At 62.5% G+C, this 230,686-nt stretch carries 195 protein-coding genes, 2 tRNA genes, 1 pseudogene and 1 riboswitch (1 of these 199 cut by a window edge); of the genes and pseudogenes, 80 read left to right on the plus strand and 118 right to left on the minus strand.

Annotated elements, in window-relative coordinates:
- Nucleotides 1-608 (plus strand): TRAP transporter large permease subunit (locus tag BUC40_RS12800; RefSeq protein WP_139272178.1); only part of this gene is annotated, 608 nt, incomplete at its 5' end.
- 282 nt (nucleotides 609-890) lie between these two features.
- Nucleotides 891-2,792, plus strand: a complete 1,902-nt coding sequence (locus BUC40_RS12805) for a beta-ketoacyl synthase (protein WP_073266275.1) — start codon at nucleotides 891-893, stop codon at nucleotides 2,790-2,792.
- Between the two features lie 105 nt (nucleotides 2,793-2,897).
- On the opposite strand, the gene cysQ is transcribed toward BUC40_RS12805, so the two are convergent.
- The gene (cysQ, locus tag BUC40_RS12810) at nucleotides 2,898-3,719 is read right to left on the minus strand and encodes a 3'(2'),5'-bisphosphate nucleotidase CysQ (protein WP_073266277.1); all 822 of its coding nucleotides are present in this window, start codon (nucleotides 3,717-3,719) and stop codon (nucleotides 2,898-2,900) included.
- Complete coding sequence (gene nudE / locus BUC40_RS12815; RefSeq protein WP_073266279.1) at nucleotides 3,716-4,282, minus strand: ADP compounds hydrolase NudE; 567 nt, start codon at nucleotides 4,280-4,282, stop codon at nucleotides 3,716-3,718. The genes cysQ and nudE overlap by 4 nt, the downstream gene beginning before the upstream one ends.
- A gap of 133 nt (nucleotides 4,283-4,415) precedes the next feature.
- On the opposite strand from nudE, the gene yrfG reads away from it, so the two are divergent.
- From yrfG to BUC40_RS12880, 12 genes are all read left to right on the plus strand, one after another.
- A complete protein-coding gene (yrfG, locus tag BUC40_RS12820; protein ID WP_073266281.1) occupies nucleotides 4,416-5,075 on the plus strand; it encodes a GMP/IMP nucleotidase in 660 nt (219 codons plus the stop codon).
- A gap of 452 nt (nucleotides 5,076-5,527) precedes the next feature.
- Nucleotides 5,528-7,324, plus strand: coding sequence for an allophanate hydrolase (gene atzF, locus BUC40_RS12825; RefSeq protein ID WP_244160647.1), 1,797 nt, complete (start codon nucleotides 5,528-5,530; stop codon nucleotides 7,322-7,324).
- A gap of 73 nt (nucleotides 7,325-7,397) precedes the next feature.
- Nucleotides 7,398-11,024, plus strand: coding sequence for an urea carboxylase (gene uca / locus BUC40_RS12830; RefSeq protein WP_073266285.1), 3,627 nt, complete (start codon nucleotides 7,398-7,400; stop codon nucleotides 11,022-11,024).
- A gap of 1 nt (nucleotide 11,025) precedes the next feature.
- A complete protein-coding gene (locus BUC40_RS12835) occupies nucleotides 11,026-11,748 on the plus strand; it encodes a GntR family transcriptional regulator (protein ID WP_073266287.1) in 723 nt (240 codons plus the stop codon).
- 66 nt (nucleotides 11,749-11,814) lie between these two features.
- Nucleotides 11,815-13,080: an urea ABC transporter substrate-binding protein gene (gene urtA, locus BUC40_RS12840; protein WP_073266289.1), complete on the plus strand. Its 1,266-nt coding sequence runs from the start codon at nucleotides 11,815-11,817 to the stop codon at nucleotides 13,078-13,080.
- An 85-nt stretch (nucleotides 13,081-13,165) separates the two neighbouring features.
- A complete protein-coding gene (urtB, locus tag BUC40_RS12845) occupies nucleotides 13,166-14,737 on the plus strand; it encodes an urea ABC transporter permease subunit UrtB (RefSeq protein WP_073266291.1) in 1,572 nt (523 codons plus the stop codon).
- Between the two features lie 211 nt (nucleotides 14,738-14,948).
- Nucleotides 14,949-16,037 (plus strand): urea ABC transporter permease subunit UrtC, encoded by a 1,089-nt coding sequence (gene urtC / locus BUC40_RS12855; protein WP_073266295.1) that lies wholly within the window; start codon nucleotides 14,949-14,951, stop codon nucleotides 16,035-16,037.
- Entirely contained in the window at nucleotides 16,034-16,885 is an 852-nt protein-coding gene (urtD, locus tag BUC40_RS12860; RefSeq protein WP_073266297.1) for an urea ABC transporter ATP-binding protein UrtD, read from the plus strand. Before urtC ends, urtD begins: the two co-directional genes overlap by 4 nt.
- Nucleotides 16,886-16,992: 107 nt before the next feature.
- Nucleotides 16,993-17,691 (plus strand): urea ABC transporter ATP-binding subunit UrtE, encoded by a 699-nt coding sequence (gene urtE, locus BUC40_RS12865; RefSeq protein WP_073266299.1) that lies wholly within the window; start codon nucleotides 16,993-16,995, stop codon nucleotides 17,689-17,691.
- Between the two features lie 207 nt (nucleotides 17,692-17,898).
- Nucleotides 17,899-18,660: an SDR family NAD(P)-dependent oxidoreductase gene (locus BUC40_RS12870; protein WP_073266301.1), complete on the plus strand. Its 762-nt coding sequence runs from the start codon at nucleotides 17,899-17,901 to the stop codon at nucleotides 18,658-18,660.
- 47 nt (nucleotides 18,661-18,707) lie between these two features.
- Entirely contained in the window at nucleotides 18,708-19,226 is a 519-nt protein-coding gene (locus BUC40_RS12875) for a GNAT family N-acetyltransferase (protein WP_073266303.1), read from the plus strand.
- The gene (locus BUC40_RS12880; protein ID WP_073266305.1) at nucleotides 19,223-19,750 is read left to right on the plus strand and encodes a GNAT family N-acetyltransferase; all 528 of its coding nucleotides are present in this window, start codon (nucleotides 19,223-19,225) and stop codon (nucleotides 19,748-19,750) included. The genes BUC40_RS12875 and BUC40_RS12880 overlap by 4 nt, the downstream gene beginning before the upstream one ends.
- Here BUC40_RS12880 and BUC40_RS12885 read toward each other — a convergent pair whose 3' ends face one another.
- From BUC40_RS12885 to BUC40_RS12895, 3 genes are all read right to left on the minus strand, one after another.
- A complete protein-coding gene (locus BUC40_RS12885) occupies nucleotides 19,751-20,017 on the minus strand; it encodes a DksA/TraR family C4-type zinc finger protein (protein ID WP_073266307.1) in 267 nt (88 codons plus the stop codon). It abuts the gene before it with no gap.
- Nucleotides 20,018-20,149: 132 nt separating this feature from the next.
- Entirely contained in the window at nucleotides 20,150-21,013 is an 864-nt protein-coding gene (locus tag BUC40_RS12890; protein WP_073266704.1) for an isocitrate lyase/PEP mutase family protein, read from the minus strand.
- A gap of 174 nt (nucleotides 21,014-21,187) precedes the next feature.
- On the minus strand, nucleotides 21,188-21,943 hold the full coding sequence (locus BUC40_RS12895; protein ID WP_073266308.1) for a substrate-binding periplasmic protein: 756 nt from the start codon (nucleotides 21,941-21,943) through the stop codon (nucleotides 21,188-21,190).
- 268 nt (nucleotides 21,944-22,211) lie between these two features.
- Between BUC40_RS12895 and BUC40_RS12900 the strand changes: the two genes are divergently transcribed.
- From BUC40_RS12900 to BUC40_RS12920, 5 genes are all read left to right on the plus strand, one after another.
- Nucleotides 22,212-22,940, plus strand: a complete 729-nt coding sequence (locus BUC40_RS12900) for a VC0807 family protein (RefSeq protein WP_073266310.1) — start codon at nucleotides 22,212-22,214, stop codon at nucleotides 22,938-22,940.
- A gap of 12 nt (nucleotides 22,941-22,952) precedes the next feature.
- A complete protein-coding gene (locus tag BUC40_RS12905) occupies nucleotides 22,953-23,393 on the plus strand; it encodes a YqaA family protein (protein ID WP_073266312.1) in 441 nt (146 codons plus the stop codon).
- A gap of 210 nt (nucleotides 23,394-23,603) precedes the next feature.
- Nucleotides 23,604-24,557, plus strand: a complete 954-nt coding sequence (locus tag BUC40_RS12910; protein WP_073266314.1) for a lysylphosphatidylglycerol synthase transmembrane domain-containing protein — start codon at nucleotides 23,604-23,606, stop codon at nucleotides 24,555-24,557.
- 67 nt (nucleotides 24,558-24,624) lie between these two features.
- Nucleotides 24,625-25,890 (plus strand): Hsp70 family protein, encoded by a 1,266-nt coding sequence (locus tag BUC40_RS12915; protein ID WP_073266316.1) that lies wholly within the window; start codon nucleotides 24,625-24,627, stop codon nucleotides 25,888-25,890.
- Nucleotides 25,891-25,968: 78 nt separating this feature from the next.
- A complete protein-coding gene (locus BUC40_RS12920; protein ID WP_073266318.1) occupies nucleotides 25,969-26,694 on the plus strand; it encodes a class I SAM-dependent methyltransferase in 726 nt (241 codons plus the stop codon).
- Between the two features lie 157 nt (nucleotides 26,695-26,851).
- On the opposite strand, the gene BUC40_RS12925 is transcribed toward BUC40_RS12920, so the two are convergent.
- Nucleotides 26,852-29,164 (minus strand): YgiQ family radical SAM protein, encoded by a 2,313-nt coding sequence (locus BUC40_RS12925; protein WP_073266706.1) that lies wholly within the window; start codon nucleotides 29,162-29,164, stop codon nucleotides 26,852-26,854.
- Between the two features lie 232 nt (nucleotides 29,165-29,396).
- On the opposite strand from BUC40_RS12925, the gene BUC40_RS12930 reads away from it, so the two are divergent.
- Nucleotides 29,397-31,205 carry a diguanylate cyclase domain-containing protein gene (locus BUC40_RS12930; RefSeq protein ID WP_073266708.1) on the plus strand — a complete coding sequence of 603 codons (1,809 nt, stop codon included), beginning with the start codon at nucleotides 29,397-29,399 and terminating at the stop codon, nucleotides 31,203-31,205.
- A gap of 4 nt (nucleotides 31,206-31,209) precedes the next feature.
- On the opposite strand, the gene dnaB is transcribed toward BUC40_RS12930, so the two are convergent.
- The 7 genes from dnaB to rnr all read right to left on the minus strand — a co-directional run bounded on the left by dnaB (nucleotide 31,210) and on the right by rnr (nucleotide 38,385).
- A complete protein-coding gene (gene dnaB, locus BUC40_RS12935) occupies nucleotides 31,210-32,604 on the minus strand; it encodes a replicative DNA helicase (RefSeq protein WP_073266320.1) in 1,395 nt (464 codons plus the stop codon).
- Nucleotides 32,605-32,861: 257 nt separating this feature from the next.
- A complete protein-coding gene (rplI, locus tag BUC40_RS12940; RefSeq protein WP_073266321.1) occupies nucleotides 32,862-33,308 on the minus strand; it encodes a 50S ribosomal protein L9 in 447 nt (148 codons plus the stop codon).
- Between the two features lie 21 nt (nucleotides 33,309-33,329).
- Nucleotides 33,330-34,223, minus strand: a complete 894-nt coding sequence (locus tag BUC40_RS12945; RefSeq protein ID WP_073266323.1) for a hypothetical protein — start codon at nucleotides 34,221-34,223, stop codon at nucleotides 33,330-33,332.
- 36 nt (nucleotides 34,224-34,259) lie between these two features.
- Nucleotides 34,260-34,490 (minus strand): 30S ribosomal protein S18, encoded by a 231-nt coding sequence (rpsR, locus tag BUC40_RS12950; RefSeq protein WP_003246847.1) that lies wholly within the window; start codon nucleotides 34,488-34,490, stop codon nucleotides 34,260-34,262.
- Between the two features lie 28 nt (nucleotides 34,491-34,518).
- Complete coding sequence (gene rpsF, locus BUC40_RS12955; protein ID WP_073266325.1) at nucleotides 34,519-34,941, minus strand: 30S ribosomal protein S6; 423 nt, start codon at nucleotides 34,939-34,941, stop codon at nucleotides 34,519-34,521.
- Nucleotides 34,942-35,143: 202 nt separating this feature from the next.
- The gene (gene rlmB / locus BUC40_RS12960; RefSeq protein ID WP_073266327.1) at nucleotides 35,144-35,893 is read right to left on the minus strand and encodes a 23S rRNA (guanosine(2251)-2'-O)-methyltransferase RlmB; all 750 of its coding nucleotides are present in this window, start codon (nucleotides 35,891-35,893) and stop codon (nucleotides 35,144-35,146) included.
- On the minus strand, nucleotides 35,890-38,385 hold the full coding sequence (gene rnr / locus BUC40_RS12965) for a ribonuclease R (protein ID WP_073266329.1): 2,496 nt from the start codon (nucleotides 38,383-38,385) through the stop codon (nucleotides 35,890-35,892). Before rnr ends, rlmB begins: the two co-directional genes overlap by 4 nt.
- A gap of 202 nt (nucleotides 38,386-38,587) precedes the next feature.
- Here rnr and BUC40_RS12970 point away from each other — a divergent pair.
- A tRNA-Leu gene (locus BUC40_RS12970) sits at nucleotides 38,588-38,674 on the plus strand.
- An 83-nt stretch (nucleotides 38,675-38,757) separates the two neighbouring features.
- A tRNA-Leu gene (locus BUC40_RS12975) sits at nucleotides 38,758-38,844 on the plus strand.
- Nucleotides 38,845-38,937: 93 nt separating this feature from the next.
- Here the strand turns inward: BUC40_RS12975 and BUC40_RS12980 are convergent.
- The 12 genes from BUC40_RS12980 to BUC40_RS13035 all read right to left on the minus strand — a co-directional run bounded on the left by BUC40_RS12980 (nucleotide 38,938) and on the right by BUC40_RS13035 (nucleotide 54,092).
- On the minus strand, nucleotides 38,938-40,872 hold the full coding sequence (locus BUC40_RS12980) for a methyl-accepting chemotaxis protein (protein WP_073266710.1): 1,935 nt from the start codon (nucleotides 40,870-40,872) through the stop codon (nucleotides 38,938-38,940).
- A 187-nt stretch (nucleotides 40,873-41,059) separates the two neighbouring features.
- Nucleotides 41,060-42,349, minus strand: a complete 1,290-nt coding sequence (locus tag BUC40_RS12985) for an adenylosuccinate synthase (RefSeq protein ID WP_073266331.1) — start codon at nucleotides 42,347-42,349, stop codon at nucleotides 41,060-41,062.
- A 79-nt stretch (nucleotides 42,350-42,428) separates the two neighbouring features.
- A complete protein-coding gene (locus tag BUC40_RS12990; RefSeq protein ID WP_073266333.1) occupies nucleotides 42,429-43,613 on the minus strand; it encodes an ATP phosphoribosyltransferase regulatory subunit in 1,185 nt (394 codons plus the stop codon).
- Nucleotides 43,614-43,957: 344 nt separating this feature from the next.
- Nucleotides 43,958-44,827: a protease modulator HflC gene (gene hflC, locus BUC40_RS12995; RefSeq protein ID WP_073266335.1), complete on the minus strand. Its 870-nt coding sequence runs from the start codon at nucleotides 44,825-44,827 to the stop codon at nucleotides 43,958-43,960.
- The gene (gene hflK / locus BUC40_RS13000; protein ID WP_073266337.1) at nucleotides 44,827-46,020 is read right to left on the minus strand and encodes an FtsH protease activity modulator HflK; all 1,194 of its coding nucleotides are present in this window, start codon (nucleotides 46,018-46,020) and stop codon (nucleotides 44,827-44,829) included. The genes hflC and hflK overlap by 1 nt, the downstream gene beginning before the upstream one ends.
- 97 nt (nucleotides 46,021-46,117) lie before the next feature.
- Entirely contained in the window at nucleotides 46,118-47,419 is a 1,302-nt protein-coding gene (hflX, locus tag BUC40_RS13005; RefSeq protein ID WP_073266339.1) for a ribosome rescue GTPase HflX, read from the minus strand.
- A gap of 14 nt (nucleotides 47,420-47,433) precedes the next feature.
- The gene (gene hfq, locus BUC40_RS13010) at nucleotides 47,434-47,694 is read right to left on the minus strand and encodes an RNA chaperone Hfq (protein WP_070880850.1); all 261 of its coding nucleotides are present in this window, start codon (nucleotides 47,692-47,694) and stop codon (nucleotides 47,434-47,436) included.
- A 110-nt stretch (nucleotides 47,695-47,804) separates the two neighbouring features.
- Nucleotides 47,805-48,758: a tRNA (adenosine(37)-N6)-dimethylallyltransferase MiaA gene (miaA, locus tag BUC40_RS13015; RefSeq protein ID WP_073266341.1), complete on the minus strand. Its 954-nt coding sequence runs from the start codon at nucleotides 48,756-48,758 to the stop codon at nucleotides 47,805-47,807.
- Nucleotides 48,759-48,827: 69 nt separating this feature from the next.
- The gene (gene mutL / locus BUC40_RS13020) at nucleotides 48,828-50,702 is read right to left on the minus strand and encodes a DNA mismatch repair endonuclease MutL (protein WP_073266343.1); all 1,875 of its coding nucleotides are present in this window, start codon (nucleotides 50,700-50,702) and stop codon (nucleotides 48,828-48,830) included.
- Entirely contained in the window at nucleotides 50,699-52,129 is a 1,431-nt protein-coding gene (locus tag BUC40_RS13025) for an N-acetylmuramoyl-L-alanine amidase (protein ID WP_208605775.1), read from the minus strand. Before BUC40_RS13025 ends, mutL begins: the two co-directional genes overlap by 4 nt.
- An 8-nt stretch (nucleotides 52,130-52,137) precedes the next feature.
- Nucleotides 52,138-52,605, minus strand: coding sequence for a tRNA (adenosine(37)-N6)-threonylcarbamoyltransferase complex ATPase subunit type 1 TsaE (tsaE, locus tag BUC40_RS13030; RefSeq protein ID WP_073266347.1), 468 nt, complete (start codon nucleotides 52,603-52,605; stop codon nucleotides 52,138-52,140).
- Complete coding sequence (locus BUC40_RS13035) at nucleotides 52,593-54,092, minus strand: bifunctional ADP-dependent NAD(P)H-hydrate dehydratase/NAD(P)H-hydrate epimerase (RefSeq protein ID WP_073266349.1); 1,500 nt, start codon at nucleotides 54,090-54,092, stop codon at nucleotides 52,593-52,595. The genes tsaE and BUC40_RS13035 overlap by 13 nt, the downstream gene beginning before the upstream one ends.
- Nucleotides 54,093-54,150: 58 nt before the next feature.
- Between BUC40_RS13035 and queG the strand changes: the two genes are divergently transcribed.
- Complete coding sequence (gene queG / locus BUC40_RS13040; protein WP_073266351.1) at nucleotides 54,151-55,221, plus strand: tRNA epoxyqueuosine(34) reductase QueG; 1,071 nt, start codon at nucleotides 54,151-54,153, stop codon at nucleotides 55,219-55,221.
- A 101-nt stretch (nucleotides 55,222-55,322) separates the two neighbouring features.
- Here the strand turns inward: queG and orn are convergent, their stop codons facing one another.
- Both orn and BUC40_RS13050 read right to left on the minus strand, forming a co-directional pair.
- Complete coding sequence (orn, locus tag BUC40_RS13045) at nucleotides 55,323-55,865, minus strand: oligoribonuclease (protein WP_073266353.1); 543 nt, start codon at nucleotides 55,863-55,865, stop codon at nucleotides 55,323-55,325.
- 28 nt (nucleotides 55,866-55,893) lie between these two features.
- Nucleotides 55,894-56,685, minus strand: a complete 792-nt coding sequence (locus BUC40_RS13050) for a class I SAM-dependent methyltransferase (protein ID WP_073266355.1) — start codon at nucleotides 56,683-56,685, stop codon at nucleotides 55,894-55,896.
- A 118-nt stretch (nucleotides 56,686-56,803) separates the two neighbouring features.
- On the opposite strand from BUC40_RS13050, the gene rsgA reads away from it, so the two are divergent.
- Nucleotides 56,804-57,835: a small ribosomal subunit biogenesis GTPase RsgA gene (rsgA, locus tag BUC40_RS13055; protein WP_073266357.1), complete on the plus strand. Its 1,032-nt coding sequence runs from the start codon at nucleotides 56,804-56,806 to the stop codon at nucleotides 57,833-57,835.
- Nucleotides 57,836-57,866: 31 nt separating this feature from the next.
- On the opposite strand, the gene motB is transcribed toward rsgA, so the two are convergent.
- Together motB and motA are read right to left on the minus strand one after the other, a co-directional pair.
- Nucleotides 57,867-58,901 carry a flagellar motor protein MotB gene (motB, locus tag BUC40_RS13060; protein WP_073266359.1) on the minus strand — a complete coding sequence of 345 codons (1,035 nt, stop codon included), beginning with the start codon at nucleotides 58,899-58,901 and terminating at the stop codon, nucleotides 57,867-57,869.
- Nucleotides 58,902-58,906: 5 nt separating this feature from the next.
- Nucleotides 58,907-59,758, minus strand: a complete 852-nt coding sequence (motA, locus tag BUC40_RS13065) for a flagellar motor stator protein MotA (RefSeq protein ID WP_073266361.1) — start codon at nucleotides 59,756-59,758, stop codon at nucleotides 58,907-58,909.
- A gap of 123 nt (nucleotides 59,759-59,881) precedes the next feature.
- Here motA and BUC40_RS13070 point away from each other — a divergent pair, with 123 nt between their 5' ends.
- From BUC40_RS13070 to BUC40_RS13090, 5 genes are all read left to right on the plus strand, one after another.
- Nucleotides 59,882-61,390: an HDOD domain-containing protein gene (locus tag BUC40_RS13070; RefSeq protein ID WP_073266363.1), complete on the plus strand. Its 1,509-nt coding sequence runs from the start codon at nucleotides 59,882-59,884 to the stop codon at nucleotides 61,388-61,390.
- A gap of 66 nt (nucleotides 61,391-61,456) precedes the next feature.
- A complete protein-coding gene (locus BUC40_RS13075; RefSeq protein WP_073266366.1) occupies nucleotides 61,457-62,272 on the plus strand; it encodes a rhodanese-like domain-containing protein in 816 nt (271 codons plus the stop codon).
- A gap of 62 nt (nucleotides 62,273-62,334) precedes the next feature.
- A complete protein-coding gene (gene asd, locus BUC40_RS13080; protein WP_073266368.1) occupies nucleotides 62,335-63,186 on the plus strand; it encodes an archaetidylserine decarboxylase in 852 nt (283 codons plus the stop codon).
- A 128-nt stretch (nucleotides 63,187-63,314) separates the two neighbouring features.
- A complete protein-coding gene (locus BUC40_RS13085) occupies nucleotides 63,315-65,114 on the plus strand; it encodes a molecular chaperone (protein ID WP_073266370.1) in 1,800 nt (599 codons plus the stop codon).
- A 63-nt stretch (nucleotides 65,115-65,177) separates the two neighbouring features.
- Nucleotides 65,178-67,241 carry a GGDEF/EAL domain-containing response regulator gene (locus tag BUC40_RS13090; RefSeq protein ID WP_073266372.1) on the plus strand — a complete coding sequence of 688 codons (2,064 nt, stop codon included), beginning with the start codon at nucleotides 65,178-65,180 and terminating at the stop codon, nucleotides 67,239-67,241.
- 41 nt (nucleotides 67,242-67,282) lie between these two features.
- Here BUC40_RS13090 and serB read toward each other — a convergent pair whose 3' ends face one another.
- Nucleotides 67,283-68,485 (minus strand): phosphoserine phosphatase SerB, encoded by a 1,203-nt coding sequence (gene serB / locus BUC40_RS13095; protein WP_073266374.1) that lies wholly within the window; start codon nucleotides 68,483-68,485, stop codon nucleotides 67,283-67,285.
- Between the two features lie 179 nt (nucleotides 68,486-68,664).
- Between serB and BUC40_RS13100 the strand changes: the two genes are divergently transcribed.
- Nucleotides 68,665-70,191 (plus strand): AhpA/YtjB family protein, encoded by a 1,527-nt coding sequence (locus BUC40_RS13100; protein ID WP_073266376.1) that lies wholly within the window; start codon nucleotides 68,665-68,667, stop codon nucleotides 70,189-70,191.
- A 319-nt stretch (nucleotides 70,192-70,510) separates the two neighbouring features.
- Here the strand turns inward: BUC40_RS13100 and BUC40_RS13105 are convergent, their stop codons facing one another.
- From BUC40_RS13105 to BUC40_RS13150, 10 genes are all read right to left on the minus strand, one after another.
- Nucleotides 70,511-70,726: a TOBE domain-containing protein gene (locus BUC40_RS13105; RefSeq protein WP_013793202.1), complete on the minus strand. Its 216-nt coding sequence runs from the start codon at nucleotides 70,724-70,726 to the stop codon at nucleotides 70,511-70,513.
- A gap of 51 nt (nucleotides 70,727-70,777) precedes the next feature.
- Entirely contained in the window at nucleotides 70,778-71,590 is an 813-nt protein-coding gene (ssuB, locus tag BUC40_RS13110; protein ID WP_073266378.1) for an aliphatic sulfonates ABC transporter ATP-binding protein, read from the minus strand.
- Nucleotides 71,587-72,378 carry an aliphatic sulfonate ABC transporter permease SsuC gene (ssuC, locus tag BUC40_RS13115; protein ID WP_073266380.1) on the minus strand — a complete coding sequence of 264 codons (792 nt, stop codon included), beginning with the start codon at nucleotides 72,376-72,378 and terminating at the stop codon, nucleotides 71,587-71,589. The genes ssuB and ssuC overlap by 4 nt, the downstream gene beginning before the upstream one ends.
- A 51-nt stretch (nucleotides 72,379-72,429) precedes the next feature.
- Nucleotides 72,430-73,578 carry an FMNH2-dependent alkanesulfonate monooxygenase gene (ssuD, locus tag BUC40_RS13120; RefSeq protein ID WP_073266382.1) on the minus strand — a complete coding sequence of 383 codons (1,149 nt, stop codon included), beginning with the start codon at nucleotides 73,576-73,578 and terminating at the stop codon, nucleotides 72,430-72,432.
- 54 nt (nucleotides 73,579-73,632) lie between these two features.
- A complete protein-coding gene (locus BUC40_RS13125) occupies nucleotides 73,633-74,613 on the minus strand; it encodes a sulfonate ABC transporter substrate-binding protein (protein ID WP_073266384.1) in 981 nt (326 codons plus the stop codon).
- A 102-nt stretch (nucleotides 74,614-74,715) separates the two neighbouring features.
- Nucleotides 74,716-75,303 (minus strand): NADPH-dependent FMN reductase, encoded by a 588-nt coding sequence (gene ssuE / locus BUC40_RS13130; RefSeq protein WP_073266386.1) that lies wholly within the window; start codon nucleotides 75,301-75,303, stop codon nucleotides 74,716-74,718.
- 9 nt (nucleotides 75,304-75,312) lie between these two features.
- Entirely contained in the window at nucleotides 75,313-75,951 is a 639-nt protein-coding gene (locus BUC40_RS13135) for a peroxiredoxin (RefSeq protein ID WP_073266388.1), read from the minus strand.
- 137 nt (nucleotides 75,952-76,088) lie between these two features.
- Nucleotides 76,089-76,640 carry a sugar O-acetyltransferase gene (locus BUC40_RS13140; protein WP_073266390.1) on the minus strand — a complete coding sequence of 184 codons (552 nt, stop codon included), beginning with the start codon at nucleotides 76,638-76,640 and terminating at the stop codon, nucleotides 76,089-76,091.
- A gap of 59 nt (nucleotides 76,641-76,699) precedes the next feature.
- Nucleotides 76,700-77,368 carry a DMP19 family protein gene (locus tag BUC40_RS13145; RefSeq protein WP_073266392.1) on the minus strand — a complete coding sequence of 223 codons (669 nt, stop codon included), beginning with the start codon at nucleotides 77,366-77,368 and terminating at the stop codon, nucleotides 76,700-76,702.
- An 80-nt stretch (nucleotides 77,369-77,448) separates the two neighbouring features.
- Nucleotides 77,449-79,806: a DNA polymerase II gene (locus BUC40_RS13150; protein ID WP_073266394.1), complete on the minus strand. Its 2,358-nt coding sequence runs from the start codon at nucleotides 79,804-79,806 to the stop codon at nucleotides 77,449-77,451.
- A 117-nt stretch (nucleotides 79,807-79,923) separates the two neighbouring features.
- On the opposite strand from BUC40_RS13150, the gene BUC40_RS13155 reads away from it, so the two are divergent.
- On the plus strand, nucleotides 79,924-80,556 hold the full coding sequence (locus tag BUC40_RS13155; protein ID WP_073266396.1) for a class I SAM-dependent methyltransferase: 633 nt from the start codon (nucleotides 79,924-79,926) through the stop codon (nucleotides 80,554-80,556).
- A 132-nt stretch (nucleotides 80,557-80,688) separates the two neighbouring features.
- On the opposite strand, the gene BUC40_RS13160 is transcribed toward BUC40_RS13155, so the two are convergent.
- The gene (locus tag BUC40_RS13160; protein WP_083593521.1) at nucleotides 80,689-82,560 is read right to left on the minus strand and encodes a potassium transporter Kup; all 1,872 of its coding nucleotides are present in this window, start codon (nucleotides 82,558-82,560) and stop codon (nucleotides 80,689-80,691) included.
- A gap of 166 nt (nucleotides 82,561-82,726) precedes the next feature.
- Between BUC40_RS13160 and BUC40_RS13165 the strand changes: the two genes are divergently transcribed.
- The 5 genes from BUC40_RS13165 (at nucleotide 82,727) to betA (ending at nucleotide 89,225) form a co-directional block, all read left to right on the plus strand.
- On the plus strand, nucleotides 82,727-84,259 hold the full coding sequence (locus BUC40_RS13165) for a sensor histidine kinase (protein WP_073266398.1): 1,533 nt from the start codon (nucleotides 82,727-82,729) through the stop codon (nucleotides 84,257-84,259).
- On the plus strand, nucleotides 84,252-84,944 hold the full coding sequence (locus BUC40_RS13170; protein WP_073266400.1) for a response regulator: 693 nt from the start codon (nucleotides 84,252-84,254) through the stop codon (nucleotides 84,942-84,944). The genes BUC40_RS13165 and BUC40_RS13170 overlap by 8 nt, the downstream gene beginning before the upstream one ends.
- Before the next feature lie 61 nt (nucleotides 84,945-85,005).
- Nucleotides 85,006-85,596 carry a transcriptional regulator BetI gene (gene betI / locus BUC40_RS13175; protein WP_073266402.1) on the plus strand — a complete coding sequence of 197 codons (591 nt, stop codon included), beginning with the start codon at nucleotides 85,006-85,008 and terminating at the stop codon, nucleotides 85,594-85,596.
- Between the two features lie 327 nt (nucleotides 85,597-85,923).
- Nucleotides 85,924-87,396: a betaine-aldehyde dehydrogenase gene (gene betB / locus BUC40_RS13180; RefSeq protein ID WP_073266404.1), complete on the plus strand. Its 1,473-nt coding sequence runs from the start codon at nucleotides 85,924-85,926 to the stop codon at nucleotides 87,394-87,396.
- A 119-nt stretch (nucleotides 87,397-87,515) separates the two neighbouring features.
- Nucleotides 87,516-89,225, plus strand: a complete 1,710-nt coding sequence (betA, locus tag BUC40_RS13185) for a choline dehydrogenase (protein WP_073266406.1) — start codon at nucleotides 87,516-87,518, stop codon at nucleotides 89,223-89,225.
- Here the strand turns inward: betA and torT are convergent.
- Nucleotides 89,222-90,241, minus strand: coding sequence for a TMAO reductase system periplasmic protein TorT (gene torT, locus BUC40_RS13190; RefSeq protein ID WP_073266407.1), 1,020 nt, complete (start codon nucleotides 90,239-90,241; stop codon nucleotides 89,222-89,224). The two genes, betA and torT, sit on opposite strands and share 4 nt — an antisense overlap.
- Nucleotides 90,242-90,343: 102 nt before the next feature.
- Between torT and mdtD the strand changes: the two genes are divergently transcribed.
- The 3 genes from mdtD to BUC40_RS13205 all read left to right on the plus strand — a co-directional run bounded on the left by mdtD (nucleotide 90,344) and on the right by BUC40_RS13205 (nucleotide 94,498).
- Entirely contained in the window at nucleotides 90,344-91,768 is a 1,425-nt protein-coding gene (gene mdtD, locus BUC40_RS13195; RefSeq protein WP_073266409.1) for a multidrug transporter subunit MdtD, read from the plus strand.
- 115 nt (nucleotides 91,769-91,883) lie between these two features.
- Nucleotides 91,884-93,221, plus strand: coding sequence for an ATP-dependent RNA helicase DbpA (gene dbpA / locus BUC40_RS13200; RefSeq protein WP_425272938.1), 1,338 nt, complete (start codon nucleotides 91,884-91,886; stop codon nucleotides 93,219-93,221).
- Between the two features lie 41 nt (nucleotides 93,222-93,262).
- Nucleotides 93,263-94,498: a diguanylate cyclase domain-containing protein gene (locus tag BUC40_RS13205; protein ID WP_073266714.1), complete on the plus strand. Its 1,236-nt coding sequence runs from the start codon at nucleotides 93,263-93,265 to the stop codon at nucleotides 94,496-94,498.
- A gap of 23 nt (nucleotides 94,499-94,521) precedes the next feature.
- Here the strand turns inward: BUC40_RS13205 and BUC40_RS13210 are convergent, their stop codons facing one another.
- On the minus strand, nucleotides 94,522-95,253 hold the full coding sequence (locus tag BUC40_RS13210; RefSeq protein WP_083593524.1) for a substrate-binding periplasmic protein: 732 nt from the start codon (nucleotides 95,251-95,253) through the stop codon (nucleotides 94,522-94,524).
- A 282-nt stretch (nucleotides 95,254-95,535) separates the two neighbouring features.
- Between BUC40_RS13210 and BUC40_RS13215 the strand changes: the two genes are divergently transcribed.
- Nucleotides 95,536-96,720 (plus strand): BaiN/RdsA family NAD(P)/FAD-dependent oxidoreductase, encoded by a 1,185-nt coding sequence (locus BUC40_RS13215; RefSeq protein ID WP_073266413.1) that lies wholly within the window; start codon nucleotides 95,536-95,538, stop codon nucleotides 96,718-96,720.
- Between the two features lie 55 nt (nucleotides 96,721-96,775).
- Here the strand turns inward: BUC40_RS13215 and sstT are convergent, their stop codons facing one another.
- Together sstT and BUC40_RS13225 are read right to left on the minus strand one after the other, a co-directional pair.
- A complete protein-coding gene (sstT, locus tag BUC40_RS13220; protein WP_073266415.1) occupies nucleotides 96,776-98,008 on the minus strand; it encodes a serine/threonine transporter SstT in 1,233 nt (410 codons plus the stop codon).
- Nucleotides 98,009-98,397: 389 nt separating this feature from the next.
- Nucleotides 98,398-99,786, minus strand: a complete 1,389-nt coding sequence (locus BUC40_RS13225) for an L-serine ammonia-lyase (RefSeq protein WP_073266417.1) — start codon at nucleotides 99,784-99,786, stop codon at nucleotides 98,398-98,400.
- A gap of 143 nt (nucleotides 99,787-99,929) precedes the next feature.
- Between BUC40_RS13225 and BUC40_RS13230 the strand changes: the two genes are divergently transcribed.
- Entirely contained in the window at nucleotides 99,930-100,871 is a 942-nt protein-coding gene (locus tag BUC40_RS13230; RefSeq protein WP_073266419.1) for a LysR family transcriptional regulator, read from the plus strand.
- Between the two features lie 10 nt (nucleotides 100,872-100,881).
- On the opposite strand, the gene BUC40_RS13235 is transcribed toward BUC40_RS13230, so the two are convergent.
- The 9 genes from BUC40_RS13235 to BUC40_RS13275 all read right to left on the minus strand — a co-directional run bounded on the left by BUC40_RS13235 (nucleotide 100,882) and on the right by BUC40_RS13275 (nucleotide 110,216).
- On the minus strand, nucleotides 100,882-101,586 hold the full coding sequence (locus tag BUC40_RS13235) for a PqiC family protein (protein ID WP_208605773.1): 705 nt from the start codon (nucleotides 101,584-101,586) through the stop codon (nucleotides 100,882-100,884).
- Between the two features lie 253 nt (nucleotides 101,587-101,839).
- Nucleotides 101,840-104,095: a DNA topoisomerase IV subunit A gene (gene parC, locus BUC40_RS13240; protein ID WP_073266423.1), complete on the minus strand. Its 2,256-nt coding sequence runs from the start codon at nucleotides 104,093-104,095 to the stop codon at nucleotides 101,840-101,842.
- Nucleotides 104,096-104,102: 7 nt separating this feature from the next.
- A complete protein-coding gene (locus BUC40_RS13245) occupies nucleotides 104,103-104,627 on the minus strand; it encodes a retropepsin-like aspartic protease family protein (protein ID WP_073266425.1) in 525 nt (174 codons plus the stop codon).
- Nucleotides 104,624-105,589 carry an esterase-like activity of phytase family protein gene (locus BUC40_RS13250; protein WP_244160651.1) on the minus strand — a complete coding sequence of 322 codons (966 nt, stop codon included), beginning with the start codon at nucleotides 105,587-105,589 and terminating at the stop codon, nucleotides 104,624-104,626. Before BUC40_RS13250 ends, BUC40_RS13245 begins: the two co-directional genes overlap by 4 nt.
- A 20-nt stretch (nucleotides 105,590-105,609) precedes the next feature.
- A complete protein-coding gene (gene parE / locus BUC40_RS13255) occupies nucleotides 105,610-107,508 on the minus strand; it encodes a DNA topoisomerase IV subunit B (RefSeq protein ID WP_073266429.1) in 1,899 nt (632 codons plus the stop codon).
- Nucleotides 107,509-107,553: 45 nt separating this feature from the next.
- Nucleotides 107,554-108,135 carry a YqiA/YcfP family alpha/beta fold hydrolase gene (locus BUC40_RS13260; protein WP_073266431.1) on the minus strand — a complete coding sequence of 194 codons (582 nt, stop codon included), beginning with the start codon at nucleotides 108,133-108,135 and terminating at the stop codon, nucleotides 107,554-107,556.
- Nucleotides 108,136-108,221: 86 nt separating this feature from the next.
- The gene (gene cpdA / locus BUC40_RS13265; RefSeq protein WP_073266433.1) at nucleotides 108,222-109,040 is read right to left on the minus strand and encodes a 3',5'-cyclic-AMP phosphodiesterase; all 819 of its coding nucleotides are present in this window, start codon (nucleotides 109,038-109,040) and stop codon (nucleotides 108,222-108,224) included.
- Between the two features lie 94 nt (nucleotides 109,041-109,134).
- Nucleotides 109,135-109,608: a DUF1249 domain-containing protein gene (locus BUC40_RS13270; protein WP_073266435.1), complete on the minus strand. Its 474-nt coding sequence runs from the start codon at nucleotides 109,606-109,608 to the stop codon at nucleotides 109,135-109,137.
- Nucleotides 109,599-110,216 (minus strand): NUDIX domain-containing protein, encoded by a 618-nt coding sequence (locus tag BUC40_RS13275; protein ID WP_073266437.1) that lies wholly within the window; start codon nucleotides 110,214-110,216, stop codon nucleotides 109,599-109,601. Before BUC40_RS13275 ends, BUC40_RS13270 begins: the two co-directional genes overlap by 10 nt.
- 172 nt (nucleotides 110,217-110,388) lie before the next feature.
- Here BUC40_RS13275 and BUC40_RS13280 point away from each other — a divergent pair, with 172 nt between their 5' ends.
- Nucleotides 110,389-111,144, plus strand: a complete 756-nt coding sequence (locus BUC40_RS13280) for a DUF3298 and DUF4163 domain-containing protein (RefSeq protein ID WP_167369158.1) — start codon at nucleotides 110,389-110,391, stop codon at nucleotides 111,142-111,144.
- A gap of 40 nt (nucleotides 111,145-111,184) precedes the next feature.
- Here BUC40_RS13280 and thiC read toward each other — a convergent pair whose 3' ends face one another.
- A complete protein-coding gene (gene thiC / locus BUC40_RS13285; RefSeq protein WP_073266439.1) occupies nucleotides 111,185-113,086 on the minus strand; it encodes a phosphomethylpyrimidine synthase ThiC in 1,902 nt (633 codons plus the stop codon).
- Between the two features lie 310 nt (nucleotides 113,087-113,396).
- Nucleotides 113,397-113,503: riboswitch (TPP riboswitch) on the minus strand.
- Nucleotides 113,504-113,642: 139 nt separating this feature from the next.
- Here thiC and BUC40_RS13290 point away from each other — a divergent pair.
- A complete protein-coding gene (locus BUC40_RS13290) occupies nucleotides 113,643-115,076 on the plus strand; it encodes a TolC family outer membrane protein (RefSeq protein WP_073266441.1) in 1,434 nt (477 codons plus the stop codon).
- Nucleotides 115,077-115,214: 138 nt separating this feature from the next.
- Here the strand turns inward: BUC40_RS13290 and waaA are convergent, their stop codons facing one another.
- A complete protein-coding gene (gene waaA, locus BUC40_RS13295; protein WP_073266443.1) occupies nucleotides 115,215-116,495 on the minus strand; it encodes a lipid IV(A) 3-deoxy-D-manno-octulosonic acid transferase in 1,281 nt (426 codons plus the stop codon).
- Nucleotides 116,496-116,546: 51 nt separating this feature from the next.
- On the minus strand, nucleotides 116,547-117,434 hold the full coding sequence (locus BUC40_RS13300; RefSeq protein ID WP_073266445.1) for a LysR family transcriptional regulator: 888 nt from the start codon (nucleotides 117,432-117,434) through the stop codon (nucleotides 116,547-116,549).
- Nucleotides 117,435-117,520: 86 nt separating this feature from the next.
- Between BUC40_RS13300 and BUC40_RS13305 the strand changes: the two genes are divergently transcribed.
- From BUC40_RS13305 to BUC40_RS13320, 4 genes are all read left to right on the plus strand, one after another.
- Nucleotides 117,521-117,853, plus strand: a complete 333-nt coding sequence (locus tag BUC40_RS13305) for a DMT family transporter (protein ID WP_073266447.1) — start codon at nucleotides 117,521-117,523, stop codon at nucleotides 117,851-117,853.
- Nucleotides 117,854-117,892: 39 nt separating this feature from the next.
- A complete protein-coding gene (locus BUC40_RS13310) occupies nucleotides 117,893-119,065 on the plus strand; it encodes an NAD(P)/FAD-dependent oxidoreductase (protein WP_073266449.1) in 1,173 nt (390 codons plus the stop codon).
- The gene (locus BUC40_RS13315; protein ID WP_083593546.1) at nucleotides 119,065-119,898 is read left to right on the plus strand and encodes an aldo/keto reductase; all 834 of its coding nucleotides are present in this window, start codon (nucleotides 119,065-119,067) and stop codon (nucleotides 119,896-119,898) included. Before BUC40_RS13310 ends, BUC40_RS13315 begins: the two co-directional genes overlap by 1 nt.
- Nucleotides 119,899-119,967: 69 nt before the next feature.
- Nucleotides 119,968-120,933: a metal ABC transporter ATPase gene (locus BUC40_RS13320; protein ID WP_073266453.1), complete on the plus strand. Its 966-nt coding sequence runs from the start codon at nucleotides 119,968-119,970 to the stop codon at nucleotides 120,931-120,933.
- Between the two features lie 56 nt (nucleotides 120,934-120,989).
- Here BUC40_RS13320 and hldE read toward each other — a convergent pair whose 3' ends face one another.
- The 3 genes from hldE to BUC40_RS13335 form a co-directional block, all read right to left on the minus strand.
- Nucleotides 120,990-122,411, minus strand: coding sequence for a bifunctional D-glycero-beta-D-manno-heptose-7-phosphate kinase/D-glycero-beta-D-manno-heptose 1-phosphate adenylyltransferase HldE (gene hldE, locus BUC40_RS13325; RefSeq protein ID WP_073266455.1), 1,422 nt, complete (start codon nucleotides 122,409-122,411; stop codon nucleotides 120,990-120,992).
- Between the two features lie 82 nt (nucleotides 122,412-122,493).
- Nucleotides 122,494-123,915, minus strand: coding sequence for a PIG-L deacetylase family protein (locus BUC40_RS13330; RefSeq protein WP_073266457.1), 1,422 nt, complete (start codon nucleotides 123,913-123,915; stop codon nucleotides 122,494-122,496).
- Between the two features lie 4 nt (nucleotides 123,916-123,919).
- Nucleotides 123,920-124,816: a GNAT family N-acetyltransferase gene (locus tag BUC40_RS13335; protein ID WP_073266459.1), complete on the minus strand. Its 897-nt coding sequence runs from the start codon at nucleotides 124,814-124,816 to the stop codon at nucleotides 123,920-123,922.
- Between the two features lie 165 nt (nucleotides 124,817-124,981).
- Between BUC40_RS13335 and BUC40_RS22720 the strand changes: the two genes are divergently transcribed.
- Both BUC40_RS22720 and BUC40_RS22725 read left to right on the plus strand, forming a co-directional pair.
- Nucleotides 124,982-126,106, plus strand: a complete 1,125-nt coding sequence (locus tag BUC40_RS22720; RefSeq protein ID WP_073266461.1) for an O-antigen ligase family protein — start codon at nucleotides 124,982-124,984, stop codon at nucleotides 126,104-126,106.
- Nucleotides 126,103-126,768: a BUD32 family EKC/KEOPS complex subunit gene (locus BUC40_RS22725; RefSeq protein WP_073266463.1), complete on the plus strand. Its 666-nt coding sequence runs from the start codon at nucleotides 126,103-126,105 to the stop codon at nucleotides 126,766-126,768. The genes BUC40_RS22720 and BUC40_RS22725 overlap by 4 nt, the downstream gene beginning before the upstream one ends.
- Before the next feature lie 25 nt (nucleotides 126,769-126,793).
- Here BUC40_RS22725 and BUC40_RS13350 read toward each other — a convergent pair whose 3' ends face one another.
- From BUC40_RS13350 to BUC40_RS13375, 6 genes are all read right to left on the minus strand, one after another.
- Nucleotides 126,794-127,672, minus strand: a complete 879-nt coding sequence (locus BUC40_RS13350) for a glycosyltransferase (protein WP_073266465.1) — start codon at nucleotides 127,670-127,672, stop codon at nucleotides 126,794-126,796.
- Nucleotides 127,669-128,817: a glycosyltransferase gene (locus tag BUC40_RS13355; protein ID WP_073266467.1), complete on the minus strand. Its 1,149-nt coding sequence runs from the start codon at nucleotides 128,815-128,817 to the stop codon at nucleotides 127,669-127,671. The genes BUC40_RS13350 and BUC40_RS13355 overlap by 4 nt, the downstream gene beginning before the upstream one ends.
- A complete protein-coding gene (locus BUC40_RS13360; RefSeq protein WP_073266469.1) occupies nucleotides 128,810-129,718 on the minus strand; it encodes a glycosyltransferase family 2 protein in 909 nt (302 codons plus the stop codon). Before BUC40_RS13360 ends, BUC40_RS13355 begins: the two co-directional genes overlap by 8 nt.
- Complete coding sequence (locus tag BUC40_RS13365) at nucleotides 129,718-130,770, minus strand: glycosyltransferase family 9 protein (RefSeq protein WP_073266471.1); 1,053 nt, start codon at nucleotides 130,768-130,770, stop codon at nucleotides 129,718-129,720. Before BUC40_RS13365 ends, BUC40_RS13360 begins: the two co-directional genes overlap by 1 nt.
- Nucleotides 130,771-130,878: 108 nt before the next feature.
- Complete coding sequence (gene msbA, locus BUC40_RS13370; RefSeq protein ID WP_073266473.1) at nucleotides 130,879-132,699, minus strand: lipid A export permease/ATP-binding protein MsbA; 1,821 nt, start codon at nucleotides 132,697-132,699, stop codon at nucleotides 130,879-130,881.
- A gap of 117 nt (nucleotides 132,700-132,816) precedes the next feature.
- The gene (locus BUC40_RS13375; RefSeq protein WP_073266475.1) at nucleotides 132,817-133,593 is read right to left on the minus strand and encodes a lipopolysaccharide kinase InaA family protein; all 777 of its coding nucleotides are present in this window, start codon (nucleotides 133,591-133,593) and stop codon (nucleotides 132,817-132,819) included.
- Between the two features lie 23 nt (nucleotides 133,594-133,616).
- Here BUC40_RS13375 and BUC40_RS13380 point away from each other — a divergent pair, with 23 nt between their 5' ends.
- On the plus strand, nucleotides 133,617-134,858 hold the full coding sequence (locus BUC40_RS13380) for a hypothetical protein (RefSeq protein ID WP_073266477.1): 1,242 nt from the start codon (nucleotides 133,617-133,619) through the stop codon (nucleotides 134,856-134,858).
- Here BUC40_RS13380 and BUC40_RS13385 read toward each other — a convergent pair.
- The 15 genes from BUC40_RS13385 to glnE form a co-directional block, all read right to left on the minus strand.
- Nucleotides 134,839-135,699: a glycosyltransferase gene (locus BUC40_RS13385; protein ID WP_073266479.1), complete on the minus strand. Its 861-nt coding sequence runs from the start codon at nucleotides 135,697-135,699 to the stop codon at nucleotides 134,839-134,841. The genes BUC40_RS13380 and BUC40_RS13385 overlap by 20 nt on opposite strands.
- Nucleotides 135,700-135,724: 25 nt before the next feature.
- Complete coding sequence (locus BUC40_RS13390) at nucleotides 135,725-136,516, minus strand: glycosyltransferase family protein (protein WP_073266481.1); 792 nt, start codon at nucleotides 136,514-136,516, stop codon at nucleotides 135,725-135,727.
- A 33-nt stretch (nucleotides 136,517-136,549) separates the two neighbouring features.
- Nucleotides 136,550-137,614: a CgeB family protein gene (locus BUC40_RS13395; RefSeq protein WP_208605774.1), complete on the minus strand. Its 1,065-nt coding sequence runs from the start codon at nucleotides 137,612-137,614 to the stop codon at nucleotides 136,550-136,552.
- 108 nt (nucleotides 137,615-137,722) lie between these two features.
- Nucleotides 137,723-138,637 carry a glycosyltransferase family 2 protein gene (locus BUC40_RS13400; protein ID WP_083593530.1) on the minus strand — a complete coding sequence of 305 codons (915 nt, stop codon included), beginning with the start codon at nucleotides 138,635-138,637 and terminating at the stop codon, nucleotides 137,723-137,725.
- Nucleotides 138,634-139,767 carry a glycosyltransferase gene (locus tag BUC40_RS13405; RefSeq protein WP_073266487.1) on the minus strand — a complete coding sequence of 378 codons (1,134 nt, stop codon included), beginning with the start codon at nucleotides 139,765-139,767 and terminating at the stop codon, nucleotides 138,634-138,636. Before BUC40_RS13405 ends, BUC40_RS13400 begins: the two co-directional genes overlap by 4 nt.
- 236 nt (nucleotides 139,768-140,003) lie before the next feature.
- Complete coding sequence (locus BUC40_RS13410; protein WP_073266489.1) at nucleotides 140,004-141,080, minus strand: polysaccharide pyruvyl transferase family protein; 1,077 nt, start codon at nucleotides 141,078-141,080, stop codon at nucleotides 140,004-140,006.
- A 2-nt stretch (nucleotides 141,081-141,082) separates the two neighbouring features.
- Nucleotides 141,083-142,858, minus strand: a complete 1,776-nt coding sequence (locus tag BUC40_RS13415) for a carbamoyltransferase family protein (RefSeq protein WP_073266491.1) — start codon at nucleotides 142,856-142,858, stop codon at nucleotides 141,083-141,085.
- A gap of 76 nt (nucleotides 142,859-142,934) precedes the next feature.
- Nucleotides 142,935-144,365, minus strand: coding sequence for a lipopolysaccharide kinase InaA family protein (locus BUC40_RS13420; protein WP_073266493.1), 1,431 nt, complete (start codon nucleotides 144,363-144,365; stop codon nucleotides 142,935-142,937).
- Nucleotides 144,362-145,111: a lipopolysaccharide kinase InaA family protein gene (locus BUC40_RS13425; protein WP_073266495.1), complete on the minus strand. Its 750-nt coding sequence runs from the start codon at nucleotides 145,109-145,111 to the stop codon at nucleotides 144,362-144,364. The genes BUC40_RS13420 and BUC40_RS13425 overlap by 4 nt, the downstream gene beginning before the upstream one ends.
- Nucleotides 145,108-145,845, minus strand: coding sequence for a lipopolysaccharide kinase InaA family protein (locus tag BUC40_RS13430; RefSeq protein ID WP_073266497.1), 738 nt, complete (start codon nucleotides 145,843-145,845; stop codon nucleotides 145,108-145,110). The genes BUC40_RS13425 and BUC40_RS13430 overlap by 4 nt, the downstream gene beginning before the upstream one ends.
- Nucleotides 145,842-146,672, minus strand: a complete 831-nt coding sequence (gene rfaP / locus BUC40_RS13435) for a lipopolysaccharide core heptose(I) kinase RfaP (RefSeq protein WP_073266498.1) — start codon at nucleotides 146,670-146,672, stop codon at nucleotides 145,842-145,844. Before rfaP ends, BUC40_RS13430 begins: the two co-directional genes overlap by 4 nt.
- Nucleotides 146,673-146,805: 133 nt before the next feature.
- A complete protein-coding gene (locus BUC40_RS13440; protein WP_073266500.1) occupies nucleotides 146,806-147,927 on the minus strand; it encodes a glycosyltransferase family 4 protein in 1,122 nt (373 codons plus the stop codon).
- Between the two features lie 20 nt (nucleotides 147,928-147,947).
- The gene (gene waaC, locus BUC40_RS13445) at nucleotides 147,948-148,949 is read right to left on the minus strand and encodes a lipopolysaccharide heptosyltransferase I (RefSeq protein WP_073266502.1); all 1,002 of its coding nucleotides are present in this window, start codon (nucleotides 148,947-148,949) and stop codon (nucleotides 147,948-147,950) included.
- On the minus strand, nucleotides 148,950-149,987 hold the full coding sequence (gene waaF / locus BUC40_RS13450) for a lipopolysaccharide heptosyltransferase II (protein ID WP_073266504.1): 1,038 nt from the start codon (nucleotides 149,985-149,987) through the stop codon (nucleotides 148,950-148,952).
- Between the two features lie 43 nt (nucleotides 149,988-150,030).
- Nucleotides 150,031-152,976, minus strand: a complete 2,946-nt coding sequence (gene glnE / locus BUC40_RS13455; protein WP_073266506.1) for a bifunctional [glutamate--ammonia ligase]-adenylyl-L-tyrosine phosphorylase/[glutamate--ammonia-ligase] adenylyltransferase — start codon at nucleotides 152,974-152,976, stop codon at nucleotides 150,031-150,033.
- A 270-nt stretch (nucleotides 152,977-153,246) separates the two neighbouring features.
- On the opposite strand from glnE, the gene aceE reads away from it, so the two are divergent.
- From aceE to BUC40_RS13485, 6 genes are all read left to right on the plus strand, one after another.
- Nucleotides 153,247-155,895 carry a pyruvate dehydrogenase (acetyl-transferring), homodimeric type gene (gene aceE, locus BUC40_RS13460; protein WP_073266508.1) on the plus strand — a complete coding sequence of 883 codons (2,649 nt, stop codon included), beginning with the start codon at nucleotides 153,247-153,249 and terminating at the stop codon, nucleotides 155,893-155,895.
- An 11-nt stretch (nucleotides 155,896-155,906) separates the two neighbouring features.
- Nucleotides 155,907-157,874 carry a dihydrolipoyllysine-residue acetyltransferase gene (gene aceF / locus BUC40_RS13465; RefSeq protein WP_073266515.1) on the plus strand — a complete coding sequence of 656 codons (1,968 nt, stop codon included), beginning with the start codon at nucleotides 155,907-155,909 and terminating at the stop codon, nucleotides 157,872-157,874.
- Between the two features lie 332 nt (nucleotides 157,875-158,206).
- Nucleotides 158,207-160,873, plus strand: coding sequence for a putative bifunctional diguanylate cyclase/phosphodiesterase (locus BUC40_RS13470; RefSeq protein WP_073266521.1), 2,667 nt, complete (start codon nucleotides 158,207-158,209; stop codon nucleotides 160,871-160,873).
- Nucleotides 160,874-160,931: 58 nt separating this feature from the next.
- Nucleotides 160,932-161,582 carry a peptide-methionine (S)-S-oxide reductase MsrA gene (msrA, locus tag BUC40_RS13475; protein WP_073266523.1) on the plus strand — a complete coding sequence of 217 codons (651 nt, stop codon included), beginning with the start codon at nucleotides 160,932-160,934 and terminating at the stop codon, nucleotides 161,580-161,582.
- Nucleotides 161,583-161,597: 15 nt separating this feature from the next.
- Nucleotides 161,598-161,795: a putative motility protein gene (locus BUC40_RS13480; RefSeq protein WP_073266525.1), complete on the plus strand. Its 198-nt coding sequence runs from the start codon at nucleotides 161,598-161,600 to the stop codon at nucleotides 161,793-161,795.
- Between the two features lie 69 nt (nucleotides 161,796-161,864).
- Nucleotides 161,865-163,115 (plus strand): HD-GYP domain-containing protein, encoded by a 1,251-nt coding sequence (locus BUC40_RS13485; protein WP_073266527.1) that lies wholly within the window; start codon nucleotides 161,865-161,867, stop codon nucleotides 163,113-163,115.
- Nucleotides 163,116-163,362: 247 nt separating this feature from the next.
- Here BUC40_RS13485 and BUC40_RS13490 read toward each other — a convergent pair whose 3' ends face one another.
- Nucleotides 163,363-164,208, minus strand: coding sequence for a 23S rRNA (adenine(2030)-N(6))-methyltransferase RlmJ (locus tag BUC40_RS13490; RefSeq protein ID WP_073266529.1), 846 nt, complete (start codon nucleotides 164,206-164,208; stop codon nucleotides 163,363-163,365).
- A gap of 161 nt (nucleotides 164,209-164,369) precedes the next feature.
- On the opposite strand from BUC40_RS13490, the gene BUC40_RS13495 reads away from it, so the two are divergent.
- The gene (locus BUC40_RS13495; protein ID WP_073266531.1) at nucleotides 164,370-166,172 is read left to right on the plus strand and encodes an acyl-CoA dehydrogenase; all 1,803 of its coding nucleotides are present in this window, start codon (nucleotides 164,370-164,372) and stop codon (nucleotides 166,170-166,172) included.
- Between the two features lie 66 nt (nucleotides 166,173-166,238).
- Here BUC40_RS13495 and ppk1 read toward each other — a convergent pair whose 3' ends face one another.
- Together ppk1 and hemB are read right to left on the minus strand one after the other, a co-directional pair.
- Nucleotides 166,239-168,446 (minus strand): polyphosphate kinase 1, encoded by a 2,208-nt coding sequence (gene ppk1 / locus BUC40_RS13500; RefSeq protein ID WP_073266533.1) that lies wholly within the window; start codon nucleotides 168,444-168,446, stop codon nucleotides 166,239-166,241.
- A 17-nt stretch (nucleotides 168,447-168,463) separates the two neighbouring features.
- Complete coding sequence (hemB, locus tag BUC40_RS13505) at nucleotides 168,464-169,477, minus strand: porphobilinogen synthase (RefSeq protein WP_073266535.1); 1,014 nt, start codon at nucleotides 169,475-169,477, stop codon at nucleotides 168,464-168,466.
- A gap of 248 nt (nucleotides 169,478-169,725) precedes the next feature.
- Here hemB and BUC40_RS13510 point away from each other — a divergent pair, with 248 nt between their 5' ends.
- Together BUC40_RS13510 and elbB are read left to right on the plus strand one after the other, a co-directional pair.
- Complete coding sequence (locus tag BUC40_RS13510; protein ID WP_073266537.1) at nucleotides 169,726-170,277, plus strand: DedA family protein; 552 nt, start codon at nucleotides 169,726-169,728, stop codon at nucleotides 170,275-170,277.
- Nucleotides 170,278-170,424: 147 nt separating this feature from the next.
- Nucleotides 170,425-171,084 (plus strand): isoprenoid biosynthesis glyoxalase ElbB, encoded by a 660-nt coding sequence (gene elbB, locus BUC40_RS13515; protein ID WP_073266539.1) that lies wholly within the window; start codon nucleotides 170,425-170,427, stop codon nucleotides 171,082-171,084.
- A 206-nt stretch (nucleotides 171,085-171,290) separates the two neighbouring features.
- Here the strand turns inward: elbB and BUC40_RS13520 are convergent, their stop codons facing one another.
- The 4 genes from BUC40_RS13520 to BUC40_RS13535 are packed head-to-tail and all read right to left on the minus strand — an operon-like array spanning nucleotide 171,291 to nucleotide 174,895.
- Nucleotides 171,291-171,743 carry a YaiI/YqxD family protein gene (locus BUC40_RS13520; RefSeq protein ID WP_073266540.1) on the minus strand — a complete coding sequence of 151 codons (453 nt, stop codon included), beginning with the start codon at nucleotides 171,741-171,743 and terminating at the stop codon, nucleotides 171,291-171,293.
- 2 nt (nucleotides 171,744-171,745) lie between these two features.
- On the minus strand, nucleotides 171,746-172,375 hold the full coding sequence (gene rhtB / locus BUC40_RS13525) for a homoserine/homoserine lactone efflux protein (protein ID WP_073266542.1): 630 nt from the start codon (nucleotides 172,373-172,375) through the stop codon (nucleotides 171,746-171,748).
- A gap of 25 nt (nucleotides 172,376-172,400) precedes the next feature.
- Nucleotides 172,401-172,976, minus strand: a complete 576-nt coding sequence (locus BUC40_RS13530; protein WP_073266544.1) for a mechanosensitive ion channel family protein — start codon at nucleotides 172,974-172,976, stop codon at nucleotides 172,401-172,403.
- An 8-nt stretch (nucleotides 172,977-172,984) separates the two neighbouring features.
- Nucleotides 172,985-174,895, minus strand: a complete 1,911-nt coding sequence (locus BUC40_RS13535) for an ATP-binding cassette domain-containing protein (protein ID WP_073266546.1) — start codon at nucleotides 174,893-174,895, stop codon at nucleotides 172,985-172,987.
- A 49-nt stretch (nucleotides 174,896-174,944) separates the two neighbouring features.
- Between BUC40_RS13535 and BUC40_RS13540 the strand changes: the two genes are divergently transcribed.
- Nucleotides 174,945-175,409 carry a TIGR02444 family protein gene (locus tag BUC40_RS13540; RefSeq protein ID WP_073266548.1) on the plus strand — a complete coding sequence of 155 codons (465 nt, stop codon included), beginning with the start codon at nucleotides 174,945-174,947 and terminating at the stop codon, nucleotides 175,407-175,409.
- Between the two features lie 156 nt (nucleotides 175,410-175,565).
- Complete coding sequence (locus BUC40_RS13545; RefSeq protein WP_073266549.1) at nucleotides 175,566-175,997, plus strand: nuclear transport factor 2 family protein; 432 nt, start codon at nucleotides 175,566-175,568, stop codon at nucleotides 175,995-175,997.
- 97 nt (nucleotides 175,998-176,094) lie between these two features.
- Here BUC40_RS13545 and BUC40_RS13550 read toward each other — a convergent pair whose 3' ends face one another.
- Entirely contained in the window at nucleotides 176,095-176,373 is a 279-nt protein-coding gene (locus BUC40_RS13550) for a polyhydroxyalkanoic acid system family protein (protein ID WP_073266551.1), read from the minus strand.
- 340 nt (nucleotides 176,374-176,713) lie between these two features.
- On the opposite strand from BUC40_RS13550, the gene ubiE reads away from it, so the two are divergent.
- The 10 genes from ubiE to BUC40_RS13600 all read left to right on the plus strand — a co-directional run bounded on the left by ubiE (nucleotide 176,714) and on the right by BUC40_RS13600 (nucleotide 183,811).
- Entirely contained in the window at nucleotides 176,714-177,484 is a 771-nt protein-coding gene (gene ubiE, locus BUC40_RS13555; protein ID WP_073266553.1) for a bifunctional demethylmenaquinone methyltransferase/2-methoxy-6-polyprenyl-1,4-benzoquinol methylase UbiE, read from the plus strand.
- Nucleotides 177,484-178,101 (plus strand): ubiquinone biosynthesis accessory factor UbiJ, encoded by a 618-nt coding sequence (locus BUC40_RS13560; RefSeq protein ID WP_073266555.1) that lies wholly within the window; start codon nucleotides 177,484-177,486, stop codon nucleotides 178,099-178,101. The genes ubiE and BUC40_RS13560 overlap by 1 nt, the downstream gene beginning before the upstream one ends.
- Complete coding sequence (gene ubiB / locus BUC40_RS13565; protein WP_073266557.1) at nucleotides 178,098-179,705, plus strand: ubiquinone biosynthesis regulatory protein kinase UbiB; 1,608 nt, start codon at nucleotides 178,098-178,100, stop codon at nucleotides 179,703-179,705. Before BUC40_RS13560 ends, ubiB begins: the two co-directional genes overlap by 4 nt.
- 52 nt (nucleotides 179,706-179,757) lie before the next feature.
- Nucleotides 179,758-180,159 (plus strand): phosphoribosyl-AMP cyclohydrolase, encoded by a 402-nt coding sequence (hisI, locus tag BUC40_RS13570; protein ID WP_073266559.1) that lies wholly within the window; start codon nucleotides 179,758-179,760, stop codon nucleotides 180,157-180,159.
- Nucleotides 180,152-180,493 (plus strand): phosphoribosyl-ATP diphosphatase, encoded by a 342-nt coding sequence (locus tag BUC40_RS13575; protein WP_073266560.1) that lies wholly within the window; start codon nucleotides 180,152-180,154, stop codon nucleotides 180,491-180,493. The genes hisI and BUC40_RS13575 overlap by 8 nt, the downstream gene beginning before the upstream one ends.
- A gap of 24 nt (nucleotides 180,494-180,517) precedes the next feature.
- A complete protein-coding gene (locus BUC40_RS13580; protein WP_073266562.1) occupies nucleotides 180,518-180,790 on the plus strand; it encodes a twin-arginine translocase TatA/TatE family subunit in 273 nt (90 codons plus the stop codon).
- Nucleotides 180,791-180,798: 8 nt separating this feature from the next.
- Complete coding sequence (gene tatB, locus BUC40_RS13585; RefSeq protein WP_073266564.1) at nucleotides 180,799-181,188, plus strand: Sec-independent protein translocase protein TatB; 390 nt, start codon at nucleotides 180,799-180,801, stop codon at nucleotides 181,186-181,188.
- A complete protein-coding gene (tatC, locus tag BUC40_RS13590) occupies nucleotides 181,185-181,985 on the plus strand; it encodes a twin-arginine translocase subunit TatC (RefSeq protein ID WP_073266566.1) in 801 nt (266 codons plus the stop codon). Before tatB ends, tatC begins: the two co-directional genes overlap by 4 nt.
- The gene (locus tag BUC40_RS13595; protein ID WP_073266568.1) at nucleotides 181,982-182,689 is read left to right on the plus strand and encodes a 16S rRNA (uracil(1498)-N(3))-methyltransferase; all 708 of its coding nucleotides are present in this window, start codon (nucleotides 181,982-181,984) and stop codon (nucleotides 182,687-182,689) included. The genes tatC and BUC40_RS13595 overlap by 4 nt, the downstream gene beginning before the upstream one ends.
- A gap of 228 nt (nucleotides 182,690-182,917) precedes the next feature.
- Nucleotides 182,918-183,811: an acyltransferase gene (locus BUC40_RS13600; protein WP_073266570.1), complete on the plus strand. Its 894-nt coding sequence runs from the start codon at nucleotides 182,918-182,920 to the stop codon at nucleotides 183,809-183,811.
- A 258-nt stretch (nucleotides 183,812-184,069) separates the two neighbouring features.
- Here the strand turns inward: BUC40_RS13600 and BUC40_RS13605 are convergent, their stop codons facing one another.
- The 10 genes from BUC40_RS13605 to BUC40_RS13650 form a co-directional block, all read right to left on the minus strand.
- Nucleotides 184,070-184,504, minus strand: coding sequence for a VOC family protein (locus tag BUC40_RS13605; RefSeq protein WP_073266572.1), 435 nt, complete (start codon nucleotides 184,502-184,504; stop codon nucleotides 184,070-184,072).
- 106 nt (nucleotides 184,505-184,610) lie between these two features.
- The gene (gene fdhA / locus BUC40_RS13610; RefSeq protein ID WP_073266574.1) at nucleotides 184,611-185,810 is read right to left on the minus strand and encodes a formaldehyde dehydrogenase, glutathione-independent; all 1,200 of its coding nucleotides are present in this window, start codon (nucleotides 185,808-185,810) and stop codon (nucleotides 184,611-184,613) included.
- Nucleotides 185,811-186,029: 219 nt separating this feature from the next.
- On the minus strand, nucleotides 186,030-186,887 hold the full coding sequence (gene purU, locus BUC40_RS13615) for a formyltetrahydrofolate deformylase (protein ID WP_073266576.1): 858 nt from the start codon (nucleotides 186,885-186,887) through the stop codon (nucleotides 186,030-186,032).
- A 251-nt stretch (nucleotides 186,888-187,138) separates the two neighbouring features.
- The gene (locus BUC40_RS13620; RefSeq protein WP_073266577.1) at nucleotides 187,139-187,768 is read right to left on the minus strand and encodes a sarcosine oxidase subunit gamma; all 630 of its coding nucleotides are present in this window, start codon (nucleotides 187,766-187,768) and stop codon (nucleotides 187,139-187,141) included.
- Complete coding sequence (locus tag BUC40_RS13625) at nucleotides 187,761-190,778, minus strand: sarcosine oxidase subunit alpha (RefSeq protein ID WP_073266579.1); 3,018 nt, start codon at nucleotides 190,776-190,778, stop codon at nucleotides 187,761-187,763. Before BUC40_RS13625 ends, BUC40_RS13620 begins: the two co-directional genes overlap by 8 nt.
- Nucleotides 190,775-191,101: a sarcosine oxidase subunit delta gene (locus BUC40_RS13630; RefSeq protein ID WP_073266580.1), complete on the minus strand. Its 327-nt coding sequence runs from the start codon at nucleotides 191,099-191,101 to the stop codon at nucleotides 190,775-190,777. Before BUC40_RS13630 ends, BUC40_RS13625 begins: the two co-directional genes overlap by 4 nt.
- A 55-nt stretch (nucleotides 191,102-191,156) precedes the next feature.
- Nucleotides 191,157-192,407: a sarcosine oxidase subunit beta family protein gene (locus tag BUC40_RS13635; protein ID WP_073266582.1), complete on the minus strand. Its 1,251-nt coding sequence runs from the start codon at nucleotides 192,405-192,407 to the stop codon at nucleotides 191,157-191,159.
- A 145-nt stretch (nucleotides 192,408-192,552) separates the two neighbouring features.
- Nucleotides 192,553-193,806, minus strand: a complete 1,254-nt coding sequence (gene glyA, locus BUC40_RS13640; RefSeq protein ID WP_073266584.1) for a serine hydroxymethyltransferase — start codon at nucleotides 193,804-193,806, stop codon at nucleotides 192,553-192,555.
- A gap of 161 nt (nucleotides 193,807-193,967) precedes the next feature.
- On the minus strand, nucleotides 193,968-194,699 hold the full coding sequence (locus tag BUC40_RS13645; protein WP_073266586.1) for a TraX family protein: 732 nt from the start codon (nucleotides 194,697-194,699) through the stop codon (nucleotides 193,968-193,970).
- A 119-nt stretch (nucleotides 194,700-194,818) separates the two neighbouring features.
- Nucleotides 194,819-195,118, minus strand: coding sequence for a hypothetical protein (locus tag BUC40_RS13650; RefSeq protein ID WP_013793305.1), 300 nt, complete (start codon nucleotides 195,116-195,118; stop codon nucleotides 194,819-194,821).
- A 232-nt stretch (nucleotides 195,119-195,350) separates the two neighbouring features.
- On the opposite strand from BUC40_RS13650, the gene BUC40_RS13655 reads away from it, so the two are divergent.
- From BUC40_RS13655 to BUC40_RS13670, 3 genes and pseudogenes are all read left to right on the plus strand, one after another.
- Nucleotides 195,351-196,391 carry a threonine aldolase family protein gene (locus BUC40_RS13655; RefSeq protein WP_073266588.1) on the plus strand — a complete coding sequence of 347 codons (1,041 nt, stop codon included), beginning with the start codon at nucleotides 195,351-195,353 and terminating at the stop codon, nucleotides 196,389-196,391.
- A 276-nt stretch (nucleotides 196,392-196,667) separates the two neighbouring features.
- Entirely contained in the window at nucleotides 196,668-197,825 is a 1,158-nt protein-coding gene (locus BUC40_RS13660) for a PAAR domain-containing protein (RefSeq protein ID WP_073266590.1), read from the plus strand.
- A 565-nt stretch (nucleotides 197,826-198,390) separates the two neighbouring features.
- A pseudogene (locus tag BUC40_RS13670) lies at nucleotides 198,391-198,689 on the plus strand (threonine aldolase); the annotation flags it as partial.
- Nucleotides 198,690-199,882: 1,193 nt separating this feature from the next.
- Here the strand turns inward: BUC40_RS13670 and gbcB are convergent.
- Nucleotides 199,883-200,983, minus strand: a complete 1,101-nt coding sequence (gene gbcB / locus BUC40_RS13675; RefSeq protein WP_073266592.1) for a glycine-betaine demethylase subunit GbcB — start codon at nucleotides 200,981-200,983, stop codon at nucleotides 199,883-199,885.
- A gap of 355 nt (nucleotides 200,984-201,338) precedes the next feature.
- Between gbcB and gbcA the strand changes: the two genes are divergently transcribed.
- Nucleotides 201,339-202,631 carry a glycine-betaine demethylase subunit GbcA gene (gbcA, locus tag BUC40_RS13680; protein WP_073266594.1) on the plus strand — a complete coding sequence of 431 codons (1,293 nt, stop codon included), beginning with the start codon at nucleotides 201,339-201,341 and terminating at the stop codon, nucleotides 202,629-202,631.
- Between the two features lie 327 nt (nucleotides 202,632-202,958).
- Nucleotides 202,959-206,969, plus strand: coding sequence for a hypothetical protein (locus BUC40_RS13685; protein WP_073266596.1), 4,011 nt, complete (start codon nucleotides 202,959-202,961; stop codon nucleotides 206,967-206,969).
- Between the two features lie 12 nt (nucleotides 206,970-206,981).
- On the opposite strand, the gene BUC40_RS13690 is transcribed toward BUC40_RS13685, so the two are convergent.
- From BUC40_RS13690 to choX, 4 genes are all read right to left on the minus strand, one after another.
- Nucleotides 206,982-207,452, minus strand: a complete 471-nt coding sequence (locus BUC40_RS13690) for a thioesterase family protein (RefSeq protein ID WP_073266598.1) — start codon at nucleotides 207,450-207,452, stop codon at nucleotides 206,982-206,984.
- Nucleotides 207,453-207,454: 2 nt separating this feature from the next.
- Nucleotides 207,455-208,420 (minus strand): L-carnitine dehydrogenase, encoded by a 966-nt coding sequence (locus tag BUC40_RS13695; RefSeq protein ID WP_073266600.1) that lies wholly within the window; start codon nucleotides 208,418-208,420, stop codon nucleotides 207,455-207,457.
- Nucleotides 208,421-208,440: 20 nt separating this feature from the next.
- Nucleotides 208,441-209,325, minus strand: a complete 885-nt coding sequence (cdhC, locus tag BUC40_RS13700; RefSeq protein WP_073266602.1) for a 3-dehydrocarnitine:acetyl-CoA trimethylamine transferase CdhC — start codon at nucleotides 209,323-209,325, stop codon at nucleotides 208,441-208,443.
- Between the two features lie 109 nt (nucleotides 209,326-209,434).
- Nucleotides 209,435-210,370: a choline ABC transporter substrate-binding protein gene (choX, locus tag BUC40_RS13705; protein WP_073266604.1), complete on the minus strand. Its 936-nt coding sequence runs from the start codon at nucleotides 210,368-210,370 to the stop codon at nucleotides 209,435-209,437.
- 189 nt (nucleotides 210,371-210,559) lie between these two features.
- On the opposite strand from choX, the gene BUC40_RS13710 reads away from it, so the two are divergent.
- Nucleotides 210,560-211,531 carry a GlxA family transcriptional regulator gene (locus BUC40_RS13710; RefSeq protein ID WP_073266606.1) on the plus strand — a complete coding sequence of 324 codons (972 nt, stop codon included), beginning with the start codon at nucleotides 210,560-210,562 and terminating at the stop codon, nucleotides 211,529-211,531.
- Between the two features lie 23 nt (nucleotides 211,532-211,554).
- Here the strand turns inward: BUC40_RS13710 and BUC40_RS13715 are convergent, their stop codons facing one another.
- Nucleotides 211,555-214,944 (minus strand): hypothetical protein, encoded by a 3,390-nt coding sequence (locus BUC40_RS13715; RefSeq protein ID WP_073266608.1) that lies wholly within the window; start codon nucleotides 214,942-214,944, stop codon nucleotides 211,555-211,557.
- Between the two features lie 698 nt (nucleotides 214,945-215,642).
- On the opposite strand from BUC40_RS13715, the gene BUC40_RS13720 reads away from it, so the two are divergent.
- Nucleotides 215,643-217,376: an ATP-binding protein gene (locus BUC40_RS13720; protein ID WP_073266610.1), complete on the plus strand. Its 1,734-nt coding sequence runs from the start codon at nucleotides 215,643-215,645 to the stop codon at nucleotides 217,374-217,376.
- A 245-nt stretch (nucleotides 217,377-217,621) separates the two neighbouring features.
- Complete coding sequence (locus tag BUC40_RS13725; RefSeq protein WP_073266612.1) at nucleotides 217,622-221,296, plus strand: hypothetical protein; 3,675 nt, start codon at nucleotides 217,622-217,624, stop codon at nucleotides 221,294-221,296.
- Between the two features lie 100 nt (nucleotides 221,297-221,396).
- Here the strand turns inward: BUC40_RS13725 and BUC40_RS13730 are convergent, their stop codons facing one another.
- The 13 genes from BUC40_RS13730 to BUC40_RS13790 all read right to left on the minus strand — a co-directional run bounded on the left by BUC40_RS13730 (nucleotide 221,397) and on the right by BUC40_RS13790 (nucleotide 230,252).
- The gene (locus tag BUC40_RS13730) at nucleotides 221,397-222,452 is read right to left on the minus strand and encodes an EscU/YscU/HrcU family type III secretion system export apparatus switch protein (RefSeq protein ID WP_073266614.1); all 1,056 of its coding nucleotides are present in this window, start codon (nucleotides 222,450-222,452) and stop codon (nucleotides 221,397-221,399) included.
- A complete protein-coding gene (gene sctT, locus BUC40_RS13735) occupies nucleotides 222,452-223,270 on the minus strand; it encodes a type III secretion system export apparatus subunit SctT (RefSeq protein ID WP_073266616.1) in 819 nt (272 codons plus the stop codon). Before sctT ends, BUC40_RS13730 begins: the two co-directional genes overlap by 1 nt.
- Before the next feature lie 3 nt (nucleotides 223,271-223,273).
- A complete protein-coding gene (locus tag BUC40_RS13740; RefSeq protein ID WP_042556779.1) occupies nucleotides 223,274-223,543 on the minus strand; it encodes an EscS/YscS/HrcS family type III secretion system export apparatus protein in 270 nt (89 codons plus the stop codon).
- 3 nt (nucleotides 223,544-223,546) lie between these two features.
- On the minus strand, nucleotides 223,547-224,206 hold the full coding sequence (gene sctR / locus BUC40_RS13745) for a type III secretion system export apparatus subunit SctR (RefSeq protein ID WP_073266618.1): 660 nt from the start codon (nucleotides 224,204-224,206) through the stop codon (nucleotides 223,547-223,549).
- Nucleotides 224,203-225,207 carry a type III secretion system cytoplasmic ring protein SctQ gene (gene sctQ / locus BUC40_RS13750; protein ID WP_073266620.1) on the minus strand — a complete coding sequence of 335 codons (1,005 nt, stop codon included), beginning with the start codon at nucleotides 225,205-225,207 and terminating at the stop codon, nucleotides 224,203-224,205. Before sctQ ends, sctR begins: the two co-directional genes overlap by 4 nt.
- Nucleotides 225,204-225,674, minus strand: a complete 471-nt coding sequence (locus BUC40_RS13755; protein WP_073266622.1) for a hypothetical protein — start codon at nucleotides 225,672-225,674, stop codon at nucleotides 225,204-225,206. The genes sctQ and BUC40_RS13755 overlap by 4 nt, the downstream gene beginning before the upstream one ends.
- Entirely contained in the window at nucleotides 225,671-226,993 is a 1,323-nt protein-coding gene (locus BUC40_RS13760; RefSeq protein ID WP_073266624.1) for a FliI/YscN family ATPase, read from the minus strand. Before BUC40_RS13760 ends, BUC40_RS13755 begins: the two co-directional genes overlap by 4 nt.
- Entirely contained in the window at nucleotides 226,974-227,573 is a 600-nt protein-coding gene (sctL, locus tag BUC40_RS13765; protein WP_073266626.1) for a type III secretion system stator protein SctL, read from the minus strand. Before sctL ends, BUC40_RS13760 begins: the two co-directional genes overlap by 20 nt.
- Nucleotides 227,570-228,196: a hypothetical protein gene (locus tag BUC40_RS13770; protein ID WP_083593537.1), complete on the minus strand. Its 627-nt coding sequence runs from the start codon at nucleotides 228,194-228,196 to the stop codon at nucleotides 227,570-227,572. The genes sctL and BUC40_RS13770 overlap by 4 nt, the downstream gene beginning before the upstream one ends.
- A complete protein-coding gene (gene sctJ / locus BUC40_RS13775) occupies nucleotides 228,193-228,972 on the minus strand; it encodes a type III secretion system inner membrane ring lipoprotein SctJ (protein ID WP_073266628.1) in 780 nt (259 codons plus the stop codon). Before sctJ ends, BUC40_RS13770 begins: the two co-directional genes overlap by 4 nt.
- Before the next feature lie 2 nt (nucleotides 228,973-228,974).
- A complete protein-coding gene (locus tag BUC40_RS13780; RefSeq protein ID WP_425272939.1) occupies nucleotides 228,975-229,295 on the minus strand; it encodes a hypothetical protein in 321 nt (106 codons plus the stop codon).
- 102 nt (nucleotides 229,296-229,397) lie between these two features.
- The gene (locus BUC40_RS13785; RefSeq protein WP_073266630.1) at nucleotides 229,398-229,598 is read right to left on the minus strand and encodes a hypothetical protein; all 201 of its coding nucleotides are present in this window, start codon (nucleotides 229,596-229,598) and stop codon (nucleotides 229,398-229,400) included.
- A 24-nt stretch (nucleotides 229,599-229,622) separates the two neighbouring features.
- Nucleotides 229,623-230,252 (minus strand): type III secretion protein, encoded by a 630-nt coding sequence (locus BUC40_RS13790; RefSeq protein WP_244160648.1) that lies wholly within the window; start codon nucleotides 230,250-230,252, stop codon nucleotides 229,623-229,625.
- Nucleotides 230,253-230,360: 108 nt separating this feature from the next.
- Here BUC40_RS13790 and BUC40_RS13795 point away from each other — a divergent pair, with 108 nt between their 5' ends.
- Nucleotides 230,361-230,686, plus strand: the 5' portion of a protein-coding gene (locus BUC40_RS13795) for a tetratricopeptide repeat protein (RefSeq protein ID WP_244160649.1). 478 nt of this gene lie beyond the right edge of the window; only the first 326 of its 804 coding nucleotides appear in the window; the start codon lies at nucleotides 230,361-230,363; the stop codon falls past the right edge of the window.

Here is a 230,686-nt window from a genome sequence, read left to right on the forward strand (position 1 = left end):
TCATCCTGGGCGGCATCTACTCGGGCATGTTCACGCCGACCGAAGCCGCTGCGGTGGCCGCGGTGTACGCGGCCTTCGTGGCGATCTTCGTCTACAAGGACATGACCATCCGCGAATGCCCGAAGGTGATCATCGAGGCCGGCAAGCTGAGCGTGGTGCTGATGTTCATCATCGCCAACGCCATGCTGTTCGCCCACGTGCTGACCACCGAGCAGATCCCGCAATCGATCACCGCCTGGGTCGTCGAGCAGGGCTTCAGCCCGATCGAGTTCCTGATCGTGGTGAACATCGTGCTGCTGATCGCCGGTACCTTCATGGAGCCGTCGGCAATCATCCTGATCCTGGCGCCGATCCTCTTCCCGATCGCCATGCAACTGGGCATCGACCCGATCCACCTGGGCATCATCATGGTGGTGAACATGGAAATCGGCCTGATCACGCCGCCGACGGGGCTCAACCTGTTCGTCACCTCGGCGGTCACCGGCATGCCGCTGACCCGTGTGGTACGCGCCGTGTCGCCATGGCTGCTGGTGATGCTGGGCTTCCTGCTGCTGGTCACCTACGTGCCGTTCATCTCGCTGGGGCTGCCGAACTTGCTGGGCATGTAACCCGAGATCTTGATGTGAAGAAACCCGGCACCAGTGCCGGGTTTTTTATTTGCGCCCCCCAGGGTCAATGGCAATTGCGATCCGGTTCGTGCCGCCGCTCGCGATAACGGGTAACCTTGTATCAAGTCGTGACTTGTGGGTCATGGATCGCGTCAGCATAGGCACCTGAATAGTCATCATGGCGCCTTTCTCTATCAGAAATGCTCGCCTCGCCTCGATCCGCTGACCCGGCACCCAACTGATAAAGATGGGGCCGATCTAATTAGTTGAAGGAGTGTCCGCGTGAAGTCTCGTTTGCCTGTGATCGTCGGTTTCGGTGGCTACAATGCCGCTGGCCGCAGCTCCTTCCACCACGGTTTTCGCCGTACGGTGATCGAATCGCTGGACGAACAGGCACGTCGCGAAACGCTGGTAGGCCTGGCGGTGATGACCAAACTGGTGCGCGTGGTGGAAGGCCGTTACCAGAGCCCGGAAGGCGAAGCCCTGTCCCCTGCCGACATCGAGCGCCGCTACGGCGCGCAGATTCTCGCCTCGACCCTGGTTCGGCGCATCGAGAAGCAGCACCTGGATCCCGATGCGACCCATTGGCACAAGAGCATCGCCGTAGGTGGCGAAGCGGGCAGCCTGACCTTCGTCAGCAACCGCAAGCAGTTGCCTGAACCGCTGCCGGCCAACTGGACGGTCGAGGAGCTCGGCGGCAACGAGGTGCGCGTCACCCTGCATGACAACTGTGAATTCAAGGTCGACAGCTATCGCGCGCTACCGGTGAAATCCGCCGGCCAGCTGCCGACCGGCTTCGAGCCTGGCGAGCTGTACAACTCGCGCTTTCACCCCCGCGGCCTGCAGATGGCCGTGGTCGGCGTGACCGACGCACTGCGCGCCACCGGCGTGCCATGGCAGACCATCGTCGATCACGTTGCCCCCGACGAGATCGCCGTGTTCGCTGGCAGCATCATGAGCCAGCTCGACGAGAACGGCTTTGGCGGTCTGATGCAGTCACGCCTCAAGGGCCACCGCGTCAGCTCCAAGCAGCTGGCACTGGGCCTGAATACCATGCCGGCCGACTTCATAAACGCCTACGTGCTGGGCAGCGTCGGCACCACCGGCAGCGTCACCGGCGCCTGCGCGACCTTCCTGTACAACCTGCAGAAGGGCATCGAGCAGATCAACGCCGGCAAGGCTCGTGTGGTGATCGTCGGCAACAGCGAAGCACCGATCAACGCCGAATGCATCGAGGGCTACGGCGCCATGGGCGCACTGGCCACCGAAGACGGCCTGCGCCTGATCGAAGGCAAGGACGACGTCGACTTCCGTCGCGCCAGCCGCCCGTTCGGCGAAAACTGCGGCTTCACCCTGTCCGAAGCCTGCCAGTTCGTGGTGCTGATGGACGACGAGCTGGCCCTGCAGCTGGGTGCCGATATCCATGGCGCTGCCACCGACGTGTTCATCAACGCCGACGGCTTCAAGAAATCCATTTCCGCCCCCGGCCCGGGCAACTACCTGACCGTCGCAAAAGCGGTAGCTGCCGCCACGCAACTGGTCGGTATCGACGCCGTGCGCCAGCGCAGCTTCGTGCATGCCCACGGCTCCAGCACGCCGGCCAACCGGGTCACCGAATCCGAGCTGCTGGACCGCGTCGCTGCCGCCTTCGCCATCGACAGCTGGCCGGTAGCGGCGGTGAAAGCCTTCGTCGGCCACTCCCTGGCCACCGCCAGCGGCGACCAGGTGATCTCCGCGCTGGGCACCTTCAAGTACGGCATCATCCCGGGCATCAAGACGATCGATGAAGTCGCGCCGGACGTGCACCAGCAGCACCTGAGCATCAGCAACGTCGACCGTCACGACCAGCGCATGGACGTGTGCTTCATCAACTCCAAGGGTTTTGGCGGCAACAACGCCAGCGCCGTGGTGCTCGCCCCCCATGTGGTCGAGCGTATGCTGCGCAAGCGCCATGGCGAGGCGGCGTTCAGCGCCTACCAGCAGCGCCGAGAACAGACCCGCGCCACCGCCCAGGCCTACGATGAGCAGGCGACCAAGGGTCAGCTGGATATCATCTACAACTTCGGTAACGATCTGATCGACGACAGCGAAATCGATATCGGCTGTGAGCAGATCAAGGTGCCGGGCTTCGCCCAGCCTCTCGTCTATAAACAGGATGATCGCTACAGCGACATGCTCGACTGATCCGGTAACGGGATGCGGGAGCGGCGGGGACGCCAAGTCCATGCCCGCGAACGCTCGTCAAGGCGAGCCCGGCACAAGCCGGGTCGCCTGGTTAACGACCTGTCACTAGCCCAGCACCTTTGCCTCTTCCACGATCAGCTCACGCCACGCGGCATCCGTCGGCAGCGCCAAGAAGAACGGGTTGAGCAGCGACTCGCGGGCGTCATAGCGCAGCGGCTCGCCCTGCAGCGTCAACACCGCGCCACCAGCGCCCTCCAGCACGCCTTGCGCCGCCGCGGTGTCCCACTGCGAGGTAGGCGCCAGGCGCGGGTAGAAGTCGGCGCTGCCTTCGGCCAGTTGGCAGAACTTCAGTGAGCTGCCGACGCTGACCCGCTCGATCTCGCCGAAACGGGCCACCAGCGCGGCTAGCAACTGTTCCTGAAGGGCGCTGCCATGGCGGCGGCTGGCGACCACAGTCAGGCCACTAGTCGGCGTCTCGCGCACACTGATCGCACGCGGCTGCTCACCCGGCTCAACGCGCCAAGCGCCGAGCGCGCGGCCGCCATGGTAGATCACGCCCCTAGCCGGAATACCAACCACGCCAAAGACCACTTCACCGTGCTCGATCAACGCCACGTTGACGGTGAACTCCTCGCTATCGGCGATGAACTCCTTGGTGCCGTCCAGGGGGTCGACCAACCACCAGCGCGACCAGCCGGCGCGCTCGCCCAGGGCGATATCGGCATCTTCCTCGGACAGCACCGGAATGCTTGGCTCCAGCGCCTGCAGCCCGTCGGCCAGGATGCAATGCGCGGCCAGATCGGCAGCGGTGACCGGCGAGGCATCGGCCTTCTCGACCACCTCCACGCCCTGGCACCAGAACGGCAGAATGGCCTCGCCTGCGCGCTGCACCAGCTCCAGCACGCCAGGCAGCAACGGATGACTCATCGGCTCAGCTCCCCGCGCTGTTCCAGCAGGTCACGTACCAGATACAAGGCTGCCAGGGCGCGGCCTTCGCTGAACTGCGGGTGCTGGATCAGCGCGGACAACTCGCGCAGACTGACCTTGTCGACCCGCAAAGGCTCGGGCTCATCGCCGGGCAGGGTTTGCGGGTACAGATCGCGGGCCAGCACCACTTGGATCTTCTGGCTCATGTAGCCCGGCGACAGGCTCAGTTCGGTAAGGTGCTCGAGGCGGCGAGCGCCGAAGCCAGCCTCCTCCTGCAGCTCGCGATTGGCCGCATCGAGCACGTCTTCGTCCGGCTCAATCAGCCCTTTGGGCAGCGACAGCTCGTACTCGCCGGTGCCGCCGCAGTATTCCTCGACCAACAGCACGTGCTCGTCATCGGCCATCGCCACGATCATCACCGCGCCATGGCCGGTGCCGCGCCCGACTAGCCGCTCATAGGTGCGCTCGGCGCCGTTGCTGAAGCGCAACTGAATCTCCTCGACACGGAACAGGCGGCTGCTGGCGACGATCTCGCGAGCGGTGATGGTGGGCTTCTGACGCATGGGTGAGTCCTGCTGCTGGGCTGACCGGAACGGTTATCATACCGCGCCTGCCCCGATTGTCTGCGCCCTCGGCGTAGCATTTGACGACCTGCGGGCACCTTGCAGCCATTTACCGTTTAGAGAGTTAGCCACCATGAACCTGCCCTGGTCCGATATCGACACCGTTTTGCTGGACATGGACGGCACCCTGCTGGACCTGCACTTCGACAACCACTTCTGGCTCGAACACCTGCCGCAGCGCTATGCCGAGCACCATGGCGTGAGCCGCGCCCTGGCCGATGCCGAACTGCAACCGCTGTTCACCGAGCATGCCGGCCAGCTGAACTGGTATTGCACGGACTTCTGGAGCCGTGAGCTGAAGCTGCCGATCAAGGAGCTCAAACGTGAAGTCGCTGACCTGATCGCTCTGCGCCCGGACGCCGACACCTTTCTCGCTGCCATCCGCCAGGCCGGCAAACAGGTGGTGATGATCACCAACGCCCACCGCGACTCGCTGTCGCTGAAAATGGAGCGCATCGAACTGGCGCCCTACTTCGACCGCATGATCAGCTCCCATGATTACGGTTATCCCAAGGAAGACCAGCAGTTCTGGTCGACCCTGCAGCAAGACCTAGCGTTCGAGCCGGCGCGCAGCCTGTTTATCGACGACAACCTCCCGATTCTGCGCAGCGCCGGGCGCTTCGGCGTGAAACACCTGCTAGCGGTGTACGAGCCGGATAGCCGCAAGGGCATGAAGGACACGGAGGAATTCGAGGCGGTGGGCGATTACCGAGATTTGCTGAACGGACTGTAGATAGAACAATGGTTACTGAAAGGCGGAAGCAGCCATTCGTAGGGTGGATGACGCTTCACCCATCCACCGACTTGCAATCGCAATGGTGGACAAAAAGAGCATTGTCCACCCTACATTCTTATTCAGGATTGCAGTTTTTGTAGGAGCGGGCGGGGACGCCTAGTCCATGCCCGCGAAAATTGAGAGACAACCTTTCTGTAGCGCTGGCATACCAGAGGTCGCTTCGCGGGCATGGCCCGCTCCCACAGATGTAGATGCCGACTTACAACTTACCTTACTCCCGCCCGAGCATCACACCGCACCAAAAGGCTTCGCTTGCGCCCCGCCGCGGTGCGAAAACAACCAAAACCCTCACAATTAAAATATAAGTTACATACAAATCAATAACTTAAAAAATGGCACCGCTCTTGCTCTAGTGATTTCAACTTGGATACAAGATGGAATCTCAGCGCATGTCCCACGCCTCCTTCGCCTTCACCCTCGCCGACTGGCAACAGGCTTACCGTGACGCCGCCCAACCCGCCGATTTGCTGCATGGCCTGCTCGCCGAGCTAAGCCTTGCCGACAACGCCTGGATCAGCCTCGCCACCGTAGCGCAGCTCGATGCCCAACTGAGCCACCTGCAGGCGCTACTCGACCAGGCCGAAGGCAAGCAAAGCGAGCTGCCACTCTACGGCGTGCCCTTCGCCATCAAGGACAATATCGACGCGGCCGGCTGGCCAACAACGGCGGCATGCCCCGAGTTCGCCTACCAGGCCGAAGCCGACGCCACGGTGGTTGCCCGTCTGCGCGCTGCCGGCGCTATCCTGATCGGCAAGACCAACCTCGATCAGTTCGCCACCGGCCTAGTTGGCACCCGCTCGCCCCATGGCGCGGTGGTCAACAGCTTCAACCCGAACTACGTCAGTGGCGGCTCCAGCTCCGGCTCGGCCAGCGTGGTCGCCCGCGGCTTGGTGCCGTTCTCCCTGGGCACCGATACCGCAGGCTCGGGCCGCGTACCTGCGGGCTTCAACAACATCGTCGGGCTCAAGCCGACCAAGGGCTGGCTGCCGAATACCGGCCTGGTGCCGGCGTGCCGCACCGTGGACTGCATCTCGATCTTCACCCTCACGGTGGGCGATGCCGAAACCGTGGCGGGCATCGCTGGTGGCTACGACGCTGCCGACGCCTACTCACGGCAAAACCCCAACAGCGCACCAGTCGGTATGCAGGCCGCACCGACCTTCGCCGTACCGGACAGCCTGGAATTCTTTGGCGATGCCCAGACCCAGGCGGTTTTCGAGCAGGCACTGGAGCAACTGAAAAACCTTGGCGTGACGCTCAAGACCATCGACTTCAGCCCCTTCCGCCAGTTGGCCGAGCAGCTCTATTACGGCCCATGGGTCGCCGAGCGTACGGTTGCCGTGGAAGGCGTCGACCCGGCGCATATCGACCCGGTAGTGCGCGGCATCGTCGAAAACGGCCACCAGTACAGCGCCTGCGACGCCTACAAGGCCGAGTACCTGCGCGCCAAACTGAGCCGCCAGATCAACGATGCACTGGTTGGCTTCGACGCTTTGGTGGTGCCAACCTCGCCGACCATCCGCAGCCTCGCCGAAATGCAGCAGGAGCCGGTGCTGTTCAACAGCCAGTTCGGCACCTACACCAATTTCACCAACCTCGCCGACCTCTCCGCCCTGGCCGTACCCGCCGGGCTGCGCAGCGACGGCCTGCCCGCCGGCATCACCCTGCTCGCCCCGGCCTGGCACGACCGCGCCCTGGCGGCCTTCGGCAAACGCTGGCAGGCCAGCCTGGAGCTGCCGCTGGGTGCCACTGGCCGCGCTCTGCCAACCCAGCCACCGGCCACCGCGGTACCGGCTGGCAGCGTGCGAGTCGCCGTGGTCGGCGCGCACCTGACCGGCATGCCGCTGAACTTCCAGCTGACCACCCGCGACGCGGTGCTGGTCGAGCAAACCCTGACCTCGCCGGATTATCGCCTCTACGCCCTGGCCGGCACCGTACCGCCGAAACCGGGCCTGGCGCGCAGCGCTGACGGCACCTCGATCATCGTCGAGCTGTGGGACATCCCACTGGCGCGCTTTGGTGAGTTCGTCGCCGAGATCCCCGCACCGCTGGGCATCGGCAACCTGACCCTGGCCGACGGGCGCAGCGTGAAGGGCTTTATCTGCGAGCCCTGGGCGCTCGGTGATGCCCGCGACATCACCAGCTTCGGCGGTTGGCGTGCCTTTATCGCCAGCACACGGACGTAAACCACGCCACGACAAGAACGCATGGCGGATCAGTCATCCGCCTCATGCCAGCCGACACGAAGAAGGGTTAGCCATGTTCCATACCGTACTGATCGCCAACCGTGGCGAGATCGCCGTCCGCGCCATCCGCACCTTGAAGCGCCTGGGCGTAAAGAGCGTGGCGGTGTATTCCGATGCCGACCGCAATGGCCAGCACGTACGTGATGCCGACGTGGCCGTAGCCCTCGGCGGCGACAAGGCCGCCGACAGCTACCTGCGCATCGACAAGATTCTCGCCGCTGCCAAAGAAACCGGCGCCCAGGCAATCTACCCCGGTTATGGTTTCCTCTCGGAAAGCGCTGAGTTCGCCGAGGCCTGCGAAAACGCAGGGATCGCCTTTGTCGGCCCGACGCCGACGCAGATTCGTGAGTTCGGCCTCAAGCACCGCGCCCGCGAGTTGGCTGCTGAAGCTCAGGTGCCGATGGCGCCCGGCACTGCGCTTTTGGAGAGCCTAGAAGAAGCGCTGGCTGCCGCCGAAACCATCGGTTACCCGATCATGCTCAAGACCACCGCCGGCGGTGGCGGCATCGGCCTGACCCGCTGCGCCGATGCCGTGGCTCTGGCCAGCGCCTACGACAGCGTCAAGCGCATGGGCGAGCAGTTCTTCAGTGACGCAGGCGTATTCATCGAGCGCTTCGTCGACCAGGCTCGACACGTCGAAGTGCAGATCTTCGGCGACGGCAACGGCCGCGTGGCCGCCCTTGGCGAGCGCGACTGCTCGCTGCAGCGGCGCAACCAGAAGGTGGTCGAGGAAACTCCAGCACCAAACCTGCCGCAAGCCACCCGCGAGCGTCTGCATGCCGCTGCCGTGCAGCTTGGCGAGTCGGTGAGCTACCGCAGTGCCGGCACCGTGGAGTTCATCTACGACGCCGCCCGCGACGATTTCTACTTTCTCGAAGTGAACACCCGCCTGCAGGTCGAGCACCCGGTCACCGAGATGGTCACCGGCCTCGATTTGATCGAATGCATGCTGCGCGTGGCCGCCGGTGACGAGCTGGACTGGGCCGCCCTTAGCCGCGCCCCGCAAGGCGCCGCCATCGAAGTGCGCATTTATGCCGAAGACCCGCTGAAGAACTTCCAGCCCAGCCCGGGCGTGCTCACTGACGTGCATTTCCCGGACGATGTGCGCGTCGATGGCTGGGTCAGTACCGGCAGCGAGGTGTCGGCGTTCTATGACCCGATGATCGCCAAGCTGATCGTCCATGCGCCAAGCCGCGATGAGGCCATCGCCAAGCTGCAGAAAGCCTTGGGCGAAACCCGCCTGCACGGCATCGCCAGCAACCTCGATTACCTGCGTCAGGTGGTGGCCGAGCCGCGCTTTCACAGCGCGCAGATCTGGACGCGCCTGCTTGATACCTTCAACTACAGGGCCCAGGTGGTCGAAGTGCTGGAGCCCGGCACCTACAGTAGCGTGCAGGACTTCCCCGGCCGCCTCGGCTACTGGGACATTGGCGTGCCGCCGTCCGGGCCGATGGACGATTACGCATTCTGCCTGGCCAACCGCATCGTCGGTAACCAAGAAAGTGCCGCCGGGCTGGAATTCACCCTGCAGGGCCCGAGCCTGCGCTTTCACAGCGATGCGCTGATCGCCCTCGCCGGTGCCGACTGCCCGGCCGAACTGGATGGCGAAGCGGTGCCCTACTGGACGCCGGTCGCCATCAAGGCCGGCCAGGTGCTCAAGCTTGGCCGCGCGCAAAGTGGCTGCCGCACCTACCTGGCGGTGCGTGGCGGCTTCGATGTGCCGGTGTACCTGGGCAGCCGCTCGACCTTCGCCCTCGGCCAGTTTGGCGGCCATGCCGGGCGTACCCTGCGCACCGCCGACATGCTGGCCATCTCCCAGGAGCTGCCCGCCTGCACCACGCCGGCGCCGGTCAGCGAGCCACAGGCGCTGGATGCCAGCCTGATTCCCGAATACGGCACCACCTGGAACATCGGCGTGCTCTATGGGCCCCATGGTGCGCCGGATTTCTTCACCCCTGAGGCCATCGAAGAATTCTTCGCTGCCGACTGGCAGGTGCACTACAACTCCAACCGCCTGGGCGTGCGCCTGTCCGGGCCAAAGCCGAGCTGGACCCGCGCCGACGGCGGCGAGGCTGGCCTGCATCCATCCAACGTGCATGATTGCGAATACGCCATCGGCGCCATCAACTTCACTGGCGACTTCCCGGTGATCCTCACCAAAGACGGCCCCAGCCTCGGCGGTTTCGTCTGCCCGGTAACCATCGCCAAAGCCGAGCTGTGGAAGGTCGGCCAGGTCAAGCCGGGGGACACCCTGCGCTTTCACCCGATCAGCTTCGAGCAGGCACAGGCGCTAGAGCAGGCGCAACTGGCCAGCCTGCAGAGCCTCAGCGCGGTCAGCGCCGCGCAACTGCCAGCACCGAGCCTGCAGCCGGGCGAAACGGTATCGGCCACCATCCTCGCCGAACTGCCGGCCGATGGCAGCCGCCCCCGCGCGGTCTACCGCCAGGCGGGCGATGCCTACATTCTGCTCGAATACGGCGACAACGTGCTCGACCTGGCCCTGCGCCTGCGCGTGCACCTGCTGATGGAGGCGCTCAAGGCCCAGCCGCTCGCTGGCCTGGAAGAACTGGCGCCCGGCGTGCGCTCCCTGCAGCTGCGCTACGACAGCCGCGTGCTGCACCAGCAGGCGCTGCTCGATCACCTGCTGGGCCTGGAAGCCAACCTGGGCGATGTGGCGAATCTCAAGGTGCCGACCCGTATCGTCCACCTGCCAATGGCCTTCGAGGACAGCGCCACCCTCGCTGCCGTCACCCGCTACAGCGAGACGGTGCGCAGCCAGGCACCGTGGCTGCCGAACAACGTCGACTTCATCCAGCGCGCCAATGGCCTGGCCACCCGCGAAGAAGTACGCGACATCCTGTTCGACGCCAGCTACCTGATTCTCGGCCTCGGCGACGTCTACCTCGACGCACCGTGCGCCGTGCCGCTCGACCCGCGCCACCGGCTGCTCAGCTCCAAGTACAACCCGGCGCGCACCTACACCGCCGAAGGCACCGTGGGCATCGGCGGCATGTACATGTGCATCTACGGCATGGACTCGCCCGGCGGTTACCAACTGGTCGGCCGCACCCTGCCGATCTGGAACAAGTTCGTGAAGAACGCCCAGTTCGAGGGCGGCCAACCGTGGCTGCTGCACTTCTTCGATCAGGTGCGTTTCTACCCGGTCAGCGAAGCCGAGCTGGACGACTTCCGCGAGGCATTCCGCGAAGGCCGCGCGCAGATAGAGATCGAGCAGAGCACCTTCGATTTCGCCGAGTACCAGGGCTTTCTTGCCGACAACGCGGCGAGCATCGAGGCCTTCCAGCGCCAGCAGAAGCAGGCCTTCGATGCCGAAGTGCTGCTGTGGCGCGACGACGATGCAGACAGCCACACCGCGCCAGCGTCGGGTCTGGACGATGACGAGGCCGTCGACGGCCACCTGGTCAGCGCCGACATGAGCGGCAGCGTGTGGAAGGTGCTGGTCGAGCCCGGCCAGTACGTCGAGGCCGGTGCCACCCTGCTGGTGGTCGAGGCGATGAAGATGGAACTGGCGGTCACCGCGCCGCTGGCAGGCACGGTCAAGGCTGTGCGCTGCCAACCGGGCAAGGCGGTCCACCCGGGCGACGCGCTGCTGGTGCTCGAACCGGGCGAGGCAGCCTGAGATGCAACTGGTCGCCCCGATCAGGCGCGGTAAGGAGCGCCCGGAGAACCTCGCCGAGCGCATCTACGGGCAGCTCAAGGACGACATCTTCGAGTTTCGCCTGCTGCCCGGTGACCGCTTCAGCGAAGGCGAAGTCGCCGAGCGCATGGCGGCTAGTCGTACGCCGGTGCGCCAGGCGCTTTATCGCCTGGAGCGCGAGGGTTATCTGGAGGTGTATTTCCGCAGCGGCTGGCAGGTCAAACCGTTCGACTTCGCGCACTTCGAGGAGCTTTACGACGTGCGCATCGTCCTCGAACAGGCGGCGGTCAAGCGCCTGTGTGACCGCGAAGCGGAGCAAACCCCTACCCTGCTGAGCGAGCTGAAACACATCTGGATGGTGGCGCCCGAACAGCGCCTGGAAGACGGCCGCGAAGTGTCACGGCTCGACGAACGCTTTCACTGCCAACTGGTGGAAGCCACCGGCAACCGCGAGATGGCCCGCCTGCACGGCGAGGTCAGCGAAAAGATCCGCATCATCCGCCGCCTGGATTTCACCCAGACGCCGCGGGTGGAAGCCACTTACGACGAACACGCACGGATTCTCGGCGCGATCCTGTCGCGCCGCTGCGAAGAGGCACAGCTGTTGCTCAAGGCCCACATAGAGGTCAGCAAGGCGGAAGTGCGCAAAATCACCCTGCACATGCTGCACAGCGCCCGCCAGCGGGCCGTGCAGGCGCAGGGCTGACGTGATGTCCCTTGATCCACTGCCAACAAAACAACCACTTAATTGTTAGTGAATGGAGATCGTTCTATGCAACGTCGCAGCCTGATCAAGGCCTTTACCCTTTCCGCCTCCATCGCCGCTATGGGCCTGACCTGGACCGCGCAGGCCGCCGAGACCATCAAGGTCGGCATCCTGCACTCGCTGTCCGGCACCATGGCCATTTCGGAAACCTCGCTCAAAGACATGGCGCTGATGACCATCGACGAGATCAACGCCAAGGGTGGCGTGCTCGGCAAGAAGCTCGAGCCGGTGGTAGTCGACCCGGCCTCCAACTGGCCGCTGTTCGCCGAACGTGGCCGCCAGCTGCTGACCCAGGACAAGGTCGCGGTGACCTTCGGCTGCTGGACCAGCGTGTCGCGTAAATCGGTGCTGCCGGTCTACGAGGAACTCAACGGCCTGCTGTTCTACCCGGTGCAGTACGAGGGCGAAGAGATGTCGCCGAACGTGTTCTACACCGGCGCCGCGCCGAACCAGCAGGCGATTCCGGCGGTGGAATACCTGCTCAGCGAAGACGGCGGCGCCGCCAAGCGCTTCTTCCTGCTCGGCACCGACTACGTCTACCCGCGCACCACCAACAAGATCCTGCGCGCCTTCCTGCACAGCAAGGGCGTGCAGGACAAGGACATCGAAGAGGTCTACACGCCGTTCGGCCATAGCGATTATCAAACCATCGTCGCCAACATCAAGAAATTCTCCGCCGGCGGCAAGACAGCAGTGGTGTCCACCGTCAATGGCGACTCCAACGTGCCGTTCTACAAGGAACTGGCCAACCAGGGCATCGAAGCCACCGACGTGCCGGTGGTGGCCTTCTCGGTAGGGGAAGAAGAGCTGCGCGGCATCGACACCAAGCCGCTGGTCGGCCACCTGGCGGCCTGGAACTACTTCCAGTCGGTGGAGAACCCGGTCAACGAGAAGTTCGTCGCCGACTGGAAGGCCTACGCCAAGGCCAAGAAGCTGCCGAACGCCGACACCGTGGTGACCAACGACCCGATGGAAGCCACCTACGTGGGCATCCACATGTGGGCCCAGGCGGTCGAGAAGGCCGGTACCACCGACGTCGACAAGGTACGCGCCGCCATGGCAGGCCAGGAGTTCGCGGCGCCGAGCGGCTTCACCCTGAAGATGGACGAGAAGAACCATCACCTGCACAAGCCGGTGATGATCGGCGAGGTCCAGGAAGACGGCCAGTTCTCGGTGGTCTGGGAAACCAAAGGGCCGATCCGCGCCCAACCGTGGAGCCCGTATATCGAAGGCAACGACAAGAAAGCCGACACCCCGGTGAAGTCGAACTGATCCGAGCCGCAGCGCAGGCGCCGGAGGACAAGTGTCCTCTGGCTCCAGCCGCTCCCGTCATAAACGGGATACCAAGGACACGCCAATGCCTTATGCCTTTGCCCGAATTCTCTTGAGCCTGCTGCTCCTGCTGCCGTTTGCCGGCCACGCTGGCGAAGCCGACGATTTAGTCGCCGCCAGCGCCACACAGCAGGCCAAATTGCTGGAAAGCTGGGCTGCCATGCCCGACCTGAAGCGCCAGCCGCTACTCGATGCCTTGCAGCAGGGCCACGTGGCCGCTGACGATGGCAAACGTGCCTTTATCGAAACCGACGCCGGCTACCGCGCTGCCGAAGGCGATGCCGAGCCGCAAGGCACCCCGCGCAAACTGCGCCTGAACAATCGACTGCGCGGGCTGATCGCCAACGCCCAGGCCAGCCATCAGTTGCTCGCCGAGGATGCAACCGTGCGCCTGGGCGCCGCCCAGCAATTGCAGAAGAGCGCCCAGCCGGCGCAACTGCCGCTGCTCGCTCAGGCGCAAGCCAGGGAAGACGACAGTGCCGTGCGCGACGCCCTGACCCTGGCCCTGGCCAACCTGCAACTGGTCGACGCCAACCCGGCGGTGCGCCTAGCTGCCGTGCGCCTGCTCGGCGAAACCGGCGAGCCACTGGCCCGCACCCGCCTGGAAAACCTGCTGGAGCCCGGCGTGGAAAGCGACGCAAGCGTGCGCACCGCCGCCGAAACCAGCCTCGCCCAGGTCAAGCGCAAGCTGCTGATCGGCGAACTGCTCGGCCAGGCATTCAGCGGCATGAGCCTGGGCTCGATCCTGCTGCTCGCCGCCCTCGGCCTGGCCATCACCTTCGGCTTGCTCGGGGTGATCAACATGGCCCACGGCGAGATGCTGATGCTCGGCGCCTACTCCACCTACATGGTGCAGATTCTCTTCCAGCGCTTTGCCCCCGAGGCCCTGGCGCTGTATCCGCTGGTCGCCCTGCCGGTGGCCTTCGGCGTGACCGCGGTGATCGGCATGACCCTGGAGCGCACGGTGATTCGTCATCTCTACGGCCGCCCGCTGGAAACCCTGCTGGCCACCTGGGGCATCAGCCTGATTCTGATCCAGCTGGTGCGCGTGCTGTTCGGCGCGCAGAACGTCGAGGTGGCCAACCCCTACTGGCTGGCCGGCGGCATCCAGGTGCTGCCCAACCTGGTGCTGCCGTACAACCGCATAGTGATCATCGGCTTCGCCCTGGCGGTGGTGGTACTCACCTGGCTGCTGCTCAACAAGACCCGCCTGGGCCTGAACGTCAGGGCCGTGACGCAGAACCGCAATATGGCCGCCTGCTGTGGCGTACCCACAGGCCGTGTGGACATGCTCGCCTTCGGCCTCGGCTCAGGGATAGCCGGCCTCGGCGGCGTGGCGCTGAGCCAGATCGGCAACGTCGGCCCCGACCTTGGCCAGAGCTACATCATCGATTCGTTCCTGGTGGTGGTGCTCGGCGGCGTCGGCCAACTGGCCGGCAGCGTCATGGCGGCCTTCGGCCTGGGCATCGCCAACAAGATCCTGGAACCGCAGATCGGTGCGGTACTCGGCAAGATCCTCATCCTCGCGCTGATCATCCTGTTCATTCAGAAACGTCCGCAAGGCCTGTTCGCATTGAAAGGGAGGGTGATCGATTGAACACCATGACCTTCTGCACCGTGGGAGCTGGCCATGCCAGCGACTGTTTCCCCAACATCGCTCGCGCCCATGGCGCGCTCCCACAGATCGGCAGCACGCACTTGAAGGCACAGGCCAACCCTGTGGGAGCGGGCCATGCCCGCGATTGCATCACCGCCGTCGTTGGGGCATATGCCGCGCACTTACAGATCGGCTTACAGGGGATTTACCAATGAACGCCGCCAACCAAACCCTATTGGCTCGCGCCAGCCATAAGCTCGGCCCGCAGGTGTCCATCGCCGTCGGCTTGCTGGTACTCGCCGTGCTGGTCGCCATGCCCGTGCTGCACCTGCTGCCCGCTGATCATGCGCTGCACGTGTCGGCTTACACGCTGACCCTGGTCGGCAAGATCCTCTGCTACTGCGTCGTCGCCCTGGCGCTCGATCTGGTTTGGGGCTACGCCGGCCTGCTGTCACTCGGCCATGGCCTGTTCTTCGCCCTCGGCGGCTATGCCATGGGCATGTACCTGATGCGCGAAGCTGCAGGTGACGGCCTGCCGGCATTTATGAGTTTCCTCGCCTGGAGCGAGCTGCCCTGGTACTGGTACGGCACCGACAACTTCCTCTGGGCCCTGTGCCTGGTGGTGCTGGCGCCCGGTTTGCTGGCGCTGGTGTTCGGCTTCTTCGCCTTCCGCTCGCGGATCAAGGGCGTGTACTTCTCGATCATGACCCAAGCGCTGACCTTCGCCGGCATGCTGCTGTTCTTTCGCAACGAAACCGGCTTCGGCGGCAACAACGGTTTCACCAACTTTCGCAGCATCCTTGGCTTCGAGATCACCGCCGCGAACACGCGCGCCACGCTGTTCTTTCTGACCGTCGTGTTGCTGGTAGGCAGCCTTTACCTGGGCTGGCGCCTGGCGCGCAGCAAATTCGGCCGGGTGCTGACCGCCCTGCGCGACGCCGAGAACAGGCTGATGTTCTGCGGCTACGATCCGCGCGGCTACAAGCTGTTTATCTGGGTGCTGAGCGCGGTGCTCTGTGGCCTGGCCGGTGCGCTGTACGTGCCTCAAGTGGGCATCATCAACCCCAGCGAAATGGCCCCGACGCAATCCATCGAAGCCGCCGTGTGGGTAGCCCTCGGCGGGCGCGGCACGCTGATCGGCCCGCTGCTCGGCGCCGGTCTGGTCAATGGCATGAAGAGCTGGTTCACCGTGGCCTTTCCCGAGTACTGGCTGTTCGCCCTCGGCGCGCTGTTCATCGTGGTCACCCTGTTCCTGCCCAAGGGCGTCATCGGCCTGCTCAAACGAGGGGACAAGTCATGAGAAGTGCACCGATTCCCGAAATGCTCATCGAACCTACTCCAGATGCATCAGGCAGCGCCCGTGACGCCATCGGCCTGGGCCAGAGTGCCGGTCGCGGCCTGAACACGCGCCACGGTACCATCCTCACCCTGGAAGACATCAACGTCGCCTTCGACGGCTTCAAGGCGCTGACCGACCTGACGCTGTATAGCGGCGTCGGCGAGCTGCGCTGCATCATCGGCCCCAACGGCGCCGGCAAAACCACGCTGATGGACGTGATCACTGGTAAAACCCGCCCAAACAGTGGCGTCGCCTATTTCGGCGAAACCTTCGACCTCACGCAAATGAGCGAAGTCGAAATCGCCCAGGCCGGCATCGGCCGCAAGTTCCAGAAGCCCACGGTATTCGAGGCACTAAGCGTGTTCGAGAACCTCGAGCTGGCGCAGAAGACCGACAAGTCGGTATGGGCCAGCCTGCGTGCACGGCTGAGCGGCGAGCAGCGCGACCGTATCGACGAGGTGCTCACCACCATCCGCCTCGACACCTCGCGTCAGCGCCCGGCCGGCCTGTTGTCCCACGGCCAGAAGCAGTTCCTGGAAATCGGCATGCTGCTGATGCAGGACCCGCAATTGCTCCTGCTCGACGAGCCAGTGGCCGGCATGACCGACGCGGAAACCGAATTTACCGCCGAGCTGTTCAAGTCACTGGCGCGCAAGCACTCGCTGATGGTGGTCGAGCACGACATGGGCTTCGTCGGCACCATCGCCGACCACGTCACCGTACTGCACCAGGGCCGCGTACTGGCCGAAGGCTCGCTCGACGCCGTGCAGGCCAACGAGAAGGTGATCGAGGTTTATCTGGGCCGATAAAGGATTCGTAGGGTGGATGACGCTTTTTTTCATCCACCAAGGCATCACACGGTGGATCGATAGAGCGTGAGCTACGCACCCCGACCACCTACGCAAAGGACATCGACATGCTGCAAGTCCAACAGCTACACCAGTACTACGGCGGCAGCCATATCCTGCGCGGCCTGTCGTTCGACGTGAAGGTCGGCGAAGTCACCTGCCTGCTCGGCCGCAACGGCGTGGGCAAGACCACCCTGCTCAAATGCCTGATGGGCCTGCTGCCAGCCAAAGAAGGCAGCGTGCAGTGGGAAGGCAAAGCGATCACCGGCTTCAAACCGCACCAACGCGTACATGCCGGCATCGCCTACGTGCCCCAGGGCCGCGAAATCTTCGGGCGCCTCACGGTTGAGGAAAATCTGCTGATGGGACTTTCTCGCTTCAGCGCCAAGGAGGCCAAGGAAGTGCCAGCCTTCATCTACGAGCTGTTCCCGGTGCTGCTGGAAATGAAACAGCGCCGCGGCGGCGACCTGTCCGGCGGCCAGCAGCAACAGCTGGCCATCGGCCGCGCCCTGGCCAGCCAGCCGCGTCTGCTGATCCTCGACGAACCCACCGAGGGCATCCAGCCCTCGGTAATCAAGGAAATCGGCGTGGTGATCAAGAAGCTCGCCGCCCGTGGCGACATGGCCATCCTACTAGTCGAGCAGTTCTACGACTTCGCCGCCGAACTGGCCGATCAATATCTGGTTATGTCCAGAGGCGAAATCGTGCAGCAGGGCCGTGGCGAAACCATGGAAGCGGATGGCGTGCGGGGGTTGGTAGCGATCTGAGCGGCAAAAGAACACAGCTGTATCTACGCGGTAATCGCTTACGCGGTTATTCTTGCCGTCCGCCACTGCTCAGCCCTCACCTGCGGGCCAACCTGCAGGCGTCCAGGTGGCGATGATCCGCGTCGACGAGCCCGCCCCGGCAGTCGACAGCAGCCGCTTCGCATAACGGCTCAGCGATTCTCACTGACGACAGACAAGAGGCAGAACATGACCCAGGTAGTTTTCATCACCGGCGCCACCTCCGGCTTTGGCCGCGCCACCGCTCGCCGTTTCGCCGAAGCAGGTTGGGGCCTGGTGCTCAGCGGCCGTCGCCAGGAGCGCCTCGAAGAACTCAAGGTCGAGCTGGAAGCCAAAGTGCCGGTGCATATCGCCACCCTCGACGTGCGTGACGCCACTGCCGTACAGGCTCTGGTCGATAGCCTGCCGGCGCCGTTTGACAAGATCCACGCGCTGATCAACAACGCCGGTCTGGCCCTGGCGCCAGAGGCCGCGCAGAAGGTGGCCCTGCAGGATTGGCACACCATGATCGACACCAACATCACCGGCCTGGTCAACGTCACCCACGCCGTGCTGCCCAAACTGCTGGAAACCGGCAAGGGCGCCAGCATCATCAACATCGGTTCGGTGGCCGGCGAATGGCCGTACCCGGGCGGTCACGTGTATGGCGCCAGCAAGGCGTTCGTCAAACAGTTCAGCTTCAACCTGCGCTGCGACCTGGTATCCACTGGCGTGCGCGTGACCGATATCGCCCCGGGCATGGCAGAAACCGAGTTCACCCTGGTACGCACCAAGGGCAACCAGGCCGCCTCCGACGCGCTGTACAGCACCACCACACCGTTGAGCGCGGAAGATATTGCCGAGCAGATTTTCTACGTCGCCACCCTGCCCGCCCATATCAACATCAACCGACTGGAAATCATGCCCAGCCGTCAGGCCTGGGGCCCATTCGCGGTCGACCGCGACAAGTGATCCGATCCGGGGCTGGCCTGCTGGCCCCATCCGACAAGAGGCTCACCATGCCCGCCGTTATCCGCGACGCAACCACCGAAGACTTGCCCGCCCTGCTCGCCATCTACAACGATGCCGTGCTCAACACCACGGCCATCTGGAACGAGCGCCCTGTGGACCTGGCCAACCGCCAGGCGTGGTTCGATGCGCGCACAGCCCAGGGCTATCCGATTCTGGTAGCGGTCAACGAGTCGCAGCAGGTGCTGGGTTACGCATCGTTCGGCGACTGGCGGCCGTTCGAGGGCTTCTGTAATACCGTCGAGCACTCCGTATACGTACGCAATGACACCCGTGGTCAGGGCCTCGGCCCGCTGCTGATGCAGGCGCTGATCGAGCGGTCGAAGGCGGTCGGCAAGCACGTGATGGTCGCCGCCATCGAAAGCGGCAACGCCGCCTCGGTGCGTCTGCACGAGCGCTTGGGCTTCACTGTCACCGGGCAGATGCCCCAGGTCGGCTGCAAGTTCGGCCGCTGGCTGGACCTGACCTTTATGCAACTGATCCTCACGCCACAGCGCAGTACGCCATGAGTCTGCAGATCCGCCAGCTCGACGAGGCCGATTTCGAGGTCTGCCGCCAAGGCTTGATCTCCTTGCTGATCGATGCCGTGGCCAACGGTGCATCCGTCGGCTTTTTGGCCGACATCGACCCGCAACAAGCAGACGGCTACCTCGACGACGTGAAACGCGCGCTCGCCAGCGGTACGTTGGCGATCTGGGTCGCGCAAGAGGATGGAAACGTGCTGGGCTCGGTGCAGCTCAGCCTGTGCCTTAAGCCCAATGGATTGAACCGTGGCGAAGTGCAAAAGCTGCTGGTGCTGAGCAGTGCCCGTCGCCGTGGCATTGCCCGCCTGCTGATGCAGCATCTGGAGGCTCACGCCGAGCAGTTACGGCGTGGTCTGCTCTATCTGGATACCGAGGCTGGCAGCGATGCCGAAAACCTCTACCGCACCCTAGGTTATACCTGCATCGGCGGCCTACCGGATTACGCCTGCGGGCCGGACGGCCAGTACCGCGCCAACGCCATCTACTACAAGACGTTGTTCGCCGTCTGACTAGCGTAGTTGGCTGTCCTTGCTGCCACGGCGATTGAAGCCGCCAGCCTTGGCCTGCTCACTGTCTTCCTGCGCCTGGCAATTCACGCACAGCCGCACGCCGGGAACGGCCTGGCGCCGCGCTTCGGGAATCGGCGCATCGCATTCTTCGCAATGGGTCAGGCTTTCGCCTTTGGGCATCTGACTACGCGCGCGTTGCACGGCGTCCTCGATGGTGCTGTCGATCTGTTCCTGCACGGCGCCGTCTTGCGCCCAACCGGTGGCCATATCGCTCTCCCGAAAAGAATACTGCTTACCGGAAGATAGGAGCGTGCACTTGGGATTGGCAAGGGGCAGCCGACGGCGGACGAATCGGCTCGCGTTGCGCGGCCGCTGTCCGGCGTGGCAGGTGAAGCGGGGTTATTCCTTGACGTTCATGAACTCGTCGGCCCAGGCCACGTAGTCCTCGGGCTGGGTGTACTTGTGCGCCAGCTCGGAGGCGCTCAGGTCACTGCCAACGGCGTTGCGCTGCTCGCGCAGGCAGTCGTAGGTTGCCTTGATGGCGGCGAAGTAGGCAGCATGGCCGTTGACCACGATGCGTACGCCCAGCTTGGCGAGGCGCTCGTTGTCGCGCAGTTTGGGGTTGCCGTAGGTCACCAGCATCAGCGGCACGCTGAGGTGCTCGGCAATCTTTTCCAGGTGCTCGAAATCCTCGACACCGACCATGCAAATGGCGTCGGCACCGGCCTTCTGATACGCCACGGTGCGCTTGATTACTTCATCGACACTGAGCACACCAGCGTTGGTGCGGGCGATGATCGCCAGGTCCGAGTCAACCCGGGCTTCCAGCGCCGCGCGTACTTTGCCGACGCCTTCAGCGATGCTGATCAGGTCAGTCGACTTGCGGTTGAATTGGGCAGGCAGCAGGGTGTCTTCGATGGTCAGCGCGGAAATTCCGGCGCGCTCCAGCTCGACCACTGTGCGCATCACGTTAAGGGCGTTGCCATAGCCGTGGTCAGCGTCGGCGATCACCGGCAGGCGGGAAACGCGATGGATGCGGGTTGCCTGCTCGACGAACTCGCTCAGGGTGATCAGCGCGAAATCGGGTGCCGCCAGTACCTGCAGCGAGGCGACCGAACCACCGAGGATGCCGACTTCGAAGCCAAGGTCGCCGGCGATGCGCGCGGACATCGGGTCGAAGACCGAGGCGGTGTGGTAGCAGGAGCCGGAAGCTAGCAGAGCACGGAAGGCGCGCCGCAATTCATGGTGGGAAGCACGTTGCATGTTGGTCATAGGCATTGTCCAAAACGTCGGATGAATCAGGTGCCGGGCGGCCTTGTCACCGCTACTCAAGCGAATTCTTGTGTCGTGCTGCGCCAACGCCTGCAACTGTGCAGGCTGCCCCGCGCGGACGAGGCCTCTGGCTGATTCCAGCTTCGCAGCAAATTTCCCGCCAACTCAGCGAAGGGCGGTGGGCGGCTCTACATCGGGCAACCATTGGCGGAAAATCGCCGAAAAGCTGCCATCGCGGCGCATTTCCGCCAGCTTTTCCTGCCAGGCGGCAACGATTGCCGGATCGGTATCCAGCGAAAACGCGATGTAATACGACGACTCCATGAACACCATCTGCGGTTGCACATCCCCCGGTTGTAGCCCTGCGGGGGCAAGCATGTCGCGCAGCAGAATGTCTTCCAACAGGATCAGGTTGCCGCGGCCATGAGCGAACAGCGTGACCATGGTCTGCGGCGTCGGCACGCCATACAGGTTAGCCAGCCCCTTGGCCTGCAGCGCCTCGTAGCTGTACCACTGCTTGGGCACCGCCAACGGGCCGCTGGCCGCGACATCATCGAGACTGTCGACCTGCAGGCCACGAGACTTCAGCGAATAGAACCGCACCTTGCCATGCAGAATCGGCCCGACCCACTGGAAGCGTTGCTCTCGTTCGGGCGTACGCACCATCGCGAACAGCGCCACGTTCGGCCCGCGCTGAGCCAGGGTGTAGGCGCGCGTCCAGGGCATCATCTCGATCTGCGTGTTGGCGCCGGTTCTGGCGATCAGCTCGCGCACCACATCGACACCAAAGCCACGCAACTGCCCGTCCTTCATGAACGCCGTGGGCGGGCCCGGCTCGGTGAGGATGCGCAGCTCGGCGTTCGCCCGCGTGCAGAGCAGCAACGCGAGACACAGCACACCATAGCAACGCAGCGGGCCCATCAGGCCATCCCCCTGAACGCGTGGACGCATCGGTTACCGGGCAGTGAATCGGCACCGGCGGGCTGTCGACGCACGCTTTGCATTAAAGCCGGCAATTTTACCCCACTGCCCAGCCAATTTCAGCAAGCAGCCGAGCAAAGGTGCTACAAACACGCCAGTTGTCTAAGTTGATGGCCGAAGGACTTTGTCGTCATTGCACCGACAATCGGGCTGGCGCCTGAGCCTCAGGCAGGCGATCATCGGCGCTCGCCCACCAACGCGCATCGACATGACCGACACCACGCAAGCACCCGCCACACCGCATAAACCTCGCCCGCTCATCGACCTGCTGATCAGCATCGTGATCCCGTCGCTGATCCTCATGAAACTCAGCGGCGAAGCTCGTCTGGGCCCGGATGGCGCACTGGTGCTTGCCCTCGCGTTCCCTCTGGGCTGGGGCGCGTTCGAACTGATCAAATACCGCAAATTCAACTTCGTCGCCCTGCTCGGCCTGGTCAGTGTGATCCTCACCGGCGGCATCGGCCTGCTGCACCTGGACAACAGGTGGCTGGCGATCAAGGAAGCGGCGATTCCCGGGCTGATCGGCATCGCCGTACTGGTGTCGACGCGTACTCGCTACCCGCTGATCCGCACGCTGCTGTTCAACAAGACGGTGCTCAACGTCGACAAGATCCACGACCGTCTGGAACAGGGCGGCCATACGCCGCGCTTCGAAGCCCGCCTGATGCGCGCCACATACCTTCTCAGCGGTACCTTCTTCTTCTCCTCGGCAATGAACTACGTGTTGGCCAAATGGATCGTCAACAGCCCGGCAGGCAGCGAAGCGTTCAACGACGAGCTGGGCCGCATGACATTGCTCAGCTACCCGATGATCGCCATTCCCTCGATGATCATGCTGATGGCCATCTTTTACTACCTGTGGCGCACCATCCACGACCTCACCGGCCTCAAGCTCGAAGAGATCATGGCCAACAGCGAAACGGACAAGAACGCCTGACGAGCCTAGGCCTTGGCCGATATTTACGCCTACCTCGGGCTGTTCACCGCCGCATTCGCAGCGGCGACGCTGCTGCCGCTGCAGTCCGAGGCGCTGCTCATTGGCCTGCTGCTCGGCAGCGTACAGCCTGCCTGGGCTCTGGTGCTGGCTGCCAGCCTGGGCAACGTGCTCGGCTCGCTGGTCAACTGGTGGCTGGGCCGTTATCTGGAGCGGTTTCGCGACAGGCGCTGGTTTCCTGTCAGTGATCGACGGCTGCAGCAGGCGCAGCACTGGTACGGCCACTACGGGCGCTGGTCACTGCTGCTGAGCTGGTTGCCGGTGATCGGTGATCCGCTGACCTTGGTAGCCGGCATCATGCGTGAGCCTCTGTGGCGCTTCATGCTGATCGTCACCTTCGCGAAAACCTTGCGCTATACCGTGCTGGCCGCAGCCACGCTGGGTTTGAGCCTGTAAAAAGACACACTCGGTAACGGCCTGCGAACCGGTGCCAGTTGAGCAACCGGCCCGCCTCCGGGATACTGCGCACCCTGTACACCCACATACCGCCGGGATATACCCTGGGAAAGGGTCTGAACAATGGGTGCGACAGCTCATCGAATGCAGAGCCGACTGTCCGTAAAGACGTGAAACAGGGGATCGCCGTTGCAAGGTACCAAGCCCACGATGAAACGCAGTGACCTGATCTGGACGCTGATCGGGTTGTGCGCCGTGGTTGCGTCCTGCTTCCTGCTCTACCGCGAAGTACGCAACATTTCCCTGGATGAAATCGCCGGCAGCCTCAAGGCGATCCCGCACCTCAACTGGATTCTCGCCGCCATCGCCACCCTTGGCGCTTACTCGGCCCTGGCCTGGTACGACCGCATCGCCGTCGCTCACCTGGGCAAGAAGATCTCCTGGCGCTTCATCACCCTGTGCTCATTCACTACCTACGCCCTGGCCCACAATATCGGCGCCTCGGTGTTCTCCGGCGCGGTGGTGCGTTACCGCGCTTACCGCACCAAGGGCCTGACGCCCCATGAAATCGGCATACTGATCGTCTTCTGCTCGTTCACCTTCGCACTCGGCACCTTGTTGGCCAGCGGCTGCGTACTGGTGTTGCAACCGGACCTGATTCACCGCGTGCTGAATGTCACCCCACTGGTCTCGGTAGCCGTTGGCGGCTTCTTGCTGCTGCTAGTGGCCCTCTACGTGCTGGGCTCCTGGCTACAGTTCAAGCCCTGGAAATTCGGCAAGCTGCATGTCGAATACCCACGCTTGCGCATCGTCGGCCGTCAGTTGCTGGCTGGCCCACTGGAGTTGGCGTGTGCGGCGGCGATCATCTACTTCGCCCTGCCCGAAGCCCACAACCCAGGCTACATGGTGGTGCTCGGCGTGTTCCTGGCGTCCTTCTCGTTGGCCTTGCTGTCCCACGCGCCTGGTGGCCTGGGCGTGCTGGAAGTGAGCTTTCTGGCTGCCCTGCCCGAGATACCAGCACCGGATGTGCTGGCAGCGCTGATCGTGTTCCGCGGCTTCTACCTGCTGCTGCCGTTCGCCCTGTCACTGATCGTCGTGCTGGGCTTCGAGTGGGGCCAATGGCGCGTGCGTCGCGGCGAAGTACAAAATCCTCCCCTACCCTGACGAAGCGCCAGCACAGCAGCTTCATTTGGCCTAGAATGCGCGGCCGTTTTTTCAGGAGCCGCGCGTCATGTCCCTTTCCACACCTGCCCGCGCCTGCGGTATCGACTTCGGCACCTCCAACTCCACGGTTGGCTGGCTGCGCCCGGGCGGCGACACGCTGATCCCACTGGAAGACGGCAAGATCACCCTGCCCTCCGTGGTGTTCTTCAACCTCGAAGAGCGCCGCCCGGTCTATGGTCGCCTGGCCCTGCACGAATACCTGGAAGGCTACGAAGGCCGCCTAATGCGCTCGCTGAAGAGCCTGCTGGGCTCAAAGCTGCTAAAGAGCGAAACGGCGGTGATGGGCAGTTCGCTGCCGTTCAAGGACCTGCTCGGCTTCTTTATCGGCGAGCTGAAAAAACGCGCCGAAGCAGTCGCCGAGCGCCCGTTCGAGGCCGTGGTATTGGGCCGCCCGGTGTTCTTCGTAGATGACGACCCGCTGGCTGACCAGGAAGCTGAGAACACCCTGATTGCCGTGGCGCAAAAGCTCGGTTTCAAGGAGGTGTCCTTCCAGTACGAGCCGATCGCCGCCGCGTTCGATTACGAATCCACCATTGAGCGCGAAGAGCTGGTGCTGATCGTCGATATCGGCGGGGGTACTTCGGACTTTTCCCTGGTGCGCCTAGCGCCCGAGCGCCGTCAGCAGGCCGAGCGACAGGACGACATCCTCGCCACCGGCGGCGTGCACATCGGCGGCACCGACTTCGACAAGCAGCTCAGCCTGCAAGGCGTGATGCCGCTGTTCGGCTACGGCAGCCGTATGAAAAGCGACGCGCCGATGCCGACCAGCATGCACCTCAACCTGGCGACCTGGCACACCATTAACATGGTCTATGCCGCCGCGTCGCAGCGAGCGCTGCAGAACATGCGCTACGACATCATCGACCCAACCGGCATTGACCGCCTGTTCAAGCTGATCGAACAGCGCGCCGGGCACTGGCTGGCGATGCAGGTGGAAGACAGCAAAATCGCCCTGACTGAACATCAAAAACACCCCATAGACCTGCACCGCATCGAGCCAGGCTTGGTCGCCGGGCTCACCCGCACCTTGTTCGAAGACAGCATTGCACCGCTGCTCGAACGCATCCGCGACAGCGTCACCTCGCTGCTCGCCGATGCTGGCGTGGGCCTGGAGCAAGTCGATACGGTGTTTTTCACCGGCGGCTCCAGCGGCGTGCCGGCGCTGCGCCAGAGCGTGGCGGCACTGCTGCCCAATGCTCGCCACGTGGAAGGCAACACCTTTGGCAGCATCGGCAGCGGCCTGGCCATCGAAGCCAAGAAACGTTACGGCTGACACACGCCGACAACGCACTGCTACCAGTGAGAGTGGAATGCTTTATATTTCCATCCTCACCGAGAAAGGACGGTCGCCATGCACACCCTCGAACGCATCTACCCACTGAAGATGGACGAGCGGCTGGCGGCCGACCAGGCAACCCTCGACCTGCACATGCAGCGTTATGCGTTCGCCAGCGGCTTGCTGAGCGGCGAGCGTGTGCTCGACATGGCCTGTGGCTGCGGCTACGGCAGTGCGCTGCTGGCCGAGCAGAACCCGGACAAGCAGATCACCGGGATCGACATTGACCCCGAAGCGATCGCCTATGCCCAGGCGAACTATCAGCGGGACAACCTGCGCTACCTGTGCGCGAACGCGGAAACCTTCGCCGACAGCCTGGGCTTCGACAGCATCGTCAGCCTGGAAACCATCGAGCACCTGCCAAACCCGCAGCGCCTGGTAGACAACTACGCCAGCCTGCTGGCAAAGGGCGGGCGCATCATCGCCTCGGTGCCGACCACGCCGACCCTGGACGGCAACCCTCATCACCTGCACGATTTCAGCCCGCGCAGCTTCTATGCGCTGTTCCGCCGCCACGGGCTAACGCCAAAGGAACGCTACGAGCAGATCCAGCGCTGGGAATTTTCCGGGCTGTTCAAGAAAGGCAAAAAGGAAGCGCGCGAGCATCGCTCCGAAGGGGTTGGTAATGCCGTGCTGGGGTATTACCGCAGGCACCCGCTGTACCTGCTCAAGCGCCTGTTCTCAATCCTGCGCTATGGGCCAAGCAACCGTTACCTGACCTGCCGATTCAGTGCTGACTAGTCAGGGCTGAACACGGCGGTAAGTGGCGATACCGAATACCGGCCGTTCGTAGGGTGGACGACGCTTTATCCGTCCACCGCCCTGCGGTTGCAATGGTGGACAAAAGAGCATTGTCCACCCTACGAAACGACCCGCTGCTTATACCTTGACCCGCCCTTTAACGCGGAACGGCGGGTTTCTTGACCGGTTTCTTACCCTTGCCTGCACCGGCACGTTCGCGCGCGGCCTGCTGATTACGCGCTTCGGCAGCCGCCTTGGCCTGTTCGCGCTTGTCCCATGGCTTGCTGCCGTCGCTGCCGCGCGGTGGCAGGCCGGTGTGCTGGGTGAGGATGCGACCGCCCGCTGACTTGCCGCCGCCATTGCCAGCGACCTTCTTGCTGCCGGCCGGCGTGGAGTTCTTGCGGCGAGCGCTCTGGTACTCGTCGGTCTTCGGCTGATAGGCCGGAATCAGCTGGTGCTTGCCCTCACCGATCAGGTCGGCACGCCCCATGCGCTGCAGCGCTTCACGCAGCATCGGCCAGCCCTTCGGGTCGTGATAGCGCAGGAACGCCTTGTGTAGGCGGCGCTGCTCCTCGCTCTTGACGATGGTCACGCCGTCGCTCTTGTAGGTGACCTTGCGCAGCGGGTTCTTGCCCGAGTGGTACATGGCCGTGGCGGTAGCCATCGGCGACGGGTAGAACGCCTGCACCTGGTCGGCGCGGAAGCCGTTGCCCTTGAGCCACAGGGCCAGGTTCATCATGTCTTCATCGGTGGTGCCCGGGTGAGCGGCGATGAAGTACGGAATCAGGTACTGCTCCTTGCCCGCTTCCTTGGAGTACTTCTCGAACATGCGCTTGAACTTGTCATAGCTGCCAATGCCCGGCTTCATCATCTGGTTGAGCGGACCTTCTTCGGTGTGTTCCGGGGCGATCTTCAGGTAACCACCGACGTGGTGGGTGACCAGCTCTTTGACGTACTCCGGCGACTCCACCGCCAGGTCGTAACGCAGACCGGAAGCGATAAGAATCTTCTTCACCCCCGGCAAAGCGCGAGCGCTGCGATACAGCTGGATCAGCGAGGAGTGATCGGTATTCAGGTTCGGGCAGATGCCGGGGAATACGCACGACGGCTTGCGGCACGCGGATTCGATTTCCGGGCTCTTGCACGCAATGCGGTACATGTTCGCGGTCGGGCCGCCGAGGTCGGAGATCACGCCGGTGAAGCCTGGGACCTTGTCGCGGATCTCTTCGATTTCGCGAATGATCGACTCTTCGGAACGGTTCTGGATGATCCGCCCTTCGTGCTCGGTGATCGAGCAGAAGGTACAGCCGCCGAAGCAGCCGCGCATGATGTTCACCGAGAAGCGAATCATCTCGTAGGCCGGGATCTTCTCCTTGCCATACGCCGGGTGCGGGATGCGCTGATAGGGCATGCCGAACACGTAGTCCATCTCTTCGGTGGTCATCGGGATGGGTGGCGGGTTGAACCACACGTCGATCTCGCCGTGCTTCTGCACCAGCGCACGAGCGTTGCCCGGGTTGGTTTCCAGGTGCAGCACGCGGTTGGCGTGGGCGTAGAGCACCGGGTCGTTACGCACCTTCTCCATCGACGGCAGACGAATCACCGTCTTGTCGCGGGTCATCTTCGGGCTGGCGAGAATCTGCACGACCTTGGCTTCATTCGGGTCTTCGACCGCACCTTTTTCCTGCTCGATGGCACAGGCCTGGGTGTCCTGGGTGTTCACGTACGGGTTGATGATCTTGTCGATCTTGCCCGGACGGTCGATGCGCGTGGAATCGACTTCGTACCAGTCTTTCGGCGTGTCGCGGCGAATGAACGCGGTGCCGCGCACATCGGTGATGTCTTCGATCTTCTGCCCGTAAGACAGGCGCTGGGCGACCTCGACGATGGCGCGCTCGGCGTTGCCGTACAGCAGAATGTCGGCACTGGCGTCGATGAGGATCGAGTTGCGCACGCGATCCTGCCAATAGTCGTAGTGAGCGATGCGGCGCAGCGAAGCCTCAATGCCGCCGAGCACGATCGGCACGTGCTTGTAAGCTTCTTTACAGCGCTGGCTATACACCAGGCTGGCACGATCCGGGCGCTTGCCCGCCAGACCGCCCGGCGTGTAGGCGTCGTCGGAGCGGATCTTCTTGTCCGCGGTGTAGCGGTTGATCATCGAGTCCATGTTGCCGGCCGCGACGCCAAAGAACAGGTTCGGCTCGCCGAGCTTCATGAAGTCGTCTTTGGACTGCCAGTCGGGCTGGGCAATGATCCCGACGCGGAAGCCTTGCGACTCCAGCAGCCGGCCGATAATCGCCATGCCAAACGAAGGGTGATCGACATAGGCATCACCGGTAACGATGATGATGTCGCACGAATCCCAGCCGAGCTGATCCATCTCCTCCCTGCTCATCGGCAGGAAAGGCGCTGGGCCGAAACACTCGGCCCAGTATTTTGGATAGTCGAATAGCGGCTTGGCGGCTTGCATGGCGATAACCGTTTTGATCAGGAATTTCACGGGGCGCGGAATATAGCACAAATTTTAACCAAACCCGACTGCTACGCTAGGTTGTACCGGACATCCGATAGCAGGCATCGCGGTATTCGGGTGTCATCTAAAAATGCTCCAATCGGTGTACGCTTACGCTTACACAACAAGAACAGCCCGCCCTCAGGAGCCTCGCTTGTCGCGCCTAGCCACACTCCTCTCGCAGATCTTGATGCTGGCAACCTTGAGCATCGCGGCGCACGCCGAAACCATCAGCCTGGACTCGCACAGCAGCGGGCTCAGCCTGAACGAACAGGTCGAACTGCTCGAAGATTCGGGCACTCAGCTGCATATCGAAGACATGGCCGATCCGGCGATACAGAGCCGCTTTACAGCCGCCCATGGGAAAGCCAGCGTCGGCCAGAGCGCCAACCCCTGGTGGATCAAAGTGACGCTGCGCGCAGAGCCTGGCGCACCAGGCCAATGGTGGCTGGAGGTCGGTTCCGTCACCCTGCTCGACCTGCAACTCTATCTGCCGGATGGCCAGGGCGGCTGGCAGAAGCGTCAGTCCGGTGAGGTGGTGAGTTTTGCCGAAGGTCGTGATCACCCGCACCGACGCATGTTGCTGCGTTTACCCGAACTGGGCGAGCAGTCGCTCACATTCTATCTGCGCAGCTACGATCCGGCGGGCAACTCATTTCCGCTGAAAGTCTGGCAACTCGACGACCTGAAAACCCACGCGGCAGCAGACAACCTCTGGCTTGGCGTGATCTACGGGGTGATCACCGCACTACTGCTCTACAACCTGTTCATCTTTCTGGCACTGCGCGACGGCGCGTACTTCTGGTACGTGGTGACCACCACGGGCGCCCTGCTGATGATCCTCAGCATGACCGGCCATGGCTTCCAGTATCTGTGGCCTGGCTCGGCAGTGCCGTTCTGGCTGGACCGCATCACCCTGCCAGCGTTGTGGGGGTTTGGCGCCTGCCGCTTTACGCAAGAGCTGCTGCAGACGCGCCGTTACGTGCCCTGGGCGCACCGACTGCTGACAGTCAGTTGCGGGCTTTACCTGCTAGCCGTGGTTTCCGACTTTTTTGGCTTGCGCGCTATCGGCGCCTGGGTCTTCGTATCGCTGGCCGTCACCACCATCCCAACTGCGCTCTGGGCATCACTGAAACGCTGGCGGCAGGGCTATTTCCCGGCCTGCTTGTATTTCTGCGGCTACGGCATGATCCTCGCAAGCGTCAACCTGCTACTGCTGCGCGCAACAGGGGTCATCCAGCCTGCAGCCTGGAACAGCTACATCTTCCCTGTCGCCGTGGCGCTGGAGTCGATCCTGTTCTCCTTTGCGCTCGCCTACCGTATCCAGCTGCTGAAAAACCAGCGCGCCGAGGCGTTGCAACGCGCTGATGAGGAGAAAGGCGCACGTCTGGCGCAGGTTCAGGCCAGCGCCGACGACCTGCAGCTAGCGGTGGACAGGCGCACCTCCGAACTGAAAAGCGCCAACCTGCAGCTTTCCCACCAGAAACAGGAGCTGCGCCACGCCGCGTTCCACGACGCGCTTACCGACCTGCCCAACCGCCGTTACCTTATTGAGCAATGCGAGAACGCCTTACGCGGCGCGCGACAAGGTGATGAAAGCCTGGCCCTGCTTTTGATCGACCTTGATCACTTCAAGCCGATCAACGACAGGCATGGCCACGATGCCGGTGATCTGCTGCTGCAGGAGATTGGCAAGCGCTTGCAGCAACACGTGCGCGACAGCGATACGGTGGCTCGCTTGGGCGGTGATGAGTTCGCGGTGCTGATTGGCGGTGTCGACGCGCAGCAATACGCCAGGGATGTCGCCGAGCGCCTGCTCGCCGAACTGGCCCGACCGGTTGAATATGCCGGACTGAAGCTGACCGTCAGCATCAGTATTGGCGTGGCGTTCTATCCGCAGCATGCCGAACAGTTCACCAGCCTCTACAAAGCCGCTGACCAGGCCCTATACCAGGCCAAGGCGGCCGGCCGCTCGAGTTACGCGCTATTCGAGAGCTGAAGGGTTATTCGTCTTCGAACTGATAGCTGCCCGGCGCCAGGTTCTCGAAACGAGAGTACTTGCCGAGGAAGGCCAGGCGCGCAGTGCCCAGCGGGCCGTTACGCTGCTTGCCGATGATGATCTCGGCCACGCCCTTGTACTCGGTTTCGGGGTGATACACCTCGTCGCGGTACACGAACATGATGATGTCGGCGTCCTGCTCGATCGCACCGGATTCACGCAAGTCGGAGTTGATCGGGCGCTTGTTGGGGCGCTGCTCCAAGCCACGGTTGAGCTGGGAAAGGGCAATCACCGGGCAGTTGAATTCCTTGGCCAGCGCCTTGAGCGAGCGCGAGATTTCGGAAATCTCGTTGACCCGGCTGTCACCGCTCGAACCCGGAATCTGCATCAGCTGCAGGTAGTCGACCATGATAAGGCCGATCTCGCCGTGCTCACGGGCAAGGCGGCGAGAACGCGCACGCATCTCGGATGGCGAGATGCCGGCGGTATCGTCGATGAACAGCTTGCGGTCGTTGAGCAGGTTGACCGCCGAGGTCAGGCGCGGCCAGTCATCGTCATCCAGACGACCGGCACGTACCTTGGTCTGGTCGATGCGGCCAAGCGAGGCAAGCATACGAATCACGATGGATTCCGAGGGCATTTCCAGGGAATACACCAAGATCGACTTGTCACTGCGCATCAGCGCGTTTTCCACCAGGTTCATGGCGAAAGTGGTCTTACCCATCGACGGACGGCCGGCGACGATGATCAGGTCAGCCGGCTGCAGGCCGCTGGTCAAATCGTCCAGATCGGAGAAGCCGGTGGACAGGCCCGTGATCGCATCGCCGTTGTTGAACAGCTCGTCGATACGGTCGATGGCCTTGACTAGGATATCGTTGATGCCCACGGGGCCGCCGGTCTTCGGTCGCGCTTCGGCGATCTGGAAGATCAGGCGCTCGGCCTCGTCGAGAATTTCCTCGCCGGTGCGCCCCTCAGGCGCATAAGCGCTATCAGCGATCTCGTTGCTGATGCCGATCAGTTTGCGCAGCGTGGCGCGCTCACGAATGATCTGCGCGTAGGCCTTGATGTTGGCCACCGACGGCGTGTTCTTGGCCAATTCGCCGAGATAGGCCATACCGCCGACCTGAGACAGCTGACCTTCCTTGTCCAACTGCTCGGACAAGGTCACTACGTCGAACGGCTGGTTGCGTTCGGCCAGCTTGTGGATGGCGCGGAAAACCAGGCGATGGTCATGGCGATAGAAGTCGCCATCGGACACCTGATCGAGCACCCGCTCCCATGCGTTGTTATCGAGCATCAGGCCTCCGAGCACCGACTGCTCGGCCTCTATCGAGTGCGGCGGCACTTTCAGAGCAGAGGTTTGCAGGTCGTACTGTTCAGTGATGCTGATTTCGTTCATGAGAGCCTGAAAAATTTGCGTGCGGTGAAAAACAAAAGGCACGGCATCGCTTTCGCAATGCCGTGCCCGATGTTAGCGGGAACGCACCTGAGTGCAAGCCCGCTGAGCAGCGCGATCAGAGCCTTTGTACGATTTAGCGAGCTAGAGCTCTGCAGGGCAAAAACAGGTGAGGAAGCGGAATGTACTGTTGTACATGAGCATTCCGAACCGGTTTTTAACGCCGCAGAGCCGACGCGCAGCAGATCGTAGGCAGGTTCTTAAGCAGCTACTACGACCACTTTGACGGTCGCTTCGACATCGCTGTGCAGGTGCACGGCTACGTCGTATTCGCCAACTTGGCGAATGGTGCCGTTCGGCAGACGAACTTCAGCTTTGGCAACTTCAACGCCGGAGGCGGTCAGTGCGTCAGCGATGTCGTGAGTACCGATGGAACCGAACAGTTTGCCTTCATCGCCCGCGGTAGCGGTGATGGTGACTTCCAGTTCAGCCAGCTGAGCAGCGCGGGATTCAGCCGAAGCTTTCTTCTCGGCAGCAGCTTTTTCCAGGTCAGCGCGACGAGCTTCGAAAGCAGCAACGTTGGCTTCGGTGGCAGCGGTAGCTTTGCCTTGCGGCAGCAGGAAGTTACGGCCGTAACCGGCTTTAACGTTCACTTTATCGCCCAGGTTGCCCAGGTTGGCGATTTTTTCCAGCAGGATGACTTCCATTTGGGTGTTACCTCTTAACTTTTAACCTTCACCGTTGGCGGGACCCGAACCGGGCTTGTCCGCCAGACGACCACGAAAATCAAACAGACTGTCGACGATGGCTAACACCACCAGCAAGGGAAAGATCAGTTGCATGAACAGCAGCAGCGTGATGTACATACCAACCAGCCAAAATTTGGACAGTCGGCCCTTGGCCACTAGCCCGTGCAACAGGGCAATGGCTGCGAACGCCAGCGGAACACTGCACAACGGTGTAAGCATGGCCATCTCGACACCCAGATTGGGCCCGAGCAGCATGCCGACCAGCAGTAACATCGCCAGCATCGGCGGAAATCTCAGCTCACGAAACTCGGAGCCGAAACCTCCCGGGTTGTACAACGCCGCTTGCCAGAACCGCCCAAGCATCAGGCTAAGCAAGCTGACCACCTGCAGCAACGCTGCCAGCAATCCGGTCAGTATCGGTGCAATAAGACTCTGAAGACGCGCCTGATCATCCACCGACATCTGTTGGTGAACGCCATCGAACATCTGCGGCAAGAGCTTGATCAGCTCCTGCGACATGGCTTCGATAGGCTCATGGAACGTTGCCCTCAACACCAGCCCATACACCAGGCCCAATGCGACGCTGAATAACAGCACTCGCCGCCAGGACGGATTGGCGCGCAATACACACGCTAACCCCAGCGCTCCCAGCAACACCAACAAGGTGCGCGGTTCGCCGAAATACCACCAACCAATGGCTGGCAGTAAAGCCCAGGCGAGGATGCCGATCGCATCACTCAGGCCACGCCGCAGAAGCACCAGGCTTCCAGCAGCGGCACTCAACCAGAACAGCAGCGGCAAAGCTGCAGAACCGACCACCACGAGGGTGGCCTGCATACGGCCGCGCATTATGAATTCTGCCAAGGCGCGCATGCGTTTTATCCCTTACTACTTGTCGAACGTCAGATCTTAACGGCCATGGCTGTCGGTGTAGGGCAGCAGGGCCAGGAAGCGGGCGCGCTTGATAGCGGTAGCCAGCTGACGCTGATAACGAGCCTTGGTACCGGTGATACGGCTTGGAACGATTTTGCCGGTTTCCGAGATGTAGGCTTTCAGAGTGTTGAGATCTTTGAAATCGATCTCTTTCACGTCTTCAGCGGTGAAACGGCAGAATTTACGACGACGGAAGAAACGTGCCATGGGATTGGCTCCTCAATAGATCCGGTGATTACTCGTCAGCGTTGTCGCTGTCGTTGTTGTCGCTGTCATCGCCGTCGTTGGACTCGGCATTGTCAGGACGCTCACGACGCTCACGGCGCTCACTGCGGTTTTCTTCGGCCTTGAGCATCTCGGATTGGCCGGTAACGGCTTCTTCGCGACGGATGACCAGGTTACGGATCACGGCATCGTTGTAGCGGAAGTTGTCTTCCAGCTCGGCCAGGGCCTTGCCGCTGCACTCAACGTTCAGCATCACGTAGTGAGCCTTGTGAACATTGTTGATTGCATAGGCCAGTTGACGACGGCCCCAATCTTCCAGACGGTGGATTTTGCCGCCGTCTTCTTCGATCAGCTTGGTGTAACGCTCGACCATGCCGCCGACTTGCTCGCTCTGGTCCGGGTGAACCAGAAAGATGATTTCGTAATGACGCATGAATGCTCCTTACGGGTTGTAGCCTGCCGCGAAATGCGGTCAGGCAAGGAGTGAATGACACTGTTGACTTGCTGAAATGAAGAGGCGCGCAAACGCCTGCCATGACGGCAAGGGGCGATATTCTAGAGAAGCGCCCCACCGCACGCAAGGTGAACTGGTGATATTTTGAACAGCAATCGCCGGTGATGAGCCGGCGATTGTTTCAGCGCTTGACCGAGCGGCGCTGGCGCAGCGCCTCGAACAGGCAAATGCCGGTAGCGACCGACACGTTGAGACTGCTGACGCTACCGGCCATGGGCAGCTTGACCAGGTAATCGCAGTGCTCGCGGGTCAGGCGGCGCATGCCTTTGCCTTCGGCGCCCATGATCAGCACTGTCGGGCCGGTCATGTCCTGCTGGAACAGCTCCTGCTCCGCCTCGCCGGCCGTGCCGACGATCCACAGGCCACGCTGCTGCAGTTTTTCCAGGCTGCGCGCCAAGTTAGTCACCGCCACCAGCGGAATCACTTCCGCGGCGCCGCAGGCCACCTTGCGCACCACTGGCGTCAACGTTGCGGATTTGTCTTTCGGCACGATTACCGCCAACGCGCCCGCCGCATCGGCAGTACGTAGGCAGGCACCAAGGTTGTGCGGGTCAGTCACGCCATCGAGCACCAGAAGCAGTGGCGGGCCTTCGCAACGATCGAGCAATTCCTCGAGCATCGCCTCGCCCCACACCTGACTCGGGCTGACCTCAGCCACCACGCCCTGGTGCACACCTTCGACCCAGGCATCCATCTCGCGACGCTCGCACTGGCCGACGGCGACGCGCGCCTGACCAGCCAGCTCGAGCAGTGGCTGAACGCGCGGATCACTGCGACCATCAGCCAGCCAGATCTGCTTCACCCGCTTGGGATGATGACGCAGCAAGGCTTCCACGGCGTGCACGCCGTAGATCTTTTCCAGCTGACTCATGACTTGGCCTTGCTCTTCGATGGGCCCTTGCGGTGCCGGCTTGGCTTACCGCCCTTGTCCACTGCCTTGCCGGCACCTTTGCCAGAAGACTTGGAGTCGGCGAGCAACGCTTTTTTCACGTCACGACTTTTCTGCACGTCGGTATTGCCCGTCGAGCCACCACGCGAGCCGCGACCACCGCGACTGTCGCTGCCAGACTCACGACGTTTGCCGCGCGCAGCCGGTGCCTGCTCTGCACCTTCGGCCATCTCGAAATCGATCTTGCGCTCATCAAGATCGACACGCATAACCTTAACCGACACGCTATCGCCAAGACGGAAGCTGCGGCCACTACGCTCACCGGCCAGGCGGTGATGCACAGGATCGAAGTGGTAGTAGTCGCCAGGCAGCGCGGTGACGTGCACCAGGCCCTCGACGTAGATGTCCTTGAGCTCGACGAACAGACCGAAGCCGGTTACCGCGGTGATCACACCCGGGAAGGTTTCGCCGACGCGATCCTTCATGAACTCGCACTTGAGCCAGTTGACCACGTCACGGGTGGCTTCATCGGCACGACGCTCGGACATCGAGCACTGCTCGCCAAGCTGCTCCAGCATCGGCGCGTCGTACGGATAGATACGCGCCTTGGGCATGCTGACGGCGCCGGCACGCTCGACGTGCGGCGTATCCTGCTTGGAGCGAATCACACTGCGGATGGCACGGTGGATCAACAGGTCCGGGTAACGGCGAATTGGCGAGGTGAAGTGCGCATAGGCATCGTAATTCAGGCCGAAGTGGCCCTGATTGTCGGCGCTATACACAGCCTGGCTCAGCGAGCGCAGCATCACTGTCTGGATCAGGTGGTAATCGTCACGACCGCGGATGCTTTCCAGCAGCGCTTGATAATCCTTGGGCGACGGGCCGTCTTTCGACTTGCCGCGGTGCAGGGACAAGCCCAGTTCGCCAAGAAACGCCTTGAGTTTTTCCAGACGCTCCGGCGGCGGGCCGTCGTGCACGCGGTACAGCGCAGGAATGCCGTGCTTCTGCATGAACGCAGCGGTAGCCACGTTGGCAGCCAGCATGCATTCCTCGATCAGCTTGTGAGCATCATTGCGCTGGGTCGGGCGGATTTCCGCGATCTTGCGGCCAGTGCCGAAGATGATGCGCGTTTCCTGGGTTTCGAAGTCGATGGCGCCGCGCTCGTGGCGAGCGGTGAGCAGCACCTGATACAACGAATACAGCTGATTGAGGTGCGGCAGCACTTCTTTGTACTCGCTGCGCAAGGCCTTGCCTTCGCTGCTCTTGGGCTGTTCGAGCATGGCGCTGACCTTGTTGTAGGTCAGGCGCGCGTGGGAGTGGATCACCGCCTCGTAGAACTTGTAGTCGGTCATCTTGCCGGTCTTGGAGATGGTGATCTCGCAGACCATGGCCAGACGGTCGACCTTCGGGTTCAACGAACACAGACCGTTGGACAGCTCCTCGGGCAGCATCGGAATGACGCGCTCGGGGAAATACACCGAGTTGCCACGCACCTGCGCTTCGGCATCCAGCGCCGAACCGACTTTCACATAATGGGAAACGTCGGCGATGGCCACATAGAGCTTCCAGCCACCGGAGAACAGCCGCCAGTTACCGCCACTCTTCTCGCAATACACCGCGTCGTCGAAGTCCCGAGCGTCCTCACCGTCGATGGTGACGAAGGGGATGTGACGCATGTCGACGCGATTTTCCTTGTCCTTCTCTTCCACTTCCGGCTTGAGCTTGGCGGCTTCCTTGATCACCGCATCAGGCCAGACGTGCGGAATATCGTAGCTGCGCAGCGCAACGTCGATTTCCATGCCCGGCGCCATGTAGTTGCCGACCACTTCGGTCACATCGCCCTGAGGCTGGAATCGCGGTGTCGGCCAATGGGTAATCGTCACTTCGACGAACTGACCCTGCTTGGCGCCGCCATTACGACCTGCCGTCACCAGCACTTCCTGCTGGATTTTCGGATTGTCGGGAATCACGAAGCCAATGCCGCTCTCTTCGTAATAACGACCGACGATGGTCTCATGACCACGGGAAATCACTTCGACGACGGCACCTTCACGGCGGCCACGACGGTCGAGGCCGGAAACGCGCGCCAATGCACGGTCGCCATCGAATACCAGGCGCATCTGCGCCGGGCTCAGGAACAGGTCATCGCTGCCGTCATCCGGCACCAGAAAGCCAAAGCCATCGCGGTGACCGCTGACGCGACCCAGGATCAAGTCGAGCTTGTCCACAGGCGCATAGGTGCCGCGGCGGGTATAGATCAGCTGGCCGTCACGCTCCATGGCGCGCAGCCGGCGGCGCAGCGCCTCGATCTGTTCGTCGGTGGTCAGCCCGAACTCTTCGAGCAGCTCCTCACGACTGGCGGGCGAGCCGCGATCAGCCAGCTGCTGAAGAATCAGCTCGCGACTGGGGATGGGGTTGTCATACTTTTCCGCTTCTCGGGCGGCCTCGGGATCGAGGGATTGCCAATCGGCCATTAGAAACTGTTCACCTTATCTATAGAGTCGTTTTTTGCCATGTATCTATTGAAGCGCGAAAGCGCCCTCCGGGTCAGCTCTCAGCACAAATAATTTTTCGACGTCAGGGGTTTACAAGGTAAAAGCGCGACCGTATAGTTCGCGCCCACAGCGTCGAGCAGACGTTGTAACACGGAATAGATGAGCAATCATCCGTTTCAGTGCCCAGGTGGCGGAATTGGTAGACGCGCTGGTTTCAGGTATCAGTGACCGCAAGGTCGTGGAAGTTCGAGTCTTCTCCTGGGCACCAAATTTCGTGAAGTAGCTTGATAACCTACTTTGCAAATAACGGACGTAATGATCCGTACCGGTAACGGTTAACATTACTGCAGTGCCCAGGTGGCGGAATTGGTAGACGCGCTGGTTTCAGGTATCAGTGACCGCAAGGTCGTGGAAGTTCGAGTCTTCTCCTGGGCACCAAATTCAAAAAACCGAGCCAATGGCTCGGTTTTTTATTGCCTGCAATAAAGTCGAGCGCTAGGCCCGGCGATCATCGGACCCGCGCTACGCAGCTCAGACCTTGAACTGCCCCAGGCTGCTTTTCAGCTGCCCTGCCAACCCGTCGAGCACGCGACCACTATTGGCCGTCGCCACGACCGCCTCTGCCGCGCGCTGAGCCTCGGCATGAATCACCTCGACCCGCCCGCGCACTGCATTGGCACCTTCGGCCTGATGCGCTGCCGCCTGGGTCGCCGCGTTGATCGCACCGTGAACGTCCTCAACAGAACGCTGCACTGCCTGCTGAATACGCGCGCTCTCACGCAACGCCGCCAACCCTTGATCGGCTTGCTGGCCAGCCTGACCAATCGCCCCGACCGCCTCGCGAGCACCTTGTTGTAGCGCAACGATATGCGACTGAATATCACCGGTGGACTGCTGGGTCTTGCTGGCCAGAGCACGTACTTCGTCCGCGACCACCGCGAAACCGCGCCCGCTTTCGCCCGCCCGCGCCGCCTCGATTGCAGCATTGAGTGCCAGCAGGTTGGTCTGCTCGGCAATCGAGCGAATCACGGTGAGCACCACTTCGATCTGTTCGCTCTGCGTGGCCAGCCGCTCGATCACGGCCGAGCCGGCATCCACGCGCCGCACCAACTCCTCAATGGAGCCACCCACCCGATTGGCGATAGCGGCGTTTTCCTGAGTCGACTGGCGAATCGCCTCGACCCGCTGCAAGGCTTCCTGCATGGCGCGGCTTTCGGCTTGCGCTTCATCGGCCATCGCCGCCAGCGCCTGCAGGCTTGCTGCCACTTCATCACGCTGCCGCTTGGCCGCCGACTCCGCTGCAGCACTGCGACTACTAAGAGCGGTAATTTCCTGCCCGGTGCGCACCGCCACTTCGCCCGCCTCACGAACGATAGGCTGCAGCTTGGCGACGAAACGGTTGACCGCTGAAGCCATTTCACCAACCTCATCACGACTGTCGATCTCGATTCGGCGAGTCAGATCGCCCTCACCCGCAGCCAAGTCATCCAGCGCCGCAATCAGGGTACGCAGACGAACCACCACGCGACGACCGAGAACGATTGCCAACGCCAGCAGCACACCCAAACCAACCACCGCGAGCCCCAGCCCAATGCGCCATCTCAGGTTCGCCGCTGCTGTGTCGACGGCGGCACTGGTATTGGTAGCCATGCCCTGAGCAGCCTGCTGCGCCGAGGCCAAACGCGCCGAGAGCGCTTTTGCACTGTCAGTGGATGCACCCGCAAGACTCTCGGCAACCAGCTGCCCGCCACTGGCCAAAAGCGCCTCGAAGCGCTTGTCGACAGCAGCCAGCTCGGCGTCGATAGCGGCAGTGGAAACGCCCATCAACACCTTGCCGATTTCCACATCATTGGGGCTGATACTGGCTTCCACGAAGTAAACGCTCGGGTCGGTTTTTGCCGCATTGATCACCTTATCCAACGCACGCTCGCCCTCGCCTTTCTCGAGCATGCCCTTGATCTGCTCGTTCTGGCGATTGAGGTAACGGGTCAGATGGTTACCTTCGGCATCGTCATAGATCACGAACAGCACATTGGGGTTACGCTGCGCACGGCGCGCGAACTCCGACAGCGCCGGAATATCGGAATCCCACATGGCACGCGGCGCCACGGCGGCCAACAGCTGCGCCAGATCATTGGCGGAATCTCTTAGGCTGCGCTCCAGACTGGCGCGGATCTGCACCCGCTCCTCACCAAGGCGGGTCGAGAGTCCGGCAGACAAGCTTTCCCGGGTTCGCACCGAAAGCCCACCCAGGCTTGCGGAAACATCCTTATTGGCCTGCTCCAGCTCGGTGGCCAGGCGTTGTGAATCACTGCCCAGCTGTCGCTCAAGGTCGGCCACCAGGCCATCGACCGTGCTGCGGGTCAACGCCAGTACCAGCAATACCTGAACGAATAATGCCACGCCCAGCGCGATGAACACGGGCAGCAGCAGGCGACTACGAAACAGCGAAAAGACAGCAACCACGGGCAAATCCTCCGACCGCCAGAGGAGCGGCAACATCAGGGTAGGATCAAGACAAAGCAAAGCGCGTGCCGATGGCGGCACATTGCCAGATTGCGCCGAGCCCCGCCGCGCGTCAAACAAAAACGGGCCGCCCAAGGGCGACCCGTTTTCGTTTACCGACCTACGGCTCTGAACGAGCCTTCACCAATCAGGCGAACGGATGGCGCAGCACGATGGTCTCGTTGCGATCCGGCCCGGTGGAGATGATGTCGATCGGCGCGCCGATCAGCTCCTCTACACGCTTGATGTAAGCACGAGCGTTGGCTGGCAGCTGCTCCAGGGTTTTGGCACCCACGGTCGACTCGGTCCAGCCCGGCACTTCTTCGTACACAGGCTGCAGGCCCACGTAACTGTCAGCGTCGGTTGGGGCAACGTCATTCCCGTTTGCATCTTTGTAGCCGACACAGATGTTGATGGTTTCCAGACCGTCGAGTACGTCCAGCTTGGTCAGGCAGATGCCCGAGATGCTGTTCACATCGATAGCGCGACGCAGGATAACGGCGTCGAACCAGCCGCAACGACGGGCACGACCGGTAGTTGCACCGAACTCGTGACCTTGTTTGGCCAGGTGCGCGCCGACATCGTCAAACAGCTCAGTCGGGAATGGCCCCGAACCGACGCGAGTGGTGTAAGCCTTGGTAATGCCCAGGATGTAATCCAGGAACATCGGGCCGACACCGGAACCGGTCGCAACGCCACCCGCGGTGGTGTTCGAGCTGGTCACGTACGGGTAAGTACCGTGATCGATGTCCAGCAGCGAGCCTTGCGCGCCTTCGAACATGATGTCTTTGCCAGTGCGACGCAGATCGTGCAGCTCGGCAGTCACGTCCAGCATCAGCGGCTTGAGCAGCTCAGCGTATTCCTTGCATTCGGCCAGGGTCTTGTCGAACTCGATGGCCGGCTCTTTGTAGTAACCGACCAGCATGAAGTTGTGGTAATCCACCAACTCACGCAGCTTGTCTTCAAAGCGCGGCATGTTGAGCAGGTCGCCCACACGCAGGCCACGACGTGCAACCTTGTCTTCGTAGGCCGGGCCGATGCCACGACCGGTGGTACCGATCTTCAGCTCGCCACGTGCCTTTTCACGGGCCTGGTCCAGCGCAACGTGGAAGGACAGGATCAGCGGGCAGGACGGACTGATACGCAGGCGCTCACGCACCGGCACACCCTTCTCTTCCAGCTTGGTGATCTCGCGCAGCAACGCGTCTGGAGCAACCACAACACCGTTGCCGATCAGGCACTGCACGCCCTCGCGCAGAACGCCCGACGGAATCAAATGCAGGACGGTTTTTTCACCGTCGATCACCAGCGTGTGGCCAGCGTTATGGCCGCCCTGATAACGCACTACGGCGGCGGCATGTTCGGTCAGCAGATCAACGATCTTGCCTTTACCCTCATCACCCCATTGGGTGCCCAGGACGACGACATTCTTACCCATAACACTTGTCCTCTTCGCGCAAGCTTGAGCCGGTCACGGCCGGCGAAAGTAATTCAGAATAGACGACCCCAGCGGCCGCTCAGTCCAGCGCCAGCACCTGCCAGCGACCGTCACGCAATAACAGCTGGCGATCACAGCCAACATCGGCAGCCGCCGCCAATTCCTGGCCTGGCAGCGCCTGAACCACGCGTTCGCCTTCGGCACGCAGACGGCGCACTGCCTGCCACAGGTAAACGTCATGACTGTCCGGCGCCCAAATACCTGCCGGCTCTTCGCCAAGCGGCATGCGACCGAGGGTCACCAGCGTCTTCAGATCGGTGGAGAAACCGGTAGCCGGGCGAGCCCGACCGAAATCAGCGCCGATGTCGTCATAGCGGCCACCTTGGGCAATCGCCTGACCGACAGCCGGCACGAAAGCTGCGAACACCACACCGGTGTGGTAGTGATAACCGCGCAGCTCGCCGAGATCGAAATACAGCGGCAGCTCCGAATAACGCAGCTCCAGCGCATCGGCAATGGCCACCAGCTCATCCAGAGCGGCATGCACGTCGTCTGGCGCATCGACCAAGCAGGCCTGGGCCAGATCCAGCACGTCACGACCGCCACACAGCTCGCCCAGGGCGCGCAGCATGCGGCGCAGCGAATCCGGCAGCGCTTCGGTCAGCGCATCGATCTCGTCCATGGCCTTGCGCTGCAGCGCATCGAACAGCTGCTGCTCGACTTCGCCGGACAGCTCTGCCGCACGCACCAGGCCGCGGTAGATACCGACATGGCCGAGATCCATGTGCACGTCCGGAACCTCGGCCAGCTCCAAGGTATCGACCAGCAGACTGATCACCTCCACATCGCTGGCCGGGCTGGCGTCGCCATACAGCTCGGCACCCAACTGGATCGGGCTGCGCGAGGTGGTCAGCGCACGCGGCTGCGCATGCAGCACGCTGCCGGCGTAGCATAGGCGGCTCGGCCCCTCACGCCGCAGCGTGTGCGCATCGATGCGCGCCACTTGCGGAGTGATGTCGGCGCGAAAGCCCATCTGCCGGCCGGACAGCGGATCGGTCACCTTGAAGGTGCGCAGATCCAGATCCTGGCCCGCACCGGTCAGAAGCGATTCCAAGTATTCGATATGGGGAGTTACCACGAATTCGTAACCCCAGCGCTGGAACAGATCCAGCACCTGACGACGCGCGATTTCGATGCGCGCCGCTTCCGGGGGCAATACTTCTTCGATCCCATCTGGCAGCAGCCAGCGGTCTACCGTTGCCATTTAGCCATTTCCCTCTTGATTCGGGCGGCACAAGCCTTCAATGAAGCGGATGGTAAGCCAAGCACGGCAAAGGGCCGGTCGACTCCAGAGGCGAGCATCGAAACGATCAGTGAATTGATTGCACGAAGCCCCCACGCCAGCGGCGCGGAAAGGGGCAAGGCCAGAGGCCTTGAAAGACAGAACATAACGCTCAGTTCGTGCCGCATGATTCCCACAGGCGTAAAAAAGCCGGGATTTTCCCGGCTGCCGCATCATACCACGCCGAAAGCCTCAAGCCGCAAGCTTCGCACGACAAGCGAGCACTGGGCATCACTTGCGGTGCGTATCCTGCAGCTCACGGCCCGTTACGGCTTGGCCTTTTCCAGGTAGCGGAAGAAATCGCTACTTGGGTCCAGCACCAGCACGTCACGCTTGTCGGAGAAGCTCTCGCGATAGGCGTTCAGGCTGCGGTAGAACGCATAGAACTCCTGATCCTGACCATAAGCCTTGGAGTAGATCGCCGCGGCCTTGGCATCGCCCTCACCACGCAACTCCTCGGCCTGGCGATAGGCTTCAGCGAGCAGTACACGCTGCTGACGATCAGCGTCGGCACGAATCCCTTCAGCCAGCTCCTTACCCTTGGCGCGGTGCTCACGAGCCTCACGCTCACGCTCGGAACTCATGCGGTCGAATACGCTGCGGTTGACTTCCTTGGGCAGGTCGATGGCCTTGACGCGAACGTCGACCACCTCAATACCCAGCTCACGCTGCGCCGCACGATTGAGCGAAGCCGTCACGTCAGCCATCAGCGCATCACGCTCGCCAGACACCGACTCGTGCAGGGTGCGCTTACCGAACTGGTCACGCAGCGACGCTTCGAGACGACGCGACAGACGCTCGTCGGCAATCTGCTTCACACCCGAAGTGGCGGTGTAGTAACGCTCGGCATCCAGCACACGCCATTTAGCGTAGGCATCGACCATCAGCGCTTTCTTCTCAAGGGTCAAGAAGCGCGAGTTGACGGTATCCAGGGTCAGCAGGCGAGCATCGAACTTGCGCACCTGGTTGACGTAAGGAATTTTCATATGCAGGCCAGGCTGCACGTCCGTTTCGACGATTCGGCCGAACTGCAGCAATACAGCCCGCTCGGTCTGCGACACGATGTAGAAGCTGCTCCAGGCGACAAGCGCCAGAACCACGCCGACGATCAGGGTTACCAGTGATTTATTGCTCATCAACGGCTCTCCCTTGTGCGCACGTCCGGCTGCCCAACGTTGTTGCCCACGCGCGCACCGAGATCGGCGGCGCCAGCACCGACAGCGTTGGACGATGCGTTACCGCTATTACCGCCACGGCTGTCGATCATTTTATCCAGCGGCAGGTACAGCAGGTTGTTCTGCCCCTTGTCGCCAGTCACCAGCACCTTGCTGGTGTTGCTCATCATCTGCTGCATGGTGTCCAGATAAAGACGCTGACGCGTCACTTCCGGCGCCTTGCGATACTCGGCTACCAGCGCGGTGAAACGATCCGCCTCACCCTGGGCACGGGAGATCACTTCGTCGCGATAACCGCTGGCATCCTCGATCAGGCGCTGAGCCTGACCGCGAGCCTCGGGCACAACGCCATTGGCGTAGGTTTCCGCCTGGTTCTTCTCGCGCTGCTCGTCTTCACGGGCACGAATCACGTCATCGAAGGCTTCCTGCACTTCACGCGGCGCCGCGGCGCTCTGCAGGTTCACCTGAGTGACGGTGATACCGGTGCGATAGGTGTCGAGGAAACGCTGCAGACGCTCACGTACATCACCCGCCATCTGCTCACGACCTTCGGTCAGCACTTGGTCCATCTCGGTGGAACCCACCACGTGGCGCACGGCGCTGTCGGTAGCATGCTGCAGACTGGTCTCCGGCATGTCGACGTTGAGTACGTAATCCTTGAGGCTGCTGATCTTGTACTGCACGGTCAGCGGTACTTCGATGATGTTTTCGTCTTCGGTCAACATCTGCCCTTGCTTGCTGTAAGCACGCTCACGGGTGACGTTTTCCTGAAACTTGCGATCGATCGGCGGGAAATAGATATTCAGACCCGGGCCGACGGTCTCGTGGTATTTGCCGAAACGCAGCACGACGGCCTGCTCCTGCTCATCGACCACATAGATAGCGTTGTACAGCCAAAAAGCGCCCACGACGGCCAGCGCAACGAACAGCAGGCCGAAACCGCCACCCTTGCCTCTGGAACCATTGCTGTCACTGCCGCGTTTGTTGCCGCCACCGAACACCCCATTGAGTTTGTCCTGTAGCTTGCGGAAGGCTTCGTCAAGATCCGGTGGTCCCTTGCGGTCGCCGCCGCCACCGCCGCCGTTACCACGACGGCCGCCGCCACCCCAGGGATCCTGATTATTCGAGTTGCCACCCGGCTCATTCCAAGCCATAGCGCTCTCCATACTGATAAAGCAAAGACGCGCCAACGACGCGCCCACCAATGCTACAGAATGCCTGCTTCCAGCGGCAAAATCACCGCTGCGGGCTTTATTGCAAAGTGTGTTGCTCGATGAACTCGAGCGGCTGCAAACCTTCTCGACTGACCAAGCGATTGAGCTCGACGCGCGGAATACGCACTTGCAACAAGCTGCTGCCATCTTCCGCATAGGACTCCTGCAGCACCGCGCCCAGCTCAAAGAACTGCGCACGCAAGCGCGCCAGGCGCTGCGGCAGCTGAAGTGTGGCAACGAACAAATCATCGCCGAGCAGCTCGGCCACCGCCTGCTTGAGCAATGACAGGCCACGACCATCACGCGCCGACAACCAGACACGCTCAGGGCGACCATCGGCATTACGCTGGATCTGCGGCTCGACGCCCTCGAGCAGGTCGAGCTTGTTGTAGACCTCCAGCACCGGCAAGTCCTGCGCGCCGATCTCGCCGAGCACGTGAAGCACCTGTTCGATCTGCGCATCACGCTCTGCCTCGTGGGAATCGATCACGTGCAACAGCAGGTCGGAATTGCTCGATTCTTCGAGTGTGGCGCGAAACGCCTCGACCAGCTTGTGCGGCAAATGACGAATGAAACCCACGGTGTCGGCCAGCACAATCGGCCCCAGATCATCGAGCTGCAAACGACGCAACGTCGGATCGAGGGTGGCGAACAGCTGATCGGCCGCATACACGTCGGACTCGGTCAGTGCATTGAACAATGTGGATTTGCCGGCGTTGGTATAGCCAACCAGCGAGACGGAAGGAATATCCGCGCGCTTACGACCGCGGCGGGCCTGCTCGCGCTGGCTGCGCACCTTTTCGAGCTTCTGTTTGATCTGGCGAATGCGCACACGCAACAGGCGCCGGTCAGTTTCCAGCTGGGTTTCACCCGGGCCACGCAGACCGATACCGCCTTTCTGACGCTCGAGGTGAGTCCAGCCGCGCACCAGGCGCGTGCTCATGTGATCGAGCTGAGCCAGCTCGACCTGCAGCTTGCCTTCGTGAGTACGCGCGCGCTGGGCGAAAATATCGAGAATCAGCCCCGTGCGATCCAGCACACGACACTCGAACATGCGCTCGAGGTTACGCTCCTGGCTGGGCGTAAGGACGTGATTGAAGATGACCAGGTCGGCCTCGTGGGCCTTTACCTGGTCACGCAGCTCTTCCACCTTGCCGCTGCCAATCAGGAATTTCGCAGTGGGCCGGCTATTGGGCACACTGAAAAACGCTACGGTATCGGCACCGGCGGAAAGAGCCAGCTCTTGAAACTCCTGGGGATCCTCGCTCGCCTCGGTGTTCTGACTATCCAGATGAACCAGGATAGCCCGTTCACCCCCTTCATGGCGCTCGAAGAACAATGCGACCCCCTGGGTTAGGCGTTGCCTGGCTCGGATTCAGCCTGATCGGTCTCGGATGCAGTTGGCAGGCGAACCGGACGGCTCGGTACCACAGTGGAGATCGCGTGCTTGTAGACCATCTGGCTGACAGTGTTCTTCAGCAGGATGACGAACTGATCGAAGGATTCGATCTGGCCTTGCAGCTTGATGCCGTTTACCAGGTAGATGGAAACCGGGACGCGCTCCTTCCGCAGGGTGTTCAGGTAAGGGTCTTGTAGCGAATGCCCTTTTGACATGTGCCGCACTCCTAAATAAATCGATAATTGAATAGTTTTTGAACGGTTTGCTTAACCAACAAACGGCTTTGGCACGCTACCTCCAAGGGTAGACGGCCTGCGGCAAGATCTCAGGTCAATATGGAGACCGTCGCCAAGTATTTCAAGGCACGTGGCAGATTGTCGCAATCGAGACTATCCAGCCAGTGCACATTTTCCCAACTACGCAGCCAGGTGAACTGCCTTTTGGCTAGCTGACGGGTAGCTGTGACACCACGTTCGCGCATCTGCGCCGCGCTTAGCCGCCCCTCCAGGTGATCCCATACCTGCCGATAGCCCACCGCCCTTATAGACGGCATTTCACTGTGCAAGTCACCTCGCTGATGCAGGCGTTCGACCTCGGCGACAAAGCCCTGTTCCAGCATCAGATCAAATCGTTGCGCAATTCGTTCGTGGAGAACCTGTCGCTGCGCAGGCGCTATCGCCAACTGGGCGACAGTATAGGGCAAGCCCGGCTGTTGCGAATTGACTTCACTCTGCTGCGCACGCAATTGCGTCATGGTCATGCCGCTGACCCGAAACACCTCCAGCGCACGAACCAGGCGCTGTGGATCATTGGGGTGGATGCGTGCTGCCGACTGCGGATCGACCGCCTGCAACTCGGCATGCAGCACCGCCAACCCCTCACGTTCGGCGCGCGCTTCCAGCTCCGCGCGCACCTCGGCATCGGCGCCCGGCATATCTGCCAAGCCATCGAGCAAAGCCTTGAAGTACAGCATGGTGCCACCGACCAGCAACGGAATACGCCCGCGCGCGGTGATATCGGCCATTGCCGCAAGGGCTTCGCGGCGAAACTCGGCAGCCGAATACGCCTCTGCCGGGTCGCGAATGTCCACCAGGTGATGAGGAAACGCCTCGAGGGTGGCCCGATCCGGCTTTGCCGTGCCGATATCCATACCGCGATAGACCAGTGCCGAGTCCACGCTGATCAGCTCGCAGGGCATCACGCGGGCCAGGGCCAGAGCCAGGTCGGTCTTGCCGGCCGCAGTCGGGCCCATCAGGAAGATGGCAGGAGGGAAGGACATCGCAATGGCTCAAGTGAACAGCGGAATATTTTTAGGCCGCGGGCCGCCGATCGCAAGCGCGGCGCCCGTTTACTGACCACGCAGGAACAATTTATCCAGCTGATCCAGGCTCATCTGCGTCCAGGTCGGCCGGCCGTGGTTGCACTGGCCACTGCGCTCGGTCTGCTCCATGTCACGCAGCAAGCCGTTCATTTCCGGCAGCGTCAGGCGGCGATTGGCACGTACCGCACCGTGGCAGGCCATGGTGCCGAGCAGCTCATTGAGGTGCGCCTGAATACGATCGCTGGTGCCGTATTCGAGCAGATCGGCGAGTACGTCGCTTACCAGCCGCGTCGCCTCGGCCTGCTTGAGCAGCGCCGGGATCTGCCGGATGGCCAGGGTTTCCGGGCCCAGGCGCTGCAGCTCGAAGCCCAGCTTCTGAAACCACTGGCCATGTTCCTCGGCACAATCTGCCTCGCGCTGGCTCACAGCAATGGACTCGGGCACCAGCAGCGGCTGACCGCGCAGCCCTTCGCTAGCCATCGCCACCTTGAGGCGCTCGTACATGATCCGCTCATGAGCCGCGTGCATGTCGACAACCACCAGGCCGTGAGCACTTTCAGCAAGAATGTAGATGCCCTTGAGCTGGGCGATGGCGTAGCCGAGCGGCGGGATATCACCCTGTTGCTCCGGCAATGTAACGGGAGCCGGGCCGGCTGGCATCGGTGCGAAAAACTCGCGATAAACGCCCTGCGCCTCTGCTGCCGGCAATGGGGAATCGCTGCGCTGCCCCTGATAACCCGCGCCCGGTGAGCGCCACACGGACTCAGCGGGACGCTCAAGCACACTGGCGGACAAGCCCATTTCCCCTTGCGGACCAAACTCACCAGCCGCCTGGCCGGTTGGCCGCAATACGCTTTCCACGGCAGCCGGAGTCGCCATCTGACTTTCCGGACGCACCTCGCCAAGCGCGCGGTGCAGGGTGCCATACAGGAAGTCGTGGACCATGCGCCCTTCGCGGAAACGCACCTCGTGCTTGGTCGGGTGTACGTTGACGTCGACGGCAGTCGGGTCGATTTCCAGAAACAACACGAAGGTCGGATGGCGACCATTGAACAGCACGTCGCGATAGGCCTGACGAACTGCGTGAGCGACCAGCTTGTCACGCACCATGCGGCCGTTGACGTAGAAATACTGCAGGTCCGCCTGACTGCGGGAAAAAGTCGGCAACCCAACCCAACCCCACAGATGCAAACCGTTGCGCTCGATATCGATGGGCAGCGCCTGCTCGAGAAAACCAGCGCTGCATACCGACGCCACGCGCCGGGCGCGGCTGGCATCGTCGTTCGCCTCATGCAGCGACAACACGCTCTTGCCATTGTGGCGCAGATGAAAGGCCACATCGAAGCGGGCCAGCGCCAGGCGTTTGATGACCTCCTGCAGGTGATCGAACTCGGTCTTTTCAGCCTTGAGGAATTTGCGCCGCGCTGGCGTATTGAAGAACAGGTCACGCACTTCAACGGAGGTGCCGATCGGATGCGCAGCCGGCTGGACGCGAGGCTGCATGTCGCGCCCCTCGGTTTCTACCTGCCAGGCCTGATCTGCATCGGCGGTGCGCGAGGTCAGCGTCAGGCGTGCGACCGAGCTGATCGACGCCAGCGCCTCACCACGAAAGCCCATGCTCAAGACCTGCTCAAGGTCTTCGAGCTCGCGAATCTTGCTGGTCGCGTGGCGAGCCAGCGCGAGCGGCAGGTCATCAGAGGCAATACCGCGACCATCGTCGCGCACGCGCAGCAGCTTCACGCCACCCTGCTCGACATCCACTTCGATGCGTTTGGCACCGGAGTCCAGGCTGTTCTCCAACAGCTCCTTGGCGACTGACGCCGGGCGTTCGACCACTTCACCGGCGGCGATCTGGTTCGCCAGCCGCGGGCTTAGCAGCTGGATGCGCATCGCTTCACTCATGGCTGTGCAGCCAGCGACGTCGCCGGAATGTGCAGCGTCTGGCCGACCTTGATCACATCGGACTTCAGCGAATTGGCCGTACGCAACGTCGCCAAGCCAACCTGGTAGCGTTGAGCGATCAACGCCAGGCTTTCGCCGGAAGCTACCACGTGTTCACGCGGCCCCTGGGCGATCTTGCCGTTGTCACGCAACCAGGCGATGTAGGTGCCAGGCGGCGGATTCTGTTCGAAGAACTGCTTCACGCCGGTGACGATTGAGCGCGAAAGGCTCTGCTGGTGGGCCGCCGAATGCAGTTTTCGCGCCTCGCTCGGGTTGGAGATGAAGCCGGTTTCTACCAGGATCGAAGGAATATCAGGCGACTTCAGCACCATGAAACCGGCTTGCTCGACACGGCGTTTGTGCAGCGGTGTGACCTGGCCCATCTGCCCAAGCACCTTCTGCCCAACATTGAGGCTGGAGGACAGCGAAGCGGTCATCGACAGATCGAGCAGCACGCCGGCGAGCATCCGATCCTTGTCTTCGAGGCTGACGTTACCGGCACCACCGATCAGGTCGGACTGGTTCTCGGCGTCTGCCAACCAACGCGCGGTTTCCGAAGTGGCGCCGCGGTCGGACAGCGCATACACCGACGCGCCAAAGGCTGCCGCACGTGGCGCGGCATCGGCGTGAATGGACACAAACAGATCGGCACCTTTCTTACGGGCGATCTCGGTGCGTTTGCGCAGCGGGATGAAGTAGTCGCCGGTACGTACCAGCTCTGCACGGAAACCTTTCTGGGCGTTTACCTGGCGCTGCAGTTCCTTGGCGATCGACAGGGTCACGTTCTTCTCGACCTGCCCCTTGGTCGGACCGAGGGCACCCGGGTCTTCACCACCGTGGCCAGCATCGATGGCGATCACGATATCGCGCTTACCGCCGGGAACCGGGGCCAGCTTGGGCGGCGCCTGGGTCGGCGTAACGGGCACCGGCGGCGCGCTGGCCGTGGTTGTAGAAGGAAGGCTCGGCGCGGCATCGGACGCCTGATCGAACAGGTCGACCACCAGGCGGTTGCCGTACTGCTGATTGGGCGCGAGGGTAAAGCTCTTCGGCGTCACCTGCGAAGACAGGTCGATCACCACACGCAGATCTTCCGGGGTACGCTGCGCCGAACGCACAGCTGTTATCGGTGTGTTGCTCAGCGCCAGTTTGTCCAGCGGCGTAACCAGCTTGGCGCCACTGATATCGATGACGATACGATCAGGCGCGGTCAGGGTGAACACACTGTGCTGCACCGGCCCGGACAGGTCGAAAACCAGACGCGTGTTGTCTGGCGCCCGCCAGAGGCGAACGCTGCGCACATCCGACGCGGCCCATACGTCGGCAGCCATAGCCGCCAACATCAGCCCGACCGCGATCATTCGCGCGCCTATGCGCATACCCGCCCCCACTCTATTCTTCATGCTCCAGCTGCCAAAACGGCACACCAGCTTTCACCCTTCGCACCATGACTGCGAAGCAGCAGCGACCGGCCACCGGCTCGCGGGCTAATGGTAATGTCCAGGTCGGCCTTTGGCAAAACGCCTGCGCCGCGCTGTGGCCATTCAATCAGGCACAAAGCATCGCCTTCGAAGTAATCGCGAATACCGAGAAACTCCAGCTCCTCGGGATCGACCAGGCGATAGAGGTCGAAATGGAAGGCGCGAATTTCGCCAATCTCGTAAGGCTCGACCAGGGTAAAGGTTGGGCTCTTGACTGCACCCTGGTGCCCGAGCCCGCGCAGCATGCCGCGCGACAGCGTGGTTTTGCCGGCGCCCAGATCACCTTCAAGGTAAATCACGCCGCGCCCCGCAGTGGCCGCAGCAATGCGCGCGCCGAGCGCCAGCATGGCGTCTTCATCGGCGGCGAACAGTTCTAATTCCGACAAGCGGCTCGCTCCTGTAACAAATGACGGATAGCGTCGCACAGATCGCCCGCCACCAGACCATTTCCTTTATATGCCAGTGATTCACCCGCGCAGGCATGAACCCAGACACCAAGACTGGCGGCATTCCAGGCACTGCAACCCTGAGCGATCAACGCGCCGATCAATCCGGCCAGCACATCGCCCAGACCGGCGCCGGCCATCACCGGGTCACCACGATCACAGACCAGCAGCTGGCCAGCAGGATTCGCGACGAGCGTGCCAGCACCTTTAAGCACGCAGACCACGTCATAACGCTGGGCCAGCACCCTGGCCGCGGCCGGTCGATCCGCCTGCAGCGCCGCTGTCGAGATGCCCAGCAAGCATGCCGCTTCGCCGGGGTGCGGGGTGATGACGCCGCCGGCAGCTATACGCACCGCCCCCGCGGCCAGCAGATTGAGCGCGTCGGCATCCCATACCTGGGCGCTGCCAGAGGCAGCTGCGGCCGACAGCAGGCTGCGGCCCCAGGGGGCTAGGCCAAGCCCGGGGCCGACGACCCACACCGTGATCGTGTCAGCCAGGGCATGCAGCTGATTGGCTGAGGCAACCGCCAGGCTCATCACTTCCGGCAGGCGGGCTTGCGCTGCGGCTACATGCTCGGCACGGGTGGCCAGCGACACCATGCCCGCACCACTGCGCAATGCGCTTTGTGCCGACAACAGCGCCGCGCCGCCGGTGGCGTGGTCGCCGCCGACTACTAGCACATGACCGAGCTGGCCTTTATGGGTGGTTGGCTGGCGTACCGGCACCTGCGGCAGAACATCACCTGCCAGACGCCGTGCAGCAGATTGCTGACTCGATACGATCGTGGAATCGGCTTGTAATGAATCGAACACCAGGTGACCGACATGATCGAGTGCCGCGCCGACGTACAGGCCGAGCTTCAAGCCAATCAGGGTGACGGTGAGCTGCGCCTTTACCGCCGCGCCAAGCACCTGCCCGGTATCGGCACAAATCCCCGACGGAATATCTACCGCCAACACGGGGCAGCCACTGCGGTTGATCCATTCGATGACCGCCGCATACGGCTCGCGCACCTCGCCACTGAGGCCGGTACCGAGCAACGCGTCGATCACAACACCGCGTACTTCGCAGCCCTCGCTCCAGGCAAGCACCTCAACGCCGGCCGCCACGGCCTCGTCGTGCGCCAGTGCAGCATCCCCCTGCAGACGGCCTGACTCGCTGACAGCCAGAATCTGTACCTGCCAGCCGGCACGCTTTGCCAGCGCTCCCACCAGGTAACCGTCGCCGGCATTATTGCCCTGCCCGGCCAGCACGGTCACGGCGCCAGCGTCAGGCCACTCGCGGCGCAGAGCCCGCCAAATGGCATGGGCGGCACGGCCCATCAGCTCGAAACCGGGCGTACCGGCAGCGATCAGCGCAGCATCCAGCGCCCGCACCTGATCAGCGCTGTAGAGCGCGAGAGGAAGATCGTCTGATGAATGCCGCATGCCTGAGCTCCAATGTCTGGCAGAATTATACGCCGCCTACTGCAGATTCCCGCCCAGCATGACCGACGCCACCCTCGACCTCGACAGCCTCGCCCAGTCCATCAAGGACTGGGGCCGTGAGCTGGGTTTCCAGCAGGTGGGCATCAGCGGCCTGGAACTGGGCGAGCACGAAGCCCACCTGCAACGCTGGCTGGATGCGGGCTATCAAGGCGAGATGGACTATATGGCCGCGCATGGCCGCAAACGTTCACATCCCGATGAGTTGGTGCCCGGCACTCTGCGCGTGGTGTCGCTGCGCATGGACTACCTGCCCGGCGACACGCAGATGGCGCAGCGCCTGCAGGAGCCGGAAAAAGCCTATGTGTCGCGCTACGCCCTCGGTCGTGATTACCACAAGCTGATCCGCAAACGCCTGCAACAGCTGGCCGAACGCATCCAGCAGGCCATCGGGCCATTCGGCTATCGCGCCTTCGTCGACAGCGCGCCAGTGCTGGAAAAGGCTATCGCCGAACAGGCGGGCCTCGGCTGGATCGGCAAGAACACGCTGGTGCTCAACCGCAAGGCCGGCAGTTACTTCTTTCTCGGCGAGCTGTTCGTCGACATCCCGCTGCCCGAGGACGCGCCCCACGCCAGCGAACACTGCGGGCGCTGCAGCGCCTGCCTGGACATCTGCCCGACCGCCGCCTTCGTCGGCCCCTATGTGCTGGATGCACGGCGCTGCATTTCCTACCTGACCATCGAGCTGAAAGGCCCCATTCCCGAAGACTTGCGCGCGCCCATCGGCAACCGCGTGTTCGGCTGCGATGATTGCCAGATGGTTTGCCCCTGGAACCGTTTCGCCAAAGCCACCGAACAGGGCGACTTCCAGCCGCGGCACAGCCTGGACAATGCCGAGCTGGCCGAGCTGTTTCGCTGGAGCGAGGAGGAGTTTCTCAGCCGCACCGAGGGCTCGCCGCTGCGCCGCGCCGGTTACGAGCGCTGGCTGCGCAACCTGGCTGTGGGCCTGGGCAACGCGCCGTCGAGCATCCCCGTGCTGGAGGCACTGGAAGCACGCCGTGAGTATCCGTCGGAGCTGGTGCGCGAGCATGTGCAGTGGGCGCTGGAACAACACGCCCAGCGCCAGAACTGATTCAGCTCAATAGCCTGGGTCGAGCGCAGCGATACCCAGCTTTTCGCAGCTTTCCCGGGGTATGCCTATGGCGACCCCGGGCTACGACGCAATTGCAGCCTTCAGACCTTCAGCAGGTGCTGGCGGTAGTACTTGAGCTCGGCGATGGACTCGCGGATATCGTCAAGCGCCTGGTGCGTGCCGGTTTTCACGAACCCTTCCTTGACGCCTGGCGCCCAGCGCTCGGCAAGAATCTTCAGGGTCGAAACGTCCAGGTAGCGATAGTGGAAGTAGGCTTCCAGCGCCGGCATGTACCTGTAGAGAAAGCGACGATCCTGGCCGATGCTGTTGCCGCAGATCGGCGACTTGCCCTTAGGCACCCACTTTTCCAGAAACGCGATGGTCTGCGCTTCGGCTTCAGCCTGGCTGATCTTGCTTTCGCGCACGCGCTGGGTCAGGCCGCTTTCGCCATGAGTGCGGGTGTTCCACTCATCCATGGCCGCCAGGCGCTCGTCGCTCTGGTGCACGGCAATCACCGGGCCTTCGGCCAGCACGTTGAGCTCGGTATCGGTGACGATGGTCGCCATCTCGATGATGACGTCCGTTTCAGGATCCAGCCCGGTCATTTCCAGGTCGATCCAGATCAGATTCTGTGGGTTCTGCATGCTGCGCTCCTCTAATAGGCCTGACATTCTAGCCAATCTCCCAGAGCAGCAGGCGCGAATTGCGCCAGTCTTTCAGCTCCACGACACGCTGCGGCGCTACGCCAGGGATTTCGAAGGTATTGCTGATCAGCCAGGCGTTTTTCGGCAGCTCCCCGCGAGCTTTGTCCCAAAGTGCTGGCATCGGCGCAGGCGATAAAAAGCAGTAAGCGACATCGATGGTGCTCAGGTCGGTGCGCCACAGGTTCTGATAGCGAATCCGGCAGTTGCGCTGAGCGACACAGCGCAGCCAGGCGATGGCGAAGGACAGCGGCGCGGTTTCTACCCCCACGAACTGCGCCTGTGGAAAACGTCGCGCCAGCCACATCAAGGTGCCTGCTGGGCCGCAACCGAGATCGACTAAAGTGAAGCGCTCGCCGCGGCCTTCGAGCAGGCAGGCCAGTGCATGGCGAGTACCGGCGCCGGTCAGGTAAAGCGGCACGCGCTCGCCGAAGCTGTTCCAGTTGAGCAACAGCAGCAGCAGAAAACCGAGCAGAAATAGCCAGGAGGGCAAAGGTGCGCCGCTGGCCAGCAGCAACCCGGGCACGAACAGCAGGTTCAGCCACCACCACCAGCGCGAAAGCCCCAGCCAGCGCGCCAGGCTTGCAGCCAGCAGGCCATGCAACAGCCCGGCAGCCAGCGGGCTGGGCCGGAACGCCGACAGATGCGCAGCTGCGACAATCGCCAAACCTATGACGAAGGTAACGACGACCTGGATGATCAGGGCCAATAAGGCGGGGTAACGTTCGCCCAAGCGGTGCAACGCGCGTTGAAAAACTGCCATGCCGACAGAGCTCGCTGAAAGACGGTTGGCCAGTTTAGCTTCAGCATCTGCAAATTGCCGCCCCATCAGCCGTGCTAGAATCGCTGCCATTTCAAGCGCAGCACAACTCGGAAGTCTCATGGCCAAACGCCAACTCAACCGCCGGCAAAACTGGCGCATCGAAAAAATCCAGGGCGAGCGCGCCGCTCGCGCTGCCAAGCGCGAGTCCCGCGTGGTGGAAACCCTGGAAGGTGGCGACCTGGGCCCGGAGCAGACAGGCCTGGTGATCGCCCACTTCGGCGTGCAGGTGGAAGTCGAAGCCACCGACGGCGAGCTGAATGGCCAGATATTCCGCTGCCACCTGCGCGCCAACCTGCCAACCCTGGTAACCGGCGACCGTGTGGTATGGCGCCCTGGCAACCAGGGCATCGGCGTAATCGTTGCCCAGCTGCCCCGCGATACCGAACTGTGCCGACCGGATACCCGCGGCCAGTTGAAACCAGTGGCCGCCAACGTCGATTTGATCGTTATCGTCTTCGCGCCACTGCCCGAACCGCACGCCAACCTGATCGACCGTTACCTGGTTGCTGCCGAACATGCCGGCATCCGCCCGCTGTTGTTGCTCAACAAGGCCGACCTGATTGACGCACAGAACGAAACCGCGCTGAACGCCCTGCTCGGCGTTTACCGCCAGCTGGGTTATCCGCTGCTGGAAGTGTCCGCGCTGGAAGGCGATGGCATGGAGCTGCTCAAGAAGCAGCTCGACGGCAATATCAGCGTGTTCGTCGGCCAGTCCGGCGTGGGCAAATCGTCGCTGGTCAACAGCCTGCTGCCGGGCGTCGATACCCGCGTCGGGGCGCTGTCCGAGCTGACTGGCAAGGGCACGCACACCACCACCACGGCCCGGCTGTTTCACTTCCCGGGTGGCGGTCAGCTGATCGACTCACCGGGTATCCGTGAGTTTGGCCTGGTGCACGTCAGCCGTGACGATGTGGAAGCGGGCTTCATCGAGTTTGCCGACCTGCTCGGCCACTGCCGCTTCCGCGACTGCAAGCATGACCGCGAGCCAGGTTGCGCGCTGCTGAAGGCGCTTGAAGATGGGCGGATTCAACCGCAGCGGATGAACAGCTACCGACACATTCTGGCCAGCCTGCCAGAACCCGAGTATTGATCTGGTCCGCACGCGCTGGCGTGCGAGCCGATCACTCCTTCGGCTGATCCATCTTCAACGTGCCGTCCTCGAAGATGTTCAGCTTCTCGCGTACCTGATCACTGGACAGCGGCGCTGCGGTAGGCGCCGCGCCTGAAGCAGCGCCTGTATCACCGAAAGGCGCACCCGGCGCGGGATCCGGCGCCAGCGCACCACCGCCCTGCTCGCCTTCGATGTTGCGCTGCGCCTTCTTGGTCAACACTACGATATCGATACGCCGGTTCACCGGGTTGAACGGATCGTCACGGTCGAATAGCGCCGACGAGGCATAGCCGACTACGCGCGCCACCTGCGCATCGTCATAGCCGGCAGCGATCAGTACGCGCCGCGCCGCGTTGGCACGGTTTGCCGACAGTTCCCAGTTGCCGAAACCACCGGCGCCGGCAAAAGGTTTGGCATCCGTGTGGCCGCTGATGCTGATCTTGTTGGGCACCGCCTTGATGGTCTCGGTCAGGGCGAACAGGATGTCTTCGAAGTACGGCTGCAACTGCGCGCTACCGAGGGCGAACATCGGTCGATTCTCGGCATCGACGATCTGGATACGCAGACCATCCTGGGTGATTTCGAAGAGGATCTGATCCTTGAAACGCTGCAGCTGTGGATCCTGCTCGACCTTGTTCTGCAACTCCTGCAACAGCAGCTCCAGGCGCTCGCGCTCGACCTCTTCGGCCTTGGCTTCGGCCTGCTCGGCATCCAGTTCCGCAGGGTCTTTAGGATCGGTATCCGCCTGATCGCCCGGCGCCTCTTGGGGCTGTTCGTTGAGGGTGCGATCTGGCGACGGTGTCGGCGAGCCGCCAAGATCGATCACGTAGGGGCTCGCACTCTCGGAAAAGCCGATGGGATCTTTGAAGTAACCGGAGATCAACTTCTTCTGTTCGGGCGTGGCCGAGGACATCAGCCACATCACCATGAAGAACGCCATCATCGCCGTGGCGAAGTCGGCGAAGGCGATCTTCCAGGCGCCACCATGGTGGCCGCCGGCAACCTTCTTGACCCGCTTGACGATAATCGGCTGGTTGTTTTCCATGGTACTTAGCTTCCGCGCATGGCCTGTTCAAGCTCGCTGAAGCTTGGGCGATGCGCCGGATAAAGGGTCTTGCGCGAGAATTCCACGGCCAGCGTCGGCGGCATGCCGGACGCGGAGGCGACCAGACCAGCCTTGATGGCCTCGTAGACGTTCAATTCTTCCTTGGCGTCGTGCTCGAGCGCTGCAGACAGCGGGCCGAAGAAGCCATAGGAAGCAAGAATGCCGAGGAATGTACCGACCAGGGCGGTACCGACCTTCTCACCGATCTGCGCGTTGTCCGCTTCGGCAAGAATCGACATGGTGATCACGATGCCCAGTACCGCGGCGACGATACCCATCGCCGGCATGCCGTCGGCGATCTTCGCAACTGCGTGAGCAGGATGGTCCAGCTCCTCCTTGAGGCCAACCAGCTCCATATCGAAAAGGCCTTCGAGCTCATGGGGCGCCATGTTGCCCGACGACATGATACGCAGGTAATCGCAGATGAACGAGACCATGCGCTCATCGCCCAGTACCGCCGGGTACTTGCTGAAGATCGGGCTCGCGGCCGGGTCTTCGAGGTCGGCCTCGATGGCCATCATGCCCTCGCGGCGCGCCTTGTTGAGAATTTCGTAAAGCAGGCGCAACACTTCGAGGTAGTAATCGTGGGTAAAGCGCGACTTGAACATCTTCAAGGACTTCTTGAAGACGGTCATGAACATGCTGCCCGGGTTGGCCTGCAGGAATGCACCCAGCGCAGCGCCGCCAATGATCAGCACTTCGAAGGGGTGCACCAACGCCATTAGATGGCCGCCAGATGCGACGAAACCGCCGAAAACGCAGGCGAATACAACGATGATGCCGATGATTTTGGCCATAGGAGCAAACTTAAGAAGGTGAAAAGAAAGAGCGACTGCGCGAATCACCCCTTCTACTTATCGGAAGAGATGCGCCAGACTATAGTCAGTTAAGTCTAAAAAAAGCCATTTTGGCACACCCCCATGGTCGCAAGCACGCCGTTACCGCGCACTCTCGATGCCTGGCTCAAGCAGTTGGACGGTCAGGTATTGCCAATTGCGGCACATCATCACCAGCAGGTACGCCGCGCGCTGGGTGATAGCCGGCGCTCGCTGCGCGAGATTGCCGACCTGATGCAGGACAGCCCGGCGCTGGTGCTCAGCGTGCTACGCGAAGCCAACAGCAAGGGCAGCGCCCTGGGCGAAGCGGCGGAAAGTCTGGAGACAGCGCTCAACCGCCTCGGCCTCAAACGCGCCGAAGACTTGCTGGCGCGCCTACCGGCCCGAGCGACTAGCGACATTCCTCAGCCGCTGCGACAGATTCAGCTGATCAGCCAGCACGCTACCTATCAGGCTAACGGCTTGTTCGCTGCGCGCCTGGCGCGCCTGTGGCAGGAAATCCACTGGGGCAGCCTGCTGTTCCTGTCGCCGGTCTGGACGCTGCTGGCCGCCTACCCTCACCTGTTCGAAGCCTGGGAGCAGCGCGTGTTGGTCAAGGGCGAGCCGCCGGTGAAGGTCGAGCGTGAGATGCTCGGCGTATCGCTGTTCGAGCTGTGCCTGGGGCTGGCCGAACGCTGGCGACTGCCGGCGTGGATCACTCAGGGCTATCGCCTGCTGATCGATGATCGCCGCCTCCTCGCCAAGGCTTTGCACCTTGCCCGCCACGATGAACCGCTGCGCCAGCAGCAGGGCCTGGATGCCGACCCAGTCCTGCAGCGCTGGCTCACCCAGCCGGCGAACAGCATTCTTTTGGCCAACATTCTTGCCGTGTCCGCGCACAACGCCTGGAGCGGCCAGCACACGCGGCGCTGGCACGGGCTGACCAGTTTGTACCTGCAACTGCCCGTCGCAGAACTGCAGCAGCAGATTCACCAGAACGCCGCACACAGCGCACGCCAGCTGGATACCACGGGCCTCTGGCATCCCGCGCAAGCCTTGTTGTGGCCCTGGGACGCCCGGCACTTCCAGCCACCGAAAGCGACGCCCGCGCCGCAGACCACCGACTGGCGACAGCTGTGCACCCAGTTGTTGGCCCAGCCGTCGGCCTTCAGCAACGTCCAGCAGCTCACCGGCTGTGCTCGTCAGGCCGTGCAGGCCGCCGGCCTACCTCGCCTGGTCATGCTGCTCGCCGATCGCACGCACAGCCGCCTCCAGGTGCAGCAGCATGCCGGCGTGGCAGCCAACGCCGTCGGCATGACCCTCGATCCCACGCAAAGCCAGGTGTTGCGCCGCCTATTGCAGAAGCCTGCACAACTGCGCCTCACCCCGGCCAACGTCGCGCAGTTTTCTGCCCTACTGCCAGGCGATCTGAAAGCGCTGCTGCCCAGCGAGCATCTACTGATCCGCTCCCTGGCCAGCAATGATCGGGTGGTGATGCTGCTGTTCGCCGACCTGGAGGGCAAACCGATCACTGACGCCATCGTGCAGGCATTCACCAAAACCACTCAATGCATAGAGCGCGCACTGGACACCTTCAGCAAACGTCAGCGCTGAGCGCGGCCTCTTTCGCGCATTCTTCTGCGCTACAATCGCCCACTTAACTTTGCCCACGAGGCCTGCATGACAGCCTTCGCCGAATTGCCGCTGGTCATCGAGCCGGCGGATCTCGCCGCACGACTTGAAGCACCCGAGCTGATCCTGGTCGACTTGAGCAGCCAGCAGCGCTACCTGGCTGGGCACATCCCCGGAGCCCGCTTCGTCGATGGCAAACGTACCCAGGCCAGCGCGCCCGTGGCGCCAGGCCTGCTGCCCGACAAGGCGCAGCTCGAGAAGCTGTTTGGCGAGTTAGGCCATCGCGCGGATGCCACCTACGTGGTGTACGACGACGAAGGTGGTGGCTGGGCCGGCCGATTCATCTGGCTGCTGGATGTGATTGGCCACTCGCATTACCACTTCCTCAATGGCGGCCTGACCGCCTGGGAAGCGGAAGGCCTGCCGCTGAGCCAGCAAGCACCGGAGCCCGAGAACGCTCCCGTGTCGCTGACGCTCAGTGACGAGCCGACTGCCAGCGCCAGCTATCTGCAATCGCGCCTGGGCGCCGATGACCTGGCCATCTGGGATGCACGCTCGGCCGAGGAATATCGGGGTGAGAAAGTCCAGGCGGCGCGTGGCGGCCACATTCCCGGTGCTATCCACTTCGAATGGACCGCCGGCATGGACGCCTCCCGCGCCCTGCGCATTCGCGAGGATATCGCCGAGCAGCTGAACCGCCTCGGGCTGAGCGCTGACAAGGAAATCATCACCCACTGCCAGAGCCATCGCCGCTCCGGCTTCACTTACCTGGTCGCCAAAGCGCTGGGTTACCCGCGGGTGAAAGCCTACGCCGGCTCATGGGGCGAGTGGGGCAACCTGAGCGATACGCCTGTCGAACGTTAAGCACGACCTGACTGTCCATTTCATATGCCCGGCAAGCAAGGTCGGGCAGCCAAGGAATAACGATGAAAGAACGCCTGTTTATCCTCAGCCAGCACCTGATTCCGCACCATCTGCTGTCGCGCCTGATCGGCTGCGCCGCAGAGTGCCGCGCCGCCTGGTTCAAGAACCGCCTCATCGCCTGGTTCGCCAAGCAATATCAGGTCGACATGAGCGAGGCGCAGGTCGAAGACCTCTCCGCCTATGAGCACTTCAACGCATTCTTCACCCGCGCCCTGAAAGACGGCGCCCGCCCTCTGGACAATCAGCCGGGCGCAGTGCTGTGCCCCGCCGATGGCGCGATCAGCCAGCTGGGTCGCATCGAACACGGCCGGGTATTCCAGGCCAAGGGCCACAGCTACAGCGTGACCGAATTGCTGGGCGGCGATAGCGAGCGCGCGGCGCTGTTCATGGGCGGCGACTTCGCCACCGTGTACCTGTCGCCCAAGGATTACCACCGCGTGCATATGCCGCTGGCCGGCACCCTGCGGGAAATGATCTACGTTCCCGGCCGCCTGTTCTCGGTCAACCAGACCACCGCTGAAAACGTTCCCGAACTGTTCGCCCGCAACGAGCGCGTGGTGTGCCTGTTCGACACCGAGCGCGGGCCGATGGCCGTGGTGTTGGTGGGTGCGATGATCGTCGCCTCCATCGAGACGGTGTGGGCCGGCTTGATCACGCCGCCCAAGCGCGAGCTGAAAACCGTGCGCTACGACGAAGCCGCTCGCGCGCCGATCAGCCTTGAGAAAGGTGCGGAGCTGGGCCGCTTCAAGCTGGGCTCCACGGCTATCGTATTGTTCGGCCCCGAGCAGGTGAAGTGGGCTGAAGAACTGGGCGCCAACAGCCCGGTACGCATGGGCCAATTGCTCGGCCAATAATCCGGCCATGGGCCGCGCAGCCCTCTCCGGCGGCGCGGCAAAGGCTGCGATGATGGCCGGATGCTGCTAGAGTCGCTGAACCTGACCAATCAGACGAACGAATGCTGGCGCTGGAGTAACGAAGCTAGATGGATAAACAGAGCCCCCACCTTTTGCTCCGCGTCCCGACGCCGACCAAGCAGGGCCTGACTTTCTGCGACGCCACGCCACGCGACCTGAAACGCTGGATTGCCGGCCTGCCCAAGGCCAATATCGGTGAAACGGCACGCCAGCTGTACCAGGCGCTGATCGAGCTTAACCAGTTGCTGACGCCCTCGGACAATCGCCTGCAGTTGCTCGAACTGCTGCGCCCCGAAGTGTATTTCGTCTGTCAGCATCTGGAACGCCACTTCCTCAATCAGGCCATCGTGCTCGACGAGCGCCCGCGCAAGGTCGCGAACCTGTGCCAGGCGCTGCAGAACCACTTGGCGATCGGCTACAAGCTGATCATTTCGAGCCTGTCGTCCAAGCCCAATCGCGAGCGCAATGCCTTGTTGGGCACCGCGCTGCAGCGTGCGGTGCATAGCCTCAACGGCCCGTTGATTCGTACCAGCCAGCTGTACTGCCCGGTGCCGGAAGGCCTCTGGCTGGAGCTGCACCAGCTCTACCTGATCGCCCGCCAACAGGATTTGCACACGGTGGTGATTCGCGACCCACTGGCGCGCCATACCCAAGGCATGAGCGTCGAGCAGGTCTATGTGGTGGCCCTGCTGATCGGTTGCTCGCGCTGCAACCAGATGCGCCAGAACGCCATTGCTCGACTGGCCGAAGCCCTGGAGGCCTGGAGTACACTGGTCAACCTGCAGACTGCCGGGCATCCGTCGAGCATCTTCGCCGTCGCCCCACAACTCGATGGCCCGCCGCGCTACACCTCACTGTTCCAGCCGAGCGAGCTGCAAGGCGCACTGGGCATCGACCCGACGCCGCTGGTCGATGCCATCAAGGATCACCTGGAACTGCTGCCCGAAGATCGTTCCCGCTCGCGCCTGCAGGTGCCGGATGGTTTCACCCTGGACATGCTCCAGCACGCGGCAGCGGCCTGGGGCGACATTTCCGAGCGCACCTTCCAGCGCACCCAGGGCACCGGCAGCATGACCCTGTGCATTGGCATGAGCGCCCTGAACTACTACCTGGCCAATGGCCGGGCGTTCAGCGATATCCTCAAACAGCAGATCGACACCACCGCCTCGTTCAAACTCTCTACCGCCGCGCCTGATGTGTGGGCCAGCGCCCACGACGCACGCCGTGCCAACGATTGGGACAACGGTCTGCCCTTCGAAGAGATCGAATACCCCAAGCCTGCTTCCGAGCAGGATGACCAGGCCAACGCCGGGGAAAGCTACCCGACCTTCGCGCTGTCCATCGTCAATCACAGCCCGGGGGGCTACTGCCTGTCATGGCCCAAGGAAGTCCCCACTCAGCTGCAGGCAGGTGAGATTCTCGGCATCCGTGACACGCCTCAGCAGGGCTGGAGCGTTGCCGTGGTGCGCTGGATTCGTCAGGTGCGCGGCGGCGGCACGCAAATGGGCATCGAGCTGATCGCACCACACGCGCAATCCTGCGGCCTGCAACTGGTGCGCAAGGCCGAGCAAAACAGCCAATACTTGCGTGCCCTGCTGCTTCCCGAGATCGCGGCCATCTCTCGCCCAGCCACGCTGATCACGCCGCGCCTGCCGTTTCAGGAAGGCAGCAAAGTGCTGATCAACATCAATGGCAAAGAGCGCCGTGCAGTGCTGAGCCAGAAACAGGTCAGCACCAGCAGTTTCAGCCAGTTCGAATACCACGATCTGGAGCAAAAAGTCGCAGATCAAGCGACCTCCGTCACAGCCTCTGGCGCCAAGCGGCCGGCCGGGGAGGAAGACTTTGACTCACTCTGGAAGTCGCTGTAGATTGCGGGAAACCCTTAATTCCCCGCCTTTTTCTGCTGTTTTATCGCAGATTCGACTCCGCTAATGGCCATCGAAAAGAAAACCATCCGCCTGCTGATTCTCGAAGACTCGCAGAACGAGGCTGAGCGTCTCGTCAGCCTGTTCCGCAATGCCGGTAACGCCACACGCGTGCACCGCCTGATCTCGGCTGACGACCTGCTCGAAGCGCTCAAGCAAAACTGGGATCTGCTGATCTGCTCGCCGGTCAGCGACTGCCTCGATCCCCATGAAGCGCTTTCCAGCATTCGCAAGCAGGGCAAGGACATTCCGGTGATCATGCTGCTGGCCGACAACGAGCCGGACAGCGTCACCGAAGCGCTGATGCTCGGCGCCCAGGATGCCCTGCCCCAGGGTGAAGACGAGCGCCTGGTACTGGTCGCCCGCCGCGAACTGGTCAACCTCGAAGAGCGTCGGGCCCGCCGCGCCGCCGAAGTAGCCCTGCGCGAAGCCGAAAAACGCTGCCAGCTGCTGCTCGACAGTTCGGTCGACGCCATCGCCTACGTGCACGATGGCATGCACATCTACGCTAACCGCGCCTACCTGGAGCTGTTTGGTTTCGACGATGCCGAAGAACTCGAAGGCCTGCCGATGATCGACCTGATCGGCGCCAGCGATCAGAGCACCTTCAAGGACTTCCTGAAGAATCACCAGCAGATGGACAACCACGAGCTGGGCTGTGCCGGTGTACGCACTGACGACACCAGCTTTCCGGCACGCATCACCCTGTCGCCTGCAGCCTACGATGGCGAGCCATGCATCCAGGTGGTGATCCGCGCGGAAACCGGCAATGCCGAGTTGGAAGAGAAGCTGCGCGAAATCAGCAGCCTGGATCTGGTCACCGGCCTGTACAACCGCAGCCATTTCCTCGAGTTGATGGATAACGCCGCCCACCGCGCCGTGCATGACGAGCAGCCGGCCAGCCTGGCTTATATCCGCGTTGATCGCTACGCAAGCCTGCTTGCTGACATGGGCCTGGGCGCCATCGACCTGCTGCTTACCGACCTGGCAGGCCTGCTGCGCGCTCACTTTCCTCAAGATGCGCAACTGGCTCGTTTTGGCGATGACGTATTCGCCGTGCTGCAGACAGGCCTGTCGCCACAGCAACAGCGCCCGCTACTCGAAGCGCTGCTCAAAAAGGCCGAAGGCCATCTATTCGATATCAACGGACGCACCGCACAGACCACACTGTCCATTGGTGTGGCCGGTCTCAACGAGACCACCCCAAAGGCCGGAGAAGTCATCGACCGTGCGCAGCGCTGCGCCGACCAACTCGACGAGCCGGGCACTCTCAAGCTGTTCGACCCGGCCCAGGAACTGGCAGCCGCCGCCAGCCGTGGCAGCGTAGTCGCGATGGTGCAGCAGGCGCTGGAACAGAACAGCTTCCGCCTGTTGTTCCAGCCGGTGATCAGCCTGCGTGGCGATGAGTACGAGCACTATGAAGTGCTGCTGCGCTTGCTCAGCCCGTCAGGTCAGGAAGTGCCGCCAGGCGAATTCCTCGCTGTGGCAAGGGACTCGGGCATGGGCGAGAAAATCGACCGCTGGGTAATCCTCAGCTCGATCAAGCTGCTGGCCGACCACCGCTCCAAGGGCCACGCGACACGCCTGTTCGTGCACCTTTCGAGCGCCAGCCTGCAGGACCCGACACTGTTGCCGTGGCTCAGCGTTGCCTTGAAGGCGGCACGCCTGCCATCCGATGCTCTGGTGTTCCAATTCAGCGAGCCGGACGCCATTACCTACCTGAAACAGGTGAAGGCGCTGACGCACGGCTTGAAAGATCTGCACTGCCATATCGCGATCAGCCAGTTCGGTTGCGCGCTGAACCCGTTCAACACGCTGCGTCACTTACCGGTCGACTTCGTCAAGGTGGATGGCTCGTTCACCAAAGACCTGACCGACCCGGCCAATCAGGAAGCGCTGAAAACCATGCTCGCTAGCCTGCACAGCCAGGCGAAGCTGACCATCGTGCCGTTCGTGGAATCCGCCAGCGTGCTGGCCACTCTTTGGCAAGCGGGCACCAACTACATTCAGGGCTACTACCTGCAGGGCCCGAGCCAGTCGATGGACTACAACTTCTCGTCAGACGATTGATCGCCGGGGCAGCAGGGCTGCCCCGCTCTTGTTTAGCAGCCTCAGCGCTGCCCGTCGCGCACACCCAGCAGATAGAGCACGCCATCCAAGCCGAGAGTCGAGATCGCCTGCTTGGCCGATTGCTTGACCAGCGGTTTGGCGCGGAACGCCACACCAAGACCGGCAATGGCCAGCATTGGCAGGTCGTTGGCGCCATCGCCCACGGCGATGGTCTGCTCCAGCTGCAAACCTTCCTTTTGTGCCAGCTCGCGCAGCAGGTCGGCCTTGCGCTGGGCGTCGACGATAGGCTCGACGGCAACGCCAGTAACCTTGCCATCGACCACGGCCAGCTCGTTGGCGAACACGTAGTCGATGCCCAGCTTGGCCTGCAGCTGCTTGGCGAAGTAGGTGAAGCCGCCGGACAGGATGGCGGTCTTGTAGCCCAGGCGCTTGAGCTCGGCGAACAGTTTTTCGGCGCCTTCGGTCAGGCGCAGCGAAGCGCCGATTTCGTCCAACACACTGACATCCAGCCCCTTGAGCAGTGCCAGGCGCTCCTTGAAGCTGGCGCGGAAGTCCAGCTCGCCGCGCATGGCTCGCTCGGTGATTTCCGAGACTTTCTCGCCGACACCGGCAGCCTTGGCCAACTCGTCGATCACTTCGGCTTCGATCAGCGTCGAGTCCATGTCGAACACCGCCAAACGGCGATGGCGGCGTAGCAGCGAATCGGCCTGAAAGGCGATATCGATATTCAGCTCACCGGCCACACGCAGAAACTCGGCCCGCAGAGCGGCGCTGTCAGAGGGCTCACCGCGTACCGTAAATTCGAGGCAGCCGTTACCTGGCGGCGCGCCCAGCGAAATCGGCAGGGAGAGACGCTCGATACGCTCGATGCTCAAGCCCTGCTCGGCGGTCAGCGCACTGACGCGCTGCAATTGCTCGCCGGTAACCTGACGGCTCAACAGCGTGACAATATGGCGCTCGGTCTTCTGAGCCTCGACCCAACGCCGATAGTCAGCTTCGCTGAGCGGCTTGAACTGCGCTTGTTGATCGAGCTGCTCGGCTGCCGAAGAGACGTCTGCGCGCAGCGACTGAGCACGCGCGCTATCGTCAATTGCCACCACAATGCTGAGCGCCGAGACGCCATGAATCACGGCCTGGTCGATATCGAGAATGCTGACGCCAGCTTGGGCCAAAACGCCGACAACGGCAGCCGTGAGGCCGGCTCGATCTTCACCGGTTATGTTGATCAGGACGATTTCGCGCAAGGCGTACTCCGGGGCTCGCAGGACAATGGGCGGTCTGCCGAACGGCAATGTGCAGCAGGGCCGGTGAAAAAACGCACATTCTAACCATTTCAGCCACCTGCGGGTACGCGCGGCGCTTTGCCCTGTGCGGGCCGCTCGCTATACTGCGCGCCACTTCCAGTCAACGAGAGCCGAGCTCTGTGAACCGGCCCGCCCCCGTAAAGCCCGACAACTTCTTCCTCCTGCTCTTCCGTGCACTACGCCAACGTCGTGTGCCGCTGGTATTGCGCATCGTCAGCCACAGCTTGTTGCTGGTGGCCATGGCGCTGATGATCTATGCCTGGGTGATTGGCATGCAGTTCAAGCAGGCCATGCAGCAGCAAGCCGAAGCACTGGGAAGCAGCCTGATTACCCAGACGGCGGCCTCGGCCACCGAGCTGTTGGTGTCCAACGACATCCTCAGCCTCAACGTGCTGCTCAATAACCTGGTGAAGAACCCGCTGGTGGCCCACGCGGCCATCTATAGCGTGGATAACCGCATCCTCGCCGAAGCCGGCACCCGGCCGAGCAAGAGCATGCTCGGTGAAACCGAAGGCCTGTATTCGACGCCCATCACCTTTCAGGAGGTAATGGCCGGGCAACTGCGCATCAGCCTGGACATGCAGCAGTTCGAACAGCCGATGACCATCAGCCTGCAGAGCATGGGCATTCTCAGCCTGATTTTGCTGGCCTTGACCCTGTCGCTGAGCTTGCGCTTGGGCCGGCAGATTTCCACGCCGCTGATGCAGATGCGCGTTTGGCTGCGCGACCCGGATGATTACGCACCAGGCGGCAACCGCCAGGACGAAATCGGTGATCTGGCGCGCCAACTGCAATCGCGCCTGGCACCGGAAAAGCCGGAACCTGAGCCCGAGCCGGAATTCGACGACCTCGATGAGCTGGGCGAGGACTTCCTCGACGATGAGCACGAAGACGACCGCGATGAGCGTGACGAGCGCCCCGCTCCCAGCTTTGCGATGCGTGATCTGCGTGACACCCGCTTCGACAGCGAGGACGACTACGATCCGCCAAGCCGTCGCCGTGACGAACACGACGACGATGCCTTCGCCGACCTTTACGACAATGACGACAGCCCGGCCAAGCACGCCCCGGCCGCGCCAAGCAAAAGCGCCGTACTGGCGGTTCAGCTCGGTGCTCAGGAGCAACTGCGTCGCCTGCCACGCAGCCGCCTGATGGAGCTGCTGGAAAGCTATCGCGGCTGCCTGGACAAGGCTGCCACGCTCTACAAGGCCGAGCTGCATACGCTCAACGATGGCAGCAGCCTGATGCTGTTCCATCACGACACCAGCGGGGACGACTACCTGACCCACGCCATCTGCTGCGGCGAGCTGCTGCGTGCCCTCGGCCATGCCCTGCAGATCGAGGTTGCCGACAGCGGCATCACTTTGCATCTGCAACTCGGCCTGACCCTCGGCGAAGGCCTGCAAGGGATGAGTCAGGGCGACCTGCTGCTCAGTGAAACCGCCCAGGATGCCCTGGCGCTGTCGCAGCACAGCCGCAACCTGCTGCTGGTCGAGCGCCGCGTCGGCGAAGACGCCACCCTGCGCCAGCGTGCGCGCATCCGCGCCATCGCCAGCCCCGAGGGCGCCAGTTGCGTCGAGCGCCTGCTCGATCCGTACCCGGCACTGCTCGAACGGCAGATGGCTAAGCTGCGCGAAGAGCGCTAGCGCTTCAGCAGTAGAAATAAGAAAGGCCGGCGTATATGCCGGCCTTTCTTATGGAGCTAGATCGAAGAGAGATCATCTGTGAGAGCGCAGCATACCCGCAATTTTTCGCGGGCATGGCCCGCTCCCACAGATGCTGAATCACCAGCGCCGGCCTTGGCTTGGAGCAACCTTGTGGCCATGCTTAACCGCCACTTGCGAACAGCCAAAGGCTAGGTCGCGGATGGTGAGGCCACAACCTATCTATGTGGGAGCGCGCCATGTGCGCGACTTCGCGGGCACGACTCGCTCCCACAGGCTGCCCGTGAACGACGCAGCGCGATCAGAGCTTGGCGATCGACACTTCGGTGGACTTCACGAAGGCAATCACTTCGCTGCCCACGCCCAGTTCCAGCTCGCGTACAGAGCGGGTGGTGATAACCGAGGTGACGATGCCAGCAGCGGTTTGCACGTCGATTTCCGACAGCACATCGCCTTCGACGATTTCCTTGATGGTTCCTTTGAACTGGTTGCGAACGTTGATGGCTTTAATGGTCATGGCTAAATCTCCAGGGGTCGTAAGGTGCCCACAACGGGCTTCAAGTCAGGGTTAGAGCGCCCAGCGCAGCTGGGTCGGTAGGGGTGAAACCGGGTCGGGCTGCGCCGGCAGCGCAGGGATTTGCAGCACGCGGTTGAGCACGTCGGCTTCCAGCTCGGCCAGGTAGGCAGAGCCGCGATTGCGTGGGCGCGGCAGGTTCACCTCAAGGTCGAGACCGATCTCGCCATCTTCGATGAGGATCACTCGATCCGCCGTAGCCACCGCTTCGCTGACGTCATGGGTGACCAGCAGCACGGTGAAACCATGCTTTTTCCACAGGCCTTCGATCAGTTGCTGCATCTCGATGCGGGTTAGCGCGTCGAGAGCACCGAGGGGTTCATCGAGCAACAGCAGGCGAGGCTCGTGGATCAGTGCGCGGGCCAGGGCGACGCGTTGCTTCTGGCCACCGGACAGCGCCGCCGGCCACTCGTTGGCGCGATCCGCCAGGCCCACGGCTTCTAGAACGTGCTGAGCCTTGGGCCGCCAATTGCCGGTCAGGCCCAGGCCGACGTTGTCGATCACCCGCTTCCAGGGCAGCAGACGCGCTTCCTGGAACATCAGCCGGGTATCGTCGCGGCTCGCCGCCAACGGCGCATTGCCCGCCAGCAGTTCACCACCAGTCGGCTGATCGAGACCAGCAAGCAGGCGCAGCAAGGTGCTCTTGCCACAACCACTGCGGCCAACCACAGCGACAAACTGGCCAGCTGGAATCGTTAGGTCGATATCCTTGAGCACCTGACGCTCGCCAAAGGATTTCTGAATACCGCGAATAGTCAGCGGTGTACCTCGCTTGAGGTCATGCAAAGCGTTCAATGGGGCATTCATTTCGCAGCCGCTCCCTGATAAGCCGGGTGCCAGCGCAACCAGGCACGCTCGAGACCACGTGCAGCGACGTCGGCCAGCTTGCCGAGCACGGCGTAAAGCAGGATCGCCAGCACCACCACGTCGGTCTGCAGGAATTCGCGGGCATTCATCGCCAGGTAACCGATGCCACTGCTGGCGGAGATGGTTTCGGCGACGATCAGGGTCAGCCACATCAGGCCGAGGGCGAAGCGCACGCCGACCAGAATCGACGGTAGCGCACCGGGCAGAATCACCTGACGGAACAGTGCAAAGCCGGACAGGCCATAGCTGCGCGCCATTTCCACCAGCGCCGGGTCGACGTTGCGGATGCCGTGGTAGGTGTTCAGGTAGATCGGGAACAGCGTGCCGAGGGCGACCAGAAAGATCTTCGCGCTCTCGTCGATGCCGAACCACAGGATCACCAGCGGGATAAGTGCTAGGTGCGGCACGTTGCGGATCATCTGCACCGAGCTGTCGATCAGCCGCTCACCCCAGGTCGACAGACCGGTGATGAAGCCCAGCACCAGGCCGATGCCGCCACCGATGGCGAAACCGACGCCGGCGCGCCAGCCGCTGATTGCCAGATGGGTCCAGATTTCACCGCTGGAAAGTAACTGCCAACCAGCCTCAAGCACGGCGCTCGGCGCCGGCAGAATGCGTGTGGACAACAGACCGAAGGCCACCGAACCTTGCCAGGCAACGAGCAGCGCCACCGGCAGCGCCCACGGCGCCAGGCGCTGGGCCAGGTTATTTAAAGACGTATTGCTCATCGCGTACCTCGACGATCATCGCGAGGCCGGGCTCTTGCGCCCGGCCGTTGTTCAACTGGCCGAAGCCGCCTTGGGCAGAATGTCGTTGGCGACCATTTCACCGAACGGGCTCACGTAGTTGGCGCCTTCCGGCAACGCCGGGCGGTTCACCTCCAAATGGGGGAATAGCAACTCGGCAACGCGATAGGATTCTTCGAGATGTGGATAACCGGAGAAGATGAAGGTATCGATGCCCAGCGCGGCGTATTCCTTGACCCGCTCGGCGACCGTCGGGCCATCGCCGACCAGTGCGGTACCGGCGCCACCACGCACCAGGCCGACACCGGCCCAGAGGTTTGGCGAGACTTCCAGGTTGTCCTTGCTGCCACCGTGCAGGGCGGCCATGCGCTGCTGGCCGACCGAGTCGAAGCGCGCCAGGGATGCCTGGGCACGGGCGATGGTGTCGTCATCAACGTGGGCAATCAGCTTGTCGGCGGCCTTCCAGGCTTCCTCAACGGTTTCCCGCACGATGACGTGCAAGCGAATACCAAAGCGCACTTCGCGGCCCTGAGCCTTGGCCTTCTCGCGCACTTGGGCGATTTTCTCGGCCACCGCAGCGGGCGGCTCGCCCCAGGTCAGGTACAGCTCGACCTGCTCGGCAGCGAGATCCTGCGCTGCTTCCGATGAGCCACCGAAATACAGCGGCGGCCGCGGTTGCTGGACGGGCGGATAGAGCAGCTTGGCGCCCTTCACCTGAATGTGTTTGCCGTCATAGTCGACCACCTCACCTTCCAGCACGCGGCGCCAGATGCGGGTGAACTCGACGGAGGCTTCGTAGCGCTCGGCATGGGACAGATTCAGGCCGTCACCAGCCAGCTCATCCGGATCGCCACCGGTCACCAGGTTGAACAGCGCACGACCGCCGGACAGCCGATCCAGCGTCGCCGCCTGGCGTGCGGCCACGGTTGGCGAAATGATCCCTGGGCGCAGGGCGACGAGGAATTTCAGCCGTTGCGTCACCGGAATCAACGAAGCGGCGACCAACCACGAGTCTTCGCACGAGCGCCCGGTGGGAATCAGCACGCCGCCGAAACCGAGGCGGTCAGCCGCCTGGGCAATCTGCTGCAGGTAGCCGTGATCAACGGCGCGGGCCCCTTGCGAGGTACCGAGGTAATGGCCATCGCCGTGGGTCGGCAGGAACCAGAAGATGTTGAGGCTCATGGAGTGGTCTCCTTGGAAATCGCGAGGCCCCCGCCCAATGGCGGGGGCGAAAATTTATTGCTTGGCGACTTTGGCGGCCGGCGCATGCCAGATCACGTCACTGATGTTCAGCTTCTTGGGGATCAGCTTGAGTGCCGTGAAGGTGTCGGCGATCTTCTGCTGGGCCTCGACCACCTCTGGGGTGATGGGCTGTGCACCGTAGCTTTGCCGCTGCACCGCCAGGAGGGTGATGTCCGCGGACAGGCCGAGTATCGGCGCGACCTGGGCCGTGGCTTCATCGTTATTGGCCTTGACCCACTCGCCGATGGCACGGATTTCCTCGACCAGCACTTCGATCACTTCCGGGTGCTGCTCGGCATAGGGGCGGGTCGCCAGGTAGAACTGGTGGTTGCTCACCAGGCCTGTGCCGTCGATCAGGGTGCGTGCCTGCAGTTGCTGTTCGGCAGCTGCCTGGAAGGGATCCCAGATAACCCAGGCATCAACGCTGCCACGCTCGAAGGCGGCGCGGGCATCGGCAGGCGGCAGGTACACCGGCTGGATGTCGCTGTATTTCAGGCCGGCATCTTCCAGTGCGCGCACCAGCAGGTAGTGCACGTTGGAGCCCTTGTTGAGCACCACTTTCTTGCCTTTGAGGTCAGCGACCGACTTGATCGGTGAATCCTTGGGCACCAGGATGGCTTCGCTGGTCGGGGCTGGCGGCTCGAAGGCCACGTAAAGCAGATCCGCACCGGCGGCCTGGGCGAATACCGGTGGCGTCTCGCCGGTGGTACCGAAATCCACCGAGCCAACGTTCAGGCCTTCGAGCAGCTGCGGGCCGCCGGGGAACTCGGTCCATTTGACGTCGATGCCCTTGGCCGCCAGGCGTTTTTCCAGCGCGCCGTTGGCCTTGAGCAGCACCAGGGTGCCGTACTTCTGATAACCGATACGCAAGACGCTCTTGTTATCAGGAGCTGCCTGGGCGTGAGTAATGGCGCCGAAGGAAATGGCCGCGGCAAACAAGGCGACCAGACTCCGACGCAGGGTGATAGTGCGCATGGCGCTCTCCTCTGCATTGAGTGTTTGGCCACCTGCTGCCTCGTTGACGGGCTAGTAAGGTGGGGTGGCGGCGAACTGCCAGGAATGTAGGTGTGGGTTACTTCAGGCGCTCCAGCGCCCGCTTAGCAGTCGCTCGTTCAACAGGCCCGGCGCGATGGGCTGGGGGCGGCGATCGAGCGCCTGAGTCAGCTGTTGCAAGGCGTCGTCCAGACGCTGCTCCAGAGCCGGCGACAGATCGCCACCAGCCTCGGTGTAGGTAATCTGGCTGTCATCGGCGAATACGCCGTGCAGCACTTCCTGGGCCTTGAGCGCGGACAGCACCGGCTTCAGGGCGTAATCCACCGCCAGCATGTGCGCGTTGCTGCCGCCGGTAGCCACTGGCAACACCACCTTGTGGTGCAGCGCTCGCTCGGGCAGTACATCGAGTAAGGTTTTAAGGGCGCCAGAGAACGACGCCTTGTACACCGGCGTCGCCACCACCAGCCCATCCGCCGCCGCCACATGGGCCTGTAAGCCTTGGATACGCGGGCTGTCGAAGCGGGCGAACAGCAGGTCCTCGGCCTCGAAGTCGCGCACCTGGTAGGTCACCACTTCCACGCCACGCGCCTGCAGCCACTGCCGCGCTTTATCCAGCAATACATTGGAGCGCGACTTCAGGCTCGGGCTGCCGCCCAGAAAAACCACCAACATGGGACGTCCTTACTTGTTTGGCTGCGGGGTGAGGCGCAGGTAGGGCTTCACGGCGCGATAGCCTTTGGGGAAGCGCTGTTTGATCTCGTCTTCGTCCTTGAGCGACGGCACGATCACCACCTCGTCACCGTCCTGCCAGTTGGCCGGTGTGGCCACCTTGTGGCTGTCGGTGAGCTGCAGCGAATCGATCACTCGCAGAATTTCATGGAAGTTACGCCCGGTGCTCGCCGGGTAGGTGATGGTCAGGCGCACCTTCTTGTTCGGGTCGATGACGAACAGCGAACGCACCGTCAGGGTGTCGTTGGCATTGGGGTGAATCAGGTCATAGAGTTCGGACACCTTGCGGTCGGCGTCGGCCAGAATCGGGAAGTTGACGGCGGTGTTCTGGGTTTCGTTGATGTCGTCGATCCACTTGATGTGCGAATCGACCGGGTCGACGGACAGGGCGATGGCCTTGACGTTGCGCTTGGCGAACTCGTCCTTCAGCTTGGCGGTGAAGCCCAGCTCGGTGGTACACACCGGGGTGAAGTCGGCCGGGTGCGAGAACAGCACGCCCCACTGGTTGCCCAGCCACTCGTGGAAACGAATGCGGCCTTCACTGGAATCCTGCTCGAAGTCGGGGGCGATGTCGCCCAGGCGGATGCTCATGGCTGTGCTCCTCAGGTGAGTCGTTGCGTGGCGCTCACTATGCTGAGGAATACAAAAGTTTAAAAAGAATAAATAACGATTTATTTATAACCAAAATATCGCAAGCGTTATAGCCGGAGAGCCCCCTATTTATCAGCTCAATCCAGCACTCGCGCTGGATTTCCGGCCACCTTGGCGCCAGCCGGCACGTCGCGGGTCACCACGCTGCCGGCGCCGATCAGCGCATCGTCGCCTACCGTTACCCCCGGCAGAATCAACGCGCCAGCGCCGATCCACACGTTACGGCCGATGCTCACCGGCCGGCCGAATTCCAGGCCGGACTCGCGTTCGCCCGCATCGCGCGGATGATCAGCGGTAAGAATCTGCACGCCGGGACCGATCTGCGTCTTGTCGCCAATGCTCACCGCCACCACGTCGAGAATCACGCAGTTGAAGTTGATGAACACGCCGTCGCCCAGGCTGATATTGAAGCCGTAGTCGCAGTGAAACGGCGAGCGCACCACCACGCCCTTGCCGACCGCCGCCAGGCGCTCGCCCAGCACCTGATTGCGCTCGGCCTGGGACAACCCCAGTTTGGCGTTGTAGCGCGCCAGCCAGGCCATGGTCGCGGCGCTGTCGGCCTGCAGTTCCGGGTCACTGGCCAGATAGAGTTCGCCGGTGAGCATCTTGTGTTTTTCACTGAGCGCCATGGCGGGTCGCCTCCTTACGAATGTCCAGTAAGGAGCCCAATGCACGAGTGAGGTTCAGGCTAATCGGCCGGCGGTCGCTCGGCCTCGACGATCAGGAAGTGATGCAGCGCCCGGATCGGCAGGTCGGTGATCAAGGCATCGAAGCCATCGTCCAACTCATCGATGCGGGCGTTCTCCGCCTCGTTGAGCCAGCTGCAGATGCTCCACAGCTCGATCTCCTCGGGCTCATCCTCCAAACGCGCAAACACCGCATACAGATCACGCAGTGCCTGGCAGGCAGCCGGCAGGCCGATCAGGGTCAGCGCCTGCTGCGCCAGCCCGAAGGTCGGCATGCCCCAGTTGGCGAAGAACTGCATCAGGCCGCCGTTGTAGTAATCGGCCTGCAAACGCCATAGCACCACCAGATGGCGATCCCGTGGGCTGATCGCCTCTAGGTCCCAGCCGGCCGCATCGAGGCGTCGCAGGGCCTGGTCCTGCAGATCGTCCCAGGCCAGGTCAATGCTGTCGCACAGCCCCGCGTCATGATGCCGCCAACTGGCGAAGAAACCGCCGCCCTCCAGCCGAACGTCGTCACGCTGCGCGCCGGCAAGACGATCGAGGCGCAGATAACCGTCGTGCTTGAGGGCAAACTGCTGGCCGTTGCGCAGGTGGATATGCGCGGCCTGGCTGTCGACAGCGACGCGTTCGATCTGCAGGCAGCCAAGCTCGGCATGCAGGGGATGGATCATCGGAGCTCCGGTGGATGGTGAAAGCAGCCTCGACGATGCCAGAGCCGCGGCACGAGAGCCAGGCGCAAGGCCGTGCAAACTCAAAACAGCTCCAGCTGCCCGCCGACCAGCGCACTGAAGTCATCGTCCACAAACGGCAGGATGGCATCGGCCACCGGCTGCAGCTGCTTGCCCAGGTAGTGACCGTAATCGATGGGCGCGCGGCGCAGTTCCAAGGGTTCCGGGCCGGCGACGCTGATCACGTAGCTGATCCAGCCGCCGCTCTGGTACTGGCGCGGGCGGCCCATTTCGTCGTTATGGGCATCGGCCAGGCGCGCGGCACGCACATGGGGTGGCACGTTGCGCTGGTAATCGTCGAGGCGCCTGCGCAGGCGTTTGCGATACACCAGGCGCTCGTCGAACTCGCCGGCGAGGGTGCGCTGCACATAATCGCGTACGTAATCCTGATAAGGCTGGCCCTTGAAGATGCGCAGGTACAGCTCCTGCTGGAACTGCCGGGCCAGCGGCGACCAATCGCTGCGCACCGTTTCCAGGCCTTTGTAGACCATTTCCTCGCTGCCATCGCCGCGGCGGATCAGCCCGGCGTAGCGCTTCTTGCTGCCCTCCTCCATGCCGCGAATGGTCGGCATCAGAAAGCGCCTGAAATGGGTCTCGAACTGCAATTCCAGGGCGCTCTGCAAGCCGAACTCGGCCTGCAGATACTCGCGCCACCAGGCATTCACGCGCTGCACCAGGCCACGGCCGATGCGCTCGGCGTCCTCCTCGCCATGGGCGCTGCGCAGCCACACGAAGGTGGAGTCGGTGTCGCCGTAGATCACCGCGTGGCCCTCGGCCTCGATCAGCTCGCGAGTACGACGCATCACCTCATGGCCGCGCAGGGTGATGGACGACGCCAGGCGGGTGTCGAAGAAGCGACAGCCACTGGAACCGAGCACCCCGTAGAAGGCGTTCATGATGATCTTCAACGCCTGGGACAGCGGCGCGTTGCCGGCGCGCTTGGCCGCCTCGCGCCCCTGCCATACGCGCTCGACGATAGCCGGCAGGCAATGCTGGGTGCGCGAGAAACGCGCACCACGGAAGCCGGGAATCGAGTGCTCGTCATCGGGCTGGCGCAGGCCCTCGATCAGCCCCACCGGGTCGATCAGAAAGGTGCGGATCAGCGACGGATAGAGGCTCTTGTAGTCGAGTACCAGCACCGACTCGTACAGCCCCGGCCGCGAATCCATGACGAAACCACCGGGGCTGGCCTCGGGCGGGCGCTCGCCCTGATTGGGCGCGACGAAGCCCTGGCGGTGCATCAGCGGCATGTACAGGTGGCTGAAGGCGGCCACCGAGCCGCCGCTGCGGTCCACCGGTAGGCCGGTGACCGTGGCGCGCTCGAGCAGGAAGATGAGCAGCTCTGTCTTGGCGAAGATGCGCGTGACCAGTTCGCAGTCCTTGAGGTTGTAGCGGGCCAGGGCCGGCTTGTCCTCGGCGAACATGCGGTTGATCTCGTCCATGCGCTGGTAGGGATTGTCGATCGCCTTGCCCTCGCCGAGCAGTTGCTGGGCGACGCTTTCCAGGCTGAAGGACTGGAAGCTCCAGGTCGCCGAACGCAGTGCCTCGATGCCGTCGATGATCAGCCGTCCCGGCGCGCTGGCGAAGAAGTGCTGCTTGGAGCCGTGTTCGCGCCAGTTCAGCAGCTCGCCGCCACGCCCGAGGCGCAGCGGCACCTGCAGGCGCTGGGCATGTTCGTGCAGAACGCGCAGGTCGAACTGCACCACGTTCCAGCCGATAATGGCGTCCGGATCATGGCGCTCCAGCCAGTCGTTCAGCGCCTCCAGCAACGCGGCGCGGCTGTCCAGGTAATCGAGGTCGAAGTCGACCTCTGCCTCGCGATTCGGCGGCCCGAGCATATACACCTGGCGCTGGCCGCAGCCCTCCAGGGCGATGGAATACAGCTCGCCACGCTCGGTGGTCTCGATATCCAGGGACACCAGTTTGAGCTGCGGGCGATAGTCCGGCGCCGGCTTGAGCTGCGCATCGACCAGTACGCCATCCGCGGCCTCGGTGCCGCCGAACAGCACCGGCGCGGTGATGAAACGCTCCATCAGGTAGCGCTCGGGCGGACGAATATCCGCCTCGTAGACATCCACCCCGCCCTGGCGCAGGGTCTGCTCCAGCTGGATCAGCGGGCGTTGCTGAGAGCAGTAGAGACCGAGTACCGGCCTCTGGTTGAAATCGCGCAGTTGCAGCGGACGCAGCTCGAACTGCTGGTCGCCGGCGATCAAGGTCTCGGCGCGGGCACGCTGTTCGGCAGGAATGAAGGCCACCGAGGTTTGCGGTGGCAGGCGCACCAGCCGCGGGCCGTTGTCGGTCGACAGCCAGAATTCCACCTGGCTGCCGGCCGGCGTGTCACGCCAATGCCGGGTCAGGACGAAGCCCTGCTGTAGATCCACCCTGTCACCTCGAATGCTGTTCAGGGTGCGATGTTATCGCGCATCGCCGCAGCCCGCCCGCGCAAAGCCTGCACGATGCGGTTAAATAGGCGCCCACGTTTTGCGCAGGCGCTCGTCATGCCCCTCGACCACGACCAATTGCAACAGATCACCAGCCGCACCCTGGCCCATTATCAGGCCAGCGCCGAAGGCTTTCGCGAAGGCACCCGCGACCATGACGTCAGCCAGAACATCGACGCCCTGCTGCGTCATATTCGCGGCAATGCGCCCCTGAGCATTCTCGACTTCGGCTGTGGCCCCGGCCGGGATCTGCGCACGTTCAGCGCCCTTGGTCACCAGCCAATCGGGATCGACGGCTGCCCGCAGTTCGTCGCCATGGCCCGCGCCGACAGTGGCTGCGAGGTCTGGCAGCAGGACTTTCTCGCCCTGGATCTACCGGCCGAGCGCTTCGACGGCATCTTCGCCAACGCCGTGCTGTTCCATATTCCGAGCCAGGAACTGCCGCGGGTGCTCAAGGAACTGCGCGCCAGTCTGAAGCCGGGCGGCGTGCTGTTCAGCTCCAACCCGCGCGGTGAAAACCAGGAAGGCTGGAGCGGCGAACGCTACGGTGCCTGGCATGACCTGGAAAGCTGGCGCCGCCTGCTCAACGCCGCCGGTTTCGACGAACTGGAACACTACTACCGCCCAACCGGGCTACCCCGCGACCAACAGCCCTGGCTGGCGAGCGTTTGGCGGCGCTGCGATGCCTGACCGTGATGGCTATAAGGGACATTCGTAGGGTGGACGACGCTTTACCCGTCCACCGCTCGGCGATCGCAATGGTGGACAAAAAGAGCGTTGTCGTCCCTACGCAGTGAGCGGCTGCTACCGCCTTTTCCCGGTCTAAATCTCCACCTGCGTCCCCAACTCGATCACCCGGTTCACCGGCAGCCTGAAGAAGCCCAGCGAGCTACCGGCATTCTTCTGCAACACGGCGAACAGACGCTCGCGCCACATGGCCATGCCGATGCGCTCGGATGGGATCACCGTCTCCCGGCTGAGGAAGTAGGTGGTCTGCATCGGCTGGCAGTCGATGCCCTTGTCACCGAGCTGGGCCAGGGCACGGGGAATGTCCGGCGCCTCCATGAAGCCGAAGTGCAGGCGTACACGGTAGAAGCCCTGGTCGTAGGTCTCCAGATCGAAACGCTCGGCCAGTGGCACCCGCGGGCGGTCCTCGTAGACCACAGTAAGCAGCATCACCCGCTCGTGCAGCACTTGGTTGTGCAAAAGGTTATGCAGCAATGCATGGGGCACCACATCGACGCGGCTGGTCAGGAATACCGCCGTGCCACTCACCCGATGCGGCGGCTGCAGGGCGATGCTGGCGATAAAGTCGCGCAGCGCCAGGGAATGCTCGTCGAGCCGTTCGAGTACCAATTGGCGACCACGCTTCCAGGTGGTCATCAGGCCGAACAACAGGATGCCGACGATCATCGGCACCGCGCCGCCGCCGATGATCTTCGGCACGTTGGCGGCGAAGAAGATGCCATCGACCAGCAGGAACACCGCCAGCAGCGGTACCGCCAGCACTTTCGGCCAACGCCACAGCAGCAGGATCACTGCCGACACCAGCAGCGTGGTGCACAGCATGGTCCCTGTCACCGCAACACCATAAGCACCAGCCAGGCCACTAGACGACTGGAAGCCGATCACCAGCAGCACGACGCCAACCAGCAGCATGCTGTTGATCATCGGAATGTAGATCTGCCCTTGTTCGGCGCTGGAGGTGTGCAGTATCTGCATGCGCGGCACATAGCCAAGCTGGATCGCCTGGCGAGTCACCGAGAAAGCACCAGTGATCACCGCCTGGGAAGCGATGATGGTGGCTACCGTCGATAGGCCGATCAGCGGGATCAAGGCCCAGCCCGGTGCCAGCAGGTAGAACGGGTTGCGCACCGTTTCAGGGTCGATCAGTAGCAGGGCGCCCTGGCCGAAGTAGTTGAGCAGCAGGCCCGGAAAGGCCAGAAACAGCCAGGCGTGCACGATGGGTTTGCGACCGAAATGGCCGAGGTCGGCATACAGCGCTTCGGCGCCGGTAATGGTCAGCACCACCGCCCCCATCACCGTCAGGCCGATCAATGGGTTGGTGATAAAGAACTGCAACGCCCAGTAGGGATTGAGCGCCAGTAGCACCTCCGGGCGCTGCACGATGCCATGCACACCCAGCGCGCCAAGCACCAGAAACCAGATCACCATCACTGGCCCGAACAGGTAACCGATGCGCGCCGTGCCGTGGCGCTGCAGCAGGAACAGCGGAATCAGGATCAACAGCGCCAGTGGTACCACCCAGTGATCGATACCGTCGACCACCAGGCCGACGCCTTCCACGGCGGAGAGCACCGACACCGCCGGCGTGAGCATGCTGTCACCATAGAACAATGCGGCGCCGAACAGCCCGAGCATGATCAGCAGCGTGCGCAGCCGCGGATAATCGGCAGCCGCACGTTGCGCCAGGGCGGTGAGCGCCATGATGCCGCCCTCGCCGCCGTTGTCGGCGCGCAGAATGAACATCACGTACTTGACCGTGACTACCAGGGTCAGCGACCAGCAGATCAGCGACAGAATGCCCAGCACGCTGGCCTGGGACAGACCGACGCCGTAATGCGGCGAGAAAATTTCCTTGAGGGCATACAGCGGGCTGGTGCCGATATCGCCATACACGATGCCGGCGGCGCCAATCAGTAGCGCAACAGATGAAGTGCGGGTGGTGCTCACTTTACGAGATATCCCTGAAGTTACGATGCCTCGGGTATACGCCGAGTTCGCCAGCTCATCAGCCTTGCGCCGCTGACTTTTACGCAATCTTTACGCGTCGTCACGCTTCTTTACGCCAACCTTGCACGGCGCCATGATCTGCCCATCACCTGCACCGGAAATCCGCATGCCCAGCGCAGCCGACAAACTTAGCCGAACGACGCTCGCACCAGCGCGTGATTACCTGCTGGCCACACTTGCCGCAGGGCTGGGGTGCCTCCTGGCACTGGCAGTTTCACGTTGGCTGGATCTGCCGAACATCTCCCTGGTGTTCCTCTCCGTGGTACTGGTGGTGGCGGTGCGCAGCAGCGTCGGCCCGGCCCTGCTGTGTGCCCTGCTGTCGTTCGCGGCCTACGGCTTCTGCTTTTTGCCGCCAACCTGGTCGGTAGTGGTGCACCGCGAGCAGGACGTACTGACCCTCATGTTCTTCCTACTCATCGCCCTGCTGACCGGCAACCTCGCCGCTCGCCAGCGCCAGCAATTGCTTGCCCTGCAGGCGTCCCAGCGGCAGACCCAGAGCCTGCTGGGCTTCGTTGAGCAGCTGTCCAGCGCCCAGGACCAGCGTGACCTGCTGGCCGCCATGCTCAGCCAGCTGGATCTGCCGGCCGAGCGCTTGTGCCTGCTCAGCCGCGACGCCCAGGGCAACTGGCACCAGGCCGACGGCAGCCGGCTCGCCCTCAGCGAACTGGAGCGCATCAGCGCCGAGCACGCCTGGCAGAATCGCCATCCGCGCGGCTACGACAGCCACAGCCTGACCCATCCGCACTGGTGGTGGTGGCCGCTGATGGACGCCGACCAGCCGTTGGCTCTGCTGGGCATGCGCACCGCCCAGGGTGACCCGCCGGCCGGCGAGCAGCGCCAACTGATCGACGTGCTGCTGCCGCTGATGGCCCATGCTCTGGCCCGCGTGCAGCTGGTCGAAACCCTCGGCCACACGCGCTTGCAGCATGAAACCGAGCGCCTGCGCAGCGCCCTGCTCGCTTCGGTATCCCACGATTTGCGCACGCCGCTGACCGCCATGCGCGGCAATATCGAAACCCTTCAGCTGTTCATCGACAGCCTCGACACGGCGACCCGCGACGACCTGCTGCAAAGCACCGCCAGCGAGGCTTCGCGCTTGGATCGCTATATCCAGAACCTGCTGGACATGACCCGCCTCGGCCACGGCGGCCTGCACCTGGAGCGCGACTGGGTAGCCGCCAGCGACCTGCTTGCTGCCGCCCTGCAACGCCTGCAACCGGTGCTGCAGCACCTGCAGGTGCGTATGCAAGTACCCGCTGATCTGCCGCTGCTGTGGGTGCAGGGTGCGTTGATAGAACAGGCGCTGGTCAACGTACTGGACAACGCAGCGCGCTTCTCGCCGCCTGGCGGGGTGATCGATATCCGTCTGAACCACGACGGCGAGACCTTCAGCTTCGCCATCAGCGATCAAGGCCCGGGCATTCCCGCCGACGAACAGACGCAGATCTTCGACCTCTTCTACACCGCCGCCCGTGGTGACCGCGGCGGCCAGGGCACCGGCCTGGGCCTGGCGATCTGCCTGGGAATGCTCAACGCCCACGGCGGGACCGCACGGGTCGAGTCGACGCCAGGTCAGGGCACCACGGTAATTCTGAAGCTGCCTTTGCAGCACCCTGACGAGGGCGCCCGCCATGAGTGATGCACGCATTCTGCTGGTCGACGACGAAGCGGCGATCCGAAAATTCCTGCGTATCGGCCTACGGGCCCACGGCTATCAGGTGCTGGAGGCCGACTGTGGTGAAGCGGCGCTGCGCGTGGCGGCACTGGAGCAACCCGATCTGGTGGTGCTCGACCTTGGCCTGCCGGACCTGGACGGCCAGGAGGTGCTGACCAGCCTGCGTGAGTGGTCGAGCGTGCCAGTGCTGGTGCTTTCGGTACGGGCCGGCGAAAAGGACAAGGTGCAGGCCCTCGACAATGGTGCCAACGATTACGTGAGCAAACCGTTTGGCGTACAGGAGTTTCTCGCCCGCGTACGCGCTCTGCTGCGCAGCCGCCCGGTCAGCGACAAGCCGGCAGCGGCGCTGATAAGTGGCCAATTGCGGGTCGACTTCGCCTTTCGCCGCGTCACTCTGAACGATCAGGAAGTTAGCCTGACCCGCAAGGAATACGCGGTGCTCGAAGCCCTCGCCCGTCACCCCGGCATGGTCGTTACCCAGCAACAGCTGCTGCGCGACATATGGGGCCCCACCCATATCGAGCACAGCCATTACCTGCGCATCGTCATCGCCCACCTGCGTCAGAAGCTCGGCGATGACCCGGCGGCGCCCCGTTTGATCGTCACCGAAGCGGGCGTCGGCTACCGGCTGATCGCCCGAGAAACCTGAACGCGCCGACAACTCCGCGCGCTCTGTTAGACTCCGGCAACACCCCTCGCCGGAGAACACGATGCCCAAGGTCGGAATGCAACCGATCCGCCGCTCCCAGCTGATTGCGGCAACCCTGGAAGCCGTCGACCAGGTTGGCATGAGCGATGCCAGCATCGCCTATATCGCGCGCCTCGCCGGCGTGTCGAACGGCATCATCAGCCACTACTTCCAGGACAAGAACGGCCTGCTCGAAGCGACCATGCGCCACCTCATGCAGGCGTTGCGCGAGGCCGTGCACGCACGTTACCGACTGTTGCGCGAAGACACTCCACGGGCGCGTCTGCGCGCCATCATCGACGGCAACTTCGACGAAACCCAGGTCAGCGGCCCGGCGATGAAAACCTGGCTGGCGTTCTGGGCCAGCAGCATGCACCAGCCGGCCCTGCGCCGCCTGCAACGGGTCAACGACCAGCGCCTGTATTCCAACCTGTGCGGCCAGTTCCGCCGTGCGCTGCCGCAAGCACAAGCCCGCGCCGCAGCCCGTGGCCTGGCCGCGCTGATCGACGGCCTGTGGCTGCGCGGCGCCCTGAGCGGGGAAAACTTCGACACTCGCCAGGCGGCACAAATCGCCTACGACTACCTCGATTTGCAGTTAGCCAAGGCGCAGTGATCCGGCCGCCCTCGCACCTATCTATGAACTGACAGCTCTGTGGGAGCGGGCCATGCGCGCGAATCGCGGGCATGGACTAGGCGTCCCCGCCCGCTCCCACAGTCATCGTTCGTCCGAGGGTCCCCTGCAAAACACCTTAAGCCCAGCCCCCATGGCGCTCCTGGCACGCTTCTGGTCGCCCCCGGGATTTTTATTGATTGATCGATCAATAAAAATAAACTAGGCTGTTTTTCAACCAAATCGGCTGATATCCCTTTTCATCTCGCTCAGTCGATCCATTCGCCAAGGCGCCCGAAGCGCGTCTTGCCCCGATCAGGAGGACGCCCCATGGCCCGATTCGCAGACCAGCAGCTCTACATTGGCGGCCAGTACGTCAACGCCAGCAGCGGCGCCACCTTCCAAAGCATCAACCCGGCCAACGGCGAGGTGCTTGCCAACGTGCAGCGCGCCAGCCAGGACGATGTCGAGCGCGCCGTCGCCAGTGCCGAACAAGGCCAGAAGGTTTGGGCGGCGATGACCGCCATGCAGCGCTCGCGCATCCTGCGTAAGGCGGTGGATATCCTGCGCGAACGCAACGACGAGCTGGCCGAGCTGGAAACCCTCGATACCGGCAAGCCGCTGAGCGAAACCCGCTATGTGGATATCGTTACCGGCGCCGACGTGCTCGAGTATTACGCAGGCCTGATTCCGGCCATCGAGGGCGAGCAGATCCCGCTGCGAGACACCAGCTTCGTGTATACCCGCCGCGAGCCGCTGGGCGTGGTCGCCGGCATCGGCGCCTGGAACTACCCGATCCAGATCGCCCTGTGGAAATCCGCACCGGCCCTGGCCGCCGGCAACGCGATGATCTTCAAGCCCAGCGAAGTCACCTCGCTGACCGCACTGAAACTCGCCGAGATCTACAGCGAAGCCGGCGTGCCGGATGGCGTGTTCAACGTATTGACCGGTCTGGGTAGTGAAGTTGGCCAGTGGCTCACCGAACACCCGCGCATCGAGAAGATTTCCTTCACCGGCGGCACCGTGACCGGCAAGAAGGTCATGGCCAGCGCCTCCAGCTCGTCGCTCAAGGAAGTGACCATGGAGCTGGGCGGCAAGTCGCCGCTGATCATCTGCGAAGACGCCGATCTGGATCGCGCCGCGGACATCGCCATGATGGCCAACTTCTACAGCTCCGGGCAGGTATGCACCAATGGCACCCGGGTGTTCGTGCCCCGCGCGCTGCAGGCACGCTTCGAGAGCAAGATCGTCGAGCGGGTCAAACGCATTCGCCTGGGCAACCCGCAGGACGACACCACCAACTTCGGCCCGCTGGTCAGCTTCGCCCACATGGAGCGCGTGCTCGGCTACATCGAGCAGGGCCGCCAGCAGGGCGCGCGTTTGCTGATCGGTGGCGAGCGCGTCACCGATGGCGATTACGCCAACGGCGCCTATGTGGCACCGACCGTGTTCACCGACTGCCGGGACGACATGACCATCACCCGCGAGGAAATCTTCGGCCCGGTGATGAGCATCCTTGTCTACGACAGCGAAGACGAAGTGATCCGCCGCGCCAACGACACCACCTACGGCCTGGCCGCCGGCATCGTGACCCGCGACCTGAACCGTGCGCACCGGGTTATCCACAAGCTGGAAGCGGGCATCTGCTGGATCAACACCTGGGGTGAGTCGGCGGCCGAGATGCCGGTCGGCGGTTACAAGCAATCCGGCGTGGGTCGCGAGAACGGCCTGACCACCCTGGCCCATTACACCCGCATCAAATCCGTGCAGGTCGAGATGGGCGATTACGCCTCGGTGTTCTGACCCGCAGGCCGGGCGCTTTCACGAGCGCCCGGCAACGCTGCACAACCCGTTCTGCATGAGCCGGACACGGGCCTGCGATCCGCTTGGCCCAAGGCTCAGCCACCTACCAGGAGGCCTCCATGACTCAGGAATTCGATTACATCATCATTGGCGCCGGCTCGGCCGGTAACGTGCTGGCGACCCGCCTGACCGAAGATGCGGATGTCAGCGTACTGCTGCTGGAGGCCGGTGGCCCCGATTACCGCCTCGACTTCCGCACCCAGATGCCTGCTGCCCTGGCTTTTCCGCTGCAGGGCCGCCGCTACAACTGGGCGTATGAAACCGACCCGGAACCGCACATGGGCAACCGCCGCATGGAGTGCGGGCGCGGCAAAGGCCTCGGCGGCTCCTCTCTGATCAACGGCATGTGCTACATCCGCGGCAACGCCATGGACTTCGACAACTGGGCCAAACAGCCGGGCCTCGAAGACTGGAGCTACCTCGATTGCCTGCCGTATTTCCGCAAGGCGGAAAGCCGTGACATCGGCGCCAACGACTACCACGGCGACAGCGGCCCGGTCAGCGTGACCACGCCCAAGACCGGCAACAACCCGCTGTTCCACGCCATGGTCGAAGCCGGCGTGCAGGCCGGCTACCCGCGTACCGATGACCTCAACGGTTACCAGCAGGAAGGTTTCGGCCCCATGGACCGCACCGTGACGCCCGAAGGCCGTCGCGCCAGTACTGCGCGCGGTTATCTGGACCAGGCCCGCGAACGGCCGAACCTGACCATCGTCACCCACGCCACCACGGATCGAATCCTGTTCGAGGGCAAGCGCGCCAATGGCGTCGCCTATCTGGTCGGCAGCGCGAACGAGGCAACCATCGCCCATGCGCGCCGCGAAGTGCTGCTGTGCGCGGGCGCCATCGCCTCGCCGCAGATCCTGCAGCGCTCTGGCGTTGGCCCGGGCGAACTGTTGCGCGGCCTCGACATCGACGTGGTGCACGAACTGCCGGGCGTCGGCGCCAACCTGCAGGATCACCTCGAGGTTTACGTGCAGTACGCCTGCACCCAACCAGTGTCGCTGTACCCGGCGCTGAAGATGCTCAACCAGCCCGGTATCGGTGCCAAGTGGCTGCTGGCCGGCGAAGGCATTGGCGCCAGCAACCAGTTCGAGGCCGGCGGTTTCATTCGTTCGCGCCCGGAGTTCGAGTGGCCGAATCTGCAATACCACTTCCTGCCAGTGGCGATCAATTACAACGGCAGCAACGCGGTGAAGGAGCATGGCTTCCAGGCTCACGTCGGCTCCATGCGCTCACCGAGCCGCGGCCGTGTGCACCTGAAATCTAAGGACCCGCGCCAGCACCCGAGCATCCTGTTCAACTACATGAGCAGTGAGCAGGACTGGCAGGAATTCCGTGACGGCATCCGCCTGACGCGCGAGATCATGAACCAGCCAGCGCTTGACCCATACCGCGGTCGCGAGATCAGCCCGGGCGCCCACGTGCAGACCGACGAGGAACTGGACGCCTTTATCCGCGAGCATGCGGAAACTGCGTTCCACCCGTCCTGCTCCTGCAAGATGGGCACCGACGACATGGCGGTAGTTGATGGCCAGGGCCGCGTACATGGCCTCGAAGGACTGCGCGTGGTGGATGCGTCGATCATGCCGGAGATCATCACCGGCAACCTCAACGCCACCACCATCATGATCGCCGAGAAAATCGCCGATCGCATTCGCGAGCGTGCCGCCCTGCCACGCAGCACCGCGCCTTACTACGTGGCCAACGGCGCGCCAGTGCGCGGCGCACCGCAGCGTGCGGTCGAAGCGATGCGCTCGGCCAGTTAATCTGGCAGCTCCTGGGTCGTCATCCGATAGCGCTCGGGCGGTGCCAGGTGCTCAAGGTCGAAGCGCTGCAACGCCTTGGCATCGAGCATCTCGACTTGCGGGCTGACGATTTTTGGCAGCACATCGCCCTGCAGCCCTCGCACGGCGAGATCCAGGGCAATGCGCGCCTGAATTACTGGTGAGTCGGTCGGGGCGGCCAGCACATCGCCCTCGCGCACCTGCTGCAGCACGCGATCCGTCGCGTACAGCGACAACACCCGCGTTGGTGAACGGGCACTGTTCACCAGCTCGGTGGCGAACAAAGCGGCTTCGGCATTGCCGATCACGTAGTCGAGTTCAGGCTCGTTCTTGAATAGCTCGCGTGTCAGTTGTGCCTGACGGCTGCGATCCAGCGGGCCATAGCCGCCATGTATCAGCGTGATGGCAGAGCCCTGAAGGGCTGAATGCAAGCCGCGCTCGGCATCTTTTATCCAACCAGCGTCGGCAGGCCCTGGCAGCCAGCCGACGCGGATTGGCCACCCCTGACTAAGCTTGATCAGGTAACCCAGGGTCGCGCTGGCCATATCGGCGAAGTCGACTCGCGAGCGTGAGCTCAGCGACTCGCAGCCCAGGCCATTGATCAGGTCGATCACCTGGCGCCCGGCGCTTTGCTGAACTGCGATACGCGAACACAAGTCAGTGGTGTTGACGCCCGCGATCAGAAAAGCATCGGCCCGTTTGGCGACACAATGATCGAACTGCCTCACCTGGACATCGGGATGGTCGTAGCCACCCGCTTCGTAGACGCCAAGTTGCAGGCCAAGCCGCCGTGCGTCCTGCTCCAAGCCCCATGCAACGCCCCACCAGTAGCGGTCTTTGGCATTGGGGATCAACACACAGATGCGCCAGGGCTGGCTAGCGGCAGCCAGGGGTTGGTAAGCGCTCAACTGGCCGTCGACACGTACGGGGTCAGAGAACCACTGCGCGGGCAGCACGTTGGCGGACAGCAAGGAGAGCAATAGCGACAACCAGCGCATCGATGCCCCCAGGAGCACAAGTCATTTGCCAATTTCACTCATCCTAGCACCCGCGCTTGGATAAACTGCATTCAGCGCTGCCCAAGCCGTAACGAGACCAACATGACCAGCACCAGCCTGCTCGACGCCCGCACTGCCCGCCTGCTGCCCTGGATCGTCGCCATCGCGTTCTTCATGCAAACGCTGGACGGCACCATTCTCAACACTGCGCTGCCCAGCATGGCGGCGGATCTCTCAGAAGACCCACTGCGCATGCAGTCGGTGGTGATCGCCTACATGCTCACCGTGGCGCTGCTGATACCTGCCTCCGGCTGGCTGGCTGATCGCTTCGGCACACGGCATATATTCTTCGGCGCCATCGCCCTGTTCAGCCTCGGCTCGCTACTCTGCGCCGTATCGCAGTCGCTGACCATGCTGGTGATCGCGCGCATCATCCAGGGCCTGGGCGGTGCGCTGATGATGCCGGTGGGGCGCCTGGTGGTACTGCGCGCCTACCCGCGTACCGAGCTGGTGCGCATCATGAGTTTCATCACCCTGCCCGGCCTGCTCGGCCCACTGATCGGCCCGACCTTGGGCGGCTGGCTGGTGGAATACGCCAGTTGGCACTGGATCTTCCTGCTCAACCTGCCGGTCGGCGTGCTCGGCTGCTGGGCGGCCTATCGCTTCATGCCGGAGCTGCGCGGCAGCGAGCGCACCCGCTTCGATCTGATCGGTTTCCTGCTGTTCGGTGCCAGCATGCTGCTGATCACCATGGCCCTCGAAGGCTTGGGCGAGCTGCACCTGCCACACATGCGCGTGGTGCTTCTGCTGCTCGGCGGCCTGGCGTGCCTGGCGGCCTACTGGCTGCGCGCCGCGCGCACGCCCAATGCGCTGTTTCCGCCGCGCCTGTTCAACACACGCAGCTTCGCGGTGGGGATTTTCGGCAATATCTTCGCGCGCCTGGGCACCGGCGCCCTGCCCTTTCTCACGCCGTTGCTGCTGCAACTGGGCATGGGCTATTCACCGGCTCAGGCCGGCATGAGCATGATTCCCCTGGCACTCGCTGCCATGGCCATGAAGCCGTTGGCCAAGCCGCTGATAGACCGCCTCGGCTACCGCCGCATCCTGACCTTCAACACTGTGCTGCTGGGGCTGCTGATCACCAGCATGGCGCTGGTCGACGGGCAGACCTCGCAACTGCAGTTGGCCATTCAGCTGAGCCTGATCGGTGCCTTGAACTCGCTGCAGTTCACTGCCATGAACACCGTGACGCTGATCGATGTGCCCGACAGCGAAGCCAGCAGTGGCAACGGCCTGTTGTCGGTGGTGGTGCAACTGTCGATCAGTATGGGCATCGCCACCGGCGCCGCCTTGCTCAGCGGCTTCAGCCTGGACAACCAAACCGCCGCCGACGGCGTGCTGAGCGCCTTCCAGTCGACCTACCTGTGCATCGGCCTGCTGACGATCGTCGCCGCCGGCATCTTCCTGCAGCTGGCACCGGAAGGCGGGCGCAGCGCCAGACGGGTGAAGGTCGACGTCGACGAATGACGAGCAGTCATCAAGCCGAGGCCTGGCGCCTGCTACACTAGCGCTCTTTTCGAACGCTCTTCAGGCCCGTACCGTGACTGCCACCGCTTTTTCCTCGCTTGCCCTGTCGCCCGCCATGCTGGCGAACCTCGAGTCCCTCGGTTACGCGCAGATGACGCCCATCCAGGCACAAAGCCTGCCGGTGATGCTCAAGGGCATGGACCTGATCGCCCAGGCCAAAACCGGCAGCGGCAAGACTGCCGCTTTTGGCATCGGCCTGCTGGCGCCGCTCAACCCGCGTTACTTCGGCTGCCAGGCTCTGGTGCTGTGCCCGACCCGCGAACTGGCCGATCAGGTCGCCAAGGAACTGCGGCGCCTGGCGCGCGGCGAAGACAACATCAAGATTCTCACCCTGTGTGGCGGCGTACCGTTCGGCCCGCAGATCGGCTCACTGGAACACGGCGCGCAGATCATCGTCGGTACCCCGGGCCGCGTGCAGCAGCACCTAGCCAAGGGCACGCTGAAGCTCGATGGGCTGAACACGCTGGTGCTCGACGAAGCTGACCGCATGCTCGACATGGGCTTCTACGACAGCATCGCCGAAATCATCGGACAGACCCCGGAGCGCCGCCAGACGCTGCTGTTCTCGGCCACCTACCCGGCCGGCATCAAGCAGCTGTCCGCGACTTTCATGCGCAACCCGCAGCAGGTCAAGGTCGAAGCCCTGCACGACGACAGCCAGATCGAACAGCGCTTCTACGAGATCGCTCCTGAAGAGCGAATGGACGCCGTGGTCAAGCTACTCAACTGCTACCGCCCGACCTCCTGCGTGGCCTTCTGCTTCACCAAGCAGCAGTGCCAGGAAGTGGTTGATCACCTCACCGCCAAAGGCATCTCTGCTGCCGCTCTGCACGGCGATCTGGAGCAACGTGACCGTGACCAGGTGCTGGCGATGTTCGCCAACCGCAGCCTGTCGGTTCTGGTCGCCACCGACGTAGCCGCGCGCGGCCTGGACATTGATGCGCTGGACATGGTGATCAACGTCGAACTGGCACGCGATTCGGAAATTCACATTCACCGCGTTGGCCGCACCGGTCGTGCCGGCGAGAAAGGCCTGGCCATGAGTTTGGTTGCCCCGGCCGAAGGTCATCGCGCCCAAGCCATCGAAAGCCTGCAAAAGTCGCCGCTGAACTGGCACCCGCTGAGCAGCCTGAAACACCAAGGCGGCGCGCCGCTGCAACCGCTGATGATGACGCTGTGCATCGGTGCCGGGCGTAAAGACAAACTGCGTCCCGGCGATATTCTCGGCGCACTCACCGGCGAAGGCGGTATCCCCGGTGCGCAGGTCGGCAAGATTGCCATCTTCGATTTCCAGGCCTATGTAGCGGTTGAGCGCAGCCTGGCCGTGCAAGCGCTCAAATGCCTCAGCGAAGGCAAGATAAAAGGCCGCTCGCTGCGCGTACGAACGCTCTAGACTGAAGCTGTCAGCCCAGCGGGTATAGAGCGATGGATTCTTTGCGCAACATTCTGGTCATCGAAGACAGCCCGCTGGTGCTCAAGATTCTCGAGCACCTGTTCCGCCACGAACCCAATCTGCAGCCAGTGTTCTGCGCCTCGCTCGGCGAAGCGCAGATGATGCTGGAGGCCTCGGCAGAGCTGTTCTTCGCCGCCATCGTAGACCTCCATCTGCCCGATGCGCCAGATGGCGAAAGCGTCGACCTGGTGATGCGCTACGGCCTGCCGTGCATCGTTCTCAGCGGCTCGTACAACGAGAAGCGCCGCGACGAGCTCTTGCTCAAAGGGGTGGTCGATTACGTACTCAAGGAAAGCCAGCACTCCTACGAATACGCGTTCCGGTTGCTGCACCGCCTGGAGAGCAACAGCCAGGTGAAGATTCTGGTCGCCGAGGACTCGGAAGCCACCCGCAACTTCATCCGCCACGTGCTGGTGCCGCACCGCTATCAGATCATCGATGCCTGCGACGGCGAGCAGGCGTTGCGCATTCTTCAGGCACAACCGGACATCGACATGCTGGTGGTCGACCACAGCATGCCGGGCATCAGCGGCTTCGAGTTGGTCAAGCTGCTGCGCCAGAAGATGAAACGCAGTGACCTGGTGATCCTCGGCCTGTCTGCCGACACCAAGGGTTCGCTCAGCGCCATGTTCATCAAGCAGGGCGCCGATGACTTCCTGCGCAAGCCGTTCTGTCCCGAAGAGTTGACCTGCCGGGTGATGTTCACCCTCGAGCGGCGTGACATGCTCCGTGCCCTGAAAAAGGCGGCGCAGTTCGATGCCCTGACCGGCCTTAACAACCGTCGCGCCTTCTACGAACAGGGTATTCAGCAGTTCCAGCAGGCGCAGCGCAGTGGCCACAACCTGAGCGTGGCGATGCTCGACATGGATCTGTTCAAGCAGATCAACGATGAATACGGCCACGCGGCGGGCGATGCCGCGCTGATCGGTTTCAGCCGGGCATTCCGTGCAGCCTTTCCGGACGCGCTGCTCGGCCGTCTGGGTGGCGAAGAGTTCGCCATGGTCAGCCCGCAGGGTGCAGAGCCGCTGAGCCAGGCCCTCAACGCGCTGCGTGAACAGTGCCGGCAGGTCAAATACGCCGTCGGCGCCCCGCCGCTGTCGTTCAGTGCGGGTATCTATCACGGCGTGCCCGAAGACCTGGAAAGCCTGCTGCACCTGGCCGACCAGCAGCTGTATGAGGCCAAACGCGGTGGCCGCGGCCGCACGTTCTGGCAATAGCGCGCTGGAAACCCGGAAGGTAACTACAGACCGTAGCGCGCCATGATCGCCGCGTAGCTGCCGTCGGCCTGCATGGCGGCGATGGCGGCATCGAAACGGCGAGCGACCTCGGCGTGATCCGCGCGGCTCAGGCGAATGAGAAGGTGCAGGCCGTTCTCGCTCAGCGGCATCGGCAGAAACTCCAGGTCGTCGGCGATTTCCTTGAGCGGGTCAGCGAACAGAAACCGCGCGACGTACTCATCCTCAAGCGCCAGGCTCACTCGTCCGTGATGCAGCATCTGCGCGGCGCTCTCGAAACTGCTGACCTCGACCTTCTGCAGCCGGTCGTCGGCCATGAATGCGGCCGAATAGGCATAACCACGACGCACGGCAATCTCATGGGCATAGAGATCGGAAAGCTGGGTGAAAGGGATCGCCGCGCCCTTGCGCTGTACCACACGGATGCGGTTGACCAGATAGGGCGCCGAGAAATAGCCGAAGGCTTCGCGCTCCTTGCTGTACCAGGTGGTGATCAACACGTCGTAATCGCCACGCTGCAACCCCAACACCGCACGCTGCCAGGGCACTTCGCGGTAATCACTGGTGTAGCCGGCGCGGCTCAGCGCGGCACTTACCAGCTCCACTGCCACACCGTTACCTGGCAGGCTCTGGTCGGTGTATGGCGGCCAGGTGTCAGCGACCAGGCGCAACGGCTCCGCGCACAAGGCACACGGCAGCAGCACCAGCGACAGCAACCAGACACGCCAGGTTTTCAACAGATGTCTGCCCTGCAAAGGAAGAGGAAAACTGCCGCGCGGACTCTGCGACAGAGATACTGACAAACAAGATAGCGGCAAATAGCCAGTGCAGCTCGCCCATTGTCATCTATTTGCAGACCAGGCCGCAGTGACGCCAGTTCGAGAAAACATACCGGCGGTGCTGCGCCCATCAATCGGCCGCTGCACGGGCGTGCACGCAGCAGGCGCATGCCTTCAGGTAAACTGCGCCGTTTCGCGTCGGCCAGCAGTGCCTGACGAACTGCGTACGAGGAACATGCCGTGCTTTCACCCCAGGTTGTCATTATCGGCGCCGGTGCCGCCGGGCTGATGTGTGCGATGACCGCCGCTGCGCGCGGCCGCAGCGTGCTGCTGCTCGACCACGCCAACAAGGCGGGCAAGAAGATCCTCATGTCCGGCGGTGGCCGCTGCAACTTCACCAATATGTATTGCGAGCCCGGCAACTTCCTCTCGCACAACCCGCATTTCTGCAAATCTGCGCTGGCGCGTTTCACCCAATGGGATTTCATCGCCCTGGTCGCCAAACATGGCGTGCCTTACCACGAGAAGAAGCTCGGCCAGCTGTTCTGCGATAACAAGTCCAGCGACATCCTCGCCATGCTGCTGGACGAGTGCGAGCAGGCTGGCGTCGACCTGCGCCTGGATACCTCGGTGAGCGCCATCGAGCGCGGCGAAAACGGCTATCGCCTGAGCACCAGCCTCGGCCCCGTGAGCTGCGAATCGCTGGTGATCGCCACCGGCGGGCTGTCGATCCCGACTCTGGGCGCCACCGGCTTTGGTTACCAGATCGCCCGCCAGTTCGACCACGAGCTGCTGCCGACCCGCGCAGGCCTAGTGCCCTTCACGCTGACCGACCCACAACTGAAAACCCTGTGCACAGAGCTGTCCGGCACCTCGGTGGAGGATTGCCGGGTCAGCTGCAACGGCCAGAGTTTCGTGGAGAACATCCTGTTCACCCACCGCGGCCTTAGCGGCCCGGCGATCCTGCAGATCTCGTCGTACTGGCAACCCGGCGATACGGTCAGCATCGACCTGCTGCCGCATATCGATTTGCCGGAATGGTTGCTGGAGCAGCAGCGCGAGCGCCCCAATAGCGAACTGAAGACCCTGCTGGGCGAGCTGTTCACCAAGAAGATGGCCGGCCTGCTGGCCGAACACTGGTTCGCCTCCAAGCCGATGAAGCAGTACCCACCGGCCGAGCTCAAGGCGATTGCCGAGCACCTGTCGGACTGGCAGCTGGTGCCGGCCGGCACCGAGGGTTACCGCACGGCAGAAGTGACTCTGGGCGGCGTGGATACCCGCGAGGTGTCGTCCAAAACCATGGAGTCGCTGAAGTCGCCGGGGCTGTATTTCGTCGGCGAGGTGCTGGACGTGACCGGCCACCTGGGCGGCTTCAACTTCCAGTGGGCGTGGGCCTCGGGCTACGCCGCGGCACAATACGTGTAGCCTCACCGGCCATAAAAAACGCGCCCTCGGGCGCGTTTTTTATTAGCACAGCGAATCAGGCATCAACCTTCTCGGCCCGCAGCTCGTCGGCGTAGGAAACTGCGGCGGTGAACAACACGTCGGTGTGGGAATTCAGCGCGGTCTCGAAGGAATCCTGCACCACCCCAATGACGAAACCGATGGCCACAACCTGCATGGCGATTTCGGTATCCACCCCGAACAGGCTGGTGGCCATTGGAATCAGCAGCAGCGAGCCACCAGCCACGCCGGACACACCGGCGGCGGCCAGCGACGACACCACGCAGAGCAGCAGCGCGGTGGGCAGATCGACGTTGATACCCAGAGTGTAAGTGGTGGCCAGCGCCATTACCGAAACGGTGATCGCCGCACCGGCCATGTTGATGGTCGCGCCCAGCGGGATGGTGATCGAGTAGGTATCCTTGTCCAGCTTGAGCTTCTCGCACAGGCGCAGGTTGACCGGAATGTTAGCCGCCGAGCTGCGGGTGAAAAAGGCCGTTACCGCGCTCTCGCGCAATACAGTGAACAGCAGTGGATAAGGGTTGCGGCGCATCTTGATGAAGGCCAACAGCGGGTTCACCACCAGCGCCATCAACAACATGCAGCCGACCATCACCAGCAGCAGCCTCGCGTAGCCATACAACGCCTCGAAACCCGATGCCGCCAGGGTGCTGGCCACTAGGCCGAAGATGCCGATGGGTGCCTGCTCTATCACGAAACGTACGATACGCGTGAAGGCGTCGGACATATCGGTCAGCAGCACCCGGGTGGTCGGCGCGGCATGCCGCAGGAACAGACCCAGGCCGATCGCCCAGGCCAGGATGGCGATGTAGTTGGAGGTGTTCAGCGCCTGCACCGGGTTGACGAAAATGCTGATCAGCAGGTTGTGTAGCACCTCGATGATGCTGCCGGGCGGGTTGCCTTCGGCCGAGCCGACATCCAGTGCCAGCATGGTGGGAAATAAAAAGCTGGTGCACACGGCCAGCGCGGCGGCGCTGAAGGTGCTGATCAGGTACATCGCCAGCACCGGGCGAACGTGGGTGGGTTGACCACTCTGGTGTGCCGCCAGCGAGGAGGTGACGAGCACCAGCACCAGCACCGGCGCAACCGCCTTCAGGGCGAGTACGAAGAGTTCGCCGAGCAGGCCGACCTTGAGCGCGGTCGAGGGCGAAAAATAAGCGAGCAGAATGCCCAGCACCAGGCCAATGAAGATGCGTAGCACCAGGCTGGTATTGGAATAGGCGGAAGCAATGCGTTTGAAGGTATTCATTTTGTAGACGCTGTCCAATTCTAGGCTTGATTGCATCGGGGGACAGGTCAGCAGGGGCACGGGCCACGCCAACCGGGCAGGTCACCCCAAGACATCGGGCGATTATAAGAGCCTGCTAACGATCTAGCGAGCCAGAGCGATGCGAGGCGAAAACAAACGCAGGCCGGGCGCGCTCGCGCTCGGCCTCAAGAGCTGCGGATAAGGCAGCGTGCGTTCGTTCTTAACGCGGCAGAGCCGACGCGAGCGGACTCGAAGGGAGGGAATGGAATCAGCACCATAAACATGGCTTGAATGGTCATGCAGGTAAATCTCACTTGTTATTGTTGTGGGGCGGATGAAACAGGATGCGCGCCCGTCAGGCGGCGCATCCGGTAGGTTGGGCGTGCGGCTCAGCACTCGATGATGTTCACAGCCAGGCCGCCGCGGGCGGTTTCCTTGTACTTGGTCAGCATGTCGGCACCGGTTTCGCGCATGGTCTTGATCACCTTGTCCAGGCTCACGTGGTGCGAGCCGTCGCCATAGAGGGCCATGCGCGCGGCGTTGATGGCCTTCACCGAGGCGATGGCATTGCGCTCGATACAGGGGATCTGCACCAGGCCGCCGACCGGGTCGCAGGTCAGGCCCAGGTGGTGCTCCATGCCGATCTCCGCGGCGTTCTCGACCTGCTCCGGCGTACCACCGAGCACCGCGCAGAGCGCGCCGGAGGCCATCGAGCAGGCCACACCGACCTCGCCCTGGCAGCCGACTTCGGCGCCGCTGATCGAGGCGTTTTCCTTGTAGAGGATGCCAATGGCACCGGCGGTGAGCAGAAAGTCGATGATGCCGCGATCGCTGGCGCCGGAAATGGCGTTGGCGTAGTAATGCAGCACCGCCGGGATGATGCCCGCTGCGCCGTTGGTCGGTGCGGTGACCACGCGGCCACCGGCGGCGTTTTCTTCGTTCACCGCCAGCGCCCAGAGGTTGACCCAATCCAACATGCGCAGCGGATCTTCGGTGTAACTGCGCTGGAAGCCGCCCAGCTTGCGCGCCAGGATGGCTGCCCGGCGACGTACCTTGAAGCCGCCGGGCAAGATGCCTTCGGTACGGCAGCCGCGTTCCACGCAGCTTTGCATAACCCTCCAGATCGCCAGCAGGCCGTTATCGATTTCTTCATCGGTGCGCCAGTGGCGCTCGTTACGGCGCATCACCTCGGCAATGCCGATACCGTACTCGCGGGTCAGGCGCAGCAGGTCGGCGCCGCTGCGAAACGGCAACGGCAGCGTCGTGGCATCCGGGGCGATGACCTTGTGCTTGGAGCCGTCGGCCAGAATCGCTTCGCTGACCACGAAACCACCACCCACCGAATAGTAGGTTGCCTCGTGCACCTGCAGGCCAGCCGCATCGAAGGCTGCGAAACGCAGGCCGTTGGCGTGCAGCGCCAGCGCCTTGCGGATCATCTTCAGGTCGGTCTTTTCGTTAAAGGCTACCGAATGGCCACCCGGCAGGGTGATGCGCTTGTCGGTGCGAATGGCGTCGATATAGCCCGCTACCTTCTCGACATCCACGGTATCCGGTTCGAAACCGCTAAGCCCCAGCAGGACCGCCTTGTCGCTGCCATGGCCCTTACCGGTGGCGCCCAGCGAGCCATACAGCTCGGCCACTACCCGCGTCACCTGGGGCATAAGGCCCTGGTTCTCGAGGGCATGGGTGAACAAGGCGGCCGCACGCATCGGGCCTACGGTGTGTGAACTCGATGGGCCGATGCCCACTTTGAACAGGTCGAATACGCTGACGGCCATGGCTGCATTTTTTCTTTTTTAGGTGATGACGGATACCCGGTTACGCACCGTCGGTAGCAAAAATCTAAGACCCCACTTCCATTATGTATACTGATTTATCCTTACTATATTGATTAGCAAAAATTACCTATTAGGGCCGACTCATGGATCTGATCCGCCTGCGCACCCTTCGCGAGCTGGCCCGCTGCGGCACCATGGCGGCGACTGCCGAGTTTCTGCACCTGACGCCATCGGCGGTTTCCCAGCAGGTGGCGCAGTTGGAGCGCGAGACCGATGTGGCGTTGATCGAACGGCGTGGCCGTGGGGTAGTGCTCACAGCCGCAGGCAGCCGCCTGGTGGCACATGTCGAGCGCATCTTGGTGATTCTCGACGAGGCCCGCTCGGAGCTGGCGCAGATGCGCAGTGAGATTGCCGGCGAACTGCGAGTCGCCGCCTTCCCGTCGATTGCCGTGGCGCTGGTCGCGCCGATCGTGCATAACCTGCGTCAGGCCTATCCACGCCTGGAGGTAGTGGTCGCCGACCTGGAGCCGCAGGAAAGCCTCAGTGCCTTGAATGCCTGGCAAATCGACGTGGCGGTGGTCGACGACCTGGCTGGCGCGAGCAAGGCACGCCAGGAGCATTACGAGCTGATCCCGCTGACCGAGGACCGCCTGCATGTGCTACTGCCAAGCCGCCACCCGCTGGCATCGCGCAGCACACTGACCATCGCCGACCTGCAGGGCGAAGCCTGGGCACTGGACTCCACCAACAGCTCGTTTGGCGAGTTCATCGGCAACCTCTGCCGACGCTCGGGGTTTGCACCACGCATCAACGCCCACTGCGCCGGCTTCGAGATGGTCGCGGCCATGGTCGCCTCGGGGAATTCGATTTCGGTGGTATCAGGGCTGCGCCTGTTGCGGCCGCTGGAGGACGTTACCGCCGTACGCCTGGCTCCGGCGATTCAGCGCAAGATCTCTCTCGCCTATCGCAAGGGCGAACGCAAGCACCCAGCCGTTACCGTATTCCTCGACGAGGCGATACGCACGGCTGGGGTGCTGGAAGGTTATCAGCGTGATGAGACAAGCAGCGGATCAGAACAGGCCTGATCCGCGGGGATCAGAAGCGGAAGACTTCCGCGTCGATCCGGATCGGCTCGGCCACCGGCATTTTCGGTGGTTCCTGCCGGGCAGCCGGAACCGGCGCTTTGCGCCGAGGCTCTTCAGCCGCGATTGGCGTACTGGCGTGGCTCTTCACCGCGCTCGCCAGTTGCGCGACCAACTGCTGGACCACTTCGCTCTGCGCGCGAACCTGATCGGCAATCGGCCCCTTGTGCTTCTCTTCCAGGTGCACCAGGCGGGTGTCGAGCAGTTGGCCGTCACGGCCGACCAGACGCCACTGGCCTTCGAGCACCGCAGGCTGACGCGGACCGGAATCCAGGCGGGTGATGGTCAACAGCACCTGCACCTGAGCCTTGTAGTTCGGATTGTCCGAGGCCATTACCAGGCGCTGGCTGTTGATCTGGTTTGCCAACTGGCGCAGCACCTGGCGATCCAGGTCAGTGGCCAGGCTGCCAGCCCAACGGGATGTGAGGGCGGTGCTCAGGCTGCCGTCGTCCTGGCGCTGCAGCACGGCTTCGCGCTGCAGGTAGTCAGCAACGGTGATTGGGCCCAGCAGGACGCTCAAGCCGTCCTTATCCGCCGTTTTGTTGGCCACCGGGCCACCATCGAGCTGGTAGTAGGAGACCGGCATGATATGAGAGCACCCGGTCAGCATCAGCAGACCGGTGAGCAGTAATGTGAGAGGAAGCCGCTTAACAATCATCAATCTCTTCCGGCTGGCAGCAAGGCCAGCAATCATGGCTACAGGTGAAAAACCAATAACAAAAAATAGATAAATCACCGCGCCTGGCAAACCCGACGTGGTGTGAATAATCCCTGTCCATATGCAATGCGCCTGCCACCCGGCGCATGACCCAAAAAATGGCAAATGGCCCACCGCCTGGCGGGCACAAGAGGGGCGGTATCATCCGTCAAACCGCCGCTCAACTCCAGCCCCAGGCCACTGCCGACAGCCGTTACTCGACGAGCAGGGCGTCCACACGCTGGAAGCCACGCGGTAATTTATTGCCACGCCGGCCACGCTCGCCCTTGTAGTGCTCGAGGTCGTCGGCCTTAAGGGACAGGGTACGCTTGCCAGCCTGCAACACAAGGGTCGCGCCCGCCGGCAACACGGCCAGGTCGGTGAGGTACTCCTCGCGACTGGCCACTCGCTCGCCGGGAATGCCGATAATCTTGTTGCCTTTGCCCTTGCCCAATTGCGGTAGGTCGGAGACCTTGAACAGCAGCAGGCGGCCCTCGGTGGTCACCGCGGCCAGCCAGTCTTCCTCACGGCTGACCAACGGCCGAGGCGCCACTACCCGCGCGCCATTAGGCAGGCTGAGCAACGCTTTGCCGGCCTTGTTCTTGGCCTGCAGGTCTTCGCCCTTGACCACGAAACCATAGCCGGCATCGGAGGCGATCACGTACAGCGCCTCGTCATCGGGCAGCAGTACGCACTCGAAGGTGGCACCAGCCGGCGGCGTAAGACGACCGGTCAGCGGTTCGCCCTGGCCACGGGCCGACGGCAGGGTGTGAGCGGCCAGCGAATAGCTGCGCCCGGTCGAGTCGATGAACACCGCGTATTGGTTGGAACGGCCCGGCGCAGCCGTCTTGAAGCCATCGCCAGCCTTGTAGGACAGGCCAGTGGCATCGATTTCGTGGCCCTTGGCCGAGCGCACCCAGCCTTTTTCCGAGAGCACCACAGTGATCTTCTCGTTCGGCAGCAGATCGTGCTCGGTCAGCGCCTTGGCTTCGGCGCGCTCGACGATCGGCGAACGACGATCATCGCCATATTTTTCGGCGTCTTCGAGGATTTCCTTGCGCACCAGCTTCTTCAGCTTGGCTTCGCTGCCGAGCAGCGCCAGCAGCTTGTCACGCTCTTTGCTGAGCTCATCCTGCTCGCCACGGATCTGCATCTCTTCCAGGCGGGCGAGTTGGCGCAAGCGAGTTTCGAGGATGTACTCGGCCTGGATCTCGGTCAGGCCGAAGCGCTCCATGAGTACCGGCTTGGGCTGGTCCTCGGTGCGGATGATATGGATCACTTCATCGAGGTTGAGGAAGGCGATCAAGCGGCCCTCCAACAGGTGCATACGGTGCTCGACCTTATCCAGACGGAACTGCAGGCGGCGGCGCACGGTGCCGACACGGAATTGCAGCCACTCGACCAGCAGGGTGCGCAGGTCCTTGACCTGGGGCTTGCCGTCGAGGCCGATGACGTTGGTGTTGACCCGGTAGCTGGACTCCAGATCGGTGCTGGCGAACAGATGCTGCATCAGCGCATCGTGATCGACCCGGCTGCTAGTCGGGATGATCACGATACGGCAAGGGTTCTCGTGATCCGACTCGTCACGCAGGTCAGCGATCTGCGGCGCCTTCGACGGCTTGGCCTGCATCATCGCGGCGATCTGCTCCAGCACCTTGGCGCCGGACACCTGATGCGGCAGCGAGGTGACCACGATGTCGCCATCTTCAATGCTATAAACGGCGCGCATGCGCACCGAGCCCTTGCCGGTCTGGTAGATTTTCAGCAGGTCGGCACGCGGGGTGATGATTTCCGCTTCGGTTGGGTAATCCGGACCCTGGATATGCTCGCAGAGCTGCTCGACCGTGGCCTTCGGCTCATCGAGCAGGCGCACACACGCGGTGGCGACTTCACGCAGGTTGTGCGGCGGCACGTCGGTAGCCATGCCTACGGCGATGCCGGTGGTGCCGTTGAGCAGGATGTTAGGCAACCGCGCCGGCAGGGTCGCCGGCTCGTTGAGGGTGCCGTCGAAGTTCGGCACCCAGTCCACGGTGCCCTGGCCGAGCTCGCTGAGCAGCACTTCGGAATAACGCGACAGCCGCGCCTCGGTGTAACGCATGGCGGCGAAAGACTTGGGATCATCCGGCGCACCCCAGTTGCCCTGGCCGTCGACCAGCGTGTAGCGGTAGCTGAACGGCTGCGCCATCAGCACCATGGCTTCATAGCACGCGCTGTCACCGTGGGGGTGGAATTTACCGAGTACGTCACCGACGGTACGCGCCGACTTCTTGTGCTTGGAATCGGCGTCCAGGCCAAGCTCGCTCATGGCATAGACGATGCGCCGCTGCACGGGCTTCAAGCCGTCGCCGATATGCGGCAGCGCGCGATCCATGATCACGTACATGGAGTAATTGAGATAAGCCTGCTCGGTGAAGTCGGCAAGAGAACGGCGTTCTACGCCGTCCAGGCTCAAATCGAGGGTTTCGCTCATGCGTGCCTCATTGCAAGGTTGATTGGCGCAGCATCAAGGTGCCGTCGCGCTGACTGAATTCAAGGTGTTTCAAGGCGCTCATGCCCAGCAGGATTTCGTCGCCATCCATGCCTGGGGCGATGAGTGCAGACACGTCGTGCAAAACGATATCGCCGAGCTGCAAACGCTCCAGGCGTGTGCGGTGCGCCGTGGCGATGCCATTGGCGGTTCTGATCTGTACCGGCGCGCCGGCTTGCAAGCCGAGGCTTTCGGCGACCTGGCTGGGAATGGCGACCTGGGTGGCGCCGGTGTCGAGGAGAAAGCTCACCCCCTCGCCGTTGATCAGCCCATCGACCAGGTAGTGTCCCCCAGGGCTGCTGGCCAGGCGCACTTCCACATAGCCACTGCCATGCACCGACTCCGGCTGGCGATTGGGATGCTGTTTGGCATCCTCCCAATTACCGAAAAAGTGCGTAGCCAGCAGCAACCCGGCGCCCCAAGCGAGCACCAGCATCACGCGTCCGGCACGGCGGCCTGCAGTCTGCTCGCTCACTGAGCGGCACCCCAGCCGCCAGCCGGCGCTGCGAAGCGCCAGACCACTGGGCGTTTCTCGCCATCGCCACGGGCGTGACCACCGTTATCGAGGCCGACCCAGGCGCCTTCGGCGTCCATCGACAGGGCTTCGGCAACCCCGTAATGCATAGGATAGCGGCGCTCGTCGGTCAATGCTTCGGCGGCGAACGACCAGCAACGCTCGACCTCGCCATTGGCTGGCGTGCGCCGGCAGATGCGATGGGCCTGACGCTCCAGGGTGTAGAGCTTATCCTCGAAGAATGCCAGGTCAGAGAAGTCCACCGGGGCCGGTCGGCCGCCCAGCGCTTCGGGCGAGGCTTCTTCGCCGCCTTCATTGAGCAGCACACAGCCGCCCTCGCAGCGCCAGGTGGCGCGCCGATTGTGCAACACCACCAGCCCACGGCGTTCTTTCTCGGCGGCCAGCCACAGGCGCTCGCCAGCCGGGTCGACGGCGATGCCCTCGAACAGCGAGTTGAAATGCAGCAGCATGCCGCTGGCCCGCGCCTGGCGCACCATGCCTTCAGGCAGGTTCAGCCACTGCGCATCGGCGGCAGGCGGCACTTGCAGCACGGCGGCTCGACTCTCGCTGACCAGATAGCGATTGCCCTTGGCGTCGCAGGAGATGCCTTCGAAATCCAGATGACCGCCGCGCACCAGGCCGGCTACCCACGAGCGCATACGCAACCCCCAGGGCAATGGCATTTCCGGTGCGGGCGGCGCGACGAAACGTTCGGCTTCGGCCTGCCAGACGGTCGCCGACGAGTCGAGCCGATAAACGCGGTCATCCTCACGGTCGGATACCGCCCACAAGGCCTCGCCACACCAGGCCAGGCCCGACAGATTGCCCGCGTCCATGCCGGCCACCGGGTGCTCGCTGGCCAGCTTGAGCTCCTCAAGCGGCGGTGCATCAGCCAATGCCGGCGTCACGGCTGCAAACAGCATGGCGCCGAGCAGGTAGCGCATCAGAGTAGGACCTCGGCCAGGTTGCCCTTGGACTCCAGCCAGGATTTGCGATCACCGGCGCGTTTCTTGGCCAGCAGCATGTCCATCACCTCACGCGTGCCCTCGAAATCGTCGAGGGTCAGCTGCACCAAGCGCCGGGTATTGGGATCCATGGTGGTTTCGCGCAGCTGCGGCGGATTCATCTCACCCAGACCCTTGAAGCGGGTGACCTGTGGCTTGCCGCGTTTCTTCTCGGCCACCAGACGGTCGAGGATGCCGTCGCGCTCGGGCTCGTCCAGGGCGTAGTAGATTTCCTTGCCCAGGTCGATGCGATACAGCGGCGGCATCGCCACGTACACATGGCCCGCGTCCACCAACGGGCGGAAATGCTGCACGAACAGCGCGCAGAGCAGCGTGGCGATGTGCAGGCCGTCGGAGTCGGCGTCGGCGAGGATGCAGATCTTGCCGTAACGCAGCTGGCTCAGATCGCTGGAGCCGGGGTCGAGGCCGACCGCTACGGCAATGTTGTGCACTTCCTGGCTGGCCAGCACTTCGCCGCCATCCACTTCCCAGGTATTCAGAATTTTCCCGCGCAACGGCAGGATCGCCTGAAACTCCTTGTCCCGTGCCTGCTTGGCGCTGCCGCCTGCCGAATCACCCTCGACCAGGAATAGCTCGCAGCGCATCGGGTTCTGCCCCGCACAGTCAGCCAGCTTGCCAGGCAACGCCGGCCCCTGGGTGATCTTCTTGCGCTCGACCTTCTTGCCGGCCTTGAGCCGGCGACTGGCGTTGCTGATCGCCAGTTCGGCCAGCTGCTGGCCGAATTCCGGGTGGGCGTTGAGCCACAGGCTGAAGGCATCCTTGACCACGCCGGAGACGAACGCAGCCGCCTCACGGGACGACAGACGCTCCTTGGTTTGCCCGGAGAACTGGGCATCCTGCATCTTCATCGAGAGGACGAAGGCGATGCGCTCCCAGACGTCTTCCGGCGCCAGCTTGACGCCACGCGGCAGCAGGTTGCGAAACTCGCAGAACTCGCGCATCGCATCCAGCAGGCCCTGACGCAGACCGTTGACGTGGGTGCCGCCCTGAGCCGTGGGGATCAGGTTGACGTAGCTTTCCTGCACCGCGTCGCCGCCTTCCGGCAGCCACAGCAGCGCCCAATCCACCGCCTCTTTGTTGCCAGCCAGGCTGCCGCAAAACGGCTCGTTAGGCAGGCGCTCGAATTCGCTGACCGCGTCGACCAGGTAGGAGCGCAGGCCATCTTCGTACAGCCACTCGACCTTCTCGTTGCTGGCCTTGTCATGGAAGCTGACGGCGAGGCCCGGGCAAAGTACGGCCTTGGCCTTGAGCACGTGCTTGAGGCGGCTGACCGAGAACTTGTGGGAGTCGAAGTACTTGGCGTCCGGCCAGAAATGCACGCTGGTGCCGGTGTTACGCTTGCCCACGGTGCCGATCACTTCCAGATCGCTGGCCTTGAAGCCATCGGCGAACGCCATGGAGTACTCGTTGCCGTCGCGCTTGACGCGTACTTCCACGCGGGTCGACAGGGCGTTGACCACCGAGATGCCGACGCCGTGCAGGCCGCCGGAGAATTGGTAGTTCTTGTTGCTGAACTTGCCGCCGGCGTGCAGCTTGGTAAGGATCAGCTCGACGCCAGGCACGCCCTCTTCCGGGTGGATATCCACCGGCATGCCACGGCCATCGTCGGTCACTTCCAGAGAGTTGTCCTCGTGGAGGATCACCTGGATGGAGCTGGCGTGGCCGGCCAGGGCTTCGTCGACACTGTTGTCGATGACTTCCTGCGCCAAGTGGTTGGGACGGGTGGTGTCGGTGTACATCCCCGGGCGCTTGCGCACCGGGTCGAGGCCGGAAAGAACTTCGATGGCATCGGCGTTGTAGGCGTTTTGCTGGGCCATGGGTCTGTGCAATGCTCTGATTGATCGGGGGGTCGGTACGCCCACTCAGGGCGCAGGCGCAATGCCGGCAAAGGCGAACAACACGGGCAGGCGCTCGGCAAAACCCTGGAAACCGTGGTCGCCGCCGGCTTCGATGCGCAAAGCGCAGTGCCGGTAATAGGCCTGGGCGCGCCGGTAATCGAGGGTTTCGTCGCCGGTCTGCAGCCACACCTGATAACGCGCCGGGTCTGTCGGCGGCTCGACATCGAGTTCGGCCAGGGCGGTCACGTGGTCCGCGGTCAGTTCCCAGGTTTCGTTGCTGTAGTGATTGGTCTGCGTGCCCAGGTAACCATCGAACAGCTCATGGGGGCGCACAGCAGGGTTGATCAGCAGCGCCTTGAGCCCATGCCGTTCGGCCAGGTGGGTCGCATAGTAGCCGCCCAGCGAGCTGCCGACCAGCGTGGGCCGCCCCAGCTCGGCGATCAGCGCTTCTAGCTGGGCGATGGCCTGGCGGGGATGATGATGCAGCTCGGGAACCCGCAGCTGCGCTTGCAGGCCGCGCACGGCCATGGCCTCGATCAGCTGGCTGGCCTTGGCAGACGCGGGCGAGCTGTTGAGTCCGTGAATATAAAGAATGCTATTGGTCATAACGCGAGGCTACTAGCGCCAGCCGGCCGGCCGCAAGCGCTGCTGTCGCGACCAGGCGTCTCAGCGGGTGCGCGACGCACCGAGCGTCAGTACCCGCCAATGTTGTAATCGGGTGTGAATACAAAGCCGTCGACCCGCGAGACGCCAGTCTCCAGGCGGCCATCGTCATGCAGACGCAGCCAGCGATAGCCCGGCGCGGTGCTGTCGGCCTGAAAGTCCTCGCTCCCCGGCGTGAATTGCACGCAGGTCGAGGGCGACGCCAACAGCCGCACGCTACCACGCTGCTCGTCGATGGTCTGATGCACATGCCCCCAGAGCACGGCCTGCACCTGCGGGAAACGCTCCAGCACTGCGAACAGCGCATCGCGGTTACGCAGACCGATTGGCTGCATCCACTCGCAGCCGATATCAATGGGGTGGTGATGCAGGCAAATCAGGTGGTGGCGTTCTGGCGCTTCGATCAGGGCGCGCTCGAGCAGCACCAGCTGAGACTCCTGCAGATAACCCGGCACGGCGCCGGGAATCGACGAGTCCAGCAGCGTGACCCGCCAATTGCCGAGGTCCACCACCGGCTCGAGCAAATCAGTCCCCACGCAGGCTGCCTGCATGACGGGGATCTCGTCGTGATTACCGGGAATCCAGCGCGCCGGGGCATCGATGGCGCCGCTAAGCTCGCGAAAGCGGGCATAGGAGGCTGCGCTGCCATCCTGAGACAGATCACCGGTAGCCAGGATCATGTCGATGACCGGCTGCTCTTCGAGCACCTGGGCAACCACGCGTTGCAGGCTGTCAGCGGTGTCCATACCCAGCAGGCGGCCGGCCGTATCGGCGAACAAATGACTGTCGGTAAGCTGCACCAGCAGCACCGAGGAATCGGCGGAAGGGGGGATAGACGCACGCGCCAAGGTGTTTCTCCTTGAATGAGTGCGAATTATGGAATCGCGAGGCGGGCCGGTAAACCCGTAAATCAGCACTGGTTCACAGAAATTTGATGCATTTTTATGGCCAGGGGCCACCACCCACATCAAGGGGCTCTGTTTCGTGACCACATGCCAGGCAATGGCTTAGCCATTCACCGAGAAACACATTGAGCTGGGTTTTCTCGTCCGGCTGGTGCATGGCGGCGTTGGGATAGGAATAGATACCACGAAAGCGCCGGGCGCTCTGGGCCCCGGTAACTTCGGCCATACGCGCGTCATGGTAGACGCGCACCTCCAGTTGCGGCACCGGCAACCATGGCAGGCTGTACTCCTGGCGCACTTGCACCGTGGAGGTGTAGGGACAGCTCTCCACCACTTCCAGCGCCAACACACCTAGCTGCCGCTCGCCCTGGCTCAGCGCCACGCGCCGTGCCACCTGGGCCTCACGCATGCCTGGCAGCAGGCGCATGAGCCGCGCATAGTTGGCTTCGCAGGCCGCCTGCAGCTCGATCAGATCGACCCGGTAGCGCTCGCGCAGCAGATTTACCCCCATAGGCCCCTGACCTCGGCGCGATTGAGCGCCAGCCACTGTAGGGCGATGATGCTCGCCGCGTTGTTGATCTTGCCGTCGCGGACAGCCTGTAAGGCGTCCTCAAAGGGCCACACCTGCACTCGAATGTCTTCGCCCTCTTCTTCGAGGCCATGGACACCACCCACGCCGGCGCTGCTGCAGCGCCCAAGGAACAGGTGAACGAATTCGTCGGAGCCGCCTGGCGACGGGAAGTAGCGGGTTATCGGCCACAAAGAAGTCAGCGTCAGCCCGGCCTCTTCCTCGGCCTCGCGCAGCGCCACTTCATCAGGTTCTTCGTTCTTGTCGATCAATCCGGCGACCAGCTCGACCAGCCACGGGTTGGTGGCCTTGTGCATGGCACCGACGCGAAACTGCTCGATCAGCACCACGCTGTCGGTCACCGCGTCGTAAGGCAGCACGCATACCGCATCGTGGCGGATGAACAATTCGCGGCGCAGCACCGGGCCCATTTCGCCGGAAAACTGCCGGTGGCGCAGGTGGAAGCGATCCAGGCGGTAAAAGCCGCGGAAACATTCCTCACGCTCGATGATTTCCACCGCGTCCGGGCCGGGGGTGAAGGTCTCGGTCATCTGCTGGTCTCTCGTTTTACCGACATATTGGAGCCATCCTAGGGGCTGTTGAGGCTCTCCCGCAAGGGACGGATCGAAAGCCTGGCCGATCTGTTCGGATTGGCGAATAATCGCGAACTCCCCTGCCGTCAGGCAGTCGAACGCCCGTCCTCTGCCAATGGCTTTTTCCTGCATGAACATGTCCAGCGTTGTCCGTCTTGGTGCCCTCTTCAGCCTCGCCCTGTTGCTTGGCGCCTGCCAGAGCCTGTCCAAACCCGCTACACCAACGGCTGCGGCCACCACCCATGAAAAATGGGAGCACAAGGCAGCAGATTGCAGCGCCCAGGATTGCCCGCTGGTCAATGTGGAGCTGCAGCGCGTGGTCGATCAACCGGCACTCAACGCGCGCATTGAAGCGACCCTACTCGACTTGGTGAAAGATGCTACCGGCACGCGGCCACAGTCGCTGGCTGAACACGAGCGTGAGTTTCTGGCTAACGGTAAGCCGGGCTGGGTCAGCTACCTGCAGGCCAAGGTACTCAGCCAGCATGACCAGTTGGTGGTGATCGAGCTGTCCAGCTACCACTTCATCGGCGGCGCCCACGGCGTGCCTGGGCGCACGTACATCAATTACGACCGTGAGCAGAACAAGGTGCTGAGCCTGCAGGACATGCTGGTACCCGGCGAAGAAGCGGCTTTCTGGCAAATCGCCCAACGCGCCCACCAGGCCTGGCTGATCGCACAGGGCCACGGCAATGACGTGGAGTACCGCAAGACCTGGCCGTTCGAGCGCACCGCCAACATCGCCCTGAACCCCGATGCGGTGATGCTCAAGTACGACGTCGCCCGCCTGGCGCCCTACTCCGACGGCCACCCGGAAATCCTCATCCCCTACAACCAGCTGCAGGGCATCCTGCGCCCGGCGTATATGCCCGGCGCCGCACGTTAAAGATGGGTAATCAGCCGCAAGCGCGCTTACGGCTGTAGTTTTATACCTGCCGGTAAATCACCGAGCCTTCCTCCTTGAAGCGCTCGGCCTGCTCCTTGAAGCCCGCCTCGACCGCCTTGCTCTCGTCCGACAGCCCATTCTCCTTGGCGTATTCACGCACTTCCTGAGTGATCTTCATCGAGCAGAACTTCGGCCCGCACATGGAGCAGAAGTGGGCGACCTTGGCCGAATCCTTCGGCAGGGTTTCATCGTGATAGGAACGCGCGGTATCCGGATCCAGCCCGAGGTTGAACTGGTCTTCCCAGCGGAACTCGAAGCGCGCCTTGCTCAATGCGTTATCGCGGATCTGCGCACCCGGATGCCCCTTGGCAAGGTCGGCCGCGTGGGCGGCGATCTTGTAGGTGATAATCCCGGTCTTCACGTCGTCCTTGTTCGGCAAACCCAGGTGCTCTTTGGGCGTGACGTAGCAGAGCATGGCGCAACCGAACCAGCCGATCATCGCCGCGCCGATGCCCGAGGTGATGTGGTCGTAACCCGGCGCGATGTCGGTGGTCAGCGGGCCAAGGGTGTAGAACGGCGCCTCGTCGCAGCATTCCAGCTGCTTGTCCATGTTCTCCTTAATCAGCTGCATCGGCACGTGGCCGGGGCCTTCGATCATGCATTGCACGTCGTGCTTCCAGGCGATCTTGGTCAGCTCGCCGAGGGTTTCCAGCTCGCCGAACTGGGCGGCGTCGTTGGCATCGGCAATCGAGCCGGGGCGCAGGCCATCGCCCAGCGAGAAGCTGACGTCGTAGGCCTTCATGATTTCGCAGATGTCTTCGAAATGGGTGTAGAGGAAGTTCTCCTTGTGGTGTGCCAGGCACCACTTGGCCATGATCGAGCCGCCACGACTGACGATGCCGGTAACCCGCTTGGCGGTCAGCGGCACGTAGCGCAGCAGCACGCCGGCGTGGATGGTGAAGTAGTCCACGCCTTGCTCGGCCTGCTCGATCAGGGTGTCGCGGAACAGCTCCCAGGTCAGGTCTTCGGCCACGCCGTTGACCTTCTCCAGCGCCTGGTAGATCGGTACGGTGCCGATCGGCACCGGCGAGTTGCGGATGATCCACTCGCGGGTTTCGTGGATATGCTTGCCGGTGGACAGGTCCATCACCGTGTCCGCCCCCCAACGGATACCCCAGGTCAGCTTGGCGACTTCTTCCTCGATGGAAGAACCCAGGGCGCTGTTACCGATATTGCCGTTGATCTTCACTAGGAAGTTGCGGCCGATGATCATCGGCTCCAGCTCGGTGTGGTTGATGTTCGCCGGAATGATGGCGCGGCCGCGGGCCACTTCGTCACGGACGAACTCTGGAGTGATTTCCTTGGGAATGCTGGCGCCGAAACTGTTGCCGCTATGCTGCTCCTTGAGCAGGCCCGCCGCGCGGTGCTCGGCGAGTTTCATATTCTCGCGGATGGCGACGTATTCCATCTCCGGGGTGATGATGCCCTGCCGTGCGTAGTGCATCTGGCTGACGTTCTTGCCCGGCTTGGCGCGGCGCGGATTGCGCACATGGGCGAAGCGCATCTTGGTCAGCTCTTCATCGGCCAGGCGGCGCTGGCCGAACTCCGAGGACAGGCCATCGTGGCGCTCGGTGTCGCCACGATCTTCGATCCAGGCGCTGCGCACATCGGCCAGGCCCTTGCGCACATCGATGGTCACGCTCGGGTCGGTGTAGGGGCCGGAGGTGTCGTAGACGGTGACCGGGGCGTTGATCTCGCCGCCGCTCTTTGTTTCAGAGAATGCGGTGGGCGTAACGTCCAGGCTGATTTCGCGCATTGGCACGCGAATGTCCGGGCGACTGCCCTGCACGTAGATTTTCTGGGAACGGAGGAAAGGCTGGATCGACTGTTGGTCGACCTGGGCGGACTCACTGAGGTTCTGCTGTTGTTGTTTGACGCTCATCGGTTGGCTCCTCGGCTGGATGTCGGGGAGAACCTGATGGATGCACGCGATGAAGCAACGCCGCACCTTGGCTGCTTGAACATGCGGGAGATCGTGAAGAGCGCCGGCATGTTCAAACAGCCAGGGCGCGGGCACACCACGAGTGCGGTGTGGGGGAATCCACCATGCAGGTCGCTGAAAAACTATCTGCGTTGCCATCGCGGCGTTAAAAATCGGCTCAAATGCTCATGTACTACTCGTACACTCCGCTTTTTCGCCACTTTTTGCCTTGCGTTGGCTGCCTCGCCTACGTTTTTTAAACGATCTGTAGAGGTGGATACCTCTTGTTCCCTACGCAGGCCTTAACCTGATCAGGTTCAACGGGATCCGGAACTCTCCGATCTCAGCCTCCGATTCGAGGCACCCCGACAAGAACTCTGCCAGTCTACTGGCAGCCGCAGGTGGCAGCAACGTCGGCACGACCCGCAGGTCGGATAGTGGCCGCCGCCACGCGCCTTGACCCCTCTGGTGGCCGGGCTTAGTCTCGCCTGCTACTGCCCTTCTAGGATCCACAGACATGCTGCGCAGACTTTCCCTGGCCGTTGCCGTGACCGCCGCCTCAACCGCCACGGCCCTGGCAGATACTGCCCCGTTGTCGGTGCGCACTGATCTGATGTCGGTGTACCAGGAGGCCGCCGCCAACAATGCCGACCTGGCTGCTGCCCGCGCCGACTTCGCGGCGCGCCGCGAGGGTGTGCCTCAGGCCCGCGCCGGCCTACTGCCGAACCTCAGCGCTGGCGCCCAAATGAACGACACCCGCACGGCGCTGCAGCAGCCGTCTGCCACCCAGTCGCGCAGCGGCACGGTGTACCAAGCGAACCTCAGCCAGCCGCTGTTTCGCGCCGACCGCTGGTTCCAGCTGCAGGCTGCCGAGGCCGTCAGCGAGCAGGCAGCGCTGGAGCTGTCGGCCAATGAGCAGAACCTGATCCTGCAAAGTGCCGAGGCCTACTTTTCGATTCTGCGCGCCCAGGACAATCTGGCGTCGACAAAAGCCGAAGAGGCTGCCTTCAACCGCCAGCTGGATCAGGCCAACGAGCGCTTCGACGTCGGCCTGTCGGACAAGACCGACGTGCTGCAGGCCCAAGCCGGCTTCGATAGTGCGCGGGCCAACCGCATCACGGCCCAGCGCCAGGTCGAGGACGCCTTCGAGGCACTGGTCACCCTGACCAACCGCGAATACCGCAGCGTCGAAGGCATTCAGCACAGCCTGCCGATTCTCACCCCGGTACCCAACGACGCCACGGCCTGGGTGAATACCGCCGCCGCGCAGAACCTCAACCTGCAGGCCAGCAATTTTGCCGTCAACGCCGCCGAAGAAACCCTGCGCCAACGCAAGGCCGGGCATGCGCCGACGCTGGACGCGGTCGCCAGCTACAAACGCGGTGACAACGACGCCTTTGGCTTGAGCAACCCCAACTACACCGGGCAGAACTACGGCAGCGACGTGTCGCAGCGCACCATCGGCCTGGAACTGAACATCCCGCTGTACAGCGGCGGCCTGACCAGCTCGCAAGCGCGCGAGGCCTACCAGCGCCTCAGTCAGTCCGAGCAACGCCGCGAAGGGCTACGCCGTGAAGTGGTGCAGAACACCCGCAACCTGTACCGCGCGGTGAATACCGACGTAGAAACCGTGCAGGCGCGCCGCCAGTCGATCATCTCCAACCAGAGCGCCTTGGAAGCCACGGAAATCGGTTATCAGGTCGGCACCCGCAATATCGTCGATGTGCTGGACGCCCAGCGCCAGCTGTACAGCGCGGTGCGCAACTACAACGACGCGCGCTACGACTACATCCTCAACAACCTGCGCCTCAAGCAGGCCGCCGGCACCCTCAGCCCGGCCGACCTCGAAGCCCTGGGCGCCTACCTGAAGCCGGACTACAACCCGGATCGCGACTTCCTGCCCACCGACCTGGCCAAGGCTGGCGAAGCGCGGCTGCAGGGCGAAGAATAGGCGGCGCCTGCAGGACAGGCCCGCTTTTGTGGGAGCGCGCCATGCGCGCGATATCGCGGGCGTGGCCCGCTCCCACAATGAATCGCGGCGGCTCGAGCCCACAGCATTGCGGCCACATCAAGGCCAATTGAGCAGGCGTTAAACGAGCAGCCTTTCCAACCCATCCAGCAGGCGCTTCAACGCGCCCTGATTGGCCTTGAGCACCGCCAGCCCAGCCTCACGCATGGCCGCCGCATGCGCTGGCTCGCTCAGCAGTGCTGCCACTTGCCTACCCAGCGCGTCGGCATCTGCCACTTCGCAAAGTGCACCGCGTTCCAGCAGTTGCGCGGTGATTTCCAGGAAGTTGAAACGGTGCGGCCCCATGATCACCGGCAGGCCCAGCGCCGCGGGCTCCAGCGGGTTATGGCCGCCGGTCTCGACCAGGCTGCCGCCGACAAAGGCGATATCGGCCAGGGCGTACAGAAACATCAGCTCGCCCATGCTGTCGCCCAGCAGCACCTGCATCTGGGGGCCAACCGCCTCGCCTGACGAGCGCCGTATGAAGCTCAGCCCTGCCTCACGCAACTGCGCCGCCGCCGTGTCGAAACGTTCCAGATGGCGCGGCACCAGAATCAGCAAGGCATCCGGCTGGCTGGCGAGCAACTGCCGGTGCGCCTGGATCACCAGCGCGTCCTCACCTTCGCGAGTGCTGGCGGCGATCCACACGGGCCGCTGTTGCGCCTGCCATTGCCCGCGTAACGCGCTGGCGCGAGCCGATACCTCTGCATCCACCTGCTGGTCGAACTTGATCGAACCGGTAACCTCGACAGCGGCGGGCCGCGCCCCCAGGTCGATAAAGCGCTCAGCCTCGACCTGGCTCTGCACCGCGAGCAGATCCAACTCGGCAAGCATCGGCGCGGTCAGCTTGGCGAAGCGCCCATAGCCTTTGGCCGAACGCGCGGAGAGCCGTCCATTGGCCAGCGTCACCGGGATGCCGCGAAGTGCGCATTGGTGGATGTAGTTGGGCCACAGCTCGGTCTCCATGATCACCGCCAGCTTCGGTTGCGCCTTTTTGAGAAACCGCGCCGCAGCCCAGGGCAGGTCATAGGGCAGATAGCAGTGCTGCACCCGGCCGGCGAACTGCGCCTCGGGAAACAGCGCGCGGATTCGCTCGGAGCCGGTGGGCGTCATGCAGGTCAGGGTGATCGGCATATCCGGATAGCGGGCCAGCAGCTCGCGCACCAACGGCGCGGCGGCGATGCTTTCACCTACCGACACGGCATGCACCCAGATGCCGCCGGGACGCAGTGGCGGCAGCAACGCAAAGCGCTCACCAACGCGCTTGGTGTAGGCCGGCGCGCGCCAGGCACGCCAAGCCAGGCGCAGGCCGATCAGCGGGAGACAGAGGTGAAACAGCAGGCTATAGAGATGTCGGTTCATGGCGGCGAAGCTTAGGGTTGCCGGCGGAGCAGCACAAGTCGCGCGCCGAGCTCACGCTTTGAGCACCCGCAGGCGCTCGGTCAGGGCCGTGGCCAGCCACTGGGCGGCCGGCCCCAGCGCCTCGTCACGGCGAAACACCATTTCCAGCGGCAGAGGCGGCGCGATCCAGTCGCTGCGTAGCTCAACCAAATGGCCCTGATAGGTCGGGTACTGGGCCACGTGCCGCGGCAGACAGGCCCAACCCAGGTTGCGCATCAGCAGCTCGGCCATCGAGTAGAAACTGTCCGCATGCCAGGCTGATGGGCTGATCCGTTCGTTGCCGGGGTACTGGGTGTCCTGCAGGCTGATCAGCAGTTGGCGGTGGCGCGCCAGCTCACGGCGCCCGACTGGCCCGGCCTGGGCCAGCGGATGGCCGGCGCCGCAGACCATGACCATCTCCACCATGCCCAGGCGCCGGCGCTCGAGCTCCGCCGGCATGCCCTCATGGTGAAACAGCAGGCCAAGATCGGCGCGCCGCTCGATAAGCCGCCGCGCCACCACGCCTTGCCCGCCACTGGTCATCTGCACCTCCACCCCGGGAAAGGCCCGCGCCAAACCCTCCAGGCTGTCGAGCACAGGCGGCAGCGGCAAGGCCTCGTCCTGGGCGAGCCGCAGGCAGGCTTCTTCGCCCTGAGCCAGGCCGAGCGCCCGCCCTTCCAGCCGCTCGCACTGGCGCAGCAGCTCGCGGGCTTCTTCCAACAAGGCCAGCCCGGCGTCGGTCACGCGGGGCTGGCGGCCGCTGCTGCGCTCGAACAGGCGCAGGCCGAGATCGTCCTCCAGAGCCGCCACCGCCGTGCTGACCGCGGACTGCACGCGACCCAGCCGCCGGGCCACGGCAGAAAACGAATGGCCCTCGGCCACCGCCACGAAGACTTCCAACTGTTCAAGGCTCCAGCGCACAACCTATCTCCCATGCAGATAGGTAATGAGTTTACCTAACAAACAGCGTCGGTAAAATTGCAAGCCTGTTAAGAGGAGTGCTGCCGATGAATGGTTATCTCTATCTCGCTCTGGCGATTGCCGCGGAAGTGATCGCAACCACCTCCATGAAGGCTGTCGATGGGCTCAACAAACCACTGCCTTTGCTGCTGGTAATCGTCGGTTACAGCATCGCGTTCTGGATGCTGATCCTGGTCGTACGCACCATTCCCGTGGGCATCGCCTACGCCATCTGGGCCGGCCTGGGGATCGTGCTGGTGAGTATCGCGGCGATGTTCGTCTATGACCAGAAGCCCGACCTGCCCGCCGTGCTGGGCATGGGCCTGATCGTAAGTGGTGTGGTGGTGATCCAGCTGTTCTCCCGCGTCACCGGCCACTGAGCGTTATACTGCGCACCTGTTTTTCTGAGAGGCGCCCGCATGTCCCAAACTCTGAGCACAGACGTCCTGATCGTCGGCGGCGGTGTCGCCGGCCTGTGGCTGAATGCGCGCCTGCGCGCCAAGGGCTACGCCACGCTGCTGGTTGAGCGCGACAGCCTGGGCGGCGGTCAGAGCGTCAAATCCCAGGGAATCATCCACGGTGGCGCCAAATATGCCCTGCATGGCGCGCTGAGCGGCGCCTCGGAAGCCATCGCCGATATGCCACGGCGCTGGCGCGAAGCCTTGGATGGCAGCGGCGAGCTGGATCTGTCCGGCGTGCGCCTGCTTTCCGATGCTCACTACCTGTGGTCGCCGGGCACCCTGGCCGGCAACCTGACCAGCTTCTTCGCCAGCAAGGCCGTGCGCGGCCGCGTCGACCAGGTAAAAGGCGACCAGCTACCGCCCGCCCTGCAAAACCCGAAATTCAAAGGCAAGGTCTACCGCCTGGCGGAGCTGGTGGTGGACGTACCGAGCCTAATCGCCCGCCTGGCCGAGCTCGCTGGTGACAGCCTGCTCGCCGCTGACGACATTCAGCCGCTGCACGAAAATGGCCAACTAGCCGGCTTATGCGTCGACGGTCGTGAGATTCGCGCCCAACGCATTGTGCTCAGCGCCGGCCGCGGCAATGCCGACCTGCTGACCAGCCTCAATGTCGCGCAACCGAACCAACAGCTTCGTCCGCTGCATATGGTGATGGTCAAGGGTCCGAGCCTGAAGCCGCTGTACGCCCATTGCCTGGGCGGGGGGCCGAAGCCACGTATCACCGTGACCAGCCACCCGAGTGCCGATGGCGAGTGGGTTTGGTACCTGGGTGGCGACTTGGCCGAAGCCGATGGCGTGGCGCGTGACGAAGCGGCGCAGATCGAGGCGGCGCGCAAAGAGCTCAGTCAGTTGCTGCCCTGGATCGACTTGTCCACAGCCCAATGGGCGACCCTGCGCGTCGAGCGGGCGGAGCCGGCGCAAAGCGGGCTGGTGCGCCCGGACAATGCCTTTCTCAGCGACCAGGGCGCCCTGCTGGTCGGCTGGCCGACCAAGCTGGCCCTGGCACCGGACTTCGCCGATCGCGTGCTGAGCCATCTCGAACGTGACGGCATTCGTCCTGCTGATCATCCTGCGCTGCCGGAACTGCCGCGCCCGGTCATTGGCCGCACTGCGTGGGAGACCTCGTTTTGATCCGCAACCTGCACGGCCTGCATCGTCCACTGGGTTCGACCGGCCTGCAGGTCTCGCCGCTGGGCCTGGGCACGGTCAAGCTGGGCCGCGACCAAGGCGTCAAATATCCCAATTGCTTCACCATTCCTGACGACCAACAGGCTCGCCAGCTGCTGAGCCTCGCCCGCCAGCTGGGCATCAACCTGATCGATACCGCGCCGGCCTATGGCATCAGCGAACAGCGCCTCGGCCCGTTGCTACGCGGCCAGCGTCAGGACTGGGTAATCGTCACCAAGGTCGGCGAAGAATTCGACAATGGCCTGTCGCATTTCGACTTCTCGGCCGCCCACACGCGCCACTCTGTGGAGCGCAGCCTGAAACGTCTGGAAACGGACTATATCGACCTGGTCATGGTGCACTCCAACGGCGACGATCTGGCGATCCTGCGTGATGAAGCCGTCTACGACACTCTCGCCGAACTCAAGCAGGCCGGGCTGATCCGCGCCTTTGGTTTCTCCGGCAAGACTGTCGAAGGCGGCTTGCTGGCACTCGAACGCGGCGACTGCGCGATGGTTACCTACAATCTCAGCGAGCAGCAGGAGCGGCCGGTATTGGACTATGCTGCCCTTCACGCCAAAGGCATCCTGATCAAGAAAGCCCTGGCCAGCGGCCATGTCTGCCTGGAAAGCGGCGTCGATCCGGTACGCGCCAGCTTCGAACTGATATTCGGTCATCCGGGCGTTGGCAGCGCTATCGTCGGCACCATCAACCCGGTACACCTGGCGCATAACGTCGCCATGGCAGCCGAAGTTATTGTCGGCACTAATAGCCGTCATAACGGATCAGGAGAGTGATGGACAGGCGTGCAACGCACGCCGTTAACGCCGCTTATGCGGCCGACCCCGACGCAAGAAGGAGCCGACATGCCGCGCATCATTTCCCGCAAAGACCCCGCCACGTTCAAGACCTTGCCCCTGTACGTCGAGGCCACGCCTGACGGTATCGCCTACCAGAGCCTGGGCCGCCCGCTAAATTTCAGCGAAATGCTCGAGCGCCGCAAACCAGTCGAATTACATGACAGCCAACGCTTCGCCGTCGAACTGGCCAACCTGGGCGTCTCGGTGCGCCTCACCCTGAACTGGCAAGGTCGTGAGTACTGGGTGCTCGTACGACAGCGCCGCCAGGACCGTGGCGACGTCGTCCTCAAGTTGATCTCCGGTTACGTACCGGCTCACGAGCTAAACTTGCCGCTACTGACCGCCCTGCAAGAAGTTGCCGAAGAGTGCCTGCTGGAAACCAGCGAAGGCTGGCTCTACGGCCGCTTTGGCGACACCTGGCTACCGGCGCCCTACGAGGGCTCGCTCAAGTACCGAGAGAACGCCCACTTTCGGCTAAGCCCGCTGTCCGGCGCTGCGCGGCCGGTGCAATGCGGCAACCTGACCCTGCTGGAACGCCCGCGCGCCTATGTGCACGTGCCAACCGCCTCGCTGCAACTGGTCTATGACTTGCGCCTGGATCTGCCCAAAGACGCCAAGCAACTCAGCCTGCTGCACGTTGACGAGCATCTGGAGAACGGCAAGCTGATCGCCCGCCTGGATCACGCCCGCCCGGATCTGTATCTGATTCCTCTGGAACAGGGCCGCCCGACAGCCGAGCTGCTGACCCTGCGCCAGGGCCAGCTGGTGCCCGCCGCTACTCGCGGCCTATGGCTCGCCGAGAGCTTTGCCGCACAGGAAGGCTGGCTGGTGCGCGACGAGCGCATTCGCTGGAGGGACTGGCTGACACTGCAGAACCTCACGCCGAAAGCGCAAAAGGCAGGTCCTGGCACCGTCCGCGCGGGCGCAACACCGGCGCCAAGAGTTCGCCTGGATACCGCAGCAGCGGTCTGACTGCGAAGTGGCCTGCCACAAACAAGAACCCCGCCGATTGGCGGGGTTCTTTGTTTTCAGCGGCTGCGAATTTTCTCGACGATGGCGGTGGTCGAGCTGTTCTCGACCAGCCCCAGCACGCGAACCTCACCGCCGTAAGCCTGCACAATATCGGCACCAACGACCTGGTCGATGCCGTAGTCACCACCCTTGACCAGCACATCGGGCTGCACCTGCTTGAGCAGACGCTCAGGGGTGTCCTCGCTGAAGCTCACCACCCAGTCCACAGCACCCAGACCGGCCAGCACAGCCATGCGGCGATCCACTGCATTGATCGGGCGGCCTGGCCCTTTGAGACGGCTAACCGACGCATCGTCATTGAGCGCCACGATCAGCCGATCACCCTGAGCACTTGCCTGCTCGAGGTAGGTCACATGACCGGCATGCAGAATGTCGAAGCAACCATTGGTGAAAACGATCTTCTCGCCATGGGCGCGCGCGTCTTCGGTGGCCAGCAGCAATTGCTCCAGGCTCAGCACACCACGCTCGGAGCCCTCCTCGCGCTGCACTGCGCGGCGCAGCTCGGGCGTGCTGATCGCTGCCGTACCCAGCTTGCCGACGACGATACCCGCAGCGAGGTTGGCCAATGCAACGGCCTGGGGAAGTTCGGCACCTGCCGCGATAGAGGCGGCAAGCGTCGAAATCACGGTATCGCCAGCACCGGTCACATCGAACACTTCACGCGCACGTGCCGGCAGGTGCAGGGGCGCATGTTCCGGACGCAACAGCGTCATGCCATGCTCGCCGCGGGTCACCAGCAGCGCGCCCAGATCAAGTTCACGCATCAGGCGCGCGCCACGGCTAACCAGCTCGGCTTCGTCCTCGCAACGACCCACGATCAGCTCGAACTCGCTGAGGTTCGGAGTGATCAGGCTGGCGCCGCGGTAGATAGAAAAATCTTTGCCTTTGGGGTCAGCCAATACCGGAATACCACGGGCCCGAGCAGCCTGGATCAGCGCCTGATGGTTTTGCAGGGCACCTTTGCCGTAGTCGGACAGCACCAGCACCTTGACCTGATCGAGCAACTGCTCGACCTGCCGCGCCAAAGCGTCGGCATCGGTGTGGAACGGCTCTTCGAAATCCATGCGCAGCAGCTGCTGGTGACGGCTCATGACCCGCAGTTTGACGATCGTCGGCTGGTTTTCGATGCGCTGGAAGTAAGTTTTCACTCCAATTGCTTCCAGGCTCTGCTGCAAGCTCTGCGCAGCTTCATCCTCGCCGGTCACACCAACCAGTACCGCAGGCGCACCGAGCGCGGCAATATTCAGCGCAACGTTGGCAGCGCCGCCTGGGCGGTCCTCGATCTGGTCAACCTTGACGACCGGCACCGGAGCCTCAGGCGAAATACGTGAGGTAGCGCCGTGCCAATAACGATCAAGCATGACATCACCCACCACGAGAACGGGCGCCTGATCGAAACGGGGCATGGATAACTTCATGCGAAAACTCCGGATTTTCAAAATCGCCGCGGAGAATAGCACATCAGCTATTGCGCACCGCCGCAGTGCCTTTCAGTACAGCTCAATCATCGAAAGGTCGCACCCAGAAAAGCTCATGCCGGCGCACAGCTTTGCGAAAGAACTCATCTTCACCGGCCTGCGGCCAGCGCCGCGCAGCCAGGCACCATTGAATGAAGCGCCGCAGCCGCTTCTTGAAAGGCAGCGGCGTTTGCAGATCGTGCTGCATTGCCAACGCCTGACTCTTATCTAGCAACACGCGGTCGTCGAGCTGCAGGCACCACAATTTGTCGGCAGGCAGCGGCTCGATGCACGGTGGTAACGCCACCCCGTTACCGGCCGGCCCCATGGGCCAGCGGTCATTGTCAGCCAGATGATTGGCGTAAAGCAGCTGTACATCAGGCCGCCATCCGCTTTGCTCAATAGCCTGGCGCAATGCACGGCCAGTCTGAATGTGATCAGGATGCGGATCGAGCTCAGGATGCGGAAGCACGACAACTTCCGGTTTGAAATGCTGCAGCAGCGCGGCAAGATCGGCGATCAGGTTACTCCAGGTTGGCGAACCATCAACATCGCCAGGCAACTTCACTGAATTGAAACGGCGCACGCTACGAATGTCCGCGTCGCCAGATTCCCGCGAGGCGAACGGCATGAACGGCTCGCTCTCCATCTGGCGCAGTTGCATACAGTAATACCCCAACTGCACACAGCGACTGGGCTCGACTCCGCCCCATAACGGCACCGTTTGGCTGCTCCAGCTACGTAGCCGCCCTTTGAGACGAGCAGCGGCTGCGTCACTAAGGCCAAGGCGGCGATAGAAACCAGCCTCGATTTCGCCTTGGGTCAGAGTTACGATCGAGGCTTCACTGGTACGACTGTAAAGCCCAAATGCAGCAAGCTCGGCATCGTCAGCATGAGGTGCCAGCACCATCACACGACGACGGGAATAGTCAGGGTTGCTGAAACAATAAAGCGTTGCCTCACGCCCCAACCGACAAAAACGCCCACGCAGCTTCAAATGCCCTTCTCGCAGCGCCGGCAAATACCCCGACAGATTGACGAAGCGCACGCCATTGACGCCTCTTTCGAAATCTTGCCGGTCAAGGCTTTCGCCTTCACCAATCAGCACATGGGGGTCAAGGCAGCGCCCCAACAAGCCACTGCGGATATGCACAGCCATTACCAGGGTGTCTGCATCCTCGGGCCACAAGGCGCCAACCGGGGATACCTGCCCATTGCGATCGAGCAGTGCAGAAAAGCTCAGGCTATCCGCAGGAAAAGCATGGCGATAATCATCGCGGGGTGAATAAAACAGGTGATCGGAAAACCACGCTTCGTGAGCAATCCATGCAATCACGAGCACGACCGGGGCAGTGCCCCATGATCCGAACCAATCAAGTGCCACCAGAATAGGCAGTGCAACGATCATGAGAATGCGCTTGTTACGCCGATGCCGACGTACCAGTTGCTGCTTGCGGGCTTCCATTCATCTATACCTGAAAAACAGGATGGCGATTACACCAACGGTCCTTGTATTCAACATCGGCGCGGCCGAACGAGTAGCGCAAAGGCTTGCCTCGCGCACGCGCATCTTCCCATGCGGCTTGAGTATTGATAAAGCTCAGGACACTGCCGGGGCTGAAGTCACGAGACTCAGGGTCGACGCCACCATTGATGTACTCAATGCTGATCCAGTCTGGCGACTCGACCCTGTATAAAACCTGAACGGCTATCGACTTGCCGTCGAGCTGAAGATACGAGCCCCACAGAAAATCCTTCAGTGCCTCGAAAACCTCGGCGAGATGCCGTTTGCCAGGCACAGCGAACCCCCAGCGCTTCTCGAATAACTCCGTGTAAATCGCGGCCAATGCATCTGCAGCCAGACCGCTGACCGGCAAAACCTCGCCACCGGCGTCTTCCAGCATGCGCAATTCGCGCCGCTGGTTGTAGCGAAATTTCTTGCCGTACTCTTCAGGCTGCCGCGCCAGCGCCAGTTCGTCTGGCTGCTTGCGTAGCGTCGAGATCGACCCCTCATGCAAAGCGGAGACATACCGCAGGCGCTGCCGAATAGGGGCCTGAGCCCCTTGCGCAACCGGCAATATAACTTCGGAATTGCCCAGATCGAACAGGTCACGCTGCCCCGTTCGCTTAAGCACATTGCGAGACAACGCCAGGCTGCTGCCCCAAACGGGAATCGCAGCCAGCACCTCACCTTGAAGTGGCCAACCGAGATAATGCACTGGGATGCCAGCCAGCGTAGAAAGCTTCGCTACTATTTCGGGATGAGTAACAACGCTGCCACCAAAACGCGCCCACGCCTGTGCATAAAGATTGGCGTCTATGGGGCGCCAGCCACGCTCGCGCCAGCGCTGTAACAGGTTGAACATCAGGCATCCGGCTCTGGCAAAAAGGTCGCCAAGCTTAACACGCAGGCGCTGCCTCTTGAGGGACGATGCTTTAAGATACCTGCCTTTACCCGACGCTTAGGACTTCTGGTGCAGCTACCCTCACAGCCCAACTCCATCCGCTCGCGGCTATACGATTTCATAGCAATGCGCTGGCTCGTAGGCGGTTATCTGGTTCTACTGACAGGCCTGTTCTGGATCCCGGATGGCAGTCAGTACACGAAGTACTACTACGCATTGATTGCGGCGCCTGCCCTTCTGGGCCTTTTAATGGCTCCCACGCAAATCAAACCGATCCTGCGCGACCCCGTAATTATCAGCTTCTTGGTGCTGAGTGCATGGTTGCTCATAAGTATCGGTTGGAGCCGTGCCGATGAGGCCGTTGGCAGCCTGGCCAAGCGCCCCCTCTACGTATTCATGCTATTCGCAGGCTGCGCCTTGATTGCCCTCAAGAGCGAAAGCCTGCTGTTGAAGACCCTGCGCATCGGTGCAGGGATCGGTGCGCTGGCAGCTTTGATCAATGTCATTTGGTTCCTACAGAGTGCAGCACCGGGTGATCGCTTAATTGGCACTGGTGCGCTACGCAACCCATTGCTCACCTCCCATGTACTTGGCTTTCTGTGCACCTACTGGGTAGCGGCATGGCTGTCGCGCAGCGAACAGCGTGATTGGCTGCCGGTGGTGATGGCGCTCCCGCTGCTGGCTGCCTTGCTTGCGACAGGCTCGAGAACGCCACTGATGGGCCTGGCCCTGACCAGCTTTTGGATGCTGCTGGTGAGCGGAAGGCGCGCTGTTTACTTGGTGAGCGCCCTGCTGATCGGCGCAGGCGCAGTCTATCTTGCTGCTCCGGACATCCTCCTGCAGCGTGGCACCTCGTTCCGACCTGAACTCTGGGGCGATGCCTGGCGGCAAGCCGGTCAGCACCTCTGGTTTGGAGCGGGCTATGACAGCAAGTTCGAATTCGATATTCCGGGAATTGGCTATCTGCTGCATGACCCGCACAATGTTGAGCTCGCTGTTCTTCTTGAACTGGGGCTGATCGGGCTGGGGCTCTGGGCGATCATGTATGCACTCGCTCTCGTTCGCTGCCTGCAGTTACGCGCCCAGCCACAGTTCCAGATCGCATCTGCGCTACTCATATATGGCGTGTGTGCAGGCCTGACAGAAGGCGGCAACTATCTGTCGCGCCCCAATGAAAGCTGGTTTCTGATCTGGATTCCTCTGGCGCTGCTCTGCGCCCTCTCCATTCGAAACCGACAGGCTCAAGCATGAAGCGTATCGATGCGACGCAACTGGATGCCCTGCTGCAGGGCGCCAAGACTATCGAAGAGGATGGTCTTGGCGTAAAGGTCGCAAAACTCGATGACGGCGACTTTCTGAAGCTGTACCGGCGCAAAAGACTACTGTCTTCGGACCTCTGGGATCTGCCGGCACAGCGCTTCGCCGACAACGCCCGCGACCTACTACGCATCGGCATCACCGCGCCGAACATACTTGATGTGCTGATGATCAGTGAGCGTCGCTTGAGCGCTGTACGCTATAAGCCGCTACCAGGGGAGACCTTGCGCAACGTGCTGCGGCAAGCCGATGTAGCAGAGCGAGCAGAGCTGGTGATGCGCTTTGGAGCATTTTTGGGCGAGCTCCATCAGCTGGGGGTCTACTTCCGGTCCCTGCATCTGGGCAATGTACTGGTATTGCCAGATGGCAGTTTTGGCTTGATCGATCTCTCGGACATGAAGCTCGAGAGCGGCCCTCTCGCGCCGTGGAAACGACGCCGTAACCTGCAGCACATCCTTCGCTACCCCGAAGATATCGACTGGCTGACACAGCAGCACTTGGACAGCTGGCTGACCGGCTACCGCAATAGCAGCGCCGGCCAGCGCGCCACCGAACGCTTTGCGCGCGATCTGAAAAAGTGGCTCAAAGCGCGGTAAGACTCTATGGCATCAGCGCATGTGCTTAGCGTTTGAGCCAGTAGCGCCAGAGCCCCTTGAGCGTTTTAAGGTTTCTTGAGCGCCATGGAATCTGCGCCAGCAACTCGGCAGCAAGCTCGCGATCCTCATTGGCAACCTTGGTGAACATGGCGTTCAGATAACGCAAGCGCGTCGCCTCATAGCCAGGGTGATCGCTGAAGCGCTTATAGATGGCCAACTCGGTCTCGATCATCAGCCGGCGGTTCTTGTAGGTGTTGCTGCCGTGCACGCGGTACAGGGCAATAGGCTCTTCGAGAATGTCGATAAAGTATCCCGCTCGCGCAATGCGCAGCTCCACATAGTAATCCTCGATGCGGATGGTCGGATCGAAACCACCGACCTTATCGAGCGCCTCGCGCCGGAACAACAAGGTTGGTGCTGGAGGACCAGGCTTGCGATCCATGAACAGATCGTCGAAGTCGAGGCGTCTGGCCGGACGATGACGCTGCTTCTTTTCAGGCAGTGGCTTGCCCTCGCCATCAATGAGCACGATCCCGCCTGCGCAGATGCCTGTCTCGGGATGCTGTTCCATGAAAGGCACCTGCAGCGAAAAGCGCTCGGGCAACATGACGTCATCCGATCCCAGCGATGCAATGTAACGCCCGCGGCTACGGGCGATCATCTCGTTGAGCGTGGTACAAAGCCCTTTGTTGGGCTGCGCCAGGAAGTCGAACCCGAGCTCTGCCTGCAGCTGCTGAATCAGCTCGACGCTGCCGTCGCGCGATCCATCATCGACTACCAGCAATTCGATATTGGGGTAGCTCTGGGCATACACACTGCGGATGCTGGCCTCGATGAAGTCGGCGTGGTTGTATGAGGAGATGAGCACTGATACCAGCGGTAGCTCGGTGTTGCTTTCGGTCATGACGACGATCCTGTCAGGAGCTGATCGCCTTCTAGCAGCTCACGATACTTGCGGCGGAAATCCTCGATATCGTGCTCGCGTCGAAGATAGCGATAGGCCCGCTCACCCTGCTCGATACGCTCGGCTTCGCTGTCGGCGAGGCTGGCTCGCAGCTGCTGAGTCAATGAGGCAACGTCACCTGGGGTGAATAGCCGACCACCAGCGCCCAAAAGCAGAGGACGCATCGCCGGAATATCGGAACCCAGCACCGGCAAGCGGCCACACATGCCTTCAAGCAGCGCAAGCCCGAGCCCCTCTTGCAACGAGGGCATGGCAAAAATATCGAACGCTCTCACGTAACGCATGGCGTCCGGCTGGGTACCGCAGAGATGAACGCGCCCCTGCAAACCAGACTCAGCGACCAGCGCGGCAAGATTTTCATGCTCGCGCCCACCACCAATGATGGCAAGGCTCGCATGGGGGAAGTCCTGACTTATCGCAGCGAATGCACGGACTAGATGGGTATGGCCCTTGATTGGAACCAGGCGGCCAATGGCGCCAATAATCACCGGCGTCACTGGTAAACCGAGCGCTTGTCGAGCTTCGGCTCGTGACAGTTGCAGCGACTCGGCCAGGTCGATATCCAGTGCATTGGTTATCGCCAGCGTGTTTGCCGGGGTGAAGCCGCAACGTAAAGACACCAAGTAGTCGACCACAGCAGGTGATACACCAACGAAACGCCAGCGCTCATCGATCAAGCGCTTGGCCTGCCAGCGTCGATAGAACCGGTCGTACTCGCCAAAGCCGTGAGAAACGCCGATGCAACGGGCAATACGCAGCTTTTTGTTGAGATGCATGAACAGATTGACGGCTTTGAAGCGGTGCAACAACACCACGTCGAAACCTTCTTCTCGACAGAACGCCAATAGCCGCGCACGCACTTTTAGCCGCAGGCCACTCATGTCCTTCTCGTTGAACTCGAAAAAAACCTGCCGTCGACCCGCAGGGGCAATCGCATCATCGGCAGGTCGACCTTCGAGATAGGCATTTATAACTTCGAAGCGGTCTGCCGGCAGGCCCTGCAAGATCTGCTCGCCAAGATCGGAATTGGTATCCGCTGCGTTGTAGCGAGTCTGTAACTGCAGGACTTTCAATTTTCTAGCCATCCAGGCGGCCCACCCACAGGCGAATCGCCTTGCGCAGATAAGAGAACTTGAGCAGCACCCGCCAATCGCTTGCGACCGCCTGGCGATAGAATTTTTTGGCCGCTACCAGATCCTTGGCCAAACAAGCACTGCGAAATAGAGAGAGACAGCGCTGCTGGTAAAAAGCCGCGCGCAGCGGCTGCAGCTCAGCAGGCAGACGGCCAAAGACCTCGTCAACCAGCTCGACACCGCCGGCCAGGCTGTAGCTGAAATCATGGCGCAAACTGTCGCTGTGCTTGTGAATCATCGCCAAAGGCTCTGGCAAAAGCGTGACTGGGTAGACCGCAAGGGTCTGCGCGAATACCGGAATATCCTCGGCGTTGCGAAAGCGCTCGGGATAGTTACCCGCCTGAAAGATGGAGCGGTGCATGACACAGGCGCCATTGGAAATGCTCAGTGCTTTGTCGAGCAGATAGGCGCGCACACGCTGAACAGGCGTTGCCGGCAAATGGTCGGGCAAATGCTGGCGCCGTCGCCCCGCTGGATCAACGGACCAATGCCCACCAATGACCATTCGCGAGTGACCATGCTCTGCTAGATGAGCGCGTATCAAGGCCAGACTATCGGGCGCCATTTCATCGTCGGCATCGAGAAAGATCAGCCAGTCGTTACGGGCCATCTCAATACCCAGATTGCGAACCGAGGCCAAACCACCATTGCTCTTGCGTAATGCGCAAAAGCGCCCCGGAAACTCGATCTTCAACTCGTCGATGACTTGCGGTGTGTGATCCTTGGAGCCGTCATCGATGATCAGCAACTCGTCTTCATTACTGAGTTGCGGCACAACCGAACGAACCGTTCGCCCTAACGTCGTGGCGTAGTTGTATGCCGGAATGACCACGGTGATCGCAGCAGCGCTCATTATTGGCCTCCTCCGACCTTTTCACTCAAAACACGGAAGCCCTTGGCTACCCTGCCGACACTCATGAACATCGCCCACTTATCTCGCATGAAACTCAACGAGAAAACCGGCCGAACAACCAACCCATCGCCCCAGCCCGGGCGCCAGCAGAAACCATCACGACGCTTGCGATAGAGCGTCAGCACCGGGATACCAAGCGCCGAGGCCAAGTGGCCGACTCCTGAGTCGTTGCCAATGACAAAGCCGGACTCGTACAGGTGTGCTGCAAGTGCTTTGGCATCAGCAAACTCGGGAACCTCGAACTCCGGCGCAAACGCTGCAAGAGAGTCGCAACGCTCCTTGGGGGAAAGCACGAATTGAGGCTGATAGCCGGCCGCCTTTAATCGTCTGGCCAGCGCAAGGTATTTAGGCGCAGGCCAGTTCTTCTTGGCGTTGTAAGAAAGCGGATGCAGCATCACACGCCGTGCATGGCGTCGATGCACGAGGCTAGCCGGCATTTGCAGGCCGATGTCATCAGTCGCGTCCAGCAGGCCCAAACGCAGACGACAGAACGCAACGGCCTGATTGACCATGCTGACGCTATCGTCGTCCAGACAGCGAAGCGGCCCAGCGGCTGCGGCCAAGGGTGCAAGCAGACGAGATTTTTCAGCAGGCAAGTGCGCAAGGGTATCAACAGCCGGCTGCTCCACGAACCGCGGATCTACCTTTAACGTACCGACAAACACATAACGCCGCGCCAACTCGCCAGCGGCCTCACCATGCCGGGTCAACATGCTGCCCATGTCGGAAATCACCAGATCGAAACCGTCGAGCACAGCGAACGTTTCCGATGGCGCCGGCAACGGCCTTGTCTCGAATAAAGGCAGCCAGTCGTTGAGTGCTCCCAGGTGATTACTCAACACAGTCACCTGGTAACCCGCTCGCGCCAGATTGGCAGCCAGTACCAAGTAGATGCACCCATCACCCAGCCCCATTGAGGGTATCAGCGCAATCCGACAATCAGCCGGCACCGCCGATAGAGGGGTATCAGCGTGCTTTAAAACCTCGAGCATCAGAACTCCCGCTTAATCCAGATATCTTCCGTGATCAGATAACGCAAAACCTTGTGGGCCATATCAGGTACATCAGCATCAGGAGCACATTATCGAGCCCTAGATAACTCATGGCTCATCCTGGACGCCCTCTGCTTCCTTCTCATCACTGTCCAGGCCCATGGCATGCAAGCGAGCGTAATAGCCATTCTCTGCCAACAGCGAGTCATGGGTACCGCGCTCGACGATACGCCCTTGATCCATGACCAGAATCAGATCGGCTTTCTCGATGGTAGATAGTCGGTGCGCGATGACAAGCGTGGTGCGCCCCTCCATAACGCGGTCCAGCGCCGCCTGGATGTAGCGCTCTGACTCGGTATCCAGGGCAGAGGTTGCTTCGTCGAGAATCAGCACTGGCGCGCTCTTGAGTAGCGCGCGGGCAATCGCCAACCGTTGACGCTGACCGCCAGAGAGCATCACCCCATCTTCGCCAACCTTGGTATCGAAGCCCTGCGGAAGCAGATCGATGAATTCGCGGGCATAAGCAGCCTCTGCAGCCTGTTCGACCGCCTCGCGCGGTAGGCTCTTGAGATCGCCATAGGCAATGTTGTTCAGCACGGTGTCGTTGAACAGCGAAACCTGCTGGGTTACCAGCGCGATGTGCTTTCTCAGGTTCTCGACGCGGTAATCCTCGATGGGCGTGCCATCGAGCAGGATCTGTCCCTGATTGTGCTGATAAAACCGAGGAATCAGATTGGCTAACGTCGACTTGCCACTACCCGAGCGCCCAACCAGCGCAACCATCTGACCCGGTTCAACGGTAAAGCTAATGTCCTGCAGCACTGACTTCTCGGTGCCTGGATAAACGAAACTCAGGTTCTTAACTTCAAGAGAGCCGCTCACGCGCTCTTTCTCGACCGTACCTTGATCTGGCTCGAGCTCCTCATCCAGCTGCTCGAAAATACTCTCGGCCCCTGCCAAACCTTTCTGGATGGTCGAGCTAACTTCGGAAAGCTGACGAATCGGCTTGGGCAGAAGCCCCGCCGCAGTGATGTAGGCAACCAGGTCACCGACACTCGCGTCTCCCCGCAGAAACAGTACCAGGAACATCAGAAACGCCATGGCGGCGTAGTTCACCAACTGCAGGCTCGGGGTGTAGATCGCGCTGGTGCGAGTCATCCGCAGCTGCTTGCGGGTGCTATCGTCGCTTGCCTCATAAAAGCGCTCGCGCTCGTAGCGCTCACCACCAAAGCTGCGCACCACGCGGTAATTCTGGATGGTCTCGGATGACACATGGGTCAACTCGCCCATGGCGCTCTGGATCTTGCGACTCTGGCTACGGAATTTCTTGCTAGCGCTCTTAACCATCAGAGCAATGAGCGGCAGGATCGCCACCATCACCATGGTCAGCTTCCAGTTCATCCACAGCAGATAACCGAACAGAAAGACCACCGTCAGGCCTTCACGCACCATGACCTTGAGGGCGTCGGTCGCCGCGCCGGTGACCGACCCCACGTTGTAGGTGATGCGGGAAATCAGGTAGCCCGTGGAATGGTTATCGAAATAGCGGTTGGGCAGCATGAGCAGGTTGTTGAAAAGCGCAATACGCAGATCCTGCACCAACCCCAGTGATACCCGCGCCAGGTAGTAGCCGCCGAGGAAGGAGCCTATCCCCTGCCAGAAGGTAATCAGCAACAACGCCAGCGGCACGCCGTAGAGCAGTTGCATACTGCCTAACAGCGGTAACGCGACCATACCGGCTTCGGGCGCAGCCAGCCCATCTACGAAATACTTGAGCAGGCCGGCAAGCATGGGCTGAGTCGACGCGAAAATAATGTACCCGACCATGCTGACGCCAAACATGAACCAGTAGCGCCTCATGTAGCTCAACAGCCGCATGTACAACTTGAAGCTGGAGATAGGAGACGAATTGTCGCTTGATTCAGGCATGAGATGCTGGCTCTGAGGTGAAGCAGGCGATTGTACCATCAGGGAAGACGCAACCAAATGCGCCGAAAAACCGGCGAGCCGCACACGGTAAAAAGGCCTAGGTGCGAGGCTCCCCGCTCAGAGGTAGCCCTGCAACTGCTGCGGTGGTCGCCAGCGCGTGGGCTTGCGAACCACATTCAACCCTTGCAGCTCGGCCAGCATCACCTGGGCATCGAGTGCAGGCGAATCGGTGGCAGAGGCATAACTTGCGGCAAGCGCTCCGAGCACCTCGTCACTCAACCCCAGGTCACGCAGGCGCAGCATGATTTTCTTGAAGTCATCGACGGCAGCTTCCCGGCTGAAATCACCCGCCCGCTCGAAATCCAGCAGATAAGCCTGTTCGGCCACCAGAAAGTTGTACGGATTACAGTCACCGTGAGCGATCCCATGACCATGCAGTTGGCCAAGCAGGCTCAGTGCCTGATGCGCACCTCGCTGCAATGCCTCACCAGCCAAGGTAGCCAAGGGCACACCTGGTAAGAAGCGCGTGAGCAAAAGGCTTTCATGAAACCGCGGATGACGAGACTCTGTGTAGAGCAGCGGCTCAGGCGCTGAAAAGCCCAGCGTCTTAAGCTTGGCGAGCAGCACCGCCTCGTTACGCAACGGAGATTGGTAGGGCCGCCGCAGGATTCGCTTCCACCAGGGCTTCATGGAGCGCCGATAGCGTTTGACGAACAACGCCTCGTCTCCCTGGCCTATCCTGGCAACCGCACGCCCAGGCGCAAAATCTTCGAGGTCGACGAGAAGCGCCAATAACGCCCGGATCTGTTTGCGCCCGACGCGCTCATTTTGAAAGACTAGGGTCTTGCCCACCTCATGCCTCCCCGCGAGCATCAGGTGCTTGCAGTGCAGCATGCCGCTGCCCCATGGACCGGTTCATGTATAGCCTCTACGCCCAGACAAAAGAAAAGCTCAGGTTCGCCACCTATCGCGGCTACGACCTCTGCAACCCGACGGCAGCCGTGCTGGCGCATCTGCTGTTCGACAAGCGCTCGACCCGTAAAAAGATCCGCAGCGCGTTCAAGCTGATCCGCCTGACCCCGCGTTACCGCCACCATGATCAGCTGAAGGGTGACGCGTACATCTGGCATTGCGATCGCGACGATCAGACCAAGCTGGCCCTGAGTATCGGCAACCGACTCAGCGAAGAGCGGCGCCGGAACATCAGCTACATGCCTGCCATCAAGGAAGATGCCACCAAGTCGCTGGACTGGCGCGCAATGTACGCGGCCTGGAGGATAACACGGCGCTGTTCGCTGCCACTGCTGCTGCAGTTCTACGTATTCAGTGCGCTTTGCCATACCATCAAGCACTTCAGGGCCATCGACAGGCTGCAGATTCCCCAGCAGTTGACGTCATTGGTCAGCTTCAACAGCGCCAACATTCCCGAGTGCTTTCTGGTCGCCGCCTGCCGGCATCACGACCTGCCGACCTACTCACTGCAGCACGGGCTTTATCATCGTTACCGCGGCGAGCAACCGATCGATATCATCAACTATGAAAATGTCACGGCCGGCACCTTGCTGGTATGGAGCGAGTTCTGCCGCGCCGAAATTGCTGAATTCCACCGTGAAATCGGCCGCACACCCGATTACCAAATACGGGTCGCAGGCTATATCGACCCACCCGAGCCTCAAACTGCTTCAAAACCATCGACGCAGGCGGGCAAACATCTTCTATGCGTGCTGCCGGGCAAACGCTATGTAGGCGACAGCATCGAACTGCTCCATCTACTGGCCGCGCTGCCTGCGCACTATCGGCTGACGGTGCGCCTGCACCCGCTGCTCGCCAAAGATGCGGCACTGATGACTGCCTTGCCATCAAGCGCCTCGCTCGACGACAGCCCAACCCTTGCACACGCGCTGCGTACCGGAGGTTATGACCTAGCAATCGGGTTCAATACCACCAGCCTCTTTGAAGCAACGCTGTTCGGCGTGCCTTGTGCCCTGTACCAAGCAAAGAGCCTGAACCTGATAACCGATGGCATTCCCAGCTTTAACAATACCGACGAACTGACGCGACTAGCGGATGCACCCACCGACACACGCCAGCTCGCCGAATACATCTTGGGGGCGTCGTGCTTTCGCTACGCTGAAATCATCAACGCAGCAGAAACTTGAGCGCTACGCGCCACAGGGCGGGGTAGCGCAGAACCTCGGTTGCCCGGAGCCAGCTAATCCGCAAAGCCCATGGCAGTTTCGCTCGCCTCAAGAGGCGTAGCCAGTAACGTACAGCCGCCTCCTCCTTGCGGCGCACCCGGTCTGGATTCAAGGGCGTGCCGCAAGAAAACGGCAGCGCCACTGGTGCCGCAGCGGCATAGGCGAGCGCCTGCCTAGCCCACGCCTCAGCAAAGCTGCCTAGGGAAAAGTGCAAAAGTTCGATATCGAAGACGACGGCGATCTTGCTCCGCTGGGCAACACGCAGACTGAAATCGACGTCATAAAAATGAAAGCCCTCTAACCTCTCATCGAAGCGCGTTTCGGCCCACGCCGAACGACGGACGAACAACCAGACACCATCCAGCGCTACGACCGGTACACAGCAGTTCGATCCACTATCGGCAGGCTTGGCAAAAGCAGCGCTGGCAAGCTCTCTCGACGCACCATGCCGCACGTTGATGCACAGATCGCCCTCATCACCGCTATGCCAGCCAGACGGTGTTGCCGCTTTGTAGCGACTTCCCGCCAGACCAATGAGGGCAAGCCCCTCGTGGTGCGAAAAATGATCGAGTGCACGCACGCCCCAATCCTGGCTCAAGAACTCCACGTCCTCATGCACGAAACATACGAACGGGTGGCGCGCCCTGGAGGCACCCTCGTTGTATACCGCGCAGATACCTCGGCCCTCGGTGCTGTTGTCCACGGCAATCAGCTCGTACTCGACACCGATCGTGGCCTCGATATTGCTAGCCACAGCCTGTAGCCGTGCGGGCTGAGCGCTGCAGATGACGACGGAGATCAAGCCAGGTCCCCCGAAAAAAGATCGTTCATTTAACTTTCTTCAGCCCCAGGTAATAGAGTGGAAACTTGAGGTACAGCTTGAGTTTCTTGCGCATCAGGTAGCTCTTGCTGCGGCCAAGCCATTTTTCCTCGAAGGTGTACTTGGCGCGTTTGGTCATCAACCATTGACGAGCCGAGGTATGTGTCCTAAGCGTGCGGCTGTCGAGATGATCGACGACCGACGATGTGACCAGCACGTGGCGCAACCCCTTGGACTGGAGCGTCAGCGCATAGTCGTTGTCCGCGTACCAGAAGAAGAACCGCTCATCCAGAGCGCCGATCACCTCCAGGATGGAACGGCGAAAAACCAGGCACCACCCGGAAATTTCCTTCAGCACACCGTAGCCTGGGTAGACGCCGCTGTTGAGAGCGAAGCCATTACGTGGATGGTGCAGGGAGCAGGCTGGGCTGGCACTGCTGACGCTCGGATCCTGCTCAAACACCTGCAACAGCTCGGCGGCCCAACCTGCATGGAAAGAGAGATCGTTATTGCAGATGGCCACGAACGGCGCCTGCCCCTCGCGGATGCCTATATTCATGTAAGCGTGATAGTTGAAGGGGGCGTTGGGATAGAGCGTTTCGACACCTGGCTGCGTATAAGCCGGCGTCTGAGCGTTGGACTCGAGCACCCAGATGCGCAAGCGAATCCGCTCTGGGTCTTCGGATGCCACCAACGAATCGAGACAGTGCTCGGTGACCTGACGCAGAGCCGCGTCTTTGGCAAAGCTGAGTATTACCACGTCAAACCACACGGGCGACGCTGCAGAAGAATCAGTCATGAGATATCTCGGAATGCGGAAATTCAGGTGTTACTAAGCACAGGCCAGAATGCGCGCAACGCGGTTCGCCCAGGTGTGCTGCTCGAGGAAGCGGGCCCGACCGTTGCGCGCGATACGCTCACGCTCTGCGGGATTGGCCAAGTAATAGCGAACCTTGTCCTTGAGTTCGGCCCTCGAACGAAATACCTCTATTTCTTCGCCAGGTGTGAACAAGGACGAGATTTCCTCGCAGTAGTCGGTTAGCAGGAAGCAACCGGCTGATATTGCTTCGAAGATCCGCAGATTGACGCCGGTTTCCGCACCATAAAAATCCGAGCGGGTAATGTTGAGCACGATCCGAGAGGTTTGCAGCAGCTCGCGCAACTCCTCCCCCCAAACCGCCTGGTCATCGACCCGATGCTGCAGCTCGGGAGACATCAAGGAATGGTTACGGCGCCAGCGATTGCCACGCACGGTCAGATGCTCACGTATGTTTTCCAGCAGAAAAACCCTGCGTAGATCAGCGCTACCGACGAACAGAACATCGCGCTCTGGCTCACGGTGCTGCTGCGACAAGACCACGGCGCCAAATGGCAAGTGCTGCGCATTGAGCCCCAGGGTTTCACGAAAGAACCGCGTGGTGACCTCGGAAAACGAGAATAGCGAGTCGTAGAGCGGCAGCTCCTTCCCGATGAAGTATAGAAACTCCCTGCGCTTGGAGTAGAGATTGCAGCTATCGGTGTCATACAGCATAAAACGAGCACCGCAATCGCGCACCATGGCTGCCACCTGAGCGATGTCGTAATGCTTGTAGAGAAAACCGACCACCAGCACATGTGTCGGCGCCTCATCCTCCAGCAGCCTGCGCAGCGGCTCCAGAGGCAGCCGGGGCAAATGCGAGAAACCGTCCCTCTCACCTGCCTTGTTGCTCGCCTTGTACAGTGCCGACGCTACGCCGTACCAGCGGCGCGGCTTCTGCCGCAAGGCGTCCCAATGCACGGCTGGCACACCAGCCTCAAGAAAGGCCTCGAACAGCTCATGCCCCAGCGGCACACCACCTATCCCATCTAGAATCAAATATTTACGCTTGCCAACAGCGGGCGTATCGCCCTCAGGCACTTGTTCCATGTTCACTCATCCACAGGCTCCCGGTTGCCGCTTGCACGGCGCATGACCGGAGGCTCGATTAATCCATTGCCAAGTATGCGACCTGGCACCGCGCGCAGTTCAGCAAGGTAGTTCGGAGCGCCGCTTCAACAACAAGTGCCGGAAACGCTTGAACAACTGGCGATCCCATTGCCGTAACGGGATCTGCGCAAAAAGGCTCCATGCGAACCGTTTGTCCTGAGTTACCGCCGGGCCAAGTATCTTGGTCAGCAAGCGGGCCTTCCCAGACTCGTACGCCGGATGGTTTCGATAGAGATCTAGCAACTGCATACCATAGCGGTACTCAGCAAGGTAGTTCCGCGATAGACCACCCTCATGCTTTCGATACAGGGTCACGGCATCCGGTATCACGTGAACCTGATAACCGGCATGGGCAATTTTCAGGGTCATCTGAAAATCCTGTACACGCAGCTGCGGGTCGTACTTGCCCGCCGCGAGCATGGCTTCACGTCGGTACATGACCAGATTGCCGCCCACCACCAGCGCCTGGGCCAGTGCCTGGGCGAAATCATAGCGCCGCACTTCCCGCGCCTTGGTTTTCTTTGGCAACACCGTACCGTTCTGGTCAATTCGCACCGCACGACCGCCTAGGCACCCCACCTGAGGATGGGCAAACAAGTAATCGGCCTGCAGGGCGATGCGCCCTGGCACCATGATGTCGTCCGCATCGAAAGTGGCCACGAACTCGCCGCGTGCCAGATCCAATCCCCGATTCAGCGCAGCGCTTACCCCCTGATTGGGCTGGCGAATGAACTCCACTCGGTGCACTGCCGGATAACTTCGCCAGTCACTCAGCGCCTCCTCGATACGCTCCGCACTGTCATCGGTGGAACCATCGTCGATAACAATGAGCTCGATGGCGGGATAGTTCTGCTCAAGAATGCTGCGCAGCGCATCCCCCACGTAGTTGGCGTAGTTGAAACACGGCACGATAACGCTGACTAACGGCGCAACGGGTCGCTCGTTAGCACTCACAGGCGGCACGCCTGCCAACTCGACAACGTAGCGAAGAAGCGCGGCGCGACAGCGGAGTCGACGAAGCGACTTTCCAGCCAGCCATGCATATCTTCACGAAGCTGCTCCAGCTCCCGCTGCTGAGCCGAAGCAACGTTTTGCAGGCTGGCAGAGAGCGCATGCCAGTCACCAAAGGTGAACAACTGCCCCTTTTCACCGACGACCTCCCGCCCACCGCCGCAGTCGCTGCAGACCACCGGCAGACCCGCAGCCATGGCTTCTAGCAGCACCATTCCAAAGGGTTCGTGATCAGAGCTGAGTGCGAACATGTCGAAGGCTTTGAAGTAACGCCGCGCTTGCGGCACCTGCCCCAGAAAGCGAACCTGCTCTCCGATGCCCAGCTCGTCGACCAGTATCTTGAGCCTGGACTCGAGGCGACCCTCGCCAGCGATCACCAGCAGACTGCTTACCGGCAAGGTAGGCAGTGCGTCGGCAAAGGCGCGGATGAGCGTCTCCTGATCCTTGTCAGGATGCAATCTCCCCACGTTACCGATAACCCAAGCCTGGCTCGGCAAACCAAGCGCCTGGCGAGCGTCTGAGCGGGATAATTGCTCAGACTGCACGGCATCCAGGTCGATACGGTTGTAGAGCGTCTGGATACGTTGCTGCGGCCAGCCCGGCAGGCAGGCGCGCAAATCATCACGCACCGCATCCGATACACCAAATAGATAAAGACGTTTACGGAACAGGTTAGCGAACAGCTGGCGCGACTTGCGCTGATAATCGCCAAAGGCGTGGTGGATACCGATCACCGGCAGCTTGCTGCCCAGCATCGCCACATAAGCCGGCTTGGAGCGGTGGGCAATGCACAGCGCGAAGTTGCGCTCAGAAACGATCCGACGAATCGCGCGAATCGCGCCGAGCTTCAGCCCTCTGAGCGCCTTGCTGCTGTACTCAAGGAAGACCACCTCATCAGAAGCTGACCCGGCTTCTACTCCGGCGTCATATTTACCACTCAGGTATACGGTCATTACCTTGTAGGGTGTGTCGGCAAAGAGCACGGCGTATTGTCGAGCGCAATCGAGAAACGGCCCGTCGTAGCCATGGCAGATCTGTAGCACCCATGCCTGGCTCACATTATTAGTATTCATTGATCCAACTCTTATCACGGCAACATTCAGGTGCAGATGGGCACCCGTGAAAGTCGCATCGGCTACAGCTGGAATTCAGGCCTCTTAGCTTGATTTCCGAGCAGCCGAAAACCTCGACCATAGGGGTCGGAGATGCGATGAGTCAGCAAGGTTCAGTATATTTGATGGGCGGTGCTCAACCCATTTTCTGACCGATCGGTCACATGCAAAACAGCCCTAGGCTGCCGTCTGCGCCGCTATCGTGCAGCGCGCCGATCTCGGGCTATCTGGGCTATCACGGCAAACATCGCGCCGGCCTGACAGCGAGCATCGTGAAGGAAGCTTGCGATGCCCGCCTGCTCTGCTTGGCTGAACACGATGCGCTGCGCATCACCAACTGCTTCCTCATAGGAGGAGCGCAGGCGCTCGCTTAACCCGACCTGCCCAAGCAAGGCTTCGATCTTGTGAGTATTCGAAGCGATGGCATAAAAAGGGGTCCCGGTGACCAGGCACAAGGTCACTAGATGAAAACGCCCAGTAATCACGCCCTGCGACCGGCGTAAAAGAGCGAGGAAGCGGCGCGGAGCAAGTACTGCGTAACGCCAGCGCAGCTTGTCAATCCGCGAACCGGGGAGCTCAGCGGGATAACGATGCAGATAACTGGCGGCAATGCGTCGGTAGGCCTTCAGACGCTTGCGTAGATTCTTGCGCAGATAGACATCGAATCCCTTGCCCAGCTGCAAAGGGGCAACGGTGCGGATGCTGACATAACGCAGATGAGGATTGGTACAGCTGACGCGCCATGCCTCGCGCAAACGCTCCGTGAGTACACTGCCATTAATCAGCAGGCCCTGACGAACAGGCGTCTTGCCTTGGTACTGATAAGACAGCGTCAGATCCGGAACAACCTCGGCCGATACACCGACCTCACCCAGCGCAGCCTGACTCAACACGTCTCGCACGAATATGCGCGTGAACAAGGGCGCATCGGCATTGAGCCGCACATTGTTCTGCCAAACCGAATTGATCAGAAAACAGGGCACTCCATGCTCGCGACAATACCGCGCCAGCGCACCATAGCGCAGGGCCAGCGGCGCATCATCGTGCATGGTGCCTTCGCCATTGACTAGACAGATATCTGCAGCGCGAATGTCCCGTTGCAACTGCTCATCTGTCTGCCAGTCATGGTGCATCGGGCAAGCGCGCAGAATCTCCATGCCAGCCCCTTCGGCCAGCGTGTAGATCTGCTGCATCACCAAATGGCAGCCGTGGTGCCCTTCAGAAGACGTGTCGTTGAACAGCAGCGTCTTCAACCTTGCCTGGCTGCCAGCCAAACCTAGGGCTCCACGCTGCCGGACAGGTCACTGCTAGGCGCAATGACATCGTCCTTGATCACCAGAATATCTTCCATGATCAGGTACTGCAGGTCCGAGCCGAAGAACATGTTCAGCGCATCGGTCGGGGAGCAGATCATCGGTTCGCCACGACGGTTGAGCGAGGTGTTCAAAGACACACCGTTGCCGGTGAGCTTCTCCAGCTCCAGCATCAGGTCATACCAGCGAGGGTTGTATTCGCGCTTGAGGACCTGGGCACGGGAAGTGCCATCTTCGTGGACGACTTCGCTGACGCGCTCCTTCCACTCGTCGTTGACTTCGAAGGTGAAGGTCATGAACGGGCTCGGGTGGTCGACCTTGAGCATCTGTTCGGCGACGGTGTCGAGCATCGACGGGCAGAAAGGTCTCCAGCGCTCGCGGAACTTGATCTGTTCGTTAATGCGGTCAGCCACGCCAGGAATGCTCGGACAACCGATGATCGAACGACCACCAAGGGCGCGCGGGCCGAACTCCATACGACCCTGGAACCAGGCAACCGGGTTACCGTAGACCATGATCTGGGCGATGCGCTGCGGCATGTCGTCGATCTTCTGCCATTTTGGTGCGTTCGGGTGGCGGGCGCAGGCGGCGATCACGTCCTCGTTGCTGTAGGCCGGGCCGAGGTAGACGTGTTCCATCTTCTCGACCGGCACGCCACGCTTGTGAGAAACGTAGGCAGCGGCGCCAACCGAAGTACCGGCATCGCCGGAAGCGGGCTGCACGAACAGCTCCTTGACCTCGGGACGAGCGATGATCTTCTGGTTGAGCTTAACGTTCAGCGCGCAGCCGCCGGCGAAGGCGATCTTGCCGGTTTCGCGGAGGATGTCGCCCAGATAGTAATCCATCATTTCCAGCGCCAGTTTCTCGAACAGCGCTTGCATGCTGGCGGCGTAGTGGATGTAGGGATCATCGGCGATATCGCCTTCACGCTTGGGCCCCAGCCACTCGATCAGCTTGGGCGAGAAGTAGAAGCCCTTGCCCTTTTCCTTGTAGCGACGCAGACCGATGACGTTGGCATAGTCGGTATTGATGATCAGCTCGCCATTCTCGAACTTGGCCAGGCGCGAGAAATCGTACTTGCTGGCATCGCCATAGGGCGCCATGCCCATGACCTTGAACTCGCCGTCGAGCATTTCGAAGCCGAGGAATTCGGTGACCGCGCCATACAGGCCGCCCAGGGAATCCGGATCGTAGAATTCCTTGATCTTGTGGATACGACCGTTCTCGCCATAGCCAAAGAAGGTGGTGGCGTACTCACCCTTGCCATCGATACCGAGGATGGCAGTCTTCTCGGTGAAGCCCGAGCAGTGATAGGCGCTGGCGGCGTGAGCCAGGTGATGCTCGACCGGCTCGATCTTGACCTTCTTGGCGTCGAAACCGAGCTGCTCCAGGCACCAGACGATCTTCTTGCGATAGCGTTTGTAGCGGCGGTTGCCCATGAGGATCGCATCGAGGGCGCGATCCGGCGCGTACCAATAACGTTTGGCGTAGTGCCAGCGCTCTTTGCCGAACAGGCTGATCGGCGCGAAAGGAATCGCCACGACATCGACGTCCGACGGCTTGATACCAGCCTGCTCCAGGCAGAACTTGGCCGACTCGTAAGGCATGCGGTTCTTCGCGTGCTTGTCGCGCACGAAGCGCTCCTCCTCGGCAGCTGCAATCAACTTACCGTCGATGTACAACGCCGCGGAGGGGTCATGACTGAGGGCGCCGGACAGGCCAAGAATCGTCAATGCCACGGATAAAGCCTCTTAACGCGGTCACCTGATTCGGCAACCGATACAGTTTGATTTCAAAGCCCTCCCATGGGAGGGCTTAAGTGATAGTTGGCAAACGCCGATCAAGCTCACGATGAATGGCACTGCTGGCGGGCCAGTTGCGCAACAACCTTGCGCGATCCCGCGCATACGCAGCTTTAAAACTGCCAGCCTGACCATGGTACTGCATGGCATCCAGGTCGATCAGCGCCCAGCGGTCATCCTGCCAAAGGATATTGTTACCCTTGAAGTCTCCATGGCTGATCCGTTCACGCAGCAAGGCCGCGAACAACCGCTCCAGCGCCAACAGATCCGTCTCAGGCGGTAGCTCATTGACACCATACGGAGCAAAGCGGGCGATTATATCCACACCCGGCGTATGTTCTGTAATGAGGTAAGCCTGACGGCGTAGCCAAAGCGTGCGGCGCTCCAGCACAGCCAACGGTTTGGGCGTGGCAATGTCGAGGAAGTCCAGACGATTGCCCTCGCACCAGCTGTGCCAGGCTCGGCTGGGCCGCCAGAACCGCCGCAGCCAGTGACCGAAGCCCTTGATGTTGTAGCGCTTGATGACCAGCGTTCGCTCAGCCACCCGAACACGCGCGACCGTGGATGAGCCACCCAATTTGAGCGGTTCGCCACTGGCAATCGCAGCATCAGGATCAACCAGGACAGGCGCCAACAGCGCATCTTCATCACGCCTCACTACCTGCAAACGAGAGGCGCCGCGCCAGACACGAAACGCTGTGCACTCGCGCTGGATCTTGGCCATAAATGCGTGCAGCCGCAGTCCACGCGCTTTAGCGACAGACTTGAGCAGCGCCTCCAATGGCAGCGCGTGCTCGCCATTGACCAGCAGGTAATGCACCAGCAACTCCTCGATGAAATCATCGATGGGGCGAGGAAACAGCGCAAAAAACAGCCCGAGATTTTCCAGCACTCGATCACGGGAAAGCGCACTTCCTGGCGTCTCGGCGCGTATACCGCCGCCGTCGATCAGGTATAGATTGCCTTCGTGGCGCAACAAATTGTCCAGATGCAGATCTTCCTGCCATAGCCCGCGACGGTGCAGTTGCCCGATTACGCCAAGCGCCTCGCCTAATACCTGCTGCTGCATGTCACTCAGCAACGGCTCATTGGCCACCGCCTGCCATTCATCCGCGAGACTGCGCGCGCCCTCGAGAAACTCGAACAGCAGCCAGCCTCCCTCGCCTGCGCGCACGCCATGCTCGAGCAACAACGGCGTGCATAACCCCTGCTGGGCCAGTAGTTGGGCGCCCTGAAGCTCCCGCGCAAAATGCCGTTCAGCCTTATTGCCAACCAATACCTTGGCCAGCACAACCCGCTTCTGCCACTGTGCACGGCCCACGTAGCGCTGCCCCGGCAGCACACGCAAAAGACTGTGCAGTTCGATGGGCGTAGCGCCTGGCAGGTCCACTGACAGCGGCAGCGAGGGGCTGCGCCCCGCATCGTTTAGAAGAGCCAATTTCATAGGCGCTGAGCCTTGTCTTTCAAGCGTGCGGTCAGACGCTGCAACCAGTGACTCACATCCTGCGCACTGCCCAGATAGGCGGTAAGAAAGCCTACGTGGTCCACGTCATCCCAGGGATTGGTACGACGCAGCAGCGGCTCCAGATCCTTGACCCGGTCACGCTCGCCAAGAACCAGAGGTCGGGTTTTCTCCAAGTCGATCAGTTGCGCGGTGAAACCACCATCACCTGACCGCAAGAAGATGTGCTTGGGGTAGAAACAGCCATGCACTTGCCCTCTCTCATGGACTCGCCTGGCCAGCGCGCCACAGGCAGTGACGATCGCCAGACGCTGCTCGGTCTGAAGCTGATGCCACTCGGGCAACCAGCTATCGAGATCCCGCCAGCCATCCAAGGCATGAGTGAGAAGAATGGCTCGGCGCTCACCAGCAACACGCCGCTGCGCGAAAAAGGCAGCGCTCATGGCAGGAATACCTAGGCGCTGATAACGACAAATATTGCGAAATTCGCGGGCCAGGGTCGGCTCACCCAGCGGGCGCTCCAGGCTGCGCGTCAGGTAGTTGCTCTGACGCTTCAGGTAGTAACCGCGCCCTTCCAGATCAAGGCGATAGACCGTACTCCAGCCACCACGCGGCGCCTGGTTCGGCTCATCGACCGCATGCAGTTCGAGCGCCCAGAGCGCTTCGAAGCTGGCGAGGCCATGACGCTCGAGCAGCGCGCGATCGTCGCTACCGATGAAGTCCTTCATTCTCTGCCCTCGAAATAGCGGACGATCTGACGGATACGCAGCTTGTCGCTGTCGTTGAGACGCTCGCGCCGCCGGTACTGCAGATAAAAGCGCAAGCGCTGGGTGCGCGACAGGTGGTACTTGGCCACCTTGTCGAGGCAGGCCAGGTCTTTGACAATGCGCCGCCGCAAAAACGGCCCCCACCAGAACGCCCCTGTCGGGCAATCGATGAAATACAGACGTCGGTGCTCGTCGATCAACACGTTGCGCCATTTCAGATCGTTATGGGCAAAGTGGTGATCATGCAGAATGCGCGTGGCGCGCGCCAACTGGGCGCTGACATCCTCGACCCAGGCTCGATCGCTTAGCCGCGCGTCATCAGTGGAGGCCAGCTGCCACATGTCCATGGTGCCGACCAGCTCCTGGGTAATCAGCGCGCCACGGTGAAAAGCAGAACCCTTGCGCTCCAGCCCGTACGCGGCAATTGGCGCAGTGGGAATACCCCAGGCGGCGAAATGCTTGAGGTTCTGCCATTCGGCCTTGACCCGCGGCCTGCCAACAAAGCGCCGGGCACCCTTGCCAGCGCCGTGGTAGCGTTTGACGTAATAGCGCAGCCCACCGAACTCCACACGAATGACATCCGAGAGCGGGTCATGGGTGATGGCCTCACCTTCCAGCGCGAACACGGCATCCAGAGAAGCGAATGCCTTGGCTGCCTCGGGTGTTGCCAAGGCGGTAACGCGCCATTGACTCATTGCTCACCCTCCGTTTCGTACTTGCGCACGTAACGCGAGCGCAGCCGGTCGGCCTTGCGCTGCAGCCAGCGCAACAAGGCAGCCTCATCACGCAGAATCTGACGCAGTGGTCGGCTATTGCCAGCGACACGGAAATAGACCGTGAGAAACCGCAGCAGGTCACGCTGGGTCAGACCGATGTTGAGCGCCGAGAAATACAACCCGGCTAGATCCTTGTCGCGCCAGCGACGCGGCACCTCAGCACGTAACTGCGCACGGTGGAGATCAATCACCGACAGGCGAAAGTCCTCAGTACTGAACGGTTTGTCCGTGTGCAGCAGGAAGTGGCAGATATAACAGTCGCGATGATTTACGCCAGCGGCGTGCATACGCCCGGTCATCTGCGCGACACGACTAATAAGCGCCCATTTCATCGCCGGCGCTGGCGGCTGTTCGCTCCAGTTCAACGTGAGCTGTTCAAGATCCGTAGTGGGAGCCAGCTCTTCGGTGACGATGAACGAATGCTGCTGCGCGGGATCGCTACCGCGCTCACCGTAGGCCACAGCTGTCATGGTTGGTACGCCAGCTTCGCCAAGGCGCTGAATGGCCTTCCACTCCTGGCCGGCGCCCAGTACCGGCAGACGTGCGGTGATGAGGTTCTTGAAAATTTCTCCCCAGCCGATACCGCGATGAATCTTGACGAAGTAGCCCTTACCGTTGACCTCAGTGCGCAGTGTTCGGCGTGCCTCGAGCTCACGGTAAACCTGCCCCTGCAAGCTCTCGACTTCGTCAAAGGCATCCTTGCCAGCCCATAGGGACTTGAATGGTTCAGCAAGAATCAGCTGCATAGGGTCTCTCATACGAGCCAGTGTGTTGGCAAAGCGGTGTCATACATGGGGACTGCGGCGACCCCATGCCCGCGGGCCGTGGCTCGGCACAGGTACGCGTCATCGCAGGTGTTCAGCGACGCCAACCCAGACATCAGGCGTGCACCGCCAGAATCACATCAGCAGCCCGCTGCGGCATGCTGTACAGGTCGGCCGTCTCGGCGTAGGCCAGGCCATTGCGCTGCCAGGCCTCACGCCGGGCGTCGTCTGCCAGCATCTCGGCCAGCATACGGTTCAGGGTGGACTGCTCGAACGGGCTGGGCACCACACGGCCGGCGTCGGCGTCCTCTATGTAATGGGCGTAGCCACAGACATCGCTGACCAGCACCGGCAGCCCGGCGACCAGCGCTTCGAGCAGCACGGTGCCGGTGTTTTCGTTGTACGCCGGGTGGATGAGCAGGTCAGCGCCGAGCAGAAAGCGCGGGATGTCGCTGCGTCCCTTCAGAAACTTCACCTGATCGCCCAAACCGAGCGCCTTGGCTTGCACTTGGAACGGCTTGGGATCGTCCTGGCCGATAACCATCAACTGAGTGCGCTGCTTCAGTTCACCCGGCAATGCGGCCAGCGCCTTGAGGCTGCGGTCCAGGCCCTTGGTCTTGAAGCCGGAGCCGATCTGCACCAGCAAGAGATCGTTATCGCCCAACGCGAACTCGCGGCGAAACTCGGCGCGGATCTCGGCGGCATTGGCTGGCGCGCGGCGATCTTGGGCGATACCCGGCGGCAGCAGATGAAAGCGTTCGGCCGGCGTTTCGTAGTGCTTCACGAACAACGGCTGCTGTACCTCGGAAATCATCAAAATCTCGGTGCTCGACTCGGGCGCGAACACGGCACGCTCATACTCGGCGAAATGTTTGTAGCGGCCCCAGCGGCGATACAGCGGGTTGCGCAAGGTCTGCGCCTTGTCTTCGAAGCAGCCGTCAGCGGCGTAGTACACGTCCAGGCCCGGCATCTTGTTGAAGCCGATTACCCGGTCGACCGGGCGCTCGCGCAGGTCGGCCTGCACCCAGGCGGTGAGCTTCTCGTTGCGGTGATGGTTGAACAGCGCCTTGACCGGCACCACCACGACCTCGAAACCCTCTGGCACCTCGCCTTCCCAGATCGGCGTGTAGACGCGAATGCTGTGGCCGCGCTGCTGGCACTCCAGCGCGATACGCATGAAGTCGCGCTGCAACCCGCCATAGGGAAAGTACTTGTAGAGGATAAAAGCCAGGCGCATCGGTTCTCCGCTCGGTTGCATCAGTCCAGCCCCAATTCAAGCAACAGGGCATGCAGTTCGGTGAACACCCGCTGCGCCTTGAGATCATCGAAGCAGGGTTTGTCGCGATCACCCTTGCCAGCATCCGGGCCGCTGGCACACAGGTGCACTTGCGAACGCCCGTAGGCGCCAACCCGACCAGGCAGCGTCGGGCCGTATAACGATACGGTCGGCACATCCAGCGCGGCAGCCAGGTGACCCAGGCCGGTGTCCACCGCTACACACGCCTGAGCGCCGGCAAGCACCTTGGCCACGCCTGCCAAGTTGAGTTTCGGCAGTACCGCGGCGCCTTCAATACCCTCGGCGATACGCTCAGCGCGGGCTTTCTCGGTTTCATTGCCCCAGGGCAAACGAATCGCCCAGCCCTGCTCGGCGGCCAGCTCGGCCAGCTCGCGCCAATAGGCTTCGGGCCAGTGCTTGCTGGTCCAGGTGGTGCCGTGCAGGAACACTAGATAAGGGCTCGCGGCCGGATCTGCAAGCTGGGCGCGGTTCAAACCGTAGTCGCCCAGACCGGCGGGCACGCTGTAGCCGAGCGCCTGGCCGAACAGCTGGCGTGTGCGCTCCAACGCATGCTGGGCGCGCGGCACAGAGTAAGGGCGATCATAGAAGCGCGCGGCAATCGGCTCGCGAGCCGATTTCTTGTCGAGCCCGGCCACCGGCGCCTTGACGTAGCGAGTCAGCCAGGCGCTCTTGAACAAGCCTTGAGCGTCGATCACCAGGTCGTAGTGGCTTTCGCGCAGCCGCTGCTTGAAGCGCGACCACTCACCACTACGCAGGGCTTTCAGCGGATGCTTGCGCCAGCGCCGAATCGCCACCGGAATCACCTGGGAAACCGCCGGATGCCAGGCAGGAATCTCAGCGAAGCCCTCTTCCACCACCCAGTCGAAACGGATGCCGGGAATCGCCCGGGCCGCGTCGGTCAGGGCCGGCAACGTATGAATGACGTCGCCCAGCGATGAAGTCTTGATCACCAGCACGCGCATTCAGTGCATGACCTCTACCGGCTCACCCGCCAGCCGCTGCAGCGCGTCGACGGCGACCTGCGGTTCGAGCTGCACCAGACAGTTGTAATGGCCAAAGCGGCAGGTGCGTTCGAAGCAGGGACTGCATTCGATGCCCAGGCGAATGATTTCCACCTGATCGGCGAGCGGCGGGGTGAATTGCGGCGAGGTCGAGCCATATACCGCCACCAACGGGCGATTGAGCGCGGCGGCCACGTGCATCAGCCCGGAGTCGTTGGACACCACCGAGGCGGCGCAAGACAGCAGGTCGATGGCTTGCGCCAGACTAGTCTCGCCGGACAGGTTGACGGCTTCCTCGCGCAGACCGGGAATCAGCCGCGAACGAATATCCTCGCCCACCGGATGATCCTTCTTCGAACCGAACAGCCAGACCTGCCAGCCTTCGCGAATCTTCGCCTCGGCGACCTTGGCGTAGTGCTCGCTGGGCCAGCGCTTGGCCTCACCGAACTCAGCGCCGGGGCACAGGGCGAGCACCGGGCGATCCAGCGTCAAGCCAAAATGCGCCAGAGCTGCATCGCGGGTAGCCGGGTCAATGCTCAGCGAAGGTTTCGGATAGGGCTGCGGCAATTCGGCTCCAGCCGGGTAGGCCAGCGCCATAAAGCGCTCAATCATCAGCGGGTAGCGATCTTTGTCGAGCTTGCGCACGTCATTGAGCAGGCCGTAGCGCATTTCGCCCTTCCAGCCGGTACGCAGCGCAATGCCCGCGAAGAACGGCACCAGTGCCGACTTCAGCGAGTTGGGCAGCAGAATTGCCTGATCATAACGGCCCGCCAGGGACTTGCCGATGCGCCGCCGCGTAGCCAGCTCAAGCACGCCGTGGCCCAAGGGGAAGCTCAGCGCCTGACGCACTTCGGGCATGCGCTCGAGAATCGGCCGGCTCCACTCAGGGGCCAGCACGTCGATGGCGCATTCGGGGTGGCGCATCTTCAGACACTGAAACAATGTCTGCGCCATCACCATGTCGCCTACCCACGAAGGGCCGATGATCAGAATATTCATAAGCTCAGTTTCGATAGAGATGCCCGATGGCGAACGGCAGCCATCAACTCAGGTCCAGCTCACGCCAGATACGCATCACGTTGCGCCGGTGCTCGTGAAACTGGTCGCCGCCCACTACCCCAGGCTGCTTCTGCAATGCCTGCCGATGGGCTGCCGAGCGGTAGGCTTTGTACGCGTCCTGTAGCAGGGTCGCCTCGCCATCGCGCAGCAGACCGAGCCGGTCCAGGCCTTCCAGAATGCGGATGTTATCGGTGAATTCGAGCAGCGCCGGATGCTGCTTCGACCACGCCAGAGCCGCGTATTGCACCATAAATTCAATATCGACGATACCTCCGGCGTCCTGCTTGAGGTCGAAGGGTGACGCCGCGTCGAAGGCATTTTCCGCCATACCGGCGGCTGTGGCCCGGCTTCCGAGGTTGTCGCGCATTTTGGCGCGCATCTCGCTGACCTCGGCCTGCAGCTTGGCCTGATCACGCTCACGAGCCAGCACGGCGGTGCGTACCTCGGCGAATGCACCGGCCACCCGCTCACAGCCAACCAGGACCCGCGCGCGCACGAGTGCCTGATGCTCCCACGTCCAGGCCTCGCCTTCCTGATAACGGCTGAAGGCGCCCAGCGAACTCACCAGCAGGCCAGCAGCGCCCGACGGCCGCAGGCGCATATCGACATCGTAGAGCTGGCCGGAGTTGGTCTGCGCGGTCAGCAGGTGAATGATGCGCTGCCCCAGGCGCGTGAAGAACTGCGCGCCGTCGATGGGCTTGGCGCCATCGGTCTCGGCTTGCGGATCGCCATCGTGGATGAACACCAGATCCAGATCCGAGCCATGGCCCAGTTCGATACCGCCGACCTTGCCGTAGCCGACGATGATGAAATCCGGCGCACAAGGGCTGCCGTCAGAACGCTGCGGCGTGCCATGGCGACTGACCATCTGCCGCCAAGCAAGGGCCAGCACCTGATCGAGAATGGCTTCGGCCAGCCAGGTCAGGTAATCGCTGACCTTCATCAGCGGCAGGCTGCCGGCGATCTCGGATGCCGCCACGCGCAGGCCGTGAGCCAGCTTGAAGTGGCGTAGCGCCTCCATCTGCTGCTCCAGGTCCTCCTCGGGAATTCGCGTCAGCCGCTCGCGCAGCTCTGCAGCCAACTCCGGCGCATGGGGCGGGCTGAACAGACGCCCCTCATTAAGCAATTCGTCGAGCAGTAGCGGGAAACGGCTGATCTGCTCGGCGATCCATGGGCTGGCCGCGCACAGCGTCAGCAGGCGCAGCAAGGCTCCGGGATTTTCCGTGAGCAGCACCAGATAGGCCGAGCGCCGCGCGACCGCCTCGATCAACGGCAATACCCGCTCCAGCACCAGATCCGGCTTTTCCTGCTCGACCGTAGCGGCCAGCAGGCGCGGGATGAAGGCGTCCAGACGTTCGCGACCAAGGCGCTGCATGGCTCGTACCTGATTGCCATTACGCAAGCCCACCAGGCGCTGCCAGGCGCCCTGAGCATCAGTGAAACCGGCCTCGGCGAGCTGTCGACATGCTGCTTCTTCATCCTGATCATCATTCCACAGCGGCAGCCAGTCCGCGCCGACCATGGGCTCTTCGCTGCCTTCCTGATCCTCGTCGGGGTCGGCAATGACCTGACGAAAGTGCCAGTCGACACGCCCACGCCAGTACATCAGTTGCTCGTGGAAGGCATTCCAGCCATCGAAACCGAGCATGAAGGCAACGCGCGCGCGATCCTGATCGTTATCCGGCAGCATCTGCGTCTGCCGGTCATCGATGGCCTGCAGGGCATGCTCGGTGTAGCGCAGAAAGGCGTAGCCAGCTAGCAGCTCATCGACCGCAGCTGAGGGCAAATAGCCTTGCCCCTTGAGCGTGTCGAGCACCTTGAGCAGCGAACGCTGCTGCAGACTGAGGTCACGCCCGCCATGAATCAGCTGGAACGCCTGGGCGATGAACTCCACCTCACGGATGCCGCCGGAGCCCAGCTTGATGTTCTCGGCCATGCCCTTGCGCCGCACTTCCTGCTGAATCAGCTGCTTCATGGTGCGCAGCGCGTCGATGGCGGAAAAATCCAGGTACCGCCGGTAGACGAACGGGCGCAGCATTTCCAGCAATTGCGCGCCAGCCTCCTGATCGCCACCGACCACGCGCGCCTTGATCATCGCGTAGCGCTCCCAGTCACGGCCCTGGTCCTGGTAGTACTGCTCCAGCGCATTGAAACTGAATACCAGCGCACCGGAAGAGCCGTAAGGGCGCAGGCGCATATCCGTGCGGAACACGAAACCGTCGACGGTGATGGCATCCAGTGCCTTGATCAGTTTCTGGCCCAGGCGAATGAAAAACTCCTGGTTATCCAGCGGCCTTTTGACGCCCTGGGCTTCGCCGCCTTCCGGGTAACCGAAAATCAGGTCAATGTCCGATGACAGGTTGAGTTCGAAGGCGCCGAGCTTGCCCATGCCAAGGATGACCATGTGCTGCGGCTCGCCACTGCGCCGCCCAACCGGCGTGCCAAACTGCTGGCAATGCTTGGGGTAGAGCCAGTGATAAGCAAGGTCGATACAAGCGTCAGCCAGATCGGAAAGGTCGCGACAGGTTTCCACCAGATCCGCCTGGCGGCTGACGTCACGCCAGATGATGCGCACCTGCTGACGATTGCGGAAACGGCGCAGGCTGCGCGCCAGAGCATTTTCATCCGTGCATTCGCTCAGCTGTTCGGCGAGCTGCCCGCGCAATTCGCCTGCACGCAGACGCCGCTCTAATTCGCCGCTGGCAGCCAGATCGAGGAGCATCTGCGGGTCACGCATGCCCTGCTGCGTCACGAAGTCGCTCGCTGCCGTCACCCGCTGCAGATGCTCCCTGCGCTGCGGCGGCCAGGCCGCGAAATCGGCAGCGGCCTCGGCAGACAATGTGGCGAAAACCTGCGTGAGCGATTGCTCGGCGCGCTGGGCAATGGGAAGAAGAGCGACAGGCAAAGAAACGAGCGCGGGCAGGCTCATGGTCTATCCTTTTCGGCGGGCTGCGGGGCCTGTTGGAAAACCGACGAAGCCAGCGGGAAGGCTCGCCACGTAAGGCTCGCGCCTGATTTGATTGTAGTTTCGCTGCTAATGAATCAACTGGAAGAGCTGAAATCGTCGTCCAAATGTAGTAAAACTACACAAAGCCGGATCTACCTAACCGGTATTTCCAAGAATTAACGTGCCCGCTCAAAAAGCCGGCCACGCATCCTGGCTTCCGATTCTGGAAGCCTTTCCGCTCTGGAGCAAGCCATGCAAGACCTCGATCCAATCGAAACCCAGGAATGGCTGGACGCACTGGAATCCGTCCTCGACAAGGAAGGCGAAGACCGTGCCCACTATCTGATGACGCGCCTGGGTGAGTTGGCCACTCGTAGCGGCACACAGTTGCCCTATTCGATTACCACTCCCTATCGCAACACCATCCCGGTAACACGCGAAGCGCGTATGCCGGGCGACCTGTTCATGGAGCGTCGCATTCGCTCGATCGTTCGCTGGAACGCTCTGGCCATGGTCATGCGCGCCAACATGCAGGATCCGGATCTGGGTGGTCACATCTCCACCTTCGCCTCCAGCGCGACCCTCTATGACATCGGCTTCAACTACTTCTTCCAGGCTCCGACCGAAGAACATGGCGGCGACCTGATCTACTATCAGGGCCACGCCTCTCCTGGCATCTACGCACGCGCCTTCCTGGAAGGCCGTCTGAGCGAAGAGCAGATGCTCAAGTTCCGTCAGGAAGTGGACGGTGGCGGCCTGTCGTCGTACCCGCACCCGCACCTGATGCCGGACTTCTGGCAGTTCCCGACCGTTTCCATGGGCCTGGGCCCGATCACCGCGATATACCAGGCACGCTTCATGAAGTACCTGGAAAACCGCGGTTTCATTCCAGCCGGCAAGCAGAAAGTCTGGTGTTTCATCGGCGACGGCGAGACCGACGAGCCGGAAACCCTGGGCGCCATTTCCCTGGCCGGCCGCGAAAACCTCGACAACCTGATCTTCGTCATCAACTGCAACCTGCAGCGCCTCGACGGCCCGGTTCGCGGTAATAGCAAGATCATCCAGGAACTCGAAGGCGTGTTCCGCGGCGCCAACTGGAACGTCAACAAGGTCATCTGGGGCCGCATGTGGGATCCACTGTTCGCCCAGGACGAAGATGGCCGCATGCAGCGCCGTATGGACCAGGCGATCGACGGCGAGTACCAGAACTACAAGGCCAAAGACGGCGCGTACGTGCGCAAGCACTTCTTCGGCCACGACCCAGAGCTGCTCAAACGCGTCGAGAAGCTGTCGGACGAGGAAATCTTCAACCTCAACCGTGGTGGCCACGACCCGTACAAGGTCTATGCGGCCTACCACCAGGCGGTCAACCACAAAGGCCAGCCGACCGTCATCCTGGCCAAGACCATCAAGGGTTATGGCACCGGTGCCGGCGAAGCCAAGAACACCGCGCACAACACCAAGAAGGTTGATATCGAGTCGCTGAAGAAATTCCGCGATCGCTTCGACATCCCACTGAACGATTCGCAGCTGGAAGAACTGCCGTTCTACCGTCCTGCCGAAGACAGCGCGGAAATGAAGTACCTGCGCAAGTGTCGCGAGAAGCTCGGCGGTCACCTGCCGCAGCGTAACCGTGGCACCAAGAGCATTCCGACACCGCCGCTGGAAACCCTCAAGGCCGTTCTGGATGGTTCGGGCGACCGCGAAATCTCTACCACCATGGCCTTCGGTCGCATCCTCGCGTCGATGATCAAGGACAAGGAGCTGGGCAGCCGCATCGTGCCGATCCTCGCTGACGAGGCGCGCACCTTCGGTATGGAAGGCATGTTCCGCCAGTTGGGTATCTACTCGCCTGTCGGCCAGCTGTACGAGCCGGTCGACCGCGACCAGGTGATGTACTACCGCGAAGAGAAGGACGGCCAGATCCTCCAGGAAGGTCTCAACGAGGCCGGTGCGTTCTCTTCCTTCATCGCTGCCGGTACCGCCTACAGCAACTACAACCAGCCAATGCTGCCGGTCTACATCTTCTACTCGATGTTCGGCTTCCAGCGTATCGGCGACCTTGCCTGGGCTGCCGGTGACGGCCAGACCCGCGGCTTCCTGCTGGGCGGCACTTCCGGCCGCACCACGCTGAACGGCGAAGGTCTGCAGCACGAAGACGGTCACAGCCACATTCTTGCCAGCACCATCCCCAACGTGCGCAGCTATGACCCCACCTACGCTTACGAGCTGGCGGTGATCATGCGCGAAGGCACGCACCGGATGATGACCCTGCAGGAAAACGTTTATTACTACATCACTGTAATGAACGAGAACTACCAGCAGCCTGCCATGCCCGAAGGTGTCGAAGAAGGCATCATCAAAGGCATGTACCTGCTCGAAGAGGACAAGAAGGAAGCCGCCCACCACGTCCAACTCATGGGCTGCGGCACCATCCTCAACGAAGTTCGCGAAGCGGCGAAGATCCTGCGCAACGACTACAACATCGGTGCCGATGTGTGGAGCGTTACCAGCTTCAACGAACTGCGTCGCAACGGCCTGGCCGTAGAGCGCAGCAACCGCCTGCACCCGGGCGACGAGCCCAAGCAGAGCTACGTCGAGCAGTGCCTGAGCGGCCGTAAAGGCCCGGTCGTGGCCAGCACCGACTACATGAAGCTGTTCGCCGAACAGATTCGCCAGTGGGTTCCGGTCAAGGAATACAAGGTTCTGGGTACCGATGGTTACGGCCGCAGCGACAGCCGTCGCAAGCTGCGCGACTTCTTCGAAGTGGACCGTCGCTGGGTTGTTCTGGCCGCGCTCGAAGCGCTGGCCGATCGTGGCGAAATCGAGCGCAAGGTGGTGGCCGAGGCCATCGTCAAGTTCGGTATCGACCCTGAAAAACGCAACCCACTGGACTGCTGAGGAGACGCATTGTGAGTGAATTGATTCGCGTACCCGACATCGGCGGTGGTGAGGGTGAAATCATCGAGCTGTTCGTCAAAGTTGGCGACCGCATCGAAGCCGACCAGAGCCTGCTGACCCTCGAGTCGGACAAGGCCAGCATGGAAATTCCGGCCCCCAAAGCCGGCGTCATCAAGAGCCTGAAGGTCAAGCTGGGCGACAACCTGAAAGAAGGTGACGAGCTGCTCGAGCTGGACGTGGAAGGCAATACTGCTGCCGAAGCCGCTCCAGCAGAGCAAGAAGCGCCTGCCGCCGCCGCAGCGCCAGCGGCCGAGCGTCAAGCTCAGTCGGCTGGCAGCGCCGAGGCTCAGGAAGTCAAAGTGCCGGACATCGGTTCCAGCGCCAAGGCCAGCATCATCGAAGTAGCGGTCAAGCCGGGCGACACTATCGAAGTCGACCAGTCGCTGATCACCCTCGAGTCCGACAAGGCCAGCATGGAAATTCCATCGCCTGCCGCGGGCGTGGTGGAAAGCGTGTCGGTCAAGGTGGGTGACGAAGTCGGCACCGGCGATCTGATCCTGGTGCTCAAGGGCGCTGCTGGCGCTCAACCGCAACAGGCTGCCAGCGCGCAGGCGCCTGCACCTGCTGCCGCCCCTGCCGAAGCAGCTGCGCCTGCAGCCGCCGAAGAGCAGGCTGGCGAGAGCAGCGAAGAAGTGCGTATTCCGGACATCGGCGCCGATGCTGCCAGCGTCATCGAGATGCTGGTCAAGGTTGGCGACAGCGTAGAAGCCGAGCAATCTTTGATCACCCTCGAATCGGCCAAGGCGAGCATGGAAATCCCTGCTCCCAAAGCTGGCGTGATCGAAAGCATCGCCATCAAGGTGGGTGACGAAGCCAAGACCGGCGATCTGATTCTGGTCCTCAAGGTACAGGGCAAAGCCGCGGCCAAGCCCGCTGCCGCCGCTCAGGCACCCGCCGCTACACCCGAGCAGGCCAAACCGGCCAACGTTCAGGGCAGCGCGCCTGCCAAAGCCGCACCGCAAGCAGCTCCGGCTGCCGCACCAAGCCGTGATGGCAGCAAGGTACATGCTGGCCCGGCGGTACGCCAATTGGCCCGTGAATTCGGCGTCGAGCTGAGCGCCGTGCCTGGCACTGGCCCCAAAGGTCGCATTCTCAAGGAAGACGTGCAGGTTTACGTCAAAGCCGAGCTGCAGAAAGCCAAGTCGGCGCCTGCCGCCGCGGCTGCCGGTGCTACCGGCGGCGCTGGCATTCCGCCGATCCCGACCGTCGACTTCAGCAAGTTCGGTGAAGTCGAAGAAGTACCGATGACCCGCCTGATGCAGGTCGGCGCTGCCAACCTGCACCGCAGCTGGCTGAACGTGCCGCACGTGACGCAGTTCGACTCGGCCGACATCACCGAGCTGGAAGCCTTCCGTGTCTCGCAGAAGGCCGTCGCCGAGAAAGCCGGCGTCAAGCTGACCGTGCTGCCGCTGCTGCTCAAGGCCTGCGCCTACCTGCTCAAGGAACTGCCGGACTTCAACAGTTCCCTGTCGCCGAGCGGCAAGGCGGTGATCCGCAAGAAGTACGTGCACATCGGCTTCGCTGTCGATACCCCGGATGGCCTGCTGGTGCCGGTAATCAAGAACGTCGATCAGAAGAGCCTGCTGCAACTGGCTGCCGAAGCCGCTGCACTGGCTGAGAAAGCGCGCAACAAGAAGCTTTCGGCTGACGACATGCAGGGCGCCTGCTTCACCATCTCCAGCCTCGGTCACATTGGCGGCACCGGCTTCACGCCGATCGTTAACGCGCCGGAAGTGGCGATCCTTGGTGTCAGCAAGGCCACCATCCAGCCGGTCTGGGATGGCAAAGCCTTCCAGCCCAAACTGATGCTGCCGCTGTCGCTGTCCTACGATCACCGCGTGATCAATGGTGCGGCCGCTGCGCGCTTCACCAAGCGCCTGGGCGATGTGCTGACTGACATCCGTACCATGCTGCTGTAAGCGATAGGTTTTCGAGCGCCACGCTCGTACCTCGCTCGACCCCGCCCAACCAGGCGGGGTTTTTTTTGCTCGTTTTGCAGCAACAGACATCGTCAGAGCTGCAAAAACGATATAAAGCCCCACTTAATTTCCGAAAATTAGTACTTTTAAATCAGGCAGTTGAAATAAAGAAATCATAATGCCATTAGATTCCTTGTCAGCCGTTACACCATGGTGCAACCTAGCGCCACTTCCGCCTTAGAGCGGTCAGGGAGATATGGCAACACCCCTTGTAGCGCTATAGTGAAGAGGCCAGGCGTTTGCCTGTGCTAGTTGATGGATACAGCCATTCGATGAAAAGCCATCCCGATACCGCAGGTCGCGCAGCGGCCGAGGTCGTGACGCAACTGCCCGTGCCTTCGCGGCTGGGCATGATGCGTTTCGAGCGGATGAATGAACCCAACTGGCTGCTCCTATTTATCGACGCCTCCTGCGAGAAACAGCTCGGCATCCAGCCCAGTGATCTCTGCAACCTCGTGGAAACTCCCTATGCCAGCCTGATGGAGCCGGAAGCGCGCTACCGCCTGCACGACTCCATTCAGCAACAACTTATCCAGTCGCCACGCTACATGGTGCGCTATACCCTGCACACACCGCAGGGCCCGCTGCAACTGATGGAGCTCGGCGAGCCGTTCAAGCAGCGCGGCCGCTCGCTGCTACGTGGCTACCTGCTGGTGGCCAATGACCAGATGGCAGCAACGCCGTCGCCGCAGCAGGACTCTCTCGAAGACCTGCAGCGCAGCCAGGCCGAGCTGCAGCAACATCAGCTACGTGCCCTCGCTCAGCAGCAGCTGATCGTGCGGCTGGCCAGCCAGCGCTATCAGGGCAATGACCCGCGTAGCGAAGCAGCTGAGCTGATCACCCGCAGCGCCTGTGAGATCTACGGCATCGCCCGCGCCGGTATCTGGCACATCAACGGTGACACCCTTGAGCCCGTGGCACTCTACGTCGCGGATGAGGGCCACGACGAAATACTACTGCCCATCGATGGTCGTCGTTACCCAAACTACCTGCGCGCGCTCAAGGAAGGCCGTGCGCTCGACGCTCACGACGCCGAAAACGACTCGCGTACCCGCGAGCTGCTCGACGATTACCTGCGACCAAAATCGGTAACTGCCATTCTCGATGCCAGCATCCGAGTCGGCGGTGAGCTGGTCGCGGTGCTGTGCCTCGAACACAGCGGCGGGCCTCGCGCCTGGCAGGCCGACGAAGTCGCCTTTGCTGGCGAGCTGGCCGACCAGTACGCCAGCGTGCTGAGCAACCAGGAACGCCGCAACGCCACTAGCGCGCTGTATCTGTTCCAGCGCGCCGTCGAGCAGAGCGCCAGCGCTTTCATCCTGCTCAACCGCGACGGCATGGTGGAGTATGTGAACCCCAGCTTTACCGCGATCACCCAGTACAGTGCCGACGAAGTACAGGGCCGCCAGCTCTCCGAGCTGCCGGCCCTTGAGAATCTCAGCGAGCTGCTGTTCGACAGCGAATCCGGGCTCGCCGAACACAACAGCTGGCAGGGTGAGTTCAAGAGCCGTCGCAAGAACCTCGAGCCCTATTGGAGCCAGTTCTCGATCTCCAAGGTGCATGCCGACGACGGCACCCTGACTCACTACATCGGAATCTACGAAGACATCACCGAAACCAAGCAGTCCCAGCAGCGCATTGAGCGCCTGGCCTACAGCGACAACCTCACCGGCCTGGGCAACCGCTACGCGTTCATTCGCGCACTGGAAAAGCGCTTTGCCGGCAACCCCACGCCAATCAGCCTGCTGCTGGTCGACATCGACAACTTCAAGCGCATCAACGACACCCTCGGCCACCAGACTGGTGACAAGCTGCTGGTCAGCCTGGCCAAGCGACTGCGTAACAGCTTCAGCGGTGAAGGCACCCTGGCGCGCTTCGCCAGCAACGAATTCGCCATTCTGCTCGACAACTGCGAGAGCCAACGCGGCCAGCTGATCGCCCAACAGGTGCTGGAAACCCTCGACAAGCCGCTGTTCGTCGACAACCAACTGATCAACGTCAGCGGCTCCGTGGGCCTGGCCTGTTCGCCAGAGCACGGCGCTGATCCGCAAACGCTGATGAAACATGCGGGCCTGGCCCTGCACAAGGCCAAGGCCAACGGCAAACACCAGCTGCAGGTGTTCACCGATGTGCTCAATGCCGAAGCCAACTACAAGCTGTTCGTGGAAAACAACCTGCGCCGCGCCCTGACGCAGAACGAGCTGGAAGTGTTCTACCAACCCAAGCTGTGCCTGAAAACCGGGCAGTTGCTGGGCATGGAAGCGTTGCTGCGCTGGCATCACCCGGAGCGCGGCATGATCCGCCCGGACCAGTTCATCAGTGTGGCCGAGGAAACCGGGCTCATCGTACCGATCGGCAAGTGGGTGGTGCTCCAGGCCTGCCGCATGAGCAAGCAACTGACCGCTGTTGGGCTGGGCAATCTACAGGTGGCTATCAACCTGTCGCCCAAGCAGTTCAGCGATCCGGATCTGGTCGGCTCGATCGCCGCCATTCTCGAAGAAGAGCAACTGCCGCCGGAGCTGCTCGAACTGGAACTCACCGAAGGCCTGCTGCTGGAAGCCACCGACAGCACACGCAGCCAGCTCAATGCCCTCAAGCAGCTCGGCCTGACCCTGGCCATGGACGACTTCGGCACTGGTTACTCGTCGCTCAGCTACCTGAAGAAATTCCCGATCGATGTGATCAAGATTGATCGCAGCTTCATCAAGGACATCCCCGAGAACGAGGACGACATGGAAATCACCTCTGCAGTGATCGCCATGGCCCACAACCTCAAACTCAAGGTCGTCGCCGAAGGCGTCGAAACCCCTGCGCAACTGGCGTTCCTGCGCCGCCACAATTGCGATATCGGCCAAGGCTATCTGTTTGATCGTCCCATTCCCGGCCGTGATCTGGTAGAAAGTCTCAAACGCTACCCGCGGCGCCCGGCCGCTAGACGGTAATCAACATCCGTCAGCCGCTGCGGTCTACCCCAGAACAATGATTCGGAGAACACTCAGCATGGCCTTACGCTCGGAAATTCTTGCCCACAAACTCGAACTGCCAAGTGCTGAACAGGCGCTGCCTGGTCGCGAAACGCCGATTTCGGTACCCGATGCGCACTTCGTCAACGGTAACGCGCTGCAAGGCCCCTTCCCCGCCGGCCTGCAGACTGCCATTTTCGGCCTGGGCTGTTTCTGGGGTGCCGAGCGGCGCTTCTGGCAACAACCGGGCGTGTGGAGCACCGCCGTAGGTTACGCAGGCGGCCATACGCCTAACCCAACCTATGAAGAAACCTGCTCGGGCCTGACCGGCCACGCCGAAGTGGTGCTGGTAGTGTTCGACCCGCAATTGACCAGCTACGAGCAGTTGCTGAAAGTCTTCTGGGAAGTGCACAACCCGACCCAGGGCATGCGCCAGGGCAACGACATCGGCAGCCAATACCGCTCGGCGATCTATTGCACTGACGAACAACAGCTGGCGGCCGCTCAAGCCAGTCAGGCGCAGTTTCAGGAAGAGCTGCGCAAGGCAGGCCTGGGCGAGATCACCACCGAAATCGCCCCGGCGCCAACCTTCTACTACGCTGAGGCCTACCACCAGCAGTATCTGGCCAAGAACCCGGAAGGCTATTGTGGCCTGGGCGGCACGGGTGTGTGCCTTCCACCTCAGTAACAGGAGCAGACGGACGTGGAGTTGAGCAGCATTTCCAGCCAGGTATCGAGTCAGGCAGCTGCGCAGTTCTCTGCACAGATGTCGCTCCTGCTGCTGAAAAAGACGCTTGAACTGCAGACCGCCAATATCAGCGGGCTGATGCAGCCCGTTGCCCCGGTCAGTGCTCCCAGCAATCCGCCAAATCTGGGCACCAGCATCGACGTGATGGCCTGAAGAACTGCTGCCATCACGTCACCAGCCGGCTAAACTGTTGGCAATTAGCCAGCAAACGACGAGCACGGCATGCCCGCCAACCTCCCTTACATCTCCCCCGATCAACTTTGCGTCGGCCTCTATGTTCACTTGGACCTGAGCTGGTGGGAGCACTCATTTGCTTTCAGCAACTTCAAGATCAAGGACGAAGGCCAGCTCAAGCAGCTGCATGCTCTGGGCCTCAAGCGCTTGCGCTATGACCCGGCGCGCAGTGATTGCGAACCGTTGCCGCTGCCCGAAAGTCCGGCGCAGCCGACCCCTCCACCGCCGCCACCAGATCCTCAGGAACAGGCGCGACAAGCGCGGGTGCAACAGTTGAGCGTGCTGCGCAAGCGGCTATCGGAAGTTGATCGCGCGTTCGTCCAGGCCAGCCAGCGGGTCAAGGCACTCAACCAGAGCCTGCGCAACCAGCCCGAAGAGTCGGTCAAGCAGGCTGGCGCACTGGTTCATGAGATGGTCGCCACCATGCTTGGCGAAGATGGCGTTGCGTTGCACAGCATCACTGGCAAGGCAGCTGAAGACTCCTACATCCACTCGCTCAACGTCACCGTGCTGTCGATGATGCTCGGTCGCCAGCTGGGCCTGGATGCCGAGGCCAGCCACATGCTTGGCATGGGCGCGCTGCTACATGACATCGGCAAGCTGGAGCTGCCCAGCAAGGTGCTGCTCAAGCCGCCACCGCTGACCCGCCCGGAACAACAGTTGCTGGAAATGCACACGCTGTACGGCAAGCGCATGGGCGAAAAGCTGATGCTCGATGACGACGTGCTGCGGATCATCTACGAGCACCATGAGCACTGCGATGGCAGCGGTTATCCACAGCAGCTGCGCGAAGCCTCAATCGGCCGCTTGAGCCGTATCGTGTGCATCGCCAACCACTTCGACAACCTGTGCAACCCCGTCGACCCGCGAATGGCGCTAAGCCCACACGAAGCACTGGCGCGGATGTTCCTGCCGCAGTACAGGGTGCGTTTCGACGATGTTGCGTTGAAAGCCTTTATCCGCTGCATGGGCGTCTATCCGCCTGGCAGCCTGGTGCAGCTCGAGGACGAGCGCTACGCCCTGGTGCTGGGTATGCACCCGACACTGCCGATGAAGCCGACGCTGATCATCTACGACCCGGCAGTGCCCAAGGAAGAAGCTCTGATCGTCAATCTCGAAGCGGAGCCGAAACTGTCCATCGCCAGCAGCATGCGCCCTTCGCAGCTGCCGCCCGAAGCGCTCGAATACCTCAACCCGCGCCAGCAACTGACCTACTACGTCGACCCGCGGCGCCGTTAAGCAGATGGCGGCTCAAACGTTGCGGCAGCCTCAGCACCTGTTCATGATCTTTATAAGCATGAAGCGCCAGCTACAAGGCAAGAGCGAACATCCAATTGTAGGGTGGATGACGCTTCACCCATCCACCGCCCTGCAATCGCGATGGTGGACAAAAAGAGCGTTGTCCACCCTACGGGAACGACCGACTGCTTCCGCCACTTAGCGGCCAAAATCGACGAAGCTGGACTTAAATATCGTGAACAGGCTCTTAGGGCTGCTGCTCGGCGATCAGCCAATCCAGGCGCCAGCCTCCCTTGCTTTGCGCCATACGCTCGGCCAGCCAGGGCAAAAGCTCGCGCAGCTCTTCTTCCAGGCCCCATGGCGGATTGCTGATCAGCAAGCCCGAACCGTTCAGGCGCCCTGCTTCGTCCGCCGGGTGTACGAACAGCTCGGCGCGCAGCAGTTTCGGCGCGGCGCTCTTTTCCATGTCGCGGTAGAAGCGCTTGAGCTGACGTTCATCCTTGATCGGGTACCAGATCGCCACGATGGTCTGGCGCATACGGCCGATGGCCTCGTTGAGCGAGGTGACGCAACGCTCCAGCTCATCAGCCTTCTCGAATGGCGGATCGATCAGCATCACCGCGCGCTTCTCGCGCGTAGGCAGCAACGCGCGCGGCAGGTGCCAGCCCTCACCCAGGTGTACCGCCACGCGCCGATCGCCGGACATGTTCTCTTTGAGCAACTGGCCGTCTTCGGGATGTTTTTCGTTGAGGTGCAGGCGATCCTGCTCGCGGGTCTGCAGGCGCGCCAGCTCAGGCGAGCCGGGGTAATGCCGCAGTACGCCGTCGGGATTCATCGCCCGGATCACTTCCAGATAATCGAGCAGCGGCTCCGGAACGTCGATCGCGTCCCACAGGCGGCCAATCCCCTCGCGCCACTCCCCGGTACGGCTAGCCTGGTCGCCAGTCAGGTCGTAAAGACCTACGCCCGCGTGGCTGTCCAGGTACGCATAGGGCGCCTCCTTGCGCGCCAGCAGCGCGAACAGGCGGCACAGCACAAGGTGTTTCAACACGTCGGCATGGTTGCCGGCGTGGAAGGCGTGGCGGTAATTCATCATCGGCTCCTGAGCAGGAGGCGAATTGTAGCCGGCCTGCGTGCGCAGTGCAGCGCCAGGAGAGACGGCGCTCAGCTTCTCCCTAGGTATCACCGGCTTCGATGATGCTGGCGACGCGCTCGCTGCGCCCTAGACTGGCCTCAATCCACCGGAGAGCCACCATGCCCGACACTCTGCTAAGCGCCCGCAACCTGGCGTTCGAACTCTACGAAGTGCTCGATGCCGAAGCGCTCAGCCAGCGCCCACGGTTCAGCGAACATAACCGGGAAACCTTCGACGCCGCACTGAACACTGCGCGCAGCATCGCCGAGAACCTGTTCGCGCCGCACAACCGCAAGAACGACGAGCATGAGCCGCAGTACGTCGATGGCGGTGCGCAACTGATCGCCGAGGTCAAACCCGCGCTAGACGCATTCAACGAGGCGGGTTTTCTGAACGCCACACGGGACTTCGACGCTGGCGGCATGCAGCTCCCCACGCTGCTGTCTCAGGCCTGCTTCGCGCATTTCCAGGCAGCCAATATCGCCACGGCCTCCTACCCGCTGCTGAGTATGGCCGCCGCCAACCTGATCGAAGCCTTTGGCGATGAGCTGCAGAAAAGCCGCTTCTTGCAGCCGATGATCGAAGGCCGCTTTTTCGGCACCATGGCTTTGACCGAACCTCACGCGGGCTCGTCCCTCGCAGACATCCGCACCCGCGCGGAACCGGCGGGCGACGGCAGTTACCGTCTCAAGGGCAACAAGATTTTCATCTCCGGCGGGGATCACGACCTCAGCGACAACATCATCCATCTGGTGCTGGCTCGCTTACCTGACGCACCAGTTGGCGTGAAAGGTATCTCGCTGTTTATCGTGCCGAAGTTCATGGTCGAGGAAGACGGCAGCCTGGGCGCCCGTAACGATGTGGTGCTGGCAGGCCTGTTCCACAAGATGGGCTGGCGTGGCACTACTTCCACGGCGCTTAACTTCGGCGATCACGGCGGCTGTGTCGGCTACCTGGTGGGCAAAGCGCATGCTGGGCTTTCCTACATGTTTCAGATGATGAACGAGGCCCGTATCGGCGTTGGCATGGGCGCGACAATGCTCGGCTACGCCGGTTACCTGTACTCGCTGGACTACGCCCGTCAGCGCACCCAAGGCCGCCTGCCGGATGGCAAGAACCCGCTCGCCGGGCAGGTGGCGATCATCGAACACGCCGATGTTCGGCGCATGCTGCTGACCCAGAAAGCCTATGTGGAGGGCGCCTTCGACCTGGCGCTGTATTGCGCGCGCCTGTGCGACGACAGCCATACGCTGGAGGATGCCGAGCAGCGCGAACAGGCCGGCCAGCTGCTCGACCTGCTGACGCCGATCGCCAAATCCTGGCCGTCGGAATACTGCCTGCGGGCCAATGCCCTGGCGATCCAGATCCTCGGTGGCCACGGCTACACCCGCGATCATCCGGTGGAGCAGTACTACCGCGACAACCGCCTGAATCCGATTCACGAAGGGACCCATGGCATCCAGTCTCTCGACCTGCTCGGCCGCAAGGTCGGCCAGCACGGCGGCGCCGCGCTGAAAGCATTGAGCCGGCAGATCATCGCCACCTGCGGCCGCGCTGAACCTTTCACCAAGCTCGACGACCTACGCCAGCCGCTGGAATCACTGCTCAAGCGCTTGTCGGACGTCACCTTCGGCCTGCTTGGCGATCTCCAGCAGGGCCGCGTCAACGAGGCGCTTGCTGACTCGGCGCTGTACCTCAAGGTATTTGGCCACCTAGTGATCGGCTGGCGCTGGCTGGAGCAGGCCGTACGTGCCGAGCAAGGCCGCCTCGCAGGCAACCTGGCCGACGCCGTCTTCTACAGCGGCAAGCTGCAGGCAGCGCGCTACTTCCTGCTGCGTGAAGTACCGGGCTGTCATCACGATCTGGATTTGCTGGAAGAGCGTGACGACACCTGCGTGACGATGCAGGACGCCTGGTTTTAGGTTCTCCACAACGAAAAACGGGCCATTTGGCCCGTTTTCTTTTTGCAGCAACCTTCTAGCAACAACTCAGCGCGGAATGATTACCGGCGCGCTGAGTTTCTCCAACAAGGTGGCCTGCGCGCTGCGCGAGTTCTGGTTGCCGGTTGGCGAGAGCCGCACATAGCGCCCGTCCGGTTGCAGCACCCAGGCGTGGGTATTGTCGGTCAGGTAGGTCTCCAGCTCCTTCTTGACCCGAGTGATGAGCTTTTTGCCCTCCACCGGGAAGCAGGTCTCCACACGCTTGTCGAGGTTGCGCTCCATCCAGTCGGCGCTGGACAGGTAGATCAGCTCGTCACCGCCATTAAGGAAGTAGTAAACGCGGGTGTGCTCCAGGAAGCGACCGATGATCGAGCGCACCTGAATGTTATGCGACACCCCGGGAATACCCGGCCGCAAGCAGCACATGCCGCGCACCACCAAGTCGATCTTCACGCCGGTCTGGCTGGCCTTGTACAACGCGCGGATGATCTTCGCGTCGGTCAGCGAGTTGAACTTGGCGATGATGTGCGCCGGCTTGCCTTCGGCAGCCGCCGCCGTCTCTTTGGCGATCAGGTCGAGCAGGGTCTTCTTCAGGGTGAAGGGCGCGTGCAGCAGCTTCTTCATGCGCAGAGTCTTGCCCATGCCGATCAGCTGGCTGAACAGCTTGGATACGTCCTCGCCCAGCGCCACGTCGGCAGTCAGCAGACTGTAGTCGGTGTACAGCCGCGCGTTACCGGCGTGGTAGTTACCGGTGCCCAAGTGCGCGTAGCGGCGAATCTCGCCGTTTTCGCGGCGCAGGATCAGCATCATCTTCGAGTGGGTCTTGAAGCCGACCACACCGTAGATCACCACCGCACCGGCGGCTTGCAGGCGGCTGGCCAGCGCCAGGTTGGATTCTTCGTCGAAGCGTGCACGCAGCTCAATCACCGCGGTGACTTCCTTGCCATTACGCGCGGCTTCCACCAGCGCATCGACGATTTCCGAGTTGGCGCCCGAGCGGTACAGGGTCTGTTTGATCGCCAGCACGTGCGGGTCTTTCGCGGCCTGACGCAGCAGGTCGACGACCGGCGTGAACGACTCGAAGGGGTGCAGCAGCAGGATGTCCTGCTTGCTGACCACGCTGAAGATGTTCTCGCTGTTCTGCAACAGCTTGGGAATGACTGGCGTAAACGGTAAATGCTGCAGTTCCGGATGGCTGTCCAGACCGGTGATGCTGAACAGGCGAGTCAGGTTGACAGGGCCGTTGACCTGATAGAGCTCGTGCTCCGACAGGCCGAACTGCTTGAGCAACTGATCGGTCAGGTGTTTCGGGCAGGTATCGACCACCTCCAGGCGCACAGCGTCACCGTAGCGGCGGCTGAACAGCTCGCCACGCAGGGCGCGGGCCAGGTCTTCGACGTCCTCGGTGTCCACCGACAGGTCGGCGTTACGGGTCAGGCGGAACTGGTAGCAGCCCTTGACCTTCATGCCTGGGAACAGATCGTCGGCATGCGCGTGGATCATCGACGACAGGAACACGTAGTTGGCGCCCGGGCCACCGACTTCCTCCGGCACCTTGATGATCCGCGGCAGCAGGCGTGGCGCGGGGATTACCGCCAGACCGGAGTCGCGACCGAAGGCATCGACGCCCTCCAGCTCGACGATGAAGTTCAGGCTCTTGTTGACCAGCAGCGGGAACGGGTGCGTCGGATCGAGGCCGATCGGCGTGATTATCGGCGCGATCTCGTCACGGAAGTAACGGCGCACCCAGGCCTTGTGCTTGGTCGTCCAGTAGCGGCGACGAATGAAGTTGATACCGTGCTTGGCCAGCGCCGGGAACAGCACGTCATTGAGAATGGTGTACTGACGGCCAACCTGCTCGTGCACCAGATCGGCGATGCGCGACAGAGCCTGGTGCGGCTGCAGACCATCGGCACCGGCCTGCTCACGGGCGAAATTGATCTGCTTCTTCAGACCGGCGACGCGGATCTCGAAGAACTCGTCGAGGTTGCTGGAGAAGATCAGTAGGAACTTCAAGCGTTCGAGCAGCGGGTAGGACTCGTCCAGCGCCTGTTCCAGCACGCGGATGTTGAACTGCAACTGCGACAGCTCGCGGTGGATGTACAGGCTGCTGTCATCGAGACCGGGCACGACAACCGCCGGGGTTTCAACTACGGGTGTTTCCACGACTGTTTCCACCGGCGCCTCGTCGATAACCGGCAGGCTTACTACCGGTACATCGAGCTGTTCGTTCTCACTGAGTCCTTCGTTGCTCATTGAATTACCCTGGAGGGCTACTGCCCCTGTCGTATGAGTTCGGCCGCACGCACGGCGAAATAGGTGAGGATGCCATCGGCACCCGCTCGTTTGCAGGCGGTCAGTGATTCGAGAATCACCGCTTCGCTCAGCCAGCCATTCTGGATGGCGGCCATGTGCATCGCGTATTCACCACTGACTTGGTAGACAAAGGTCGGCACCTTGAATTCGGTTTTCACCCGGGAAACGATGTCCAGATAGGGCATGCCCGGCTTGACCATGACCATGTCGGCGCCCTCGGCCAGGTCAGCGGCGACCTCGTGCAACGCTTCATCGCTGTTGGCCGGGTCCATCTGGTAGGAAGCCTTGTTGGCCTTGCCCAGGTTCAGCGACGAGCCCACGGCATCGCGGAACGGGCCGTAGTAGGCGCTCGCGTACTTGGCAGAGTAGGCCATGATCCGCACGTTGACGTGATCGGCCAGCTCCAGCGCTTCGCGGATCGCCTGGATACGCCCGTCCATCATGTCCGACGGGGCGACGACCTGGGCGCCGGCATCGGCATGGGACAGCGCCTGCTTGACCAGCGCATCGACAGTGATGTCGTTCTGCACGTAGCCTTCTTCGTCGAGAATGCCGTCCTGGCCGTGGGTGGTGAACGGATCCAGCGCGACGTCGGTGATCACCCCCAGTTCCGGGAAGCGCGCGCGCAACGCACGGGTAGCGCGCTGGGCAATGCCATCCGGGTTCCAGGCTTCACTGCCATCGAGGCTTTTCTTTTCCGCGGGGGTGACCGGGAACAGGGCCAGAGCGGGAATGCCCAGTGCTACCCATTTCTCGGCTTCCTGCAGCAGCAGGTCGATGGACAAACGCTCAACGCCCGGCATGGACGCCACCGCCTCACGCTGATTCTCACCGTCGAGCACGAATACCGGCAGGATCAGGTCGTCTGTGGTCAGCACGTTCTCGCGCACCAGACGCCGGGAAAAGTCGTCGCGACGGTTGCGACGCAGGCGGGTGGCAGGGAACAAGCGGTTGGCGGGGGTAAAGCTCACGGCAGACTCCTGGGCCCGCTCGAGCGGGCGAAGTGTGACAGTTATAAGCGGCCATTATGACTAAATGATGACGACCATAACGAATACTGCGACGGCGCGTCGCAGCCTATAAGGCACATCGAGACCGGCAAAAAGCTCGTGAGGCCGCGCCCACCCTAGCCCATGGATATTTCACAGTATTTCGACAAATGCTGTTTTAGATTGTCGAACGGCGTAGCCTTGCCTCCCCATTTCTACGGTTCTCTTCAATGCTGGAAAATCTGCTGCAGCACTTTGGTTACCCGGTTCTCTCGCTGGGCACCTTTCTTGAAGGTGAAATGTCGCTTCTGTTGGCAGCCTACCTGGCGTTGCGCGGCATTCTGCAAATCGAGCTGGTCATGCTGTTCGCCTTTATCGGCACCTATGCCAGCGACCAGCTGTGGTTCCACCTTGGGCGCCGTCACGGTCGCCGTATTCTCGAACGCCGGCCAAAGTGGCAGGCGCTCAGCGACAAGGCCCTGGTGTACCTGCGCCGCCACCCAGATCTTTGGGTGCTGGGCTTTCGCTTCTTCTACGGCATGCGCACGGTGATGCCACTGGCGATTGGCATATCCGGTTATTCGCCACGGCGCTACATGATCCTCGACGCCATCGGTGCAGGAGTCTGGACCATCGTGCTCGGTACCCTCGCCTACAAACTCGGCCGCGCGCTGGAAGGCTTGCTTGGCGAACTGCACCAGGTGCAGTTCTACCTGTTTGGCGGCCTGCTGGTGATCGGTCTTGGCGTCTGGCTGTACCGGCGTAGACAGCGCGAGAGCTGACACTGCCCGCTTGACGGACTCGCCCGAGACGTTCAAAAGGCTGTAACAATTGGACGACTGGCCAGTCATACCATTAAGCAGTTTTTCCAAAGCGAGCACCTCGCCACCCGTGCCATGCGGCGCTCGCCTTTCATCAGGAGTAGGTCGATGAACAAGAAAGTTGCAGTGATTCTTTCCGGTTGTGGCGTCTACGACGGTTCGGAGATCCACGAAAGCGTCATCACCCTGCTGCGCCTCGATCAGCGTGGCGCCCACGTGCAGTGCTTCGCTCCCGATATCGACCAGGCCCACGTGATCAACCACCTCAAGGGCGAGGAAATGCAGCCAGCCCGCAATGTGCTGGTGGAATCGGCCCGCATCGCCCGCGGCAATATCAAGGATGTGCGTGAACTGCGTGCCGACGACTTCGATGCGTTGATCGTGCCGGGCGGCTTTGGCGCCGCCAAGAACCTCTCCGACTTCGCCAGCAAGGGCGCCGACTGCAGCGTGCAGGCTGATGTGCTGGCCGCCGCACAATCGTTCGTAAGCGCCGCCAAACCGGTCGGCCTGATCTGCATCGCCCCGGCCATGGCGGCACGCATCTTTGGTGCCGGCGTGACCTGCACCATCGGCAACGATGCCGACACCGCCGCCGCGCTGACGCAAATGGGCGCCGAGCACGTCGAATGCCATGTCGAAGATATCGTCGAAGACAACGAGCGCAAGCTGGTAACGACTCCAGCCTACATGCTCGCCAACTCCATCGCCGAAGCAGCGTCGGGCATCAATAAGCTGGTCGACCGGGTGCTGGAGCTGACCCACGAGTGACGACCAGCTGCGCGTCGGCTCTGCGGCGTTAAAAACGGGTTCGGAATGCCGCTTGCGGCTAACGCGCTTCAGCGCGGCCCGAAGGGCGAGCGAAGCGAGTAATGCTCATGTACAAAAGTACACTCCGCTTCCTCACCCGCTTTTGCGGGGGCGCCTAGCCCTTACAGAGCTCTAGCTAGCAAGCCCGTCAACGAGTAAGGGAAACCTCAACCGCGCGACAGACGCGTCAGCAAGCGATCCAGCGAGTTGGCGAACGCCTGGCGATCCTTGTCTCCATAAGCACCCTGACCACCACCGACCTGCCCCTGCTCACGCAGGTCGGTAAACAGGTTACGCACCGCAAGACGTTCGCCCATATTGCGTTCGTCGAACTCCTTGCCACGCGGATCCAGCGCTAGGATGCCCTTCTTGACGAGGCGATCGGCCAGCGGCACATCGCTGCAGATCACCAACTCGCCTGGCACGGCATGCTCTACCAGGTAATCGTCCGCCGCATCGGGGCCACTCGGCACCACGATCAGCTTCACGCAGGCGAAGTTGGGCCGCGCCACGGCCTGGCCAGCGACCAGCACCACCTCGAAATTACGCTTGAGGGCGAACTTGACCACCTGATCGCGGGCCAGCCGCGGGCAGGCGTCGGCGTCGATCCAGACACGCATGCTCAGAGTGGTGCGCGGCGCACGGTGGCCAACAAGGCAGCGGCACCAACGAACAGGGCACCGAAGCTGCGGTTCATGATGCGCTGCTGACGCGGGGTGCGCAGCAGACGCAGCACGCGCACTGCCAGCCCGGTATAGCCAGCCATGACGATCAGGTCGACGGTGACCATGGTCACGCCAATGATCAGGTACTGCTCGGTCAGCGGTGCATGGGGATTGATGAACTGCGGCAGCACCGCGAGCATGAAAACGATGGCCTTGGGGTTGCCGAAGTTCACCAGAAAGCCACGCAGCACTAGGCTCAATGGTCGGCCGATGGGGCGCTCACCGCCGACGTTCATGTCGGCAGGCAGCGCGCGCCACTGGCACCAGCCGAGGTACAGCAGGTACACCACGCCAAACCATTTGATCAGGGTGAAGGCCAGTGCCGAAGTCGCCAGAATCGCCCCGACGCCAGCCGCGACGATGGCGATCTGCAGCGCCAGACCGAGCTGCAGACCCAAAGCATTCCAGTAGCCGCGCCAGAAACCGTATTGCAGCCCTGCCGACATCGAGGCGATGGCACCGGCCCCCGGCGACAGGCTGATCAGCCAGCAGGCAACGAGAAAAGCGAGCCAGGTTTCCAGAGCCATTTTGACGACCTCGAATTAGTGACGATCAGGGTTCGATCTTGCGTGCTGCCGGTACATCACCGTTGCGCCAGCGCCTTACGGCCTTCTGGAAAAACAGGCTGTTGGGAATCTGTACCCAGGTGCCTGGCGCGTCGCCGGTCAGGTCCTCGAGGGTGGTGTAGAACAGGTTGATGTCCAGTACACGGCCTCGTACGCCGGGTTTGTCGGCGCTTTCCAGCACCTCGACGCAATCACCGATGCGGAACGGCCCGAGGGCGAAGATCAGCAGCGCGCAGAACAGGTTCGACAATACGCTCCAGATGGCGAAGAAAGCGATAGCGGCAACCGCGACGAAGCCAGTCAGCGCGCCCCACAACACCTGCGCCGAAACACCAAGGCGTTCGAGCACCAGCATGAAGGCGCTGCCGAGGATCAGCCAACGGGTCAGGCCACGTAGCGGCACTAACAGCTCCGCCGGCAGCTGTGGATAACGATTACCCAAGCGGCTGATGCCGCGGGTCAGAATGCGCTGCGCCAGCCAGGCCAGTGCCAGGATCAGGATCACCTGACCGGTGCGCATCAGCGGCTGGCTCCAGGCCGTCAGCCAGGCCAGATCGATCATGTCGAGATTCAACCTATTGCCTCCAATTCCTGTTGCAAGGTTTCCAGGGTCTCCAGTGCTTCTAGCCACTGTTCTTCCAGTTCAGCCTCACGGCTCTTGAGCACGGCCTGGTCGGCCAGCGCCTGGCGCAACTCGTCCTTGCGAGCAGCCTCGTAAATGCCGCTATCGCCCAGGCGCTCTTCCAATGCAGCGAGCTTGCCCTGTACCTGGCCGAGTTCGGCCTCGAGCTTGTCCGCAGCCTTCTTGTGCGGCGCCAGTTGCTGACGCAACGCGGCAGCGGCCTGGCGCTGACCACGCTTGTCGTTGCCTGCCCCAGCCGGCGCTGGGGCCGTCGGAGCAGCCTGACGCTGACGGTAATCCACCAGCCAGCGGGCGTAATCCTCCAGATCACCATCGAACGGCGCCACGCGGCCATCGGCCACCAGCAGGAATTCGTCAGTGGTGCTCTTGAGCAAATGACGGTCGTGGGATACCACCACCACAGCGCCAGCGAACTCCTGCAGGGCCATGGTCAGTGCCAGGCGCATTTCCAGGTCGAGGTGGTTGGTCGGCTCATCGAGCAGCAGCAGGTTGGGCTTGCCCCAGGCGATCAGCGCCAGGGCCAAGCGCGCCTTCTCGCCACCGGAGAAATTCAGTACCGGCTCGTCGCAGCGCGGGCCGCGGAAGTCGAAACCGCCGAGGAAATCACGCAGGGTCTGCTCACGCTCGCCCGGCGCAATCCGTTGCAAATGCAGCAGCGGGCTGGCCTTGTCGTCCAGCGAGTCGAGTTGGTGCTGGGCGAAGTAGCCGATCACCAGGTTTTCGCCGCGGGTCAGGCTGCCACTCAGCGGCTGCAGCTCGGCGGAGAGGTTCTTGATCAGCGTCGACTTTCCCGCGCCGTTGGGGCCGAGCAGGCCGATGCGCGCGCCCGGCACCAGGCTCAGTTTGACCTGCTGCAGGATGGTCTTGTCGCCGTAACCCAGGCGGCCTTCGCTGAGGCTGAGCAGCGGTGTAGAAATCTTGTCGGCCTCGCGGAACACGAAGTCGAAGGGCGAATCGACGTGAGCCGCGCTCAGCTCCTCCATGCGCTCCAGAGCCTTGATGCGGCTCTGCGCCTGACGGGCCTTGGTGGCCTGGGCCTTGAAGCGGGCGATGTACTTTTCCATGTGCGCGCGCTGCGCCTGCTGCTTTTCGTACGCTTGCTGCTGCTGGGCCAGGCGCTCGGCGCGGGTGCGCTCGAAGGCCGAGTAGCCGCCGCGGTACAGGGTCAGCTTGCGCTGCTCGACATGGGCGACGTGATCGACCACCGCATCGAGAAAATCCCGGTCGTGGGAAATCAGCAGCAAAGTGCCGGGATAGCTCTGCAACCAGCCTTCGAGCCAGAGAATGGCGTCGAGATCCAGGTGGTTGGTAGGCTCGTCGAGCAGCAGCAGGTCGGACGGGCACATCAGCGCCTGGGCCAGGTTCAGGCGCATCCGCCAGCCACCGGAGAAGTCGCCGACACGGCGATCCATCTGCGCGTTGTCGAAGCCCAGGCCGGCCAGCAGCTTGCGCGCCCGGGCATCGGCGGTGTAGCCGTCGGCGCTGTCCAGTTCGGTATGCAGGCGGGCAATAGCAGTGCCGTCGTGGTTCTGCTCGGCAATCGCCAGTTCGGCCTGCACGCGGCGCAGGGTGTGGTCGCCGTCGAGCACGTAGTCCACAGCCTGGCGCTCGAGGGTGTCGATCTCCTGGCGCATGTGGGCGATGCGCCAGTCACCGGGCAGTAGGCAATCGCCCGAGTCCGGCGTCAACTCGCCGCGCAATAAAGCGAACAGGCTGGACTTGCCGGCGCCGTTGGCACCGATCAGACCGGCCTTGTGGCCGGCGTGCAGGGTCAGCTCGGCGTTCTCGAGCAAACGCTGAGGGCCACGCTGTAGGGTAAGATTCTGGAGTCGGATCATAATGGCGGCGGATTCTACCAGAGTCCCCCGCCGCATACTCGGAGCACGCATGAGCGCTGACCTGTGGACCTTCGCCACCACATTGTACGCCAAGCCTGGCGTGGAAGCTGCCTGCCTCGCCCTACAAGACGCTGGTGCGGATGTCTGCCTGGTGCTCTGCGGCCTTTGGCTTGACCAACGCGGCGCGGCGCACAGCGCCGAACGCGAGGTGCAATTGCGGCAGATCGCTCAGGGTTGGCAGCATGAGGTGATCGAACCAATCAGAACGCTACGTCGCTCATGGCGTGCAGCCGCCATGGGAGATGCGGCCTTGGCGACCCTGCGCAAACGTCTTCAGCAACTTGAACTGGACGCCGAGCGCGAGCAGCTGCAACGCCTGCAAGCGCACAGCGCAAGCTGGCGGGGCTCAGCCGGCACACACCTGCGGCGCTGGCTGGACGCACTAACCCCCAGAGGTGCGATCACCACACAGAATGCCAGCGACCGCCTGCACACCGCCCGCCTGGCCGAATAATGGCTAAAAGCCACGCGGCACAAGCCTTTCGGCCGGGCTCACAAGCGACCGATAACTCTTGTCATAAACTAAAAATCAGCTAAGTTGTACGACGACGGATAACCGTCAATGACTCAGCGCCGCTAGTCCCAACAACTACAAAAAAGGGTTCTATACATGAAGAAGCTGAAACTGCTGGTAGGTTTTTTGTGCCTGTTTTCTGGTTTTGTAGCCGCTGCACCTGCTGACGAAACCGACGTCGCCGCTGCCGTCGACAAGCTCACCCACGCCATGCTGCACAAGGACATCGCACAGCTAGAAGCGTTGACCGCCGATAACCTCACTTATGGCCACTCCAGCGGCAACATTCAGGACAAGAAAGCCTTCATCTCGGATATCGAAACCGGCAAGAGCGCCTTTAAGGAACTGAAGATGCTCAACCAGAAGATCACTCTGTCGGGCGACGTAGCCCTGGTGCGTCACCACTTCTCGGCTCAGGCGATCAACAAGGAAAAGGGCATCGTTCCGACGGAAATCGAGAACTTCCAGATCTGGCAGAAACAGGACGGCAAGTGGCTGCTGATCGGCCGCCAGGCATTTCGATTCTAGCTAAAAGCGCCTTGGGTACCTCGCAACCGAGGTGCCCCAAGGCTCTGTATGAAAAGTACCTTCGCGCCGGTGATGTTGCGTTTACCGCTCGGCCGCTTCAGGCACTCAACTCCTTATCCAGCACTTCCTCGATCTCGCTCTTGATCTTGCCGCTCATCACCGACAGCAGCAGGCCGAGGTTGAGTTGCAGGTGGACGCGGTCTTCGCTGACTTCGATGCGCCCGTCGGCACCGCTGCGTTTGAATTCCAAGGTGTCGCCCTTCCATTGGTAGCGCACGTCGTACTCGCGGGCCAAGCGTTCGGCGAGCTTTTCAGCCTTGCCACGGGCGGCCTCGATGCCCAGGTTGTGGGGGCGGTCGACGGTGATTTTGGCCATCATGGCTCTCCTGACTGAAAACGCGGGCGGGGCAATATACAAGAAGCGCCGTGTGAGCCACTACCGCGCTTGCAGCCGGCACCGGGCTTTTGGGTTTAGAATGCCGCCATTCGGCGCTGTAGAAGTTGTTGAACAGGCCGTGAACCCGCCTGCCATGCAGAGACTCGATGGAAACGCTTATTTACCTCGGTAAACTCGCCTTTTCGCTTGTCTGACTCACTGGCACGCTGCGATGAGACGAGCCTGGCGCTGTCTCATGATCACGGTCACGCCATGTTGGGCTTCGCGCCCGCACACTGAGCAGATGCCAACGCCTCCCGGACTTCAGGAAAAAGGCCACATGAACGATCCGCGCAAGAACGACAGCAGCGAACCCACCACCCACTTCGGCTTCCAGGACGTTCCGGAAAGCCGCAAGGCGGAAAAGGTCGCCGAGGTGTTCCATTCGGTGGCCGCCAAATACGACCTGATGAACGACCTGCTTTCCGGCGGCATGCACCGCCTGTGGAAGCGTTTCACCATCGAGCTGTCCGGTGTGCGCAGCGGTAACCGGGTGCTCGACATCGCCGGCGGCACCGGTGATCTGGCCCGCCAGTTCTCGCGCATCGTCGGCGAAACCGGCGAAGTGGTGCTGGCCGACATCAACGCCTCGATGCTCAAGGTTGGCCGCGACCGCCTGCTCGACCGCGGCGTGTCGGGCAACATATCCTTCGTGCAGGCCGACGCCGAGAAGCTGCCCTTCCCGGACAACCACTTCGACTGCGTGACCATCGCCTTCGGCCTGCGCAACGTCACCCATAAAGACGCTGCAATCGCCTCCATGCTGCGTGTGCTCAAGCCTGGCGGCCGCTTGCTGGTGCTGGAGTTCTCCAAGCCGAAAAGCACCCTGCTGTCGAAGATCTACGACACCTACTCGTTCAACTTCATGCCGCTGGTGGGCAAGCTAGTCACCAATGACGCCGACAGCTACCGCTACCTGGCCGAGTCGATCCGCATGCACCCGGATCAGGACACCCTCAAGGCGATGATGCTGGACGCCGGCTTCGACCGTGTGACCTACCACAACATGACCGGCGGCATCGTCGCCCTGCACCGCGGTATCAAGCCCTGATGCTGACTCAGGCCCTGTTCGCTACCGTCGAGCGCGGCCTCAACCGCGTACTCGCGCTGGACAGCACCGCGCTGCCGCGCCTGGCCAAGCTCAATGGCAAGGTGATCGCGGTTCAGGCGCAGGCCCCGGCGGTGCAGCTGTTCATCCTCGCTGACGGCCAGGGTCTGCGCCTTGCCGGCCAGTGGGCCGGCGCGGTCGATTGCACCTTGCATGCGCCCGCCAGTGCGCTGCTGCGCCTGGCGCTAGCCAAAGACAAACAGGCCGTTTTGCATGAGCCCGAAGTAGACCTCGATGGCGACAGCGGCGCGCTGATGGAGCTGGCCGGCGTGCTGCAAGATCTCGACCTGGATTGGGAATACGAGCTGTCGCGCTGGCTCGGCCCGGTGCCGACCGCCTTGCTGGCCGGTCACCTGCGCAGCCGCGCCGGCTGGACCCGCGAGAACCTGCACAGCCTGCAACTGAGCCTGGCCGATTACCTCAGCGAAGAATCTCGCACCCTGGTCGGCAAACGTGAGGCCGATGCCCGCTTCGCCGAACTCGATGACCTGAAACTTTCCCTCGACCGTCTCGACGCGCGCATCGAGCGCCTCGCCCAACGCCATAAGCCCATCGCATGAAGCTGCTTGCCGTTCGTCGTCTGTTGCGCATCCTCTACGTGGTCATCCGCTACCGCCTGGATGACATGCTGTTCGCCCTGCCGCTGCCATTCTGGCTGCGCGCACCGCGCTTCCTGCTGCCGTGGCGCTGGGTGCCGCGCCGCAAGTCGCAGCTCAATCGCGGCCAAAGCCTGCGCTTGGCTCTCGAGGAGCTGGGCCCGATCTTCATCAAGTTCGGCCAACTGCTGTCCACGCGCCGCGACCTGCTGCCGCCGGATATCGCCGACGAACTGGCGCACCTGCAGGATCGTGTGCCGCCGTTCGACCCGGCCAAATCCCTGGCTTTGATCGAGGAGCAACTCGGCGTGCCGGTCGGCGTGGCCTTCGCCCGCTTCGACACCGAACCGCTGGCCTCTGCCTCGGTTGCCCAGGTGCACGCCGCGCAGCTGAAAAGCGGCGAGGAAGTGGTCGTCAAAGTGGTGCGCCCCGGCCTCAAGCCGATCATCAAGGCCGATATGGCCTGGCTGTTCCTGCTCGCCAAGATCGCCGAGCGCGCCTCGGCCGAAGCCCGTCGCCTCCACCCGGTCGACGTGGTCAGCGATTACGAGAAAACCATCTACGACGAGCTCGATCTGTTGCGCGAGGCCGCCAACGCCAGCCAGCTGCGCCGCAACTTCGAGAATTCCGGCCTGCTCTACGTGCCGCAGGTGTACTGGGACTGGTGCCGCCCCAAGGTGCTGGTGATGGAGCGCATCTACGGCATCCAGGTCAACGACATGGCAACCCTGGCCGACCAGCGCACCGACATGAAACTGCTGGCCGAGCGCGGCGTGGAGATCTTCTTCACCCAGGTGTTCACCCATAGCTTCTTCCACGCCGACATGCACCCAGGCAACATTTTCGTCAGCACCCGCACGCCGTGGAACCCGCAGTACATCGCCATCGACTGCGGCATCATCGGCAGCCTCACGCCTGAAGATCAGGACTACCTAGCGCGCAACCTGGTGGCGTTCTTCAAACGCGATTACCGCAAGGTCGCGCAGCTGCACATCGACTCGGGCTGGGTGCCGCAGGAAACCCACGTCAACGATTTCGAGGCGGCGATCCGCACCGTGTGCGAGCCAATCTTCGAGCGCCCGCTGAAGGATATTTCCTTCGGCCTGCTGCTGATGCGCCTGTTCCAGACCGCGCGGCGCTTCAACATGGAAATCCAGCCGCAGTTGGTTTTGCTGCAAAAAACCCTGCTGAACATCGAAGGCCTGGGCCGCCAGCTGTACCCCGACCTGGACCTGTGGACCACCGCCCAGCCGTTCCTGGAGCGCTGGATGCGCGAACGCGTCAGCCCGCGCAACGTTATGCACAACCTGCAGAGCCAGGTCGAGCAGTTGCCGCACCTGGCCAACATGACCCGCAGTCTGCTCGAGCGCATGGCCCAGCCCCACGCCAACGACCCACCTCCGCCCTGGCGCGAACGCGACGGCTGGGCGGTGCGACTGATCGGCGCCGCCTTGATCGGCGGCGGCGTGGTGACGGCCCTTGGCCTGGGCAACCTGAGCGAGCCGGCCACCGCCTGGCCGGCCTGGCTGATGAGCGCCAGCGGCCTGTACCTGATCCTGCGCCGATAGCCAGCCCGCACAGCGGCTGGCACACTTGGCTTCGAGAGAAGATGGAAACGCAATGAACGACTGGCTAGATGAGATCAAGTGGGACGACAACGGCCTGGTGCCGGCCATCGCCCAGGACCACCAGACCGGGCGCATCCTGATGATGGCCTGGATGAACCGCGAAGCCCTGGCGCTGACCGCCAGCGAGGGGCGTGCCATCTATTGGTCACGTTCGCGTGGCAAGCTGTGGCGCAAGGGCGAGGAGTCCGACCATGTGCAAAAGCTGCATGAGCTGCGCCTGGACTGCGACGCCGACGTGATCGTGCTGATGGTCGAACAGCTCGGCGGCATCGCCTGTCACACCGGCCGCGAGAGTTGCTTCTATCGCGTGTTTGAGAACGGTGCCTGGAAGACCGTCGATGCGGTGCTGAAAGATCCGCACACCATCTATTCGCCGGAGCACCGCCATGACTGATACCCTCACCCGCCTGGCTGAAGTGCTGGAGTCGCGCAAGGGCGCGGCGCCGGATAGCTCATACGTGGCCAGCCTGTACCACAAGGGCCTGAACAAGATTCTGGAAAAGGTCGGCGAGGAATCGGTGGAAACCATTCTCGCCGCCAAGGACGCAGCCGCCAGTGGTGACTGCAGCGACCTGATCTACGAAACCGCCGACCTGTGGTTCCACAGTCTGGTCATGCTGGCCGCGCTGGATCAGCACCCGCAGGCGGTGCTCGATGAACTGGATCGCCGCTTCGGCTTGTCGGGGCATGCGGAAAAAGCCGCGCGCAGCGACAACGACACTCAATAAAGACACTGACGAGGACAACCAAACATGGGCATTTTCGACTGGAAACACTGGGTCGTCATTCTGATCGTCGTGGTGCTGGTGTTCGGTACCAAGAAGCTCAAGAATCTGGGCTCGGACGTCGGTGAAACCATCAAGGGCTTCCGCAAGGCGATGAACGAGGATGACGGTAAGCCGGCCGAGCCGCATGCGCAACAGCCGCAGCAGCCACAACAGCCGTACCAACAGCAACCGCTGAACCAGCCGCACACCGTTGAAGGCCAGGCCAGCAAAGTCGAAGAACCGCTGCGCAAAGACTGAGGCAAAGCATGTTCGGTATCAGTTTCAGCGAGCTGTTGCTGGTCGGGCTGGTAGCCCTGCTGGTGCTAGGCCCCGAGCGTCTGCCTGGCGCAGCGCGCACGGCGGGGCTGTGGATCGGTCGCATCAAGCGCAGCTTCAATTCGATCAAGGAAGAAGTCGAGCGCGAGATCGGCGCCGACGAAATCCGTCGGCAACTGCATAACGAACGCATCCTGGAACTGGAGCGCGAGATGCAGGCGGTCAAGAACGACATCCTGCCGCCCGCGCCCCAGGCCAGCGTGCCACCGCCACCGGTCGTCGAGCCCGCTGCACAAGCACCGGCCGAGCCTGCACCGGCGCCTGCCGCATCGCCCTCTCCGGCGCCCGCCGCAACCCAGGACAAGACGCCGCAATCATGAGTCGCCTTCCCGACAACGACCAAGAAATGCCGCTGGTTTCCCATCTCGCCGAGCTGCGCACGCGCTTGCTGCGCTGCGTGGCAGCGATCTTTCTGATCTTCGCCGGACTGTTCTACTTCGCTCAGAAGATCTACACCCTGGTTTCCGCACCGCTGCGCCAGTATCTGCCCGAAGGCGCGACGATGATCGCCACCGACGTGGCCTCGCCGTTCCTGACGCCCTTCAAGCTGACCATGATCGTCGCGGTATTCCTGGCCATGCCGGTGATCCTGCATCAGGTCTGGGGCTTTATCGCGCCGGGGCTTTACAAACACGAGAAGCGCATCGCCATCCCGCTGCTGATCTCTAGCATCATCCTGTTCTACGCTGGCATCGCCTTCGCCTACTTTCTGGTGTTCCCGATCATCTTCCATTTCTTCGCCAGCGTGACGCCCGAAGGCGTGTCGATGATGACCGACATCGCCAGCTACCTCGATTTCATCATGACCCTGTTCTTCGCTTTCGGCCTGGCCTTCGAAGTGCCGGTGGCCGTGGTGTTGCTGATTTGGATCGGTATCGTCGACGTGGCATACCTGCGCAAGATCCGCCCGTACGTGATCATCGGCTGCTTCGTGGTCGGCATGATCCTCACCCCGCCGGATATCTTCTCCCAGACCCTGCTGGCGGTGCCGATGTGGCTGCTGTTCGAGCTCGGCATCCTGGCCGGCAGCCTGATCCGCACACGCCGCGGTGAACCGGATGAAGAAGGCGAAGACGAAAACGCACCGACCGACCAGCCGCCCAGCGTCCAGCCATGAACCTGCTGCTGCTCGATGACGGCGACTTCGTCGCAGTCGACCGGGTGCGTTTGAGCGGCCGCCGCCTCACCCATCTCAATGAAGTGCACCGCGCTGAGAACGGCGACACCTTGCGTGTCGGCCGCCTTGGCGGGCAGATGGGCCGCGGCCAGCTGCTGCAGCTGGATACGACTAGCGCAGAGCTGCAGGTCGCCTTCGACCAGGCGCCACCGACCAAACTGCCGATCACCCTGCTGCTCGCCCTGCCCCGCCCGAAGATGCTCAAGCGCGTGCTGCAGGGCGTCAGCGCTATGGGCGTGCCGCGCTTGATCCTGCTCAACAGCTACCGAGTGGAAAAGAGCTTCTGGCAGACGCCCTTTCTCGAGCCGGAAGCGATTCGCGAACAACTGATCCTCGGCCTGGAGCAGGCCCGCGATACGGTGCTGCCCGAGGTGATCATCGAGAAGCGCTTCAAGCCCTTCGTCGAGGACCGCCTGCCGCAGCTGGCCGCCGGCACCCTCGGCCTGACCGGCCACCCCGGCGATTACCCGCCCTGCCCACGCGCCGTCGAGCAACCGGTAACCCTGGCCATAGGCCCGGAAGGCGGCTGGATTCCCTATGAGGTCGAGAAACTGGCCGAGGCGGGCCTCCAGCCAGTGCAGCTGGGTGAGCGGATCTTGCGGGTGGAAACGGCGGTGACGGCGCTGCTGGCTCGGTTGTTCTAGCCCCGTAGGGTGGATGGCGCTTTTTTCATCCACCGTTGCGATTGCAGAGCGGTGGACGGGTGAAGCGTCGTCCACCCTACAAAAGCAGCAGCGCCCAATGTCCGCTTCTACCTTAAAAAAGCCATCGTATAGCAACGGGACATCCGGTAACGCCTTGCCCTACGCAACGATTTGGCGCCAGCATGCGCTCTGCCTATGATGAACACTTCGTGCCCTCAAGGAGCTGTCATGCGCCGTCTGCTCACCGGCATCACCGTCATCCTTCTGTTGCTGCTCAACACGCTGATCCTGATCGGGCCGATGATGCTTATTGCCCTCGGCAGGTTGGTGCTGCCCGGAGAGGCGCTGAAGGCGGCCTGTTCGCGCCAGGTGATGAATATCGCCGAGGCCTGGGCAGAGAACTGCAAGCGTATCTTCGCCGCCCTCACGCCAACCCAGTGGGATATCCATGGCAACGCCGAGCTGCGCCAGGACACTTCCTACCTGATCATCAGCAACCACCAGTCGTGGGTGGATATTCCCGCGCTGGTGCAGGCCTTCAACCGCAAGACGCCCTACTTCAAGTTCTTCCTCAAACAGCAGCTGATCTGGGTGCCCTTTCTCGGCCTGGCGTTCTGGGCGCTGGATTACCCGTTCATGAAGCGCTACAGCAAGGCCAAGCTGGAGAAGTACCCGCACCTCAAGGGCCAGGATCTGGAGATCACCCGGCGCGCCTGCGAGAAGTTTCGCGATCTGCCGGTCACGGTGGTCAACTACCTCGAAGGCACCCGCTTCACCCCGGCCAAACAGGCACAGCAGGGCTCGCCGTACCGCTATCTGCTCAAGCCCAAGGCGGGAGGGGTGGCCTTCGTGCTGGCCGCGCTGGGTGAACAGCTCGACGCGATTCTCGACGTCACAATTGTCTACCCGGAAGGCAAGCCGCCCGGCTTCTGGAAGCTGGCCAGCGGCCAGGTGCCAAAGGTCATCATGGATATCCGCACCCGCGCGCTGGAGCCTGCGCTGTGGCAAGGCGACTACCAGAACGACCCGGATTTTCGCCTGCATGTGCAAGAGTGGGTCAGCGGGCTGTGGGAAGAGAAGGATGCGCTGATCGCCAGGCTGAAGCAGGAAACCAGGGGCTGAACCTGCTCTAACAGGCCGTTGAAAAACTACCTACGTTGCCGGCACATCGTTAAAAACAGCCTCGCGTGCGAGCCCAGTCAAAATGCTCATGTACAACTCGTACACTCCGCTTTTGACTCACTGCGTTCGCCCTACGGGCCAGCCTTCGGCTGTTACTGCGCTGCGCTACGTTTCGGCTGTTTTTGCGGGGCCGCCATCGGCCTCGCTCCGGCGGCCTCGCTGACGTTTTTCAACGGCCTGCTAGCCGGAGCAGATCGATCAATCCGGCAGGATCATATGGCCGGCCTCATCGAGTGGCGCGAAGGGATTGTGCGCCAGTTCCCAGAGATGGCCATCGGGGTCGGCGAAGTAGCCCGAGTAACCACCCCAGAACACTTTTTCAGGCGCCTTGACCTGCCGCGCGCCCGAGGCAACAGCGAGCGCCATAGCGGCGTCGACGGCCTCGGGACTTTCCAGATTATGCGCCAGGGTGACGCCAGAAAAGCCCGCCGGCCCGGCTTCAGGCAGGTTGGCGTCCTTTGCCAGTTCCTCGCGTGAGAACAAGCCCAGGGCAAGTCCCTTGAGCTTGATGAACACGATCTGCTCCTGGGAAGCGGACGAGCGCGTCCAGCCCAGTCGCTCGTAGAAGGCGGCGCTGGCCTGTACATCGGCAACGCCCAGGGTGATCAGGGAAATCCGTCGGTCAAAGCTCATGGGGTGCTCCTTGCAGGTCGAGCCTGACAGGGTAGCAGCCACGTCTGCAGCCGGAAGAAAGGATGGGTAAAGAAAAAGCGGAGCCTTATGGCTCCGCTTTCTGGTTTCATGCTGCGCTGAAGGTCTTGTGCGGGTCGATGACGAATTTCTTCGGCACGCCGGCATCGAACTCGCCGTAACCGCGCGGCGCGTCGTCCAGGCTGATCACCTGCACGCCAACCACTTCGGCGATGTTGATGCGATCCCACATGATGGCCTGCATCAGCGCGCGGTTGTACTTCATCACCGGGGTCTGGCCGGTATGGAAGCTGTGCGACTTGGCCCAGCCGAGGCCGAAGCGGATGCTCAGGCTGCCGATCTTCGCCGCGGCGTCCACCGCGCCCGGGTCTTCGGTGACGTAGAGGCCGGGAATACCGATCTTGCCGGCGACCCGAACCACGCCCATCAGCGAGTTGAGCACCGTAGCAGGCGCTTCGTGCTGGGCACCGGCATGGCCGTGGCCGCGGGCTTCGAAGCCCACCGCGTCGACCGCGCAATCCACTTCTGGCTCACCGAGCAGGTCGGCGATCTGTTCGTGCAGTGGCGTGTCCTTGGACAGGTCGGCGATCTCGAAGCCCTGGGCCTTGGCGTGGGCCAGGCGCACTGGGTTGACGTCACCGACGATCACCACTGCGGCACCCAGCAAACGCGCCGAGGCCGCAGCAGCCAGGCCAACCGGGCCGGCACCGGCGATGTACACCGTGCTGCCCGGGCCAACGCCCGCGGTGACGGCGCCGTGGTAGCCGGTTGGCAGAATGTCGGAGAGGCAGGTCAGGTCGCGGATTTTCTCCATGGCCTTGTCGCGGTCTGGCAGTTTGAGCAGGTTGAAGTCGGCGTACGGCACCAGCACGTACTCGGCCTGGCCGCCGGTCCAGTCGCCCATGTCCACATAGCCGTAGGCGCCGCCAGCACGCGCCGGGTTGACGGTCAGGCATACGCCGGTGTGCTGCTCCTTGCAGGAGCGGCAGCGGCCGCAGGCGACGTTGAAGGGTACGGAAACCAGATCACCAATCTTCAGGTTCTCGACATCGCTGCCCTTCTCGATCACCTCACCGGTGATCTCGTGGCCCAGCACCAGGCCGACCTGAGCGGTGGTACGGCCACGCACCATGTGCTGGTCGGAGCCGCAAATGTTGGTGGAAACGACCTTGAGGATGACCCCGTGCTCGATCTTGCGACCACGTGGATCCTGCATCTTCGGATAGTCGATCTTCTGGACTTCGACCTTGCCTGCGCCGAGATAGACGACACCGCGATTACCAGACATATAAATCTCCTTTCTTCTTGTGGATGCAAGGCGCGGAGGTCTTGCACTGGAGTATTGAAGCGCCTGTCTCGGCACCCGCCGGTAAGGGCAGGACGGCTACCGAGCTGTCGCGCCGACAATGGAGGCAGCGCGAATGGGTTTAGCCAGACTAGCTAGCATGCGCCGAGGCCGTGGATACAAAACCGACAGCCGCCGTTCTCTGTGCGGCACTCACTCCGCCTAGAGGACTACGGTGCGATTGGCGTTGAGAAACACCCGGCGTTCGAGGAAATAGCCGACTGCGCGGGCCAGGGTCAGGCATTCGATATCGCGGCCTTTTGCCACCAGATCCTCGGGGTAGTGCGCATGATCGACGCTTTCCACGCCCTGGGTGATGATCGGGCCTTCATCCAGGTCGTTGTTGATGAAGTGGGCGGTGGCACCGACCAGCTTCACACCCTTCTGGTACGCCTGGTGATAGGGCTTGGCGCCCTTAAAGCCGGGCAGCAGCGAGTGGTGGATGTTGATCGCGCGGCCATCGAGCTTGCGGCACAGGTCGGCGGACAGCACCTGCATGTAGCGGGCGAGCACCACCAGCTCGGCGCCGGTGTCCTCAACCACCTGAATCACCCGGCGTTCCTGGGTGGGCTTGTCGTTGGGGTCGAGGGGAAAGTGGTGGTACGGGATGCCGTGCCAGTCGGCGAGCGGCTTGAGATCCGGGTGGTTGGAGACGATGGCGGTGATATCCATCGGCAACTGGCCGGTGCGCTGGCGGTAGAGCAGATCGTTAAGGCAGTGGTCGGCCTTGGAGACCATGATCACCACCTTGGCGCGATAGCCGGGCGGCGTCAGCTCGGTGCGCATCTCGAATGGCGCGGTACGTTCGTTCAGGCCGGCGAGGAAAGTCGTCTCGTCGAAATCGGCCTGGGTGCGGAATTCGACGCGGATAAAGAAGCGATTGGCCAGGCGATCATCGAAGCTGTGGTGCTCGGTGACGTAGCAGCCCTGCTCGAACAGGTAGCGGGTCACCACGTCCACGGTGCCCAACAGGCTCGGGCAGTGGGCGGTGAGAATCCAGGTGTCGGGGGTGCGGCTCATGAAAGCGATTCCTTATGCAGATCGCTCCCATGCGCCGACCGGCAGTGCACGACGGGGAGCATCATTGGCTGCGTCCATACGCAGCCTTGGGGAGTGGTGAAGCTAAAGCAGCCCGTAGGGTGGACAACGCTCTTTTTGTCCACCATTGCGATAGTAGTACGGTGGACGGATGAAGCGTCAGCTACGCGCCCCGGTCCACCCTACGCAGGGCTGCTCCCACCGTACAATTGCCACTCACCGGAGCGGGCGCTTCAGGCCTCCACGGCCAGCCCGTATTCCGCGCTGGCATCCTGCAGCCACAGCCAGAAGTAGTCGGAGAAGCTGCGGCGGATCAGCAGTTCCCAGGTGTCCTCGCCGGTGTGGCGAATCACCAGCTGGGACTTGGCGAACACCGTGCCGACCGCCTTGCCGACCGGGAAGTTCTTCGGGTGCACGTCATAACTGCTGGACTTCATCAGCAGCTCGCGCACCTTCGGCCCGCGCAGTTCCAGCAGGGTCTGCCCGCCGCTGACGTTGACCACCGAAATATGCTGGCCGTCCAGGGCTTCGCGCAGCTTGCCCTCGACCTCGAACTCGCTGCCGCCGGGGACGATCAGCAGCCATTCGTCCGGGCCCAGCCACTGCAGCGAGGTATCGCCGTTGGCCACCAGGGTCAACGCGCCCGGCAGCTCAAGGCCGAGGGCCTTGTGCACGCCACCGGCGAAGTTGGCATCGGCGGCGTCGCCACGCAGGACCAGATGGCCCAGCAGGCTCTTCTCGCGCAGCGTGACGCCGACGCCCTGGCGGCCCTTGCCGGCCAATTCGTGCAAACCGGCATGGTGCAGGGACGACTGCCCGGCGATGTCGGCTGGGCGTTGCTGATAAACATTAGCGTTAGACATTCTGGCGATCCCCTTTCGGGTCATAGAACACGGAGCTGACGATTTCGGCTTCGATCACGCTGCCATCGACCAGCGGCGCGAACACGCGCTCGCCGATGCGCTTGAGGCCGCCCCTGACCAGGGCCATGGCGAAGGAATGGCCCATCGCGGCGCTCATGTAGCTAGAGGTGACGTGGCCAACCATGGTCATCGGAATCGGCTGCTTGGCATCGAAGACCAGTTGCGCACCTTCCAGCAGCACCTTGTTCGGGTCCAGCGGCTTGAGGCCGACCAGTTGCTTGCGGTTTTCCTTGAGACAGTCTTCACGGTTCATGCCGCGCCAGCCGATCCAGGAGAACGGCTTGGTACGACCGACGCACCAGCCCATGTTCAGATCGTCCGGGGTGACCGAGCCGTCGGTGTCCTGGCCAACGATGATGAAACCCTTCTCGGCACGCAGCACGTGCATGGTCTCGGTGCCGTATGGGGTCAGGCCATGCTTCTGGCCGGCGGCGATGATCTTCTCCCACACGCCCAGGGCATAGTTGGCCTGCACGTTGACTTCGTAGCTCAGCTCGCCGGTGAAGGAGATGCGGAACACCCGCGCCGGAACGCCGCCGACGTTGCCTTCCTTCCAGGTCATAAACGGGAAGGCGTCTTTATCGAGATCAATATCCGTCACTTCCGTCAGCAGCTTGCGGCTGTTGGGGCCGGACAGGGTCATGGTCGCCCAGTGGTCGGTGACCGAGGTGAAGTACACCTTCAGCTCCGGCCATTCGGTCTGGTGGTAGATTTCCAGCCACTCCATCACGCGGGCGGCGCCGCCAGTAGTGGTGGTCATGAGGAAATGGTTGTCAGCCAGGCAGGCGGTCACACCGTCGTCGAAGACCATGCCGTCTTCCTTGCACATCAGGCCGTAGCGGGCCTTGCCCACGTCCAGCTTGGTCCAGGCGTTGGTGTACACGCGGTTGAGGAACTCGCGGGCATCCGGGCCCTGAATATCGATCTTGCCCAGGGTCGAGGCGTCCAGGATGCCCACTGCGTTACGCACGGCCAGGCATTCGCGAGCCACGGCAGCGTGCAGGTCTTCACCTTTTTTCGGGAAGTACCACGGCCGCTTCCACTGGCCGACGTCCTCGAACTCGGCGCCATTTTTCAGGTGCCACTTCTGCAGGGCGGTGTAGCGCTTGGGCTCGAACAGATCGCCACAATGACGGCCGGCGATGGCGCCGAAGGTCACCGGGGTGTAGTTCGGGCGGAACATTGTGGTGCCCATCTCACTGATGCTGATGCCCAGCGAGCGGGCGGCGATGGCCAGGCCGTTGATGTTGCCCAGCTTGCCCTGGTCGGTGCCGAAGCCAAGCGCGGTGTAGCGTTTGACGTGCTCGACCGACTCGAAGCCCTCACGGGTGGCCAGCTCGATACCGGCAGCGGTGACGTCGTTCTGCTGATCGACGAACTGCTTCGGCGCACGCGCGGTGCTCTTGTCGTGGGGCACCTGGAACAGTGCAATCGACGCTTCCTCGATGCGCTTCTCGGCCTTCGGCAGGGTGCCGGTCACCGGCTGGAAGCCCACTTCGGCAGCGGCCTTGGCACCGGCCTCGAAGCCATCGGCGAGGCTGTCGCCCATGCCGAACACGCCATTCACGGCACCGGCGCAGTGACGCTTCTGGAAGCCTTCACCCGGCACGAAGGCGAGGATATCTTCACGCCATACCGGACGACCACCGAGGTGCGAGGCCAGGTGCACCACCGGGCTGTAGCCACCGGAGCTGACGATCAGGTCGCAGTCGAGGGTTTCGCCCGGGCTGGTGACCTTGTGCCTGGCGGCATCGATGGCGCAGATGCGTGCACCGGTGACGCGCTTGCTGCCGCGCGCTTCGACCACCGCGCTGCCGGTGAGCACACGCACGCCACGCCGGCGCGCTTCTTCGACCCAGCTGCCGCGCGGGTTGCTACGGGCGTCGGCCACGGCCACCACCTGGCGACCGGCGTCGAGCCAGTCGAGCACCACGCGGTAGGCGTAATCGTTGTTGGTCGACAGCACCAGTTTCTGACCGGGCGCCACGCCATAACGGCGCACGTAGGTCGATACCGCATCGGCCAGCATGTTGCCCGGCATGTCGTTGTTGCCATACACCAGCGGACGCTCGTGGGCACCGGTAGCGAGTACCACACGACCGGCCCGCACACGGTGCATGCGCTGGCGCGGCTGGCCCATCGGCGCGACTTCGCCGAGGTGGTCGGTGAGGCGCTGGTGAATGGTCAGGAAGTTGTGGTCGTGGTAACCGTTGACCGTGGCGCGCGGCAGCAGGGTCACCTCCGGCATGCCTTCCAGCTCGGCGATGGCCTTGGCGGCCCAGTCGGCGGCCGGCATGTCGTCGAGCATCTCGCGGGTGGACAAGAGGCTGCCACCGAGCTCTTCCTGCTCGTCGGCAAGGATCACCCGGGCGCCGCTACGACCGGTAGCCAGGGCTGCGGCCAGACCGGCAGGGCCGGCGCCGACCACCAGCACATCGCAGTGCTGGTTCAGGTAGTCGTAGATATCCGGGTCGTTTTCCTTGGGCGCGCGACCGAGACCTGCCGCCTTGCGGATGTATTTCTCGTAGGTCAGCCACAGGTTCTGCGGGTACATGAAGGTCTTGTAGTAGAACCCGGGCGGCATCATGCCGCCGCCGACCTTGCCGAGAATGCCCATCAGGTCGGTGTTGACGCTCGGCCAGCCGTTGGTGCTGGTGGCCGTCAGGTTCGCGTACAGCGCCTGCTGGGTGGCACGCACGTTGGGGATCTGCGCCGCCTCGGTGCCGCCGATCTGCAACACGGCATTGGGCTCTTCGGCGCCGGCAGCGACGATGCCGCGCGGGCGCGAGTACTTGAAGCTGCGGCCGATCACGTCGACGCCGTTGGCCAGCAGCGCGGCGGCCAGGGTGTCGCCGGCATAACCCTGGTAGGTCTGGCCGTTGAAATGGAAGGTCAGCGGCTGGCTGCGGTCGATGCGGCCACCCTGGGAAAGACGATTGACCTGGCTCATGCCGTTACTCCTTGGTCAGCGGCCTTTTGTGCGGCGACGCTGGCCTCTGTCACGCTGGGGCGCTCGCCGATCTTGTAGGTTTCGAGAATCTCGTAACTCACCGTGTGACGGGTGACGTTGAAGTACTGACGGCAGCCCGCCGCGTGGATCCACAGCTCGTGGTGAATGCCGCGCGGGTTGTCGCGGAAGAACAGGTACTCGCCCCACTCCGCATCGGTGCAGGCGCTGGGGTCCAGCGGGCGGGGAATGTGCGCCTGGCCGCCGGCGTGGAATTCTTCTTCGGAACGCAGTTCGCCACAGTGAGGGCAGAAGATGTGCAACATGTTCGGTACCTCCAGAAAACCATCGTCCCTCTCTCAGTGAGAGAGGGCGCCAAAATCAGTGCGCCACACCGGCCGCGCCGTGCTCGTCGATCAGCGCACCGTTGTGGAAGCGCTCGATGGAGAAGGCCTTGGCCAGCGGGTGCATCTCGCCCTTGGCCAGGCTGGCCGCGAACACGTTGCCCGAGCCCGGGGTAGCCTTGAAGCCACCGGTACCCCAGCCGCAGTTGAAGAACAGGTTCTTCACCGGCGTCTTGGCGATGATCGGGCAGGCGTCCGGCGTGGTGTCGACGATGCCGCCCCACTGGCGGTTCATGCGCACCCGCGAGAGCACCGGGAACATCTCGACGATGGCCTGCAGGGTGTGTTCGATGGTCGGGTAGGAACCGCGCTGGCCGTAGCCGTTATAGCCGTCGATGCCGGCGCCGATGACCAGATCGCCCTTGTCCGACTGGCTGATGTAGCCGTGTACGGCGTTGGACATGATCACCGTGTCGATGATGGGTTTGATCGGCTCGGATACCAGCGCCTGCAGCGGGTGCGATTCCAGCGGCAGGCGGAAGCCGGCGAGCTTGGCCAGGTGACCGGAGTTACCGGCGGCGACCACGCCGACGCGCTTGGCGCCGATGAAGCCCTTGCTGGTTTCCACACCGATCACCGCGCCGTCCTGCTTGCGGAAACCGATCACTTCGGTCTGCTGGATCAGGTCGACGCCCAGGGCGTCGGCCGCGCGGGCGAAGCCCCAGGCCACGGCGTCGTGACGGGCCACGCCGCCACGGCGCTGCAGCGAGGCGCCGAGAATCGGGTAACGGGTGTTCTTCGAGCAATCCAGGTACGGAATCATCTCTGCCACCTGCTTGGCATCCACCACTTCGCCGTCGATACCGTTGAGGCGGTTGGCGCTGACCCGGCGCTCGATGTCACGCATGTCCTGCAGGGTGTGGCCGAGATTGAACACGCCACGCTGGGAGAACATGACGTTGTAGTTGAGGTCCTGGGACAGGCCTTCCCACAGTTTCATCGCGTGCTCGTAGAGGTGCGCGGACTCGTCCCACAGGTAGTTGGAACGCACGATGGTGGTGTTACGTGCGGTGTTGCCGCCGCCCAACCAGCCCTTCTCGACCACGGCGACGTTCTTCACGCCGAACTCCTTGGCCAGGTAGTAGGCAGTGGCGAGGCCGTGGCCGCCACCACCGACGATGATCACGTCATACACCGGTTTGGGAGTCGGGTTGCGCCACATGCGCTGCCAATTCTCATGGTGGCTGAAGGAATGCTTGAACAGGCCAAAGCCGGAATAGCGCTGCATGGGGGGACTCCTGAATTCTGCTTGCCTATAGGGGCGTTCCTGAACCGTAGGATGGGTCGGGCCACGTAGGTGAAACCCATCAATCACTGATGGGTTTTACCCATCCTACAGCGTCGAACCTGCGCCTCTATTTAACGACTGTGTCTCAGCGGTAAACCGGGTAATCGGCGCACAGGCCGGCGGCCAGGCCAGCCACCTGGGCCTCGACATCGGCGTCGCCGAGGTGCTCGAGGATGTCAGCGATCCAGCCCGCCAGTTCACGGCACTGGGCTTCCTTGAAGCCGCGGGTGGTGACCGCTGGGGTACCGATGCGCAGGCCCGAGGTCACGAATGGCGACTGCGGGTCGTTGGGCACGGCGTTCTTGTTGACGGTGATGCCGGCACGGCCGAGAGCGGCGTCGGCGTCCTTGCCGGTGATGCCCTGCTTGATCAGCGAGAGCAGGAACAGGTGGTTGTCGGTGCCGCCGGAGACCACATCGAAACCGCGCTCGATGAATACCGCGGCCATGGCCTGCGCGTTCTTGATCACCTGGGCCTGGTATTCCTTGAACGACGGCTCCAGCGCTTCCTTGAAGCACACCGCCTTGGCAGCGATCACATGCATCAGCGGGCCGCCCTGGGCGCCTGGGAACACGGCGGCATTGAGCTTCTTCTCGATCTCTTCGTTGGCCTTGGCGAGGATCAGCCCGCCACGCGGACCACGCAGGGTCTTGTGGGTGGTGGTGGTGACCACATCAGCCAGCGGAATCGGGTTCGGGTACAGGCCGGCAGCAACCAGCCCCGCCACGTGGGCCATGTCGACAAACAGGTAGGCACCGACCTTGTCAGCAATGGCGCGGAAACGCGGGAAATCCAGGGTCTTGGAGTAGGCCGAGAAGCCGGCGACGATCATCTTCGGCTTGTGCTCGACGGCCAGGCGCTCGACTTCGTCGTAGTCGATCAGCCCGGTATCGGTGTTGATGCCGTACTGCACGGCGTTGTACAGCTTGCCCGACGACGACACCTTGGCGCCGTGAGTCAGGTGGCCGCCGTGGGCCAGGCTCATGCCGAGGATGGTGTCGCCGGGCTGCAGCAGCGCCAGGTAAACGGCTGAGTTGGCGGAGGAACCGGAGTGCGGCTGCACATTGGCGTAATCGGCGCCGAACAATTGCTTGGCACGTTCGATGGCCAGCGCCTCGACCTTATCCACATGCTCGCAACCACCGTAGTAGCGCTTGCCCGGATAGCCTTCGGCGTACTTGTTGGTCAGGCCACTGCCCTGCGCTTCCATCACCCGCTTGCTGGTGTAGTTTTCCGAGGCAATCAGTTCGATGTGATGTTCCTGACGACGCTCCTCGGCCTGCATCGCGCTAAGCAGTGCGTCATCGTAGCCTTGAATCTGATCTTGCTTGCTGAACATCACGTATCTCCCCGAAGCGCCTGAAGGCGCCGCATCTGGCCCGGTTGCTCGATATGAGTCTTGTTGCAGCGATGGTATGACTCGCCCTCGAGAACCAGATGCCTATGCACGCCACGGGAGATTGTGTTTGCGACATGCGCAGGTGTCGCAATTGTGCATGCTCAGAGGCTGCGCAACGCCACCAGCAGCAGAAAGTGTGCGGGGTAAAACACATAAGCCCAGCGCCGCACCGGTGGCACCGCAAATGGCGGCTGTTGACGCAACAGCAGTAGGCCCAGCAACGGCGCAAAAAAGCACATGCTGAGCACGCTCCAGGCGAAGGGGTCGCCACGAGCGGCATCGGCGTAAAACGGCGCCCAGTAGTTGGCCGCCAGGCAGCAGACCATCGGCAGCAGCCAGAGCGCACGGGATCCTCGCAGCGCCAGCAGGAAGGCCGCTGGCAGCAGCGCACCAAAGGCGCCGAACATCAACCACTCATGAGCCAGCACGGCAACGGCCAGCGCCCCCGCACCCAGCCAGCGCGCCTGGATGTCGCTGCGCTGCACCGCATTCGCGATCAGCAGCCCAAGCACCAGGGTGGGCATCACGTTGAGCGATTCGGCGTTCGACACCAGCAGCCGATAAGGCCACTCGGAAACCAGCGAGAACAGCAGCAGCCAGCCGAGGTAGCGCATCGACACGCCACTCGACGAGGTCGGCCGCGCGATATTAGCGGCAATAGCCAGGCAGAACAGCGGGAAGGCCAGGCGCCCTGGCACATAGAGAAAGTACAGCGACGGCCAGGCATGGCGCAGGTGATCAATCAGCATGGTCAGCAGCGCCAGCCATTTGATCAGATCGAGGGCCGCATCACGGTCAGGCAGGAGGTGTCGTGGAGATGGGAATGAGGGCATGCGCACATCACGCTGAGAAATTGAGTTTCACGGTAGAGACTGCCAGTGGCTCTGTGCAAACAAATCAGCGCAAATAAAAAGACGGCGCAAGGCTGAGCCCTGCGCCGTCTTTAGGAGGCTTACTGCAGTTTCGCGTTGCAGCTGCTCGAGGCCGTGACCAGGCGCTTCTGCAGGGCAGCATCGGGCGGAACCTGCTTGCTCATCTCGGCCATTTCGGCCTCGCTGAACTCCTCGCTGACCTTGGTCGCGGCGCAGTCACAGAAAGCCGTGAGCTTTTCCTGCGAGTGGCCGGACTGAGCGCCCTTCACACATTCCTGAACAAAGGTCGACTTGGCTTCCGGCGACCACTGCTGGGCGGCAGCAGCCGGCAGGGCGAAGGCAAGCGGTGCGAAAAGTGCGATCAGATGACGGTAGCTCATGGTGGGCTCCTGTAGCTGGGGATCGGTGAGTCCATGGATGAACTCTCTGCTTTGTGAGCCCAGCGATGCCCGTGAGTTCAGAATTAATGGGCCCGGCGTACGGCACTCACCGCCGGCCACAGGCGACTATCCGACAGAACAATATGTCGCCCCGGCGAGTTCTATGCGCTGGCGAGGCGGGATACAGTACCGCCATACGCCCGCACGGGGCGACGCAGACAAGGACTTTTCAATGCCCGACAATTCCCAGCAATTCGCCAGCGACAACTACTCGGGCATCTGCCCCGAAGCTTGGGAAGCCATGGCAGAGGCCAATCAGGGCCACCAGCGCGCCTATGGCGATGACGAATGGACGGCACGCGCCGCCGACCATTTCCGCAGCCTGTTCGAGACCGACTGCGACGTGTTCTTCGCGTTCAACGGCACCGCTGCCAACTCCCTGGCCCTGTCAGCGCTGTGCCAGAGCTACCACAGCGTGATCTGCTCGGAGACCGCCCACGTCGAGACCGACGAATGCGGCGCGCCGGAGTTCTTCTCCAACGGTTCCAAGCTGCTCACCGCGCGCACCGAACAGGGCAAGCTGACGCCTGCCTCGATTCGCGAGATCGCCCTCAAGCGCAAGGACATCCACTTCCCCAAGCCGCGCGTGGTCACCCTGACCCAGGCCACCGAAGTCGGCACCGTCTACCGTCCCGAAGAAATCCAAGCGATTAGCCAGACCTGTGAAGAACTCGGCCTCAATCTGCACATGGACGGCGCGCGCTTCTCCAACGCCTGCGCTTTTCTCGGCTGCACGCCGGCCGAGCTGACCTGGAAGGCTGGCGTCGATGTGCTGTGCTTTGGCGGCACCAAGAACGGCATGGCCGTCGGTGAGGCGATTCTGTTCTTCAACCGCGACCTGGCCGAAGACTTCGACTACCGCTGCAAACAGGCCGGCCAATTGGCCTCGAAGATGCGCTACCTGTCGGCGCCCTGGGTCGGCATCCTGCAGGACGATGCCTGGCTGCGCTACGCCAACCACGCCAACGCCTGCGCACAACTGCTCGCCAAGCTGGTGGAAGACGTACCGGGTGTAAGCCTGATGTTCCCGGTGGAGGCCAACGGCGTGTTCCTGCAGATGTCCGAACCGGCCATCGCCGCCCTGACCGCCCGCGGCTGGCGGTTCTACACCTTTATCGGTGCCGGTGGCGCACGTTTCATGTGCTCCTGGGACACCGACGAAGCCCGCGTTCGTCAGTTGGCTGCGGATATCCGCCAGGTAATGAACGCCTGAGTCCACTGCTCCGGTCAGCCACGGCAGTGGCGTACCGCGCCTTGCCACTCCAGGCAAGCGAAGCCCCCATAACACTGAACAGATAAATGGCCAGCAACTTAAAGCAGAATGAGCACACGCCAGATTGCCCGTTGCCCCGCGACTTCGTTGAAAACCGACGCCCGTCATGGAATATGCACGGTAACTTGGGGCAGAATTCGCTACGTTTAAACACTAAATAAGCGGGCCCGCTGGAGCGGGCTAGGTCTGTCGGATCCCATTGCAGGAAGCAAATACATGTCCAAGCCCGCAGCTCGTAAAAGCGATCAAGACTCCTGTCCACTCCCGGGACACGCCGTTAACCCAACCGTCACAGGCTCCCCCAACGTTCTGATCAATGGCCTGCCGGCGCTGCGCGTGGGCGATAGAAGTGCTTGCGGCGATACTGTAGCCGAAGGCATGAGTACCATTCTGGTCAACGGATTACCCATCGCTTTCCTCGGTAGCTCGACCAGTCATGGCGGCACAATTATTACGGGATCTGGGGAGGTACTGGTTGGCAATCAGCACGTTCCCGCACCATTCACGCCCCCTATCCCACTATCTCCCCCACCCGGAGTATTTAGCTGCCAGCTGCAGCTCTCTGCCTCCAACGGCCAACCCTATTCGTGCCTACCTTATAGGGTGATCTTGGAGGACGGTTCGACTCAGAAAGGGATTACCGATGCATCTGGCACAACCCAAACGATAAAAACATTAACGCAAATGGCCATAGCCAGTGTGCACCTGCTGCCACCGGCACCCACCACCAACTGCTGCGATCGGCATGCCCCGACCCAGTCGAATGGAATATCGATTCCCCTCAATGGCATGCAGACCGCAGCAAGTACAGGAGCGAAAGCACCGCCTATCTCCGTGAGCAAAAGCGACAATTTCCGAGCTCTGACCAGCGGCGAGCTAACCATGGCGCAGAGTCTGTTCAAAGACTCGGTCGACTACACCAAGATCAAGATCCACAACGAGGAATACCTGCCATTCGGGCTACAGCCCGACAATACTGCGATGACGCCGAACGGCGAGATGTATTTCAACCCAGACTACTACAAAGACGACTTCTCTCTTCTCCCTAATGACCAGCACTGGTTCATGCACGAGATGGTGCATGTATGGCAGCACCAACTGGGGTATTGGGTGAAGCTACATGGTCTTCTGTTGCACCCTGGCAAACTTTGGGGACTTCTGGGCGACCCTTATCAGTACGAATTGAAGCCGGGCGATAAACTGCAGGATTTCAATATGGAACAGCAAGGCGACATCCTCGCCGATTACTATTGCTGGTCGACCGGCAACTCCACGAGGAGCGCAAGCAGTCGCCTGGTAACTAGCATAGATCTTTACAAGAGCGTCCTGAGCGATTTCCTGAGCAATCCAAATGCCCGCAAACTCTTACCGTAGCGTTCTACTGTCCGTACTAGCCTTCGGCTTTCTATGTGACGGGCATGCCATGTCTAGGCACCACGATGGTGACGCACGCGTATGGGTACGCAATGGCGTGCTATGCATAGGAGCCGACGAAACCTACGAGGTGCCTGGTTTCTTTTCCCGCAAAGCTCGCCTCGATCAAAATGAGGTCGTGCTGTATGCGGTTCAAGTCAATCGCCCGTCCGTTCAAGCCTGGGAAACCAGTACGCCACCCGGAGTAACAAGCTCTACCTTAAAGCTACGATCGGACACGTGCGTCGAATATGGCGAACCTATCGTTTCTTTTGAAAACCAGGTACCGCCTCAACCCCTCAAGCCAGGTATTTACGAAGTTCTTCTACAGGCCGGCGACCAAAAAAATAGAAGGGCTTGGTTCTACAAACGCTTCTGCTTGATCGGTGAGGCTGGCGATTGGTCAGTTAAAGACGCTGAACGAGTTAAGGGCACAAATGAGTGGCGCTGCAAGCCCTCGCATACGCCATAGCCCTAGCGCCCCACAGTCAACTCGTACATCCCAAGATATCTCCAGACGCAGCGCCCTTGGGTTGGCATCGCGCAGGGCGACGCCTGCTGCGTTACGCCAAACACGCCAACGCCTGTGCACAATTGCTCGCCAAACTAGTGGAAGACGTACCGGGTGTAAGCCTGATGTTCCCGGTGGAGGCCAACGGCGTGTTCCTGCAGATGTCCGAACCGGCCATTGCCGCCCTCACCGCTCGCGGCTGGCGCTTCTAAACCTTTATCGGTGCCGGCGGCGCACGCTTCATGTGTTCGTGGGACACCGACGAAGCCCGCGTTCGTCAGCTGGCAGCAGATATCCGCCAAGTAATGTCCTGACAGCAAACCTTGAGCAAAGGTGGATCAGGTCGCGCACCTGATCCACTGCTCAGTAGCAATACGCCCGCACCTCGATCCCTTCGCCTCACCTTACTCGCCAATCTGTGGATAACTCAGCGCTCCCAGCTGAAATTCGGTCGCGCTTTACGTTTCCGCCCGCTTCGCTGCAGTAGGTCTCACAGAGAGCCAATAGGCAGAATGGGGATAAAAAGCCGGCTCATCCCCAGATCGCGTGGACGAGCTTGTGCATAAGCTGTCGGCACATGGCTGCAGCCCAGAGCCTGCAACGGCCGCAGGTATTCGTACAAAAAACGTTCTATTTCAACAAGTTGTCTCGCGGCTTACACACATCTACTGTGCAGTAGAGCGCTTACAAGCTGTGCATATGTCACTGCAAGCCACGCTATTAAAGGGCTTCAGCATGGCAATCATTTTTTAACCAGGCTTATAAAAGGCTATTCCATCCACAGCAGCCCCAAATAGTAATTTGCGGCCTGTGGAAATCCATCCCCACAATGCGGGGATGATAACGTGGATAAGCTGTAGGCATATCGCTACATCCCTCGCGACTCGTGGCCTCTGGCGTAGCGCTGGAAAAATGATCGATATCAGTCTGTTAGCAAGTTATCTACACACAGAAGCTGTGCGCTTAGCTGTGCATAACATGTTTAGTCAGCGCTACAGGCCAGTACTCATGGTACTTTCGAGCCAATGGTTATTTATTGATCAGCACCGAATACCGCTGCACGATGAACATACATCGATGAGCGCTCCGCAGAGCTGGTGAACAACTCTCTACAGGCTTTCCCCAAACTTCGTGGATCAAGCTGTGCACAAGCTGTCGCTATAGCGCTGCATGCCAATAAATACGTGGCCCGCAGCCTATTGATCATAAATCGTACAGCTGCTTGTACTGGCCACGCGCGGTTACGGGACGCAAGAAGCCACCTGAACTGTGCATAGAACTGTGGATAGTTTGTATAACTCTGCCCGAATCGTCGGACAGCGATGCCACGACAGGCAGGCTGCTTAGCCCCGTGGCACAAGGAGGGAGAGGCGCCGGTAATCGAAATGCCGCGCAGGCGTTGCACACAATTACTGTGCGCGCGTCTGTGGATAAGCTGTTTTGTTATGGCTACAGCCCAGGCACGGCGGGCCCTGAAGGGCACCGCCTAGTTTTTGACCAGCACCAATCAGTAATCGATGCTCACGTCGTTACGCGGCACGCTGCAGCAGGAAAGTATGTACCCCTCGGCCACGTCCTCGTCGGTGATCCCGCCGTTGTGCTCCATGTCCACGTCGCCCGCCGTCTTGAGCACCTTGCAGGTGCCGCAGATGCCCATGCCACAGGCCTTGGGAATGTGCAGGCCAAGCTTGGCTGCAGCGGCGTGTACGGTTTCACCCGGGCCAACCTGAATGCTTTTGCCGGTACTGGTAAAGGCCACCTGGTTACGATCGGCCGCCGGCACTTCGGGCGCGTCGGCAGCCAGCTCGGCAAGCTCCTTGACGTCCTGGCGCACTTCCGCCGGCACTGGACCAAATGCTTCTTCGTGGTAGCGGCTCATGTCGAAGCCCTTGGCTTCGAGCAGGCGCTTGACCGCGCTCATGTAGGGCGTCGGGCCGCAGCAGAAGATTTCCCGCTCCAGATAATCCGGCGCCATCAGCTCCAGCATCGGCTGGTTGAGGTAGCCGCGATAACCGGACCAGGATTCGCCCAGGCCATGCTTCTCGCAGATCACGTGCAGGCTGAAGTTGCTGATCCGCGCCGCCATGTGCTCCAGCTCGCGGTGGTAAATGATGTCCTTTGGCGAACGAGCGCTGTGTACGAACACCATGTCGACGTTGGCATTGGTGTCGTAGAACCAGCGCGCCATCGACATCACCGGGGTGATGCCTACACCGCCGCTGAGAAACAGCACCTTGTCTGCCGGGAAATCGATGGCGTTGAACAGCCCCACCGGGCCATGCACTGCCAGCTCCTGACCTTCGCTCAGGTTGTCGTGCAGCCAGTTGGAAACTTTGCCGCCCGGCACCCGCTTGATGGTGATGGAAAAGCTGTAAGGCACCGAGGGCGAGCTGGAGATGGTGTAAGAACGCATCACCGGCTGACCTTCGATTTCCAGCTCCAGGGTCACGAACTGCCCCGGCTTGAAGAAGAACAGCACCGGCTGGTCAGCCATAAAGCAGAAGGTGCGCACATCCCACGTTTCCTGGATAACCTTGACGCAGCGCACCACGTGGCGGCCATTGCTCCAGGTCTGGGTAGTAACGGGATAGAGGAAGTCGTTCGACATGTCGGTTCTCTCACGCACGCAGGCCGCTCACCGGCCCTGTCTTTGCCGCGATTGTGCGCAACGCACCTGGCGCTCATTTACCTGCCAGCGACATCGGCATGCTAACGGCGACCTGCCCCGTAGACACTGGCGTACCCAGTCGGGAAATGATGCGGCCATGTCGCCCATGGATAAGGTTCACGCCGCGCCCGGCTCCACACTCGCCCCCAAGCCGAACAGGATAAGAGCGTCAGCCGCAGCCCCTATGCAACACGCCATTCGGCAGGCGATCCGGGAAGCGACCCGCCACCTTGCGTACCACCGCAATAGCCACTTTTACGGCAGGCGCCGCGCGCTCGCCATGAGGAGTTTTCCGATGACCGTCACCTCTACGCTGAGCCTTGGCGACCCGCTGGAACAGGCACGTGCCGCCGCAGCCGAGATGCTGCAGAACCGCGAGCGCACCTTTTCCCTGCCGCAACCGTTCTACAACGATGAGCGCGTGTTCCAACTCGACATGCAGGAGATCTTCCACAAGGAGTGGCTGATCGCCGGCATGACCTGCGAGATACCGGCCAAGGGCAACTACCTGACGCTGCAGATCGGCAACAACCCGATCATCGTGATCCGCGGCGCCGAGGGCGCGGTGCATGCCTTCCATAACGTCTGCCGCCATCGCGGCTCGCGCCTGTGCACCAGCGACAAGGGCAAGGTCGCCAAGCTGGTCTGCCCATACCACCAGTGGACCTACGAAGTGGATGGCCGCCTGCTGTTCGCCGGCACCGAAATGGGCGCCGACTTCAACCTCGCCGACTACAACCTCAAGCCGGTGAACTGCAAAACCGCTGGCGGTTACATCTTCATTTCCCTGGCCGAAAACCCACCGGCCATCGACGAGTTCCTCGCCACCCTGGCGCATTACATGGAACCGTACGACATGGAAAACACCAAGGTGGCGGTGCAGACCAACCTGTACGAGAAAGCCAACTGGAAACTGGTGCTGGAGAACAACCGCGAGTGCTATCACTGCAACGGCTCGCACCCTGAATTGCTCAACACCCTGCTGGAGTGGGACGACACCAACGACCCGCGCGCCAGCCAGTCCTTCAAGGACCACGTGGCCGAATCCGCCGCCAAGTGGGAAGCCGAAAAGATCCCTTACCTGCACGCCGGCTTCGGCCTGCGTAACCGTATCGTGCGTATGCCGCTGCTCAAGGGCACCGTGTCGATGACCATGGACGGCAAGCAAGGCAGCAAGAAACTGATGGGGCGCATCCAGAACCCGGATCTGGGCTCGATGCGCATCCTGCACCTGCCGCATTCCTGGAACCACTGCATGGGCGATCACATGATCGTGTTCACCGTGTGGCCGATCAGCGCCCAGGAAACCATGGTCACCACCAAATGGCTGGTGCACAAAGATGCCGTCGAAGGGGTCGACTACGACGTGGCGCGCCTGCGCGAAGTCTGGGACGCCACCAACGACCAGGATCGTCGCCTGGCCGAAGAAAACCAGCGCGGCATCAACTCCACCGCCTACCAGCCCGGCCCGTACTCGAAAACCTACGAGTTCGGCGTGGTCAACTTCATCGACTGGTACAGCGGCCGCATGCTCAACAACCTCGGTGCAGCGCCGGCGCCGTATCTGCGCGATGTGAAAGCGCAGTAAAAATAGGGGCTGCAAAAAGGCGGAAGCCGCCGTTCAATTTGGTGGGCTGAAGCCCACCCTACAGCCGCGCATCTAACCTTAGGGTGGGCCGAACGGCGATCCGCTTCAGCCCACCAATTGGCGCCCGACAACGAACAGCGGCTTCCGCCTTTAACCTACCCATGCCCCCGTGGGGCCTCTCCCTGGCCGTTCGATTCGTGAACGGATGTTTCACAGCATTTCACGCCAGTAAGCGAAACAATCGGGGTAGTCCCGGCTAAAGGCGCATACGCGGTTTTCTCTGCGAAGCGGCCTGGCCACGCGCTTCCACTTCGCGAGGAAACCACCGTGAGCGTGAAACCACTGAGCAAAGGCCCCAACGATCAGGCTGGCGGCGACGGTCTGCGTTTCGACAACATCATGCGTCTGAGTCTGAAGGCCGAAGGCAAGCCCAAGGAAGATCGCGTCGCCACTGACAATGAGAAGTGGCCGCCAGTGGACAAAACCCAGGTCGAAGCGGCCAAGGACGGCAAGATCCGTTATGAGCTCAATGGTCAGGGCGTAGTGGTCGAGCGCTCGGTCAACCCCGAGCTGTACAAGTTTCTGGTCAATCTGCACGCCCTCAACCAGTCCCCCGAGCAGAAGGCTCAGGTAGTCGCGGCAATGGGCGACGAACACATCATCGCCGACCGCAATACCGAGGTGCAGGACTGGGGCGACTACACCCAGTTCAAGTGGCAGGGCAATTTGGAAGACGCCGAGGTGATCACCTACATCACCCCCGACGGCGAAACCGTCAGCGTCTCCAAGGCGCTGACCCCCGAGCTATTCGCGTCGGTGCAGCAGATCGGCCTGTCCCGCTACACCCTTGAGCAGCGCGTGGCCGATGGCCGTGAGGTGGCAGGTGCCGATACCCACGTGGCCGAGCATGATATTGCCCTGTGGGGCGGGCCAGACGAATTCGGCAATGGAGTCATCCAGTTCGAGACCAAGGACGGCAAGAAGTACGTGGTATCCCAGCACGAAAACAAGGCGATGTACGACCGTGTCGCAGGGATGTGGAGCGACCACGTCAAAGGCGGCGACTCGATCCAGAAGCTGCGTGAGAAATATGACCTGCCCGACCTCGACAAGCTGGACCTGCTCGGCCAGAGCAGCGGCGAGAAGGCCAACAAGGACGACAAGGAAGAGATGACGGTGGTCGAGCTGGCCACCAAGAACCTGCTCGACAAGTACAAGAAGCTCATCGACGACGGCAAGGTCGGCAAGGACAGCGACATCTACAAGCTGGTCAAGGCCATCGAGGCCAAGGCGTCGATGGAGAGCGGCCACCGCATCACCCCCTACATCGAGGATCCGCGTGGCGGTAACACCACCTGGCGCAAGTTCGACAGCGATGGTGAAACCCTGAGTACCGAGGACATGCAGGACATCCTCAACGGCAACTCGGTGGATGAACTGCTCAGCGAGATGTTCACCAGCGGCAACGGCGAGAAGGACAAGATCGGCAAGGAGTACCAGGCCGAACTGGACAGCGCCATCGAGAAGATCAGCGGCGAAGACAAGACCCGGCTGGCGGACGAACTCTACGACACCCTGACCAGCCTGGATTTCGTCCGGTACCTGGCCGACATGAAAGAGCAGGGCCTGGGTAGCGAGGGCCAGGCCGAGGTTGCCCGGCTCGCCTCCAGCCTGGAGCTGCTGGACCCGGAACGCGCCCGCCAGGCCGAGTCGGCGCTCAAGCAGAACGGCATACTGGTGGAGATCGACACCCTGGTCGGCGATCCCGGTGCGATTCCCGACGAATACAAGGAGCTGGCCTACAAGGACATGGGCGCGCTGATCAAGACAGTGCTCAAGTCCGCCGACATTCCGCGGCGGGTGCAGGACAGTATCGAGAAGTTCTACAACGAGCTGCTAAATGACAAGACCAAGATGGCCGACTTTGCCAAGCTCTCCGAGCAGCTCAATAACGGCACCATCACCCAGGCCGACTTCAATAAGCAGCTGGAAACCAAGTACATCCCGGCGGAAGTCAGCAAGGACGACTTCACCAGGGCCATCGGCACGCTGAACCAGTACGGTGTGCTCGGCACTCTCTCCGCATTCGGCTCCTTGGGCGGGGCGATTTACATGCTTTCGGCCAAGAATGGGCAGCTATCCGACGAACCGCTGGAACGCTTGGCCATCGCCAAGGACTTCATCACCTTCCTCAGTGGTGGGGCGCAGTTCGAGAAGACCAAGATCTTTGACTTGTTCACCAAGACCAACACTGCCGAACTACTGGGACTGAGCAAAACCCTTCCGGAAATCTGGGGCAAAGAAAACGGCACGATCGGTAAAACGATCGAAGGCTTCCTACGCGAGCGCGGCATCTCCGGTATTCCCGATGCGGTAGAAAACCGCGCCAACAGCCTCATCGAGCTGGGCTCGCTGAACGGTGGCGGCGGCGGTAACGCCGTTGACCAGGTCAGGCTTTCCGCCGAAGCCTCGGGCATTGGTTCCCTCGATGATGCTGGCAGCCGGCAACTGCTCGATAGCATCGTTACCCGCGCCGGTGGAACGCCACCGGCAGACTACTCGCGCTACAACAGCCTCAACGAGATTGCTCAGGAGCAGAACCTCAACATCACCGAGGAGACCATCAACGACAGTATCAACGAACAGCGCACCGCGAGCGGGCTGGGCAATGTTCCGGATGATGCCTCGATCAGCGAATTTGCCGATCACCTGGAAAACGCTGCCAGTCGCTCGGTTAGCTCCTCGATCTCGTCCGGCAGCACGACCTACTACGATGCCGTTTCGTCGATTTACGAAGATGCCGTGGAGTATTTTGAAGAGCGCAACATCACGCCACCGAGTCGTGAGTCATTCGACCGGGTATTCGATGAACGTCAGCAGCAGTCAGGCCGCAGTACGCCAGCGAGCAACGACCCATTCGACGGTTTCTCCGGCAATTTCGAGTTGGATCGCGAGTCCATCAACGAGATGTTCGAGCAGGAAAATCGCACACCGCCTGCCGCCGATATCGTTGATGACGCTATCGAGCAGGTCAACGACTCGATCCGCAACGCACCCTCGACGCCGAACATCGTCGATAGCGCGACCGTTCGCGACGCTTTGACTCCGACCGGCGCGGTAGACGTGCCGTCCATAAAGCCTGGCCTGGCGGCGAAGATCGGCGGCACCCTGACCAAGGTGCTGGGCGTGGCGCCGGATATCCTCAGCGTCGCCGATATCGTCATGGGCGGCTTCACCATCAAGGACGCCATCGCCAACAACAGTGACCTGGGCAAGGCCGCTGGTGCCCTGCAGATCATCAGCGGCGTGGCGGGTACCACCGCCGGTGTCATTGGCACCGCCGGGCTGTTTGCCAGCATCGGTGCGCTGGCCGGCGCCACCGGCCCGTTGTTCCTCATTACCGCAGGGCTGGGGCTGATCGGCGGCATCATCGGCATCTTCGTCGATCACGAGAAGAAGCAGAAAGCCACCGACAAGGAAGGCCAGTGGTTCAAGGACCTCGCCGAACTCGGCCTGACCCAGGAAGACTGGGGCGACAAGCTCGAATATGCCCGCTACAGCTTCTACGAATACGACGGCCGCGACGCCCCGGCCGGCCAGAGCATCTACGACTACCAGAAAGACGAGTGGGAGCATTTCAAGGAAACGCCTCAGGAAGGCGGCTCGTCCATCAACCGGTTGGACGACGACAAGCACCTGGCCAAGTACGACAAGGCGTTCTACGAGGAGAACCGCGAGGTCATCCACACCATCCGCGAACGCTGGGATGACTGGAACGGCAAGGACGACATCGTCAGCAAGAAGGATCTGGAGAAGATCGCCAGTGGCGACGGCAGCGCCGAAGACAAGGCGGCTGCGCAGTTCCTGCTCGATAACAGCGGCTTCTGGGATCAGCTCGACACCCAGTGGGGCAAGGGCGGCCAGGACAGCAAGGTCAGCACCAACGACCTCAACACCTGGATGAAGATGGTCGGCGCTCACCAGGGGGATTACGGGCGCGCCTATTACGATGAACATAAAGAAATCATCGAGACCATCCGCGAGCGCTGGGACGACTGGAACGGCAAGGACGCCATCGTCAGCAAGAAGGACCTGGACAAGATCGCCAATGGCGACGGTAGCGAGACCGAGAAGGAGGCCGCGCGCTTCCTGCTCGACAACCCGGGCTTCTTCGACCAGCTCGATAACCTGGCCAAGAACGACAGACGCGACGGCAAGATCAGTACCGGCGACCTGGAAACCTGGCTCAAGGCCATCGGCCTGGAGAAGACCGACAAGAGCGAGCTGACCTACAACCCCAACGACGACACGCCGGCCTGGCGACAGATGCGTTTCTGATGAACCGGCGGGCTAGCTTCCCGGCAAACCGATCACCCGGCCGACACAGGCAGGGCGCGGCAGCTCCTGCTGCGCCCCGGCCAGCGCCGTGACTCGCCTTGCGACCTGCTCATGGAAGGGCGCCGAGCGGCCACTGGCGGTGTCGATGTTCATCAGCATCTGCTCGCTTTCGGCCACCACCTGCCCGTCGTCGCAGCGTTCGACCAAATGGTGGATATGCAGGCGCTTGTGGTCATGACCGAGCAGCTGGGTGCGCACCTGCAGCTCGACGCCGAGTTTCACCTCGGCGAGAAAGTTGAGGTGGCACTCCAGCGTGTAGAGCGTATGCCCGGTGCGCGCCCTGCCCGCCTCGTCGAGGCCGATGAGGTCCATCAGCCCATCGGTTGCGAAGCTGCAGATCAGCAGGTAATAGGCGTCGCGCAGGTGGCCGTTGTAGTCGACCCAGTCGGGCTGCACCGCAGTTTTGTAGGTGACGGGTAGCATGCTCAGTCCTCGAAGGCGAAGCCGTGGCGGGCCTTGGTCTCGCGAATCGCGCCGAGAACCGCCAGCAGGCAGTCGTCGCGATAGCGTTCCAGCTCGGCGAGGCTGCGCTGGCCCTGCTGAACCGATGTGCCGGCGACCACGTCGTCGATAAGTTGCTCGGTCAGCTCAGGCGCCTGCAGGTAGGTCCAGGGCAGCTTCAGGGCCGGGCCGAACTGGGCCATGAAGTGACGCATGCCGGCATCGCCACCGGCCAGGGTGTAGGTCAGGAAGGTTCCCATGAACGACCAGCGCAGACCGGCGCCGAAGCGGATCGCGTCGTCGATCTCGCCGGTGGTCGCCACGCCGTCATTGACCAGGTGCAGCGCCTCGCGCCAAAGCGCTTCGAGCAGGCGGTCGGCGATAAAGCCCGGCACTTCCTTGCGCACGTGCAGCGGACGCATGCCCAGCGCGCTGTAGATGCCGATGGCCGCCTGCACGGCCTCAGGTGCGGTTCGCTCGCCGCCGACCACCTCGACCAGCGGCAACAGGTACACCGGGTTGAACGGATGGCCGACCACGCAGCGCTCAGGGTGCTGCGCCTCGGCGTAGAACTCGCTGGGCAGCAGGCCCGAGGTGCTGGAACCGATGATCACATCCGGACGCGCGGCAGCGCTGATCCGCCCGTGCAGATCGAGCTTGAGGTCGAGACGCTCGGGGGCGCTTTCCTGGATGAAGTCGGCATCACGTACGCAGGCATCCAGGTCTGCGAAAAAGCGCAGGCGCTGCATCGACGCGCCTGGCGCCAGCCCCTGCTTTTCCAACGCAGGCCAGGCGTTGGCGATGCGCGTACGCAGCGCTGTTTCGGCGCCGGGCGCCGGATCCCAGGCATGCACGTCCAGGCCATGGGCCAGGGCGCGGGCGATCCAGCCGGCGCCAATCACGCCGGTGCCCAGTGCAGCGAAAATCTTGATGTCAGTTACGAAGGACATGGCAGGCTCCAGAAGAAGGCTCAGCGTTTTCTCAGGTTCATCTTTTCCCGGCCCTCGGCCGGGCTCAGCACACGACCACCGAGCCGTTCGATGATCTCCACCGCCCGCTGGACCAACGAGCCGTTGCTGGCCGGCACGCCCCTGTCGAGCCAGATGTTGTCTTCCAGCCCCACGCGTACGTTGCCGCCCAGCAGCATGGCCTGGGCGAGCATCGGCATCTGCATGCGGCCGATGCCGAAGCCGGCCCAGGTCAGGCCCGGCGGCAGGTTGTCGACCATCGCTTTCATGGTCGCGGTATCGGCCGGCGCGCCCCAGGGGATGCCCAGGCACAGCTGGATCAGCGGATCGTCGAGCAGGCCCTCCTTGATCATCTGCTTGGCGAACCAAAGGTGGCCGGTGTCGAAGATCTCCAGCTCGGCCTTCACCCCCAGCTCGGTGATGCGCTTGGCGCCAGCGCGCAGCTGCGCCGGGGTGGACACGTAGATGAAATCACCGTCACCGAAATTCAGGGTGCCGCAGTCCAGGGTGCAGATTTCCGGCAGCAGCTCTTCGATATGCGCCAGGCGCGTCAGCGGGCCGACCAGATCTGTGCCGGCGCCGAACTCCATGGGCTGCTCGCCCTTGCCGATTTCCAGGTCGCCGCCCATGCCGGCGGTGAGGTTGATGATCACGTCGGTGTCGCTTTCGCGAATGCGCTCGACCAGCTCGCGGTACAGCGACACGTCGCGGCTGGGCTTGCCGGTGTGCGGGTCACGCACGTGGCAGTGGGCGACGGTAGCACCGGCCCTGGCGGCTTCGAGGGCGGCCTCGGCGATCTGCTTGGGGGTGACGGGAATGGCCGGATGGCGGCCGACGGTGTCGCCAGCCCCGGTGACCGCGCAGGTGATGATGACGTCATGGTTCACGGTCGATCTCCTTTGTAGGAACTGCGTGGCTCCTGCCGATCAGGCGCCAGCCAGACTCTCTGGGCGAGCGCAGTCCCCGCGCAGTGCGCGGTGACGACGATGGGTAGCGTTATTGGGTGAGTTTCAGGGCCTGGGTGGCCGGTTTGCCGTCGCGGCTGGTGACACCATCCAGCCAGGCGCTGACGACCTGGGGATTGGCAGCGATCCACTCTCGCGCCACCTTGGCGGGCGGCTGACGATCCATGATCGGCTGCATCAGCTCGGCCTCCTGGGCGCTGGTGAAGCGCAGGCTGGTGAGCAGGCGGTTGGCGTTCGGGCAGCGCTGGGCATAGTCCGGCGAGGTCACGGTGGATACCGTGGCGGCGCCGTCGTTGGGGCCGAACACGTCTTCGGTGCCGGTCAGGTAGGTGATCGGCATCTGCAGGTTCATCGGGTGCGGCTTCCAGCCAAAGAACACCACCGGCTTCTCGCTGCGCACCGCCCGGCCAACGGCGGCGAGCATGCCGGCCTCGCTGGACTCGACCAGCTTGAAGCCGCCAAGGCCGAACTGGTTGCTGTCGATCATCTTCTGGATCGCGGTGTTGGCGCCCGAACCGGCCTCGATACCGTAGATCTTGCCGTCGAGCTGATCCTTGAAGCGGGCGATATCCGCGAGGGTCTTGATGCCCTGCTCGGCTGCATAGGTCGGCACGGCGAGCACCGCCACGGCATCGTCCAGCGACGGTTTGTCAGCCACCTTCACGGCGCCGGCGTCGAGGAAGGGTTTGATGTTGTCGTCCATGATCGGCTTCCAGTAGCCGAGAAAGGCATCGACCTGGCCCTTCTGGATGCCGGCGAAGATGATCTGCTGCGAAGCCTGAGTCTGCTCTGTTTCATAGCCGAGGCCCTGCAGCAGCTCGCTGGCCACGGCGGTGGTGGCGACCACGTCGGTCCAGCCGACGGCGCCCAGGCGCACAGTCTTGCAACTCTCGTCTTCGGCGGCCAGCAGGGATGTACTGAACAGGGTGAAGGTGCAGCATGCTGCGAACGCAGTGAGCGCTTTCATAGGGGGCTCCTCAACGGTTTAGTCTGGTTCTTAGTACCGTGTGACCGGAACGGCTAAATTCCGATGAGCCCACCTTACGCAGTTGCCTGGCCAGTGATTCGCACCATATCGGCATAAAACCAGAACATACCGACTTGATTGCCCGACGTGCCTAACGTTAGATGAGGTTTCCACAAGCGGGGATCAGCCATGTCGCACCACTTCTGCTTTCTGCTGCTGCCCGGCTTTTCGATGATGGGGCTGATGTCGGCCATCGAGCCGTTGCGGGTCGCCAATCGCTTTCACGCGCCGCACTATCACTGGCGCCTGCTAAGCGAAAACGGCGAGGCGGTGCCGGCCAGCAACGGTATGTCGCTGAACGTCGATGGCGCCCTGGATGACGAGCTGGCCGGCAACAGCCTGTTCGTGGTCGCCGGTTTCGATCCCCTGGCCGCTTTCAGCCCGCAGCTGGCAGGCCGTCTGCGCCGTGCTGACCGTGAATGCCAGGTGCTCGGTGCCATCGACACCGGCAGCTTCGTGCTCGCCGAAGCCGGGCTGCTGGACGCCAAGCAGCGTTTCACCCTGCACTGGGAGGCGCTGGAGGCCTTTCGTGAACGTTATCCACAACTGCTGCCGACCCAGGAGCTGTTCGAAATCGACGACCGGCGCATCACCAGTGCCGGCGGCACCAGCAGCCTCGACCTGATGCTCGGGCTGATCGGCCGCGACCATGGCGAAGCGTTGTCGATCCAGGTGTCCGAGCAGTTCGTGCTCGGTCGTATTCGCACCCGGCTGGATCATCAGCGCATGCAGGTCAGCAGCCGCTATGGCATTCACGACAAGAAGCTCGCCCTGGTGATCGGCGAGATGGAGCGCTGCACCGAGGAGCCGCGCACGCCAGGGCAACTGGCCGATTTGGTGGGCATCACCACCCGGCAACTGGAGCGGCTGTTTCGCCAGCACCTGGGCACCACACCGATTACCTTCTACCTCGGCCTGCGCCTCGACAAGGCGCGCCAGCTGCTGCGCCAGAGTGACCTCAGCGTGCTGGAAGTGGCCCTGGCCTGCGGCTTCGACTCAGCCTCCTACTTCGCCCGTCGCTACCGCACGCGCTTTGCGGTCAGCCCGCGGCAGGATCGGCGCGAGGCCGCGCTGGTGTCAGGCCTGGCGCCGCGCACCTAGCAGCTCGACCGGCGCAGTCGACTTCAGCTCACCTGCTCCAGCCACTTGTCGACGTCCTTGCGGCTGATCTTGCCGTCTGCCTTGGTGTTGTTGGGGTGGAAACGGATGGTGTCGAGGAACTCGAAGAACTCCTTGTTATCCATCAAAAAACGCACTGCATCGATGTCTTCCTTGGAGTTGTCGAAGCGATCATCGCCCTTGAGCAGCTTGTTGAAATCCTTGTCGCTGATGATGTCGTCGCTGCCCTGCCACTGCTCCCAGTTATCGACGATGCGGTCGATCTTGTCCTTGTTGTCGCGGTAGAAGGCGGCATCAAACTTGTCGTTGTAGGTGACCAGGTCCTGCATGTTGTCGGTGAACCAGTCATCGTCGATCTTGCCGTCCTTCTCGACCTTCTCGGTGAATTCCTTGTAGTGCTCGGGTTGCGCTTCCCAGACCGGAATGTCCTCGGGGTACCAGGCATCGAAACGGTCTTCGTACTTGCCCTCGTAATAGTTGTACTCGTAGCTCATGTGCACCAGGTAGTTGAGCTTGTCGCCCCACTCTTTCTCCAGCACCCCGTCGTCTTCCAGCGCACGGAAGTGGTCACGCACCTTCTCGACGGTCTCCTCGCTCTTCTTCAGGGCGACCACGCCACCGATGATGGCGCCGATGAAACCGAGCACCGCGCCCACACCGCCAGCAGCGGCGGCCACTACCCCGGCCACCGCCGCCGAGCCCACGCCGATGGCCGCAGCCAGGCCGGCGCCGCCCATCACCAGCCCCGCGGTGCCACCAACCAGCTGCAGGCTCTTGGCCGCGAACTGTTCAGGCGTGCCACCTTCCTTGCGCAGCTTGTCGATGCCCATGCCGCCAAGCACCAGATCCAGCACCCCGCCCACCACGTCGGCCGCGCCGCCGATGGTCGACAGCGCGCCACCGACCCAGCGCAGCCGATCAGCCTCGGGCACCTTGCTCAACTCCGGGTTCTTGTCGGTGATGCTGAGAAAGCTGCTGCGTGCTGCGTCGCGCTGCTCCGGCGGCAGCTGTTCGATCAGGTCCTCGACTGCCGGCCGCGATTTGCGGGTGGTGTCATCGAACTCCTTCCAGAAACTGTCGGCGGTGAATTTGTCGCCCATGTCGAGCTGCGGCAGCTCCTTGAGGTTGTCGAGCTTCTGCTGCCGCTCCTTGAGTTCGATGGCGTCGGTTTCCGACACGTCCTTGGGCTTGAAGTGCTTGTCCCAGACGTTCTCCTTGAGGCTGGTACCAAGGCCCAGGGCGTCGGCGGCGCCCGGCTTGCGGAACAGTTCTTCATAGGCTCCGGTGACCATGGTGGCCATCGGCGAGATCATGCTGATGGTGGTCACGAAATTCTTCGCCGCCTCGATGCGCTCGGCCGGCGTATCGCCGAAGTTCAGCCCGCCATCGGAAAGCTTGTAAATCCCGGCGACCATCGAGATCAACCCGGCACTGGAACTCAGTACCCCGGTCTTGCCCAGCTTGCCCAGTACCCCGGCAACACCGTCGCGCTCGGCCAGCGGGACTTTGGCCACCGCTTTTTCGATCTTCTCGGCAGTGATGGCGCCGGCCTTCCCGGAAGGATCCTTGATGCTCTCCTTGGCGCTGTCCTTGAGCAGCTGGGTCAACGGCTCCCGGGAGTTTTCCGCAGCGGTGACCAGCTTCTGCTCCTCGGCATTGAGCTCGGGCTTGGCCTGGCCCTTTTCCTTGCCGCCGCCGAAGAAGTAGTTGTAGATATCGGTGCCGCGCTTGGTGCCCAGCACCGAGGTCATCATGGTGGTCAGCAGCGTGGAGACCATATCGGTGGTGGCCTTGTCGACGTTCTCCTCGCCGACTCCCTCGATGCCATCCTTGTACAGCTCGTTGAGCTGCTCGATAGGGATGCCGAACTTGAACTCGGTGTCGATCTGCGCCGCCAGTTCGGAATCAAGAAGGCTGAGTGACTGCATATCGGCGGCGTAGCGCGCCGCTGCGCCTTCGGGATTGTCCTTCTGCAGCGCTTCGAGCGCCTCCTTGTACTCGGGGTCGCGCAGGGTGTCGGCCAGCTTGTCCTTGAAGCCCTCCTTGTCCTCGACCTTGTCGATCGCCTCCTTGAGAAAGCGGTCGTTGTCGGCGGCGATGTCCTCGTCGGTCATCAACGCCAGCAGCTCCTCACCGAGCTTGCCCTCATCGACCAGCGCCCGCATCTCGGCCGGGCTCATCTCCTTGGGATCCTTGCCGTAGCTGGTATTGGTGGTGCCGCTGAACGCGCCATTGGTGGTGGTATAGGGCAGGTACTGGAAGCCGCCGTTGAGCATTGCCCGCGCTTCGAGCAGGCGCAGGTACTTGGCTTCCTTGGAGTCGGCGGGCTTGTCCTTGTAGGCCTCCTTGAGGTTGTCGTAGTAGAGCTCGCCGACGGTCTTGGCCTTGCCGTCCTTCTTCTCGCTGGTTTCGGCGAGCATCAGGTCGGTTTCCTTGGCCGGCGGCAGGTCGCGATCCTCGAACGCCTTGTCGACGGCGCCCTGCTGCTTCTCGGCCTGCACCCCGCTGAGGTTGGCGAAGTGCTCGGGCGTGACACTCTCGATGACGATGAACTTGCCACGACGTGGCGTCTCGACGGCGAGCACGCCAGGCGCCAGGGTCTCCACCTTGGTGCCATCGGTGACCACCGGGATGTCATCCCGGGCACTCATCACCTTGTAGCCCTCATCGGCGATCTTGTTCTCGATCTTGTCGCGGGTCTCGGCCAGCTCCTTGACCTTCTTGTAGGCTTCCGGCGAAACCTCCTTGGACACCGCGTACTTGCTGCCATCGGCCGTGGTGAACAGTGCCGTGTCGTTGGCACCATAGGCACCGTTGTCGTCGACGGTCAGCTGGAAGCCGTTGCCGGGGTGATAGACCGACGCGCTCATGTCCATGTAGCCGTCTTCGATGAAGCGCAGATCGCCCAGCTCGGGTATCTGTTCGGCCGAGGTGACGACCTCGAAACCGCCAGCCTCGCGCTGGCCAAGCCAGTTCTCGTGCTCCTCGGACAGCTCCTTCTCGGTCCAGGCCGGTGGCCCGGCGACGTCACCGGCATCCAGTTTTTCCTTGGCCACCTGGTGCAGCCGCGGGTTCACCCCGGCGTGCACCAGCACCTGATCGCCATTTTTCATGGTCACCAGCAACAGGTCGTCCCAAAGCATGAGCCGGTGGCCACTGGACGACAGCCATTCGGTCTCGACGTTGACGATGTCCTTCTCTTCCCACTTGTGATCACTCTCGGCCAACGGCGGTTTGCCATCGAGGTAGGGCCCGCGGTACTCCTTGTAGGCGTCGATGCCTTCCTGATCAAGCTGACCGCCCCTGCTCTGGGCCTCGCGCAGCTTGTCATTGAAACTGCTATCGCCGGTTTCCCCGGTCAAGCGCTCTGGCGTGCTGGTGTCAATGGTGCTCATCGGCTCTGCGCTCCGGCTCGATAAGTGGACAAGGTCGCAAAACGGCGCTGCGCTCCTTGTGCGAAAGAAGGTGGCTATGGCACTTGTTGAACGGCGCAGACCAAGGCGCGACGCCACGCCGTTTTACGGAAACGAGAACGGTGCACGCACAAAGGCGCGGTCTGCTGCCTTCTCATTCAAGCAATCGTCACATTGATGCAACAACCTGATCGCGAAGGATTTCGCAGCTTTTCACGGCGATACATGGCCCTTAACAGGACGCAAGGGCGGCGCTGAACTGACTGTCAGGAGCAACGCGGCATGCAGCCGACCACCCTCGACGCAGCCAGTCCGGGTCGGCTTCCCGAACAGCTTTTTCAGCGCTATCCGAGGTTCCGAACGCGCGCGACCAGCCGAACCTCCGCGGCCATTGGCAATCAATCAGTTAGCAAGCGCCGAGAGCAGTCCCGTTGCGGCACGTTAATTGCGAAGTACACCCCGCCTCTGATCGACACCGCTTTGCAAGACCGCGGTGATATACAAAAACAAGCACGTTCTGGAGGGATTTTCTTGCCTATTCAAACTGCCGCACCGGCACGTTACGCCAGCCACCGCCACGTCGGGCCTCCATGCGAACCGAACCCGAGCATGACCTGGTGCGCCTGTGCGCAACCGTCACCAGTGCGTACAACAACCATAATCCTCGAGGGACTATAGGCATGTATTCGACCACTCTCGGCACTACCACCACGCCGACCGAAACGCCTTACGACCATGCACCCTTCAGCAGTGAAGGCGCCGTGCGGTTCGGCGCCTTCATTCTCTACCCACGCCAACACCTGCTGCTCAAGCATGGTGAGCCGGTCAGCCTGGGCAGCCGTGCGCTGGACCTGCTCATCGCCATGGCGGCAAGGCCGGGAGAGCTGCTGGAAAAATCCGAACTGATCGCCTGCGCCTGGCCGAAGGTCATCGTCGAAGAGTGCAACCTGCGTGCGCAGATCGTTGCCCTGCGCCGGGTGCTCAGCGAAGACGAAACCGGCTTCGAATACATCGTTACCGTGCCGGGCCGGGGTTATCGCTTCGTGGCGCATACCGAGCCCTACGCTGCCGGCAGCGAGCCCGCGGTGGCTGAACGCCTGCAGTCGCTGCCCAGCCTGATCACCCGGCCACTGGGCCGCGATACGGTGCTGCAACGCCTGGCCGAACAGCTGGAGCACACGCGCCTGGTGTCCCTGGTGGGCCCCGGCGGCATCGGCAAGAGTACCGTGGCGCTGGCGCTCGGCAACCAGTTCGCTGGCGACATGCCCCATGGCACCTGTTTCGTCGATCTCAGCGAAATCGACGAGGACAGCCGCATCCCCCACGCCCTGGCCAAGGCCCTGGGCCTGCAGGCCAGCAGCGATCCACTGCGTAACGTGGTACAGCACCTGCAGCAACGACGCCAGTTACTGATTCTGGACAACTGCGAGCAGGCACTGGACGGCACGGCGCTGGTGGTGGAAACCCTGCTCAAGTGGACCCCCGATTGCGTCATCCTGACCACCAGCCGCGAGCCGCTGCGCGCAGCCGGTGAGCAGATCGAACGCCTGTTGCCCCTGCAGCTGCCCGCCGCCTGCGAGCACCCCAATGCCGAGCAGGCGCTGGGCTATCCGGCCATCGAACTGTTCGTGGAGCGGGTGCAGGCCAGCGACACGGCCTTTACCCTCAACGACGGCAACGTGGCGGACGTGATCAACATTTGCCGCAAGCTCGACGGTATTCCCCTGGATATCGAAATCGCCGCCACCCGGGTCAGCGCCTTTGGCCTGGGCCCACTGGCCGAACTGCTGGACGGCGAGTTCCGCCTGCAGATGGAGGGCCGTCGTACCGCCCCGCCTCGTCACCGCTCGCTGCGCGCGACCCTGGACTGGTCCTACCAGACCCTGGCGCCCGCCGAGCAGGCGATGCTGCGCATGGTGGCGATCTTCAACGGCACCTTCACGCTGAACGCCGTGCGCGCGCTGGTCGAAGGCGACGCGGTGCTGTCCGGTGACCCGCTGCCGCTGATCGAAAGCCTGGTGGACAAGTCGCTGTTGATCGCTCACCGCGACGACACCCTCAAGTACTACCAGATGCCCAAGAGCGAGCGCCTCTATGCCTTGGAAAAGCTCGACCAGACCGGCAGCACCCAACGCCTCGTCGCCCGCCACGCAGCCTACGCACTGGCCGTGGTGAAGAAGGCGGCCAGCCAGCTCGACGCCGTGGTACCGGAAGCCTGGAAGAACCTCTACGGCGCGGAGAGCGACACCATTCGCTCGGCGCTCACCTGGGCCTGTTCCACCGAGGGCAACCAGTCCCTGGGCCTGGAGCTGACGCTGGCGGCACTCGGCCTCGGCCCCTATCGTGATCGTTCATCGAGCCCGCGGGTGGAACAGCTGGCACCCCAGGAGCCGTTGCGCTACCAGGCTCGTTGAGCACAGAAGATCAGGGCATCGTGGCCGGAAGGCGGCCGCCACGACAGATCCTGACAGCCTCCAGCCTGAAAGCCTGCCAGTCACGCACAGGCAGCTCGTGATCACTGACACGGCGCCTTGCAAGTGCGAATTGTGGTGAAAATCCGCAGCACATAAGCGGAGCGCTGCAGCGTTTGTCATAACCTCTGCAAAACCCACCCCTCTGTGCGTTTTGCATGACGCGTTGACGACAAGCGGAGCAAACGATGACCACCATTCACCAGGGCGATCGCCTCCCTACGCAGCCGGCTAGCGGCGCCTCCTTCGACCAGGTTCTGAAGCACTCCCGGCTATTGTCCAGCAAACCGGCCGATGGCTACCGCCAGGCCAAGCCGGAGCAAGCGCCGCCTCGCCTCGAGGAGTACGAGCGCATCGAGGCGCCTGGGCAGGTGGCGGCCGATACCGTGCGCTATGTCACCCGCGCCGGCGAGCAGGTCATCGTTTACCGCTCCAGTACACCGGCGCTCTACCAGCGTGTGGTGGAGGATCACCACACCCTCGCCGCCCAGGCAGACGGCTATACCCTGGCGGTCGACAACAACGATACCCTTTCCTATTACGAGCACATCACCAGTATCGACACCCGCAATGCCGAGAGCGGCGTCATCACCTACCAGTTCGGCGCCAACCAGTGGGTCGTCACCCAGAGCCGCACCCCCGACACCTTCAAACGCCTGCTGCACATGGAGAAGGTGCTGGCCCACAAGAACGACGGTCACGCCCTGCTCGGCGCCCAGCAGACACTGCCGATGAGCAGCACGGCCTACCGGGCCATCGAAACCCTGGGCGACGGCCTGACCCGCGTCGAGACCAGCGACGGCCAGCGCTACATCATCTCTGCCCAGTTGAATCCCCAGGCTCATCAGCAACTGCAGTACCTCAGCGAGGTGCGCGGCCAGATCGCCGCTGGCGGGCAGCAGGGCTACGAGATCGTGGAATCGCTGCCAGCGGACTATGACATCGACAAGCTGAAGGTCGAGAGCATCGACAAGCAAACCGGGCTTATCCATTTCCGCTACGACGGGCAGGCCTACCTGCTCGCGCCCGGCGACGCCAGCGAGACGGAAATGCAGCTGCCCGAGGGGGTGCGTATCGGCCTGGCGGGCGCCAATGACAAGTCGCCCAGCCTGGAGCTGCGCGGCTCGCGGCTCTACGATCTGCTCACGGCATTGAAACAGACCGAAGGCACCGTCGCCCATGACGCCCTGGTCAATGCCATCAAGAACGGTGACATCCTGGCCAGCGACGCCAACGAGCCCGTTGCCCTGGCCGAGATCGACAACGTGCATGCCTTCAGCGAGGGCGGCGTGCAGGTCATTACCCTCAAGGACGGCAGGAAGGTGGTGGCCATCGAAGCCATGGCGCCGAACGCGTTCAAGGCCTATGCCCAGTCGGCCGCGGTGCTCGCCGGCATCGCCCGAGCCGAGGGGGATGGTTACCGCCTGGCAGGTGCTGATCACTACCTGCCGTCCACCGAAGACATCGCCAGCATGGGTGGCGTTGGCGAGTACGGCCCCGGCCTGATTGCCTTCACCTATCGCAAACCCGGCGGCGAGGAAGAAAAACTGATCGTCAGCGAAGCGATCAACCCGGAGTTGTTCGCCCAGGTGTCCGGGCATCGTGACGAAGTCACCCTGCAGATCAATGACCTCGACGCACTGCGCAGGGAACACAACCTGCCGCCGCTCGCGGAGGTCAGCATCAACGAGCTGCCTACCAGCGAAAAAAACGAGGACGGGCAAACCCTGAACGTGCAGGAACTGGCCCTGCAACGCATGATCCAGGCCTACCGCGAGGGCGTCAAAGACGGCAGCATTGCCGCCGATGATCCACGCGCGCGCTTCCTGCGCGCCCTGGAAGCCAAGAGCATGGCCGAGAACGGCATGTCGATCATTCCCGAACACGGCCGCGGCTACAAGGCCGATGCCAGCGACCCCATCGACGTCACCAGCCGCGATGTGCGCGAAGAGATATTCGATGTCCAGGCCATCGACGAAACCCTGGCCGAACTGACCAGCAACGAGACGGTCGCGGCCGACCTCGCGCGCTTCGACATGGAAGCCAGGGACAAGGTGGTTGGCGGGCCGGAGAAAATCGCCGAAGTCGAGGAAAGACTGAAAAGCAGCGCCAACTCCGAGGCGTTCCGTACCTACATCAAGGCATTGGAAGCCGATGGCAAGAGCGAACTGGCGCAGCTGGAAATCCAGCAGACCTACCTCAACGTGGCGCAGATCGACCCGCAGGCGGCCGAGCAGTTTCTCGGCGACCTGAGTCGCGACACCATGATCATGGACCTCGATGCGATCATGGCCGACCCCAGCCAGATCAGCGAGGACAACAGCTCGCTGGCGGCGATCGACACCACCAACTACTGGCTGCGGGCGGCCAGGGCCATCCCCGATATTCCCTCGCACCTGATCAGCAGCTGGGAAACGACCATCCAGAAGTTCGCGCTGAACAAGAACGATGCGGCGGCGTTCAGCAAGATCTACGCAGAACTGGGTGATACCTACATGCGTAACGGTGTGGTCACCGATACCGATATCCAGCGCGCATTCAACGCCGAGAACAATGCCTTCCGCTCGCTGTCCTCGACCGAGCGGGACAACCTGACCAAGATGTTCACCACCATGAAGGACACCGGCACCCTCGGCTCGGTGTCCGGCATCTTCGGCCTGGCCCGTGGCATCTACCAGCTGCACGGCAATCCGGGCAACCTGGCCAGCACCCCGGAAGGCCGGTTGGCCATCGCCGCTGACTTCATCACCTTCGCCAGCTTTTCCAACAATTTCCTCACCCTCGGTTCGAAGACCTACGACACCATCCTCAACACCAAGGTGTACGAGCATCTGGGGCTCAGCAAAAGCATTCCGGAAATGTGGGGCAAGCTGCCACCGGTGGCGCCACCCGGTGTCAATGTGGATGCCAACCTGGCCAAGCACCTGGCCGGCCAGGGCTTTATCAGCGACATACCATCCGTATACGTTCACGACGAGAGAGGCGGCGTCACCCAGGTGATTGCCGGCCCCGACTACGAGACGGACAACCCGAACAAGGTTCCCAACGTCGCCAACCGCGACCACTACGCCAACTTCGATGCCGACGCCTTCAAGCGCGGCTACCTGGACGGCGCCGGCAACACCAAGTACCGCATCTCCGATGCCAGCACGGGGCACCGTATCGCCGGCTCGGTATCGCGGTTCATCGGCTCCTCTGCCGACCTGGCTGGCGCGGTGACCGGCATCGTGCTGGGCGCCTTCGGCATCCGCGACGGCCTCAAGAACGGCGACTCGCTGCAGACGGCCTCTGGCTTTCTCGGGGTATTCGGTGGCTTGAGCGGTGTGGCGGCCGGTGTGGCCAGCGTCAATGGTGCCTGGGGCATCATCGGCGGCTCGGCAGGGCGCATCATTGCCGCCGCCGGGCCGGTGGGCTTCCTGATTTCCGCCGGCCTAGGCTTCATCGGGGCGATTCTGGGCACCATCAAATCCCACAAGCTGCACAAGGTCTCCCTGGAGAAATGGGAGCAGATCAAGCAGTTCGAGAACGACGGGCTGCTGCAGGAACACGGCGCGGACAACTATGTCTGGCTGCAGACCTACCTGTCGGACTACCGCCAGCGCGACACCCCGGATAATCGCAGCGTCTTCGATTTCCGCCAGGCCGAATGGCAAGGCAAGGACGACACCCACCTCGACTACCTGGGTGACGGCGCCAACGAAAGAACCGGCGGCTTCTCCTGGGCCTCCGGCCACGAATACACCTTCGTCGACGACGAGGGCAACGAGCATATCTACGTCAGTGGCTATGGCTCGTTCACGCCGAAGGACGAGTCCTCGCCGGACCTGCCTAAGGCCACCACCACGACCTGGGAGACGAGCTAGACGCGCCAGTCGATGGTCATGCGCCAGTTACGGGCGTGGCCATCTGCACAGGGCTGACCGCCGGCCCCGGCCGATAGCGGGGTTCCCCCAGGAACCTGGTTCAGATCAGCCGCGCGGCGACCAGCGCATCGGCCACCGGCTGGAAGGTATTGGCCGGAATCGGCTCGCCCTTCACCGCCCGCTTGGCAATCTCGGCCGCCAGCCTGGCGTCCGGGCTACGGGGTACCCCCAGGCTCGCCGACTGCGCCAGCAGTGCTTTGGCGTCCTCACCGATGGCCATGCACACCAGCACCGGTACCGGGGTTTCGCCACGCACGTAGCGTACGCCGACCAGCCAGCCGTCTTCGCCGCCGATCATCAAGGTGGCATGGGCGATGCCGACCTTGCGGCTGCTCAAGGCCTGCATCTCGCGGCGCTGGCGCTGGCGTTCGCGCTTGATCAGCGGATCGCCGTCCATGTCCTTGCGCTCGCGCTTCTGCTCGCTGCGGGTCATGCGCATTTCACGCTGGAACAGCCAGCGCTGCAGCAGCACATCGACGCCGCCGATGAGCAGGTAGGTAAGCAGCACCGTGACGAGCAGCGGCTTGAGCAGCACGAAGAACACCGACTCGATGCAGCCGGCGCCGCAACGCGAGGATTCCATCAGCGCCTGCAAGGCGATGCGCCCCACCACGTAGAAGGCCACCGACAGCACCACCACCTTGATCAGGCTCTTGAGGAACTCGATGAAATTGCGCATGGAAAAAATGCGCTTGGCCCCTTCCACCGGGTTGATGCGCGAGAATTCCGGCTTGATCGGTTCGCCGGAAAACAACACCCCGCGCATGGTCACGATGTTGGTGAGGATCACGCAGACCACCGTCACCCCGAGGATCGGCAAGGCGGTGCGCAACAACACTTGCTGGGCACTTTCCAGCAGACGCGGCCAGACCGTAGCAAAGGGCTCCACGTAGATGGTCGCCGCCAGGTCGAGCAGGCCGCGCACCCGTGATTCGGCGACGCCGGCGAGAAAGGCGATGCACACCGAGCAGCCGAGCAACACCACCGCCGAGACCATGTCCTGGCTTTTCGAGACCTGGCCTTTCTGCCGCGCCTCGCGCAGCTTCTTGTCGGAAGCCGGCTGGGATTTCTCCTCGCTGCCGCTGTTGCCGGCCATCAGGGCTCACCCGCGCCGGACAGCGTCTTGAGCACCTCGACGGTGCCGCGAAATTCCGCCAGTTGCTCGAGCATCAGCGGGATCAGGAAGCCGCAGTAGAGCACCATCAGAAAGGTGAAGATCAGGTTCTTTATCGATAGCGAGAGGTCGAAGATATTCATCTGCGGCGCCATGCGCGACAGGTAGGCGAGCATCATGTCCGCCACCAGCAGGGCGATGATCAGCGGTGCCACCATCAGCACGCCGATGCGCATCACCTGGTCGAGAATCGCCAGCACCGCCTCCAGCGCAGCACTGGCGATCACCGGGGTAAAGGCGGTAACCGGCCATAGCTGGTAGCTGTGGTAGAAACCGTCGACCATCAGGATGAAGCCGCCGGACATGAAGAACAGAGTGATCAGGGTGACGCTGAGCAGGGTCGCGGTGACCCCGGCCTCACCGGCCCCGGAGGGGTCGACCAGTTGCGCCATGGTCGAGCCACGCTGCAGGTCGACCAGCTCGCCGGCCACTTCGGCAGCCCAGAACGGAATGCCGAACAGCAGGCCCACGGTCACCCCGATGAGGAATTCCTTGACCATCAGCCCGGCCAGGAAAAAGCTGCCGTAGTCTTCCAGGGCGGTCAGCGCCGAGAACGCCGGCAGGAACATCGGCGCGGAGATCGCCACGGCCACGCAGCTGCGGATCATCCCGGTCAGCCCCAGGCGATTGAAGGCCGGGGTGATGAACACCAGGCCGAGCGCCCGGCAGACCGCCAGGGCCGCCGCCGAGATCACCGGATACGCGATCTCGGCGATGCCCAGACCGATATCGGCATCCATGCCCTAGCGCGTCCAGGCAGGGAAATTGTCCAGCACATGGCTTGCCAGCGCCGCCACCTGGGTGGCCAGCAGCGGGCCGATCAGCACCAATACCAGCAGCACCGCCACCAGCTTCACGGCTTGCGGCAGGGTCTGGTCCTGGATCTGGGTAAGCGCCTGCAGCAGGCCGACACCGAGACCGATGAGAATGGCCACGCCCAGTGCCGGGGCGCTGAGCAACAGCACGGTCATCAGTGCCTGTTTCATCAACGACAGAAATACGTCCTGGCCCATGCTTCACCCTGCCCCATAGCTGAGAATCAGGCCGTGCATCAGCCGTGACCAGCCGCTGACGGCGACGAACAGAAAGATCTTCAGGGGAATCGAGATCAGCGTCGGCGACACCATCATCATGCCCATGGCCATCAGCACGTTGGCCACCAGCAGGTCGATCACCAGGAAGGGAATGTAGAGCAGAAAGCCGATCTCGAAGGCACGGGTCAGCTCGGAACTGACGAACGCCGGAATCAGCACCACCAGATCGTCGTCGCGCAGGTCGGCGCGGGCCTCCTCGGACCACACGGTCTCGGTGGCCTGCACGAAGAAGGCGCGCTCGGACGGGTTGGCGAAGCGTGACAGGTGGGTCTGCAAGGGCGCATGCAGGGCATCGCCCAACTCGCGCAACTCCTCGGCGTTCTGCAGACTGATCGAGCGGCCCTCCACCTCGCGGTACATCTCGCCGATCAGCGGCGTGGTCACGTACACCGCGAGGATCAGGGCGATGCCGTAGAGCACCAGGTTCGGCGGCGTCTGCTGCACGCCCAGGGCATTGCGGATCAGGAACAGCACCACGGAGATTTTCAGAAAGCCGGTCAGGGTCACCACCGCCAGGGGAACCAAGCCGATCGTGGTGACGACCAGGATGATTTCCAGCAGGTTAGGTTGGTAATCCGTCATAGGCTGGCGAACCGGGTCAGGCGCACCCCCAGCCCATCGCCAATGGCGACCAGCTCGCCGCGCCCTACGCAGCGGCCATTTACCAGCAGCTCGACCTGCTGAACATCAGCGTCGGGCAATGCCAGCACGCTGCCCTCGCCCAGCTCGCGTAGCTGCCCCAGCGGCAGCTCCAGGCTGCCGATCTGGCAGACCACGGTCAGCGGCACATCGTCCAGTTGCGCATCATCGGCGTCTTGCCCCATGGCGTTCTCCATCGTCGGGTTGATCGGTTGCAGGGCTTCGAGCAGTTGCAAGCCGGATTGCTGGCGTTTGAAACGGGCCTGTCGGTGGCCGCCCGCGAGCACCAGCAGGCCGTCGGCAGCCGCCGGGCAGTCGAGCATCAGCACGTCGCCCGGCCGCAGGCTGCGCAGCTCGCCCAGGCTCAGGGTCTGCCAGCCGCGCTGAAGGTGCAGGCCCAGCTGCAAGGTCGGCAGCGGATGACGCGCCACCGGCAGGTAGCGCTCCAGCAGATCGGCGACGCCTTGCGCGGCGGCATGGCTCAGTTGCAGGGTAAGCGTGCCCAACGGCGCACCGTCTGCACTCAGTTGCAGATTGAGCATGAAGTCACCGGGCTGCGAATCGGCGTCCAGGCTCAGCGGTTGGCCCAGGGCGGCTTCGAGCGGTTCGATCCAGGGCAGCAGCGCCTTTTCCAGCAGCACGCTCTGCAACGCCGGCGGCAGGCCCTGAAAGTCGCGCTGCAGCGCCAGCGATGCCAGCAACCGCTCGAGCAAGTCGGCACCCAGGTGCAGGTGCAGCGCGGCCGTGCCCAGACGCCCCGGCACGACGCAGGCGGCGTCGGGCTGAGGCGGACCGCCGATGACTACCTCGAGCTGCACACCCGCGATCTGGCCCTGCCAGGGCTGGCGCCGGCGCAGCAGCCGATTGAGCAGCGCCTGCCTGGTGACATCGAGTGACGGCAACAGGGGCAACACCGGCGCGGGCAGCGATTGGCAACAGTTCATCGATGCAGGGCTCCATGGGGACGGTCTTCAGCCAGGCTTTCCTCGCGGGCCTCGGCAGAGCGCTGCTGGCGGCGCACATGCTGTTGCAGCAAGGGCTCCAGCGCCTCGCACTGCAACTGCCGACGCAGCCAGAACTGTTGGGCCTGGTCACGGCCGGCCTGCACCTCGGCCAGCTGGCGGGAGGCTTCGCCGGCCTGCTGCGCCAGGTGGCTGCGTTGCGCTTCGAGTGCGTCGAGCAGCTCCAGTGCGTTGCGGTACTGCCCCACCGGCAGCGCCCCCGCGGTGAGCAGGGCCTGCAGTTGCCCGGCCTCGCCGTCGAGCAGCGCCAGGGCCTCGCTGACCCGCGCCTGGGCGCACTGCAGTTCGGCGGCAGCCTGCTGGCAGCGCACCTGCCAACCGGCCAGCTGTGCTTCGGCGCGGCGCACACGCAGGCGGCGCAGCGCGTCCAGCTGCTCGACGGCGCTCACCCGAGCACCTTGCGCAGCGCACGCAGGGTGTCGTCGAAGCCACTGGGCTCGGCGGCATCCTGACGCAGGAACTGTTCGATGGCGTCCTGACGGGCGATTGCCTCGTCGGCCAATGGATCGCTGCCGGCCACGTAGTCGCCGGTGCGCAGCAGCAGCTCGATGTCGGCATACCGCGCCATCAGGGCGCGCAGGTGGCCGGCCAGTTGCCGCTGTTCGGGCTCGACCACGCGATCCATCAGGCGACTACGGCTCTGCAGTACGTCGATGGCCGGGAAATGGTTGCGCTGGGCCAGCTCGGCGCTGAGCACCAGGTGCCCGTCGAGGATCGAGCGTACTTCCTCGGCCACCGGGTCGAGGGACGCATCGCCCTCGGTAAGCACCGTATACAGCGCCGTGATGCTGCCGGTGGACGCCGGCCCCGAGCGTTCCAGCAAGCGTGGCAGGGCAGAAAACAGCGACGGTGGATAACCGCGGCGGGTCGGCGGCTCGCCGATGGCCAGGCCGATCTCGCGCTGGGCGCGGGCGAAGCGGGTCAGGCTGTCGAGCAGCAAGAGCACATGGCGGCCCTGATCGCGGTGGTATTCGGCGTGGGCGGTGGCCACCAGCGCTGCCTTGACCCGCTCGGTGGCCGGGCGATCCGAGGTGGCGACCACGGCCACGGTACGCGCTCGCGCCTCCGCGCCCAGGTGGACGTCGAGCAGCTCACGCACCTCGCGGCCGCGCTCGCCGATCAGGCCGATGACGATTACCTGGGCTTCGCTGCGCCGCACGATGCTGGCCAGCAACGACGACTTGCCCACCCCGGGCTCGCCAAAAATGCCCATGCGCTGCCCGCGCGCCACGGTGAGCAGGCCGTCGATGGCGCGGATGCCCAGTGGCATCGGCTGGGCGACGATCTGCCGGGAAAAGGGTGCAGGCGGCTCGGCCTGCAGCGGGTAGCGCTGCAACCCGCTGACCGGCGCACCGCCATCGAGCACGTCGCCCAGGGGGCCGATCACCCGCCCCAGCAAGGCATCGCCGACCAGCACGCTCTGGCTCTCGCCAGTGGCGACGATTTCGGTACGGGTCGACAGCCCCTCCAGGGAACCGACGGGCGAGAGAATCGCCTCATCGCCATCGAACCCTACCACCTCGGCGGTGAGCACCCGCCCGCTGGCCGGGTCGCTGAGCCGACACAATTCGCCGATGCCGACATTCGGCACGCTGGCCTGGATCAGCGTGCCGCGGATGCTGCGAATGCGCCCGCGTAACGGCCGCGGCTGGGCATCGGCCAGGCGCGCGCTGAGGGTCGGCAGCAGGTCACGCAGAGGGGCGTTCATCGCCGCCCTCCAGACTGCCGGGCAACAGTGCCTGGCGCAGCCCTTGAAGCTGGGTATGCAGATCCAGTTCGACGCTGGCCTGGGGGCTGCTCAACCGTGCATGACCGGCAGCGAGACCGTCATCGGCCTCCACGTCGAGGCGCTCGCCGAGGTCGCTCAGTTGCTCGCGCACGGCGTCGAGCTGATCCGGCCGCACCTGCAGGCGCAGCCGCTGGGCGTGGCGAAAGGCACCCAGTGCCTGGCGCGTGCACCGCGCCAGACGGGTGGCGTCGTCCAGCTCGCCGATCACCTGCCGGGCGATGCCCAACGCCAGGTCGGCCATCTGCGCTTCGAGGCCGGCCAGGTAGTCATCGACCTGCTGCGACGTGCGCGCCAGCAACTGCGCCGCCTCGCGTTGTCCTTCGGCGAGACCGGCCGCGAGGCCCTCGTCGCGCGCCTGGTCACGCAATTGCTGCAAGGCCGCCTGGGTGCGCTCGGCCTCCTCGCGGGCGGCCTGCATAAAGTCGTAGCCGTCGAGCCACTGCGCCGCCTCCTCGGCGCGCAGGATGCGCTGGCCCGGCTTGCCTGGCAGCGTACTCATGCAGCGCCTCGCTCGGCAGGGTGATTGATGGCGAGGGCGACCTGGCGCACCAGTTGGACGTCATCGGCACTGCCGTTCGAGAGAGGCTCGGCCAAACCGAAGCGCAGGCGCAACCAGCCCTGCAGGGCCGGCGGCTGGGCCGCCAGCCAGGCCTCCAGGCAGCGCTGGCCGTCCGCCTCGATGGCAGCCAGCAAGGCATCGCCGGTCATCAACATGGGTGTGCCGGCCGGGGTTTCGCGCCAGCCAATGGCAAGGTCGTAGGTGGCATCGCCCAAGCGCTCGCGCAGCTGCTGCACCAGCGGGCCGCGAATTTCCCGGGCCAGGGCGACGGCATGCCGGCAGGCACCACAGGCGCTGACCAGTCGGCTAAAGGCTGGCGGCGGCAGGAGCAGCACCGGCAGGTCGTCATCTGCCACCTCGCCGACGTCGCTCAACGGCTGCAACCCGTAGTAGGAAACCAGCAGCTCGCCAAGACGGGCTTCAAAGCGCTGCTGCTCGATCAGTTCGAGCACCCGGTCACGGGGTAGCGCACCGAGCAACGCGGCCTCCAGGCAATCACGGGCGACGAATGCCATCGGCCGGGCCAGCAGCAGGCGCAAGGCCTCGCGCACCCCCTGGCTCACTCGCTTTCCCTCAACACGTAGGTGCCCTGCCCCTGGCGCTCGCGCCACAGTAACCAGCCCAGGGCGCCGGCCATGCCGAGCAGCAGCAACAAGCCGCCGAAAAACAGGGTGCGTGCCCGCGACACGCTCTCGTCGAGCATCCACACGCCGAGAAAGGAGCTCAGCGGCGGCCGTGCATCGTCACGCCGGTTGCGCGCTGCGGCCTTGATCGCGGTGACCGATACACCGTCGTAGTTGAGCCCGGAAATACTGTTGGCAACCAGGGTCTTGATCTGTGGAATCAACTGGTCGATGTCGGTATCGGCTTCGTAACGAATCAGCACCGATGCCGATGATGGCGAGATCACCCGCTTGAGCAGGTCGTTGTCGGGCAGCACCACGTGCACCCGCGCCGAAAGCACGCCATCGATCTGCGACACGGTGTGCGACAGTTCTTCGCTGAGCGCATAGACCATCTGCGCCCGCTCCTGCACCGGCGAGGACACCAGGCCGTTGTTCTTGAATACCTCGCCCATATTGGAAAACTGCTGCTGCGGCAGGCCGGCTTCGTCGAGCAGGGCGACGGCCTCGGACAATCGCTCCTGGGGCACGCTGACGGTAATGCGGCCATCCTCCTGCACCTGGCGCTGGGCGGCGATGCCCTCGCGCAGCAGGGCGGCGACCATGCTGTTGGCTTCACGCTCGCTGAGGTTGCTGTACAGCACCATGCCGTCGCAGGCCTGCAGCAACAGCATCATCAGCAACAGCGCGAACCACCGCAAAGGATGCCCACGCATACTCACTGGCCCCTTAGCAGGGTGTTGGCGGAGCCGGAAATCTGCGTGGCGCCACGTACCACCATCTGGGTCTCGATGGAGTAGTCAAATACCCGGCTGAGTGAGCCGACCAGGCGGTCGATCTGCTGCTCGTTGACCTTGCCCGGCTCGACCCCGGCGCCCTTGTCCACCTGCGCACTGCTGATGTAAGGCGTGCGCTCCACCGCGGCACTGTCGGAAAAACCCTTGGAGCGGTCGATGAAACCGTTGAGCCGCTCCATGAGGTTTTCGCCGATCTGATTCGGGCTCGCGCCCTGGGGCATGCCCTTGGCCTGGCTGGCCATATGCTCGAACAGGTTCTGCGACACCTGGGCGACATCCTGCCCGGCGGCCGCCGGGGTCGCCGTGGCGACTGCTGCACTGACTGTCATGGCCAATCCCCGTGGTTATTCTTCGTCGTCCGCGGTGGCTTCCTTGAGAATCTCCTGGGCCCGCGGCATGACGATGAACTGGCCACCGAGGATGATCGCCTGGGTGATCATGTCTTCGGTCATCGCGTCCCCCTGGGCGTTTTCCAGCGCCTGGTCGAATTCGGCTTCAGGGGTGTTCTGGGGGCTGGTGTTGCCATCTACCTGGGTGACTGCCATGGGTTCTCTCCTGTCGTCTGAGGTTTATTCGTCCGTATCCTTGACCACCTGGATGCCGGCACTGCCGCGGAACACCCGCACGCCTCGCTCGCGAACCACTTCGGGCTCGGCGACCACCGGGCTCTGCAGTTGATCGATACGTTGCTGAACCAGCGCCATGTAGGGCGGCGGCCCGGAAATCAGCATGCCGTCACCGTGAAAGCTGCTGCGCAGCGACAGGTGCTTGCCTGCTACACCCAGCTCGTCCAACGCGGTCTGCAGCTCGTCGAGCTGAAAGCCGCTGGGTTCGAACTGGCGAATCTCGATTTCTTCCTCACTGTTCACATGCAGCATGTTGCCGTCGAAAAACCAGGTCAGGCCGCCGTTACCGCACAAGGCGTCGAGAAACTCGCCGGCACTAGCCGCACGCAGGTTGCTCTGGGCGCGGCCCTTGACCCGATTGGAAATCGCCATCGGCAGGCCAAGGTTGCGCCCGAAGGCCTCCAGAGTGCTGCGCAGGTCCTGGTTGATCACCACATAGTCGTAAGGCTGATCGAACCATGGCGGCGTTACCTCGGCGTGGGCCGTACCCGCACTGCCCGCCAACAACAGCACGGCCAGCGCCAGGCAACGCCCGATGGAGCCACTATCGGCGCAGGCAGGTCGATGAAACAACCGCCGCCCGGCAACAATCACAAGATTTCGCAGCCCCTTCACAGATCCCCCTGAAGCTGGCTCTATAGAATGCCGTGCACGTGCCGAACCAACCCAGGAGCACCGCCCTTGCCGTCGATTTCCACCCGTTGCATCCTGCTTGCCAGCCTTGCCCTGCTGGGCGCCTGCAGTAACCACTCGCCGAGCACGCCCGCACCAGCCGGCGATGAGGCCTACCAGCGGCTGATGAAACTGGCCGGCGATGTCGAATCGCGCGGTGACCGCGGCACCGCCGCGACGCTCTACCAGAGGGCTGCGGAGCAACCGGGGGCGGGCTTCGAAGCCTGGCAGCGGCTGGGCCATGCGCGACTGGAGAGCGGCAACATCCAGGGCGCCGAGCCGGCCTACCAGAAGGCCGTCGCGCTGGAGCCGGACAACCCGCTGGGCCTGCTCGG

The organism is Phytopseudomonas punonensis, assembly GCF_900142655.1.
GTDB classification, from domain to species: Bacteria; Pseudomonadota; Gammaproteobacteria; order Pseudomonadales; family Pseudomonadaceae; genus Aquipseudomonas; species Aquipseudomonas punonensis.

Coding starts and splice junctions, on each gene's coding strand:
- cysQ (WP_073266277.1), bottom strand. CDS start 3,719: ATGAGTCATCCGTTGCTGCCTGGCGTGCTGGAGCTGGTGCAGCGCGCA.
- nudE (WP_073266279.1), bottom strand. CDS start 4,282: ATGCGTCAGAAGCCCACCATCACCGCTCGCGAGATCGTCGCCAGCAGC.
- yrfG (WP_073266281.1), top strand. CDS start 4,416: ATGAACCTGCCCTGGTCCGATATCGACACCGTTTTGCTGGACATGGAC.
- atzF (WP_244160647.1), top strand. CDS start 5,528: ATGTCCCACGCCTCCTTCGCCTTCACCCTCGCCGACTGGCAACAGGCT.
- uca (WP_073266285.1), top strand. CDS start 7,398: ATGTTCCATACCGTACTGATCGCCAACCGTGGCGAGATCGCCGTCCGC.
- BUC40_RS12835 (WP_073266287.1), top strand. CDS start 11,026: ATGCAACTGGTCGCCCCGATCAGGCGCGGTAAGGAGCGCCCGGAGAAC.
- urtA (WP_073266289.1), top strand. CDS start 11,815: ATGCAACGTCGCAGCCTGATCAAGGCCTTTACCCTTTCCGCCTCCATC.
- urtB (WP_073266291.1), top strand. CDS start 13,166: ATGCCTTATGCCTTTGCCCGAATTCTCTTGAGCCTGCTGCTCCTGCTG.
- urtC (WP_073266295.1), top strand. CDS start 14,949: ATGAACGCCGCCAACCAAACCCTATTGGCTCGCGCCAGCCATAAGCTC.
- urtD (WP_073266297.1), top strand. CDS start 16,034: ATGAGAAGTGCACCGATTCCCGAAATGCTCATCGAACCTACTCCAGAT.
- urtE (WP_073266299.1), top strand. CDS start 16,993: ATGCTGCAAGTCCAACAGCTACACCAGTACTACGGCGGCAGCCATATC.
- BUC40_RS12870 (WP_073266301.1), top strand. CDS start 17,899: ATGACCCAGGTAGTTTTCATCACCGGCGCCACCTCCGGCTTTGGCCGC.
- BUC40_RS12875 (WP_073266303.1), top strand. CDS start 18,708: ATGCCCGCCGTTATCCGCGACGCAACCACCGAAGACTTGCCCGCCCTG.
- BUC40_RS12880 (WP_073266305.1), top strand. CDS start 19,223: ATGAGTCTGCAGATCCGCCAGCTCGACGAGGCCGATTTCGAGGTCTGC.
- BUC40_RS12885 (WP_073266307.1), bottom strand. CDS start 20,017: ATGGCCACCGGTTGGGCGCAAGACGGCGCCGTGCAGGAACAGATCGAC.
- BUC40_RS12890 (WP_073266704.1), bottom strand. CDS start 21,013: ATGCAACGTGCTTCCCACCATGAATTGCGGCGCGCCTTCCGTGCTCTG.
- BUC40_RS12895 (WP_073266308.1), bottom strand. CDS start 21,943: ATGGGCCCGCTGCGTTGCTATGGTGTGCTGTGTCTCGCGTTGCTGCTC.
- BUC40_RS12900 (WP_073266310.1), top strand. CDS start 22,212: ATGACCGACACCACGCAAGCACCCGCCACACCGCATAAACCTCGCCCG.
- BUC40_RS12910 (WP_073266314.1), top strand. CDS start 23,604: ATGAAACGCAGTGACCTGATCTGGACGCTGATCGGGTTGTGCGCCGTG.
- BUC40_RS12915 (WP_073266316.1), top strand. CDS start 24,625: ATGTCCCTTTCCACACCTGCCCGCGCCTGCGGTATCGACTTCGGCACC.
- BUC40_RS12920 (WP_073266318.1), top strand. CDS start 25,969: ATGCACACCCTCGAACGCATCTACCCACTGAAGATGGACGAGCGGCTG.
- BUC40_RS12925 (WP_073266706.1), bottom strand. CDS start 29,164: ATGCAAGCCGCCAAGCCGCTATTCGACTATCCAAAATACTGGGCCGAG.
- BUC40_RS12930 (WP_073266708.1), top strand. CDS start 29,397: ATGCTGGCAACCTTGAGCATCGCGGCGCACGCCGAAACCATCAGCCTG.
- dnaB (WP_073266320.1), bottom strand. CDS start 32,604: ATGAACGAAATCAGCATCACTGAACAGTACGACCTGCAAACCTCTGCT.
- rplI (WP_073266321.1), bottom strand. CDS start 33,308: ATGGAAGTCATCCTGCTGGAAAAAATCGCCAACCTGGGCAACCTGGGC.
- BUC40_RS12945 (WP_073266323.1), bottom strand. CDS start 34,223: ATGCGCGCCTTGGCAGAATTCATAATGCGCGGCCGTATGCAGGCCACC.
- rpsR (WP_003246847.1), bottom strand. CDS start 34,490: ATGGCACGTTTCTTCCGTCGTCGTAAATTCTGCCGTTTCACCGCTGAA.
- rpsF (WP_073266325.1), bottom strand. CDS start 34,941: ATGCGTCATTACGAAATCATCTTTCTGGTTCACCCGGACCAGAGCGAG.
- rlmB (WP_073266327.1), bottom strand. CDS start 35,893: ATGAGTCAGCTGGAAAAGATCTACGGCGTGCACGCCGTGGAAGCCTTG.
- rnr (WP_073266329.1), bottom strand. CDS start 38,385: ATGGCCGATTGGCAATCCCTCGATCCCGAGGCCGCCCGAGAAGCGGAA.
- BUC40_RS12985 (WP_073266331.1), bottom strand. CDS start 42,349: ATGGGTAAGAATGTCGTCGTCCTGGGCACCCAATGGGGTGATGAGGGT.
- BUC40_RS12990 (WP_073266333.1), bottom strand. CDS start 43,613: ATGGCAACGGTAGACCGCTGGCTGCTGCCAGATGGGATCGAAGAAGTA.
- hflC (WP_073266335.1), bottom strand. CDS start 44,827: ATGAGCAATAAATCACTGGTAACCCTGATCGTCGGCGTGGTTCTGGCG.
- hflK (WP_073266337.1), bottom strand. CDS start 46,020: ATGGCTTGGAATGAGCCGGGTGGCAACTCGAATAATCAGGATCCCTGG.
- hfq (WP_070880850.1), bottom strand. CDS start 47,694: ATGTCAAAAGGGCATTCGCTACAAGACCCTTACCTGAACACCCTGCGG.
- miaA (WP_073266341.1), bottom strand. CDS start 48,758: ATGTCCTTCCCTCCTGCCATCTTCCTGATGGGCCCGACTGCGGCCGGC.
- mutL (WP_073266343.1), bottom strand. CDS start 50,702: ATGAGTGAAGCGATGCGCATCCAGCTGCTAAGCCCGCGGCTGGCGAAC.
- BUC40_RS13035 (WP_073266349.1), bottom strand. CDS start 54,092: ATGCGGCATTCATCAGACGATCTTCCTCTCGCGCTCTACAGCGCTGAT.
- queG (WP_073266351.1), top strand. CDS start 54,151: ATGACCGACGCCACCCTCGACCTCGACAGCCTCGCCCAGTCCATCAAG.
- orn (WP_073266353.1), bottom strand. CDS start 55,865: ATGCAGAACCCACAGAATCTGATCTGGATCGACCTGGAAATGACCGGG.
- BUC40_RS13050 (WP_073266355.1), bottom strand. CDS start 56,685: ATGGCAGTTTTTCAACGCGCGTTGCACCGCTTGGGCGAACGTTACCCC.
- rsgA (WP_073266357.1), top strand. CDS start 56,804: ATGGCCAAACGCCAACTCAACCGCCGGCAAAACTGGCGCATCGAAAAA.
- motB (WP_073266359.1), bottom strand. CDS start 58,901: ATGGAAAACAACCAGCCGATTATCGTCAAGCGGGTCAAGAAGGTTGCC.
- motA (WP_073266361.1), bottom strand. CDS start 59,758: ATGGCCAAAATCATCGGCATCATCGTTGTATTCGCCTGCGTTTTCGGC.
- BUC40_RS13070 (WP_073266363.1), top strand. CDS start 59,882: ATGGTCGCAAGCACGCCGTTACCGCGCACTCTCGATGCCTGGCTCAAG.
- BUC40_RS13075 (WP_073266366.1), top strand. CDS start 61,457: ATGACAGCCTTCGCCGAATTGCCGCTGGTCATCGAGCCGGCGGATCTC.
- asd (WP_073266368.1), top strand. CDS start 62,335: ATGAAAGAACGCCTGTTTATCCTCAGCCAGCACCTGATTCCGCACCAT.
- BUC40_RS13085 (WP_073266370.1), top strand. CDS start 63,315: ATGGATAAACAGAGCCCCCACCTTTTGCTCCGCGTCCCGACGCCGACC.
- BUC40_RS13090 (WP_073266372.1), top strand. CDS start 65,178: ATGGCCATCGAAAAGAAAACCATCCGCCTGCTGATTCTCGAAGACTCG.
- BUC40_RS13105 (WP_013793202.1), bottom strand. CDS start 70,726: ATGACCATTAAAGCCATCAACGTTCGCAACCAGTTCAAAGGAACCATC.
- ssuB (WP_073266378.1), bottom strand. CDS start 71,590: ATGAATGCCCCATTGAACGCTTTGCATGACCTCAAGCGAGGTACACCG.
- ssuC (WP_073266380.1), bottom strand. CDS start 72,378: ATGAGCAATACGTCTTTAAATAACCTGGCCCAGCGCCTGGCGCCGTGG.
- ssuD (WP_073266382.1), bottom strand. CDS start 73,578: ATGAGCCTCAACATCTTCTGGTTCCTGCCGACCCACGGCGATGGCCAT.
- BUC40_RS13125 (WP_073266384.1), bottom strand. CDS start 74,613: ATGCGCACTATCACCCTGCGTCGGAGTCTGGTCGCCTTGTTTGCCGCG.
- ssuE (WP_073266386.1), bottom strand. CDS start 75,303: ATGTTGGTGGTTTTTCTGGGCGGCAGCCCGAGCCTGAAGTCGCGCTCC.
- BUC40_RS13135 (WP_073266388.1), bottom strand. CDS start 75,951: ATGAGCATCCGCCTGGGCGACATCGCCCCCGACTTCGAGCAGGATTCC.
- BUC40_RS13140 (WP_073266390.1), bottom strand. CDS start 76,640: ATGGCGCTCAGTGAAAAACACAAGATGCTCACCGGCGAACTCTATCTG.
- BUC40_RS13145 (WP_073266392.1), bottom strand. CDS start 77,368: ATGATCCATCCCCTGCATGCCGAGCTTGGCTGCCTGCAGATCGAACGC.
- BUC40_RS13155 (WP_073266396.1), top strand. CDS start 79,924: ATGCCCCTCGACCACGACCAATTGCAACAGATCACCAGCCGCACCCTG.
- BUC40_RS13165 (WP_073266398.1), top strand. CDS start 82,727: ATGCCCAGCGCAGCCGACAAACTTAGCCGAACGACGCTCGCACCAGCG.
- BUC40_RS13170 (WP_073266400.1), top strand. CDS start 84,252: ATGAGTGATGCACGCATTCTGCTGGTCGACGACGAAGCGGCGATCCGA.
- betI (WP_073266402.1), top strand. CDS start 85,006: ATGCCCAAGGTCGGAATGCAACCGATCCGCCGCTCCCAGCTGATTGCG.
- betB (WP_073266404.1), top strand. CDS start 85,924: ATGGCCCGATTCGCAGACCAGCAGCTCTACATTGGCGGCCAGTACGTC.
- betA (WP_073266406.1), top strand. CDS start 87,516: ATGACTCAGGAATTCGATTACATCATCATTGGCGCCGGCTCGGCCGGT.
- torT (WP_073266407.1), bottom strand. CDS start 90,241: ATGCGCTGGTTGTCGCTATTGCTCTCCTTGCTGTCCGCCAACGTGCTG.
- mdtD (WP_073266409.1), top strand. CDS start 90,344: ATGACCAGCACCAGCCTGCTCGACGCCCGCACTGCCCGCCTGCTGCCC.
- dbpA (WP_425272938.1), top strand. CDS start 91,884: ATGCTGGCGAACCTCGAGTCCCTCGGTTACGCGCAGATGACGCCCATC.
- sstT (WP_073266415.1), bottom strand. CDS start 98,008: ATGAATACCTTCAAACGCATTGCTTCCGCCTATTCCAATACCAGCCTG.
- BUC40_RS13225 (WP_073266417.1), bottom strand. CDS start 99,786: ATGGCCGTCAGCGTATTCGACCTGTTCAAAGTGGGCATCGGCCCATCG.
- BUC40_RS13230 (WP_073266419.1), top strand. CDS start 99,930: ATGGATCTGATCCGCCTGCGCACCCTTCGCGAGCTGGCCCGCTGCGGC.
- BUC40_RS13235 (WP_208605773.1), bottom strand. CDS start 101,586: ATGATTGTTAAGCGGCTTCCTCTCACATTACTGCTCACCGGTCTGCTG.
- parC (WP_073266423.1), bottom strand. CDS start 104,095: ATGAGCGAAACCCTCGATTTGAGCCTGGACGGCGTAGAACGCCGTTCT.
- BUC40_RS13250 (WP_244160651.1), bottom strand. CDS start 105,589: ATGCTGTTTGCAGCCGTGACGCCGGCATTGGCTGATGCACCGCCGCTT.
- parE (WP_073266429.1), bottom strand. CDS start 107,508: ATGGCCCAGCAAAACGCCTACAACGCCGATGCCATCGAAGTTCTTTCC.
- BUC40_RS13260 (WP_073266431.1), bottom strand. CDS start 108,135: ATGACCAATAGCATTCTTTATATTCACGGACTCAACAGCTCGCCCGCG.
- BUC40_RS13270 (WP_073266435.1), bottom strand. CDS start 109,608: ATGGGGGTAAATCTGCTGCGCGAGCGCTACCGGGTCGATCTGATCGAG.
- BUC40_RS13275 (WP_073266437.1), bottom strand. CDS start 110,216: ATGACCGAGACCTTCACCCCCGGCCCGGACGCGGTGGAAATCATCGAG.
- BUC40_RS13280 (WP_167369158.1), top strand. CDS start 110,389: ATGAACATGTCCAGCGTTGTCCGTCTTGGTGCCCTCTTCAGCCTCGCC.
- thiC (WP_073266439.1), bottom strand. CDS start 113,086: ATGAGCGTCAAACAACAACAGCAGAACCTCAGTGAGTCCGCCCAGGTC.
- BUC40_RS13290 (WP_073266441.1), top strand. CDS start 113,643: ATGCTGCGCAGACTTTCCCTGGCCGTTGCCGTGACCGCCGCCTCAACC.
- waaA (WP_073266443.1), bottom strand. CDS start 116,495: ATGAACCGACATCTCTATAGCCTGCTGTTTCACCTCTGTCTCCCGCTG.
- BUC40_RS13305 (WP_073266447.1), top strand. CDS start 117,521: ATGAATGGTTATCTCTATCTCGCTCTGGCGATTGCCGCGGAAGTGATC.
- BUC40_RS13310 (WP_073266449.1), top strand. CDS start 117,893: ATGTCCCAAACTCTGAGCACAGACGTCCTGATCGTCGGCGGCGGTGTC.
- BUC40_RS13320 (WP_073266453.1), top strand. CDS start 119,968: ATGCCGCGCATCATTTCCCGCAAAGACCCCGCCACGTTCAAGACCTTG.
- hldE (WP_073266455.1), bottom strand. CDS start 122,411: ATGAAGTTATCCATGCCCCGTTTCGATCAGGCGCCCGTTCTCGTGGTG.
- BUC40_RS13330 (WP_073266457.1), bottom strand. CDS start 123,915: ATGGAAGCCCGCAAGCAGCAACTGGTACGTCGGCATCGGCGTAACAAG.
- BUC40_RS13335 (WP_073266459.1), bottom strand. CDS start 124,816: ATGTTCAACCTGTTACAGCGCTGGCGCGAGCGTGGCTGGCGCCCCATA.
- BUC40_RS22720 (WP_073266461.1), top strand. CDS start 124,982: ATGCGCTGGCTCGTAGGCGGTTATCTGGTTCTACTGACAGGCCTGTTC.
- BUC40_RS22725 (WP_073266463.1), top strand. CDS start 126,103: ATGAAGCGTATCGATGCGACGCAACTGGATGCCCTGCTGCAGGGCGCC.
- BUC40_RS13350 (WP_073266465.1), bottom strand. CDS start 127,672: ATGACCGAAAGCAACACCGAGCTACCGCTGGTATCAGTGCTCATCTCC.
- BUC40_RS13355 (WP_073266467.1), bottom strand. CDS start 128,817: ATGGCTAGAAAATTGAAAGTCCTGCAGTTACAGACTCGCTACAACGCA.
- BUC40_RS13360 (WP_073266469.1), bottom strand. CDS start 129,718: ATGAGCGCTGCTGCGATCACCGTGGTCATTCCGGCATACAACTACGCC.
- BUC40_RS13365 (WP_073266471.1), bottom strand. CDS start 130,770: ATGCTCGAGGTTTTAAAGCACGCTGATACCCCTCTATCGGCGGTGCCG.
- msbA (WP_073266473.1), bottom strand. CDS start 132,699: ATGCCTGAATCAAGCGACAATTCGTCTCCTATCTCCAGCTTCAAGTTG.
- BUC40_RS13375 (WP_073266475.1), bottom strand. CDS start 133,593: ATGCTGCACTGCAAGCACCTGATGCTCGCGGGGAGGCATGAGGTGGGC.
- BUC40_RS13380 (WP_073266477.1), top strand. CDS start 133,617: ATGTATAGCCTCTACGCCCAGACAAAAGAAAAGCTCAGGTTCGCCACC.
- BUC40_RS13390 (WP_073266481.1), bottom strand. CDS start 136,516: ATGACTGATTCTTCTGCAGCGTCGCCCGTGTGGTTTGACGTGGTAATA.
- BUC40_RS13405 (WP_073266487.1), bottom strand. CDS start 139,767: ATGAATACTAATAATGTGAGCCAGGCATGGGTGCTACAGATCTGCCAT.
- BUC40_RS13420 (WP_073266493.1), bottom strand. CDS start 144,365: ATGAAATTGGCTCTTCTAAACGATGCGGGGCGCAGCCCCTCGCTGCCG.
- BUC40_RS13425 (WP_073266495.1), bottom strand. CDS start 145,111: ATGAAGGACTTCATCGGTAGCGACGATCGCGCGCTGCTCGAGCGTCAT.
- BUC40_RS13430 (WP_073266497.1), bottom strand. CDS start 145,845: ATGAGTCAATGGCGCGTTACCGCCTTGGCAACACCCGAGGCAGCCAAG.
- rfaP (WP_073266498.1), bottom strand. CDS start 146,672: ATGCAGCTGATTCTTGCTGAACCATTCAAGTCCCTATGGGCTGGCAAG.
- BUC40_RS13440 (WP_073266500.1), bottom strand. CDS start 147,927: ATGCGCCTGGCTTTTATCCTCTACAAGTACTTTCCCTATGGCGGGTTG.
- waaC (WP_073266502.1), bottom strand. CDS start 148,949: ATGCGCGTGCTGGTGATCAAGACTTCATCGCTGGGCGACGTCATTCAT.
- waaF (WP_073266504.1), bottom strand. CDS start 149,987: ATGAATATTCTGATCATCGGCCCTTCGTGGGTAGGCGACATGGTGATG.
- glnE (WP_073266506.1), bottom strand. CDS start 152,976: ATGAGCCTGCCCGCGCTCGTTTCTTTGCCTGTCGCTCTTCTTCCCATT.
- aceE (WP_073266508.1), top strand. CDS start 153,247: ATGCAAGACCTCGATCCAATCGAAACCCAGGAATGGCTGGACGCACTG.
- BUC40_RS13470 (WP_073266521.1), top strand. CDS start 158,207: ATGAAAAGCCATCCCGATACCGCAGGTCGCGCAGCGGCCGAGGTCGTG.
- msrA (WP_073266523.1), top strand. CDS start 160,932: ATGGCCTTACGCTCGGAAATTCTTGCCCACAAACTCGAACTGCCAAGT.
- BUC40_RS13485 (WP_073266527.1), top strand. CDS start 161,865: ATGCCCGCCAACCTCCCTTACATCTCCCCCGATCAACTTTGCGTCGGC.
- BUC40_RS13490 (WP_073266529.1), bottom strand. CDS start 164,208: ATGAATTACCGCCACGCCTTCCACGCCGGCAACCATGCCGACGTGTTG.
- BUC40_RS13495 (WP_073266531.1), top strand. CDS start 164,370: ATGCCCGACACTCTGCTAAGCGCCCGCAACCTGGCGTTCGAACTCTAC.
- ppk1 (WP_073266533.1), bottom strand. CDS start 168,446: ATGAGCAACGAAGGACTCAGTGAGAACGAACAGCTCGATGTACCGGTA.
- BUC40_RS13510 (WP_073266537.1), top strand. CDS start 169,726: ATGCTGGAAAATCTGCTGCAGCACTTTGGTTACCCGGTTCTCTCGCTG.
- elbB (WP_073266539.1), top strand. CDS start 170,425: ATGAACAAGAAAGTTGCAGTGATTCTTTCCGGTTGTGGCGTCTACGAC.
- BUC40_RS13520 (WP_073266540.1), bottom strand. CDS start 171,743: ATGCGTGTCTGGATCGACGCCGACGCCTGCCCGCGGCTGGCCCGCGAT.
- rhtB (WP_073266542.1), bottom strand. CDS start 172,375: ATGGCTCTGGAAACCTGGCTCGCTTTTCTCGTTGCCTGCTGGCTGATC.
- BUC40_RS13530 (WP_073266544.1), bottom strand. CDS start 172,976: ATGATCGATCTGGCCTGGCTGACGGCCTGGAGCCAGCCGCTGATGCGC.
- BUC40_RS13535 (WP_073266546.1), bottom strand. CDS start 174,895: ATGATCCGACTCCAGAATCTTACCCTACAGCGTGGCCCTCAGCGTTTG.
- BUC40_RS13540 (WP_073266548.1), top strand. CDS start 174,945: ATGAGCGCTGACCTGTGGACCTTCGCCACCACATTGTACGCCAAGCCT.
- BUC40_RS13545 (WP_073266549.1), top strand. CDS start 175,566: ATGAAGAAGCTGAAACTGCTGGTAGGTTTTTTGTGCCTGTTTTCTGGT.
- BUC40_RS13550 (WP_073266551.1), bottom strand. CDS start 176,373: ATGGCCAAAATCACCGTCGACCGCCCCCACAACCTGGGCATCGAGGCC.
- ubiE (WP_073266553.1), top strand. CDS start 176,714: ATGAACGATCCGCGCAAGAACGACAGCAGCGAACCCACCACCCACTTC.
- BUC40_RS13560 (WP_073266555.1), top strand. CDS start 177,484: ATGCTGACTCAGGCCCTGTTCGCTACCGTCGAGCGCGGCCTCAACCGC.
- ubiB (WP_073266557.1), top strand. CDS start 178,098: ATGAAGCTGCTTGCCGTTCGTCGTCTGTTGCGCATCCTCTACGTGGTC.
- hisI (WP_073266559.1), top strand. CDS start 179,758: ATGAACGACTGGCTAGATGAGATCAAGTGGGACGACAACGGCCTGGTG.
- BUC40_RS13575 (WP_073266560.1), top strand. CDS start 180,152: ATGACTGATACCCTCACCCGCCTGGCTGAAGTGCTGGAGTCGCGCAAG.
- BUC40_RS13580 (WP_073266562.1), top strand. CDS start 180,518: ATGGGCATTTTCGACTGGAAACACTGGGTCGTCATTCTGATCGTCGTG.
- tatB (WP_073266564.1), top strand. CDS start 180,799: ATGTTCGGTATCAGTTTCAGCGAGCTGTTGCTGGTCGGGCTGGTAGCC.
- tatC (WP_073266566.1), top strand. CDS start 181,185: ATGAGTCGCCTTCCCGACAACGACCAAGAAATGCCGCTGGTTTCCCAT.
- BUC40_RS13595 (WP_073266568.1), top strand. CDS start 181,982: ATGAACCTGCTGCTGCTCGATGACGGCGACTTCGTCGCAGTCGACCGG.
- BUC40_RS13600 (WP_073266570.1), top strand. CDS start 182,918: ATGCGCCGTCTGCTCACCGGCATCACCGTCATCCTTCTGTTGCTGCTC.
- BUC40_RS13605 (WP_073266572.1), bottom strand. CDS start 184,504: ATGAGCTTTGACCGACGGATTTCCCTGATCACCCTGGGCGTTGCCGAT.
- fdhA (WP_073266574.1), bottom strand. CDS start 185,810: ATGTCTGGTAATCGCGGTGTCGTCTATCTCGGCGCAGGCAAGGTCGAA.
- purU (WP_073266576.1), bottom strand. CDS start 186,887: ATGAGCCGCACCCCCGACACCTGGATTCTCACCGCCCACTGCCCGAGC.
- BUC40_RS13620 (WP_073266577.1), bottom strand. CDS start 187,768: ATGTCTAACGCTAATGTTTATCAGCAACGCCCAGCCGACATCGCCGGG.
- BUC40_RS13625 (WP_073266579.1), bottom strand. CDS start 190,778: ATGAGCCAGGTCAATCGTCTTTCCCAGGGTGGCCGCATCGACCGCAGC.
- BUC40_RS13630 (WP_073266580.1), bottom strand. CDS start 191,101: ATGTTGCACATCTTCTGCCCTCACTGTGGCGAACTGCGTTCCGAAGAA.
- BUC40_RS13635 (WP_073266582.1), bottom strand. CDS start 192,407: ATGCAGCGCTATTCCGGCTTTGGCCTGTTCAAGCATTCCTTCAGCCAC.
- glyA (WP_073266584.1), bottom strand. CDS start 193,806: ATGTTCAGCAAGCAAGATCAGATTCAAGGCTACGATGACGCACTGCTT.
- BUC40_RS13645 (WP_073266586.1), bottom strand. CDS start 194,699: ATGCCCTCATTCCCATCTCCACGACACCTCCTGCCTGACCGTGATGCG.
- BUC40_RS13650 (WP_013793305.1), bottom strand. CDS start 195,118: ATGAGCTACCGTCATCTGATCGCACTTTTCGCACCGCTTGCCTTCGCC.
- BUC40_RS13655 (WP_073266588.1), top strand. CDS start 195,351: ATGCCCGACAATTCCCAGCAATTCGCCAGCGACAACTACTCGGGCATC.
- BUC40_RS13660 (WP_073266590.1), top strand. CDS start 196,668: ATGTCCAAGCCCGCAGCTCGTAAAAGCGATCAAGACTCCTGTCCACTC.
- gbcB (WP_073266592.1), bottom strand. CDS start 200,983: ATGTCGAACGACTTCCTCTATCCCGTTACTACCCAGACCTGGAGCAAT.
- gbcA (WP_073266594.1), top strand. CDS start 201,339: ATGACCGTCACCTCTACGCTGAGCCTTGGCGACCCGCTGGAACAGGCA.
- BUC40_RS13690 (WP_073266598.1), bottom strand. CDS start 207,452: ATGCTACCCGTCACCTACAAAACTGCGGTGCAGCCCGACTGGGTCGAC.
- BUC40_RS13695 (WP_073266600.1), bottom strand. CDS start 208,420: ATGTCCTTCGTAACTGACATCAAGATTTTCGCTGCACTGGGCACCGGC.
- choX (WP_073266604.1), bottom strand. CDS start 210,370: ATGAAAGCGCTCACTGCGTTCGCAGCATGCTGCACCTTCACCCTGTTC.
- BUC40_RS13710 (WP_073266606.1), top strand. CDS start 210,560: ATGTCGCACCACTTCTGCTTTCTGCTGCTGCCCGGCTTTTCGATGATG.
- BUC40_RS13715 (WP_073266608.1), bottom strand. CDS start 214,944: ATGAGCACCATTGACACCAGCACGCCAGAGCGCTTGACCGGGGAAACC.
- BUC40_RS13720 (WP_073266610.1), top strand. CDS start 215,643: ATGTATTCGACCACTCTCGGCACTACCACCACGCCGACCGAAACGCCT.
- BUC40_RS13725 (WP_073266612.1), top strand. CDS start 217,622: ATGACCACCATTCACCAGGGCGATCGCCTCCCTACGCAGCCGGCTAGC.
- BUC40_RS13730 (WP_073266614.1), bottom strand. CDS start 222,452: ATGGCCGGCAACAGCGGCAGCGAGGAGAAATCCCAGCCGGCTTCCGAC.
- sctT (WP_073266616.1), bottom strand. CDS start 223,270: ATGGATGCCGATATCGGTCTGGGCATCGCCGAGATCGCGTATCCGGTG.
- BUC40_RS13740 (WP_042556779.1), bottom strand. CDS start 223,543: ATGGGCCAGGACGTATTTCTGTCGTTGATGAAACAGGCACTGATGACC.
- sctR (WP_073266618.1), bottom strand. CDS start 224,206: ATGACGGATTACCAACCTAACCTGCTGGAAATCATCCTGGTCGTCACC.
- sctQ (WP_073266620.1), bottom strand. CDS start 225,207: ATGAACTGTTGCCAATCGCTGCCCGCGCCGGTGTTGCCCCTGTTGCCG.
- BUC40_RS13760 (WP_073266624.1), bottom strand. CDS start 226,993: ATGAACGCCCCTCTGCGTGACCTGCTGCCGACCCTCAGCGCGCGCCTG.
- sctL (WP_073266626.1), bottom strand. CDS start 227,573: ATGAGTACGCTGCCAGGCAAGCCGGGCCAGCGCATCCTGCGCGCCGAG.
- sctJ (WP_073266628.1), bottom strand. CDS start 228,972: ATGCGTGGGCATCCTTTGCGGTGGTTCGCGCTGTTGCTGATGATGCTG.
- BUC40_RS13780 (WP_425272939.1), bottom strand. CDS start 229,295: ATGGCCAGCCAGGCCAAGGGCATGCCCCAGGGCGCGAGCCCGAATCAG.
- BUC40_RS13785 (WP_073266630.1), bottom strand. CDS start 229,598: ATGGCAGTCACCCAGGTAGATGGCAACACCAGCCCCCAGAACACCCCT.